This is a genomic window from Cytophagaceae bacterium ABcell3, assembly GCA_030913385.1.
Classification (GTDB): Bacteria; Bacteroidota; Bacteroidia; order Cytophagales; family Cytophagaceae; genus ABcell3.
The window spans coordinates 1-230,686 of record CP133159.1 but is presented as its reverse complement, the minus strand read 5'-3'; the positions used below and the strand labels follow the sequence as shown (position 1 = coordinate 230,686).

The 230,686-nt window shown below is 39.0% G+C and carries 218 protein-coding genes, 1 tRNA gene and 1 pseudogene (1 of these 220 cut by a window edge); 121 read left to right on the top strand and 99 right to left on the bottom strand.

The window, feature by feature from the left end:
* Both RCC89_01100 and RCC89_01095 read left to right on the top strand, forming a co-directional pair.
* Positions 1-1,112, top strand: partial view of a hypothetical protein gene (locus RCC89_01100; protein WMJ71772.1) — the 3' portion only. Its footprint begins 814 nt before the window's first position; only the last 1,112 of its 1,926 coding nucleotides appear in the window; its start codon lies off the left edge, out of view; its stop codon occupies positions 1,110-1,112.
* A gap of 91 nt (positions 1,113-1,203) precedes the next feature.
* The gene (locus RCC89_01095; protein ID WMJ71771.1) at positions 1,204-2,418 is read left to right on the top strand and encodes a DUF5706 domain-containing protein; all 1,215 of its coding nucleotides are present in this window, start codon (positions 1,204-1,206) and stop codon (positions 2,416-2,418) included.
* Between the two features lie 105 nt (positions 2,419-2,523).
* On the opposite strand, the gene RCC89_01090 is transcribed toward RCC89_01095, so the two are convergent.
* The 7 genes and pseudogenes from RCC89_01090 to RCC89_01060 all read right to left on the bottom strand — a co-directional run bounded on the left by RCC89_01090 (position 2,524) and on the right by RCC89_01060 (position 7,282).
* A complete protein-coding gene (locus tag RCC89_01090; GenBank protein ID WMJ71770.1) occupies positions 2,524-3,171 on the bottom strand; it encodes a DUF2652 domain-containing protein in 648 nt (215 codons plus the stop codon).
* Positions 3,172-3,235: 64 nt separating this feature from the next.
* A pseudogene (locus RCC89_01085) lies at positions 3,236-3,849 on the bottom strand (response regulator transcription factor).
* A gap of 492 nt (positions 3,850-4,341) precedes the next feature.
* Positions 4,342-4,947 (bottom strand): energy transducer TonB, encoded by a 606-nt coding sequence (locus tag RCC89_01080; protein WMJ71769.1) that lies wholly within the window; start codon positions 4,945-4,947, stop codon positions 4,342-4,344.
* 186 nt (positions 4,948-5,133) lie between these two features.
* The gene (locus RCC89_01075) at positions 5,134-5,637 is read right to left on the bottom strand and encodes a biopolymer transporter ExbD (GenBank protein WMJ71768.1); all 504 of its coding nucleotides are present in this window, start codon (positions 5,635-5,637) and stop codon (positions 5,134-5,136) included.
* A gap of 37 nt (positions 5,638-5,674) precedes the next feature.
* The gene (locus RCC89_01070) at positions 5,675-6,271 is read right to left on the bottom strand and encodes a biopolymer transporter ExbD (GenBank protein WMJ71767.1); all 597 of its coding nucleotides are present in this window, start codon (positions 6,269-6,271) and stop codon (positions 5,675-5,677) included.
* A 124-nt stretch (positions 6,272-6,395) separates the two neighbouring features.
* Positions 6,396-7,010 (bottom strand): MotA/TolQ/ExbB proton channel family protein, encoded by a 615-nt coding sequence (locus tag RCC89_01065; protein ID WMJ71766.1) that lies wholly within the window; start codon positions 7,008-7,010, stop codon positions 6,396-6,398.
* A 17-nt stretch (positions 7,011-7,027) separates the two neighbouring features.
* A complete protein-coding gene (locus tag RCC89_01060; GenBank protein ID WMJ71765.1) occupies positions 7,028-7,282 on the bottom strand; it encodes a carboxypeptidase-like regulatory domain-containing protein in 255 nt (84 codons plus the stop codon).
* 407 nt (positions 7,283-7,689) lie between these two features.
* Here RCC89_01060 and RCC89_01055 point away from each other — a divergent pair, with 407 nt between their 5' ends.
* Positions 7,690-8,508: a zinc-dependent peptidase gene (locus RCC89_01055; protein WMJ71764.1), complete on the top strand. Its 819-nt coding sequence runs from the start codon at positions 7,690-7,692 to the stop codon at positions 8,506-8,508.
* On the opposite strand, the gene RCC89_01050 is transcribed toward RCC89_01055, so the two are convergent.
* Both RCC89_01050 and dxs read right to left on the bottom strand, forming a co-directional pair.
* Positions 8,505-9,284 (bottom strand): alpha/beta hydrolase, encoded by a 780-nt coding sequence (locus RCC89_01050; GenBank protein ID WMJ71763.1) that lies wholly within the window; start codon positions 9,282-9,284, stop codon positions 8,505-8,507. The two genes, RCC89_01055 and RCC89_01050, sit on opposite strands and share 4 nt — an antisense overlap.
* Positions 9,285-9,287: 3 nt before the next feature.
* Complete coding sequence (gene dxs, locus RCC89_01045) at positions 9,288-11,210, bottom strand: 1-deoxy-D-xylulose-5-phosphate synthase (GenBank protein ID WMJ71762.1); 1,923 nt, start codon at positions 11,208-11,210, stop codon at positions 9,288-9,290.
* A 185-nt stretch (positions 11,211-11,395) separates the two neighbouring features.
* Here dxs and RCC89_01040 point away from each other — a divergent pair, with 185 nt between their 5' ends.
* Positions 11,396-12,148: a segregation/condensation protein A gene (locus tag RCC89_01040; protein ID WMJ71761.1), complete on the top strand. Its 753-nt coding sequence runs from the start codon at positions 11,396-11,398 to the stop codon at positions 12,146-12,148.
* A gap of 16 nt (positions 12,149-12,164) precedes the next feature.
* Here RCC89_01040 and RCC89_01035 read toward each other — a convergent pair whose 3' ends face one another.
* Entirely contained in the window at positions 12,165-12,818 is a 654-nt protein-coding gene (locus RCC89_01035; GenBank protein ID WMJ71760.1) for a type 1 glutamine amidotransferase, read from the bottom strand.
* Between the two features lie 122 nt (positions 12,819-12,940).
* Positions 12,941-13,411, bottom strand: coding sequence for an LEA type 2 family protein (locus RCC89_01030; GenBank protein ID WMJ71759.1), 471 nt, complete (start codon positions 13,409-13,411; stop codon positions 12,941-12,943).
* 85 nt (positions 13,412-13,496) lie between these two features.
* On the opposite strand from RCC89_01030, the gene RCC89_01025 reads away from it, so the two are divergent.
* Positions 13,497-13,745 carry a hypothetical protein gene (locus RCC89_01025; protein WMJ71758.1) on the top strand — a complete coding sequence of 83 codons (249 nt, stop codon included), beginning with the start codon at positions 13,497-13,499 and terminating at the stop codon, positions 13,743-13,745.
* A gap of 40 nt (positions 13,746-13,785) precedes the next feature.
* Here the strand turns inward: RCC89_01025 and RCC89_01020 are convergent, their stop codons facing one another.
* Together RCC89_01020 and RCC89_01015 are read right to left on the bottom strand one after the other, a co-directional pair.
* Positions 13,786-16,251, bottom strand: a complete 2,466-nt coding sequence (locus RCC89_01020) for a bifunctional UDP-N-acetylmuramoyl-tripeptide:D-alanyl-D-alanine ligase/alanine racemase (protein ID WMJ71757.1) — start codon at positions 16,249-16,251, stop codon at positions 13,786-13,788.
* 26 nt (positions 16,252-16,277) lie between these two features.
* Positions 16,278-17,597, bottom strand: coding sequence for an MFS transporter (locus tag RCC89_01015; protein ID WMJ71756.1), 1,320 nt, complete (start codon positions 17,595-17,597; stop codon positions 16,278-16,280).
* A 33-nt stretch (positions 17,598-17,630) separates the two neighbouring features.
* Here RCC89_01015 and RCC89_01010 point away from each other — a divergent pair, with 33 nt between their 5' ends.
* The gene (locus tag RCC89_01010; protein WMJ71755.1) at positions 17,631-18,119 is read left to right on the top strand and encodes a regulatory protein RecX; all 489 of its coding nucleotides are present in this window, start codon (positions 17,631-17,633) and stop codon (positions 18,117-18,119) included.
* 17 nt (positions 18,120-18,136) lie between these two features.
* Here RCC89_01010 and RCC89_01005 read toward each other — a convergent pair whose 3' ends face one another.
* The 5 genes from RCC89_01005 to pdhA form a co-directional block, all read right to left on the bottom strand.
* Positions 18,137-18,886, bottom strand: coding sequence for a tetratricopeptide repeat protein (locus tag RCC89_01005; GenBank protein WMJ71754.1), 750 nt, complete (start codon positions 18,884-18,886; stop codon positions 18,137-18,139).
* 245 nt (positions 18,887-19,131) lie between these two features.
* Complete coding sequence (locus RCC89_01000; protein ID WMJ71753.1) at positions 19,132-20,466, bottom strand: aspartate kinase; 1,335 nt, start codon at positions 20,464-20,466, stop codon at positions 19,132-19,134.
* 31 nt (positions 20,467-20,497) lie between these two features.
* Positions 20,498-20,974, bottom strand: a complete 477-nt coding sequence (gene ribH, locus RCC89_00995) for a 6,7-dimethyl-8-ribityllumazine synthase (GenBank protein WMJ71752.1) — start codon at positions 20,972-20,974, stop codon at positions 20,498-20,500.
* A gap of 65 nt (positions 20,975-21,039) precedes the next feature.
* Positions 21,040-21,744, bottom strand: a complete 705-nt coding sequence (locus RCC89_00990; protein WMJ71751.1) for a tetratricopeptide repeat protein — start codon at positions 21,742-21,744, stop codon at positions 21,040-21,042.
* A gap of 22 nt (positions 21,745-21,766) precedes the next feature.
* Positions 21,767-22,798, bottom strand: a complete 1,032-nt coding sequence (gene pdhA / locus RCC89_00985; protein ID WMJ71750.1) for a pyruvate dehydrogenase (acetyl-transferring) E1 component subunit alpha — start codon at positions 22,796-22,798, stop codon at positions 21,767-21,769.
* 76 nt (positions 22,799-22,874) lie between these two features.
* Between pdhA and RCC89_00980 the strand changes: the two genes are divergently transcribed.
* Genes RCC89_00980 through RCC89_00970 form a run of 3 tightly spaced genes read left to right on the top strand, consistent with a single transcriptional unit; the run spans position 22,875 to position 27,515 of the window.
* The gene (locus RCC89_00980; protein WMJ71749.1) at positions 22,875-23,984 is read left to right on the top strand and encodes a DNA replication/repair protein RecF; all 1,110 of its coding nucleotides are present in this window, start codon (positions 22,875-22,877) and stop codon (positions 23,982-23,984) included.
* Complete coding sequence (locus tag RCC89_00975) at positions 23,981-24,292, top strand: DUF721 domain-containing protein (protein ID WMJ71748.1); 312 nt, start codon at positions 23,981-23,983, stop codon at positions 24,290-24,292. Before RCC89_00980 ends, RCC89_00975 begins: the two co-directional genes overlap by 4 nt.
* 10 nt (positions 24,293-24,302) lie before the next feature.
* The gene (locus RCC89_00970) at positions 24,303-27,515 is read left to right on the top strand and encodes a PKD domain-containing protein (GenBank protein ID WMJ71747.1); all 3,213 of its coding nucleotides are present in this window, start codon (positions 24,303-24,305) and stop codon (positions 27,513-27,515) included.
* Positions 27,516-28,229: 714 nt separating this feature from the next.
* Here RCC89_00970 and RCC89_00965 read toward each other — a convergent pair.
* Together RCC89_00965 and gltB are read right to left on the bottom strand one after the other, a co-directional pair.
* A complete protein-coding gene (locus RCC89_00965) occupies positions 28,230-29,708 on the bottom strand; it encodes a glutamate synthase subunit beta (protein WMJ71746.1) in 1,479 nt (492 codons plus the stop codon).
* Positions 29,701-34,254 (bottom strand): glutamate synthase large subunit, encoded by a 4,554-nt coding sequence (gltB, locus tag RCC89_00960; protein ID WMJ71745.1) that lies wholly within the window; start codon positions 34,252-34,254, stop codon positions 29,701-29,703. Before gltB ends, RCC89_00965 begins: the two co-directional genes overlap by 8 nt.
* 912 nt (positions 34,255-35,166) lie before the next feature.
* Here gltB and RCC89_00955 point away from each other — a divergent pair.
* Both RCC89_00955 and RCC89_00950 read left to right on the top strand, forming a co-directional pair.
* Positions 35,167-39,615 carry a glycosyl hydrolase family 8 gene (locus tag RCC89_00955; protein WMJ71744.1) on the top strand — a complete coding sequence of 1,483 codons (4,449 nt, stop codon included), beginning with the start codon at positions 35,167-35,169 and terminating at the stop codon, positions 39,613-39,615.
* A gap of 137 nt (positions 39,616-39,752) precedes the next feature.
* A complete protein-coding gene (locus tag RCC89_00950; protein ID WMJ71743.1) occupies positions 39,753-42,290 on the top strand; it encodes a glycoside hydrolase family 9 protein in 2,538 nt (845 codons plus the stop codon).
* Positions 42,291-42,425: 135 nt separating this feature from the next.
* Here the strand turns inward: RCC89_00950 and RCC89_00945 are convergent, their stop codons facing one another.
* On the bottom strand, positions 42,426-42,977 hold the full coding sequence (locus tag RCC89_00945) for an inorganic diphosphatase (GenBank protein ID WMJ71742.1): 552 nt from the start codon (positions 42,975-42,977) through the stop codon (positions 42,426-42,428).
* Between the two features lie 196 nt (positions 42,978-43,173).
* Between RCC89_00945 and RCC89_00940 the strand changes: the two genes are divergently transcribed.
* The 4 genes from RCC89_00940 (at position 43,174) to RCC89_00925 (ending at position 50,028) form a co-directional block, all read left to right on the top strand.
* Positions 43,174-43,461: a hypothetical protein gene (locus tag RCC89_00940; protein ID WMJ71741.1), complete on the top strand. Its 288-nt coding sequence runs from the start codon at positions 43,174-43,176 to the stop codon at positions 43,459-43,461.
* 133 nt (positions 43,462-43,594) lie between these two features.
* Positions 43,595-46,606, top strand: a complete 3,012-nt coding sequence (gene secDF, locus RCC89_00935; GenBank protein WMJ71740.1) for a protein translocase subunit SecDF — start codon at positions 43,595-43,597, stop codon at positions 46,604-46,606.
* A 340-nt stretch (positions 46,607-46,946) separates the two neighbouring features.
* Complete coding sequence (locus RCC89_00930) at positions 46,947-48,824, top strand: alanine/glycine:cation symporter family protein (protein WMJ71739.1); 1,878 nt, start codon at positions 46,947-46,949, stop codon at positions 48,822-48,824.
* A gap of 295 nt (positions 48,825-49,119) precedes the next feature.
* Positions 49,120-50,028: a pentapeptide repeat-containing protein gene (locus RCC89_00925; GenBank protein ID WMJ71738.1), complete on the top strand. Its 909-nt coding sequence runs from the start codon at positions 49,120-49,122 to the stop codon at positions 50,026-50,028.
* Here RCC89_00925 and aspS read toward each other — a convergent pair.
* Positions 50,025-51,785, bottom strand: a complete 1,761-nt coding sequence (aspS, locus tag RCC89_00920; GenBank protein ID WMJ71737.1) for an aspartate--tRNA ligase — start codon at positions 51,783-51,785, stop codon at positions 50,025-50,027. The genes RCC89_00925 and aspS overlap by 4 nt on opposite strands.
* Positions 51,786-51,920: 135 nt before the next feature.
* On the opposite strand from aspS, the gene RCC89_00915 reads away from it, so the two are divergent.
* The 7 genes from RCC89_00915 (at position 51,921) to RCC89_00885 (ending at position 58,274) form a co-directional block, all read left to right on the top strand.
* Positions 51,921-52,574, top strand: a complete 654-nt coding sequence (locus RCC89_00915; protein ID WMJ71736.1) for a hypothetical protein — start codon at positions 51,921-51,923, stop codon at positions 52,572-52,574.
* Between the two features lie 9 nt (positions 52,575-52,583).
* Entirely contained in the window at positions 52,584-53,033 is a 450-nt protein-coding gene (locus tag RCC89_00910; GenBank protein WMJ71735.1) for a nucleoside deaminase, read from the top strand.
* Positions 53,034-53,087: 54 nt separating this feature from the next.
* On the top strand, positions 53,088-53,696 hold the full coding sequence (locus RCC89_00905; GenBank protein ID WMJ71734.1) for a superoxide dismutase: 609 nt from the start codon (positions 53,088-53,090) through the stop codon (positions 53,694-53,696).
* 940 nt (positions 53,697-54,636) lie between these two features.
* The gene (locus RCC89_00900; GenBank protein ID WMJ71733.1) at positions 54,637-54,918 is read left to right on the top strand and encodes a type II toxin-antitoxin system RelE/ParE family toxin; all 282 of its coding nucleotides are present in this window, start codon (positions 54,637-54,639) and stop codon (positions 54,916-54,918) included.
* Positions 54,919-54,928: 10 nt separating this feature from the next.
* Positions 54,929-55,228 (top strand): HigA family addiction module antitoxin, encoded by a 300-nt coding sequence (locus RCC89_00895; GenBank protein ID WMJ71732.1) that lies wholly within the window; start codon positions 54,929-54,931, stop codon positions 55,226-55,228.
* A gap of 200 nt (positions 55,229-55,428) precedes the next feature.
* The gene (locus RCC89_00890) at positions 55,429-56,904 is read left to right on the top strand and encodes a hypothetical protein (protein WMJ71731.1); all 1,476 of its coding nucleotides are present in this window, start codon (positions 55,429-55,431) and stop codon (positions 56,902-56,904) included.
* A gap of 155 nt (positions 56,905-57,059) precedes the next feature.
* Positions 57,060-58,274, top strand: a complete 1,215-nt coding sequence (locus tag RCC89_00885; protein WMJ75624.1) for an IS4 family transposase — start codon at positions 57,060-57,062, stop codon at positions 58,272-58,274.
* Here RCC89_00885 and RCC89_00880 read toward each other — a convergent pair.
* Together RCC89_00880 and RCC89_00875 are read right to left on the bottom strand one after the other, a co-directional pair.
* Entirely contained in the window at positions 58,258-59,178 is a 921-nt protein-coding gene (locus RCC89_00880) for a transposase (protein ID WMJ71730.1), read from the bottom strand. The genes RCC89_00885 and RCC89_00880 overlap by 17 nt on opposite strands.
* A gap of 31 nt (positions 59,179-59,209) precedes the next feature.
* On the bottom strand, positions 59,210-59,596 hold the full coding sequence (locus tag RCC89_00875) for a hypothetical protein (GenBank protein WMJ71729.1): 387 nt from the start codon (positions 59,594-59,596) through the stop codon (positions 59,210-59,212).
* Between the two features lie 107 nt (positions 59,597-59,703).
* Here RCC89_00875 and RCC89_00870 point away from each other — a divergent pair, with 107 nt between their 5' ends.
* The 7 genes from RCC89_00870 (at position 59,704) to RCC89_00840 (ending at position 62,899) form a co-directional block, all read left to right on the top strand.
* Positions 59,704-59,862 (top strand): hypothetical protein, encoded by a 159-nt coding sequence (locus RCC89_00870; protein ID WMJ71728.1) that lies wholly within the window; start codon positions 59,704-59,706, stop codon positions 59,860-59,862.
* Between the two features lie 23 nt (positions 59,863-59,885).
* The gene (locus RCC89_00865) at positions 59,886-60,362 is read left to right on the top strand and encodes a hypothetical protein (protein ID WMJ71727.1); all 477 of its coding nucleotides are present in this window, start codon (positions 59,886-59,888) and stop codon (positions 60,360-60,362) included.
* 621 nt (positions 60,363-60,983) lie between these two features.
* Complete coding sequence (locus RCC89_00860; protein ID WMJ71726.1) at positions 60,984-61,349, top strand: hypothetical protein; 366 nt, start codon at positions 60,984-60,986, stop codon at positions 61,347-61,349.
* A gap of 64 nt (positions 61,350-61,413) precedes the next feature.
* Positions 61,414-61,617 (top strand): hypothetical protein, encoded by a 204-nt coding sequence (locus tag RCC89_00855; GenBank protein WMJ71725.1) that lies wholly within the window; start codon positions 61,414-61,416, stop codon positions 61,615-61,617.
* Complete coding sequence (locus tag RCC89_00850) at positions 61,618-61,764, top strand: hypothetical protein (protein WMJ71724.1); 147 nt, start codon at positions 61,618-61,620, stop codon at positions 61,762-61,764.
* A 341-nt stretch (positions 61,765-62,105) separates the two neighbouring features.
* Positions 62,106-62,297 (top strand): hypothetical protein, encoded by a 192-nt coding sequence (locus RCC89_00845; GenBank protein ID WMJ71723.1) that lies wholly within the window; start codon positions 62,106-62,108, stop codon positions 62,295-62,297.
* Between the two features lie 293 nt (positions 62,298-62,590).
* The gene (locus RCC89_00840) at positions 62,591-62,899 is read left to right on the top strand and encodes a hypothetical protein (GenBank protein ID WMJ71722.1); all 309 of its coding nucleotides are present in this window, start codon (positions 62,591-62,593) and stop codon (positions 62,897-62,899) included.
* A 2-nt stretch (positions 62,900-62,901) separates the two neighbouring features.
* On the opposite strand, the gene RCC89_00835 is transcribed toward RCC89_00840, so the two are convergent.
* The 3 genes from RCC89_00835 to RCC89_00825 are packed head-to-tail and all read right to left on the bottom strand — an operon-like array spanning position 62,902 to position 65,074.
* A complete protein-coding gene (locus RCC89_00835; protein ID WMJ71721.1) occupies positions 62,902-64,356 on the bottom strand; it encodes an IS66 family transposase in 1,455 nt (484 codons plus the stop codon).
* 56 nt (positions 64,357-64,412) lie between these two features.
* Positions 64,413-64,772 (bottom strand): IS66 family insertion sequence element accessory protein TnpB, encoded by a 360-nt coding sequence (gene tnpB / locus RCC89_00830; protein WMJ71720.1) that lies wholly within the window; start codon positions 64,770-64,772, stop codon positions 64,413-64,415.
* 2 nt (positions 64,773-64,774) lie between these two features.
* The gene (locus RCC89_00825; GenBank protein ID WMJ71719.1) at positions 64,775-65,074 is read right to left on the bottom strand and encodes a hypothetical protein; all 300 of its coding nucleotides are present in this window, start codon (positions 65,072-65,074) and stop codon (positions 64,775-64,777) included.
* Positions 65,075-65,119: 45 nt separating this feature from the next.
* On the opposite strand from RCC89_00825, the gene RCC89_00820 reads away from it, so the two are divergent.
* From RCC89_00820 to RCC89_00775, 10 genes are all read left to right on the top strand, one after another.
* Positions 65,120-65,443 (top strand): hypothetical protein, encoded by a 324-nt coding sequence (locus RCC89_00820; protein ID WMJ71718.1) that lies wholly within the window; start codon positions 65,120-65,122, stop codon positions 65,441-65,443.
* Positions 65,444-66,210: 767 nt separating this feature from the next.
* Positions 66,211-66,741 (top strand): DUF2185 domain-containing protein, encoded by a 531-nt coding sequence (locus RCC89_00815; GenBank protein WMJ71717.1) that lies wholly within the window; start codon positions 66,211-66,213, stop codon positions 66,739-66,741.
* Between the two features lie 1,087 nt (positions 66,742-67,828).
* On the top strand, positions 67,829-68,338 hold the full coding sequence (locus RCC89_00810; protein WMJ71716.1) for a MepB family protein: 510 nt from the start codon (positions 67,829-67,831) through the stop codon (positions 68,336-68,338).
* A gap of 306 nt (positions 68,339-68,644) precedes the next feature.
* Positions 68,645-69,325 carry a hypothetical protein gene (locus tag RCC89_00805; GenBank protein WMJ71715.1) on the top strand — a complete coding sequence of 227 codons (681 nt, stop codon included), beginning with the start codon at positions 68,645-68,647 and terminating at the stop codon, positions 69,323-69,325.
* 31 nt (positions 69,326-69,356) lie between these two features.
* On the top strand, positions 69,357-70,310 hold the full coding sequence (locus RCC89_00800) for a pyridoxal-phosphate dependent enzyme (protein WMJ71714.1): 954 nt from the start codon (positions 69,357-69,359) through the stop codon (positions 70,308-70,310).
* A 116-nt stretch (positions 70,311-70,426) separates the two neighbouring features.
* Positions 70,427-70,882 carry a DUF1569 domain-containing protein gene (locus tag RCC89_00795; protein ID WMJ71713.1) on the top strand — a complete coding sequence of 152 codons (456 nt, stop codon included), beginning with the start codon at positions 70,427-70,429 and terminating at the stop codon, positions 70,880-70,882.
* A gap of 107 nt (positions 70,883-70,989) precedes the next feature.
* On the top strand, positions 70,990-72,615 hold the full coding sequence (locus tag RCC89_00790) for a hypothetical protein (protein WMJ71712.1): 1,626 nt from the start codon (positions 70,990-70,992) through the stop codon (positions 72,613-72,615).
* Positions 72,616-72,661: 46 nt separating this feature from the next.
* A complete protein-coding gene (locus RCC89_00785; GenBank protein WMJ71711.1) occupies positions 72,662-73,327 on the top strand; it encodes a hypothetical protein in 666 nt (221 codons plus the stop codon).
* Positions 73,328-73,359: 32 nt separating this feature from the next.
* Positions 73,360-73,638, top strand: a complete 279-nt coding sequence (locus RCC89_00780; protein ID WMJ71710.1) for a DUF3781 domain-containing protein — start codon at positions 73,360-73,362, stop codon at positions 73,636-73,638.
* 63 nt (positions 73,639-73,701) lie between these two features.
* Entirely contained in the window at positions 73,702-74,577 is an 876-nt protein-coding gene (locus RCC89_00775; GenBank protein ID WMJ71709.1) for a hypothetical protein, read from the top strand.
* Between the two features lie 94 nt (positions 74,578-74,671).
* Here the strand turns inward: RCC89_00775 and pheS are convergent, their stop codons facing one another.
* Together pheS and RCC89_00765 are read right to left on the bottom strand one after the other, a co-directional pair.
* Complete coding sequence (gene pheS / locus RCC89_00770; protein WMJ71708.1) at positions 74,672-75,697, bottom strand: phenylalanine--tRNA ligase subunit alpha; 1,026 nt, start codon at positions 75,695-75,697, stop codon at positions 74,672-74,674.
* 276 nt (positions 75,698-75,973) lie between these two features.
* Positions 75,974-76,654 (bottom strand): DUF3575 domain-containing protein, encoded by a 681-nt coding sequence (locus tag RCC89_00765; protein WMJ71707.1) that lies wholly within the window; start codon positions 76,652-76,654, stop codon positions 75,974-75,976.
* Positions 76,655-76,785: 131 nt separating this feature from the next.
* On the opposite strand from RCC89_00765, the gene RCC89_00760 reads away from it, so the two are divergent.
* From RCC89_00760 to rodA, 15 genes are all read left to right on the top strand, one after another.
* The gene (locus RCC89_00760; GenBank protein ID WMJ71706.1) at positions 76,786-77,451 is read left to right on the top strand and encodes a heme exporter protein CcmB; all 666 of its coding nucleotides are present in this window, start codon (positions 76,786-76,788) and stop codon (positions 77,449-77,451) included.
* Between the two features lie 60 nt (positions 77,452-77,511).
* Positions 77,512-78,177 carry a cytochrome c biogenesis protein CcsA gene (gene ccsA, locus RCC89_00755; protein ID WMJ71705.1) on the top strand — a complete coding sequence of 222 codons (666 nt, stop codon included), beginning with the start codon at positions 77,512-77,514 and terminating at the stop codon, positions 78,175-78,177.
* A gap of 2 nt (positions 78,178-78,179) precedes the next feature.
* Entirely contained in the window at positions 78,180-78,434 is a 255-nt protein-coding gene (locus RCC89_00750) for a CcmD family protein (GenBank protein ID WMJ71704.1), read from the top strand.
* A complete protein-coding gene (locus RCC89_00745; protein ID WMJ71703.1) occupies positions 78,431-78,847 on the top strand; it encodes a cytochrome c maturation protein CcmE in 417 nt (138 codons plus the stop codon). The genes RCC89_00750 and RCC89_00745 overlap by 4 nt, the downstream gene beginning before the upstream one ends.
* A 12-nt stretch (positions 78,848-78,859) precedes the next feature.
* Positions 78,860-81,415 (top strand): cytochrome c biogenesis protein CcsA, encoded by a 2,556-nt coding sequence (ccsA, locus tag RCC89_00740; GenBank protein WMJ71702.1) that lies wholly within the window; start codon positions 78,860-78,862, stop codon positions 81,413-81,415.
* Positions 81,415-82,191 (top strand): DUF2520 domain-containing protein, encoded by a 777-nt coding sequence (locus RCC89_00735; GenBank protein ID WMJ71701.1) that lies wholly within the window; start codon positions 81,415-81,417, stop codon positions 82,189-82,191. Before ccsA (RCC89_00740) ends, RCC89_00735 begins: the two co-directional genes overlap by 1 nt.
* A 33-nt stretch (positions 82,192-82,224) precedes the next feature.
* Positions 82,225-82,725 carry an HAD hydrolase family protein gene (locus RCC89_00730; GenBank protein WMJ71700.1) on the top strand — a complete coding sequence of 167 codons (501 nt, stop codon included), beginning with the start codon at positions 82,225-82,227 and terminating at the stop codon, positions 82,723-82,725.
* A gap of 170 nt (positions 82,726-82,895) precedes the next feature.
* Entirely contained in the window at positions 82,896-83,771 is an 876-nt protein-coding gene (locus RCC89_00725; GenBank protein ID WMJ71699.1) for a geranylgeranylglycerol-phosphate geranylgeranyltransferase, read from the top strand.
* Between the two features lie 22 nt (positions 83,772-83,793).
* Positions 83,794-84,396: a phosphoribosylglycinamide formyltransferase gene (gene purN / locus RCC89_00720; protein ID WMJ71698.1), complete on the top strand. Its 603-nt coding sequence runs from the start codon at positions 83,794-83,796 to the stop codon at positions 84,394-84,396.
* Between the two features lie 5 nt (positions 84,397-84,401).
* Positions 84,402-85,928 carry a bifunctional phosphoribosylaminoimidazolecarboxamide formyltransferase/IMP cyclohydrolase gene (gene purH, locus RCC89_00715; GenBank protein WMJ71697.1) on the top strand — a complete coding sequence of 509 codons (1,527 nt, stop codon included), beginning with the start codon at positions 84,402-84,404 and terminating at the stop codon, positions 85,926-85,928.
* 130 nt (positions 85,929-86,058) lie between these two features.
* Positions 86,059-87,087 (top strand): rod shape-determining protein, encoded by a 1,029-nt coding sequence (locus RCC89_00710; GenBank protein WMJ71696.1) that lies wholly within the window; start codon positions 86,059-86,061, stop codon positions 87,085-87,087.
* 9 nt (positions 87,088-87,096) lie between these two features.
* On the top strand, positions 87,097-87,936 hold the full coding sequence (gene mreC / locus RCC89_00705) for a rod shape-determining protein MreC (protein WMJ71695.1): 840 nt from the start codon (positions 87,097-87,099) through the stop codon (positions 87,934-87,936).
* On the top strand, positions 87,937-88,455 hold the full coding sequence (locus RCC89_00700; protein WMJ71694.1) for a Rod shape-determining protein MreD: 519 nt from the start codon (positions 87,937-87,939) through the stop codon (positions 88,453-88,455). It begins immediately after the preceding gene.
* Positions 88,455-90,287: a penicillin-binding protein 2 gene (mrdA, locus tag RCC89_00695; GenBank protein ID WMJ71693.1), complete on the top strand. Its 1,833-nt coding sequence runs from the start codon at positions 88,455-88,457 to the stop codon at positions 90,285-90,287. The genes RCC89_00700 and mrdA overlap by 1 nt, the downstream gene beginning before the upstream one ends.
* Entirely contained in the window at positions 90,284-91,579 is a 1,296-nt protein-coding gene (gene rodA, locus RCC89_00690) for a rod shape-determining protein RodA (GenBank protein ID WMJ71692.1), read from the top strand. Before mrdA ends, rodA begins: the two co-directional genes overlap by 4 nt.
* On the opposite strand, the gene RCC89_00685 is transcribed toward rodA, so the two are convergent.
* On the bottom strand, positions 91,576-92,688 hold the full coding sequence (locus RCC89_00685; GenBank protein ID WMJ71691.1) for a hypothetical protein: 1,113 nt from the start codon (positions 92,686-92,688) through the stop codon (positions 91,576-91,578). The genes rodA and RCC89_00685 overlap by 4 nt on opposite strands.
* A gap of 156 nt (positions 92,689-92,844) precedes the next feature.
* Here RCC89_00685 and RCC89_00680 point away from each other — a divergent pair, with 156 nt between their 5' ends.
* Complete coding sequence (locus RCC89_00680; GenBank protein WMJ71690.1) at positions 92,845-95,118, top strand: hypothetical protein; 2,274 nt, start codon at positions 92,845-92,847, stop codon at positions 95,116-95,118.
* Positions 95,119-95,122: 4 nt separating this feature from the next.
* Here the strand turns inward: RCC89_00680 and pruA are convergent, their stop codons facing one another.
* The 3 genes from pruA to RCC89_00665 all read right to left on the bottom strand — a co-directional run bounded on the left by pruA (position 95,123) and on the right by RCC89_00665 (position 98,158).
* Positions 95,123-96,745, bottom strand: coding sequence for an L-glutamate gamma-semialdehyde dehydrogenase (pruA, locus tag RCC89_00675; protein WMJ71689.1), 1,623 nt, complete (start codon positions 96,743-96,745; stop codon positions 95,123-95,125).
* A gap of 39 nt (positions 96,746-96,784) precedes the next feature.
* Positions 96,785-97,483 (bottom strand): YjjG family noncanonical pyrimidine nucleotidase, encoded by a 699-nt coding sequence (locus RCC89_00670; protein WMJ71688.1) that lies wholly within the window; start codon positions 97,481-97,483, stop codon positions 96,785-96,787.
* A gap of 276 nt (positions 97,484-97,759) precedes the next feature.
* Positions 97,760-98,158: a metalloregulator ArsR/SmtB family transcription factor gene (locus RCC89_00665; protein ID WMJ75623.1), complete on the bottom strand. Its 399-nt coding sequence runs from the start codon at positions 98,156-98,158 to the stop codon at positions 97,760-97,762.
* A 144-nt stretch (positions 98,159-98,302) separates the two neighbouring features.
* On the opposite strand from RCC89_00665, the gene RCC89_00660 reads away from it, so the two are divergent.
* The gene (locus RCC89_00660) at positions 98,303-98,935 is read left to right on the top strand and encodes a carboxypeptidase-like regulatory domain-containing protein (protein WMJ71687.1); all 633 of its coding nucleotides are present in this window, start codon (positions 98,303-98,305) and stop codon (positions 98,933-98,935) included.
* Between the two features lie 18 nt (positions 98,936-98,953).
* Positions 98,954-99,853 (top strand): mechanosensitive ion channel family protein, encoded by a 900-nt coding sequence (locus tag RCC89_00655; protein WMJ71686.1) that lies wholly within the window; start codon positions 98,954-98,956, stop codon positions 99,851-99,853.
* 34 nt (positions 99,854-99,887) lie between these two features.
* Here RCC89_00655 and RCC89_00650 read toward each other — a convergent pair whose 3' ends face one another.
* The 3 genes from RCC89_00650 to RCC89_00640 form a co-directional block, all read right to left on the bottom strand.
* Positions 99,888-100,466, bottom strand: a complete 579-nt coding sequence (locus tag RCC89_00650; GenBank protein WMJ71685.1) for a HupE/UreJ family protein — start codon at positions 100,464-100,466, stop codon at positions 99,888-99,890.
* 130 nt (positions 100,467-100,596) lie between these two features.
* Positions 100,597-103,209 carry an ATP-dependent chaperone ClpB gene (gene clpB / locus RCC89_00645; GenBank protein WMJ71684.1) on the bottom strand — a complete coding sequence of 871 codons (2,613 nt, stop codon included), beginning with the start codon at positions 103,207-103,209 and terminating at the stop codon, positions 100,597-100,599.
* Between the two features lie 219 nt (positions 103,210-103,428).
* A complete protein-coding gene (locus tag RCC89_00640) occupies positions 103,429-104,199 on the bottom strand; it encodes a porin family protein (GenBank protein WMJ71683.1) in 771 nt (256 codons plus the stop codon).
* A gap of 79 nt (positions 104,200-104,278) precedes the next feature.
* Between RCC89_00640 and RCC89_00635 the strand changes: the two genes are divergently transcribed.
* The 4 genes from RCC89_00635 to RCC89_00620 all read left to right on the top strand — a co-directional run bounded on the left by RCC89_00635 (position 104,279) and on the right by RCC89_00620 (position 106,829).
* On the top strand, positions 104,279-104,707 hold the full coding sequence (locus RCC89_00635) for a thioesterase family protein (protein ID WMJ71682.1): 429 nt from the start codon (positions 104,279-104,281) through the stop codon (positions 104,705-104,707).
* A gap of 50 nt (positions 104,708-104,757) precedes the next feature.
* On the top strand, positions 104,758-105,804 hold the full coding sequence (gene rlmN / locus RCC89_00630) for a 23S rRNA (adenine(2503)-C(2))-methyltransferase RlmN (protein WMJ71681.1): 1,047 nt from the start codon (positions 104,758-104,760) through the stop codon (positions 105,802-105,804).
* 125 nt (positions 105,805-105,929) lie between these two features.
* The gene (locus RCC89_00625) at positions 105,930-106,505 is read left to right on the top strand and encodes a hypothetical protein (protein ID WMJ71680.1); all 576 of its coding nucleotides are present in this window, start codon (positions 105,930-105,932) and stop codon (positions 106,503-106,505) included.
* Between the two features lie 132 nt (positions 106,506-106,637).
* On the top strand, positions 106,638-106,829 hold the full coding sequence (locus RCC89_00620) for a hypothetical protein (protein WMJ71679.1): 192 nt from the start codon (positions 106,638-106,640) through the stop codon (positions 106,827-106,829).
* On the opposite strand, the gene cdaA is transcribed toward RCC89_00620, so the two are convergent.
* Both cdaA and folP read right to left on the bottom strand, forming a co-directional pair.
* On the bottom strand, positions 106,826-107,689 hold the full coding sequence (gene cdaA / locus RCC89_00615) for a diadenylate cyclase CdaA (GenBank protein ID WMJ71678.1): 864 nt from the start codon (positions 107,687-107,689) through the stop codon (positions 106,826-106,828). The genes RCC89_00620 and cdaA overlap by 4 nt on opposite strands.
* The gene (gene folP, locus RCC89_00610; GenBank protein ID WMJ71677.1) at positions 107,686-108,540 is read right to left on the bottom strand and encodes a dihydropteroate synthase; all 855 of its coding nucleotides are present in this window, start codon (positions 108,538-108,540) and stop codon (positions 107,686-107,688) included. The genes cdaA and folP overlap by 4 nt, the downstream gene beginning before the upstream one ends.
* 36 nt (positions 108,541-108,576) lie before the next feature.
* Here folP and RCC89_00605 point away from each other — a divergent pair, with 36 nt between their 5' ends.
* Genes RCC89_00605 through RCC89_00590 form a run of 4 tightly spaced genes read left to right on the top strand, consistent with a single transcriptional unit; the run spans position 108,577 to position 111,811 of the window.
* Positions 108,577-109,119, top strand: a complete 543-nt coding sequence (locus tag RCC89_00605) for a DUF1599 domain-containing protein (protein WMJ71676.1) — start codon at positions 108,577-108,579, stop codon at positions 109,117-109,119.
* A gap of 5 nt (positions 109,120-109,124) precedes the next feature.
* Entirely contained in the window at positions 109,125-110,237 is a 1,113-nt protein-coding gene (locus RCC89_00600) for a DoxX family protein (protein WMJ71675.1), read from the top strand.
* A 3-nt stretch (positions 110,238-110,240) separates the two neighbouring features.
* Positions 110,241-111,293 carry an ABC transporter permease gene (locus tag RCC89_00595; protein ID WMJ71674.1) on the top strand — a complete coding sequence of 351 codons (1,053 nt, stop codon included), beginning with the start codon at positions 110,241-110,243 and terminating at the stop codon, positions 111,291-111,293.
* 11 nt (positions 111,294-111,304) lie between these two features.
* Positions 111,305-111,811 carry a shikimate kinase gene (locus RCC89_00590; GenBank protein WMJ71673.1) on the top strand — a complete coding sequence of 169 codons (507 nt, stop codon included), beginning with the start codon at positions 111,305-111,307 and terminating at the stop codon, positions 111,809-111,811.
* 2 nt (positions 111,812-111,813) lie between these two features.
* Here the strand turns inward: RCC89_00590 and RCC89_00585 are convergent, their stop codons facing one another.
* The 3 genes from RCC89_00585 to RCC89_00575 form a co-directional block, all read right to left on the bottom strand.
* The gene (locus RCC89_00585) at positions 111,814-112,743 is read right to left on the bottom strand and encodes a redoxin domain-containing protein (protein ID WMJ71672.1); all 930 of its coding nucleotides are present in this window, start codon (positions 112,741-112,743) and stop codon (positions 111,814-111,816) included.
* Positions 112,744-112,814: 71 nt separating this feature from the next.
* Positions 112,815-114,365, bottom strand: a complete 1,551-nt coding sequence (locus tag RCC89_00580) for a hypothetical protein (GenBank protein ID WMJ71671.1) — start codon at positions 114,363-114,365, stop codon at positions 112,815-112,817.
* 22 nt (positions 114,366-114,387) lie between these two features.
* Positions 114,388-115,818 carry a hypothetical protein gene (locus tag RCC89_00575; GenBank protein WMJ71670.1) on the bottom strand — a complete coding sequence of 477 codons (1,431 nt, stop codon included), beginning with the start codon at positions 115,816-115,818 and terminating at the stop codon, positions 114,388-114,390.
* Positions 115,819-115,981: 163 nt separating this feature from the next.
* Here RCC89_00575 and proS point away from each other — a divergent pair, with 163 nt between their 5' ends.
* Both proS and floA read left to right on the top strand, forming a co-directional pair.
* Complete coding sequence (gene proS, locus RCC89_00570; protein WMJ71669.1) at positions 115,982-117,454, top strand: proline--tRNA ligase; 1,473 nt, start codon at positions 115,982-115,984, stop codon at positions 117,452-117,454.
* Positions 117,455-117,517: 63 nt separating this feature from the next.
* Positions 117,518-118,504 carry a flotillin-like protein FloA gene (floA, locus tag RCC89_00565; protein WMJ71668.1) on the top strand — a complete coding sequence of 329 codons (987 nt, stop codon included), beginning with the start codon at positions 117,518-117,520 and terminating at the stop codon, positions 118,502-118,504.
* Between the two features lie 113 nt (positions 118,505-118,617).
* Here the strand turns inward: floA and RCC89_00560 are convergent, their stop codons facing one another.
* Entirely contained in the window at positions 118,618-119,100 is a 483-nt protein-coding gene (locus tag RCC89_00560) for a hypothetical protein (GenBank protein ID WMJ71667.1), read from the bottom strand.
* A 136-nt stretch (positions 119,101-119,236) separates the two neighbouring features.
* On the opposite strand from RCC89_00560, the gene panB reads away from it, so the two are divergent.
* The 3 genes from panB to RCC89_00545 are packed head-to-tail and all read left to right on the top strand — an operon-like array spanning position 119,237 to position 121,128.
* Positions 119,237-120,055, top strand: coding sequence for a 3-methyl-2-oxobutanoate hydroxymethyltransferase (gene panB / locus RCC89_00555; protein WMJ71666.1), 819 nt, complete (start codon positions 119,237-119,239; stop codon positions 120,053-120,055).
* Between the two features lie 11 nt (positions 120,056-120,066).
* Positions 120,067-120,753: an RluA family pseudouridine synthase gene (locus RCC89_00550; GenBank protein ID WMJ75622.1), complete on the top strand. Its 687-nt coding sequence runs from the start codon at positions 120,067-120,069 to the stop codon at positions 120,751-120,753.
* A gap of 60 nt (positions 120,754-120,813) precedes the next feature.
* The gene (locus tag RCC89_00545; GenBank protein ID WMJ71665.1) at positions 120,814-121,128 is read left to right on the top strand and encodes a prolipoprotein diacylglyceryl transferase; all 315 of its coding nucleotides are present in this window, start codon (positions 120,814-120,816) and stop codon (positions 121,126-121,128) included.
* Positions 121,129-121,362: 234 nt separating this feature from the next.
* Here the strand turns inward: RCC89_00545 and atpC are convergent, their stop codons facing one another.
* The 3 genes from atpC to RCC89_00530 all read right to left on the bottom strand — a co-directional run bounded on the left by atpC (position 121,363) and on the right by RCC89_00530 (position 124,552).
* Complete coding sequence (gene atpC, locus RCC89_00540) at positions 121,363-121,611, bottom strand: ATP synthase F1 subunit epsilon (protein WMJ71664.1); 249 nt, start codon at positions 121,609-121,611, stop codon at positions 121,363-121,365.
* A gap of 75 nt (positions 121,612-121,686) precedes the next feature.
* Positions 121,687-123,192: a F0F1 ATP synthase subunit beta gene (gene atpD / locus RCC89_00535; GenBank protein ID WMJ71663.1), complete on the bottom strand. Its 1,506-nt coding sequence runs from the start codon at positions 123,190-123,192 to the stop codon at positions 121,687-121,689.
* Between the two features lie 166 nt (positions 123,193-123,358).
* Positions 123,359-124,552 (bottom strand): HAMP domain-containing sensor histidine kinase, encoded by a 1,194-nt coding sequence (locus RCC89_00530; GenBank protein WMJ71662.1) that lies wholly within the window; start codon positions 124,550-124,552, stop codon positions 123,359-123,361.
* A gap of 111 nt (positions 124,553-124,663) precedes the next feature.
* Here RCC89_00530 and hemA point away from each other — a divergent pair, with 111 nt between their 5' ends.
* The 3 genes from hemA (at position 124,664) to RCC89_00515 (ending at position 130,832) form a co-directional block, all read left to right on the top strand.
* Complete coding sequence (hemA, locus tag RCC89_00525; protein WMJ71661.1) at positions 124,664-125,935, top strand: glutamyl-tRNA reductase; 1,272 nt, start codon at positions 124,664-124,666, stop codon at positions 125,933-125,935.
* Positions 125,936-126,178: 243 nt separating this feature from the next.
* Positions 126,179-128,818, top strand: a complete 2,640-nt coding sequence (locus tag RCC89_00520) for a WG repeat-containing protein (protein WMJ71660.1) — start codon at positions 126,179-126,181, stop codon at positions 128,816-128,818.
* A gap of 22 nt (positions 128,819-128,840) precedes the next feature.
* Complete coding sequence (locus RCC89_00515; protein WMJ71659.1) at positions 128,841-130,832, top strand: WG repeat-containing protein; 1,992 nt, start codon at positions 128,841-128,843, stop codon at positions 130,830-130,832.
* Between the two features lie 22 nt (positions 130,833-130,854).
* Here RCC89_00515 and RCC89_00510 read toward each other — a convergent pair whose 3' ends face one another.
* The 5 genes from RCC89_00510 to RCC89_00490 all read right to left on the bottom strand — a co-directional run bounded on the left by RCC89_00510 (position 130,855) and on the right by RCC89_00490 (position 136,544).
* Entirely contained in the window at positions 130,855-132,216 is a 1,362-nt protein-coding gene (locus tag RCC89_00510; protein WMJ71658.1) for an HlyD family efflux transporter periplasmic adaptor subunit, read from the bottom strand.
* A gap of 17 nt (positions 132,217-132,233) precedes the next feature.
* The gene (locus RCC89_00505) at positions 132,234-134,426 is read right to left on the bottom strand and encodes an ATP-binding cassette domain-containing protein (protein ID WMJ71657.1); all 2,193 of its coding nucleotides are present in this window, start codon (positions 134,424-134,426) and stop codon (positions 132,234-132,236) included.
* 75 nt (positions 134,427-134,501) lie between these two features.
* A complete protein-coding gene (gene arsC / locus RCC89_00500; GenBank protein ID WMJ71656.1) occupies positions 134,502-134,843 on the bottom strand; it encodes an arsenate reductase (glutaredoxin) in 342 nt (113 codons plus the stop codon).
* Positions 134,844-134,944: 101 nt separating this feature from the next.
* Complete coding sequence (locus tag RCC89_00495) at positions 134,945-135,352, bottom strand: hypothetical protein (protein WMJ71655.1); 408 nt, start codon at positions 135,350-135,352, stop codon at positions 134,945-134,947.
* Positions 135,353-135,461: 109 nt separating this feature from the next.
* Positions 135,462-136,544, bottom strand: a complete 1,083-nt coding sequence (locus tag RCC89_00490; protein ID WMJ75621.1) for an Ldh family oxidoreductase — start codon at positions 136,542-136,544, stop codon at positions 135,462-135,464.
* Between the two features lie 453 nt (positions 136,545-136,997).
* Between RCC89_00490 and RCC89_00485 the strand changes: the two genes are divergently transcribed.
* From RCC89_00485 to RCC89_00475, 3 genes are all read left to right on the top strand, one after another.
* Positions 136,998-137,924 (top strand): mechanosensitive ion channel family protein, encoded by a 927-nt coding sequence (locus tag RCC89_00485; protein ID WMJ71654.1) that lies wholly within the window; start codon positions 136,998-137,000, stop codon positions 137,922-137,924.
* Positions 137,925-138,005: 81 nt separating this feature from the next.
* The gene (locus RCC89_00480; protein ID WMJ71653.1) at positions 138,006-138,296 is read left to right on the top strand and encodes a LapA family protein; all 291 of its coding nucleotides are present in this window, start codon (positions 138,006-138,008) and stop codon (positions 138,294-138,296) included.
* A 75-nt stretch (positions 138,297-138,371) separates the two neighbouring features.
* Complete coding sequence (locus tag RCC89_00475; GenBank protein WMJ71652.1) at positions 138,372-139,514, top strand: aminotransferase class V-fold PLP-dependent enzyme; 1,143 nt, start codon at positions 138,372-138,374, stop codon at positions 139,512-139,514.
* Positions 139,515-139,652: 138 nt separating this feature from the next.
* Here the strand turns inward: RCC89_00475 and RCC89_00470 are convergent, their stop codons facing one another.
* Together RCC89_00470 and RCC89_00465 are read right to left on the bottom strand one after the other, a co-directional pair.
* Complete coding sequence (locus RCC89_00470) at positions 139,653-140,357, bottom strand: SIMPL domain-containing protein (protein WMJ71651.1); 705 nt, start codon at positions 140,355-140,357, stop codon at positions 139,653-139,655.
* Between the two features lie 171 nt (positions 140,358-140,528).
* Positions 140,529-141,461: a phosphatase gene (locus RCC89_00465; GenBank protein ID WMJ71650.1), complete on the bottom strand. Its 933-nt coding sequence runs from the start codon at positions 141,459-141,461 to the stop codon at positions 140,529-140,531.
* A gap of 181 nt (positions 141,462-141,642) precedes the next feature.
* Here RCC89_00465 and RCC89_00460 point away from each other — a divergent pair, with 181 nt between their 5' ends.
* From RCC89_00460 to RCC89_00445, 4 genes are all read left to right on the top strand, one after another.
* Complete coding sequence (locus RCC89_00460; protein ID WMJ71649.1) at positions 141,643-143,196, top strand: acyl-CoA carboxylase subunit beta; 1,554 nt, start codon at positions 141,643-141,645, stop codon at positions 143,194-143,196.
* 52 nt (positions 143,197-143,248) lie between these two features.
* Complete coding sequence (locus RCC89_00455) at positions 143,249-144,319, top strand: M42 family metallopeptidase (GenBank protein ID WMJ71648.1); 1,071 nt, start codon at positions 143,249-143,251, stop codon at positions 144,317-144,319.
* A gap of 223 nt (positions 144,320-144,542) precedes the next feature.
* On the top strand, positions 144,543-144,986 hold the full coding sequence (locus RCC89_00450) for a hypothetical protein (protein WMJ71647.1): 444 nt from the start codon (positions 144,543-144,545) through the stop codon (positions 144,984-144,986).
* A gap of 581 nt (positions 144,987-145,567) precedes the next feature.
* Positions 145,568-145,861, top strand: coding sequence for a hypothetical protein (locus RCC89_00445; GenBank protein WMJ71646.1), 294 nt, complete (start codon positions 145,568-145,570; stop codon positions 145,859-145,861).
* On the opposite strand, the gene RCC89_00440 is transcribed toward RCC89_00445, so the two are convergent.
* Positions 145,858-147,879, bottom strand: a complete 2,022-nt coding sequence (locus tag RCC89_00440; GenBank protein ID WMJ71645.1) for a hypothetical protein — start codon at positions 147,877-147,879, stop codon at positions 145,858-145,860. The two genes, RCC89_00445 and RCC89_00440, sit on opposite strands and share 4 nt — an antisense overlap.
* Before the next feature lie 491 nt (positions 147,880-148,370).
* Positions 148,371-149,171 carry a hypothetical protein gene (locus tag RCC89_00435; GenBank protein ID WMJ71644.1) on the bottom strand — a complete coding sequence of 267 codons (801 nt, stop codon included), beginning with the start codon at positions 149,169-149,171 and terminating at the stop codon, positions 148,371-148,373.
* A 281-nt stretch (positions 149,172-149,452) separates the two neighbouring features.
* Between RCC89_00435 and RCC89_00430 the strand changes: the two genes are divergently transcribed.
* From RCC89_00430 to RCC89_00405, 6 genes are all read left to right on the top strand, one after another.
* A complete protein-coding gene (locus tag RCC89_00430; protein WMJ71643.1) occupies positions 149,453-150,082 on the top strand; it encodes a hypothetical protein in 630 nt (209 codons plus the stop codon).
* Positions 150,083-150,110: 28 nt separating this feature from the next.
* A complete protein-coding gene (locus tag RCC89_00425; GenBank protein ID WMJ71642.1) occupies positions 150,111-150,695 on the top strand; it encodes a hypothetical protein in 585 nt (194 codons plus the stop codon).
* 366 nt (positions 150,696-151,061) lie between these two features.
* Positions 151,062-151,814, top strand: coding sequence for an HNH endonuclease (locus RCC89_00420; GenBank protein ID WMJ71641.1), 753 nt, complete (start codon positions 151,062-151,064; stop codon positions 151,812-151,814).
* Between the two features lie 215 nt (positions 151,815-152,029).
* The gene (locus RCC89_00415) at positions 152,030-152,428 is read left to right on the top strand and encodes a hypothetical protein (GenBank protein ID WMJ71640.1); all 399 of its coding nucleotides are present in this window, start codon (positions 152,030-152,032) and stop codon (positions 152,426-152,428) included.
* Positions 152,429-153,152: 724 nt separating this feature from the next.
* On the top strand, positions 153,153-154,169 hold the full coding sequence (locus RCC89_00410) for a GNAT family N-acetyltransferase (protein ID WMJ71639.1): 1,017 nt from the start codon (positions 153,153-153,155) through the stop codon (positions 154,167-154,169).
* A 114-nt stretch (positions 154,170-154,283) separates the two neighbouring features.
* Positions 154,284-155,207: an NAD(P)-dependent oxidoreductase gene (locus tag RCC89_00405; protein WMJ71638.1), complete on the top strand. Its 924-nt coding sequence runs from the start codon at positions 154,284-154,286 to the stop codon at positions 155,205-155,207.
* A 47-nt stretch (positions 155,208-155,254) separates the two neighbouring features.
* Here RCC89_00405 and RCC89_00400 read toward each other — a convergent pair whose 3' ends face one another.
* Positions 155,255-155,602 carry a DUF3140 domain-containing protein gene (locus RCC89_00400; GenBank protein ID WMJ71637.1) on the bottom strand — a complete coding sequence of 116 codons (348 nt, stop codon included), beginning with the start codon at positions 155,600-155,602 and terminating at the stop codon, positions 155,255-155,257.
* Positions 155,603-155,815: 213 nt separating this feature from the next.
* Here RCC89_00400 and RCC89_00395 point away from each other — a divergent pair, with 213 nt between their 5' ends.
* On the top strand, positions 155,816-156,295 hold the full coding sequence (locus RCC89_00395; GenBank protein WMJ71636.1) for a hypothetical protein: 480 nt from the start codon (positions 155,816-155,818) through the stop codon (positions 156,293-156,295).
* Positions 156,296-156,529: 234 nt separating this feature from the next.
* Here RCC89_00395 and RCC89_00390 read toward each other — a convergent pair whose 3' ends face one another.
* The 8 genes from RCC89_00390 to RCC89_00355 all read right to left on the bottom strand — a co-directional run bounded on the left by RCC89_00390 (position 156,530) and on the right by RCC89_00355 (position 161,873).
* Complete coding sequence (locus tag RCC89_00390) at positions 156,530-157,600, bottom strand: hypothetical protein (GenBank protein ID WMJ71635.1); 1,071 nt, start codon at positions 157,598-157,600, stop codon at positions 156,530-156,532.
* A 1,027-nt stretch (positions 157,601-158,627) separates the two neighbouring features.
* Positions 158,628-158,822: a hypothetical protein gene (locus tag RCC89_00385; GenBank protein ID WMJ71634.1), complete on the bottom strand. Its 195-nt coding sequence runs from the start codon at positions 158,820-158,822 to the stop codon at positions 158,628-158,630.
* Complete coding sequence (locus RCC89_00380) at positions 158,819-158,998, bottom strand: hypothetical protein (protein ID WMJ71633.1); 180 nt, start codon at positions 158,996-158,998, stop codon at positions 158,819-158,821. The genes RCC89_00385 and RCC89_00380 overlap by 4 nt, the downstream gene beginning before the upstream one ends.
* A gap of 102 nt (positions 158,999-159,100) precedes the next feature.
* Entirely contained in the window at positions 159,101-159,901 is an 801-nt protein-coding gene (locus RCC89_00375) for a DNA-binding protein (GenBank protein ID WMJ71632.1), read from the bottom strand.
* Positions 159,902-160,306: 405 nt separating this feature from the next.
* Positions 160,307-160,801 (bottom strand): hypothetical protein, encoded by a 495-nt coding sequence (locus RCC89_00370; protein ID WMJ71631.1) that lies wholly within the window; start codon positions 160,799-160,801, stop codon positions 160,307-160,309.
* 5 nt (positions 160,802-160,806) lie between these two features.
* Complete coding sequence (locus RCC89_00365; GenBank protein ID WMJ71630.1) at positions 160,807-161,037, bottom strand: hypothetical protein; 231 nt, start codon at positions 161,035-161,037, stop codon at positions 160,807-160,809.
* A gap of 4 nt (positions 161,038-161,041) precedes the next feature.
* Complete coding sequence (locus RCC89_00360) at positions 161,042-161,389, bottom strand: cation-transporting ATPase (GenBank protein ID WMJ71629.1); 348 nt, start codon at positions 161,387-161,389, stop codon at positions 161,042-161,044.
* A gap of 241 nt (positions 161,390-161,630) precedes the next feature.
* Positions 161,631-161,873, bottom strand: a complete 243-nt coding sequence (locus tag RCC89_00355) for a hypothetical protein (GenBank protein ID WMJ71628.1) — start codon at positions 161,871-161,873, stop codon at positions 161,631-161,633.
* A 315-nt stretch (positions 161,874-162,188) separates the two neighbouring features.
* On the opposite strand from RCC89_00355, the gene dcm reads away from it, so the two are divergent.
* On the top strand, positions 162,189-163,427 hold the full coding sequence (gene dcm, locus RCC89_00350) for a DNA (cytosine-5-)-methyltransferase (GenBank protein WMJ71627.1): 1,239 nt from the start codon (positions 162,189-162,191) through the stop codon (positions 163,425-163,427).
* On the opposite strand, the gene RCC89_00345 is transcribed toward dcm, so the two are convergent.
* The 6 genes from RCC89_00345 to RCC89_00320 all read right to left on the bottom strand — a co-directional run bounded on the left by RCC89_00345 (position 163,403) and on the right by RCC89_00320 (position 167,999).
* Entirely contained in the window at positions 163,403-164,164 is a 762-nt protein-coding gene (locus RCC89_00345) for an Eco47II family restriction endonuclease (GenBank protein WMJ71626.1), read from the bottom strand. The genes dcm and RCC89_00345 overlap by 25 nt on opposite strands.
* A gap of 489 nt (positions 164,165-164,653) precedes the next feature.
* The gene (locus tag RCC89_00340) at positions 164,654-165,112 is read right to left on the bottom strand and encodes a PIN domain-containing protein (GenBank protein ID WMJ71625.1); all 459 of its coding nucleotides are present in this window, start codon (positions 165,110-165,112) and stop codon (positions 164,654-164,656) included.
* Entirely contained in the window at positions 165,109-166,050 is a 942-nt protein-coding gene (locus RCC89_00335; protein ID WMJ71624.1) for a hypothetical protein, read from the bottom strand. The genes RCC89_00340 and RCC89_00335 overlap by 4 nt, the downstream gene beginning before the upstream one ends.
* Before the next feature lie 383 nt (positions 166,051-166,433).
* Positions 166,434-166,685 (bottom strand): hypothetical protein, encoded by a 252-nt coding sequence (locus RCC89_00330; protein WMJ71623.1) that lies wholly within the window; start codon positions 166,683-166,685, stop codon positions 166,434-166,436.
* A gap of 69 nt (positions 166,686-166,754) precedes the next feature.
* Entirely contained in the window at positions 166,755-167,474 is a 720-nt protein-coding gene (locus RCC89_00325) for a YebC/PmpR family DNA-binding transcriptional regulator (GenBank protein ID WMJ71622.1), read from the bottom strand.
* Positions 167,475-167,531: 57 nt separating this feature from the next.
* A complete protein-coding gene (locus tag RCC89_00320; protein ID WMJ71621.1) occupies positions 167,532-167,999 on the bottom strand; it encodes a DUF2147 domain-containing protein in 468 nt (155 codons plus the stop codon).
* A 123-nt stretch (positions 168,000-168,122) separates the two neighbouring features.
* Between RCC89_00320 and RCC89_00315 the strand changes: the two genes are divergently transcribed.
* Positions 168,123-168,578, top strand: a complete 456-nt coding sequence (locus RCC89_00315; GenBank protein ID WMJ71620.1) for a hypothetical protein — start codon at positions 168,123-168,125, stop codon at positions 168,576-168,578.
* Positions 168,579-168,719: 141 nt separating this feature from the next.
* On the opposite strand, the gene RCC89_00310 is transcribed toward RCC89_00315, so the two are convergent.
* From RCC89_00310 to RCC89_00270, 9 genes are all read right to left on the bottom strand, one after another.
* Positions 168,720-169,526, bottom strand: coding sequence for a sugar-binding protein (locus RCC89_00310; GenBank protein WMJ71619.1), 807 nt, complete (start codon positions 169,524-169,526; stop codon positions 168,720-168,722).
* A gap of 100 nt (positions 169,527-169,626) precedes the next feature.
* Positions 169,627-170,439, bottom strand: a complete 813-nt coding sequence (locus RCC89_00305) for an SDR family oxidoreductase (protein ID WMJ71618.1) — start codon at positions 170,437-170,439, stop codon at positions 169,627-169,629.
* 224 nt (positions 170,440-170,663) lie between these two features.
* Positions 170,664-172,349 (bottom strand): DNA repair protein RecN, encoded by a 1,686-nt coding sequence (gene recN, locus RCC89_00300; protein ID WMJ71617.1) that lies wholly within the window; start codon positions 172,347-172,349, stop codon positions 170,664-170,666.
* Positions 172,333-172,560 carry a hypothetical protein gene (locus tag RCC89_00295; protein WMJ71616.1) on the bottom strand — a complete coding sequence of 76 codons (228 nt, stop codon included), beginning with the start codon at positions 172,558-172,560 and terminating at the stop codon, positions 172,333-172,335. The genes recN and RCC89_00295 overlap by 17 nt, the downstream gene beginning before the upstream one ends.
* Positions 172,561-172,587: 27 nt before the next feature.
* Positions 172,588-173,493: a DUF4835 family protein gene (locus RCC89_00290; protein WMJ71615.1), complete on the bottom strand. Its 906-nt coding sequence runs from the start codon at positions 173,491-173,493 to the stop codon at positions 172,588-172,590.
* The gene (coaBC, locus tag RCC89_00285) at positions 173,486-174,685 is read right to left on the bottom strand and encodes a bifunctional phosphopantothenoylcysteine decarboxylase/phosphopantothenate--cysteine ligase CoaBC (protein ID WMJ71614.1); all 1,200 of its coding nucleotides are present in this window, start codon (positions 174,683-174,685) and stop codon (positions 173,486-173,488) included. Before coaBC ends, RCC89_00290 begins: the two co-directional genes overlap by 8 nt.
* A gap of 5 nt (positions 174,686-174,690) precedes the next feature.
* Positions 174,691-174,999 carry a DNA-directed RNA polymerase subunit omega gene (locus RCC89_00280; GenBank protein ID WMJ71613.1) on the bottom strand — a complete coding sequence of 103 codons (309 nt, stop codon included), beginning with the start codon at positions 174,997-174,999 and terminating at the stop codon, positions 174,691-174,693.
* Between the two features lie 38 nt (positions 175,000-175,037).
* Positions 175,038-175,850 (bottom strand): outer membrane protein assembly factor BamD, encoded by an 813-nt coding sequence (gene bamD / locus RCC89_00275; protein WMJ71612.1) that lies wholly within the window; start codon positions 175,848-175,850, stop codon positions 175,038-175,040.
* A gap of 40 nt (positions 175,851-175,890) precedes the next feature.
* Positions 175,891-177,513, bottom strand: coding sequence for an OstA-like protein (locus tag RCC89_00270; GenBank protein ID WMJ71611.1), 1,623 nt, complete (start codon positions 177,511-177,513; stop codon positions 175,891-175,893).
* 50 nt (positions 177,514-177,563) lie between these two features.
* Between RCC89_00270 and tilS the strand changes: the two genes are divergently transcribed.
* Positions 177,564-178,883 carry a tRNA lysidine(34) synthetase TilS gene (gene tilS / locus RCC89_00265; GenBank protein WMJ71610.1) on the top strand — a complete coding sequence of 440 codons (1,320 nt, stop codon included), beginning with the start codon at positions 177,564-177,566 and terminating at the stop codon, positions 178,881-178,883.
* A gap of 209 nt (positions 178,884-179,092) precedes the next feature.
* Here the strand turns inward: tilS and RCC89_00260 are convergent, their stop codons facing one another.
* Positions 179,093-179,989 (bottom strand): DUF4846 domain-containing protein, encoded by an 897-nt coding sequence (locus RCC89_00260; GenBank protein WMJ71609.1) that lies wholly within the window; start codon positions 179,987-179,989, stop codon positions 179,093-179,095.
* A gap of 178 nt (positions 179,990-180,167) precedes the next feature.
* On the opposite strand from RCC89_00260, the gene mdh reads away from it, so the two are divergent.
* Positions 180,168-181,106, top strand: coding sequence for a malate dehydrogenase (mdh, locus tag RCC89_00255; GenBank protein ID WMJ71608.1), 939 nt, complete (start codon positions 180,168-180,170; stop codon positions 181,104-181,106).
* A 55-nt stretch (positions 181,107-181,161) separates the two neighbouring features.
* On the opposite strand, the gene RCC89_00250 is transcribed toward mdh, so the two are convergent.
* Entirely contained in the window at positions 181,162-182,364 is a 1,203-nt protein-coding gene (locus RCC89_00250; GenBank protein ID WMJ71607.1) for a hypothetical protein, read from the bottom strand.
* Between the two features lie 301 nt (positions 182,365-182,665).
* On the opposite strand from RCC89_00250, the gene thrA reads away from it, so the two are divergent.
* From thrA to thrC, 3 genes are read left to right on the top strand one after another with little or no spacing between them, the layout of a single operon-like run.
* Entirely contained in the window at positions 182,666-185,125 is a 2,460-nt protein-coding gene (thrA, locus tag RCC89_00245; GenBank protein WMJ71606.1) for a bifunctional aspartate kinase/homoserine dehydrogenase I, read from the top strand.
* Between the two features lie 15 nt (positions 185,126-185,140).
* The gene (locus RCC89_00240; protein ID WMJ71605.1) at positions 185,141-186,121 is read left to right on the top strand and encodes a homoserine kinase; all 981 of its coding nucleotides are present in this window, start codon (positions 185,141-185,143) and stop codon (positions 186,119-186,121) included.
* A gap of 52 nt (positions 186,122-186,173) precedes the next feature.
* The gene (gene thrC / locus RCC89_00235; protein ID WMJ71604.1) at positions 186,174-187,475 is read left to right on the top strand and encodes a threonine synthase; all 1,302 of its coding nucleotides are present in this window, start codon (positions 186,174-186,176) and stop codon (positions 187,473-187,475) included.
* 64 nt (positions 187,476-187,539) lie between these two features.
* On the opposite strand, the gene RCC89_00230 is transcribed toward thrC, so the two are convergent.
* Positions 187,540-188,319 (bottom strand): porin family protein, encoded by a 780-nt coding sequence (locus RCC89_00230; protein ID WMJ71603.1) that lies wholly within the window; start codon positions 188,317-188,319, stop codon positions 187,540-187,542.
* A gap of 143 nt (positions 188,320-188,462) precedes the next feature.
* Here RCC89_00230 and RCC89_00225 point away from each other — a divergent pair, with 143 nt between their 5' ends.
* Positions 188,463-188,654, top strand: coding sequence for a cold shock domain-containing protein (locus RCC89_00225; GenBank protein WMJ71602.1), 192 nt, complete (start codon positions 188,463-188,465; stop codon positions 188,652-188,654).
* 321 nt (positions 188,655-188,975) lie between these two features.
* Here the strand turns inward: RCC89_00225 and RCC89_00220 are convergent, their stop codons facing one another.
* Positions 188,976-189,944, bottom strand: a complete 969-nt coding sequence (locus tag RCC89_00220; GenBank protein ID WMJ71601.1) for a glycosyltransferase family 9 protein — start codon at positions 189,942-189,944, stop codon at positions 188,976-188,978.
* A gap of 10 nt (positions 189,945-189,954) precedes the next feature.
* Entirely contained in the window at positions 189,955-191,658 is a 1,704-nt protein-coding gene (gene polX / locus RCC89_00215; protein WMJ71600.1) for a DNA polymerase/3'-5' exonuclease PolX, read from the bottom strand.
* A 130-nt stretch (positions 191,659-191,788) separates the two neighbouring features.
* On the opposite strand from polX, the gene RCC89_00210 reads away from it, so the two are divergent.
* Positions 191,789-192,196: an EVE domain-containing protein gene (locus RCC89_00210; GenBank protein ID WMJ71599.1), complete on the top strand. Its 408-nt coding sequence runs from the start codon at positions 191,789-191,791 to the stop codon at positions 192,194-192,196.
* A 5-nt stretch (positions 192,197-192,201) separates the two neighbouring features.
* Here RCC89_00210 and ispE read toward each other — a convergent pair whose 3' ends face one another.
* Positions 192,202-193,065 (bottom strand): 4-(cytidine 5'-diphospho)-2-C-methyl-D-erythritol kinase, encoded by an 864-nt coding sequence (ispE, locus tag RCC89_00205; protein WMJ71598.1) that lies wholly within the window; start codon positions 193,063-193,065, stop codon positions 192,202-192,204.
* A gap of 52 nt (positions 193,066-193,117) precedes the next feature.
* On the opposite strand from ispE, the gene RCC89_00200 reads away from it, so the two are divergent.
* The 3 genes from RCC89_00200 to RCC89_00190 all read left to right on the top strand — a co-directional run bounded on the left by RCC89_00200 (position 193,118) and on the right by RCC89_00190 (position 195,868).
* Positions 193,118-193,759 carry a sugar transferase gene (locus RCC89_00200; protein ID WMJ71597.1) on the top strand — a complete coding sequence of 214 codons (642 nt, stop codon included), beginning with the start codon at positions 193,118-193,120 and terminating at the stop codon, positions 193,757-193,759.
* A gap of 122 nt (positions 193,760-193,881) precedes the next feature.
* The gene (locus RCC89_00195; GenBank protein WMJ71596.1) at positions 193,882-195,105 is read left to right on the top strand and encodes a porin; all 1,224 of its coding nucleotides are present in this window, start codon (positions 193,882-193,884) and stop codon (positions 195,103-195,105) included.
* 202 nt (positions 195,106-195,307) lie between these two features.
* The gene (locus RCC89_00190; protein ID WMJ71595.1) at positions 195,308-195,868 is read left to right on the top strand and encodes a DUF2062 domain-containing protein; all 561 of its coding nucleotides are present in this window, start codon (positions 195,308-195,310) and stop codon (positions 195,866-195,868) included.
* Positions 195,869-196,099: 231 nt separating this feature from the next.
* On the opposite strand, the gene glmS is transcribed toward RCC89_00190, so the two are convergent.
* Both glmS and RCC89_00180 read right to left on the bottom strand, forming a co-directional pair.
* Positions 196,100-197,938 (bottom strand): glutamine--fructose-6-phosphate transaminase (isomerizing), encoded by a 1,839-nt coding sequence (gene glmS, locus RCC89_00185; protein WMJ71594.1) that lies wholly within the window; start codon positions 197,936-197,938, stop codon positions 196,100-196,102.
* Positions 197,939-198,093: 155 nt separating this feature from the next.
* Entirely contained in the window at positions 198,094-198,894 is an 801-nt protein-coding gene (locus RCC89_00180; GenBank protein ID WMJ71593.1) for a glycogen/starch synthase, read from the bottom strand.
* Between the two features lie 123 nt (positions 198,895-199,017).
* On the opposite strand from RCC89_00180, the gene panC reads away from it, so the two are divergent.
* The 7 genes from panC (at position 199,018) to RCC89_00145 (ending at position 204,780) form a co-directional block, all read left to right on the top strand.
* On the top strand, positions 199,018-199,863 hold the full coding sequence (gene panC / locus RCC89_00175) for a pantoate--beta-alanine ligase (GenBank protein WMJ71592.1): 846 nt from the start codon (positions 199,018-199,020) through the stop codon (positions 199,861-199,863).
* 35 nt (positions 199,864-199,898) lie between these two features.
* Entirely contained in the window at positions 199,899-200,249 is a 351-nt protein-coding gene (locus tag RCC89_00170) for an aspartate 1-decarboxylase (GenBank protein ID WMJ71591.1), read from the top strand.
* Positions 200,250-200,262: 13 nt separating this feature from the next.
* Positions 200,263-201,276, top strand: a complete 1,014-nt coding sequence (locus RCC89_00165) for a lysylphosphatidylglycerol synthase transmembrane domain-containing protein (GenBank protein WMJ71590.1) — start codon at positions 200,263-200,265, stop codon at positions 201,274-201,276.
* Positions 201,273-201,749 carry a D-glycero-beta-D-manno-heptose 1-phosphate adenylyltransferase gene (rfaE2, locus tag RCC89_00160; GenBank protein ID WMJ71589.1) on the top strand — a complete coding sequence of 159 codons (477 nt, stop codon included), beginning with the start codon at positions 201,273-201,275 and terminating at the stop codon, positions 201,747-201,749. The genes RCC89_00165 and rfaE2 overlap by 4 nt, the downstream gene beginning before the upstream one ends.
* Before the next feature lie 5 nt (positions 201,750-201,754).
* Positions 201,755-202,441, top strand: a complete 687-nt coding sequence (locus RCC89_00155; GenBank protein WMJ71588.1) for a zinc metallopeptidase — start codon at positions 201,755-201,757, stop codon at positions 202,439-202,441.
* Positions 202,442-202,528: 87 nt separating this feature from the next.
* A complete protein-coding gene (locus RCC89_00150; GenBank protein WMJ71587.1) occupies positions 202,529-203,671 on the top strand; it encodes an acyl-CoA dehydrogenase in 1,143 nt (380 codons plus the stop codon).
* 185 nt (positions 203,672-203,856) lie between these two features.
* Positions 203,857-204,780 (top strand): AraC family transcriptional regulator, encoded by a 924-nt coding sequence (locus RCC89_00145; GenBank protein ID WMJ71586.1) that lies wholly within the window; start codon positions 203,857-203,859, stop codon positions 204,778-204,780.
* Here RCC89_00145 and RCC89_00140 read toward each other — a convergent pair.
* The 8 genes from RCC89_00140 to RCC89_00105 all read right to left on the bottom strand — a co-directional run bounded on the left by RCC89_00140 (position 204,763) and on the right by RCC89_00105 (position 210,909).
* Positions 204,763-205,524 (bottom strand): geranylgeranylglyceryl/heptaprenylglyceryl phosphate synthase, encoded by a 762-nt coding sequence (locus RCC89_00140; GenBank protein WMJ71585.1) that lies wholly within the window; start codon positions 205,522-205,524, stop codon positions 204,763-204,765. The two genes, RCC89_00145 and RCC89_00140, sit on opposite strands and share 18 nt — an antisense overlap.
* Complete coding sequence (locus RCC89_00135) at positions 205,508-205,930, bottom strand: hypothetical protein (GenBank protein WMJ71584.1); 423 nt, start codon at positions 205,928-205,930, stop codon at positions 205,508-205,510. The genes RCC89_00140 and RCC89_00135 overlap by 17 nt, the downstream gene beginning before the upstream one ends.
* A 9-nt stretch (positions 205,931-205,939) precedes the next feature.
* Positions 205,940-206,299, bottom strand: coding sequence for a phage holin family protein (locus RCC89_00130; GenBank protein WMJ71583.1), 360 nt, complete (start codon positions 206,297-206,299; stop codon positions 205,940-205,942).
* Between the two features lie 204 nt (positions 206,300-206,503).
* Positions 206,504-207,175 (bottom strand): phosphate signaling complex protein PhoU, encoded by a 672-nt coding sequence (phoU, locus tag RCC89_00125; protein ID WMJ71582.1) that lies wholly within the window; start codon positions 207,173-207,175, stop codon positions 206,504-206,506.
* A gap of 272 nt (positions 207,176-207,447) precedes the next feature.
* Entirely contained in the window at positions 207,448-208,197 is a 750-nt protein-coding gene (pstB, locus tag RCC89_00120) for a phosphate ABC transporter ATP-binding protein PstB (GenBank protein WMJ71581.1), read from the bottom strand.
* Positions 208,198-208,220: 23 nt separating this feature from the next.
* Positions 208,221-209,177 carry a phosphate ABC transporter permease PstA gene (gene pstA / locus RCC89_00115; GenBank protein WMJ71580.1) on the bottom strand — a complete coding sequence of 319 codons (957 nt, stop codon included), beginning with the start codon at positions 209,175-209,177 and terminating at the stop codon, positions 208,221-208,223.
* Entirely contained in the window at positions 209,131-210,006 is an 876-nt protein-coding gene (gene pstC, locus RCC89_00110; protein WMJ71579.1) for a phosphate ABC transporter permease subunit PstC, read from the bottom strand. The genes pstA and pstC overlap by 47 nt, the downstream gene beginning before the upstream one ends.
* The gene (locus RCC89_00105; protein WMJ71578.1) at positions 210,007-210,909 is read right to left on the bottom strand and encodes a PstS family phosphate ABC transporter substrate-binding protein; all 903 of its coding nucleotides are present in this window, start codon (positions 210,907-210,909) and stop codon (positions 210,007-210,009) included.
* A 230-nt stretch (positions 210,910-211,139) separates the two neighbouring features.
* On the opposite strand from RCC89_00105, the gene RCC89_00100 reads away from it, so the two are divergent.
* Positions 211,140-211,979, top strand: a complete 840-nt coding sequence (locus RCC89_00100) for a hypothetical protein (GenBank protein WMJ71577.1) — start codon at positions 211,140-211,142, stop codon at positions 211,977-211,979.
* A 48-nt stretch (positions 211,980-212,027) separates the two neighbouring features.
* On the top strand, positions 212,028-212,348 hold the full coding sequence (locus RCC89_00095; GenBank protein ID WMJ71576.1) for a hypothetical protein: 321 nt from the start codon (positions 212,028-212,030) through the stop codon (positions 212,346-212,348).
* A 62-nt stretch (positions 212,349-212,410) separates the two neighbouring features.
* On the opposite strand, the gene RCC89_00090 is transcribed toward RCC89_00095, so the two are convergent.
* Positions 212,411-212,611, bottom strand: coding sequence for a hypothetical protein (locus RCC89_00090; protein WMJ71575.1), 201 nt, complete (start codon positions 212,609-212,611; stop codon positions 212,411-212,413).
* Between the two features lie 120 nt (positions 212,612-212,731).
* Between RCC89_00090 and ilvA the strand changes: the two genes are divergently transcribed.
* Together ilvA and RCC89_00080 are read left to right on the top strand one after the other, a co-directional pair.
* A complete protein-coding gene (ilvA, locus tag RCC89_00085) occupies positions 212,732-213,982 on the top strand; it encodes a threonine ammonia-lyase IlvA (protein WMJ71574.1) in 1,251 nt (416 codons plus the stop codon).
* A gap of 65 nt (positions 213,983-214,047) precedes the next feature.
* Complete coding sequence (locus RCC89_00080) at positions 214,048-214,770, top strand: DUF547 domain-containing protein (GenBank protein ID WMJ71573.1); 723 nt, start codon at positions 214,048-214,050, stop codon at positions 214,768-214,770.
* A gap of 15 nt (positions 214,771-214,785) precedes the next feature.
* Here RCC89_00080 and RCC89_00075 read toward each other — a convergent pair whose 3' ends face one another.
* Entirely contained in the window at positions 214,786-217,296 is a 2,511-nt protein-coding gene (locus RCC89_00075) for an AsmA-like C-terminal region-containing protein (GenBank protein WMJ71572.1), read from the bottom strand.
* Between the two features lie 213 nt (positions 217,297-217,509).
* Here RCC89_00075 and RCC89_00070 point away from each other — a divergent pair.
* The 5 genes from RCC89_00070 to RCC89_00050 all read left to right on the top strand — a co-directional run bounded on the left by RCC89_00070 (position 217,510) and on the right by RCC89_00050 (position 221,990).
* A tRNA-Val gene (locus RCC89_00070) sits at positions 217,510-217,584 on the top strand.
* 643 nt (positions 217,585-218,227) lie between these two features.
* Positions 218,228-218,809: an outer membrane beta-barrel protein gene (locus RCC89_00065; GenBank protein WMJ71571.1), complete on the top strand. Its 582-nt coding sequence runs from the start codon at positions 218,228-218,230 to the stop codon at positions 218,807-218,809.
* Between the two features lie 134 nt (positions 218,810-218,943).
* Positions 218,944-219,597 (top strand): porin family protein, encoded by a 654-nt coding sequence (locus RCC89_00060; protein ID WMJ71570.1) that lies wholly within the window; start codon positions 218,944-218,946, stop codon positions 219,595-219,597.
* A 269-nt stretch (positions 219,598-219,866) separates the two neighbouring features.
* Positions 219,867-221,027, top strand: coding sequence for a hypothetical protein (locus tag RCC89_00055; GenBank protein WMJ75620.1), 1,161 nt, complete (start codon positions 219,867-219,869; stop codon positions 221,025-221,027).
* A 39-nt stretch (positions 221,028-221,066) separates the two neighbouring features.
* Entirely contained in the window at positions 221,067-221,990 is a 924-nt protein-coding gene (locus RCC89_00050; GenBank protein WMJ71569.1) for a PfkB family carbohydrate kinase, read from the top strand.
* A 91-nt stretch (positions 221,991-222,081) separates the two neighbouring features.
* Here RCC89_00050 and RCC89_00045 read toward each other — a convergent pair whose 3' ends face one another.
* The 3 genes from RCC89_00045 to RCC89_00035 all read right to left on the bottom strand — a co-directional run bounded on the left by RCC89_00045 (position 222,082) and on the right by RCC89_00035 (position 226,166).
* On the bottom strand, positions 222,082-223,524 hold the full coding sequence (locus tag RCC89_00045; protein ID WMJ71568.1) for a hypothetical protein: 1,443 nt from the start codon (positions 223,522-223,524) through the stop codon (positions 222,082-222,084).
* Between the two features lie 22 nt (positions 223,525-223,546).
* Entirely contained in the window at positions 223,547-224,290 is a 744-nt protein-coding gene (locus RCC89_00040) for a glycosyltransferase (GenBank protein WMJ71567.1), read from the bottom strand.
* A 169-nt stretch (positions 224,291-224,459) separates the two neighbouring features.
* On the bottom strand, positions 224,460-226,166 hold the full coding sequence (locus tag RCC89_00035; GenBank protein ID WMJ71566.1) for a M61 family peptidase: 1,707 nt from the start codon (positions 226,164-226,166) through the stop codon (positions 224,460-224,462).
* Positions 226,167-226,273: 107 nt separating this feature from the next.
* Between RCC89_00035 and rpmH the strand changes: the two genes are divergently transcribed.
* Genes rpmH through RCC89_00005 form a run of 6 tightly spaced genes read left to right on the top strand, consistent with a single transcriptional unit; the run spans position 226,274 to position 230,603 of the window.
* The gene (gene rpmH, locus RCC89_00030) at positions 226,274-226,432 is read left to right on the top strand and encodes a 50S ribosomal protein L34 (GenBank protein WMJ71565.1); all 159 of its coding nucleotides are present in this window, start codon (positions 226,274-226,276) and stop codon (positions 226,430-226,432) included.
* A gap of 43 nt (positions 226,433-226,475) precedes the next feature.
* Positions 226,476-226,880 (top strand): ribonuclease P protein component, encoded by a 405-nt coding sequence (rnpA, locus tag RCC89_00025; protein ID WMJ71564.1) that lies wholly within the window; start codon positions 226,476-226,478, stop codon positions 226,878-226,880.
* Between the two features lie 37 nt (positions 226,881-226,917).
* Positions 226,918-228,579, top strand: a complete 1,662-nt coding sequence (locus RCC89_00020) for a S41 family peptidase (GenBank protein WMJ71563.1) — start codon at positions 226,918-226,920, stop codon at positions 228,577-228,579.
* A 9-nt stretch (positions 228,580-228,588) separates the two neighbouring features.
* Entirely contained in the window at positions 228,589-229,407 is an 819-nt protein-coding gene (locus tag RCC89_00015) for a sulfite exporter TauE/SafE family protein (GenBank protein ID WMJ71562.1), read from the top strand.
* Between the two features lie 2 nt (positions 229,408-229,409).
* Entirely contained in the window at positions 229,410-230,093 is a 684-nt protein-coding gene (gene tsaB / locus RCC89_00010) for a tRNA (adenosine(37)-N6)-threonylcarbamoyltransferase complex dimerization subunit type 1 TsaB (GenBank protein WMJ71561.1), read from the top strand.
* Positions 230,094-230,603, top strand: coding sequence for a DUF2480 family protein (locus RCC89_00005; protein WMJ71560.1), 510 nt, complete (start codon positions 230,094-230,096; stop codon positions 230,601-230,603).
* Positions 230,604-230,686 lie beyond the last annotated feature (83 nt).

Genomic DNA, 230,686 nt, shown 5'->3' with positions numbered 1-230,686 from the left:
GGGAAGTTATAGAGTACGATCATGTAAAAGATGTTGGTAAATATATGGCCTCCCATGATGGTAAATATTTTGCTGTTATAGAAAATGGCAGCTCCATTAAATTATGGTCTCAAGAAGCAGGGGGGCTTGGTGAAGCCAAAGAGTTTATAGCATCTGAAATAGTGTCTGAAGAGGCCTTGAAACAGTATAAAAGGGGGGCTTATTACTATTATGACCAAGACTACTCCAAGGCAGTAAGTTACTTGTCTTCTTGTATAGGAAAAACCAAGCGGGCAGACAAGGTTTTTCTGCTTAGAGGGCGCGCCTACCTAAAGATGGGCGATTATAATAAAGCCGTTAATGATTTTTTATTGGATAAAGAGATCAATGACACCAGGGCATCTTATGATTTAGTCAAGGCTTATGGGGTACTGGGCTTTTCGGCTAAAGCATTAGAGCAACTGGAGGCCTTTCAGCAATCTCCTTATAAGAAACTATGGCAGGATATTGAACATGACCCTAAACTGGAAGAGTTGCATAGCTCCCAAGAATGGAAGCTGTACCGTCAGGAGTATGCGGAGTCTGAGGGTGACAAGCTGGCGAAAAAAGCTGAGGGTAAAATGGAAAATGGTGAGCATATGGCTGCCTTGGAATATTTTAATAAAGCGATCAAAGCAGAGCCCAAGAATGCCCTGTGGTACGAAAAAAGGGCCTCACTATATAATCAGCTTCATGAATACGAAAAATCCCGTGCAGACTATTTCAAAATGTTTACTTATAATGAAGATCTTAAATCAGAGTACTATGAGTATACTGCTGCATCTTGGTGTAATGAAGGGGGCTTGGATAGCTGTGCCATGTACTTGATGAGGTGCATTAAAGAAGATGCGTCAAAATATAGCCTTATGGTGGAGCTTGCAGAAATTCGTTTGGCGCAATATCGACGTAAGCAAGCTTTTGACATTATTGATACATACCTTGACATAATACCTGATGACCCTGATGCTTGGTTTGTAAGGGCAAAGATGCATGGAGATAAGGAAAAAATACAAGCAGATGCAGAAAAAGCGGCGGCTATTTATGATGAAAAAGGAAAGCCTGTCCCCAAAGCTGTGCAAGAGCTTCTTGACTGAACTATTTGCTGATAACTGAAAGTGCAAACAGAATGGCTGTTAAATGGTTATTCAAGTGTGCAATGTTAATATAAATTTTTTTGGAGATTAGATGGATAGCAATCCTAGAGGAAGTTTTTTTGAAGAGGTAAATGAATATGTTTTTGAGCTATTTAAAAATCAGCTATCGCCTGAATATGTATACCATAATTACCAACATACCTTTGAGACGGTAGAAGCTTGCAGAAAACTTTCGGAAGGTTATGAACTCTCGGAAGATGAGGAGGAAATATTGTTTCTGGCAGCTTGGTTTCATGATACTGGTTACACGCAAGGGTTCAAAAATCATGAAGACAAAAGCGCTTCTATAGCAGAACACTGGTTGAGGGGGAAAGGCTATCCTGAAGAAAAGATCCGAATGGTGGTTCGCACCATTATGTATACTGCACGCAAAAAGCGACCGCAAGACCTGATCAGCCAAATTTTATTGGATGCAGATTTGATCAATATTGGTCAGAAAAGCTTTTTCACTAAATCGGAACTGTTAAGGGCGGAATGGGAAAAGTTGGATGTGCTGCACTGTAGTGATGTTGAATGGGAACATAACCAACTAGAGTTTTTGCTTTCTGCACATTTTCATACCCAGTATGCCCATGAGCTTTTTGGGAAACAACTCTCTTATAACATACAGGAGCAGCGTCAGAAATTACAAAAGCAAGAAAAAAAGCAGGATAAGGAGCAAGAGGTACGGGAGAAAATTAAAGCCCAGCCAAAGAGGGGGATAGAAACTATGTTTAGGAGCGTCTATCGTAACCACATTAACCTTAGCTCTATTGCTGACAATAAGGCCAATATGATGATCAGTATCAATTCGCTCATCATCTCTATTACCTTAACTATCGTGGGTGCAAAGTTTTCATTTTTTGGTGCCAGCTTTAGTGAAGACCAAAAGGTTATTTTTCCTATCATTAGTCTTTTGTTGACCAGCCTGGCGGCTATTATCTTTGCTATTCTTTCTGCTAAGCCAAAAGTTACCACCAATCTTGAGTCTCTTGATGAGCTGAACAAGGCGCATACCAGTATCCTTTTTTTTGGCAATTTTACTAAAGTTAAGCTTGCTGAGTTTGAAACCGAAATGCTGGACTTGATGAAGAACGAGGACAAGCTTTATGGTAACATGATCAAAGACCTATATTATTTAGGAAAGGTCCTGAAGAAGAAGTATCGGATGTTAGGAGTTTCTTATATGTCTTTTATGGTTGGCCTAATTATTACTGTACTTATCGCAATTTATGTAGTTATAGCTATTCGTCGGGTAGTTTATTAAGAATATGTGGACTGGTTATCAGTGGGGTAGGGTGGGATTTTTAGAATAAACGTGAGTTAAGCGACTGATTTGAAATTAACAGAAAGTTCTATTGCATATTTCAGGTTAATAACAAGTAGTAAATTTTTTGTCGAGGCTTTTTCTCATAGGAGTCAGGGTGCAATACTTGTAGTTGATATAACCTAGGTGGTCATATTTTTTCCTTCCGTTTCTCAGCTCAGAAAATAAAAAGGCATCTTTGAGCTCTTTTTCCTCTTGTGTTTCCAGATACTGTTCAGTCAGTAGGATATATTCTCGGCTTTTAATATTGTTTTTTAAAATACGGTGGGCAAGAACTACATCGCTACCCATGAGTTTGATAATTCCTTTTATACTTGTGGTGATAATTTCTCCGTAATGCACTATAAACTTCAATGTTAAGTTTCTTGCACCAGGAGGGAAGTTGGGGTTTTTTTCTTTTTCCTTTAGGACGTTTATGAAGTCGTAAAAGGTTTTTTGTGCTTGGCAAGTAATGTCTTTGACCGATGGTGCCGGACCAGTGTGGTAAAACAAAACAGCGTCTCCTTCAATGTCCCCGATTTTTAAGTTCAGTGTTACTGAGTCTATGATTACCTCCATCAAATCGTGGATAATCTTTCTGCTTTCGCTGAGGCGAGTGTTGTTCATCAGACCTGTAAAACCGCTAATATCTGGAATAAATATCAGTGCATTCTCTGCTTTGTTTATTTCCTCTACCGAACCCGTGCGCACCATACAAAAATCATTTACTTTTACTTATAAAGATAACATGCGTTGTATGTCAAATGTTAGAAGTGTTTTATTCATTATGTTCAAATTTATAGCCTATTCCTTTCACTGTGTTGATATAAGCACTGCCTAGTTTTTCCCTTATTTTCCTGATATGTACATCAACCGTTCTGGATACAACACATACATCTGTTCCCCAAACCCTTTTTTGGCAAGCGTGATTTTCTCTTTTCCTTTCAGTACAGTGTAGGACTCTCTATCAATGGTAAGGTTGCTGATTTGAATAATATCTTTTTTTGTCGCAGGCCTTTCTCTGCTGAGGAGTGCGGAGATACGACTGGTTAATGCTCTAGGTTTTACAGGTTTAATAATGTAGTCATTGCCACCTGCTTCAAAAGCTGCTATTTCTGAATATTCTTCGCCTCTTGCGGTAAGAAATATAATAAAGACGTTGTTCTGAAACGGTAGTTCCCTTATTTGACGGCAAGCTTCTACCCCGTCCATAATAGGCATCATAATGTCCATTAAGACCAATTGAGGTTGAATCTTTTTGCATATTTCTACAGCTTCTAGTCCGTTAGAAGCTGTAGAAACTTGCAGGTCAAGTTTTTCTAGATTGTATTTTAATAATTCCAGAATATCAGGTTCATCATCTACAATGAGGACCTTAAAATTTTTGTTCATCTTTATATAGTTTAATCCGAAAAAGTGCAAGTGGCCTTATTGTTGTTAGACACAAGAAACCCTTTCACCTGCATTGCTGAATAGGTTCAAGCAAGGTTTAATTAGGGCGCGCTGAAAAACGCCCAAAACATTGATCTGTTGATATTTGTATAAGAATTAGGAGGTATGGGTGCAAGGTTTTTTCGGTTATTTCTTATTTTTCCGTGTACATTAAAGTGAGAAGCTTTTAACCTAATATTTTTTTGGACTAGCCACAAGCGCACAATCTACTTTATAGCCTTACATTCGAAGTATTCCAATACGTCTTCATGTAAGGCCATGCGTATCTTGCACACTTGTGACTTTTTCAGCAGGCCCTAATTAAAACAGCTTGCCTTTTTCCACTCATGATGCCCCTTGGCGCTCAATCGGTTTTAATCTGATGGATATTAAGATCCAACAGAAACTACAAGATGTGAAGACAGTTTATTAGTATTGGGGTGTGTAAATCTTTTAGTTTTGGAACTTAAAAGATATACGCATTTTCTTTTTTAGCATAACCGGCTTTCCATTTTGATAAGCTGGTTTCCAGGCAGGCATCTGCTGAGCCACTCTTAATGCTTCTTCGTCACAGCCATGCCCTAAATTTCTAAGTACTTTAAAGTCAGATAGGCTTCCGTCTTTGTTTACTATAAACTCTATCCAGACGTCACCTTCAACATTGTTTTTTATAGCTACTTTAGGGTATTTAATCCTATCGCCCAAAAAGCGCATTAGGGCTTCATCTCCGCCTTTGAACTCAGGCATTTCAGCTACCCAAGTGTATATTTCTTCAGGCTCTTCTTCTACAATTTCTTCAATGTAATCATCTACAACGATAATCTCGTCCAGTGTAAGCTCTCCTTCTTGAGTTACTGCGCCAGCATTCGACTCAGCCAACTCCTCAACAGTCGGCGGTAAGTCCTCTATCACTTCTTCGTCCGGTTTTACTTCAGGCGGTAGAAACTTTACAGTTGCAAGTTTGGGTACTTCTATTTTAGGTGGCGGTGGTGGAGTAGAGGACTCCACGGGAGGAGGTATGTCTTCTAGTCTTACCTCTACCATATTTACTTTTTCCACTACCTTTGCTTCTGCTGAAACTGGTTCATAATAACCGGAATAGAAACAAGCAGGCCAAATATGTTAAAAGACACTGCCATTGCAGAAAGAATGTAGCGGCTTTTCGCAAGAAATAAGCTCCAAAAAGCTTATTTCTGTGTTCAAATACTATTTCATCGAACGCATTATTTACAAGCGCACTCATTTTTAAATTTTTTCTAAAAGTTCTAAGTCTACAGGTGTAATATCTGTAATCGCATATCTTTTGATCTCACTGATATGCATCTCATCAAGTATATCCACCATATTTTTATATCTCGACTTCTCCATTGCCTTGATGACAACTACCATGTCAGGTACTTCGCTTTTCTTGGTTTGAAGAAGTTTTCTTATCCCTTTGCTGGAATAATCACTGACTTCTACCTTAGGGTCTTGAAGTCCCACATACCAATAGAGTTTGTTGTCTTCACCGAGTATTATGGTCAGAGCTTTCGACTCTTTTAAGTCCATAGTTTTATTGTCTTCGGTTTTGTCTGGCATGTTAACCTCCATCGTTTGAGGCTTGTTAAATGTAGTCGTTAACATAAAAAAAGTAATCAGGAGAAAGGCCAGGTCAACCATTGGAGTCATGTCCACCTTGGTTGACATCTTTTTGGTTTTTGATTTGTTCCTTTTTTTCCCTCCCCCTTCACCGGTGTTTACTTCAGCCATATTTTTTTAAGGTTTAAGTATTGTCAAAGTTTTAAAACTATTCAGGTTTTGCCTCCATGGTAGTGATCAGGTTGAACTTATTGATGTTCTGTTCCTGTAGTGTGGCAATTACCCTTGCTACCATGTCATAGTCAGAGTCTTTGTCACCTTTGATGGCAATTTTTATTTTAGGGTTTACGAGTCGTGCATGGTATACCCAGTCTTTGAGTTCGTTGACCATAGAGTCTACCGGTATGCCTTCTTGCAACTTGTCCCTTGCGTCTCCTCTTTCATGAAGTACTTGTTTTAATGACGAAACCGGTGTCCCGAAGGAAGGCATCAATGCAAACTCCCTAATTTCGTCTTCCGAAAATTGGATGTTATACTTTTTAGCCATTTTTTCCAACATTTCAGCCCTTGGCTTTTGGCCATCTATCCCAAAGTAAACACCGCCATCTTTGTCCACGGCAATGGTCATAATGTCAGTGTCAGGTAGTTTGATCTCTGAAACGGACGATGGAATGTCAACAGCTACAGCTTCTTGTGGCTTAAATTTGGTAGTTAGCATAAAAAAGGTAAGTAGAAGGAAAGCTACGTCGCACATAGCTGTCATGTCCATTGATATGCTTTTCCTTGGGACTTTTACTTTTGGCATTTTAACTAGTTTTAAAGTATTGATTGACCAACTTTTTCTTTTATGTCAGAATCTTCAGGTGCGTTTGCCTGGAAATTCTGTACAATGCTGAAGCCTATTTCGTCAATGCTATAGGTCAGCGTGTCTATTTTACTCGTAAATAGTTGTAAGATATAATAGCAAATGCTGAGCCAGAGATACCTAACGCTGTATTGATAAGCGCCTCGGATATACCGTTTGCAAGCGCTACAGCATCTGGAGATCCCGCTGTGGCAAGTGCCGCAAATGCTTTGATCATACCGACAACTGTTCCAAGTAGACCAACTAATGTTGCAATGGAAGCTAAAGTAGCAATTACTGTTAGGTTTTTTTCTAGCATAGGAAGCTCTAACGCTATTGCTTCTTCCATTTCTTTCTGAATTGCTAACACTTTTTGGTCCTTATTTAGTTTTTTATCGTTCAAAAGTATCTGATATTTATTCAAAACTGAATAAACAACATTACCAACAGATCCTTTTTGAGCCAGACATCTGTCTATGGCAGAAGGAATATTGTTTAAAGATAACCTTGTTTTTATATCTCTCAAAAAATTATCTAGGCTTCCTTTACCGAATGCCTTTCCTATGCTTAAATACCTTTCTAAAGAAAAGGTTAAAACCATAACAAAAAAGGACATCAATATAGGAACGATCAGACCTCCTTTATATATTATACCTAGCCAGTTTCCTTCTACTGGATGGTTGTCTGGGTTGCCGTCCACAAAATTTGAAGAATGGCCTAAAACCAGAAAGTAAAAGGTGTATGTTTTCCGGCGGGAATCCCTTGTAGAATGTAATCTCCACCAAGCTCTGTTAGTGTTCCTTTATTTAATTTGGGTATAGAGACATTGACATCGATTAAAGGCTCTCCGGTTTCTTTATCTGTTACGATTCCTTTAAGCATGCCTGTTTGAGCATAAGATAAGTGGGTTCCCATCAAGAAAGCTAAAAGTATTCCTGCTCGTTTAAGGAATACAGTGTAATGATTTTTCACAGAAATATTAATTTAGTTAATCCTGTGGCAAAGCTATTTCGCTTATATTAACGGGTGATTATTCCAATGTTAATTGATTGTTAAATAACTGGTTCTTTAAGTATGGTCATATTATTTAGCGGTTCAGTATAAAGCAGTTTTTTTAAAAGAGTGGTTACCAAAGAGGGAGAAAAGGAATATAATAATAACTTAGCACCTACGGTTGCAATAGTTTAGTCTTTTGTCATAGCTCACTTAGAATGAATATGTAATACTCAACCTGGGCTTATGTGGATGCGTACATGTTAAGATGGTTTGTATAAACTATACTGTCTTAAACCAGTTCTAAATAAAAGAGGCATTTTCAATTGAATCTGATAGGTTTTAGGTTGTTGGGAATGTAAAAGGACACTCAGATATGTAAAAGAATGGAGATTTTTGCCGTTGTACTTATTGCTTTTTTGTTTGGGATATGTAGTTCGCTGTATTGGGGAACTTCCTCTTCTGCAGCAATACTGAGACGTGTTGATGCCACCTTGAGGATGATGAAGCCTTTAAAGCCCGCCTATAGAAACTTGCTTAATAGGTATTTCCCATATTATGCAAAACTTGAACCTGCTAAAAAAAGGGAATTTGAGAAAAGGCTTAAATATTTTTTATTAAAAAAAGAATTTATTCCCAGAAACATGAAGCTGGTTACAGGAGAGATGAAACTTCTTATTGGTGCTTGTGCTGTACAGTTGACTTTTGGGTTTAAGCCACTCAAATTGGCACACTTCAATAAAATTGTTTTGTATCCGAGGGAATATTATAGGCAAAAGTCAAGACGTAGGTACAAGTTTAAGGGCGAGGTTAGCACCGAAGGGACTATAGTTTTGTCATGGGAAGATTTTCTGAAAGGTTATAGCATTTCTGATGATGGGTTTAACCTAGGGTTACATGAAATGGCTCATGCTTTAAGGTTGGAAGATGCTATTATGAACGATGAATATGCTTTCTTAGAGGTGAAAGACTTGCATCATTGGAACAGGGTTGCTTCTAAAGAGTTTTACCGGGTTAAAAACGGAGAATCTTCTTTCTTAAGAGCCTATGCCGGTACCAATATGGAAGAGTTTTTTGCGGTTTGTGTAGAACAGTTTTTTGAGCAGCCTTGTGATTTTAGAAGTACTCTGCCGGTTTTATACAAAGCCACCGTAAGGTTGCTGAGACAGGATCCTTGCGAAGGTAAATATTCGCCAGCGGTTTAAAAGTTGTATATGTAGTGGAGAAAAGCTTGCAGGCAGCCTACCGTTTCCTGCTCTTTTTCAAACATGCCCATATGGCCGGTGTCAGAAAGTACGTGCAAAAAGGACTCTTTGGGCAATGTGCATTGTTGCAATATTTTCTCAAGTGGAGCCGCATTGTCTTCTTTGCCAGCTATAAACAAAACCGGTGCATCTATGGCTTTAAGGACATGTGTTCGGTCTGGGCGGTCGCGCATGGCGGCAGCGGCAGCCATTATGCTTTGTGGTGCAGTATTTTTGACCATCTTGTTGACCTCTGTCACATAAGGCTCTTTGCGATTGTCGAGCGAAAAAAGTGGGGCTACAAAAGAGTCCGCAAAAGCGTTTACCCCATGTTTCTTTATAAATGATATAGTTTTGTTCCTAGCCTCTTTTTTCTCGTTCGTATCTGCAAAGGCGGAGGAGTGAAATAAACAAATCCCTTTAAGTGTCTCTGGGTATTTTTCTGCAAAAGCAAGAGCTACATAGCCTCCCATTGAATGTCCGGCCATTACGCACTGTCCGATATCCAGATAGTCTAAAAGCTGTTTTATTTCTATGGCCATAGATTCCATAGAAATGCTTTGTTCGGGAAGTGGTGAATTGCCATGGCCAGATAAGTCTGGGGCTATGACCCTAAATTCATTTGATAGTTTTTCTATAAACTTATTCCACAGTGTTTTGTCTTCACAAAAACCGTGGAGCAGCACGATTACAGCTCCAGAGCCTTTGTCGACATAAGAAAAAGTAGTATTGGACATAGTTTAAGAAACGATGGCGCCAGCTTTATGGACCATTAGCTTTTTAACGGCACTTGCAATACCCTCAGGATGATAACCGCACTCTTTGTGCAATTCTTTTTGCTCGCCGTGTTCAATATATTGGTCTGGAATGCCTAGCCTCACCACTTTAGCAGAATAACCATTGTCTGCCATAAATTCTAGTATGGCACTTCCAAAACCACCTGGTAGGCACCCATCTTCTACGGTAATAATTTTACTAAATCGGTTAAAAATATTGTGCAGCAGTCTCTCATCTAAAGGTTTTGCAAAACGCATATCATAGTGTGCTGGATTGAGGCCTGTCATACTTAGAAGCTTAATTGCCTCAACGGCATAGTTGCCTACATGTCCAATGGTTAATATTGCCACCTCTTCGCCTTGTTTGATAAGTCGTCCTTTTCCCGGTTCTATTTTTTTGAAAGGCGTTTTCCATTCAGGCATAACACCTTGGCCTCTAGGATATCTTATACAATACGGCCCACTGTTTTCAAGTTGGGCGGAGAACATCATGCTTCTTAGTTCAGACTCGTTCATAGGTGCGGCCACAACTAAATTAGGAATGCACCGCATATAAGCTAAGTCATAAGCACCGTGATGGGTAGGGCCATCGGCACCGGCAAGTCCTGCACGGTCAAGGCAGAAAACAACCTGTAGGTTTTGTAAGCAAACATCATGAATGACCTGGTCATAGGCCCTTTGCATAAATGTTGAATAAATATTGCAGAAAGGTACCAAGCCTTTGGTTGCTAAGCCAGCAGAAAAAGTTACGGCATGTTGCTCTGCAATGCCAACATCAAAAGCCCGATCTGGCATCTCTTTCATCATGAGGTTCAGAGAACAGCCAGAAGGCATTGCAGGGGTTACCCCCATTATTTTTTCATTCTTTTCGGCCAGCTCGATGATAGTTTTGCCAAATACATCCTGATATTTTGGTGGCTGGGGTTTGTCATACACTTTAGTCCAGATCTCACCGGTTACTTTGTCAAACTTTCCGGGTGCATGCCAGCGTGTTTGATCTTTTTCTGCTAAAGAAAACCCTTTTCCTTTCTTGGTTATACAATGAAGGATTTTTGGGCCTGGTATGTTTTTCAGGTCTTTCAATACACTAACAAGGTGGCTGATGTCATGGCCATCCACTGGTCCAAAATATCTCAGGTTCAGAGATTCAAATAAGTTGCTGTGCTTTAAAAGGCTGGCTTTTACAGCATTTTCTATTTTAGAAGCGATGACCTGCGCATTAGGACCGAATTTGCTAATTTTTCCTAATACATTCCATACTTCATCGCGCATCTTATTATACGTATGAGAAGTGGTAATGTCTGTAAGGTATTGCTTTAGCGCTCCTACATTAGGATCAATGGCCATGCAATTATCATTGAGAATGATAAGTAGATTGGAATTTGAAACCCCGGCATGGTTCATGGCTTCAAATGCCATTCCAGCAGTTAAAGCACCATCGCCTATCACTGCTATATGTTGTTTGTCTTTTTCGTTTTTGTACTCTGAAGCTACAGCCATTCCCAAAGCGGCAGAAATAGAGGTGGAAGAGTGCCCAACGCCAAAAGCATCGTAAATGCTTTCAGACCTTTTGGGAAACCCAGAGAGGCCGTTGTACAACCTGTTGGTATGGAACTGTTTTTGCCTTCCTGTCAATATTTTATGGCCATACGCTTGGTGTCCCACGTCCCAAACCAGCATATCTTCAGGCGTGTTGAAGACATAATGCAAGGCAACGGTTAGTTCTACTACGCCAAGACTTGCCGAAAAATGCCCTCCATAGACAGAAACATTGTCTATAATAAATTGTCTTAACTCGGTGCAAAGCTGGAAAAGCCTTGACTCATCTAAGTTTCGAAGATCCACAGGTGTGTCGATCGTAGCAAGTAGTTTTCCGGGTGTAATCAAGGCTTGTAACTTATAATGAAAAAACTGTTAACGTTCAGACTAATCCAATAACAAATATAAATAATTATTTGTTTTTTCCATACCCTCGCCAGTTTACCTCTTGGCTTTTTAACTTCTTAGGTTTTCTTGATAAAATGTGGAAAATAGTGATTGTAAGCACGAATTTTTAGTTGTATATTTACTTTGTGAGCTTTGAAATTCAACTACCATTATTTAAGGGTCCTTTTGATTTATTGCTTTTCTTTATTGAAAGGGACGAGCTAGATATTCATGATATTCCTATATATCAGATAACTAATGATTTTCTGGATTATTTGAATAAGCTGGAACAGATGAATATAGAAGTGGCCAGTGAGTTTATTCTGGTTGCTGCCACACTTATGCGTATTAAGGCGAAAATGTTGCTGCCTCGCCCAGAGCTTGATGAAGCCGGAAACGAGATTGACCCAAGAGAAGAGCTAGTTGCGCACTTGCTTGAATATAAAAAATACAAATCGGTTATTCAGGAACTTTCTGCTCTAGAACTAGACCGTCTGCAAAAAGAAAAGCGGGGCAATGTTAACAGGGAGCTTAAGAATTTGGCTGCATTTTCTAATGTGGAAGCTGAACTTCAAGATTTAGACCTCTATAAACTGTTAAAAGTGTATGAAAAGGTTATTAACCGGTTTGAACAGGAACAAAATAAGCCTACGCACTTTGTCGAACAGTACCCTTATACGATAGAAAGTCAAAAGGAAATGCTGATGGATAAACTTAAAGATGCTTCTCGTTTATCTTTCAGTGAAATTATATGTATCAAAAAAGAAAGAATGGCGGTCATTTATAACTTTCTCGCAATTTTGGAGCTTCTTCAATACCAAAAAATTATGATCCATTTGGGAGAAGGGTTTAATAATTTTTGGATTGAAAAACTGGAGGAGTCAGAAGTGACTGTTTGACCTCCCCAGAAATAGGTTAATATCCGTTTGAAACCCTGTTGTACAGAAGCTGCATTAATGTATTGTTTCTTCCCAGATTTTGCTCAATACCTTCTTTGATTTGTTCACTGCTTTGTATAAAAGAATCTTTTTCCGTAAGCTCTTCATGGCAATGTTCGATCAATTTTTCTATACTCTTTTCTGTAGACTCTAAGTGAAACTGTAAAGCCAATACTTGATTTTTGTACACAAAACCTTGGTGTTGGCATACCTCACTGCTGGCAATGTTTGTTGCACCTGTAGGGATATCAAAGGTGTCGCCATGCCATTGAAAAACTTTTTCATCTTTATTAAATCCTTGAAAGAGGGGAGAGGCTAGTGCTTTTTCGGTCAGTGTTATGTTGTGCCAGCCTATTTCTTTATGTGCGTTTTTATATACTTTGGCGCCTAAGACATCCGCTATTAACTGGGCGCCAAGGCAGATGCCTATCACTTTTTTCCCTTTGGCAATTGCTTTCTCAATGAACTGCTTTTCTTGGACCAGCCAAGGGTACTTCTTGTCGTCACATACGCCCATGGGGCCTCCCATGATAATCAACATTTCACAGATATCAATAAATGGAAGCCTGTGGTCTTCATAAAATTTGGTGGCCGTAACTTTGTTCTCCGGCGATTTAACCCAACTCTTCATGCAACCTAAGCCCTCGAAGGGTACATGTTTGAAGTAATGTATGTTCATCGTATTAAAAAAAATCGCTGCAAATTAACATAAAATTACCATTGCACACCATGCACTTTCTAGAATGACAGTGATTATTGCAGGAAATTTAATGATTCTGCATTTATTTTTTCTGTGGTCTCAACCGGAATGGTTTTGCTGAATATCATGCTCTTTACTTTTATGTCGCCTTTAAGGGTCAAGTCGGCTTCACCCTTGGCAAATATGCCAATGAGCATAGGAAGGTTTTTGGTAATGTTTCCTAAATCCGCTTCGGCATGAAGAATATATGTCGTGTCTGACTTGGCAGGAATTACTACCTTCCCTTCGTTTAATATGTTGCCAATCGGCTTATTGTTTAACAAGACATCGAGGTGATGGTCTGTTACTGTGAATTTACGCTTATTTGGATTGTGCAGCTTTATAGCGACTTCTACATTAGCTTTTCCACGGCTTAGTTTTTCTAATTGTACGTATTCAACCTCTCTAAACTCTACCGGTTTTAGTGGTTGACATGCGAATAAAAATGGAATAAGGGCGAAGAGTATTACAACAATTTTTTTCATTTTTTATCTTGTTCTTTGTTTGAACCTAAAAAAAACCTTTTGGGTTCATAATCTTTCTTTGCAAAGTATTCACTTTTTGTAAGGAATGCTTTATATTTGGCATCAAATTTACCACATAAATATCAATCCAATGGTCGTATTAGGTGTTATATTAACTGTTGTCGGTTTTATTGCAGGTGTTGGCGGAGGTCTTGTATTGTCAGATGCTTCAGCTATGATCAAAGAAGATGGTCAGGTTGATAAAGAAAAAGAAACAAAAATTGCCGTCTTCATTTCTATATGTGCGATAATGATTATTGTCGGCACGCTTATGTTTGTTAGAAATTATGTATAGCAATAATTAGGGGGTATAGGTATTTATTTATACCCCTATTTTATTCTGTATAATAAACTCTTTTTACCCTTTCTCCTACACCAGTGAGAACCTCATAAGGTATTGTGCCAGCTTGTTTTGCTAGGTCTATAATACTTGGGTTTTCTCCAAAGATGATGACTTCATCTCCTTCGTTGGCTTCCGTGGCAGATATGTCTACCATGGTCATGTCCATGCACACATTGCCTATTACCGGACAAAGTTTGCCCTTGATATTTACTCTTCCTATTCCATTGCTAAAACGCCTGTCAAAGCCGTCTGCGTAACCTATTGCTATTGTTCCTATACGAAGGTCTTTCTCCGCTTTTCCCTTTCGCCCATATCCTATGGTATCGCCTTTAGAGATATGTTTGACTTGAGAAATAATGGTTTTTAGGGTCGCTACAGTTTTTAATTTTTCTTGTTCTTTACCGCTTGACTCTATGCCATACAGCCCAATGCCTAAACGTACCATGTCAAACTGCCCTTCAGGGTACCTTAGCGCTCCTGCTGAATTGCAAATATGCTTCAGGAAAGGGTAGCCCAAGCCTTCTTCTAAAGAGGTCGTTATCTTATTAAAAGCATCTATCTGCTCATAGGTAAACTCCTTAAAGCTGATATCGTCGGCTGCTGCCAAATGTGAAAATATGCTGGCTACTTGCACATAGTCCTTCGCATTGCGCAAGATATTCAGTAACTGGATGTGTTCATGATCTTCAAAGCCAAGCCTTCGCATTCCCGTGTCTATTTTTATATGAATAGCGGAACGGAGGTTGTTGCTTTTTAAGAAATTCAGGAATTCATTTAAAATATAAAAATTATAAAGTTCAGGCTCCAGTTTATATTGAATAAGTGTATGAAAAGTTTCGGGAGCGGGGTTCATGACCATAATGGGTGTATGAATCCCGTTGTTTCTTAGCTCTGCTCCTTCATCTGCGTAAGCTACAGCGAGATAGTCTACGTTGTGAAATTGAAGCATATTGGCCGTTTCGAAACTTCCACTTCCATAAGCAAAAGCTTTTACCATGGCCATCACTTTGGTTCCGGGTTTCAACCTGGTCCTGTAGAAGTTGAGGTTATGGGCCAGTGCATCTAAGTTTATTTCCAGTACTGTCCCATGGGTTTTTCGCTGTAGCAGTTGGATGATGTTTTCAAACTTAAACTTTCGAGCACCTTTTACCAATATGGCTTCATCGGAGAAGTCTTTGGGCTGTATTTTGTTTAAAAAATCCTCAGTGGTGCTGAAGGTGCTTATATTTGAAAAATAGTGTGCATGCTTAGAGATTTCCGCGCCTATGCCTATTATTCTTTTTAGCCCTTTGTTATATAAAACCGAAGCAACTTCTTTATAAAGCTCTTTTTTGTTTATTCCTGACTCTGGAATGTCCGAAAGAATTAATGTTTTCTTACTTTTCTGTTTTTGGTTGATCAGAAAATCTACTGCCATAGATAGGCCTGCTAAATCATTATTGTAAGTGTCGTCTATGATATAGCAGTTGTTGATGCCTTGTTTTAGCTCAAGGCGCATGGGTATTTTTAGCAAGCTCTTTAGCCTATCCTTATAAGACTCCTGGTTCACTTTTAAATACACCATCAATGTGAGGCAGTGTAGGACATTTTCTATAGAGGCATCGTCGGTAAAAGGTATAGTGAGCGGGTATGACTTGCCTTTATAGGAGTATACAAGGTTTGTCTCTGTTGTGCTTTTGCGGATATTTTCAATAAATACGTCTGCATCCTGGCTTTTCAATGACCATGTAAACTTCTTGGTAGATATGCAGCAATTCTTTATCTCTTGGTCTATAATTGCGTGGTCTAAACAGTAGATTATTGTTTGAGCAGCATGAAAGAGCTTTAGCTTTTCAATTACCTTTTCCTGCTGCGATGAGAAACCTTCGTCGTGTGCGGAACCGATGTTGGTGAAAATGCCAATGGTAGGTTGTATAACAGGTTGCAGCTTTTCCATTTCTCCCTTTTTTGAGATCCCTGCTTCAAATATGGCCAAAGTGTGTTGGGCATTGATTTGCCAAACAGATAAGGGTACGCCTATTTGGGAATTATAACTTCTAGGGCTTTTTAACAAGTTAAAGTCAGGCGATAAAAGTTGCGAGGCCCATTCTTTAATTATGGTTTTGGCATTGCTGCCTGTTATGCCTACGACGGGAAGGTTAAATTGACGCCTATGCCATGCTGCAATTTTTTGTAATGCTTCTACCGTATGTGCTACTTCTATAAAAGAAGCCTCTGGAAAAGAGTTGATGTTTTTAGAATGACCTTTTTGTACAATGAACAGTCTTATACCTTTCTTATAAATTTCTTCAATGTATTTATGTCCATTGTTGCGTTCGCCAGGAATAGCAAAAAAAAGTGCATTTTCTGATATAATCAGTCTTCTACTATCAAACAATAAATGTTTTACAGCCTTGTCTTCTCCTAGCTGCGCAATCGATCCATTGACTATGTTAGGTAATTGACTGAATAATAGCATTGATTTTTTACAATGTGAAAAAATACTTAATGAACAGGCTCTTCAGCTGTTTCAGGCTCTTGACTAGATTTTGCTTGGGTCAGCCCCTCTACTTTTTTATAAATGGCTAGCAATATAATAGTTGATATTAACGCATATACGCCAAGCGTGAAGTAGGCCCAAGTAACATTTGATCCATTGGTGAAGAAAGGAAGGGCAAATGCAGCGATAAATACTGTTCTGATAATGGTAGTATAAACATTGAACATGCTGTGCACTCTCCCATTAATTTCATTAGGGACTAATGTAAAGATATAAGAAACTCTGAAAATTCTTGACCCAGAGTTGGCGAACCCAAACACAATAGAATAGATGTAGAAAACCCAAACATCTTTGGTAAAAGAAATAACAAAAAGGAATATGGTGGTCAATGCCGTGAGTATAATAATAGACTTTGGTATGGAAGATTTCTGTAAGAGCTTACCGATGATAAAACCAGAAATTAGGGATCCACAGCCAAACATAAATTTAGATGCCCCCAAAACATCTCCTTCCATGCTTAGGTGGTTTTTAACATATAAAGGGATGAGTGAAAACATCTCTATGAGGCCTACAATAAAAATGGTATAGGAGCAAACACCAAACAGTGTCACAATTGGGTTTTTCTTTAAGTAATTGTACCCTGTCCGCAGTCTTTCCAACAGAGGCCCTTCGTCATAATCTACTACAGTCTTTATAGGTACATATTTTATGAAAATGATCAAAATAAAGGAAAGCATGTAGGTAAAGCCATCCATCAAGAATATTTCGTGTATTTCCCATCTGTCTATATTAATGGGTATATGGACGGCTGTATTGAAAAGCTCAAAATTGATTTCCGTATGAAGCCCTTTTAAAAGGATAGCCCCAAGTGCGGAAGCCGCAATCGTTGATGTTTGACCGACAATTTCAATATAAGAAGTTACCTTTGTGTAATCTTTGGGTTCGGTAATTTCTTGGGCAAAAGCGTATAGGTTTGGGTAATGTATATAATACCCAAAGAAAGTGCTGGTAAATACCATCATTATGAGGGCAGAGGGGAGTACCCCTTCTTTAAAGCCTAAAGAGGCAATAGAAATGATAATAAGGCCAGAAATGAAGTTGGTGCCAAGGAATACATCTTTTCTGTTGAAACCATCTACTATGGTACCTGCATATAGGCCCCAAAATAAAGACGCGAGTGTGATAATGGCATAGTAGATGCTAAAGGTTCCTCCCATATGATGATCGGCAAAGTACCATGGTATAGCGAGCATGGTAATCCCCTGCGCAAACCCTGAAACGCCGTCAGCAAGAAAGAGGAGGAAAAAAGCTTTTTTATTTTTCAACTATATATAACTTGTCTTTGTAAAATTAACAAAATGACTTTCCATAAAAAACAAAAAGTTCTCAGTAAGAACGATGTTTTACAGAAAATATTAAAGTATTGTACCTGGCGCGAACGCTCTATGCACGAAGTGCATACAAAGTTAAAGCAGTATGCGTTGAAAGCCAATGATATTGAGGAAATTATATCATTTATTTCTGATGAAGGCTTTGTCAACGATGAACGCTTCTCTAAAATATACGCTGGTAGTAAGTTCAGGTTGAGCAAATGGGGCAAAAATAAAATCAAGGCTGGTTTGTTTGCTAAGGGTGTGTCCGGTACTTTGGCAGAAAATGCTATAAATGAAGAGATTGAAAAGGAGGAATACTATCTCTGTTTGAAAGAACTTTACCAGAAAAAGCAAGCTGAAGTTGCTTTGAAAGAAGGCCTTTCTGCTATAGATATAAAAAACCGGGTTTTTAGGTATTTACTGGGAAAAGGCTATGAAATGGAACTGATATATGAAGTAGAAAAGGAATTGTAAGTTGACGTTTTTACGTTTTACTCATTGCAATATTCCTCAAGACCTGGCATATCTGTGTTTGTGCCAAGCTCTTTTGCCCGCTTGATATCTTCACAGGCTCCTAAGGTATCGGTGTTGGCTATATACGTTTTGCTTAAACCTCTCATATAATAAGCGTCTCCATTTTCTGGCATAAGCTCTAGAATATGGTCATAGTCTTCGATGGCTTTTTCATACTTTTTCAAAAGGTACCAAATGTCGGCTCTTTTGGCCCTGGCGTCTTCGTCGTTCGGGTTTATGTTCAATGCTTTTGAATAAGACTCAGCTGCCATTTCGTAGTCTTTCATTTCATAATATAGGTCAGCCATATATATCCATGCGTAAAAGTTTTCTGGCTCAGCTTCCGTAGCTTTGTTGAAGTCTGTAAGTGCTTCTTTTTCGCTGTCCATAAGCAAATTGAGCATTCCTCGGAATATGTATGCCTCAGCGTAAAAGGGATTGAGCTTCAAACAAGTGTTAATGTCATTATACGAACCGTAATAGTCACCTGTACGGCTTTTTGAAACAGCTCTGTACAGATAAAGTTTATACATCTCCTGATCTTTCTTTTTTGTACTGTTAATGGCTTTGTCAAAAGCGGGCACTGCTTTTTCATAGTCCTCACTTTTATAAAGCTCCATTGCTTTTTGGGTGTAGGTTCCCTTCTTTTTTTTCTGAGCCACGCAAATGTGACAGGAGACTATCAGTAAAAAGGCTAAAAATATTTTTAAATATGGAATGATTCGCATAGTCTATTAACGAAAAGAGAACTGAAAATTACTTTTCTAAAACTCAGAATATAAAATAGAGTTTGCCATAAGTTGTAAAAGTTCAGCCTGGAATACTTCATGACGAAATCTATCGCATATTTCAGGTAGAAGAAATCATGCTTTCACAATTTTAGTAGCAAATACCGGGCTGGATTAATATAGCAATAAAAAAAACAGGATTCCAGTTTTCTGAAACCCTGTTTTAAATAGTTTAAAGGATTCTATTAAGAATTAACGCCTTCTTCCTGAAAAAATAGTCCTTCATTTAGAAGGTTTAAGGCTTCATTTTTCTGCTCTGTTTTAACCAGAATAGAAATATTGTTTTTGCTACCGCCATATGATATCATCCTTACCGGAACATCTTCCAGGGAGTCAAATATCTTTCTGACAATACCTTTTTTCTCAGCAAGGAAATCACCGACAATACAAATAATAGATTGTTCGGTTTCTACTTCTACCCAGCAAAACTCTTGCAGCTCATTTTTTATTTGCTCCAGGTGTTTGTCGTTGTCTATTGTCAATGATACAGCTACCTCAGAAGTAGTAATCATGTCAATAGGAGTCTTATACTTTTCAAATATTTCAAATACCTTTTTAAGAAAACCATACGCAAGGAGCATTCTTGCTGACTTGATCTTAATAGCTATGATATTGTCTTTTGCAGCAATGGCTTTTACTTCCTTAGGCGCACTTTGGTTAGCTATGACTGTACCTTTGGCTTCAGGCTCCATGGTGTTTAACAATCTTACCGGTATGTTGTATTTCTTTGCAGGTAAAATAGTTGAAGGGTGAAGAATTTTAGCTCCGAAATAAGCTAGTTCTGCCGCCTCGTCAAAAGTTAGCTCAGAAATAGGGAATGTCCTTTTGACAATGCGTGGGTCATTGTTATGCATTCCACTGATGTCTGTCCAAATTTGAACTTCTTCCGCTCTAATAGCTGCTCCGGCCAAAGATGCCGTATAGTCGCTTCCGCCTCTTTTCAGGTTGTCTATTTCTCCTTTATCATTTTTGCATATATACCCTTGGGTAACAAATATTAGGTTGTCAGGGTATTTGTCAATCAAACGTTGAAGGTTCTCTTCTATGTATGGAAGAACAGGTTCAGAGTTTTCGTCTGTTTTCATAAACTCAAGGGCAGGCAAAAGCACAGACTTTTTACCCTGTTCTTGGAGATATTCATGAAAGAGCTTTGTGGAGATCAGTTCACCCTGTGCCAATACTTGCCTTTCTTCTTTTTCAGTAAATTTTTTTTCTAAAAGGCTTTTGATGAAGCTGTGGTGTTCTTCAATTATTTCTTTCCCTTTATTCAATGCCTCTTCGGTAGAATAAAGGTTTTTTAAGAACTCCTGATAGGGGCCGAAAAGATTCTCAATAGCTTCAGCGGCGGCAGGTTTGTCTTTTTTCAAAAGTTTGTCAGAGATATCAACCAGTTTGTTGGTTGTGCCTGATACCGCTGATAAAACCACTAGTTTCCTTTCTGAATCAGATATAAGGCGGGCAACAGATTGCATTCTTTCAGGTTTCCCTACAGATGTTCCGCCAAACTTTAGAACTTTCATTACTGATATGATGATTTAACTGTTATTGTTATTAAAAACCGAGCATTTTTATTGCCGTTATGGCCGCTTCGTCACCTTTGTTGCCATGTTTTCCTCCGGCCCTGTCTATAGCCTGTTGTTGGTTGTCGGGAGTAAGTACACCAAAAATGACCGGCTTGTTGAATTTGAGACTCACATCTGTAAGCCCTTTGGCTACGGCATGGCAAATGTAATCATTATGTTTGGTTTCTCCTCGTATTACACAGCCAATACAAATTACTGCGTCCACATCGTCTCTTTGCGCTACCCATTGGGCACCCATAGTAAGTTCAAAGCTGCCAGGTACAATTTTGCTAATGATGTTTTCTTCTTTAGCGCCATGTTTGAGCAAGGTGTCCTTGGCGCCAGCATATAAAGCTTCCGTAATTTCGGAGTTCCACTCTGCTACAACTATAGCAAAGTTTTTTTCTGAAATATTGGTAAGGCCTTTGTTAGAGTAGGTGCTGAGGTTTTTGAGGGAAGTGGCCATGTGTTTATACTAAAAAAAGGGATAAGGTTTTGAAGCCTTATCCCCTATATTAAAAGGATTCGTTTTTATTGATTGCTGGCAAGTGTTTCTGCTCTTGCTTTTAGTTTTTTAGCATCATTAAACTCTTGAGACCTAGGGTATTTGCTGATTATTCTATCATACATCCCTACTGCTGAACTAAAATCGTTTTTCAGTTCAAAGGCCAAGGCCGCTTTCATGATATAGTTTGGAGTAAACTGCTCATTTGGTTTATAGTCAGCCGCTTTTTTGTAATAACTTACAGCCTGCTCAAAGTTTTCTTGTTCCATGTAGGCATCTCCAATAAGTGAGTATGCTCTTGCCTGAAGCAAAAGGTCTTCAGAGCTGAACTGCTTAAGGTGCTTAATTGCATCGTCAAACTGGTTTTGCCTCATGAAGATGACTCCTGCATAAAAGTTTGCTAAGTTCCCAGCCTTAGTATTGCTATAATCGGTGGCAATATTTAATAACCCAGGGCTTCTTTCATTTCCATGGAGTGCTCTTTCTAGTGAGTCCGCTTCAAAATAAAAAACCGCAGGGAACATGGCTTGTTGCGCTTCTGCATTTTGCTGTTCGTTGTTGTGGTTATAAAATATCACACCAGCTACAGCCAACACAACAAGGCCAATAGCGCCTAGTATAAGGTTTCTGTATTTTGAAAGAAACTCTTCAGATTGCGAGAACGTGTCCTGTAGAGTCTCAGTGTTCTGAACTTTCTCAGATGTTTTTACTTTTTGCGGGTTGTTTGTCATTACTATAAATTATAAACAAAGTTTATTCTATGATAAAAGGATAATCTTCCTGTACATAGATGTCTTTGTAAGATTCACTAGCATCAGGGAATGATGACTTTTCAGCAAATTTTACAGATTCATCTACTGTTTTCTTTATACCTTTATCTATTCCTTTTAGTTCCTCTTCCGTTGCATATTTTTTAGAAAGAATAGTTGCTTTAACCTGCTCTATCGGATCCCTTCTTTTGTATTCTGCCAGTTCTTCTTTGGTTCTGTACTTAGCAGGGTCAGACATAGAGTGACCTTTGTACCTGTAAGTTCTGAACTCTAATAACGTAGGGCCATCGCCTTTTCTTGCTCTTTCTGCTGCTTGTTCTATCGCAATATGAACATTTTCTACACTCATTGCATCTACTGGCTCAGAAGGCATGTCATATGCACTTCCTAATTTGTATAGATCCGTCACGTTTGACGTTCTCTGTACCGAAGTACCCATTGCATAGCCGTTGTTTTCAATAATGAAAATCACCGGAAGCTTCCAAGTCATAGCCATGTTCAGGGTTTCGTGAAATGCCCCTTGACGAACAGCGCCATCTCCCATAAAGCAAAGACTAATATTTCCAGTCTTTTTATATTTTTCGGCAAATGCTAACCCTGCACCTAGAGGAACTTGCCCCCCAACGATACCATGCCCTCCTACAAAACCTTTTTCCTTGTCAAAGATGTGCATTGATCCGCCCTTACCTTTGGAAGAACCAGTTTCTTTTCCGAATAGTTCCGCCATGATTGCATTTGGGTCAGAACCTAGAGCAAGTGGCAATCCATGGTCTCTATATGCCGTTATCCATTTGTCTCCTTCGCGAGTTGCAGAAACTGCTCCTAACGCACAAGCTTCTTGTCCTATATATAAATGGCAAAAGCCTTTAATTTTTTGCTGGCCATAAAGCTGTCCTGCTTTTTCCTCAAATTTTCTAAGCAACTGCATCTTTTCATACCAGAACATATAGGTCTCTTTTGAAAATTTCTCTGAGGAGTCTACATTTGTTTTTGTCGTTTCTTTAACACTTGCCATATTATTAAGAGATAAGCTTTCTAATTTTTTTAATATGCGAAATTAAATAAATTCATCAAATATTCAAGAATTATTAATGTACCTTGAAAAATTAAATCTTCTAAATTTTAAGAACTACGATGAAGCCGAACTGGTTTTTTCTCAAGGGATCAATATTTTTACCGGCCCAAATGGCAGTGGTAAAACCAACATTCTTGATGCTATTTACTATCTGGCCATAACCAAAAGTGCTTTTAATGCGCAAGATGCCATGAGCATTAAAGAAGGTGAGAAATTCTTTATGGTCAATGGGGTTTTTAATAAAAATAACACTGCTTATAGGGTTGCTTGTTCTGTAAAACAAGGGCAAAAGAAAGTCGTTCAGGTAGATAAAGTTCCTTATGACAAAATTAGCAGCCATATAGGCAAGTTTCCGGTGGTTATTATTACACCGTATGATACCGATTTGATTAGAGAGGGAAGCGAAGGACGTAGGAAGTTTATTGATAATATGATTTCTCAAACAGATAGTTCTTACCTTTCTGTACTGCTGCAATATAACCATGTCCTAAAGCAGCGTAATTCTCTCCTTAAGCTTTCGGCTAGTAAGTCAGAGGTTCCAGACAGGAATCTGTTTGATATTTATGACCGCCAGTTGCTCGCCTTAGGCCAGGAGGTTTATCAGAAGCGAACAGCTTTTATAGCTGGTTTCGAACCAATTTTTTATGATAAGTACTTAGATATAGCCAATAATAAGGAGGAGGTTTCTTTGACATACAGTAGTCAACGGTCTGACCCTTATTTTGAGAAAAAATTTTATGATTCTTTTCAAAAAGATGTAATCCTGCAAAGAACCCGTATGGGCGTGCACCGCGATGATCTAATATTTTCCGTCAACGAGAAACCTGTAAAAAACTACGGGTCTCAAGGGCAGCAAAAGTCGTATGTTACCGCTTTGAAACTGGCACAATATGAAATGATTAAAAATATTTTGAACATTAAGCCCATATTATTGTTAGATGATATTTTCGATAAACTCGATGAGTTTAGGATATCTAAACTTTTGAAGATGGTTACAGAAGGTCAAGCCGGGCAAATTTTTATTACTGATGCCAGGATAGAGAAAAGCCGTTGGCTTTTTGACAAAATTAACGCTGAAATACGTATCTTTAAAATTAATAATGGAAAGGTTGAAGGCTTAATATGAAAAGAATTATAAATTCAGGCCGCAAGGCAGATACCTCCCCTCTCAAGGAATGCATAGAGGAGTTTCTTAAGAATTCCCCTATTAGCAAAAGGTATCAGGAAACAAGGATCACATCAAATTGGGAAAGAATTGTTGGGAAAACTATTGCTGCAAGAACAAGTGAAATCTTTGTGAAAAACCAGGTACTTTATCTCAAAATTAACTCTGCGCCTCTTAAAAGCGAGTTGTCTATGGCAAAGGCTAAAATGACCCAATTGATTAACAATGAATTGGGTGAAGAGGTCGTTAAAGAGATAGTATTTATTTAACAGGGTTTCTATGCGTAAGGCTTTATTTTTTTTGTTCTGCTTTTTTGTCGGATTCCAGTCAATTGCTTCTCATGAGGGAGGGCCGCAATTCATAGAAAATAAAGGCCAGTGGGACGAAAAAGTGCAATTTCTTACTGATGTTGTAGGAGGCCGTATTTTTTTTCAGAGGAATGAAATTACTTGGCTGTTTTATAATGTGCCAGAACACGTGCATACCGAGCAAAATAAACAGGATCATAAACACGGCAAACCTAATACCACTGAAGGATCAGACAGTGTGCAGGCCCATGCTTATAATGTGGTTTTTCAAGGTGCCAATGAACATCCTGTTGTTCAAGGAGAAGATGGAGGAGGTGGCTTTCCTCGCAACTACTTTCTAGGAAATGATACCTCCCGCTGGGCGTCTAGCGTGCACTCATATAATTCAATCAAATATGAAAATCTGTATGATGGAATTGATATGGTATATAAAGGTCATGCTGATAATTTGAAATATGACTTTGTTGTAGCTCCTGGAGCTGATCCGGCAAATATCAGTATGCTTTATAATGGAGCTGATGAAGTGCTTTTAAATGAAGGTAATCTGCAAGTATTTACTTCCTTAAGAACTGTTACCGAAAAAAAGCCTTATGCTTATCAGCTTATCGATGAAAAAGAGGTTGAGGTTAAATGTGATTTTGTAGTTATAGGCAACACGGTTTCATTTAGTTTTCCAGAAGGGTATGATGATGAATACCCTTTAGTTATAGACCCAGAAGTAGTTTTCTCTACGTATTCGGGCTCTCGTGCCGATAACTGGGGGTTCACAGCTACTTACGATGATGAAGGGCATGCATATTCAGGGGGCATTGTCTTTGGTTTGGGTTTTCCTACTACTCATGGGGCCTATTCTACTACTTTTGGTGGAAATGTAGATATTGCTATCCTTAAATACACTCCGAATGGCAGAAATTTAGTTTACGCTACCTATCTGGGGGGAGGCGATGCTGAAGTGCCGATAAGTATGGTGGTAAACGGCAAGGATGAGTTAGTAGTCATGGGCTTAACTTCCTCTCATAACTACCCTGTTTTGTCCAATGCCTTTCAAGTTGTCTTTGGGGGAGGGAGGCGCTATACTTTCCACTCTTTTTATGACTTTAATCAAGGTACAGATTTAGTTATCAATAAACTTTCAAGTAATGGTACTAGATTGCTAGCATCCACTTATTTGGGTGGTAGCGAAAATGACGGTATACTAAATACTGGAAGTTCTCTTGTACAAAACTATGGCGACCAGTTTAGGGGAGAGGTAATTGTAGACGCTGAGGATAATATATATATCGCCAGCCGTACTAACTCTTCGAACTTTCCTGTTAGTAGTCCTATTCAAGAAAGTCTGAGGGGCAGTGTTGATGCAATAGTTGTAAAATTGAATTCATCACTGACAGATATGTATTGGGGAACCTATTTAGGAGGGTCGGGGGTAGATGCCGCGGTTGGAATTCAGTTAGACTCTGATAACAATATTTTTGTTACCGGAGGAACGGCCAGTTCAAACTTTCCCATTGGCTCCGGTGGCTTTCGTCCGAGGCATGCAGGTTTTGTGGATGGCTTTGTGTTAAAAATCGCCAATGATGGTGGGCGTATTTTAGGAGGAACCTTTTTAGGGACTACTGCTTATGACATGTGTTTTTTTGTTCAGGTGGACGAGGACGATGATGTATATGTTTTAGGACAGTCAAGAGGAGACTATCCAGTGTATAATGCTGAATATTTCAATAGGAACAGCCGTCAGTTTATTCATAAGCTTAATAATAGTTTGCGTGGCCAGGTTTTTTCTACTGTAATAGGCTCTTCACAAAATAAAAATGATTTTTCTCCTACGGCATTTATGGTAAACCAGTGCAAACAAATGTATTTTTCTGGTTGGGGTGGGGGCAGTAATAACTCTCCCAATGCATATTTTAATGGCAATACTAATAACCTTCCCACCACATCAAACGCTTTTCAACGTACTACCAATGGTTCAGATTTTTATATTTCGGTCATAGATGTTGATGCTAGCGGGTTAACTTACGGTACATATGTTGGCGGGAGTGGCCATGACCATGTAGATGGAGGAACTAGTAGGTTTGACAATAATGGAGTTATTTACCAATCTGTGTGTAGCTGTGGAGGTTCAGAGAGCAATTTCCCGACTACGCCTGGTGTATGGTCGCCAAATAATAGAGCTACAGGGGCCAATGCGTGTAACAATGCCCTAATCAAGTTTAATGTGCAAGGTTTAAAAGCCGATTTCGAAGCAGACCCTGAAGAAGGTTGCGCCCCTTTGAGTGTTCGTTTTACCAATCAGTCTGTAGGGGCAACTTATTATTTCTGGAATTCAGGGGATGGGAGAGAACGATCTTCTCAACGACCAGATTTTAATCATACATATCATAACCCTGGTGTCTATGAGGCAACTTTAATTGCATATAACCCTAACTCTTGCGACCAATATGATACGGCCGTTAAGCATATTGAGGTTTTTAAACCTGATATTGACGAGGCAAAAGAGCATCATGTGATATGCTATCCAGATTCTGCCCACCTTAACCAAAACTATAAAGAAGAGTATTCTTATGAGTGGTCTCCTGGTAATACCCTGTCAAACTCCACTGTTCCAGACCCGTTTGCCTTTCCAGATACTGCTACTACTTATACGGTGTTGATTAAAGATGAGAATAATTGTGAAGGCTCTAAAGAAGTCTTTGTTGATGTTGCCAGGATAGACTCTAGCTTTTCTGTTGAGAATATCACGGATTGCAAAGGCCTGCCAAGAGGCGCTTTTCATAATGATAGTTATGGGCCTCTTCGCTTTACCTGGGATCTGGGAGATGGAAGTATAGTTAATGACCAGGAGCTTGAACATACATTTCCAGCTTTTGGAACTTACCATATTCAATTTACCGTAGAAAATGAACTTTGCTCTTGGACCGGTACAGATGAGTTAGACTTGCCAGAGGTTTTGGCTCCTAATCTGATTACACCTAATAACGATGGTAAGAATGACTTTTATGAGATTAAAGGGATGACTGAAAATTGGCGGTTCGATCTTTATAATAGATGGGGGGATCCCGTGTACTCTCATGAAAACTATGATAATACATTTGGTGGGGAAGGTTTAAGTGAAGGTGTATACTATTACCTGATAACTACACCACGAGGTGTTAAGTGTAAAGGGTGGTTGCATTTGATGAGATAATAAAGGAAAGTCATATATGATGAAATGGATAACTGGCCCAATGCCAAGATCAGATATCTACGAGCTATTTCTCTTTTCTTGCTTTACCTTACTTTTTCTTTTCTACCGTTTATGTTGTCGCTTAACCTAACAGCAGTTTATGCAATGACGCCCCTTCAGGGCTGTTTCAGACGCTATTAACCGTTTCTATAATCATATCGCCCCTTCGGGGCTCTAAATTAACCTGCATAGTTCAGTAGTGCCTATTTGTTATCGGCACCCACATGTATTTGAGTATACTCCTTTTTTGGAAAAATCAGAAAGGTAGAAGATTGTGGAGAAAGAGAAATAGGTAGCACAGGTCTATCTGAAATAATTCGTCAGCATCCAAAGACCTGACGGCTTTATAAAAGACCAACTGCACTTTATTGAATATAACGCCCCTTCAGGGCTGTTTTAGATGCTATTAATTGTTTCTATAATCATGTCGCCCCTTCGGGGCTCTAAAAAAGCCTGCATAGTTCAGTAGTGCCTATTTGTTATCGGCACCCACTGTATATGAAAGCCTTTTATTTGAACAAGCAAGAAAAGTAAGAAAGTGTGGCGGTAACATTGCGGGAAACACCCGTCAGTGTCCAAAGGGCTGACGACGTATCAGACTTTAAACCACCATTCATAAAAAAAGCCCCTCTTTGCTATCAAAGGAGGCTTTTTTTATTTATAACTACAGTGTTTTTAAGCTACTGAAGTAGTATTTAGCATTGACTCGTCACGTGCTTCAAGTTTTGATTCGCCCATGAGGAACTCATCCACATTTCTGGCAGCTTCTCTACCTTCAGCCATAGCCCATACAACTAACGACTGGCCTCTTCTCATATCACCAGCAGAGAAAATTTTCTTTTTGCTTGATTGATATGAGTCGTCACACTTCACGTTTCCTCTTTCATCATACTCAAGCTCTAGTTCGTTAAGCATGCCTTCGTGCTGAGGGTGAAGGAAACCAACTGCTAAAAGCGCTAGTTCGCAAGGAATTATTTTTTCAGTACCTTCAATTTCTACGTACTTAGGCATCTTTCCTGGCTCAGGCTTGTTCCATCCCATTTCGGCTACTTTTAGACCTGTTAAGTTGCCATTTTCATCACCCACAAACTCTTTGGTGAAGATAGACCATTTACGCTCACATCCTTCTTCATGGGAAGTAGATGTTCTGAGGATCATTGGCCATTGTGGCCAAGGAGTAGTGTCAGGTCTATCTACCGGAGGTTTAGGTAGAAGCTCTACTTGGGTAATGGATTTGGCACCATGTCTGTTAGAAGTTCCTACACAGTCAGCACCTGTGTCACCACCACCTATAACAATGACATTTTTATCAGTGGCCAATATATCTTCTGTGGTAACTTCCTTATTGCTAACGCGTCTGTTTTGTTGCGTTAGGAAGTCCATAGCAAAATGAACACCTTTTAGGTTTCTTCCAGGAATAGGAAGGTCTCTAGGCACCGTTGAGCCACCGCAAAGAACTATAGCATCAAAGTCGTTTAGAAGTTGCTTTACTTTCACATTCTTACCAACATTAGCGTTGGTTTTGAATACTACGCCTTCTTCTTCCATTAGTTTTACACGACGCTCAATGACCCATTTCTCAAGCTTGAAATCTGGGATACCATATCTTAAAAGGCCACCTATTTCATCTGCTCTTTCAAATACAGTCACCCAATGTCCAGCTTTGTTCAATTGGGCAGCGGCAGCCAAACCAGAAGGGCCAGAGCCTACAACCGCAACTTTTTTACCAGTACGTACAGAAGGTACTACAGGCTTAATTAATCCTTTTTTAAAGGCAGTCTCAACTATGTTCTTTTCAATTTCCTCAATTGTAACAGGAGGCTTGTTGATACCAAGAACACATGCTGCTTCACAAGGGGCAGGGCATATCCTACCGGTAAACTCAGGAAAGTTATTGGTAGATAGAAGTACTTGAATAGCCTCTTCCCAATTTCCTTCGTATACAGCGTCATTAAATTCAGGTATATTATTACCTAGTGGGCATCCGTTGTGGCAAAAAGGTACACCACAGTCCATGCATCTGCTTGCCTGCTTTTGTACGTTTTCTTCACCGAACTCTATATAGAGCTCTTTATAATCTTTTACCCTTTCTTTGGGATCCCTTTTTTGAGGGAGGTCCCTGTCAAATTCTAGAAATCCGGTTGGTTTACCCATGAATTAATACCTCCTTATTATCAGTTGACTCCTTTTGTTGTTGCTTTCTTTTTAACAATACGTTTTTGTAATCCGTTGGCATTACTTTGATGAAGTGCTTCACTTCTTCATCCCAGTTTTTAAGAATGCCTTCAGCTACGTCACTTCCAGTGTACTTGAAGTGGTTTTTGATAAGGTCTTTCAATAGTTCCAGATCTTCATTTTCCATTGGGTCAAATCCGATCATTTCCATATTGCAGCGCTCCTTAAACTTCTTGGCCTTATCGTAAATAAATGCCATACCTCCACTCATACCAGCGGCAAAGTTACGACCGGTTTCGCCAAGTATAACGGCGATACCACCTGTCATATATTCACAACCGTGATCTCCAACACCTTCTACCACTGCTTTTGCGCCAGAGTTTCTTACACAGAACCTCTCGCCAGCTTGTCCTCTGATGTATGCATCTCCAGAAGTAGCTCCGTAGAAGCAAACATTACCAACAATAATGTTATCCGAAGGGTTAAACTTGGACTCTTTTGGTGGGTACAGGATTAATGTAGAGCCTGACAAACCTTTACCAAAATAATCGTTTGCCTCACCTTCTAGTTCCATTTTGATACCAGGTGCAGTGAATGCGCCAAAGCTTTGTCCGGCAGAACCTTTAAACTTAAGGTGTATGGTGCCAGCAGGTAGGCCTTGTCCTTTATATTTTTTAGACACTTCGTTGGATAACATAGTTCCAGCGGAGCGGTCTATATTCGTTATTTTAAACTCTTTGGAAACCGGTTTCTGGTTCTCAAGTGCAGGTTTAGCAGCCTCTATTAGCGCATTGTCAAGAACTAGTTCTAGACCATGGTCTTGCTCTTCTTGCTTATAGATACCAACTTCAGGGTCTGCTTCTGCTTTGTAAAGGATACCAGAAAGATCCAGAGACTTATACTTCCAGTGGTTGATGTCATCTCTAATTGCCAGTTTATCAACTTGGCCTATCATTTCATCAACAGTTCTGAAGCCTAGCTCTGCCATTATTTCTCTAAGCTCAGTAGCTAAGAAAGTAAACAGGTTCACTACATGCTCAGGTTTTCCAGAGAATAAAGCCCTAAGTTCTTTGTTTTGAGTTGCTACACCTACCGGGCAAGTATTTAAGTGACACTTACGCATCATAATACATCCGGCGGTTACAAGGGCAGCCGTTGCTACACCCCACTCTTCAGCACCTAGAAGCGCAGCGATGGCAAGGTCGCGACCGGTTTTCATCTGACCGTCTGCCTGAACTGTAATTCTGCTTCTTAGTTTATTTTTTACCAATGTTTGGTGCGTCTCAGCCAAACCAAGCTCCCAAGGAAGACCTGCGTGACGGATAGAACTAATTGGAGAGGCTCCTGTTCCACCATCATGTCCAGAAATAAGTACTACATCGGCATGCGCTTTAGTAACACCAGCCGCAATGGTACCTACACCGGCCTCAGAAACTAGTTTTACATTTATTCTCGCCTCACGGTTTGAATTCTTAAGGTCGAAAATCAACTGTGCTAAGTCTTCAATAGAATAAATATCGTGGTGTGGAGGAGGAGAAATAAGTCCTACACCCGGGGTAGAGTGTCTTACCCTTCCTATCCAATCATCTACTTTATGTCCAGGAAGCTGACCACCTTCACCAGGCTTAGCACCTTGGGCCATTTTGATCTGAATTTCATCAGCATTGGCCAAATAGTAACTTGTTACACCAAAACGGCCTGAAGCTACCTGCTTAATGGCAGATCTTTCCCAATCGCCGTTTGGCTTTCTCTCAAATCTTATTTCGTCTTCTCCACCTTCTCCAGAGTTACTTTTACCACCAATTCTGTTCATGGCAATGGCCAAGGTAGTATGTGCTTCGTGAGATATTGAGCCAAAAGACATTGCACCTGTGGCAAATCTCTTGAATATATTCTCAATAGGCTCCACTTCTTCTAGTGGGATTGGTTCGTCCGCAGGCTTAAATTTGAGGAGACCTCTAAGTGTAGCAGCTTTGACACTTTGGTCGTTAACTAGCTTTGCGTATTTTTTATATACAGAATAGTCATTAGTCTTGGTAGACTGCTGTAATAGATGTATAGTTTGAGGGTTGAATAAGTGATACTCACCTCTTCTCTTCCACTGGTAAACCCCACCAACTTCCAATCTTGAATTTTGTATAGGTTTGGCTGGGAATGCCAACTTATGCTTGGTCAGTGCCTCTTTTGCAATTCCATCAAGGTTTAAACCTCCAATTCTTGATACTGTATTAGTAAAGTATTTGTCAATAACATCTTTGCTGATACCAAGCGCTTCGAAAATTTGTGCTCCCTGATAAGACTGTAGGGTAGAAATACCCATTTTAGAGAACACTTTAAGCAAGCCATTATTTACAGCTTTGATGTAATTGGCAAACAGTTTGTCTTCTGCAAGCTCAGAATCAATAAAGCCTTTGTTCTTAAGGTCTACAATTGATTCAAAAGTTAAATAAGGATTTACGGCAGAGGCGCCAAAGCTTATTAGCGTTGCAAAGTGGTGTACTTCCCATACATCGCCAGCTTCTACTACTATGCCTACTTTTCCTCTGTAACCTTTCTTGATTAGGTGATGGTGTACAGCAGAAGTGGCTAATAAAGAAGGCACAGGCGCATGGCTACTGTCTACATTTCTGTCAGAAAGCAGGATAATAGAATAACCATCCTCTACTGCGTCTGAAGCATAGTTACAGATTCTTGTAAGTGCTTTTTCAAGAGAGCCTAGCTGCCCGTCTGCTTTAAAGGTTATGTTGATCGTCTTAGTTTGGAAGTAAGACTGGTCTAGATAGCGTAGTTTTTCAAGATCTTTGTTAGTAAGCACAGGCTGCTTTAGCTCAACGATCTTGCAGTGCATAGGCGACTCTTCAAGAAGGTTAAGCGATCCGCCCACATAAGAAATAAGGGACATAACCATACGCTCCCTGATTGGGTCAATCGGAGGGTTGGTTACCTGGGCAAACAACTGCTTGAAATAGTTAGCTAAATGTTGACTTTGATCTGAAAGAATGGCCAGTGGAGTGTCTATACCCATAGAACCAATAGGTTCTTTGCCTGTTTCGGCCATTTCAGAAACAACAACTTTTAGGTCTTCTGTAGAATAACCAAAAGTTTGCTGTCTTTTAAGTAAGGTTTTTTCATCAGGCTGTTGGAAAGAACTTATAGCTTCTGGCAGCTCGTCCAGCTTAATTTTGTTCTTTAGCCAGTCTTTATATGGTTGCTTAGAGCAGATATCAGCTTTTAACTCTTCGTCGCTGATAATTCTACCTTGCTCAAGGTCTGCTACAAACATTCTTCCTGGTTGCAGCCTTCCTTTGGTAACTACTTTAGATTGGTCTACCTCAATAACTCCGGCCTCAGAGGCCATAATCACAGTATCGTCTTCTGTAACTACATATCTTGAAGGACGAAGTCCGTTTCTGTCAAGGGTAGCGCCTACTACTTTACCGTCAGTAAATGAAATAGAAGCAGGACCGTCCCATGGTTCCATAAGCGCAGCATGATATTCGTAGAATGCCCTTTTGGTGTCATTCATGTCATCATTACCGTCCCATGCTTCAGGCACCAGCATCATCATTACATGTGGTAGAGATCTTCCACTTAAAGTAAGAAGTTCTATAGCATTATCTAAGTTGGCGGAGTCAGACTGCGATGAGTCACAGATCGGACTTACCATGTCAAGCTCTTCTCTTGTAAAGTGCTTAGATTCGAAAGCAGCTTCTTGCGCTTTCATCCAGTTTACATTTCCCTTAACAGTGTTGATTTCACCATTGTGTGCTATATAACGGAAAGGCTGTGCCAGTTTCCAAGAAGGGAACGTATTAGTGGAAAACCTTGAGTGGACAACTGCTAGCGCAGAAACAACTTCGTCATGATGAAGGTCCAGGAAGTAAGGCCTTACCTGGTTTGTTGTAAGCTGTCCTTTATAAGTAATAGTCTTATAAGAAAGAGAAACAAAGTGGAATAGGTCTTTGATTGTCTTAGACTGTACAGACTCTCTAACAAGTCTGGTAACATAGTTTCTAAGAACGAATAATTTCCTTTCGAAATCTTCAGGGTCATTAATGTTGTCAGGCTTTTTAATAAAAACCTGTTCCATCTGCGGCTCAACTGCCAAGGCACTTGGCCCAATGCCTTCAGTGCAAACTGGGAGTTTTCTGTAGCCAAGAAGTTGCATGCCGAGCTTTTCAATATTTCTGTTTAGAATAGCCCTACAGTCTTCACGCTCTTTCTCGTCTTTAGGAAAGAAAACCATTCCGACGCCATAATCTCCAAATGCCGGAAGCTTAATTCCTGATTTTACACATTCATCAACAAAAAACTCATGTGGCACTTGTATAAGTATACCTGCACCGTCTCCAGTGTTTGGTTCACAGCCACAGGCTCCTCTATGCTCCATTCTGGCGAGCATATGAAGCGCATCTTCTATAATTTTGTGTGATTTTCTTCCTTTCAGGTTAGCTACAAAGCCGATACCGCATGAGTCGTGCTCAAAGCTGGCATTGTACAATCCGGTATTATTTTGTTTCGTCATCAGGAATATTAATAAAGTTGTAGTTTTTTACCAGAATCCTTTTAGTTGTATCCGAACATGCTTATTGAGAAATAAGTTTCATGCTTGTTTTAGCATGCTGGACTTGTCAATATTGATAAGAATAGCCCTTTTCAGAAAAGGGTGTTTTACAAAAATACTTAAAGTTGAGTATAAATTGTAAGAATAAACCTATCTTTTTATTACATCTGCGTTAATTTTCTTCCTAAAATGCAAGAATAAATTAAATAGGTTATATTTTAACTTCTTTTACAAGGCTATTATTTTAAAAGTTGTAGTATTTTGTTTGAAAATTGTGGCTTTTTTTAATTTTTTGTGTCCTTTTTTTTAATCATTTCGGTAAGCTGGCTCCTTTATTATTAAAATAATCCATTATGATTTTAAGTAAGGCCTGCTGAATAATCAACATATAGTAAGGTCCGCAAACCCTTATATATATAATGTAATGGTGTGTGTGCTTCGAATGTGAGAACAAAAAGTATGTTGCTAGCCTAAAAGTGAATGTTAGATCAAACTTTCTTAATTTGCTTAGCACCGGAAATTATAAAATAGAATGATAGCGCCTGCGCCTATTATTTTTTTGGGTGGTTCTTCTTCATTAAAGATTGCCTGCATATAGATTTGGAAATCAAACCTTTTATTTTCAGGTCATCTGTAGCGTTCATTAAAAGTCATTCGAATCTATAAAAAGTACATAAAAATATTAGTATTTTATTGTTTTTTGCGCTATTTTAATAAAACATTTCAATGAGTATCCTTGTTTAAAAGCTGCTTTTAGGAAAATTATAATGTAATTTTTCTAATAATAAAGTTTGTTTTTCAGGGTTACCTTTGGTTTGTCTTAATGTATTTATGGGGCATTTAATTAATAGTGTTAATATATAATCATAAAATATGAGGCGAATATTTACTGGATGCTTTATGGCTTTGTTCATCGTGGTTAGTGCCGCAGTGAACTTAAAAGCTCAGACCGCAGAACATCCTTTTGCGCAAAACAGGACATTTTCACATGGTTTTATGCCTACCACCATTAGTGAAAGCCATGCCCAAACAGGCTATGAAGAATTTATGGATAGGTACTATCGGGAATGTTCAGGAGATAATTCAGCCAGGATCATAGAGCCGTCAAGGAATGACCGTACTGTTTCTGAGGGTATGGGTTATGGTATGCTATTGGCCGCCTACTATGGAGACAAAGAGAAGTTTGACAAGCTGTGGCGGTTTTACAGGAACAGGAGGAATGACAATGGCGTTATGCACTGGGAATATACTAACTGCACCAATTTGGTAGGCCGTAATGGCGCTACAGATGGAGACTTGGATGCTGCCATGGCTTTGGTTATAGCTACCTGCCAGTGGCCTAACAGCTCTCAGCCTTTCGATTACGAGCAAGATGCTACAAACCTTATAGCTGCTATTAGGCAACATGAGTTTACTACATGTAATGGCTTAATTGTTCAAAAACCTGGGGATGCTTTTGGAGGGTGTACATGTACCAACCCTTCGTATTTTTCTCCTGGATATTACCGTGCATTTGCTCAGTTTTCACCTAATGACGCAGATTTCTGGACCAAAGCAGCAGATGATTCTTATGTAACCCTTTTAGCCAATGCTAATTCAAATACAGGTTTAGTTTCTGCCTGGACTAACGCTACAGGTGGTGCGCCATCAGATTGTGGTGTAGCCGAAGGTGGTGGTGGCGATGCTGATACTTATCAATATGATGCCGCCAGGACCCCTTGGAGAATCGCAGTTGACTATCTTTGGTGGGGAACGCCTGAGGCTGGTGAGTGGCTACAAAAACTTACTTCTTGGGTTAATGCACCTGCGAGTGACCAAGGAGGATGGACTGGTGGAGGAGGTATAGCCAATATTACCAGTGGTTACCATAGAGACGGAAGACCGCTGAATACTTGGCGGAACTCGGCTTTCACAGGAGCCTTTGCATTGGCTGCCATGGCTACTAGCCAGGAAGATGCTGACAGTTTTCACGACTGGTGGATGCGTAACTCGGTTACTAGTGGTACCCCAGGGCCTGGTCAATTAGATGATGTGCCTTACTATCAGCATTCCCTTAAAGTATTATATATGTTCCTTTCTACAGGAAACTTCTGGTTCCCATGCTCTGAAGGACCTACATGTCAAGTGCCTGATCTTGGCGAAGATGTTTCCTTGTGCGGTACTTCTTCTGTTACTCTGCGCTCAGGTGTAGAAACTGGGGGTGACGTAAGGTTTACCTGGAGAAGAGGTAACACTGTACTGGTTCAGAGCTCTGCTACTGAAAACACTTTTTCCGCTAGCGAGCCAGGTACTTATTCTGTAACTGTGGAAGATGGTAATTGCAGTGAAACAGATGAAATTGAAGTTGCTTCAGAGTTAATTGCTCCTTCTTTTGGAGGAGAAAAGGAGCTTTGTGATCCAGCAGTTATCGATTTGACACCTCAAAATCTATCTACTTTTCCTGAAGGTACGACTTGGGAATGGCAAAAAGACGGCAGTGTTATAGCTGGCGAAACTGCATCTGTGCTCGAAAATGTGCGTAGAGCTGGCACGTATACATTGACTGCCAGTGTTGCAGGTTGTCCTTCTACCAGTGGTAGTGTGGAAGTTGTTTCAAATTTACCAACGCCTGTAGATGGTTGTCGTAGCACTCCTGGAGCGGTACAATTGAGCGTAGAGGGAGGAAATGGTCCTTTCTCATGGTATGCTAATAGTAGTGGTGGCGAAGCGCTGGGTACTGGCGAGACCTTTACTACACCTTCTATAAGTAGTAATACCACATATTATGTAGGACAAGGCGGTGTTTCTGTGACGGGATCAGTAGGGCCGGAATCACGATCATCTAGTGGTTGGAATGGAGCGATAAGTGATTATGATAGCTATAGGATTGTTTTTAATGCGGAAACTGCCTTTACTCTACACTCTGTGGTGGCTTACCCAATGAGCAATCAAGATATTACTGTCAGGGTTTTGGATAGCAATGGAGATATTATTGCTTCAAAAACCTTGGAGAATGTTTCTGGTGGTGACGCGCAAACGCTCGATCTTGAGTTTTCTATCCCTGAAGGCGATGGATATACGTTAGACGCTTATGGTACTACTGGGCAGCTGTGGATGGACGGCGATGGTGCAGGGCGTTCTTATCCTTATACCTTAGATGGTGTAGTTTCTATCGTAGGTACACAGCCTGGTTTTGCAGCAGGCAATGGTTGGTGGCTATATTTCTTTGATTGGACTGTAAGTACTGGCACCGGCTGTGCCAGGGTTCCTGTTGAGGCTAGGGTTGATCAAGATTGTGAAGATGCATGTGAAGAACCTGGGGATGCAGGAGATATTGAAGGGGAAAGGGAAGTGTGCAGCTCCGAAAGCAATGTTTCTTTTTCTGTGCCTGAAGTTTCTGGCGCGACTGAATATATTTGGACAGTGCCTAATGGTGCAACTATCGTAGAAGGTGAAAATACCCGCTCTATAGTTGTGGATTTTGGTACGAACGGTGGAACTATCTCTGTGGTTCCTACCAATGAGTGTGGTGAGGGGGCTATGGCTTCTATAACTGTGGATGTGAATACTGCCCCTGCTCGTCCTGGAACAATTACCGGAAGCAGTGAAGTATGTGAAGGTGAAACTGAAGTAAGGTATAGTGTAGCTAGCGTTTCTGGTGCTGATTCTTATGAGTGGGAGTTGCCTGCTGACGCATCTTTCTCATCAGGTCAGAACAGCAGAGAAATTTATGTCAACTTTGGAAATACAGGCGGCCAACTTTTTGTAAAAGCCGTTAACGAGTGTGGCGAGAGTAGGACAAGAAGTATAACTGTTAATACAGTAGACGGTCCTGCTACCCCAGATGCCGGAAGTGAGCAGTTTGTTGCGTCAGAAAGCGCTACTTTGGCTGCAACTTCGGATTATTCGGGGGTTTGGTCGAACGTTTCTGGAAGTGGGAATATCAGTAACCCAAATAGTTCGACTACAACTGTTTCAGGTTTAAGCGAGGGCGCAAATGTCTTTAGATTTACTGTGTCTACAACCTGTGGCGAAGCTTATGACGAGGTGGTGATCAATGTAGGGTCAGCGCCTGAGGTAGGTTCTATTGATGGGCCTGATGCTGTAGAGGCTGGGGTAAGCTATACATATAGTGTGGCCAATGTAAGCGGAGCTTCTTATGAATGGAGTGTTCCTTCTGGTGCTATTATAGAAAGTGGTCAGGGAACCAATACCATTAATGTGAGATTTAGTGATGGAACAAGTGGATCTGTAAGGGTAGAAGCCTCTAATGAGTTTGGCACTACTACCGAAACACTGCCAGTGAGCGTTGGCGGTGCACCTGCTATTGGTTCAGAGGTTGAAGGTCAAAACTATGTAATAGTAGGGGAAACTTATGAGTTCTCTGTACCTGATGTTGAAGGTACTGATTACGACTGGTCGCTACCGCCAGGTGCAACGCTTGTGGGTGGCCAAGGAACCAGTAGCATTTCTGTTGTTTTTGACGAGGGTGTTTCTGGCGAAGTTTCTGTTGTGGCGAGCAATGCCAATGGAAGCTCTACCGCTACTACTACTGTTACTTCAGGTTACTCGCCTACAGACGCTGATATTGATGGTGAATCTGATGTTGAGGCAAATAATACTTACACTTATACAGTGCCTCAGCAAGAAGGTGTAGATTATAACTGGTCTGTACCTGCGGGCGTAGACATTGTAAGTGGCCAAGGAACAAACAGCTTGACTGTGCAGGTTGGTGATAACGTTTCTGGTGATATAGCAGTGGATATGTCTAATAATTTTGGAAACACACATGCTAGTTTACATGTAAACACTTCTGAGCCTGAACCGGAAGAGCCGTCTGAAATTGAGGGTGTCGATGAACTGGAGGTTGGTGAGGAGTATACGTTTTCTGTTCCATATAATGAAGGCTCAGACTATGAGTGGACAGTACCAGAAGGTATAGAAATAGTGAGTGGGCAAGGCACTAATGAGATAACTGTAGTAGTTAGGGGTGAAGTTGATGGTGAAATTACAGTACGGGAGACTAGAGGTACGCAAAGCAGTACGGTGTCTATCAGTATAACAGCTATCAATACTACGAGTGTATCGGAAGCTACAGGAAGAGACAATATCAATATTTATCCTAATCCATATACTGAAACTGCTATATTGAGAATTAATACCGATACACAGGATCAGGTAAACGTACTGATTACAGACGCTAAAGGTACGGTGGTTGCCAGGGTAGAAGGGCAGTTTACTAATGAAGATATCATTGTAGGTAATGGACTTGCTTCTGGAATGTACTTTGTACAGGTTTCCTATGCTGGTAATGTTCAGGTGGTTAAGATGATTAAGTTCTAAATGATATAAAAATTTATTTAATGCCGGGAGAGCTTGCCTTTTCCGGCATTTTTTTTGCTAGTACTATTGTTATTCGTTTTCTTAGTGTTAAATTTACAATTTCAAGGGTAGTGTTTTAAATCTAGTAAAAAGTTTATATGAAGAAGTTTTACATTATTCCTGTGTTGGTGCTAATGTGTTTTGCAAATAAGACAAAGGCGCAAACAGGACATCAAGACAATTTCGAACAAGGGCTTTCTCAAGGATGGAATGGAGGCTCTCATTACCAGCTTTCTGTAGAAGATAACCAGCTAAAAGTAGTCGGGCAAGGAGCCGGGCCTGGTTATGAAAGCTTTTATTTGGATTTTCCAGAGTCTCTAGATTTATCTGAAAACCCGTATGTTCAGTTTAAAATTAAAAGTAATAGTGCTTTTATTTTGAGGGTTGATTTGCGTGATGATGTGGGTAATACTCAAGTGACTAATAGGTGGCCTATCAAACGTGTGGTTCGGGAAACGGAGGAGTTTACAGAGTATTTTTATGACTTCTCAGGAAAGTTTCGCCAATCTTACCCAAATCATAGTGATGTAAGCGCAGATAGAATTTCTCGTGTCGAGTTTCTTGTCAACCCTAACAGGGAAGCGTTTGAAGATACTTTTTATATAGATGATTTGAGAGTAGGTTCAGAGCATGATACTACATTGGCCAAGAAAAGGATCCGGTTAAATCAAATTGGTTTCTATCCTGAACAGGCAAAGAGAGCGGTAGTGGTGTCTCCTGAAGAGCATGCCGAGTTTAAAGTAATCAATGTAGAGGATGGGGAAGAAGTGTACAGTGGTAACTTGGAAGAGTCAAGGGTTTGGAATCCTTCGCAGGAGCTAGTCGGTCAGGCTGATTTTTCAGCTTTAGAGACACCTGGGAGGTATAAGTTATATGTGGAAGGTATAGGCAATTCCTATGAATTCTCTATAAAAGAGCAAGTGCACCATGGAGTCCTTAGAGCGGCTTTAAGGTCTTATTATCTGCAAAGGGCTTCTATTCCTATTGAAGAAGCTTATGCCGGCATTTATGCACGTCCGGCGGGTCACCCTGACCTTGAGGTAAAGATACATTCTTCAGCAGCAGACGCCAGTAGACCTGCAGAGTATGAAGTTTCTTCACCTGGTGGTTGGTATGATGCAGGTGATTATGGTAAGTATGTGGTCAATTCTGGCATTTCTACTTATTCTTTACTTTCAGCTTACGAAAATTATCCAGACTATTTTGATACGCTAGACCTAGGAATTCCTAAAATGCAAGGTGTTCCCGACCTTCTTAATGAAGCGCTCTACAATATTCGCTGGATGTTGACTATGCAGGATCCTAATGATGGTGGGGTATACCATAAGTTAACAAGCGAACGACATGATGGACACTTTATGCCTCACGAGGCAACCTTTCGCGCGGGAGCCCCTCAAAGGTATATGTTTAGAAAAAGTACGGCAGCTACCTTAAACTTTTCAGCAATTATGGCACAATCATATAGGATCTTTAACCTATATGAAGATGTATTGCCTGGTTTGGCTGATTCATGTATCAATGCATCTTTAAAAGCTTATCATTGGGCTGTAGAGAATCCTGAAGAGTATTTTAAAAACCCATCAGATCATGTTACGACAGGACAATATGCTGATGAAAACGTAGAAGACGAGTTTTCTTGGGCTAGTGCTGAATTGCTGGTAAGTACCCGCGATGAGCAGTTTGCCGAAAGGATTGTTTTTAGGAACATAAGGGTGCCGAGTTGGCAGAACACTGGTGCTTTAGCAATAACTACTTTAAATAAGTACATTGACCAAATGTCAGGTTTGGGGATTAGTAGTTCAGATGTTCGCAGCAGCCTGGTTAATGCAACAATGGCTTATGAAGGTGCGGTGACGAGAAACTTGTCAGCTTATCGTGTAGCTATGGGTGCTCGACATGGTGATTTTGTCTGGGGAAGTAATGCGTATGCTGGTAATCAAGGGCTGATTTTGCTAGAAACTTATCATAACTTAAATAACCAGAACTATTTTAATGCGGCATTGGCCAACCTTGACTATTTGCTTGGTCGTAATGGTGTAGGATATAGTTTTGTTACAAACTATGGTAGTATGACTCCTGCCAATCCGCATCATAGGATCTCAGCAAATGATGGAATAGCCCTCCCTGTGCCTGGATTGGTCGTTGGAGGGCCTCAGGTAGAAGACCATGAAGGTGATGGCCGTTGCCCTAAGTATCCATCAGATTATCCGGGGGCGGCTTATCATGATCTGTATTGTAGTTTTTCTACCAATGAAAATGCCATCAACTATAACTCAGCTTTTGTTGCACTTTGTGCTGGAATAGAAGCCATAGAAGCAGGTGCTCAAATCAATAGGTTGCCGCTCCCTGAGCCTAGAAAAGTCGTACTTGACACTGATAAGCCTTATGTAAAGCAGACGGTGAAAGTATACCCTAACCCGGTTGATGAGAATTTAAGTATTTCATTTTATTCAGAAGATCAGGTTTCCAGGGTTCAGGTGCTCGATGCAACAGGCAAAGTTCATTTGGAGGAAAATATCTCTGGCAGCGGAAATGTTCAATCTTCGTTAAATGTGTCCAGGCTTAATCCTGGAGTGTATATCATAAACCTTAGCAACGGAAGCGGTATTCAACATACCAAGTTCGTGAAGCAATAATAGTTAAGCCTGAAATTGCAATAGAAGTTTCTATTAAGTAGCAAAATCTATCGCATAACCCAGGTTAAAAAGCTATAACAAAAAAGGCTGTCCCTGTTAAGAGACAGCCTTTTTTAATGATTAAATTGGGTTTGCTTATTTTTCTGCCTTTTCTGCATATTCAGGGAATGTAACGGTATAAAGGTCTATCGCTTCCTGAATGATTTTATAAGCTTCTTCTCTATGAAGGAAGGTTTGTACCACTACCTGCTTTTGTTCTAGCTTTTTGTAGTCTTCAAAAAATCTTTTCATTTCAATGAGGGTATGAGGTGGAAGCTCTTCTATATCATTGATATGGTTTACAGACATATCATTTTTAGCTACAGCGATAATTTTATCATCTTTCTCGTTATCGTCTATCATTTGCATTACCCCTATAACTTTTGCTTCTATAAGGCACATTGGCACAACATCTATAGAGCAAATAACCAGTATATCTAAAGGATCCTGATCGTCACAATAGGTTTTTGGAATAAATCCATAGTTTGCAGGATAGTGTACTGCAGAGAATAAAACCCTGTCTAATTTAATTAATCCACTGTCTTTTTCCAGTTCATACTTCGCTTTCGATCCTTTAGGTATTTCTATTATACTTTGAACTGTACGTGGAGCGTCTTCCCCAAAAGGAACATTATGCCATGGATTCATACTATCACATTTATTTATTTAAAAAATTTTTGCCAAATATATAGGAAATTACTAAGATCTGCCTGAAGTCTGAGAAATAAAACTTCTACATTATGAAATTTTTTTATAAATATCTATGTTTGTACTTCAGATGCTCACTATGCGACTTCTATATATTACACGAATTTTAAGTATTTGTTTAATACTTTTCTCCCTAATGACATTCTCATTAGAGAAGGGACAGGTATTTTCAGGTATTTCGCATGTTGAGTCAGTCGTTTCAGATGAAGATACAGATTCCGGTCAACAGGAAAAAATTACCGAAGCTTCTATCGAAGCGGTAATACCATTTGTTTACGTTGATTTGGACAAATTGTTTTTCCATCTCATAGTCAAACCTTCTGAGCGCTTATCGGCGCATACTTTATATGAAGCTTGCCCTCAAATAACCGGCAAGTTCTTTAAAGTCCTCTTTAATTATATAATATCCCCTAATGCGCCCTGACGCAATACTTGCAGCTTTTTTACAGTAAAATAGCCTGTGTGAACTCTTTATTCGAGATTTAACTTAAGAATAAGTTGTCTCTTTACAAAATAGTATTTTTACAAAACAAGTATATTTATAATAATTAAGAATTATGCGAAATAAAGGTGCCATAATCGTTTTAACGGCCATAGTTTCCATACTATGTATTTACTTTTTGTCATTCTCGCTGGTCTCTAACAAGATTCAGAAGGATGCTGTCCGCTTTGCTACTACAGCAGACGGCGTGGTTGACTTCGCTAAGAAGCAAGAGTATTTGGACTCAATTTATAACGAGGTGGTTTTCTTGGGTTATACTTATCAAGAAATCAAGAAACACCAGCTTAAGCTTGGCCTTGACCTTCAGGGCGGTATGCACGTAACACTTGAAGTTTCTCCGGCTGACATCATCACTGCTTTGTCTGGAGATAGCAAAGATGCGGACTTCCGTGAGGCAATGAAGCGTACAAAGGAGCAAAAGCGTAACAGCCAAGAGAGCTTTAGTGCTTTGTTTCATAGAAATTTTAAAGAAGTTGCCCCAGAAAGAAATTTGGCTGAAATTTTTGCCAACCTTTCTACTAAAGGAAGAATTGAAAGAACGTCTTCTGATAGCGAGGTGCTGAGATATATCGATAGAGAAATTGATGATGCTATCGATCGTACCTTCCAGATTTTGAGGGCTAGGGTAGACCGCTTTGGTGTTGCTAACCCTAACATTCAAAGGGTTCAAGGTACTGGACGTTTGCAAGTAGAACTGCCTGGTGCTGACAATCCAGAGCGTGTGAGAAACTTGTTGTCTGGTGTTGCAAAACTTGAGTTTATGGAAGTTGTGCACCCTCAGGAGCTTCAGAATACTATTATCGCTATCAATGACTATTTGGTAGGGGTTGAAAAAGCTGAGAAAAAGTCTTCTGACAACAAAGAGGAAGACAAGGCTGCCGATGAGCTTTTAGGCGACGGCGCTGATGAACTTCTTGGTGATGACGAAGAGACTTTGGCTGGCGAGGGCGATACCCTTCAAGCTTCTGCTGAGGAAGACGGTGATGGGATTGAAGCTGATACTACAGAAGAGATGCAAACTTCTTCATTTGTATCAATGGCTAAGTCTATTTACCCTTTAATTTTCGCTCAGAAAGATACTGCAAAAGTTAACAGGATATTGGAAGACCCTAAAGTTAGGGCATTAATTCCTGGAAATGTCGCTTTCCTTTGGGAGAAGAATGCAGACGATGAGGGCAACATTGAACTAGTTCCTGTTAAGAAAGCACGTACTGGTCAAAATGCTCTTACTGGTGAGGTTATTACCGATGCTCGTTCTGATGTGTCAGAAAAAAGAGGCGAAGGTTTTGTGGTAACTATGTATATGAATGCAGAAGGTGCCAGAAAGTGGAGAAAGATGACTGCTGATGCCGCTAGTGAACTTCCTGCGGTACAAAGAAGAATTGCTATTGTATTAGACGGTGTGGTATTCTCTGCGCCTACCGTACAAAGTGAGATTGGTAACGGTATTTCTCAAATTACCGGTAACTTCTCTCAGGATGAGTCTAGAGACCTTGCTAATGTATTGAAAGCTGGTAAGCTCCCTGCCCCTGCTCGTATTGTAGAGGAAGGTATTATTGGGCCAACGTTAGGTCAAGAAGCAATTAGCCAAGGGTTGATATCTTCTGTGGCGGGTATGGTGCTTGTAGTGGTGTTTATGTTCATGTATTATGGCAAGGGTGGAGCAGTTGCTAACCTAGCGCTTGTCTTTAACATCTTCTTTATACTGGGGCTTTTGGCTCAGCTATCAGCAGCGCTTACATTGCCAGGTATTGCAGGTATCGTACTTACAATGGGTATGGCGGTCGATGCCAACGTACTTATATTTGAACGTATTAGAGAAGAGCTCAGGTCTGGCAAAAAGATCACGCAAGCCATTGCTGAAGGTTATAGAAAAGCATTTAGCTCTATATTTGACGCAAACTTGACCACTGCCTTGATTGGTATTATCCTATTCTGGTTAGGTTCAGGACCGGTTCAAGGCTTTGCTACTACATTGGTTATAGGTATATTCTGTTCATTCTTTACAGCAGTGTTTGTTACAAGGGTTATTCTTGTATGGCTTGACAAGAAAGGTAAACTTTCTGAGTCTTCATTCGATACTTCGATTTCGAGAGGTTTGTTTAAGACTCCAAACTTCAACTTTATTGGAGGTAGAAAGAAGGCCTACTTGTTCTCTTCAGCAGTTATCACGGTAGGTGTTGTGGCTATTTTGGTCAAAGGCCTTACTCTTGGTGTTGACTTCAAAGGTGGTCGCTCATACATTGTATCTTTTGATAGCCCGGTAGTAGCCTCTGAAATCAAGTCGCATTTAATGGGTAGCTTTGACAACAAAGGTACAGAGGTTAAATCTTTTGGAGATAACTCTACTGTTAAGATCACAACTAGTTATTTGATAGATGAAGAATCAACCGATGCAGATGCTAAAGTGCTTAGTGCATTAAACGCTGGACTTACCGAGTTTGGGGGAGAGAATCCTCAGGTACTAGGTTCGTCTAAGGTTGGAGCTACCATCGCTGACGACATTAAGAGAAGCTCTGCCATATCTATTGTACTGTCTTTGATAGCCATATTTATTTATGTATTTATCAGATTTAAGAAGTGGCAGTTCTCTTTGGGTGGTTTGGTAGCTTTGGCACACGATGTGTTAATTGTTATCGCTATCTTTGGTATTGTTGAGCTGTTAGGTTTCTCTTTTGAGATCGACCAGATATTTATCGCAGCACTACTGACCATTATTGGTTACTCTATTAACGATACAGTGGTTGTGTTTGACAGGGTTAGGGAAAACCTACACTTGAACCCTAAAGGTGAAATGGGTGCTGTTATGAACAAAGCACTAAATGACACCTTGAGCAGGACTGTTATTACTGCGGTAACTGTATTGTTTGTGGCTGTTGTGTTGTTTGTCTTTGGTGGTGAAGTGTTGAGAGGTTTCTCTTTGGTGCTTATTATCGGTACGATTTTTGGTACTTATTCATCTCTTTTCATTGCAACTCCATTGGTCTTAGACCTTGACAATAAAACCGATGTTCGGGACTCGCTAGCTAAAAAAGAAGCAGTGCCAACCGAAACTGCTAAAGCATAATAATTTAAAAGGCTACTCATTTTGGGTAGCCTTTTTTTCTGATATTGGGTATTTTCTAATAAGCAGAAATGCGTAGCTTTACACAGGTTACAATCCTTGATTTTTGCACTATTTTTTATTTTTCTTATAAATCCATTAATTTAGCTTTAGTTAAACATGAGACATTCGTAAGACTTCTGTTGTGTGACCATGCATCTTAAGTCAGCCTTTTTGCTTGTAATGTGCATGTTGACCATCACATTGCTGGTCAATTTCCTGACCTTTCTGTTATGGCCGATCTGTCTGAAGTCTATTTTGTTTTATATGCTCGTGTGCTTGCAATGTTGTGAATTTAGCTTCTATGAAAATAACGTTAAGGACTTTATTTGTTTTTGTTATCTTTAGTGTCTCCACAATTTTCCTGCTTAAGGCAGAAGAAAATCAAGAGAACTTACTTTTTGTAAATGAAGCCAACTATAAGGTCAGTATATTTCTTGGCTTGGAAGGGGAAGGGCAGTATCCTGATACATTATTGCCGGAGCATAGACCTGCTTTTTACCATTTGCAAGGTGGCGAGTCTTTAAATATTTCCAGTGGTGATGGTTGGCAGAATGTACTTTCCGAACTGCCTCACAATACCCTCAGTATATATGTGCTAAGCACGGATACCCTTGTAAACTACTCTTGGGACGATATACGAGAAGGCTATAATATATTGAAAAGGATAGATGTTGGGCTTGATGAACTTGAAGCTACCGGCTATACGGTTTATTTTCCCGAAGAGCTTACCTTAGACGAGCGTATCAACCGTGCGCTGGGCCCAGTAACAGCTTTGGTGTCTACTATAGTATTTTTCCCTGCTAGTCCTGATAACCATAAAGCACCTTTTGTTCTGTTTTGGCTGGTTGGTGCGGCGATATTTTTTACCATTTTCATGAAATTTATCAATATACGTTCTTTTGGCCATGCAATAGCCATTGTCAGGGGGGTGTATGATAATCCAAATGATGAAGGGGAGGTTAACCATTTCCAAGCCTTGGCTACGGCATTGTCCGGTACGGTAGGTTTAGGAAATATAGCAGGTGTTGCCGTTGCTATTAGTCTCGGAGGCCCTGGGGCAACTCTTTGGATGGTGTTGGCTGGTTTTCTGGGTATGACATCGAAGTTCTTGGAATGTACGCTTGGGGTTAAATACCGTATAGAAAATCCTGACGGCTCAGTTTCAGGTGGCCCCATGTATTACTTACGGAAAGGACTTGCCAAGCGCGGATGGGTAGTAACAGGTAGGGTATTGGCAGCATTTTTTGCCATTATGTGTGTAGGAGGCTCTTTGGGTGGGGGGAATATGTTCCAAGGCAACCAAGCTGCGCGACAAGTAATCAATATTACCGGTGGCGAGAACAGTATATTTGCAGGTTCTGCATGGATTATTGGTATAATCATGGCCATATTAGTAGCTCTGGTAATCATAGGAGGAATCAAGTCTATTGCCCGTGTTACGGAGAAAATTGTACCTTTCATGTGTGGTATCTATGTGCTGGGGGCTTTGGCAGTATTGGTTGTGAATTTTAATATCTTGCCAGAGACCGTTATGACCATATTAAGAGGGGCCTTTCAGCCAGATGCAGCTTATGGTGGTGTGGTTGGCGTACTTATTATGGGCTTTAAGAGGGCTGCTTTCTCCAATGAAGCCGGTATAGGCTCTGCATCTATTGCCCACTCTGCTGTTAAAACCAACGAGCCAGTAAGCGAGGGTATAGTAGCATTACTTGAACCTTTCATTGATACCGTAGTAATATGCTCTATTTCGGCCTTGGCTATCGTTAGTACGGGGCAATATTTGGATGTGGCAGGCTCTGATACTACGGTGGGTATATCTTTGACTTCTGCGGCTTTCGAAACAGTTATCTGGTGGTTCCCATTTGTTCTGTCTATTGCTGTTATTTTATTTGCTTTCTCTACCATGTTATCTTGGTCATATTATGGCCTTAAAAGCTGGACTTATTTGTTTGGGCCATCCAAAGCATCCGACTATAGCTATAAGTTTATATTCTGCTTATTTATCGTAATAGGTTCTTCTATGAGTCTTGGCAATGTAATCGAGTTTTCAGATGCCATGATCTTTGCTATGTCTTTCCCTAATATTTTGGGCATGTATATTTTGGCTCCTGAAGTAAAGAGGGATTTACAATATTATTTTCACCGTATTAAGACAGGGGAAATTAAGAGGTATAAATAAGAAAAACGGTTTCATTCATGTTAAGGCTGGAAGTGGATGTTTAGGTTAAGCCAATGGGTAAGATCGTGATGTCCGAGATGATACTAGACTGACAACAGTGTTTCTCGTTTCCTCCTTATTTCCATACATGGCTTGGCGATGATAAATTCGCATTGCTTTTTTGTAGAAGTGAAGGGCACATGTTGCCCTCGGGCAGGTCTCTCTCCTGTATTTTTAGTTGAATATTAATGTCATAAACACAACCTTGGTAAGTGTTTTTCCGAATACTTCATTTTCTTTGGATTTGTGCTATGCTATGAAAAATGGAAATGGAGTAAATAAGGCTGTGAAGGTAAGACAGATCTTTGCCAAAAGACCTAAGAAATTCTATGAGGTTCAGTCCAATACGGCTTCTAGGATTCTTGCGGATCCTATTCTTACCACTTCACTTATTTTTATAGCCCTTTCCGTACTCGTTTTTTTGCTGACCTTTCCTTATTTTCAAGATGACCCTGTAGAGTATTTTAAGAGTATACTTATTGAAGCGCACGGGATGCTTTTTGACGTGGGAGTAATAGGGATATTGCTGTATTGGTTGAATAAAAAGGGGGAGAAGAAGATAAGGGTACAACATTACCAAGATGAAATTGACGATATACGGCTTTGGAAGTCAGAGGAGGCTGGTTTTAAAATATTGGGAAACATCAAAAGGCTTCTTCGGGAAAACGTTCGAAAATTGGATTTGCACCAGTGCTATCTGAGAAATGTGAAATTAAGTTTTGCGGACCTTCATGAATCAAACTTTAACAATGCCGACCTGGCCAATTCTGTGCTGAACGAAACAATATTTTCTGGTTCGAGAATGAACTATATTAATCTAGAGGGCTCTTCTTTAAATAAGTCAAATCTTGAATCATGTTATTTGAATGCGGCTAATTTATCTTCTGTACGCGGCATTAAAACAATCTTTAAAAATAGCCTGCTGATCAAAGCCAATTTTGACAGTGCTTTTTTTGTAGAAGCAGACTTCAGTGGCTGTGACATGTCTGGGGCGAACTTTGACAATGTAAGCTTTTATAGAACGGACTTTACTAATGCCAGTGGGCTAACTGCAGATCAGTTCAAAAAAGTTAAGCACCTGAACAAGCCGATAATGGATAAAGGCTTATATGCTCAGGTACTTGAAAAGTTTCCGCATTTGTTGACTAAAGCGTATAAAGCTTAACCTTTGCTAGGGTTTTTAATGTCAATACTCAGCTCTTTTAACTGGGTTGCGTCTATTGGCGCCGGAGAGTCGATCATTACGTCTCTTCCTGAATTGTTTTTAGGAAAAGCTATATAGTCCCTTATGGTGTCAGAACCTCCAAAAAGTGCACATAACCTATCAAAGCCAAGCGCAATTCCACCGTGTGGCGGTGCACCGTATTCAAATGCTTCTAACAAGAAACCGAACTGTGCCTGTGCCTCTTCTTTGGTAAAGCCAAGCCTGTCGAACATCATTTCCTGAATTTTCTTATCGTGGATCCTGATGGAACCGCCGCCTATTTCAACACCGTTGATTACTAAGTCATATGCATTGGCTCTTACTTGACCTGCTGCATGCTCCAAGTGTTCTATATCTTCTGCTTTAGGTGAAGTGAAAGGGTGGTGCATTGCATACCACCTGTTGGTGTCCTCGTCCCATTCGAGAAGCGGGAAATCAGTTACCCACAGAATGCTATACTTGTCTTTGTCCCTCAAGCCAAGCCTTGTGCCCATTTCCAGGCGCAGTTCATTAAGGGCTGCCCTTGTTTTGTTTGCCTCTCCGGCAAGGATGAGCAGCATATCCCCTTTTTCTGCCCCAAATTGCTCGCCCCATTTTTGGAGGTCTTCTGGGCTAAAGAATTTGTCAACCGAAGACTTTATCGTCCCGTCTTCATTGAACTTGACATATACAAGCCCTTGTGCACCAACTTGAGGGCGTTTTACAAAGTTTGTCAGTTCGTCTACCTGTTTACGGGTATAGCTTGCACAACCTTTGGCACAAATGCCCACTACTAGTTCGGCATTGTCAAAAACACCAAACCCTTTTCCTTGCGCTACATCGTTCAGTTCAGAGAAGCGCATTTCAAAGCGGGTGTCAGGCTTGTCACTACCATAGTATTTCATGGCATCGGCATAGGGCATTCTTGGGATCTCGCCTATGTCCATGCCTTTTACATTTTTAAAGAGCCTTCTTATTAAGCCTTCAAAAATTTCTGTTATGTCTTCTTGGTCAACAAAGGCAAGTTCGCAGTCTATTTGGGTGAACTCTGGTTGACGGTCTGCCCGGAGGTCTTCGTCACGGAAACATTTCACAATTTGATAGTAGCGGTCAAAGCCAGAAACCATCAACAACTGCTTGAATGTTTGAGGTGATTGAGGCAGTGCATAAAATTCTCCTGGGTTAAGTCTTGAAGGAACCACAAAGTCACGTGCCCCTTCTGGTGTAGATTTGATCAAAACAGGAGTTTCTACTTCCATGAAATCTTGTTCGTCCAAGTACCTTCTGGTTTCTTTTGCCAACTGGTGCCTTAGTTCCAAGTTTTTCCTTACTACACTTCTCCTTAAGTCCAGATAGCGGTACTTCATGCGCAGTTCATCGCCACCGTCTGTTTCGTCTTCAATAATAAATGGAGGTATTTTGGCAGCATTGAGGATTTCTATATCTTCTGCCAGCACCTCTATGTCTCCTGTAGGTATTTTAGGGTTTTTAGAAACCCTTTCTATAATTTTGCCTGAAGCTTTTATCACAAACTCCCTGTTCAACGACCTGGCAGCCTCTATTACCTTGGGGGCTGATTTTTTTTCTTCAATGAGCAATTGTGTAATGCCATAGCGGTCTCTGAGGTCAATCCAGATCATGCCGCCTTTGTCTCTGATTCTTTGTACCCATCCACAGAGTACAGTTTCTTTATTTACATCGGCTATTCTTAATTCGCCGCAGGTATGGGTTCTGAGCATATTTTGATTAATTTTAAAAAAAATTGAAAGAGGCAAATTTAAACAAATGTTTTGGCGTTATAAAGGATAAAAAAAGTTCCTTTATTATTTTTTCTTTTCTTAAAGAAGTTTCTAATTGCTATAAAATCTCCTATAATGAAGAAGATTATATCTTTTTGCTTTCTATTTATCATTGTCATATCCTCTGTTTCGGCGCAACAGTTGGGCAAAAGAAAGGTGGCCGACGGCGTAAAGGTTGCCCTGCCTAAAGACTTTACCAAGATGACAGACGATGATATAGTAGTAAGATATTATACACATAAGAAACCATTGGCTCTGTATACTTCAGAAGACAGGAATATTGGTTTTGGTTTTAACATAGCCTCTGTAAGCTGGCAATTTACCGATTTGGAGCTTCTGAGGAAATTTTATAAAGCCACTGTGTTGAGCATGTTCAATAAGGTAGACTTGATCAATGAAGGTGTCAAAACTGTTAATGGGCAGGAATATGCATTTTTGGAGTTTACATCGAATGTGGACAGGATCAAAAACTATTTTTATGTTCAGTATATTATCGTGCATGACAGGATCTTTGTTTTTCATATGATGTGTCCGGTGCAGGGCAAACAGAAATGGGCGCCTGTGGCACATGAAGTAATGGAGTCCATTAAGGTTAACCCTAATAAGCTTAGAAAGCTTGAGGTGCCTAAGCAGGTAGAGCCAGAGCCACGTCCTGTACCTACAGAGCCAAAAACACCGACCAAGCCTAAGGATCCGGCACAACAAGAAGATGTACCAACATTCAGATAAAAACATTTCATGAGCTTATCTGTTTATAGTGACGGGCATTTTATGAAGGAGGCATATAAAGAGGCCTTACATGCCTATGACAACAACGAGGTTCCTGTAGGGGCGGTAGTGGTTTGCAAGAACCGTATCATTGCACGTGCTTCTAACCAAACGGAGGTATTGAAAGACTGCACCGCCCACGCAGAAATGCTGGCACTGACCTCGGCTTTTAATTTTATGGGTAGCAAATACCTTCCCGACTGTGACTTGTATGTTACGCTCGAACCTTGTGTTATGTGTGCCGGTGCATTGCACTGGTCGCAGATAAAAAGGGTTATTTATGGGGCATCTGATAAAAAGAAAGGTTTTAGCTTAATAAATAACAACCTGCTGCACCCTAAGACTAAGGTAGTTTCGGGCGTAATGGAAAAAGAAAGTGAACAGTTGTTGCAGAATTTTTTCAATAAACTAAGAAATTGATAACTTTGGGTTATATTTTAATAATGTTTAACATTTAAAATTTTTTTCTAGACTATGGCTTTTGAACTACAACCTTTGCCTTATGCTCCTGATGCCCTGGAGCCACATATTGATAAAGCTACTATGGAAATCCACCATGGTAAACACCACAATGCTTACGTTACTAAACTTAACGACGCTATTGCTGGATCTGAACTAGAAGGTAAATCTATTGACGAAATCATGAAGCAGGTAAGCAAAGCCTCTCCTGCAGTTAGAAATAATGGTGGTGGACATTACAACCACTCACTTTTCTGGTCTATCCTTTCTCCTAACGGTGGAGGAAAGCCTTCTGGAAAATTGGCCGAAGCCATTGACAAAAAATTTGGCTCTTTTGATAAGTTCAAAGAAGAGTTTAACAACGCAGCCGCTACCAGATTTGGTTCTGGTTGGGCATGGTTGGTTGTACAAGGCAACAAAGAACTTTGCGTTTGCTCTACTCCTAATCAGGACAACCCTGTTATGGACAATGCTGAATGCCCTGGTACGCCAATATTAGGACTAGACGTATGGGAACATGCTTACTACCTAAAATATCAAAACAAAAGACCTGACTACATCAGTGCATTCTGGAATGTAGTCAACTGGGACGAGGTTTCTAAAAGATACGAAGCCGCCCTGTAAGACTTTTTTAATTAATAGTTACTTGCTTCCAAAACAGACAAACCCGGTGAGAGCCGGGTTTTCTGTTTTTATAAAGGTGGTATTCTTTAATACGCTGACAGGTATTTCTAGATGGGTCTGTGTTATCTATTTCTCATTCTCTAATTTTTAGACTTTCTTCTTCGTCGAAACAAAAGGCTTTATAAATCGGTGGGTGCCGATAACAAATCGGCACTACTGGATCTGTGCTTATAACTTATGGAGGCGTATATACTCAAAGCCCCGAAAGGGTGATATGATTATAGAACAATTAATCGCATTTTAAAATAGCCCTGAAGGGGCGTTATATGACATGAAGTGTAGTTTAGCTAGGAGGGAAAGAAAAAAGCCCTCATAAGGGCGATATACCGGTAGGGAAATCTACACGAAATTAAACAGCCCCACCCGGGGCGAGACTTCTTTTCGTGTAGCCTGTACACACTTCGTAACATCACCCCGTCACGTCTTTGGGGGAAAGGTAACAACGAAGCAATTTCATGGCTAGGCTTAGTGTTTAAGCCCAACCAGTCAACCAACAGAGCTTACCGCCACCAGATTGCCGTGGCATTTTTTCATATGAAACTAAACCTTTGAATTTTCCACCAAGAGCTTTTTTCACCGCTACCTTCTGCCTCGCAATGACGGTTAGGTTCTGTATTTATGCAAGTTAAGTCGCCTTTAGTCGCAGCATTTCAGCTATTGCGCAGATTCCAGATAGCGTCTCGCTGTAGAGGTTGATAAACCAATTTTGTTAATAACCGGTCATCCCGAGGGGCGAGGAGTCTGTCAAATTGAAAAAAAAGGCTATTAAAGACAGAGGCCGGTGTTTAACACCTGGTTAGTTTACGTAAAAAAAGCCATCATTCCCACTTTCTTAAATAAAACCTTTTACTTATCTTTAACGTTACTAACGTAAGGCGTAATGATTGTAGGTTTCGGATCTAAGGAAACTGAAAAAGTCTGGAATGGTGAACGTGTGCCAAAGTGGCCTTTAGAAATTCAAGAAGTCGGTAGAAGAAAGCTGAGAATGCTTAATAACTATCAAAACATTGCTGACCTAAGAATACCACCATCAAATAGACTTGAAAAGTTATCTGGTGATTTAAAAGGGGTTTATAGCATTCGGATTAATGATCAATGGAGAATTGTCTTCAAATGGTCTGATGGGAATGCTTCTGAAGTAAAGATTATGGATTATCATTAATTAACGACTTATGAAAAAATTAAGCAATATACATCCTGGAGAGGTTTTGAATGAAGAGTTTTTAAAACCATTAAAAATTTCAGCATATAGACTATCAAAAGATATAAATATTCCTCAAACAAGAATTAGCGAGATTGTAAAAGGTAGGAGAAGAATTACAGCTGATACTGCCCTAAGGTTAAGCAAATACTTTGGAACAACTCCTAAATTTTGGCTAGGCTTACAGGATGATTTTGATATTGAAGAAGAACAAAATCAAATAATTGAAGAACTGAATAATATTGAAAAAATAAAAACAAACGTGGGCTAACAATTAAGCCCTGCTGAATAGTTGCTTTGTTTTCTTTTACAAATTACTCGCCCTTTTGCCAGTTCAACCGGCAAAAAAACTTACTAATAAAGATGCTGGCTACAAGGGAGAACGTGCGGGAATTTAAGATCAAGTAAAATAATTCGCAGCTATAATTTTTTTTCTTACTATATTGCAATATCATCTATATTTATATTTTAATGAAAAAATTGGTTTTCCCAATCATTCTCCTACTAACTCTTACAGGAACATCTTATTCTCAAATAGAAAGAAAAGCCTTGATTCCGAAAGGCTACGCAGATAATAAAGAGGTTACACAACCAGGGGGGTTAAAAACAACAATCAAAGGTTCTGTAGGTTACTTACAATATGATTACCTGCCCATAAACAATGGAGGCTTTATGAGGCGAAACGGTTTAACCTTTCAATATTTTGACAGCAACCTCGAAAAGAAATGGGAAAAGACGCTAAAGCAAAATTATGGTTTGAAACATTTTCCTTCAGAATATACCACTTCTAATTCAGACAATATCTTTTTTTTTGAATTAGGACGTAAGACAAATAAAGAAAAAGAAATTACCTTAACAAAAATCAGCATTAAAGATGGCAGTACAGAGGTAGCAAATGCTTCTTTAGAAAGTAGTGGAGTTGTAATACTAGGCACTTTTGGCAGCTCTAAAGGTTTTCATTATGTCTATTGCGATGTTGATTCTAAAAAAAATGAGATTACATATTACTTAGGAAGTTTTTCAGGATCAGACTTAAAGCACACTGTAAAACAAATTTACCTCCCTAAAGATAAGGCTGAAAAACCAGTTGCATTTCAAGTAGGCGCTTACGAAACGATTTCTGGCTTATGGAGAGCAAACGATCCTTTTGCGTCTCTTGAGAATGGAATTCGTTTAATTAGATCATATGCAGGAAATATGAAAACAGGCAGTTATATTTCCTCCGAAGCATTACTACTAAACTCCGAAGGAAATTTTTCAGAGCATATCAAAACGTCTTTCTCTTTAACTCCTGTAAATTATTTTGAAGTTCAATGTTTATATAATGAGCAAAAGAATGAATTCTTCACTGTAGCTCTTACAAAGAATAGCTCTCTGGAGTTTATCATTACAGATAAAACCGGGAATGAAATAACTTCAAAAACTCACACACTTTCTGAAATAGGTTCTTTGATACCTTTTGAAACTAAATATCCCAACAACTATAAATCTGGCCCTAGAAAGGTTTGTGAAAACATATTTTATGATGGTAGAAACAACAGCTATTTACTAACTAATGTTTTATTAAAACCTAAACGTGCATATATTACACATATTAACAATGAATTAAATGTTGCGAGAATTGACTTTGCAGATTGGATTAATACTTTAGGAATGTCTTCCTCAATTACTACCGGAGGAAACGTTACACAAAGGTACTTTCAATTAGAAGGGGATTGGTATAACGGCTCTGCAAGCCTTTTAATCCTTAATTTGAAAAATCTTAAAAATGCCTATAAAAGCAAGTCTATTCAATACAGCCATTTACTTTATGATTCCTTAATAGAAAATTCTTTAAATTCAAAATATAAAGATTATTTGAATACAATTATTAACACTTCTCATGGACAGCTTATAATAATAGAAAACGCTAAAGAGCAATCATTAGAAGCAATAGTAGAAAAGTAGCTTATCACTTTTAATCTTGTCCTGATAGGACTGCTTTTTTCCTGTGAAAAGAAAAATGACGAAGTTCCCAAGAATGAAGTATCTAATTCAATGTCGTTTAGTTAAGCTTTTCTTGTTGTATTGGTAAGATATTTTTTTGTAAATTGTGAGGGTATATAGGGACTAATAAAAACTCTGACTATAGAGAAGAACTAACCAAACATATCAGCCATGAGATTAACTGTAAAGAGTTCATTAGCCGTGTTAAAGACGGCTGTGAAAGGGTATTCTCTAGACAAAGAAAGCTGGATATCAGGAAGTTAATTGTTTTTATCATGTCTTTTAAGTCAGCATTGCAACGTGATCTTGACAGATTTTACAAAGCAATGTCCAATAGCGATTTTAATATTCGCGAGGTTACTAAAAGCGCCCTTTCTCAGTCCAGATCCAAGCTAAATCCATGGGCATTTGTTAGGTTGAACGAAATAAGTGTGGATTTTTTCTACAAAAAGGCCTCCTATTACACATGGCATGGCATGCGTACTCTTGCTGTTGATGGCACCCGTCTTCAACTTCCAAATCATCCCACAGTAAAAGAAGAATTTGGGGAATATATGTTTGGGCCTAAAGCAAGCACTCCTCGCTCTATGGCAATGGGTTCTATGCTTTATGATGTACTTAATCACATAACTCTCGATGCAGAAATAGCACCTTATGCTTCAAGCGAAAGAGATTTGCTTGTACAGCACCTTAAAAAAGTTGAAAAGGGCGATTTGCTCCTTCTGGACAGGGGATATCCTTGTTTTTGGTTGTTTTTTCTGCTTAAAGCCAAGGGGGTAGAGTTTTGCATAAGGCTTGAGAATGAATGGTGGAAAGAAGTTGAAAGTCTGATGGCCAGCCCTGAACAGGAACGCATAGTGAAGTTTCGGCTCCCTAAAAAAGACCATGGTAAACTGAGTGAATACCCGGAAATTATCAGTCAAGAAATAGACTGCAGGCTTATAAAAGTAAAGCTTGAAACAGGTGAGACAGAAATACTTTGTACTTCCCTGACAGATTTAAAAAAATACGATATTGAGGAGTTTAAGCGGCTTTATCATTATCGGTGGAATGAGGAAGAGTGCTATAAATTACTGAAAAGTCGTCTTGATCTGGAATCTTTTTCTGGAAAAACGGCAAAGGCTGTACGTCAGGATTTTCATGCCAAAGTTTTCCTTTTAACACTATGTGCAGCATATTGCCATCCTATTGAAGCTAAAGTCCTGGCTGAATATGAGGAGGAGCAAAAGGAACAGGAACAAAAGGAAGAGGAACAGAAAGAAGAGAAAGGAAAAAAGAAGCGAAAATACCGGGTCACCGTATTTTTCTGGGGATTTAAGCAAAAAGCTTAGAGAGCCTGAACAAGAAAAACCTGGTATCTACAACGCCTCTTAAGTTTGCCCTGAAGAGCTTTATTTTTGAATTAAAAGATTCCGCATTTGCATTGGTAGATCTATTGTCAAAGAAGTTTAGAATATTGCTCATATGGTTGCTTACTGTATTTGCTACCGTTAAAAATTCTTTAATTTCCATCTCATGAGTTTTATTGATCCATTCATTAAACTTTTTTTCAGCGGAAATTTTTGTGTTGCTTTCATATATTAGCCTAAACTCAAGAACATGGTCATAAGCTTTTTTGAGGTCTGGATAATTTTCAAAAGCTATGTTGGCTCTCTGCTCTTGGCTTTGAGTCCAATCAGCTTTCTTTTTGGCAAAGACATACCTGCAGCGGGCCAAAAGTTGCTTTGGGGTGTCCCCATTGGGCAATAAGGGTGCTTTATACCTAACGCCATTCTTTTTGGCAGCTTCGATAGCCTTGTTTTCCATATCCAGTTCAACCCATCTTTGATTGACCCTTATATGTTGTAGAGCCTCCAGGGCCAGCCTTACTACATGAAAGCGGTCTGTAACCAAATTTGCCATGGGGAAACATGTTCTTGCGGATGACTCCATGTTTTTTGCCATGTCAAGGGTTACTTCCTTTACTTTATTCCTTTGTTCCAGAGGGATTTTCTCCAGAACTTGTATGATATTTGCCGACAATGTGCCTTTTACAGAAGCTACCAAAGAGCCTCTTTTGCCTCTCCCGTTTTTATTGGTAATAAAAGTGTACAACTCTCCTTTTGACAGTGCAACTTCGTCTATACTGAGATGCTCTCCGATATTGTCCGGAAAGACCAAATAGTCTTCTGCATGCTCTTTTTGTTCCCACTGCTTAAACCCACTGCTTTTCTTCTTATAGTGCCTCCTCAACAAATCCCCTTTGACCTCATAATAGCTGCCAATGTTACCAATGGTATCTTCGCGGGTCTCGACCTGTACCTTTTAAAAAATCTGAAAGCTCTTGAGTGATTTTAGAGCCTTCAGCTACAAATGAATAGTCATTGTAAACTATTTTGTTCTTGCATGTTTTATGCCTCCACCTTCGTCGCTTAAATTCAAGATAAACGGCTTTTCCCCTTATAGGGAAATCTTGCACAATTTTAGGTTCATAAAAACCTTTAGACTCGTACTCTTCAGGATTATGTTTTCCTAATAGCCGGTTCTGCTCAATGAGGTTGATTTTATAAAAGGATCTTTTGCTGTTCAGGTCACATAGCTCTATTACAGCTTCTATTTCAAAAAAATCTAGTATGCCTTCCGGCAAAAAAGGGGCAATAATATTTTCTTTCATCTTGCCTTAAAATTAACAAATCAAACCAAAACTCCCCAACTTTTACGTGTGAGCCAAAATACCGGCAAAAACCTAATAAGACAAATGCTTTAGCAAACTTAATGGACATGCTTATCCCAATTTTCCTTAAAAGAAAATACCGAAAAGCCGTTAAAGCATTTGATGATATTGTCTCCAGAACCAAAGAAGTTGTAAGGCCAGACAGAAAAGTAGATCGACCTAAAAAAATAAAAAAACCACACTCGATGAACTATAAAAAACTGTGACCATTATCACTAACTAAACGACATTGGTATCTAATTTGCCACCATTGTCAGGAGAAAGTGGAACTCCATACTCTGACTGTATAGAAAAATTGAATGATTTAAAAAGTAAAAACGGTAATTCATACATCTATCAAACCACTTTTACTTCATGGTCTGGCTACGGTAGTGTCACTGAGCTTAAAATAAAAGATGGCAAAGTGGTATCTAGGGTTTATCAAGAGTTCATAACAAATGAGTCACATGAACGAGAAATAGTGGATTCATATACTGAAACAAAGAGCAACTTAGGGAGTCGTGAAAAAGGTGCAAAACCATTAACTATTGATGACCTTTACCACTTATGTACAAGTGAATACTTGACAGTTGATGAAGAAGACAACAGCGTAACTTTTGAAACAGAATTAGACGGGTTGATGACACTATGTGGGTTCTCGCCAGTTGGATGCGTGGATGATTGCTTTAGAGGTATAAGAATTAGTGCGTTGAAATGGCTTCATTAAAAAGCGAGACTGCTATTGAATATAAAGTAGTTAAGGGTTCAATAATTTTTTTGTAAGCCATCGGGTTTTATACTTTGTGCTTGTGGATTATCCTGCCAGTAGAAGATAGTGTTTGTTGTGGTATTGGTAGGTACAGCCATAATTGACAGAATAGTGAAGATTATACTTGCCTTACATATATGGTAAGGGGTGAGGAACATGAAGACCATATTAGAAATGGATGCGTAACAGAAATACAGCTGTGATTAGAGGGCTTTGGGAAAGCTTACACAACCCCGATTAACAGTTTTACTTGATACCTAGAAAGTGGATTGAAGCGACTAATTTTATCGTTTTTTTCTAAATCAGGAAGATTCGGGAAACTGCTCATAAAGACATAATTTTTAACTTTATTTCACATTGATGAAAATTTTAATTATAACCATCTTCCTACTATATATTGTAAATTCTTCATTACTTGGACAAGTATCACGAAATGAAGTTGTAAGTCCATCTTGTACTATATTTATTAGTTTTTTTCAAAATGACACTTCTCAATTAATAAAAATAGGCGATTACAAGACAAAGGAAACGTTAGAAACCTTTACTACAGACGAATTGGCATATTTTGAAGATCCTATTATGTTCACATATAAAGGTGAAAAGTTTTTAAGGATTCATGAGATAACTAAAGGGACAGGTTATATTAATGATGATTATATTTTTCATATAGACAGTAGCTGTAAGCTAATACCTGTAGACTTAATTAAGGAATCAAGTGTTGAGTCGAAGCACTTAGCTGATAGTATAAAAATTTTTAAAGGAGAGTATCGGGAATTCTACGATGATAAAATTACTTTTACTTATGGACTGTGGCATAAGGACGACCCTAATTGCTGTCCTTCCTTTGGATATGTTTCTGGCACATATGATTTAATAAAACAGGATGAAAATGGAAAGTATGTTATCAGAACAAAAGAAAAGAAATATGAAAGGGATATTTACTAACAGTTAAGAAAGCCTTTTACAGGCAAGATAGAATGAACTGCCGCCAACAGAGCTGTAAAGCACCATGATAACGTCAGAAACAGTCAGCAGAATTTACGACTATTGCTTGTGCCACATTTTAGCAATTGATTACGCAGTGAATTATGATATGGAAGTAAGACCAAAACTGGCTAAAGATTTATCGGTAAAAGATTTCCGAGACTTTTACTGGTATAAAGAGGAACTTGTTGAATTTTGTAGAAGTGAAAATTTGGATAAAGGGGGGTAAGTGATTAAGCTTGAATTGGCTGAAAGAATAGAAGAATACCTTAAATCAGGATTTAGAATAAAACATAAAAAGCTAACGACTAGAAAGACTTCTAAGTTTGACTGGAATACAGAAAAACTAACTGAAAAAGCCTTAATGACCAGATAATTACAAAAATACTGAAAATGTAAGAGCCTTTTTAAAGGGCGAGTAAAGGTTTAAGTTCAATGTGAGGTTCATGAATTGGATTAAAAGTGCAGAGAGAAACCATTGGGTGACGCAGTTAATAAATGGATAGAAATAACTGTCAACATGGATAAATCGCCAAAAAGAAATTGCTCCCCAGTTTGAATACAATGCTTATATTCGGGACTTTCTGCAAGACAATCCAACAGACTATAGTAACTATTTGACGGTAAGGACAATTGAAAAATAATAAGAAAAAGAAAATCTATCAAGATAAAAAAGGCCGTAATTACATAAAGAGGTCTTATTTTGTCGGTGGGAAAATGAAATTTCATAGAGTTTTTGTAATAGATGGCATTCCGGCTGATGAGTTTTATGAGAAGAATGCTTCTGATATTGATTTCTTTATGAATGAAGATTATGAGTTGATCACTCATGACAAAAAGATCACAAGCCATTCCAACGGCAAGCAAGATATTCAAATACTTGATCCTGAAGATGATCTGCCATTTTAGAAGCAATGCCTGTTAACGCCAAATCTATGGATATAGTGTATGTCTATTAATTTGCGATGTATGACAGGTAATAATAGCCCTGTCAAAGGATTGAGTTTATCAGGTATTTGCAGTAAATTTAAAGAAATGGGGGATAGGTGCAGGTGTCTGTGTTTAATGTCTAGTTGTGTGCTATTTGAAGGAGTATAAATCCGATAAACTCTAAACTACCTTGAAGAAAAAAGTAAATCGCTTTTAAGCCTACCGGAAGGTAGGTGTTTAGCTGTTTATAAATTACTTTATATACTAAACCAATGAGAACAGCAGTCATATCCTTAATTCTACTTTTTGTCTCCAGCCAATTTTCGCTAGGTAAATCTTACAAAGTATTCACTGTCAAAGACTCTGTTGAAATTATTGACTATTACAGTAATGGAAATAAAAAGTTAGTGGGTTGGTATATTTTAAATCCTACAGAAGGTGGTGACACAATATACCTTGCTGTAGGTAAACAAATTAAATATTATAAATCTGGAAAAATACAAGCCTACCAGTATTTTGAGCAAGGGAGTCCTAATGGTGAATTTAAGTCCTATGTAAGCCTTCGGGCAAGTGCATGTTGATTTTATAATTTTACCCACTTCCCGGGTAGCAGTTCTTCCAGCCTGTTTACCGGGTGATTGTCTATTCTTTCCAGAACATCTTTCATCCATTCCAATGGGTTTACACCGTTGATTTTGCAGCTTGCCACAAGCGAGTATATTTGGGCGGCTCTCTGGGCAGCATCATGTGAACCGGCAAACAGATAATTTTTCCTTCCTATGGCTACTGGCCTTATTGAGTTTTCCACCAGATTGTTATCTATCTCCAGCTTGCCATCCTCAAGATATATGGAGAGCCTTTCCCATCTGCTCAAGGAGTATTCGAGCGCCTTTCCAATAGGACTCCTAGGGGCAATATTAGGGTACAGGTTTTTCATCCATTCTTCCAGGTCGTCCAATGTTGTTTTTGCATCAAGCCTTGATTCCTTTCTTTCTTCAAAAGACATCCCGGCCTCCCTTGCTTTACGCTCAATATCATATAACTTCTGAAATTCTTTCAAGGCATGTTCTGCATTTTCTTTGTCATTGTCCAATGCTTTCTCAAACATCCTTCTGGCATGTGCCATACAATGGAACAATGTTATGCCCTTGATGTTGGCAAACATATCATATACGTTATACCCGTCACATTGCAGGTATCCCTGAAAACCCTTCAGTATATCTGATGGCCCTTCGCTCCCGCGCCCGGGACGATAGTCGAACAGCACCTGTTTCCCGACAGGGTCATAATATACCCAGTAATACCCCCGGTGGATTTTACTTTTTTTATCCTTGTCGAGAACTTTTATGGGTGTCTCGTCTGCCATCAGGTAACCGGCTTGCAGTGTCCTCTTTTTATGCAGTTCGTATAAGATTTTAAGCTTGTTTACCCCTTGTTTTACCCAGTCTGACATTGTGGAAGAAGGAAAATTAAGGCCTTCTCTCTTAAATATCTGTATCTGGCGGTATAAAGGAAGGTGGTCAACATACTTGCTGACAACAAGGAAAGCGACAAGGCTTGCTCCGGCTATCCCTTTCTCTATCGCCCTGTATGGCAATTCTCCAATGGCAACACCCTCCCCTTCAGGTTTTGCGTATTTCGGGCGTACAATTTTGCGCACATGAAACTTTCCGGTGGTATATTCAAGAACCTCTGTCACCTCTTCCCCAATTTTTTTCATGCCTGAGGTATCTTCTTCAGGCTCAACAACCTCTTCCACCCTTGGTACATGTGCCGGTATAGGGAGGCGGCCCGGGTGCTTGCGGGCTGTTTCTTTTTTGACACGCTTAAACCTGACGACCTCCTCTTTTTCAGGGGCAGTTGCCTGCTCTTCACCAAGTCCCAGGTTTAACTGTTCCGGTGCGGACGAAGGCACAAAACGCTCGCTTTTGGTGCCATATATGAGGCGCTTCAGCTCTTTGAGCTCAAACTTCAAAAGTGCGATCTCGGACATCGCCTCCTCATATTTTTCTTTATAGTCTATACCTTCGGCAAGCATGTTGCAAAGATAAATAATATACCTATGTAGGTGGTATTAGGAAAAAAAGAATAAGTTTAAAGATTTCCAGGACTTTTATATCTTTTGCGGTGCCTGACCGACTCAAGGGAAATCCCTTGTAAGACCAGTTGCAATACCGAGGCGGATATTTCAGATTTGGTCACATTTTTGCAATGGACAGGTATTTCATAAGTCCCTCTTTCAAGGCGTTTGTGATACATACTGAAACCGTCGCCTTCCCATAAAAGGAGCTTGACATGGTTTCGGTTTCGGTTCAGGAAAATAAAAATGTCCCCGTTCATGGGGTTTTCGTTAAGTTTGCTCCTTACAATACCTGATAGGCTGTCAAACCCTTTCCGCATGTCGGTTTTGCCCGAATAGAGAAAGTACCTGCACTGGTGAGACAATGAAAGCATGGCTAGCTGACTAATTGTTTAACAAATGATGGATCTGCCATGCCGTGGAATATGACCTTGGCACCGGAAGGAAAGACAACTTCCATGTTGCCGGCCGCAGGGTTAATTTCATCAGGGCTGCTTACTTTCAGAGGGACAAATCCGGTACCGGGCTCCTCTGTTCTATATTTGCCGCACCAATAGATGAATTTTTGATAATTGATGTTCTGCCGAAGGCTAAATTCTTTTTTACTGATACCGCTTTGTTGCCAAAGCTGATAAAGCTCACGCATCTGGTCAGATACTTTTGTGTTTGTTGCCATTATTTTGCTGTTATAGTTTGTAATGCAAACTTATGGCGTCATTTTTTGGGAATAAAGATGTACTTGGCCGTAGGTATACAGTCCTATTATAAAAATGGGAATAAAGAAAAAATATTTAGTTACAAGAATGGAAAGCTAAGTGGCCCATATACTTTTTATTATCCAGATGGTGGTATTAAGCGAACCGGATCATTTAAGAATGACAAAGATTCTGGGATTTCTAGAAAGTACTACAAAAATGGAAAGTTAGCCCTTGAAGAGTTTTATAACGAAAGTGGAATTCAAGAAGGTGAAGTAAAATTCTATAACAAAAGAGGAAAGCTAAAGAGAGTAGAAATATTATATAACGGAAAGAGGAAAAAGGACTAGGTACAACAATATAAAAACGAGCATTCGCCTTTCGAGGCTAGATAATAAATATATGGAAACCAAACCTGTAGAGCTAAAGTATTTAAAAAAGTCATTAAAGATTTATAAAGTATATTTGGGCTTTTTTATATTTTCTATACTAATGACTGTTTTTGCAAGGCCATTTTTAAAAAAAATAAACATCCAGATTTATACGATTTGTTAATTGCCTTACCAATGCTTTCGGTATTTATACTGCCCCCAATCGGCCTTTATTATAGTTGGAAAAGTTACACACGGAAAGAAGGTCTTTCAATAACTAGGTTTAAGTATTTTATTGGTCATTTATTTTTTCTGTTTATTGGTGTTGGGGTTTTTAACAGTCATAATTAATGATTTTAAAAAAATACTATGAGTTTTAAGTCAATGTGCAACCTTCCATGGCATACTCTTTGTCACACCTGTGTAGCTGAGTTATAAAACGGCAGTAAGCTGTAATTTAAAGTCATAACCTATAGTTGCTTTCAGATAGCAAAGGAGATGTATAGCAAAGAGAAATCCAAAACCTTCTCTGTTGAAGTGCCTAACATAAAGGATCTTACTGAGGTGCATTAATAGTAAATCAATGGATATAAGGAATATTATTAGTGTTCAATGTAATACTGGTGCCGATAGTCTTGTTGAATCTATCAGATATTTGCAGTAGATTCAAGATAATAAGGAGATAAGGGCAGGTGTATGTGTTTCAGATTTAGTTATGTGCAATGATTTCAACCCACAAACAGGCAATGAAAGCATGGGAATTAGAAGATATTGAATTAACAGCTAAAGAAAATCCTGAGTCATTTTTTATCCCGTCAAAAGAAGAAAGAGTTACTCAAAAAATAGGTGATGAGGTTAGACTTCATTTTATAATTAAAAATCCAGAGGAAAATTATCCAAGTACTGAAAGAATGTGGGTAAGGGTCACGAAAGGGAAGGGATTGTTTTCTGGTTATAAAGGAGTTCTTGTTAACCAGCCGGTTTATATAAATGGTCTAAATGAAGGAGATGAAATACATTTCAAGCCAAAGCACATTGCTCAAACTATAGTAAAAAAAGATAGCCCATGTTGGATAGATTCTGCCGAAAAAAGTGCACTAGTATCTAAAAAGTGTTTTGAATATACCGGATTAGTGCGTTTTTTATATAGAGAAAAAACTGATAGGGATGAAGATAGTGGATGGAGAATGTTTAGCGGATTGGAAGACGATGATTATACTAATAATCCTGAAAATATTAGAATATTAAATATATGCTTGATAAGGATCCTACTTTAATTACTCCATTGAAAGGAGGTGTTGGGGCTGTATTTGAACGAGAAGATAAAGGAAAGCCTTGGAAAAAAGTTGAAGGCTGGAGACCAGAAGACTAAAAATTACATGCACACAACACGAGGCTATAATCTATGGCTGGTTTTTAGGTGACAGAAAACTTTCAGCTATTCACTATCTTTATCTGGGGCGGATAGTGAAGTAGTTTTACAATGACCACAGATCATAGCCTTAGCTGCTCACCGCTATGCGACAATTTGAATCACGGCAATATTTATTAGCATTTAATGAAAATTTTGTTCACGACCTCCATCATTATTATTTCAACTCTCAGTCTTCTTTTGATAGGATATGGTGTTCATTATCAAATTTCATTTGAGAAGTACATGAATGAGCAAAATGAGAATTATTGTGTCTTAAAAATAAAAATAGAATTAGCTACAAACCAGTAGCTTTCTATTTTATAGAAAGTGCGCTTTTTGATAAACACCAGATTGATAGAGCCGTTAATAATAAAATCTATCTTAACTCAAGGGTCAGTAATTCGAAAATAAAAGAAATTAGAAGTCATGGAGCAATGGACTGGTATATGATTCATTGCTATTTTAGTGAATCTGAAAAAGCTACTATGTCGCAAGAATAATGTAGTACTTTGTTGAATTTCCTTTTCTGATCAGCTTGCCAGATCTATAAATTTTGAGATCAGGATACCCGATTATTAAAATCAGAAGTCCTCTAGAACTGATTAATTATAAAGACTAAAACTGGAAAAAGATTTGATTCTGTAAAGATGATGGGGGAGATCAGGGATAAGGTTTTTAAGGATACGGAAAACATGGATTTTAAAGAATTCAAGAAGTATATGGAGTCAAAACTAAAATCACAAGGTTCCAAATCCTCGGAGAAATAATATGTTCAGCCGCCTACACTGCATACTATCGTCCTTCCCCGGTACAGTGGGAGCTGAGCGCTCAGCTCTTTTGCAGCCTTTCACCTCCGACGGATGTTTAAATGCTGTAAAACCTAGGAGCTATGCCATAGTGCTACTCAGCAGTGTAAGTGTCTCTAAATATCTTAACATCTTTTATTACCTATGACATCTGTTAATGCCCTTCAAGACGACCTGCTAACTGCTCGGGAGCTGTTTTATGACAAACTCAACTTGTCATTTGGTAACCTGAAGATCCATTCTGAAAGTACTGAGTATGGGGCTTGTTCTTTTGAACTAAGGGGGCGCAAAGTTGAGCATAGGGTTTCTAAAATTACACCTACAAAAACAGGCCAATTTGTTGCCACTTGGAAACGGAATGAAGATGGCGCAACCGAACCTTTTAGCAGTTTAGATCCTGTTGACTTTATGATAATAACCTCAAAGTCCGAGACAGGCATAGGGCAGTTTATTTTCCCCAAATCTGTTTTGGTTGAGAAAGGCATTATCTCACACCAAAGCAATGCAGGAAAGCGTGGGCTCAGGGTTTATCCACCTTGGGACACTCCTACAAATAAACAAGCAGAAAAAAGCCAAAGTTGGCAGACAAAATATTTTGTTTTGATCAATAAGGAAATTGCTGCTAGACAAGATTTTATAGAAAGTTTGTTTTGATTCGACACCTTGTTTCGATGCAATTATATCACTCGGGCAACTCCAATTCAGTGGCTTACGTTGAAAAGATCTTGCTACGGCTGCACCATGTAAAATTTAATTATTTTCTGATAAATGCCTTCGTAAGGGGAGGTATTCGAAAGCTAATACTGGATCAGTGTTGGTCGTGGCGGTGCAGTATTGAATGCTTCAAAGTGCGTGTGTAATCGTTGATTTTTGCTTTTTATCGTTATCTTTAGGAATGTAAGGCTTCGACTTGGCGTAAAACCATTTATGGGCTTGTTGGTCAATTGTAATTGCGAATTAATGAAAAGAATCTTAGGGGTTTGGCTAATAGCTTTTGGACTTTTTAGCTGTAACGGAGATCTGAAAGAAAGTGTAGAAAGGCAACATTCCGATAATGTTAATGTGGGCAGTAGGAAGGTCGAAGGAGAAGTTGCGGGTTCTAGCTATTTGGAAAGAGCGACAGAATATTTTGTCCTGAACAAAAGTGACACCTCAGATTTCCGACCTGTTTTCAAAGAGTATAAAGAAAATGGACATGTAAGCCTATTCCTGAATATCCCCTATGCTAAATCTAACACCACCCATAGGCAACGGCTCGAAGAGCTAAAACTTATTCTTCCTGTAGCAGCCTCTGACTATAACCTTGACTCTTTGAGTAGTTTTTTGGTCGGGCGTTTAGTTCAAACAGGAGACCTCGCGATCGAAGTGACCAAAGCGTATAAAGAGGAGTTCCCAACGGTAGAAGCTGTTAAAAACTACCAAGAAACGTCAGCGTTCTTGACTCAATCTAAACTTGCCGCCGACATTAATGATTTGCTTGAGCCATATAACTTAAAAGTAGAAAGTGTAGGAATTGAAAAGTTGTTTTTTGCAAGCAAAGAGGAGTTGTTGATGTATAGTGCGATTGAGACAGATACAGCAGATATTCCTGAATGGATATTAGATTGCATAGTAGGCATTAAGATATCGAGGATAAAGTAATTTCTTTGCAAGTGCTTGTTTGAGGTAAAATATGAAAACGACAGACAGGATCTTGTTATCCAGAATAAAATATGCCGTCAGTGAAATCGACAAGGCGTTTTTAAATTCTCCACAGTTTCTTTCTGGGTCACTTTCTGATCTTTTACAGTGTAAAATGTATTTAAAAGACGAGACCCAAAACCCTATTGGTTCTTTCAAAGGCAGGGGAGCAGAGCTGTTGGTTTCAGGTTTGGGCTATAATTCAGAATTGGTTTGCGCAAGTGCCGGTAATTTCGGCCAAGCCCTAGCTTACTCATGCAAAAAAAAGGGCGTTAAGGTAACAGTATTTGCAAGTATAAATGCCAATAGTCTAAAGGTAAAAAAAATGCAATCTTTAGGGGCTAAGGTCATTTTATATGGAAATGATTTTGATGAGGCCAAGTCAGAAGCTAAGGCTTTTGCAGGAAAATATAATATTGGTTTTGTGGAAGATAGCCTTAATATTGAGACTGTAGAAGGCGCTGGGACTATTGGGCTAGAACTGCTGAATCTGCCAAGTAAAATAGAGTACTTGCTGATTGCGCTTGGGAATGGCGCACTAGCAACAGGAATAGCGAAAGTTTTCAAACATTATTCTCCAGAAACAAAAATAATTGTGGTTCAGGCTAGGGGAGCGCCAGCGATGATTGAATCTTGGAAGAAAGGTGAGGTGGTTAACTTGTTAGGTGCAGATACAATTGCAGATGGTATTGCCGTTCGGTTGCCTATTCCTGAAGTTGTTGAGGATATGAGAGGTTTGATTGACGAAGGTATATTGGTTAGCGACGAGAGTATTGTTGAGGGAATTAGGGTATTGAATAGGTATGAAGGATTGAGAGCAGAGCCATCGGCTGCAGTTGGAATAGCTGCCATATTAGAAAACCCTACTTTATTTAGTAAAAAGAATGTTTGCAGTGTGATATGTGGTGGGAATTTAACTGAAGAGCAGGTTCAAAAATGGCTTTGAAGAGGCCGTTGTCTGTTTTAATTTTTTATGAAAAAAAATTGGATGAAATTTTATGTTTGTTCATCTTGGATGTCGGAGATACGGGATTACCTGTGTATTTTTTTTAATAAATTTTTATGATAGATATTCAAAACCGACAGGGACTAGTGCATAAACTGAAGGGGTTAAAGTCAGACAGTGATCCTGTGTGGGGGCGTATGACCGCTCAGCACATGGTAGAGCATCTAGCATTTGCCGTGATGTCTTCTAATGGTGCGCTAGATCAGAAGTTATATTTTCCTAAAGAAAAAGCGGAGCAAATAAAACGTGCTGTAATATACACAGACAATGAGCTTCCTATGGGTTTTAAAGCTCCTATGCTTGGAGATACATTGCCTAAGCTGGTTTGCTCAGATCTTGGTGCCGCTTTAAAAAAGCTATATTTAGCGTTAGATGAATTTGAACTATACTTTTTGAACAATCCAGACGCAAAACCTGTAAACCTAGCAATGGGTGAACTGGACAGAGAGGAGTGGACAAGGTTTCATAACAAACATTTCTCACACCATTTTAAGCAGTTTCGCTTATTATAGCGTATCTTATGTTTTGCAATTTTTATAAAATGATCCAATGCTATAGGGTACTATTTCTTTTAATTTTTAACATATTTTGTTTAGATGCCCAAGAAAACCATCTTAATATGGAAAACCTAGATACGAGAAGCAGAGAGGAGCTGATTGTTATGGCTCAGGATATTTTAGAAGAAAAGTATCCGGAAATAGCTATAGATTATAGTGATTTTTATATCAGCGTTTGGAAAGACACTTATGGAGTTACCAAAGGTTTTTTCCGAAGGGGTGTGCGCTATATATCTAACCCTATAAAAAGCACCACATATGATATCACCGTAAACTTACATACCAAGGAAATAAACCCTTTAGATGATTCAGAAACAGGGCTATGGCTGGCATCTACGGAGGAAGAAGAAGTTATTGCTGAATTAAAGGAAAAGAACTTTTTGCCTGAAGAGATACAGGCAGATATAGAGTATAGTATTGCGGAGAATGAGGAGTACTATTTGATTTCTTGTTTTAACGATGTTCCACATATTGATAAAGGCTTTCTCAATAACGAAGAGGAAAAGCCCTATTTGGAAAAAACATTAATTAGTAAAAAAAGCGGAAAAACCTTAAGGTTTAAAGGAACAAACCCTTTTTATTATCTTACCCAGCGCACATTTAAACATTATTACAATAAAGACCTATACATTATTCTAAATGAGGAAGGTGAGATGTCGGGCCATGTTGGGGAATTAGTGAAAATCGCCTCATCTATCTTAGCTGTTAAACAGCCACACTTGAAAATAGACCCGAAAGACTTTGACATTGTAATCTTGGGTAATTATAAAGATATCATTGTAAAATATAGGCGCAATGTTAGGTTCAAAAACAGGAATGAAAAAAGGGTTTATGATCTTGCTGTCAATATTATCACTAAAGAAATATTTCCTTTTGACTCATCTGATGTAGCTTTTTACACGCCGACCAAAGCGGATTTTGATCTTATACATTCAGTACAAGATATTATACCTCTTCCTTTGGGACCCAAAATGGAACACACCGTTTCAGAAAATGATGATTATTTCTTTATCGTCAGTATTTCAGAAGAATCGGTCAAAAGATATTTTATTGACAAAAAGACTCATGAAGTCATTTTTGATTATGAGTCTTACAATTTACCCGTCAATAATCGTGAGGATATTTCCTTAAAGGAGCAGTATGCAAGAATGAATGGCTTTTTCCCTATTAAACCTGAATACAGCAAGCCTTTAACAGATATGGCTTTGGGTATCTTGAAGGAGGTTATTTCCGGAATTAACGTAGACGACTATATCATAAAATCAGAATCCAGCAAAGACGAGGTAAAAGTCAAATTTAAAAGGTTGGTTAAATTCGTCCCATTAAGGCATAGTGAAAAGGATGGTTATCAATATGATTTTGTGGTGAATTTGGTTACCCAGACGATAGGGCAAAACTTATCTAAGCTTTATTTTCCTACAAAAGAAGACGCCGAGACCATAAAGTTTCTAAAAGCCAAACTTTTAGAATATATAAAAGACCCTGAAGAAATAGCTTATCCTATAGAAATAGTTGAAAAGACCGAATGTTTTATTATTACCACTTCGGATGCACATAATATTAAAGAGGGAACCATAAGTCATTACCGTTTGGATAAAAAGTCAGCAACAATGGAAACAGTTACCTCCCCTTCCGACTTTTTCCCAACACCGGCACCTTATCCTGGTACTTTTATTGAGGTTAAATGATCAATGGCTAAGCACATTGAGGCGATTTTTTTAAATGTAATTTGCTATGATAAATTTTTTTAAGAAACTGTTTAGTAAAAGCCAGAAGCAAGCCCCACAAGACTTTACTGAGGAAGAGTATGAACAAGGTTATGACCTAAAATCAAAAGGACTTGAAAATGTACTTGGGCGCATGCACAATTTAGTTGGGCATGCACTAATTCCGTTTTCAGTTGGTGGTGCAGTTGATATGTATTATTTCCTAAACCATATAAAAGGGACTGGTTTTGCAACTATGGAGCTTTTAGAGCCGGATGGAACAGGCCCTCTTCCAAATCGACTGGGCACTTATGAGCTTGTTGCATTTACCAAACACGAATACGATAATAACGAAGATTCTAAAGGAGCATTTAATATTATTGAAAGAAAAATATGTGGTTTATTTACTGCCATTGGGTTTTATTCCAGGGAGGCAGTATTAAACCCGTATGACACATGTGAGTTGCCAAACGGAGACGGGAAAGAGAACACTTGTTTGTTGTTTGACTTGTATGAACCCGGCAGTAAGAAATTTAAAGTTGGTGATAGACAGCATCATTTACTGTTGTGCTTACAGATTTTTAAAAGTGAAATGGACTTTGCAAGGGGAAACGGTAGTGAACAACTAATCGATCTCCTAAAGCAGGCTGGACACTACCCATACAGTGACCTAGAAAGGCAGCCTGTGGTATAAATATTTCACTAATAGTTCCCTGTAGGGCTAAAATGAAAAATTATAAAAAAGAGGTTTTGATCAATATTTGCTACACTAAACTTGTGTACGGAAGGATCAGTAAAAAATTGAGTACCAGTTTGTCAAAAGACGAGATTGAAAAGATGATACTCGACGTGCTTGGTGCAACAGATGAGTCGCAGTTTCAGAAAAGAGGGAAAAACATTTATATCACCAACTACGAAAGAAGTTTGAGAATTACGGTTAACTCATTTACTTATAGAATTATTACGGTGGATGCGTTAAACAAAAGAGCACGATTGCCTACCTAAAGAAGGTGTGAATTAAATTTTTACCTTATATTGCCATGTAATGACTTACTAACCAGCATTGAGATGAAATATAAAGTTCTGCAATTAATCTTCTTGTCCTTTTTGTCCGTTCAAATGGCTCAAGCTCAGGAGTGGGAGTGTGATTTATTGAATAAAGGGGTTGACTTTGTTCAGCATGAGAAGTTTGATAGTGCATTGTATGTATGGAAGAAAGTTGTTCGGGAATACCCTGATACTTCTAATTGTTATGGAAGAAGCTTTAACAATATTCCAGTAGTTTACGCTCAGATTGGTAATATTGAAAAAGCCAAAGCGTGGTACCGAAAAATCTTGGACTCCGAATTGAATGATTTGGATGAAGGAAACAGTATAATGGCTCCTTATGCCAACTACAAACACAATGCTTGCTTAAGAATGTCGCAGTTGCTTAAAGAGGAAGGTGAACTCGAAGAAAGTTTTGAATATATTGAACTAGCAGAGCACGAGTTTCCCTATCAAACCTTTAGCGCTACATCTTTTGAGAAAAGGGCTGTTCTGATCACTTATTACAAAGCAGAGTTATGGAAGCTAAAGGGGGATGAAAAAGAAGCGCTCTTTACAATGTTGGAAAAAATCTTAGACAATGATGTTTTCTTCAGAAAGCCAGATGCTGCAAGCTTTACTAATGTTGATTTTTATGCAGGACTTATTGAAGACATTATTCCCATGATCGAGGAGCATTATGGTTTTGCGGCGTTTGAAGACAAACTGAAAGATGCCATTCGCCAAGTGAAGGTGAAAAGAACCAAAGTTGGTGATGACAACTCTAAAGCTAAACTCGCAACTTTTATTTTTGAAGGGAGGAGCTTTAATATTGGGTCATCCAATAAGAAATTTAACAAAAAGAAGTTTAAGCAGAAGTTGCTGAACAACCGTTTGTTTGAGGAAATAAAAATGTAAAGTACTTGAAAAGAGTATGAGTCCTATCTGAACCTGTGCCCTATAGTATCAAATTGCTATAGGGCACAAGTTTATTAGACAACACAGTCAGGCCTTATAAATGCGTAAACTGCCTCAAGAACCTTACGTCATTCTCTGTAAATAGCCTTAAGTCCTTTATTTGGTATTTTAGCATGGTAATCCTTTCTATGCCCATACCGAAAGCAAAGCCACTGTATTTTTCAGGGTCTATACCGCAGTTTTGCAACACATTAGGGTCTACCATACCTGCACCTCCTATTTCCACCCATCCAGACTGCTTGCATATGTTGCACCCTTTGCCTTTGCAAATCAGGCAAGTAATGTCCATTTCAGCGCTCGGTTCCGTGAAAGGGAAGAAAGAAGGCCTGAACCTGACTTTAATATCCTTTCCGAACATTTCTTTTACAAAGTAATAAAGTGTTTGCTTAAGGTCAGCAAAGCTCACTTTTTCATCAATATATAAACCTTCTATTTGATGGAACACACAATGGGCACGGGCAGAAATAGCTTCGTTTCTAAATACCCTGCCCGGGGACAATGTCCTGATAGGAGGTTTTTGGTTTTCCATTACCCTAACCTGAACAGAAGACGTATGTGTCCTTAAAGTAATATCTGGTTTTCTTTCTATAAAGAAGGTGTCCTGCATTTCTCTGGCAGGATGGTTTTCAGGAAAGTTAAGGGCTGTAAAGTTGTGCCAGTCATCTTCGATCTCGGGCCCTTCAGAAAGGTTGAATCCCATGCGCGCAAATATTTCGACAATTCTTTCCTTCACAATGGTGAGCGGGTGGCGTGACCCTAAGGCATGTGGAATGGAAGGCAAGGTGAGGTCTTGGTCACTTTTTTCGCCTTTATCCCCTTGCTTTGACTGGACCTCTTGGGTGGCAGTGTCAAACTTCTCTTTAGCATAAACTTTAAGCTTGTTTAAGCTCATGCCAACTTCCTTTTTTTGCTCGCGGGGAACGCTCTTTAATTCATCAAACAAAGAAGTTAGTTTACCCTTTTTACTAATAAAGGCCAAACGGAACGCTTCGAGTGATTTTTCATCTTTAATATCAAAAGCTTCAGCCTCTTTTTGCAACTGAGAAATTTTATCAAGCATAACTTTTCATGAATTAGCCCGACAAATTTACAGGATTATTTTCAGAAACAGGCTTAAAAGTACTGGAAATTGCAAAATTAGGCCACTGCGCTAAATGCATGATTTGCTTTGTTTGATGAAATTTTCTAAGCAGCATTAATATTGCAAGGAGGCAGGTGAGGTTCAATTCTGTAATAAGCAATAGGGCTTGTCGTGCAATAGCAGTTCCTATTGCATAGCTGTGTGAACAAACCCTATTGCGTTTTTTATTCAAGAAAAGCCCTAAACTCAGTTTTTCTAAAATGAGTATCCTACTGATAGGCCAACCCTTAAGTTAAAGCCGGAGAAAGGCCCTCCATCAAACTCCACGTTTTCCATGCCTTCTTCATACCTGAAAGTTCCAATATCGATTGCCGGCCCTAAGAAAGCATCCAAAGCGAACCTGTCAGCAATTTTAAACTGGTATCCGCCAACTACACCACCGCCAAAGGTGTTCATCAAAGAGCTGATGTTCGCTTCCTGTATGTGGCGTGTTACTTCAAGTTGCTGATATCTGAAGAAAGGTGCTACGTAAAGTCCTTCATTATATGTTTCTTCGCTTGTTAAATAGTACCTGAATTCTGGCGTTATACCATATCCTCTCCAGCTAGAGCCGGTGAGTGAGTAGCCTGTATAAAATAGGCCAATCTGGGCACTCATATTTGTAGTAATCCCTCTTTCATAAAACCCGGATATTGAACTTACAAATGGACTTAATGTATTGAATTTGACAGTGTTTCGTCTTTCTGGTATTTCCAGCGCTTGCCTTTCCTCTTCGTCTAGCTCTTCGATTTCTTCATCTTCAAGCTCTTCAACGTCTTCTTCTTCCAGCGCTTCTATTTCCTCGTCGTTATCTTGAAACAGTTCATTGTCTTCTTGGGCAAATCCCTTGTTAATTAAGCATACTACCAACCCTGCTACCAACAAATATCTTCTCATAATTCATTTCCTCTTTTAGCCTTCCTATTAAATATTACCCTTGGTATGTAGAAAAGTTTACATTTGTCAGGTTTAAAAATGACATTTTGCATAGGTTGTTCAGTAAAAATATCTGAAATTTGTTTTTGATTATGGTCAGAGAAATTTCAGCTCAGATAAAAAAAGAGATAATGCTCGAATGGAGACAGCGTTACGCTCTAAACGGAATGCTGCTTTTTGCAGGCAGTACGGTCTTTATATGCTATTTGAGCATTGGGGTTCGGGCCGGTGATTTGTCTATTTTTACCTGGAATGCACTTCTTTGGATCATAATGCTTTTTACAGCGGTAAATGCCATTACGAAAAGCTTTATGCAAGAGCGACAAGCGAGAAATTTATATTATTATAATTTGACGAGCCCAAGGGTAATCATTCTATCTAAGATAATATATAATGTCTTGTTGATGATTATACTAGCTTTTACAGCTTACTTGTTTTACTCTTTGGTATTGGGCAATCCGGTAGAAGACTTGGGCATGTTTTTGCTTGTCCTTTTATTAGGGGCGATGTCTTTTTCTGGTACATTGACATTAATTTCAGGAATAGCATCTAAATCTGGGAACGGAAGCATGTTAATGGCTGTTCTTAGTTTTCCAGTGATAATACCCGTTTTGGTCTTATTGATAAGGTGCTCGCGCAACTCTATAGATGGCCTTGAAAGAAGTCTTATATATAATGACCTGATGATATTGGTAGCGATAAATGCAATGGTAGTGGCTGTCTCGTATTTGTTGTTCCCGTTTATCTGGAAAAGTTGATGAAAGGTTTTTGTTAAAAATACGCTGTTTAACTCTAAGGAATTTTCTTAATCTTAGAACATGAAAAAGAATTGGTGGAAAATATTGACTGTACTGCTCTTAATTTATGTAATTATAGCAGGTTTACTTTTTGAGGTACCGAGGATGGATATCCTTAATGAAACCATTAGGAATCTATATTTTCATGTTCCTATGTGGTTTGGGATGGTTATCTTACTCTTTGTTTCTGTCATTTACTCCATAAAATACTTGTTAGGGTTCCGTTCAGAACTTGATGTAAAGGCCGTAGAGTTTGCTAATACAGGGGTTTTATTTGGGATTTTGGGCATAGTCACCGGCATGATTTGGGCGCGCTATACCTGGGGCGATTATTGGAGCCGAGACCCCAAACAGGATTCTGCCGCCATCGGTTTGTTGATATACTTTGCATATTTTGTTCTTAGAGGCGCATTTAGCGATGACCAGCAGCGTGCGCGTATAAGTGCCGTTTATAATATATTTGCTTTTCCTACCTTGATCGCACTGATTTTTGTGCTGCCAAGGCTTCAAGACTCTCTGCATCCTGGCAATGGAGGTAACCCTGGTTTTAACGCTTATGATCTGGACAGTAGAATGAGAGCGATATTTTACCCTGCAGTGATAGGTTTTACCCTTTTAGGAGTATGGGTCTCTACATTAAGAATACGTTTAAAAAATATTGAATATAAACTACGCGGTATAGAATAATCATGAAAAAGTTATTGTACATAATAATGATGTTTATGCTCAGCTTTACGGCATTTGGGCAGCATCCTGGGGCAGGCGCTCCTGGTCAATCGTCTTCACATGTAGAAATGGCTGACACTTTTAGAGAAGATGGTAAGATATTTGTAGTAGTTGCTGTAATGCTGTTGATCTTTCTAGGAATAGCGCTTTATCTGTTCATTCTGGACAGAAGGATCAGCAAGGTTGAAAAGAACGTCGATAACCCCGAATACGTATGAAAAAGTCTCATATTCTTGCCGTTGTAATTATTGGTATAGCTATTTCTATAATAGTTTCTACCTCTGGAAACACTAGCCAATATGTAGATTTCGGCGAAGCTTTTGCTTTGGCTGAAAGTGGCAGTAGTGCCAAGGTGCACGTGGTTGGGCAGCTTAAGAAAGATAGTGAAGGCAACATTCAAGGCATGAAATATAGGCCTGAAATGGATCCGAACTTCTTTGAGTTTGTACTTGTAGACAATAAGAATAGGGAAACTATTGTGCAATATGGCCAACCTAAACCTCAAGATATAGAAAGGTCTGAACAGGTTGTAATTGTAGGTAGTGCAAGAGGCGATATATTTGTGGCGGATAAGATTCTTCTAAAGTGTCCGTCTAAATATGAAGAAAATGAAGTAAAAGCCGGATATTAAATAACTTAGTAAATGTTTAGATCTATTATTGGGGACGTTGGGCACTTTCTTGTCCTTACTGCGTTCCTCTCCGCCGTAATTGCAACTATTGCATTTTTCCGTTCTACTGTTCTGGAAAAATCAGCATCGTTGGATAATGAAGATAAATTAAAAAGCTGGCGATCATTTGCCAGAGTCTTTTTTTACATCCATGCCGTTGCTGTTATGGGGGTGGTGACATCACTGTATGTGATTATCAGCAACCATTATTACGAATACCATTACGCTTGGAGTCACTCTTCCCAAACACTTCCTTTTTACTACATGATTTCTGCCTTCTGGGAAGGGCAAGAGGGTAGCTTCTTGCTGTGGATGTTTTGGCATGTTTTGTTAGGGGTAGTACTTATTAAAGTCAATAAAACATGGGAAACGCCAGTAATGACCATATTCTGTGCTGTGCAGGCATTTCTGGCCTCTATGGTTATTGGTGCGGTTATTCCTTTGATAGATCTTAAAATAGGTAGTTCGCCTTTTGTCTTGTTACGAGAGCAGATGGCAGACTTGCCGGTCTTTGTCAGTAACCCTGATTTTATTCCAGAAGATGGAAGCGGGCTGAATCCGTTGCTTCAAAATATATGGATGGTTATTCACCCTCCGGTGCTTTTCCTTGGTTTTGCCGCTACTTTAGTCCCTTTTGCTTATTGTATGGCAGGACTGTGGCAAAAAAGATATAAAGAATGGATTAGGCCGGCATTGCCATGGGCGTTGTTTGCAGCTATTACTTTAGGTGCTGGTATTTTAATGGGTGGCTACTGGGCTTATGAAACACTTAACTTTGGTGGCTATTGGAACTGGGATCCGGTAGAAAATGCTGTTTACGTGCCTTGGTTGATTTTGATTGGTAGTATTCATGGAATGATTAGTTTCAAAAACAGTGGTAGCGCTTTAAAACTGTCTGTCATTCTTGTTTGTACTACTTTTATACTCATTTTATACTCTACGTTTCTGACACGTAGCGGTATATTAGGCGATGCCTCCGTACACTCTTTTACTGACCTAGGACTTAGCGGACAGTTGCTCATATACCTGTTGTTCTTTGTCTTTATATCTATCTTTATGATCGCATGGAGATGGAAAGCGCTTCCGGTTACTGAGAAAGAAACAACGGTATATTCTCGTGAATTCTGGGTCTTTGCAGGTATTTCAGTGCTTTGCCTTGCTGCATTCCAGGTTATTTACACAACTTCTATTCCTGTATTCAATGCCATCATAAAAGCTTTTGGCGGTGAGTCTAACATAGCTCCGCCAGCAGATCAGGAAATCTACTATAGCAATTGGCAGATATGGTTTGCCATTGGTATTGCCATTCTTTCTGGTATTGGACAGTTTTTCTGGTGGAAAAAAATGAACCCAGCAAAACTATGGGATGCTATTGCCATTCCTTTGATTTTGACATTGGTAGTTTCTAGTGCTATTATCTTTTTTGCAGAGCTTTCTCAGCTTTCCTACATCTTATTGACTACCGCAGCAGTCTTTTCTGTTTTGTGCAATGGCTCTATTTTATATAATGTCTTCCGAAACAACTACAAACTGGCTGGCGGTGCTTTTGCCCACATTGGTGTAGGCCTAATGCTGATAGGGATCTTGTTTTCATCAGGATACTCTAAGGTTATTTCTCTAAATAACTCAGGTATGCTTTATTCCAAAGAGTTTTCTGATCAGATGAATCAGGAAAACGTCCTTTTGTGGAGAAATGAAGCGATGCGCATGGACGACTATGAGCTTATTTACAAAGGCCCGAGGCTTGAGGTTAGAGGGATGTCTGGTTTCTTCCCTAAAAATGCCTTTGTTGAAACGATGGATGCGGATATAGTTTTGGCCAAAAAAGATATTTATAATAAGGACAAGAAGCTTTTCAGCAAAGGGGATACCGTTAACATTTATGGCGAAAACATCTATTTTGAAGTAGAGTACCGTAAAGACAATGGGCAGGTATTTACACTTTTCCCAAGAGCTCAGATAAACCCTCAGATGGGGCTTTTGGCTTCGCCTGATATTAAAAGGTATTTTGGAAAAGACCTGTATACCCACGTGTCTTCTATTCCGGTAGCAGATGATGATAAAAAGTGGAGCGAAGATCAGGACTATCACCTGCAGGTAGGCGATACTGTTGTGTGGAATGACTATATCACTGTCTTTAAAGGTGTGGATTTAGAGAAAGACCTTCCTGGACTTACGTTCAATGAAAAGGAGTTTGCCGTTAAGTCTAAACTTGCCATCTTAAAAACTGACGAGGACATTGTTGCAGAGCCTATGTTTGTTGTTAAGGATGAAATGATTGGGCAGATACCTGAAGTTTTTGAAGACCTTGGTTTAAAAATTACTCTTGTGAATGTAAATACCGAGACGGGAGAGTTCCACTTTAAGGTAAATACTACGCAAAAGGATTATATCATCTTAAAAGCCATTGAAAAACCACTTATCAATGTGCTATGGATTGGAACTCTAGTACTTATGTTGGGTATAGGTATGGCTGTTTATAGAAGGTATACTGAGTTCGCTAAAATGAGAGACAAAGGCTTGGAGTAATGCCCGCCTCATATAAAATATCTTTTGTCGGTGCCGGAAACGTAGCATGGAATCTGGCACCGGCTTTTGAAAATGCTGGTATTAAAGTAGAAGAAATATACAGCAGAAATAAAGACCATGCCCAAAACTTAACGCATAGGCTTTATGATGCCATTGCACTAGACTGTCCAGATTTTTCTTCCAGTAAATCAGATGTTATTGTTATTGCCGTACCCGACGATTACATTTCGGAAGTAGTAGCGCAATTACAAGTTCCTGACCATTCTATAGTTGTGCACACTTCAGGTACCGCTCCCCTTGAGGTACTTGATGGTATTAAGCAATTTGGTGTTATGTATCCATTGCAGACTTTTTCTAAGTCTAAGGCTGTTCAGTTGGATAATGTACCCTTTTTTTTAGAAGGGTCTGATGAGCAGGTATATGAATTAATTGAAATATTGGTAAGTGCTGTCAGTAAGCATATTTATAGAGCATCATCTGCTGACCGCCTTTCTCTGCATGTGGCAGCAGTTTTTGCCTGCAATTTTACCAATCATTTATATGGCATTTCTGATAATATACTCAAACAGGCAAACCTGCCATTTGATGTGTTGAAGCCTTTGATTGCAGAAACAATGGAAAAGGCTTTTCTTTTATCTCCTGCCGAAGCGCAAACAGGGCCAGCCGTTCGCAAAGATGTGAAAACGTTGGAGAAGCACCTTTCTTATTTATCAGGCCAGCCGGCGTTGAAAGACCTTTATAAAATTTTGACCAAACGATTATTGAGAAAGGAGTAATTTTCTCCTACATTTACTGTAAATCCTATTATTATGGCTGATTTCAGTAAAATCTCTACCTTTATTCTTGATGTTGACGGTGTGTTAACAGACGGCAGCGTTGTGTCTTATGCTAATGGCGAGCATGCACGTAGGTTCTATATTAAGGATGGCTATGCTTTAGAAAAAGCTGTCCAGAACGGATATAACATTATTATTATTACTGGTGGTTTTGAAGAAGGGGTCAAAAACAGGTTAACGTTTCTCGGCATTAGGGATATTTTCATGGGTGTAAAGGATAAGATTAAGGTCTTTAATGAATATATTAAAGGTAAGAAAATAGATAATGAGTCCATCCTCTATATGGGCGATGATATTCCTGACTATAAAATGTTGAAACTGGCAGGGCTGCCAACTTGCCCTAATGATGCAGCAGAAGACATTAAACCTATTTGTTCCTACATCAGCCCAAAAGATGGCGGTAGAGGAGCTGTGCGCGATGTAATAGAAAAAGTCATGAAAGCGCAAGGTAAATGGACACCTGAAAACTGGTAGTTGCTGGACAAAGCTCTGTTGCGCCATATGGAAAATAGTTGACCTATACATATATATATGATTTTTGGGGAAAGCTTATCTAAAATTTTCAGGTTTCTTTTACTAGATTGTTTTATGTTGTAATTTAAGATCGAAAATCATTTCCTTAAAAATAGGGCTGCAAGAGACTCATGAAAAATAACTTACTTAAACATCTAAGATATGTACTTAGAGTTATTTATCGTCTCGTGCGTTTGCAGAACCTTGTTATTATAGCCCTTAGTCAGTATTTTGTTGCCCTTTTTATAGTAGGAAAATACCTTCCGCACTTAGAAACGTTGTTTTCTTTTGATTTATTCATTTTGGTATGTTCTACGGTATCAATAGCTGCGGGAGGGTATATTATCAATGATTATTATGATGTAAAAATAGACATCATAAACAAGCCTCAGAAAGTTGTAGTTGGCAGGTACCTAAATCGCCGAATAGCCATGGTGGCCCACTTGGGGTTTACTGTAGCAGGGGTGCTTTTGGGGGCAGCTTTAAATTGGAGAATCATGCTTATTAATATAGCTTGCGGGGGTGCTCTATGGTTATACTCCAATGAGCTGAAGCGTCAGCCGTTTAGCGGCAATTTTGTGGTAGCTTTATTGACAGGGGTAGCCGTCGTTTTGCCATCGTACTATTTTCAGGCTGGGCTGGCGCATGCACTGGTTTATGGAGGTTTTGCATTTTTTATATCTTTGATACGTGAAATTGTTAAAGATATGGAAGATGCAAGGGGAGATGCCTCTTTTGGCTGCAAAACACTTCCTGTTTTGTGGGGGATAAGGCGTACCAGAAATTTCATTTTCATAATTTCCGGAATTTTTCTTTCCTTTATACTTTATGCTTCGTTTTTTATCAGCAGTCAACTATTTGTAGCGCTGATTGTTTTGGTAATTTTTCCTGTAAGCTACCTGCTGTATCAGTTGTCAAATGCTGATACTATCAAAGAATTTCATAAAGTTAGCGTCTTGTGTAAGATTATTATGCTTTCAGGACTTGCGGGCATGATATTTATATAAATAGAATAATTATATTTGTCTTTTGAATATTTTCGTGAAAGACTCTCAGATAAACATCGCTGTATTTTGTTCCGGCTCAGGAAGCAATGCTCAAAAAATTTTTGAATATTTCCGTGACAGGAAAGATGTGAACATAGTAGCTACTATGTGTAATAAAAAGGATGCATATGCTTTAGAACGTGCAAAAAAGTTTAATATCCCGACACGGGTTTTTAACAAAGAAGAATTTGCTCATAGTGACGTAATTGTCAATGAGCTCAAAGCATTAAAAACCGATTGGGTAATTCTTGCCGGTTTTTTGTGGCTAATACCTGATAGGCTTTTAGAGGCTTTTCCTGGTAAAATCATCAATATCCATCCTGCACTTTTGCCTGCTTATGGTGGCAAAGGTATGTATGGAATGTATGTACACCAGGCTGTGCTGGATGCTAAAGAAAAGCAAACTGGTATAACCGTACATTACATAAATGAAAATTACGACGAGGGGGAAATTATTTTTCAGGCGGCTTGCGACATAGGAGACTGTTATTCTCCAGAAATGGTCGCCAAAAAAGTACAGTCCCTTGAGCATCAACACTACCCAAGAATCATTGACGAATTAATAACCCAAAGTATAAAAGGATAAGAGTAATGGAATCCAAAAAAATCAAATCTGCATTAATTTCTGTATTCTACAAAGATGGCCTGGAATCACTGGTACGTTTGTTGAATGAAAATGGCGTCAAAATATACTCTACAGGAGGTACCCAAAAGTTTATTGAAGAGCTGGGCGTGGAAGTAACAGCGGTTGAAGACTTGACTAGTTACCCTTCAATTTTTGGAGGCAGGGTCAAAACGCTTCACCCTAAAGTTTTTGGTGGCATCCTGCATAGGAGAGACCTTGAGAACGATAAGAAACAAGCTGCAGAGTTTGATATTCCTGAAATTGACTTGGTTATTGTGGATCTATATCCTTTTGAGGAAACAGTGGCTTCTGGAGCATCAGATGATCAAATCATCGAAAAAATAGATATTGGAGGTATTTCGCTAATCCGGGCAGCGGCCAAGAACTATAAGGATGTGGTAATATTATCTTCAAGAAACCACTACTCGGTGTTGGAAGATGTTTTGCGCGAAAAAAATGGTGCTACAGACCTATCTGACAGGAAAATGTTCGCTGCACTTGCATTTGACACTTCTTCTCATTATGACTCTGCTATTTATCAATATTTTACCAAAGATATAGACCTGCCATCTTTCAAAAGCAGTATTCAAACTACCGGCATGCTTAGGTATGGCGAAAATCCGCATCAAAATGGGTATTACTATGGTAACCTAAGTGAAATGTTTGAGAAACTCAACGGTAAGGAATTGTCGTATAACAATCTAGTTGATATGGATGCAGCAGTTGCCTTAATAGATGAGTTTGAGGAAACGGCTTTTGCTATTCTTAAACATACCAATGCATGTGGAGTGGCATTGGGCAGTACAGTGAAAGAAGCTTATTTAAAGGCATTGGCCGCTGATCCTATCTCTGCTTTTGGAGGTGTCCTTGTGACAAATGGGCCAGTGGATATGGCTGCTGCCGAAGAGTTGAACAAACTTTTCTGCGAAGTTTTAATAGCCCCATCTTTCGCTGATGATGCTTTGGAGCTTCTGAAGTCTAAGAAAAACAGAATCATATTAAAAAGAAAAGACGTACAGCTTCCAAAGGTGCAGTTCAAGAGCTTGTTGAACGGTGTTATTCAGCAGGACAAAGACTTGAAGACAGAGAAGGTTTCTGACCTTAGGACGGTAACCATTGCTTCTCCTTCAGATGCAGAGAAAAAGGCTTTGATATTTGCTGCTAAGATTTGTAAACACACGAAGTCCAATGCCATTGTTCTTGCTACCGAAGATCAGTTAATTTCCAGTGGTGTGGGTCAAACCTCCAGGGTAGATGCTTTGAAACAAGCCATTGAAAAGGCAGAAGGATTTGGCTTTAAGTTAGACAGCAAAGTAGTTATGGCTTCTGATGCATTTTTCCCATTTCCTGACTGTGTAGAAATTGCCTTCAATTCAGGCATTAAAGCAGTAATTCAACCTGGGGGATCAGTAAAAGATCAAGAATCTATAGATTTTTGTAACCTTAGAGGCATGGCAATGGTATTTACAGGTCTGAGACATTTTAAACATTAATACAGATTGAATATATTTGATCTTTGGGCGTTTTATAAAAAACAGTTTGTAAATATGCTGTTTTTGAAACTAATTTTTGATTTTTATCATTTGACAGAGGTATAACCTTATCCTTAAAGTAGAATAAAACATGGGTTTATTTGATTTTTTTACCAGTGACATAGCCATAGATCTAGGTACAGCCAATACCTTAATTATCCATAAAGATAAGATCGTAGTTGATGAGCCGTCTATAATTGCTCTGGATAAAGTTTCGGGCAAAGTGCTGGCCATAGGGCGTGAGGCGATGCAAATGCACGAAAAGACGCATGAGAACATCAAGACCATCCGTCCACTTAAAGATGGAGTGATTGCTGACTTCCATGCTGCCGAGCATATGATCAGGGGCATGATCAAAATGATTGACAGCAATAAAAAGCTTGTTGGCGCTACTTCTCATCGTATGGTCATATGTATCCCTTCGGGTATTACTGAAGTTGAGAAAAGAGCTGTTCGCGACTCTGCTGAGCATGCCGGGGCTAAAGAGGTGTATATGATTCACGAGCCAATTGCTGCGGCCATTGGTTTGGGCATTGACATTGAGCAGCCTATGGGTTCTATGATTGTTGATATTGGAGGGGGTACAACAGAGATTGCGGTTATTGCACTTTCTGGTATTGTGTGTGAACAGTCTATACGTGTGGCAGGTGATGTCTTTAACAAAGATATTCTCGACTATATGAGAAGACAGCACAACCTTCTGATTGGTGAGCGTTCTGCCGAGCGGGTCAAGATCGAAGTGGGATCTGCCCTGACAGAACTTGATACGCCACCTGAGGATTATGAAATTCGTGGCCGTGACTTGATGACAGGAATTCCTAAGGTAATCAAAGTTAGCTATTCTGAGATCGCTTTTGCTTTAGATAAATCCATCTCTAAGATAGAGGAGGCTGTTTTGAAGGCGTTGGAGATTTCACCGCCAGAATTGTCTGCAGATATTTATGACAATGGAATACATCTTACCGGTGGAGGTGCGTTATTAAGAGGGCTGGATAAGCGCCTTGCACTGAAAACTAAGCTCCCAATACATGTGGCCGAAGATCCACTGAGAGCTGTCGTGCGCGGTACGGGGATAGCTATTAAAGATATTAATAGCTATAAAGCAGTATTGATGTCATAAAATCTCTTAATGCATAGTTTATTTCAATTCTTTTATCGGCACAGGTCTTTTCTGTTTTTCCTTGCATTGGAAACGTTTTGCCTGTGGCTGATAGTGAAGCATAATGGTTATCAAGGAGCTTCGTTCTTTAATACATCTAATTATTATGCCGGTCAGGTGCTTTCTGCCAGAAATAACGTGGCCGGCTATTTTAAGCTTACGGATGTAAATAGAAACATGGCTTACGAAAATGCACAATTGAGAGAACTATTGATTCGCTATCAGCAATCCGAACAGAACACTTCTTTAGATACCGTTGATTTTTTGCGAGAAAATCAATTTAGTTTTATCCCTGCCAAGGTAATCAACAATTCTGTGGCCAGGGCCAATAACTTTATTACCTTGAATAAAGGTGCTAAAGATGGCATTAAGCCTGATATGGGTGTGATAGCTGCCGGTGGTGTAGTGGGAAGGGTAAAAGCTGTTTCTAATAACTTCTCTACTGTAGTCTCTCTCCTGAACTCAGGCATGAAAGTGGCCTCTAAGATCAAAGGTAAAAATATTGATTGTACTGTTGAGTGGGATGGCGCTGACCCTGCCGTTGCCAATCTTTTGTATGTTGTGAGGCACCATAAAATCTCTGTCGGAGATACTATCGTGACTTCCGAATATAATGCCATATACCCCGCTGGTGTCATGATAGGTACTATAGAGGACTTCAAGTTAGATCAAGGCAGGAGCGATTATGATATCCGGGTCAGGCTCTCTGTAGATTTTACTAAACTATCTTATGTTTATGCTATTGATAATTCCCTAAGACAGGAAAGGGATTCTCTGGAATTGATATCAAGGCCAAAAGAAGGCAAATAAATGAAATCTCAAAATACGCTTAAGTACTTTTTATATTTTCTCCTGTTTGCAGGTTTACAGGTTGTACTTTTTCTCAATGTTTCCTTGTTCAATGTGGCATTCTGCTTTGTCTATATAGGTTTTATACTGCTGTTGCCTATAGAAACTTCAAAGGTGGTGCAGATGCTCTCTGCCTTTGCCATTGGTCTGGTCGTTGATATTTTTTATGACACTTTGGGAATTCATGCTGCTGCTTCTGTGTTAATAGCCTATATCAGGGCGCATGTCATAAATTTGCTTACGCCAAGAGGTGGATATGATACAGGAATAGAAATTTCTGTGCAATCTCTCGGCTTTCAGTGGTTTATTACCTATGCGGGTATATTGGTTTTTACCCATCATTTTGCCCTGTTTTTCCTTGAAGTACTTAGCATTTCCAATTTTGGAAGAATATTATTAAAAACTTTTGCCAGTAGTATCTTTACAGTATTTGTAATTACGTTATTACAGTACTTGTTCAAAAGTCCGAAACGAATCTGATGTTTGAAAACCGGAAAATAGTTGTACAGGGAATATTTGTTCTGGTAGGTCTAGTCTATATCATCAAACTTTTGTCATTGCAGATGTTTGACGATAACTATAAGATGAAAGCCCAGAAAAATATTAAACGCCGTATCGTAGAGTACCCTTACAGGGGACTTATTTATGATCGAAACGGTAAAGAGCTTGTATATAACAATCCGGTGTTTGACCTGATGGTCGTTCCTAGAGAGGTGAAAGACCTTGACACCACAGCTTTTTGCAGGTTATTCAAGTTGACCAAAGAAGAGTTTGAAGTGAAGATGAAAGATGCTGTGACTCCTCCTAAAGGATCTTGGTCTAAGCCTTGGCCGTTTATCAAACAGCTTTCAATCAAAGATTTTGCAAAAGTTCAAGACTATCTTGTAGACTTTAAAGGTTTTTATACCCAGGCCAGGACTGTTAGGTCTTATCCTCACCAAAGCTTAGCAAATGCCTTAGGGTATATCCGTGAAATTGACAAAGCACAACTTGATAGGCAGGAAGACAATTACTATTCAAGCGGTGACTATATCGGTAAGAGCGGATTGGAGTTGCATTATGAAAAACATTTGAGAGGTAGAAGAGGGGTGCGACATGTAATGGTAAATGTAAAAGGTGTAGAAAAAGGACCTTTTAAGGGCGGAATGTATGATACTTTGTCTGTACCAGGCGAAAACCTCACCGCTTCTATAGATTTGGAACTTCAGAAATACGGTGAGAAGTTGATGAGGAATAAAAGAGGTAGTGTTGTGGCTATCGAACCTTCTACGGGCGAAATCCTTTCTTTTGTTTCTGCGCCATCTTATGATCCTAACGCCTTGACAGGCCGTAATTTTGGAGAAAACTATTTGAGGCTTGAAAGGGATACTTTGAAGCCTTTGTTTAACAGGCCTCTTATGGCCATGTATCCTCCGGGCTCTATTTTCAAGATCCCTCAGGCCCTTATTGCCATGCAAATGGGCGTGCTTAATGAAAATACCAAATATCCTTGTAATAAAGCACTGGTGAAATGTCACCCTCATGACTCTCCGGTCGACGTAATGGGATCAATACAGCACTCATGTAACCCATATTATTACCTAGTGTTTAAAAATATTCTTAATCAGGATCTTGACCCTAATAAGTATAAAGATACGGAAATCGGCTTTGACAAATGGCGTGAACATATTACCCGTTTTGGCTTTGGAAACCGCTTAGGCATTGATATTCCTAGTGAGAAACCAGGAAATATTCCTAGCAATAGTTATTATGACCGTATTTATGGTGATCTACGTTGGAAGTTTACCACTATCTATTCTCTTGGTATTGGTCAGGGTGAAATCGGAGCAGTGCCGCTGCAAATGGCTAACCTTGCTGCTATTATTGCCAATAAGGGACACTATTACACTCCGCACTTTATAAAAGCAATCGGGGAGGAAGGAAAGCCATTGGCGGAATATCGCAAGAAGCATGATACAGGAGTAGACCCGAAGCATTTTGATGTGGTAATTGACGGAATGGAAAAAGTGGTCACTTCAGGAACAGCGATGCGTTCTCGAATTAAAGGGATCCCTATGTGCGGGAAAACCGGTACAGCCCAAAACCCGCATGGCGAAGACCACTCTGTATTTATTGCATTTGCGCCAAAAGATGACCCTAAAATAGCCATTGCGGTTTTTGTTGAAAACGCAGGTTTTGGAGGTACATGGGCGGCACCAATTGCCTCTTTAATGATAGAGAAATATATTTCAGATACTATTACCAGGCCACATTTGGAGAAATATATCCTGGATAAGAAATTCTACGAAGATCAAATATTAGATATAAATTGAGAGATAATCTTTCTAAAAATATTGATTGGCTGACGATTGCACTTTATGCCACTTTTGTAACATTTGGCTGGTTCAACATATTTGCTGCCGTTTATGATCATGATGCACAAATGAGCATTTTTGATTTTTCTATTAATTCCGGAAAGCAGCTCATGTGGATCGGGATTGCTACACTGCTGATCTTTGCAATCTTTATTATTGACTATAAGTTTTATAGCTCATTTGCCTTTTTTATATACGGGGCGGTTATAGTGGTACTTGTCCTCACCTGTTTGTTTGCACCGGACATCAAGGGGTCTAGGTCGTGGCTTGTATTAGGGCCAATAAGGCTCCAGCCTGCCGAATTTGCAAAACTAGGGACTGCATTGGCCATATCCAGCTATCTGGGACAAGTCAATATGAAGCTTTCTAAGTTTAAAACACAGCGGATGGTTGCTTTCTTAATTTTGCTGCCATCTATACTTATCTTACTTCAGAATGAAACAGGAACTGTGCTGGTATTTTCAGCTTTTGTGCTGGTGTTGTATAGAGAGGGGTTGTCGCCGGTTCTATTAGTTGCCGGTATTGGCTGTGTTGTGTTGTTTGTTGTGGCCCTTGTGGTCGAAGAAAACCTTTATATTGTTTTCGCTCTGTTGGCTATGACATCCATTTTTATTATAAGCCAGTTGTATAAACTAAGAAAACGTACTTTAAAACGGCTTGTGATCAATAGGATTTTGATTGCTGCTGGCTTGGCGGTTGTTTCTATAGGGGTGGTTTATGGAACAGACTTTTTTGTCAATGATGTTTTGCAGCCTCACCAGCAGGCCCGGATTAAGGCATTGCTGGACCCTGAGTCAGACCCTCAGGGTTTTGGATGGAATGTCATTCAATCTAAAACAGCTATTGGTTCCGGTGGATTTGCAGGAAAAGGTTTTTTGCAGGGCACACAAACCAAATTTGATTTTGTGCCTGAGCAAAGTACAGACTTTATTTTTTGCACTATAGGCGAGGAACATGGCTGGATCGGAAGCAGTCTCCTCATTGCTTTATATGTAGTGTTCTTGTGCCGTTTGGTTTTTCTTGCAGAACGGCAAAAGGATAAGTTTTCCAGGATATTTGGATATTCCGTAGCATCTATTATCTTTTTCCATTTTATGGTAAACATAGGTATGACCATAGGTGTATTCCCTATTATAGGTATTCCTTTGCCTTTCTTTAGTTACGGGGGATCTTCACTGCTTTCTTTTACCATGCTCTTGTTTATCTTCTTGAAGCTGGATTCACATAGGAAACAAGTGTTGAGCCATTAAACCTCAAAGCGTAACTGGATCAGCTTCAGGAATTCCTGAAGTTCTTCGGGCTCTTCTTTCCAATTGTACTTTTCAGCAAAGGTGCCATAAAGCATATCTTTTGCATCAGCATAAGAGTCGGCGGCCTCTATGATGTCTATGGACTTGTTGAATGCGTCTTGATCATTACCGAAAAGGCTTCCTGCGAACAGGAAACGCTGGTTTAAAGTGATGTAGCTCCTAAACTGGCGTAGCTTGTTTTTTCTAAAAGTTTCCGCCAGGGAGTTTTCTTCCCTTTTTTTAAACAGGTCGTTTAATGTAGCCGGCTCTTCTGTGGCTTTTTGCTCTGGTTCTGTTTGCTTGGCAACTGTTTCCTCTGCCGGCTTTTCAGAAGTATCTGTTTGTTTAGGTGTAGGGGCTTCTTGTGGCACTTCTGTTGTTGGTTGTGGAGGCGTTTCTTCGACAGACTTTTCTGGTAACTTCATGCTGATTACCGGACTGCTGCTCTCCACTTTTGGCTTTATAGCCACATCTTCAATCTCTATTTTTAAAAGTTTTGAAAAGCCGTTCAACGTTTTTTCAGCGTCCTGGGCACTGACAGTTCCTGAAGCCTCTTTGATTATTTGCGCCGTCTCCTTACCTGAAAGGTCGTTTTTGCCTGACTGCTCAACTCTTGTCAAAATATCATGAAAAAAGTCGGTATTGATCTTAAAGTATTTTGCTTCTTTTCGGATGTCGTTTGGTGAAACAGTTTTTCTTGAGGAAAAGTACTCCTGCAAGTACTCTGAAGGCTCTAGCGCATAAAACAATGTATCATAGATAGCTTTGCTGAGCAATGGTCTGAAAAATTCACGCTTAATGCTGATGTTATTGCTCAATTGTATGAGCAGGTTGGCCAAGGCTTCTTTAACAGCTTTGTCCTCATAGTTGAAGTAAGGGCTGCGCAATTTATCTTCTTCATCTTTCCAGCGCCCAAAAAGCGTTTTTAGGATAAAAAAATTGAGCTGCTCTATTGCGGTAAGTGAAATGATTTCCTTACCAGTAATCTCACTTTTTTTGGAAAAATATTCCGTAGTAATCTTCTCTGCTAATGCCAAGCTGTAGGAATGTAGCTGCTCCTTATTGATCATAATTTGTCCTTATCCTCTTTTTTTGAAAATTTACAGTTAAATTAGTAAAAAGTTATATAATCGCCTTCAAATAAAGGTGTTTTTTAAGTTAAGTATACCTTTTTCCATAATATTTAAGTTGGTTTTTAGTTATAGGGAACGAGGTAGAATGTAATTATGAAAAAAATATTTATTATACTGCTGGCCCTGATAAATTGTTCATTCGGTTACGGACAGGGTTCAGGGGGTGGTGTAGGTACTTGGCGCTACCATTTGCCTTCTTCTTCCGTTACCACCTTGGCATTGGTAAATGGTTATATATATGCTGCATCGCCTTTTTCGTCTGGCTTTTTAGATACTGAAGACTTTTCTTATAGTAGTTTTAACAAAGTTGATGGGTTAAGTGATATTGGTATAAACCAACTAAAATTTTCTCCAAAAACACGCCAGCTGATTATTGCTTATGAAAATGGTAACCTCGACTTGTATAAGGATGGAGAATTGGTCAATGTCAACGACATTTTGAGGTCTTCTGCCATATCAGGCTCAAAAAAGATTAACCATATAGCTTTAGATGGTAACCAAGCATTACTTTCTGCCGACTTTGGGCTGGCATTTATTAACCTTGAGCGCTTTGAGGTTCGGCGCACTGTTCTTAACCTTACTCCCGATGGTACTGTAAACCCTATTTACGCTTCTACGCTCAATAGCTACAAAGACAGTATCTTTATTGCTACCGAAGATGGGCTTTTTAGTGCACCTTATAACGCTTCTGTTAATTTACTTGATTATAATAATTGGCATAAATATTCAGAAGATGAGGGGATGCCATTACAGGAGGTGCGGGGTGTTATTAACTTTAATGATACCATTTATGCTTCGGTAAATAAAGATGGAGTTTATAAGCTTCATGGTGAAACTTGGGAAAGAACAGAACTGATAGGAGAAGGGGAGGAGATTAGGAGCTTATATGTAAATAATGAGACCCTTTTGATTTGTGCTGCTAACTACATATTGAAACTGGCTAAAGATGGCAGTAGTGAAAAGGTAAAGCATAAAAATATCGTAGAGCCTACGGCTGCTATTTTTGATGGTAGTGGCGCCTTGTGGGTTGGGGATAAGTCTTCAGGACTTTTAAGGGTGAAAGGCGGATCTGTAGATTTCTATAATCCTAATGGCCCAGTAACGGCTGATTGTTTTAATATATACTCTTACAATGGTAAGGTTTTGACCTTAACAGGTGGATATACTAGGTCATATGTGCCTTTTTATAGGACTACTGGCATGTTTGAGTTAAAGAACAATAGGTGGTCGATCATTAACTCTGGCTGGGTACCAGGTTTTCCTTATGCCGTAGATTTTGTAGATGCAGTTTATAATCCCTCTGATCGGAATCTTTATATTGCAACATATATTACGGGACTTATTACGGCCAAACACGATGGAGGGTTTAAGATTACCGGCAGTGAGGTTTTTGAACCTGTGAGTTCTAGCGACCAGGTAAGAGTCTCTTGTGTGGCTTACGATAGCAGAGGAAAGCTTTGGGTAGGAAACCATTCAGTACCAAGTGGAAAGCCTTCACTACTCAGTAAAGACCTTCAGGGTGAGTGGCAGAAGTATACTTTCCCCGAAAATGACGCCCGCTCTCCCGTACAAATTGTCATAGACGACATGGACAATAAATGGATCAGGTTGGGGAACGCAGGAAATGTACGAGGTATAATGGTGTTCAATGAAGACGGTAATCAACGTCGCTTCTTTAACGCTTCGCAGGGCGGGCTTCCTAACAGGAACGTAAACTGTTTAGCAAAGGCAAAAACAGGAGAGATTTGGGCGGGTACTAATGAAGGAATTGCTGTTTTTCAGAACCCAGCACGTGCTTTTGATCGAAGTTTTGAATTTCATTTGCCTATCTACGAAGGGTTCCCGCTGCTAAACACACAGGTTATAAATGATATTGCAGTTGACGGAGGCAATAGAAAATGGGTAGCAACCAACAATGGAGTTTGGCTGTTGAACCCTTCCGGTACTGAAACTATTCACCGTTTTAATGCTTCAAATAGCCCTTTGCTTTCGGATTTGGTAAGTACTATTGGCATAAATGGCGAAACAGGAGAAGTCTTTTTTGGTACAGACAAAGGGGTGTGCTCCTTTAGGGGGAGTGCCACCGAAGCGCAAAGGCAGCATTCTGATGTGATTGTTTTCCCAAACCCTGTGGAAAACGGCTTTTCTGGTGAAGTAGGTATCAAGGGGCTTGTAAGAGATGCTTATGTGAAAATTACGGATATATATGGGCAGCTCATATATGAAACAAGGGCAAATGGAGGCATGGCCGTATGGAACGTCAGAAACTATGACGGCCAACGGGCCAAGCCTGGTGTATATTTGATCTTCTCCTCGGATGCCCAAGGAGAAGAAACTTTGGTGTCAAAAATGGCGGTACTCCACTAACCTATTATGGCTCTTGCATAAATGGGTAAGGGAAGTCTCTCGGCGGAACGAAGTTTTCTTTAATATTTCGAGGAGACATCCAACGGATCATATTAAAGATAGAACCGGCCTTGTCATTGGTACCAGACGCCCTGGCGCCACCAAATGGCTGTTGTCCCACCACTGCACCTGTCGGTTTATCGTTTAAGTAAAAGTTTCCGGCTGCATTTCTCAGTTTCTGAGATACTTGTTCTAGCAAATACCTGTCTTTAGAGAATACTGCGCCTGTAAGCCCATAAGGAGATGTTTTGTCAATTGTTTCTACTATATTGTCAAACTCTGCTGGGTCATAAATGTAAAGCGTAACTACAGGGCCAAAGATTTCCTCGCACATGGTTTTATAGAAAGGATCTCTGGTCAGGATAACAGTTGGGTTTACGAAGTACCCTACAGATTTATCATAAGTTCCGCCGTAAATAATTTCCGCATCAGGAGATTCTCTAGCCTCTTCTATATAGCTGGTAATTTTGTTAAAGGATTTTTCATCTATGACTGCATTAACAAAATTTGTAAAGTCTTCGGGCGGACCAACTTTTACTTCGTCTAATTTTTTGAACATGAAATCCTTTAATGGCTCCCACATCGACGATGGAATATATACCCTTGAAGCAGCAGAGCATTTTTGCCCTTGGAATTCAAAAGCGCCTCTTATTATAGCTGTGCCAACTTCCTCTACATGGGCAGACTCATGGGCAAGGATAAAGTCTTTTCCTCCTGTTTCCCCTACGATTCTTGGATAAGTTCTATACTTATGAATGTTTTCCCCGATTTGCTTCCAGATATTTTTAAACACTTCCGTACTTCCTGTAAAGTGAATCCCAGCAAAATCTTTATGGTTAAAAACTACCTCTCCTGTTTCAGGGCCTTCTGTAAATACTAGGTTTATTACCCCAGGTGGTAACCCTGCCTCAAGAAGAATTTCCATAATCAGATTTGCTGCATACACTTGGGTAAAGGCAGGTTTCCATACCACAGTATTGCCCATTAAGGCAGGGGCTGCTGGCAAGTTTCCTGCAATGGCCGTAAAATTGAAAGGAGTCAACGCAAACACGAAACCTTCCAGTGGCCTATAATCCAGCCTGTTCCAAGTGTTTTCATCTGAGTCAGGTTGTATGGATGTCAACTGGTCTGCATAATAAGCGTTGAACTTAAAGAAGTCTATTAATTCGCATGCAGAGTCAATTTCAGCTTGAAAAATGTTTTTCGACTGCCCCAGCATCGTTGCCGCATTTATTTTTGCGCGGTAGGGGCCTGCTATCATGTCCGCAGCCTTGAGAAATATGGATGCGCGAGCCTCCTGTGGCAATGCAGCCCATTGGGCTTTGGCTTTCAATGCCTCATTGATAGCCTGCTCTACATGCTGCTTGTCACCTTTGTGAAAATAGCCCAACTTGTGTTGGTGGTCATGTGGAGGGCTTACAGGCTCTTTGTTCCCGGTGAAAACTTTTTCACTGCCTATATACATAGGTATTTCTATTACTTCGGACCTTGCTTTTTCCAAAGCTTCTTTTATCGCCTTTTTCTCTGGCGATCCAGGAGTGTACGGTAGTACCGGCTCATTGATAGGTAAAGGATATTTATAACTCATGATCTTCAGGGTTAAAAATTTGAAAAAAAATTTAACTGTTTATAAAATTGCTTTTAGCTCACTTAGGCAGTTTATTTCAAAAGTGGTTTTCTCCGTGTGCTGCTTTTTTTCTGGATTGTAGTACACTGTGTTCATTCCTGCGTTTCTTGCCCCTATCACATCGGCGTCTAGGTCGTCACCTACCATGGTGCATCTGGAGCAATCTGTTACTTTGGCCTGCTCGAGTGCATACAAAAACATCCTCTTGTCAGGTTTGAAATATCCACAGGAATCGGAGTGAAATACACCTTTGAAATACTTTCCTATTCCTGTATTCGTGATTTTTAATGTTTGAGTTTCAAAGAACCCGTTGGTTAGTATATATAGGTTGTACCTTTTTTGCAGATAACTTAACGTTTCATGGACATACGGCATGAGGTTGCTCTTTTCTGGACATAACCTCATGAAGTCCTCATTGATTGATTTTGGAATGTTGGCTCCGGAAATGCCCAACCTTTTAAAGGTCAAAGGGAACCTTTGGCTTCTTATGTCCTGTATTGTTGCTTTACCGGTATTTATTAGCCGCCACATTTCCTTGTTTATCTCTTTATATGTTGCTATAAAATTGCTCAGTTTTATTTCTCCATATTGAGGAAGGTTATAATGGTGAAAAAGTTCTTCTAAGGTTTCAGAACAGTTCCTGTCAAAGTCCCAAAGGGTATGATCCAGGTCAAAAAATATGTCTGATTGTTTGCTCATTTACCTTACCTCCAAAAAGGAAAAAACACGCCTTCAATTTATAATGAATTTGCTAGTTTTTCTAACGGGGAAGGGCCACTTAATGTTTACGTAAATGCGGATAGATCTTTATAAGGTTTATTGTCCGTAAAATAGCCATAGGCTTTCCCTAAAGCGGAAATACTTAAACCTCTTTCTAGTACGTAGAGAAATTAAGCTAAGTCAGCTATCTTACTGATGTTTGCGTCTAATGTTGATGTTTGGGAGCTTGTTCAAAAACAAGGTTTAGGTTTATTTTTATAAAGCAGGGAGTTTATAAATTTTTAGCATGTTGTGCTTTTTCCTTATTGCTAGTTCGTTGTTCGAATACAGGGTTCTATACTCTTCGAGGTCTTTTAATAAAATGGGGTCTTTCTCGAGAAAAGCAAAAATTTGGGTTATGATGTCAAGGTAAGCCTCGTTGATGCGGTAGTATACCCACTGGTCTGATTTTTGGGGCTTTAACAATCTCGAATTTTTTAAATAAATGAGGTGCCTTGATGTTTTAGTTTGTGTAAAGTCAAGAATCAACTCTAGATCGGAAATGCACATTTCTTCGTTCCTAAAAATGAGGTGCATTATCCTTATTCTAGACTCATCGCTGAATGCTTTAAATATTTCTGCGCCGGTTTTTAATTCGAAGTTTTTGACCCTTATCATATAGCAAATTTGTCTAAGCAAATATATGCAACAAATATGAATGGCGGTTCCTGTTTTGTTATTTTTTTGATATATTTGGCTTACGTAAAGCCAACTTTTGCAGGTAGCTGTCGTTGTAGTTAAAAGAAAATATAAAAATCCTTGAAAAAGTTTCTCCTAACCAGTTTTTTGTTTTTATTTTCACTGTCATTGTACAGCCAGGACGATGAATCGCTTGTTCAGGTGTCTGGTATAGTGGTAGGAGGGGATAGTCTTTATGGTCTTCCGGGTGCATATGTGGTGGTCCCCCAAACTGGTAGAGGAACTACAACTAACCACGTAGGCTATTTTTCTTTGCCGGCCGTTGCGGGCGACAGCATAGTGGTGCGTTCTATAGGGTTTCAGGAAAATTTTTTCCTTGTTCCAGACGATGGCCGTACAAGTATATCCGTAGTGGTAGAGCTTGTTGCTGACACTGCCATGTTGCCAGAAGTTGAGGTTTTCCCATTTCCAACAGAGCAGTTGTTTAGACAGGCTTTTCTTGCCTTGGAGCTTCCCGAAGAGGAGCTTGACAATATGCAACGTAACTTAAACGATCAAGTAATGCGTAGAATGTTGGCAAACACTCCTGCTGGATCGGGTATGAACCATCGGTATTTCTTGCAGCAGCAAGTTGTAAAGACCGAAACTAGGTTCTTCAGTCCTACGTTCAGTTTCCTTAACCCTTTTGCATGGCGTCAGTTTATTAATGACGTCAGGCGTGGTGGCCTCCAAAGCCCTGATTTAGATGACTAACACTTTCCTTCAATAAGTATGTCAGATATATATAATAGTGATGACGTCACCGGGTATTTTCTTAGGGTCATCTTTATTTTTTCTATATTAATTGCTACTTACCTATGTGCGGCAGTTGTTAGAAAAATTCTCACCCGTTTTTTTGACAACAACTCGCTACTGTTAAAAGCAGACCCTACGCAATATAAGTTTCTTAAGCATCTTATTAGTGCCCTTATTTACTTGATCGGTGTGGGGGTGGCCATCTACTCCATACCAGCGCTCAGAAGTTTGTCCCTTTCTTTGTTTACTGGTGCTGGTATCTTTGCTGCTATCATAGGCTTTGCTTCGCAACAGGCTTTTTCTAATATCGTCAGCGGGATATTTATTGTTATTTTTAAACCATTTCGGGTAGATGACCGCTTGGAAATTCGGGGAAACATTACTGGTGTTGTAGAAGATATTACCTTAAGACATACCGTACTAAGGAACTTTGAGAACCGTCGTGTAATTATCCCTAACTCAGTCATTGGGCAGGAAGTTATTTATAATGCCAATATTACCGATGAACGTACTTGCCGGCTTATGGATTTCATGGTCGGAGGTGAGTCTAATATTGACCATGCCATTCAGGTGATTCAGGAGGAAGCGCTGGCACACCCTGAACTGATTGATATGAGAAAAGACGAAGAGAAAGAGTTAGGTGCGCCTATAGTGGCTGTGCGGGTCATGGGTTTTGGCGAGGCATCTATCCACCTTAGGGCATTTGTTTGGGCAAAAAATCCTCCATCAGCTTTTATTCTTTCTGCTGATTTAAATAAGGCTATCAAACAAAGGTTTGATAGAGAAGGCATCAGATTCCCTGCTTATAACCAGACTAATGTTCGGATTCTTGAAAAGCAAGAAACTCCTTTGGCGCAGTCAGGTTCTGTAGATTAAATAAAACCTCCTTATAGAATGTTGTTTACGCTGTTTACAGTAAACTGAGCAATATATAAATAGCAATGCCTGCACAACCTCCAGAAATGATCAGGTTCCACTCTCTTAAATGGAAACGGAGGAAATAGGTTATTATGAAAACAGCTACTAGAAGGAAAAATACGATCAACCCTAAGGTAATTACAATGCCTAAAACAAAAGAGAAAATATGGTTTTGTAATTGGCTTTGGTTCACAAAATTAAGTGCATTTTGAAATGCAAAACCGTGTACCAATCCGGACAAAAATGATAAGTAGTACCTGTAGTTTTGGGTTGGGTATCTGTTGGTAAAGGCTTGCTTTTTTCTATTAAAGTTACTTATGGCAGTAAAGAGTATAGTAAATGGTACTAAGTAGGTAAAAATGTTTTCGGGGAACTCTAATAGGTTATAGGCAGATATGATAAAAGTAATTATAAAAGCTGCTACAAAATACAGCATGAGAGAAGTAACCTTTTTCCAGGTTGTGAGGGTATATATACCACACATCGCAATTATGAATAGCAGATGTCCATAGCCATTCAGGTGAACGATGCTTTGCATTCCGAGCGTAAAATAGTCAAGCCAGCTTTGCATGGTACAATTTTATATTAAATTATTATAAAACTACAAATTTTATTTTGAAAATAGAAAATTATAAGGGTAAAATACAAAAGAGGCCCTAAAATGAAGGCCTCTTTTGTATTTTATTAGTAAAGGGATAAGGTTATATGCTTACTTCTTCCAAATTTAGGAATTTTATTTCCTTGTTCTCGCCCAGTGTTATTCCTATCACCCCATCTTTTTTGACTTTTCCGGCAAGGATTTCTTTAGAAAGTTCATTTAACAACATTCTTTGCATAACCCGTTTCAACGGCCTCGCTCCAAATTGTGGGTCATAACCCATTTCTCCTAACAGGTCAAGCACATCGTCTGAAGCTTCCAGTTTTATACCACTTTCTTCCAAGCGTTTCTGTATAATCCTGAACTGGATGTCCACAATTTTTCTTATTTCTCTTCTGGACAATGGTTTGAACATTATCAGTTCGTCTACCCTGTTCAGGAACTCAGGCCTCACAGTTTTCTTTAATAAGTCAAACACTTGTTCTTTTGTACTGTCTACCACTTGTTCTTCATTTTCTTCTTTAATTCCTTCAAAATTCTCACGGATCAAGTGTGCTCCAATATTGGAGGTCATAATAATGATCGTGTTTTTGAAGTTGGCTATCCTACCTTTGTTATCTGTAAGCCTTCCGTCGTCAAGCACCTGAAGCAATATGTTGAATACATCAGGGTGTGCTTTTTCTATTTCGTCGAGTAGGATCACAGAATAAGGTTTTCTACGTACCGCTTCTGTTAACTGTCCACCTTCGTCATATCCAACATATCCTGGAGGCGCGCCAATGAGCCTGCTAACAGCATGCCTTTCCTGGTACTCAGACATGTCTATGCGGACCATTGAGTTTTCGTCGTTGAACAAGAAGTCGGCCAAAGCTTTTGCTAGCTCTGTTTTACCTACACCGGTAGTGCCGAGAAAGATAAAAGAACCAATCGGCCTTTTGGGATCTTGTAGACCGGCCCGGCTTCGTCTTACGGCATCAGCAATAGCTGAAATAGCTTCTTCTTGGCCTGCTACTTTTTTGCTCAGCTCTTTTTCTAAGTTCAAAAGTTTCTCTCTGTCACTTTGTAGCATCTTAGAAACAGGTATACCAGTCCATTTGGCCACAACTTCAGCAATATCTTCAGAAGTCACTTCTTCTTTTAGCATTGAACCGCTTGTTTGCATATCAGCAAGCTGCTGTTTTAACTGCTCCAGTTTGCTTTCGCTATCTTTTATCTTTCCATACCTAAGCTCTGCGACCCTTCCATAGTCACCGGCCCTTTCTGCTTGTTCAGCTTCAATTCTGAACTTCTCAATATTTTCTTTTTCCCTCTGAATGCCCTCGATGACATTTTTTTCTTCTTGCCATTTCGCTTTCAAGCTATCTTTTTTCTCACTTAGGTCAGCTATATCTTTTGATAGCTGTAGTTCTTTGTCATGGTCATTTTCTCTTCTGATAGCCTCTCGTTCAATTTCCAGCTGCATGATCCTTCTTTGAACTTCATCCAGCTCTTCTGGCAGAGAGTCTATTTCGAGCCTAAGTTTTGAGGCTGCTTCGTCCATAAGGTCTATCGCCTTGTCTGGTAAATAACGGTCGGAAATATACCTGTGCGATAGCTCTACGGAAGCAATAATCGCATCATCCTTTATCCTGACCCCGTGGTGTACTTCATACTTATCTTTAATGCCCCTTAGGATAGAAATAGCATCAGAGGTGTCAGGTTCTTCTACTATTACAGACTGGAACCGCCTTTCTAGCGCTTTGTCTTTTTCTATATATTTTTGATATTCCTTTAGGGTAGTAGCGCCTATTGCATGAAGTTCGCCTCTGGCCAGTGCAGGTTTTAATAAATTTGCAGCATCCATTGCACCTTCTCCGCCGCCACCAGCGCCAATTAAGGTGTGTATCTCATCAATGAACAATATAATTTCCCCGTCAGAGTCGGTAACCTCTTTAATAACAGATTTCAATCGCTCCTCAAATTCCCCTTTGTATTTTGCTCCTGCTACCAATAGCCCCATGTCCAGGGAAACAATGGTTTTAGTTTTCAGGTTTTCAGGCACATCCCCCTGTACGATTCTTTGGGCCAAACCTTCTACTATGGCTGTTTTTCCTACGCCAGGTTCACCCAATAGAATCGGGTTATTTTTGGTTCTCCTGGACAAGATTTGTAAAACCCTTCTGATTTCCTCGTCTCTTCCTATTACAGGGTCGATCTTGCCCGCTCTTGCTAATGCATTTAAGTTTTTGGAATAACGTTCTAAAGACCTGTATTTAGCTTCTGCATTTTGGTCTGTAACTTTGCTTCCTCCACGTAGCTCGTTAACAGCCGCTTTTAGTTCTTTTTTGGTAACACCGGCATCTTTCAATAGTGTTGCCACTTTGTCTGTTCCCGCCAATATACCTAAAAGGATATGCTCTACAGCAACATATTCATCGCCAAAGTCCTTTAGGTAATTTGTTGCTTGCTGTAAGGCTTTGTGGGCCTCGTTGGATAAATAAGGGTTGCCGCCGCTTACCTTTGGGTAAGATTTGATAACCTCTTCCAGCTTTGACTCAAGAGGTTCTTTGTTGATGTTAAGTTTTTTGAATATAAAACCCGCAATATTTTCATCGGTTTGTAAAATAGCTTTTAGCAAATGCCCTGTTTCAATCGCTTGCTGTTGGTAGCCCCCAGCTACTTCAGCAGCTTTTTGGATTACCTCCTGCGCTTTTATCGTATAGTTGTTGAAATTCATAATTCTTAAAAGTTTAATGTTTTCTTTTAAGTCTTTGCAAAACCAAGTCCAATTGCATAAATCGGACTTTTTGTCCTACTTTGCTCGTTTTAAGATGTTTTTCAGGACAAATTGTCTTGTTTTAAGCGGGAAATAGTAAAAATTGTTTGAAAAATAACTTAAAAAAATATTAGCAGAGAAAAAGGTTGCAGTCTGGAATATCTTTAAGAACTATAAATATTACCATCTTAGAGAAGGGCATGTCAAGCATTCTGGGTTAAACCTATAGGCCACACCGAACTGTATACCAATAGCCAAATTATGCGTAGAGCCTCTGTCTGGATCTCCAAAGTAGTAAAACAGGTCATTTTCTCTATATGGCATGTCCTTGTTTTCTATGTCTGTTAGACTAAACTCTGCCCTAATGCTGGTATGAAGGGTTATGAATCTTGATACCCTATATTCAAATCCAAAGCCTGCGACTCCGTCAAGCACGAAACGGTTGTAGTAATCGCTGTTAGACTCCGGGAGGTCGTAAAAATCGTGGTTGTCAAAGTGACGCCATACGACTACGGCTCCGTCCCCTTTCAGCAAATAACCTATTTGAGGCCCAAAATAGACTGTAGTGCTGATCCTTCTTTTATATGCAAATGGAAAGTTTAGCTTTACGAGTAGGGGTAGGTTTAAATAGTCTAGCCTTTTTTTTCCTGTAGATTCAAAAGTTCCTCCATCACCTTCCCTGATCTCAGATCTGAATTTTTGATTGTGTGAGCTGTAAAGCAGTCCAGTTTGAAGTCCAAAGTTTTTATTAAAGTTGTAACTAAAAGTTAAACCTCCGGCTCCTGCAAACGTTAACCTGTTTTGGTATATAGGGTGGCTATGGGAAGGTGTAAGAATAGAGGTTACTTGTGGGGTATATACAGCCCCAATCTCCATATATTTGTCGTACTGGGCGTATAAGCCAATACTTGATAATATTGAGAAAGCTATAAATAATAGAAGTTTTTTCATAAACTTTAGTTCAGAGTCAATAATGGGCTATGTCAAAAATATTAAAAAATATCTAATTTTAATATAAATTATAATAATAATGGGACGTATTAAAATAGATTTTCCCGAATCCGTGTTATTTTCCACAGATATTGCTGTCCGCATTACTGATATAAACTATGGCCGGCATGTTGGCAATGATGCCTACCTTTCTATTATTCATGAAGCTAGAATGCGCTTTTTGCAAAGTTATAACTTGGGAGAGCTTGATTTTGTTGGTACGGCCTTAATTATGAGCGATAGCGCTGTGGTATATAAAAGTGAAGCTTATTACGGCATGACTTTGCAGGTGGAAATTACACCGGCAGATTTCACTAAGTACGGCTTTGATCTTTATTATAGGATTGTCGACAAAGCTACGGGACAAGAAATTTTATTAGCTAAAACCGGTATGGTCTGCTTTGATTATAATACCAGAAAAGTTACTGCACTTCCCGCAAATATTCCAGAAATGTGGAATTTATCATGATTACGTCTGTTTTATATCAAGTGTAGATTTTATTGTGTAAATTTGGGAATATGGAGCCGGGTATAATCAAACAAGATATAAGGCAGTTGACGCTTGATCAACTAAAGGACTTCTTTATTCAAAATGGAGATAAAGCTTTTCGTGCCAAACAAGTGTACGATTGGTTATGGAAAAAATCCTCTATCGACTTTGAAGATATGACGAATCTTTCTGTTCAAACCAGAGAGATGCTAAAGGAGTGTTTTGTAATTAACAATGTTATAGTAGATACTAAGCAGGTAAGTAAAGATGGCACCATTAAAACGGCTTTTCGCTTACACGACGGGCATATAATAGAAGGTGTGCTTATTCCGGCAGATGGACGAATGACTGCATGTGTTTCTTCTCAGGTGGGATGTTCGCTGTCTTGCAAGTTTTGTGCTACAGGGTACATGGACCGCAAAAGGAATGTAGACCCTGCTGAAATCTATGACCAGGTGGTACTTATTAATGAGCAGGCGGAAAGCCATTATAATCAACCGTTGACAAATATAGTATTTATGGGTATGGGCGAGCCACTACTTAATTATACTAATTTGTTAAAAGGTATAGAGAAAATAACCTCAGAGACAGGCCTTAATATGGCCTCAAAAAGAATAACGGTTTCTACTGCGGGCATTGCCAAAATGATCAGAAAACTAGGAGACGATCATGTCAAGTTTAATCTAGCGCTTTCTCTGCATGCGGCAAATGATGAAAAGAGAAACCAGATTATGCCCATTAATGAGACCAATAACCTTGATGTGTTGCGTGATGCCCTGCAACATTTTTACAGCAAGACCAAAGGAAAAATCACTTTTGAGTATATTGTTTTCCATAACTTCAATGACAATATTGAAGATGCTAAAGAACTGTATGCTTTTACAAAACATGTTCCATGTAAAGTTAATATCATAGAGTATAACCCTATTGCGGAAGCTACTTTTGTAAATACTAAAGTAGACAAGCTCGATATTTTTAAGAATTATCTGGAGCGTAGAGGAGTGGTAGTAAATGTGAGAAGGAGCAGGGGGAAAGATATTGATGCGGCTTGTGGGCAGCTCGCCAACAAGACTTAATATTAGGTGTAGTTATTTTATTGTTTTGTCTTTTGACTTATTTTTTTTAACAATTTTTACAGTTTCGGATAAACAATTTTGTTAAATTTCGAATTGTTAAACTAATTGTTAAATTTTTTAAAACTATGAAAAGAACCCTTACTTCTACTTTTGGAATACTGACTTTGATTTTTGTAATTGTTTTTGCATCATCTTGTAAGCGTCAGACAATGCTTGCTAACAAAGCTTTACAGGAAAAAACCAACAATTCGATGAGCAAAGCGTCGGCAGCTGCGCCTAGCAAAGAAAGTGATATCAACTTGAGCCAAGTTGAAGAAGTAGAATTTGACAATGCTCATATTGAATATGAAGAGCCTACCTTTGAGGAAAAGTATGTAGAAAAGGAGGTTGCTGAGGCTCCACAAATCACAAAGTCTGATGTGAAAAAAATAGCCAAAGAAAACAATCTTAATTTTGCAGAAAGATTGGCATTAAAGCATGCTGTTAAAAAGATCAATAAAATTCAAAGTGCGGAGGCGACTGGCAAGTCTAATATTGTAATTAATGAACTGATGAGAGTTGGTTTAATCCTCTTAGCTGTTGGTTTGCTTATCATGTTAATATTAGGAATGCTTGGTAGTGGTTTTTGGATGATTGGTAATTTGGTTGCCGTTATAGGATTAATTATTGCACTGGTTGGATTATTACAGCAGTTGTTGTAAACCATTATAAGTACAATTGTTTAAATGATATTTATAGTCCGGTATATCGCCGGACTTTTTTATTTTGCTACCTAAATAGAAAAAATTATTGCATATTTCTGGTTTAGGTAATAAAGAGCCTGTAATACAACTATGGAGTTTAAGGAATACCTGTTAAAAAAGAAAATTGACCCTGAGCGGTTTAATGGCGCAGAACCTCAGCGCTACAAAGAATGGCAGGCGCTGTTTGCAGAGGTGCACCCAGAGAGCTTTACGGCACAAAAAAAGTTTTTAATTAATGAATTACGGAGAAAGTATATGTTAACAACAGACGAAAAAGGTTAGTTTTTTTCTGCACTACTTTCATCTTTCTCCTTTTCCCCTTTTTCTTCCTGGGCGATCTTCTCTTCTTCTTCGTATAGGTAGAAGTTTAACTTTTGCTTAAGTTCTGCCTTGGATAGGTTGGTGATAATTTTCCCATTGACCGCAAGGGAAATTTGACCAGTCTCTTCAGAAACAATCAGTACTACTGAGTCTGTAACTTCAGTCATACCTATAGCAGAACGGTGCCTTAGTCCAAAATGTGCTGGAAGATCGTCAGCTTCTGATAATGGAAGGATACATCTGGCAGCTTTTATTTTTCCATTGGCCACAATTACCGCCCCATCGTGCAGTGGACTGTATTTTTGAAATATGGCAATTAACAACCTTTTTGAAATTTCGGCATCTAAAATATCGCCAGATTCAGCATAAAACTTAAGTTCAGAACTCTTGGAAAATACGATTAAGGCTCCTGTGTTGGTTCCCCCAAGTACTTTTGCTGCTTCGATGATCGGGTTTAGGTTGAGTTTTTCTTGTTTTACTTTCTTTTTCCAAGGCCAGTTCCTAAAGAATCGTTCGTTGTTTATGGCCGTAGTTTTTCCTATCAATAATAGAAACTTTCGGATTTCTTGCTGAAAGAGAATTAGTGCCGCTATAACGCCCACATTGATAAACTGCCCGAGAATGGTGCTCAGCAGTTCCATTTTTACTGCGTTAACAATTAGGTATACCAGATAGATAGACAATACACCTAAGAATATTTTAACCGCGATACTTCCCTGTAGCAGCTGATATAGCTGGTACAAGAGATAGCTGACCAGCAAAATATCTAGTATGTCTATCCAGGTGACATCAATAAACCCTACTTTAAATAAAAAACTCAATGAAAAACAGCTTTAAATAGTTTTACGGCCTCTACAGCCTCTTTTACATCATGAACCCTTAAAATATGCGCACCGTTCATTAGTGCGATAGTATTTAATACAGTTGTGCCGTTAAGGCTTTGTTCTGGCAAAATGTCTAATTTTTTCCATATAAGGGACTTTCTGGAGATACCTGCCAGTAATGGCATTTCCAGAACTTTAAAATAATTCAATTTTTGTAAAATCTCATAATTTTGTTGCACTCCTTTAGCAAAACCTATTCCAGGGTCTAATATAATATCTTTTACACCTTCCTGTTTCAACAATTTTGACTTATCTCTAAAATAACATGTCAGCTCATGTATGAGGTCTTCATAATTGTTTAATGCAGTCATGGTTTGCGGGGTACCCCTCATGTGCATTAATATATATGGAATGCCTAATTTTCCTACTGTTGAAAACATTTTTTCGTCCAATGTACCGCCAGATATATCGTTTATGATAGATGCGCCATGTTCCATTGCCTCACGCGCAATATTGGCCCTGAAGGTGTCAACTGAAATTATCGCATGGGGATACTCCTCCGAGATGGCTTTTATGGCTGGAATGATACGTTTCCTTTCTTCTTCTTCATGTATATCTGGTGCGCCTGGCCTTGAAGAATAACCTCCACAGTCGATGATGGCGGCTCCTTGTTCCAGCATTTCGCCTGCTTTTGCTACTACTGAAGAAATATTGCTCTGGCGGCTTTTTTTATAAAAAGAGTCTGGGGTTGCATTTATAATGCCCATTACAACAGGAGACGAAAGGTCTAGCGGACGCCCAGCGCAGTTTAATGTTTTTTTTAGTGAAAAAAATGTATCTTTCGGCACAGAAAATAGATTTTTAAAGCAATTTCAGGAATTAAATTGGCAAATAAAACAGTTACCGAATATAAGGAAGTAATCAAGGAATGTAAAGACATTTTTGTTAACAAAACACTTGATTACGGAACAGCTTGGAGGATACTTAGGTTACCTTCTATAACGGACCAAATATTTATCAAAGCCAAAAGGATTCGCTCTATTCAGGAGAAAGGAAGCCAACAGGTTGAAGATGATATTGCCACTGAGTTCAGAGGGATAATTAACTATTGTATTATAGCGTTAATACAGTTGAACATGAAGGAAAGTGACCCTACTGAGCTCTCGGCCGAAGAGGTTGAAAAGCTGTACGATCAGTATGTGGGGGAAACCCGTGAACTTCTGATGAAGAAGAACCACGACTATGGCGAAGCATGGAGGGATATGAGGGTTAGCTCTATTACGGATATTATTTTGATGAAACTTTTGCGTGTCAGACAGATTGAAGATAATGAAGGGGAAACCAGAATATCAGAAGGCGTGGCTGCCAATTACCAAGACATGATAAATTATGCAGTCTTTTGCCTTATAAAACTAACGTTAAACTGAAATAAATGCGGCTTATACTTCAAGGAATACGGATTTTAACAGGAATAATTTTCATATTTTCAGGACTGGTAAAACTGAACGATCCTTGGGGTACGGCATATAAGCTAGAAGAATATTTCGAGGTTTTTGCGCAGGATTTTACGCCTTTTTTCTATAACCTTATTCCTTATGCACTTGCTTTTGCATTTTTTGTCATTGTACTGGAAGTGGTATTGGGGTTTGCTGCGCTTATAGGTTACCGATTGAAGTGGACACTGGGTGCGCTTTTGGGGCTTGTAGTATTTTTTACTTTTTTGACATTCTATTCAGCCTATTTTAATAAAGTAACTGATTGTGGGTGTTTTGGTGATTTCTTGAAGATATCTCCTTGGCAGTCTTTTGGGAAAGATGTTTTCTTGCTGGCAATGATCCTTTTGCTGGTTTTTAACATAAACAAAATCAAACCGTTGCTTGCTGGAAAGGCGGGCGACTTGAGTATAGTAGGAGCATTGTTGCTTACTGTTTATATTGGCTACTATAGTTTGGCCAACTTGCCTTTCTTTGATTTTCGTCCATATAGCGTCGGTAGCAATATAGCTGACAATATGAAGGCCCAAGAAGCTCCTAAAGGCGTATATATCATGTCAAAAGGTGGGAAAGAGTACCAGTTTGACTATTATCCCAGCGATGACAGCTATGAGTTTGTAAACTATGTAATAAAAAATAAAGATAAAAGCACACCTAAAATTACTGATTATCGTATATGGAATGATGAAGGAGATTTTACGGAAACATCTTTTCAAGGGGTTAAGCTTTTGCTGATTGTAAAAGAAGCTAACCAAATGCAAGACAAAGCACGGGTTGTTTCAGCCCTGGAGCAGATAGCTGCATTGTCCAAAGAACTGGAGGGCGCAGGTGTTGGCACTTGGCTCGTAACTTCTTCTGTTGAAGAAGAGATAGAGGCCTTGCGACATTTTGCTCAACTTTCTATGCCTGTATTCTATGCTGATGGAACAGTATTGAAAACAATGGTAAGAAGTGACCCTGGGCTTATTTTGCTGAAAGATGGTACCGTAAAAGGCAAGTGGCACTTTAATAATGTGCCCGATACTTCAGAAATACATAAACTGTTGGATTGATATATGGTAAAATTTATTACCAAAAGACTTATTTACGGTTTTCTAGTATTGCTTGGGGCAGTTATTGCTGTGTTTTTTCTTTTCAATGTATTGCCTGGTGACCCTGTTAACTTGATGGTTGGGAGCAGGTCTGATGTAAGTACGAGGGAAAACATTACCAAAGAGCTTGGGCTTGATAAGCCTCTGTATGTTCAGTTGGGCTATTATATGAATGATTTATCCCCAATCTCTATTCACGAAGACAATCCCAAAAATGCCAGTAAGTACGAGTACAATCCTATTTTTTCTGTAGGTGACCATGTAGTGGTTTTTAAGGCCCCTTATTTACGACGCTCTTTTCAAAACAATAAAAAAGTCAGTGAGATTATTTGGGAGAATTTGGAAGGGACTTTTTGGCTAGCTTTTGCCGCCATGACTTTTGCTACTTTTTTTGGGATTCTGTTTGGGCTTTTGGCATCACTTAAGCAGAACAGCCTGCTGGACCACTCTATGATTACTATTTCTACTATTGGTGTGTCTGCGCCCTCTTTTGTTATTGCTGCTATGGTATCTATGATTTTTGGGTATTACTTAGGCGACTATACTGGTTTGAATATATCTGGTCAATTGTGGGACTATGATTTGTATGGGAGAAAACTTGTGTTGAAAAATCTTATACTGCCTGCGTTTGCCCTTGGCTTGAGACCATTGTCTATTATTGTACAATTGACCAGAAGTTCTATGCTGGAGGTATTGTCTCAAGACTATATCCGGACTGCGCGGGCTAAAGGTTTGGGTAAGTTTAAAATCATCGTTAAACATGCACTCAAAAACGCATTGAACCCTGTTATTACAGCGGTTTCAGGTTGGTTGGCTTCCTTAATGGCTGGCGCTTTTTTTATTGAGGTTATTTTTGATTGGAAAGGTTTAGGACTGGTTACTATACAAGCGGTAGAAACCTTGGACTTTCCTGTGGTTATGGGCACTACTTTATTTATAGCTGTTGTTTTCATTTTTGTTAATATATTTGTAGATATTCTTTATGCGGCCATAGATCCTCGCGTGAGGCTTGAGTAAATTTTTATCTTATGCTAATTTTCCTTATCGGACTGCCTGGTTCGGGTAAAACCACTCTTGGAAAAATAATTGCCAATAAACTCAATTATGTTTTTCTTGATACAGATGATCTTATCTGTCAACAGGAAAATAGGTCTATTGATGAAATTTTTGACCAAAAGGGGGAGGGGTATTTTCGCAGCCAGGAAACTGCTGTTTTAAATAAAGTTGTTTCTGAAAACGAACATGCTGTTGTTTCTACAGGAGGAGGTTTGCCTTGCTTTAATAATAACATGGAAGTGATCAACAGCGCAGGAAAAAGCATCTTTCTGGATGTCTCTGCAGAAGAGATCACCCGTAGGCTCTTAGCTCATAATTCACAAAACAGGCCAATGACCAGAGGGAAAAGCCCTGAGGAAGTTTTGCAGTTTATTCAACATAAACTAAAAGAGCGCAGGAGGTTTTATGCCAAAGCATCCTTTATCGTTTCTTCTGACAATATTCAGGTTGAAGAAATTATTAATAGGCTATCAGTTTAAACTTACTTTTTGAAAAACTTGTGGACTTCGCCTTCAATGTTTAAATAATAAGCACCCTGAGGAAGTTCTTGTAGGTTTATTGCTTCGCTAACACCCTGATTGATCAACTTCCCACGTAGACTATAAATTTCATAGGTGGCATTTCGGGAAAAACTGATACTATCCGTTACACTAGTTGGGTAAAAGCTTGCAGTAGGTTCTTGTAAAGTTTGCTTTTTAAAAGAAGCCTCCTTTTTTCGGTCATAAACAATGGTGTATTCTCCATCGGGCAACTCCGTAATGTCTACCTCTTCATCCTTTCCTTTTAGGAGTAAATTGCCATCTTGGTCCATTATTTTAAACTTTGCCTGGTCTGTAAAGAACAGTTTGGAAGAGGCTGTATGTGGGTAAAAGTTTACCTGTTTGTTAAATAGCTGGTTTAGTTGTTTGGCCAATTGTCTTTCATCAAGGTTTTTGCCTATAATGATGCCATTTTCGTCAATTAAGAACATGCTAGGGATGGCCTCCACACCATAGAGCTCACAGGCTTGGCTTCCCCAGCCTGACAGTTCACTGCCATGGTTTGGCCAGCTTAGACCATCATTTTTAATGGCTTTTTCCCAAGCTTCTTTTTGGGCATCGAGAGAGACGCTGAAAATATCAAAACCTAAACTTTTGTAGGATTCATATAGCTCGACCACTTCAGGATTTGCCATTCTGCACGGCATGCACCAAGAGGCCCAAAAGTCCAACAGTACTACTTTACCCCTTAATTGCGAAAGAGAAATTTCATTTCCTTTGGGGTCTTTAAGAGTAAAGTCAGGGGCTGGATCACCTACTTTTATTTCAGGGTTGTCAGTAATGTTGTTTTCTGAGGCCGACGTGCTTGAGATGCCTGCAAAAACAAAAAGGAAGGTGATAAGTATGTATCTTCTTAATGGTAGCAATTCCATGACTCTTTTATTGCAATATACAAAAGTTGCTACAAGAAAGCCATGAAATTGCTATTAAATCATTGAATAATTCAAAAGAATGTACCAACCGATACAATGAAATTAGTATTCAATCTCCTGATATTGGCTATAGGGTGATCGCCTCTTATCGTATTTAGAGGGTCGTAGCTGTGACGTCTTGGTTGTATCTCGTCTGTTAAAGTATAAGGAGCATAGCTAAACCTCGTACGACTATGTACCAAAGCGGCATCTATATAAAAGTCTGGAAGTCTTACGCCGCCTCCTACTGTAAAGTTAAAAACATTTCTATTGATATCATCTGGTCTTTCAAGGGGATCGCCAAGTAAGGCAAAGCCGCTTCTGAGCCTGTACATATCAAATCTATATTCTGCTCCTACATTTACATTGACTGTGCCTCTATAGAGGTTTTGTATAGCTGCATTGTCACCCCTTAACTCTCTTGGACTATCTGGGTTTCTTACTGCGGCTGTTGAATAGTCAACATATTCGACATCGGCACTTATAAAACCATTTTTTCCTGAGAATAAAGCCATACCTGCCGATACTCTCATAGGGGTAGTTAAGTGAAACCTGTAGGTATTGAATGTTGTTTCCAGCTCTTGCTCGTAGTTATCCCAGAATCTTTCATGAAGTACATGAAAGTACTCTTCATTCATTGTGTACCAAGTTGGTGACTTGAAATTAAGGCCAAACCTTATCCAATCCGTTGGGACTACTATAGCGCCTAGGTTTAGGTTAATACCCGTTCCCCTGATTTCATTATAGTCGTAAATTTCAAAGTCCCTAATGTCATCCTCATAAGTCTCTAAGCCTGTATAATCGGGTTGTTCATAGTAAGTTCTTTCGGTGGTTTGTCTTATTCTTGCTATACCAATTGATCCACCTAAATAAACTACATCTCCAAAGTTTCCTCCATAACCGATATCCCATTGAAACTGCCCACCTCTTTGCCTTACTGTTTCTTCTTGATAAGAAGGAACTCCTTCGTTAATTGGAAAGTGGAACCTTCCAGTTTCGTCAGAATCAAACATAGCTGAAGACAGTGCCAAGTCTATCATATCTATAGGTGGGTGATTTCTGTCGTCGTTCCAATGAAAGCCTTGGGAGATATCAGCCAAATGATATGTCATGGAGTTGTCATGATTCATCCCCCCAATGGTATACTGGTTGTTAAAGTTGTTTGTTCTGGTAAAAGAGACACCAAAAGCACCACCACGCCATACATTATCACCGTAATCTGGAGCCGGATCGGCAAATACAGCACCAAAATTATTGATGTTTAATCTGGAGTGCCTGTCTTGGGTTGACTGTCCAAGAAAATGTCCATTGCTATTTCCGAAATTCAAAGCAGGTGTTCCGCTTACTTCAGATCTTCTGTAGAAACCTAAACCTGCTGGGTTGTTGTGGACAGTTCCTATGTCTCCTCCAAGTGCGGTAGCGGCGCCGCCAATTCCCATATATCGTGCCGATCCGCCAAAGGTTGTTCTGGAAAACTGAAGTGCTTCTTGATGGTAACCGTAGCCTGGAATCGCCTGTCCTTTACTTTCTGTGAAAGACAGGCAAGAGCAGGCTATGGTTAAACCTATAAAAAATTTTTTCATTTAAAGTTTATCGTTAGTTAAATTATCTTCTTCTTCCTGGAGAGGCTCCGCCACCTCTCGAAGGTGAAGAGAAGCCTCCACCACCTCTTGAAGGAGATGAGTAGCTGCCGCCACTTCTAGATGGCGAAGAGAAACCACCACCGCTTCTAGATGGTGACGAAAATCCACCCCCTCTGTTAGATGGGGCACTTTGCCTACTAGGGGCTTGGTGAAACCCACCGCCACCTCTGTTGGCCGGTGCACTTTGTCTCCTAGGGGCTTGATTAAATCCGCCACCCCTGTTTGGTGCGCTCTGCTGTCTAGGTGCTTGCCTAACATTTCCACCGCCTCTATTTGATGGAGCGTTTGGCCTTGGCCTAACGTTACCACTGTTGTTTGGTCTTTGTTGTCTTACACCTGGTCTGTTGCCAGGAGCGGATTCCCTTCCATTTCTGCCTGGAGCAGGTCTCGAATATTCAGGGTTTCGGCTGTTTCTGCCTGGCCGTGCTGATGGTGACCCTCCGCGACTTCCTCTATCATATCTTCCTGATGGGTTTCTCTCATCTCTTCTGCTTCTGACATTGCGGTCGTTTCTGCCATCTCTACTATTTCTACCATCTCTATAGTTCCTTCCGTCTCTAGTGTTTCTACCATCTCTAGTATTTCTACCGTCTCTATAAGAGCCTCGTGATCCTCTGGCATTTTCTCCCCCTCTTGAATCACCTCTATAAACTGAAGATCTCCTATTACTTCTAGGTATGCCTGAGGTTCCTCTTTGGGAGACAACGCCACCGCCGTACATGCCCATGCCGTACATACCGCCCATTCCATACATGCCCATACCGCCCATTCCGTACATACCACCCATTCCGTACATGCCCATGCCATACATACCGCCCATGCCCCACATGCCCATACCAGGGTGCATCATACCACCCATACCCCAAGGGCTATGAAAACCTCCTATCCACGGGTTGAAAGGCATACCGCCCCAGCCTCCGCCAAAGCCCCAGCCACCGCCGTAGCCAAAACCTATGCCTACTCTAAAGCCAGGCATAACAGGCCTATACCACCACGGGTTCATAAATGGGTCATGCCATGGGGTTGCCCAAATTAGGGGGCTGGCCATAAATACTGTTGTATGCCCAAGAAAGGGACTTGCATGACGTCCAAAAGCTGGGTCGTAGCCGTGAAAGTTGCCGCCGCCTCCGCGAAAGCCATCCGACTGATAAGAATATTCTTCAGAGCCTTCATAATCTCCTTCGTAATAATCTTGGTCGTCATAGTATTCATCGTCATAGTGCTGCTTCTGATTAGAAGGTTGCTGCTGTCTCATGTTCTCTTGCTGACGGTCTTTGCGTGTATAGTACATGTCATCATACTCATAAACGGTAGTAGTATGATATGAACGAAAGCACGACGTTAAAAAAAGAGATATTAGCAAAAACAGTTTTATCCTAAAGAATATCTTCATAGTTGTTTTCCCTTTCCGGCCTACCTAATAGAACGTGGTTTTTACGGTCTGATTATTCAAATGGCCTTTAAAATTTAAAGAATTAAAACCTATCTTTGTCTCAAAGATTGTTTTTACAATTGTAATATACAAAATACATACCAAAAATCAATAACGTTGTAAAATGAGTAAAGGTTTGCCCAAAAGAAGTGAAGATTATTCCCAATGGTACAATGAGCTTGTAAAAAAAGCTGATCTCGCAGAAAACTCTGCGGTTAGAGGCTGTATGGTGATAAAACCTTATGGTTATTCGATATGGGAAAAGATGCAATCTGTTCTGGATAAGATGTTTAAGGAGACTGGTCATACCAATGCTTACTTTCCTCTTTTTATCCCAAAATCTTACTTGAGCAGAGAGGCAAGCCATGTAGAAGGCTTCGCTAAAGAGTGTGCAGTAGTAACACATTATAGATTAAAAAATTCTGAAGATAATAAAAGTGTTATTGTAGATCCAGAGGCAAAATTAGAAGAAGAGTTAATTGTTAGGCCTACTTCTGAGACCGTAATATGGAGTACGTATAAAAACTGGGTGCAGTCGTACCGAGACCTTCCTTTGCTGGTGAACCAATGGGCAAATGTCGTTAGATGGGAGATGAGAACAAGGATTTTCCTGCGGACGGCTGAGTTTTTATGGCAAGAAGGGCATACCGCACATGCCACAAAAGATGAAGCTGTTGAAGAAACCCTGAAAATGTTACATATATATGGAGATTTTGCTGAACAGTATTTGGCGGTTCCCGTTATCAGGGGACGCAAGACCGAAAGTGAAAAGTTTGCCGGTGCTGTAGACACTTATTGTATAGAGGCGTTGATGCAAGATGGGAAGGCCTTGCAAGCGGGCACTACTCACTACCTAGGACAAAATTTTGCCAAAGCTTTTGATGTTAAATTCACAGGTAAGGATGGAAAGCTTGACTATGTATGGGGTACCTCTTGGGGTGTAAGTACACGTTTAATGGGTGCTTTGATTATGGCCCACTCTGATGATGAAGGCCTAGTGCTTCCACCTTTGCTTGCACCGATCCAGGTGGTTATTGTACCTATTATTAAAAACAAGGAGCAACTAACCCTTATAGCTGAGAAAGCGGACAAGATTATTAAAAACCTAAGGAGTAAAGGCATAACGGTAAAATTTGATGACCGCGATACCCATAGTCCTGGGTTTAAATTTGCAGAGTACGAAATGAAAGGGGTGCCGGTGCGCTTAGCTATAGGCCCACGGGACTTAAATAACAATACAGTCGAGGTCGCCAGGAGAGACACGAAAGAGAAAACCTCGGTGAGTATGGATGGAGTTGAAGCCTTTATTGAGCAATTGCTTGACGAAATTCAAGATAATTTATTTAAGAAAGCTGCTGGATTTAAAGAGCAAAATACAGTTTCTGTTGATACTTGGGAGGAATTCGTTAAAGCCTTGGATAAAGGTGGTTTCGTAATGGCACACTGGGACGGTTCTGCTGAAACTGAAGAAAAAATTAAAGAGCAGACCAAAGCTACCATAAGATGTATCCCTATGGATGCGCCAGCGGAAGAAGGAAAATGTATCCTTACAGGAAATCCTTCAGATAAACGGGTTGTTTTTGCCAGAGCATATTAATTGTTACAATACTTACACTATATTTGTAATACATTGACATTGTTTTTTTAAACCCCTTATAAAATGCAACAGATACTCATTATTGCCGTGGCTATAATTGTAGGTATTTTTATATTCCTATATTTTGTGCCACTTAACCTCTGGATTACTGCACTTTTTTCTGGTGTCCGGGTTGGGATCCTTCAACTTATATTCATGCGCATCCGGAAGGTGCCACCGAGCCTTATTGTACAGTCTTTAATTACTTCTACGAAGGCTGGACTGAACCTAACGACCAATGATTTGGAGACGCACTATTTGGCAGGGGGTAACGTGCCCCAAGTGATCAAGGCATTAATATCGGCAGATAAGGCGAACATACCTTTGACCTTTAAGCAGGCTGCTGCTATTGACCTTGCTGGTAGGGATGTCTTTGAAGCGGTTCAAATCTCCGTTAATCCACAGGTGATTAATACACCTAATGTAGCCGCTGTTGCTAATGACGGTATACAACTTATTGCCAAAGCCAGAGTGACAGTGAGGGCAAATATCGCTCAACTTGTCGGTGGTGCCGGCGAAGAGACTATTCTTGCGAGAGTAGGTGAGGGTATTGTAACTTCTATAGGTTCTGCGTCTAACCATAAAGAGGTACTTGAAAACCCTGATAGGATCTCTAAACTTGTTCTTCAAAAAGGACTTGATGCCGGTACGGCTTTTGAAATACTTTCTATTGATATTGCCGATATAGATGTGGGAGAAAATATTGGTGCTAAACTTCAGATAGACCAAGCAAACGCAGACCTAAAAGTGGCAGAAGCAAAAGCTGAAGAGAGAAGGGCTATGGCGGTAGCAGTGGAACAAGAGATGAAGGCGAAAGCCCAAGAAGCGAAAGCGAAAGTTATTGAAGAGGAAGCTGGTATTCCTAAAGCAATGGCTGAAGCTTTCAGAAGCGGCAATTTGGGTATTATGGATTACCACAAAATGAGAAATGTTCAAGCTGACACAGAAATGCGTGAAACTATAGCAGGAGGAGGTAAGGAGCAGAAACGGTCTGAAAAGAAAAACGATTAACAGCTTATTGAGGTGTGGCAAAAACTGATTTTTCGGTCTGCCATTCATAATTTAAGATTGCTTTTCGTATACAATAAAAAAGGAGGATTTATGTCCTCCTTTTTTATTGCCTTTTACACTAGCTCCGTTATATACCACCTGTCTTCGATTTCTATCAACTTGATATTGACTGTCAGCTTATGGCCTCTGTGGTCTTCCAGTTCTAAACGGATCAGGCTTATTTCATTTCCGTCTTCTATTTGTTGATCTACAAGTTCTACCAAGGACCAATTAATATTTTTGTCAATGCCGGACTCAATGATATGGTGAAAACTTTTTTGTAGCTCTGCTTTAATTGACTCGTTGTTTTTATGCTGATAAGAGACTTTTTTGTTTATAAGCTCAACTTCATCCGTTCCAGGTATAAAAGCCTGCATTAAATTAAAGTCATGCCTTTTCAGTGCATTGTAAACCACGCCCGATAGTTCCTTTTTGTTTTTGGCCCCTTTCAAACCTTCAGATATTGTGCTTTTATCTTTTGATTTAAAAGCTGTTAAACAGGTAAGTGTAATAATAGTCAGTATAAGTACCGTCTTTGTTGCTCCCCTTCTTTCCATCCTCTTCAAATATTCAAATGTACCAACCTAAAAGGTTAACCTGCATTTTTTGAAATAGTTTTTGGCAAAAACTTATTTTCCTGAATTTCATAATCATTTTTACTAGTTTTGCATTACTAATCAAAAAAGAGGACTGATGTCTGTACACAACCCTGATATAAGAAAAGTAACTACGCACCAGCTTCAGGAAATGAAGAACAGGAAAGAAAAAATTTCAATGCTTACAGCGTATGACTTTTCCATGGCTGGCATTTTAGATATGGCAGGTGTAGATGTGCTTTTGGTAGGAGACTCTGCTTCTAATGTTGTGGCAGGGCATGAGACAACATTGCCTATTACATTGGATCAGATGATTTACCACGCATCATCGGTGATCAGAGGGGTTAGAAGGGCTCTAGTAGTCGTAGACCTTCCTTTTGGCTCATATCAGGGCAATTCTTCCGAAGCATTGAGGTCTGCGATACGGATCATGAAGGAATCGGGTGCACATGCTATAAAGCTGGAAGGCGGTGTTGAAATCAAGGAGTCTATCATTAGGATACTTAGTGCTGGTGTGCCAGTGATGGGGCATTTAGGGTTAACGCCTCAGTCCATTTATAAATTTGGTACGTATACTGTTCGGGCAAAAGAAAATGCAGAAGCGGACAAGTTGCTTCATGATGCCTTGCTGTTGCAGGAACTTGGCTGTTTTGCTTTGGTACTTGAAAAGATTCCTGCAGATTTGGCAAAGAAAGTGGCCAATGAACTGCAAATACCTGTTATAGGCATTGGAGCCGGCCCCCACGTAGACGGTCAGGTGTTGGTTTCGCATGATATGCTGGGTATAACTAAAGAATTTCACCCCCGATTCTTGAGAAGGTACGCAGACCTGAACTCTATAATTAATGGTGCGGTGGAAGATTATATAAAGGATGTTAAATCAGGCTCTTTTCCTAGCGAGGAAGAGTCGTATTAATTGTGCTTGGTTTGGTGTCTGTATTTAAAGTTGTTTATGAAGACAACCATTTACTGCTGGTTAACAAAAGCAGTGGTGTGCTAGTGCAGGGGGATAAAACAGGTGATAAACCTTTAGCAGATTACATAAAAGATTATATTAAGGAAAAATATCAGAAGCCAGGGAATGTTTTTACTGGTGTAGTACACCGTTTGGATAGGCCTGTTACAGGTTTGGTTTTATTGGCCAAAACATCTAAAGCTTTGGGGCGGATGAATGCTCAATTTAGGAATAGGGAAATTGAGAAAACATATTTCGCTATTGTAAAAAAACAGCCTAAACCAGAAGGGACTTTGCTTCATTGGCTGGTAAAAGACAAAAACAAGAATATTTCCAAGGCGTATAAGAAAGAAGTGCCGGGAAGCTTGCGTTCTATATTAGACTATAAGCTTTTGGCTGAGGCCGGTGGCTATTTTCTGTTAGAAGTTAAACCACACACTGGGCGGCCGCATCAAATTAGGATACAGTTGGCAAGCATGGGCTGTCCTATAGTGGGCGATGTAAAATATGGGTTTCCAGAGCCTCTTGCCGATGGTAGTATTTGCCTCCATGCACGGAAGCTGGAGTTTGTTCATCCTGTCAAAAAGGAACCAATGGCTGTAGAAGCTTGTTTACCGGATAAGTTTTATTGGCAGCTTTTTGAAAAGACGATAAAATAAATTAAATTTCTATATTATATAGGTTGTATATCTCTTCAAACAATATTTCTTCTTTCCTTTATGAAATTTCTCGAAAAAGTTAAAAATCGTTGGGGCATTACCAGTAACTGGCAAGTATTTGTAATATTCTTTGTCTTTGGTGTTACGGGATCTTTGTCTTTGAAAGTAGGTAAGCCTATTTTGGATTTTATGCACATAACCGACGATATGAACGCTTGGTTGTATTGGCCTTTAAGGCTGTTGATCGTGTTTCCTATTTATCAGGTATTGTTGCTGGCTATTGGTGGTGTTTGTGGACAGTTTACTTTTTTCTGGAACATAATTAAAAAGACTTTCGGTAGGATGATCCCAAAAGCCAACAAGAAAGCAGTTTAATTTATGTGGGGTTAGGTTACTCTGCTTGAAAAATAAGTCAGCCGTGTAGATAACATGTTTTTTTGGCATGTAATGGGTTAGTATGTGGAATATGATTTGTAGGTGCGTACTGCCGTTTTTGTGAAATTTTAATGGAGTGATAGCTATTCAATATAAATAAAAAAGGTCTGTAAATCAGACCTTTTTTATTTAATATTTTTTAACGAATAAGGGTAAAGAAAGCCCCTGTACGTTTTATGCTGCTACAGATTCTGCCAGAACAATAATGTTATTGTTTAACACTTCAATGATTCCACCGTCAACAGTAAAAGATTTTGCAGGTAAATCTTTCTCCTGAATAACAATATCGCCCTTGTTAAGTGTACTTATAAGAGGTGCGTGGTTTGTTTTTACTTCAAAAGCTCCTTTGCTGCCTGGAAAGTTGGCAGAAATAACCTCGCCGCTAAAAACTTTATTGTCCGGAGTTATTATTTCTAAATGCATGATCTTAATTTTAAGGGCTTTGACCTGTATAATATAAATTAAGTCCGTAAATATTTATTTACGGACTTATTAAGTTTATTTGGATTCAGCTACAAGTTTTTCTCCTTTAGCTATAGCCTGCTCTATACCACCTACCAGGTTAAAAGCTGCTTCAGGAAGATGGTCAAGTTCGCCATCCATAATCATGTTAAATCCTTTAATTGTTTCTTTGATATCAACCAATTCACCTTTAAGACCAGTAAACTGCTCTGCTACGTGGAAAGGTTGAGAAAGGAACCTTTGTACCCTTCTGGCCCTGTGAACTACCAACTTGTCTTCGTCAGAAAGTTCATCCATACCAAGAATAGCAATAATATCTTGAAGTTCTTTATACCTCTGCAAAAGTTCTTTCACTCTTTGTGCAGTGTCATAATGCTCGTCGCCTAAGACTTCTCTGTTGAGGATTCTAGACGTAGAGTCAAGAGGGTCCACAGCAGGATAGATACCAAGCTCAGAAATTTTTCTTGAAAGTACTGTAGTAGCATCCAAGTGAGCAAAGGTTGTTGCCGGCGCTGGGTCAGTCAAGTCATCCGCAGGTACATAAACGGCCTGAACGGAGGTAATAGAACCTCTTTTTGTAGAGGCAATACGCTCCTGCATAGCACCCATTTCAGTAGCAAGTGTAGGTTGGTAACCCACCGCAGATGGCATACGTCCAAGAAGTGCAGAAACCTCAGAACCTGCCTGTGTAAAGCGGAAAATGTTATCGATAAAGAAAAGGATGTCCCTTCCTTGTCCTGAACCATCTCCGTCACGGAAATATTCCGCAATAGTAAGACCAGACAATGCCACTCTGGCACGTGCTCCAGGAGGCTCGTTCATCTGTCCGAATATAAATGTAGCCTGAGACTGTTCTAAGGCTTTAGGGTCAACTTTTGACAAATCCCATTCGCCTTTTTCCATAGACTCAAGGAACTCGTCGCCATATTTTACAATACCAGATTCGATCATTTCTCGAAGAAGGTCATTTCCTTCACGAGTACGCTCGCCCACACCGGCAAATACAGATAAACCTTCGTATGCTTTTGCGATATTGTTGATAAGTTCCTGGATCAATACAGTTTTACCTACACCTGCACCACCGAACAAACCAATTTTACCACCTTTTACATAAGGCTCAAGAAGGTCAATAACTTTAATACCTGTATACAATACTTCACTTGAAGTAGCTAGGTCTTCAAATTTAGGAGCAGACCTGTGAATAGGTAGACCTTTGTCTCCTTTAGGCTTAGGAATACCGTCAATTGCTTCACCTACTACATTGAATAGACGCCCTTTAATGTCCTCGCCAATTGGCATCTGAATGGATGTGCCAAGGTCGATTACTTCCATCCCTCTAGTAAGACCATCGGTGCTGTCCATTGCTATGGTTCTTACCCTGTCTTCGCCAAGATGCTGTTGTACTTCAAGAACGATTTTCTGACCGTTGGGCCTGACTACATCCAGCGCATCCAGAATTCGGGGCAATCTGGCGCCTTCCCCCTCAAAACTAACGTCCACTACCGGGCCGATTACCTGAGTTATTTTGCCTTTATTTGCCATCTGTGTGTTTATCTGATAATTTTTAAATAAAATGCATTTTTTGAGAATGCAAAAGTAATTTTTTATTCGCTCATTCCAAAAAAAGCCCTATTTTATTTTGTGGTTTAATTTACATTCATAGACCTGTTTAAACAACCGGTTGAAATGCCACTTTTAATTTAGGTATTTAGTTGTTCAGAATAATCCTGAAGGTTGTTCCTTTGTCAACCTCTGAGTTGAGTACAAATATCTTTCCCTTGTGATAGTTTTCTACAATACGCTTTACCAAGGTCAGGCCAAGCCCCCACCCACGTTTTTTTGTTGTATAACCCGGCATAAATACCTTCCCGACACTTGATTTAGGAATTCCTTTTCCTGTGTCACTGATATCTATCATTATTTTATTGTCTGCCCTCGATAGGTTTATGGTAATTAAGCCTTTCCCTTTGATGGCATCAACTGCATTCTTACATATGTTCTCTATTACCCATTCGAACAGTGGTTTGTTAAGTTTTGCGGTAGTATTTTTACTTAATGATGCAGATAATTTAAATTCTACACTTCTTGATACTCTGTGGCTTAAGTAGTTAATTGATTTTTCTACCGTATAATATATAGGTTCGTCCTGTAGGGCCGGCGCAGAGCCAATATTTGAAAATCTGGCAGTTATCCGTTCTAGCCTTTCTACATCTTTTTCTAGCTCGGAAATAGCTTCGTCATCTTTATATTTAGGGTTTGCTTTGAAAAGCTCGATCCAGGCCATTAATGAGGACAACGGTGTGCCAAGTTGGTGGGCTGTCTCTTTCGCCAATCCTACCCAAACCCGGTTTTGCTCTGCATTTCTGGAGTAGCTGAAGGCCAAATAGGCAATAAAAGAGAAGATAAAGATGACTGAAAGCTGGATGTACGGATAGTATTGTAATTGGGACAGTAAATAAGAGTTCTGATAGAATATATAGTTCTTTTGTCCCGGAGCAAACTCTACCACTATAGGTGTGTTCACCTCTTTCATTTGCTTAACCTTGGTTTGAAGAAAAGCGTCTTTTTCCTCTTTGCTTAGGTTGTCGGAAATTTTAATGTTTTTTTCACTGATCGGGTTTTCATTTTCATCCGTTAGTATAACAGGAATTGAGTTGTTGGCTTCAATAATTTCCTGGAACAAAAAACTAAGGTTTTCGCTAATGTCCGGGTCTGCAGCATATATTAACCCCCTAGCATAAAGGTCTATTAGCTTTTGCTCTCTTTCTGCAAGTGACTTAACCAACTGGTTAGTATAGTAAATAGAAGCCCCGCTAATAAAAAATGCAACAATCAGGATAATTAATTTGAACCTAGATTTGTTGTTATAAATATCAAATGTACTAAGATTATTGAGTTCCATAGAACAAAAATGGAAAATCTGGTGTATTTAGTTTCATAATATATGTAAATTTATTACATAAAGGTTTCAAATTTGCGTTAATTACGTTAATTTGCATTCCGATAATAAGCTATGTGGAATAATTTTAAAGCGCTTACTATTTCTTATAAGCATGCCCCCCTAGAAATCAGGGAGGCAATGTCGCTTGATGAAGGGGGATGCAAAAAACTCATGCTCAGTTTGAGGGAGTACTGTGACTCCACAGATATGCTGATTATGTCTACCTGCAACAGGACAGAAATCTACTATACGTCTGCCAATGATTATAGCAGCCATATTATAAAGATACTGTGCCTGCAAAAGGGTATTTCTGACTTTGAGGCTTACTTGCCCCACTTTAAGGTAATCTCTGACCATAAAGAAGCTGTACTGCATTTGTTTAACGTTTCTATTGGACTGGAGTCTCAGGTGGTGGGAGATATGCAAATTACCAATCAGGCAAAGAATGCTTATCAGTGGTCTGCTGATATTGATATGGCCGGTCCTTTCTTGCACAGGCTCATGCATACCATTTTCTTTACCAATAAAAAGGTTGTACAGGAAACGTCCTTCCGCGATGGAGCGGCTTCTGTTTCTTATGCAACAGCAGAACTGGCCGAAGAGCTATGTTCCCAATTGGTAAATCCAAAAGTCCTTGTTGTGGGACTTGGTGAAATGGGTGCCGATGTGTGCCGTAATTTGCAGGATTCTGACGCCATGGTTTCTATTACCAACCGTACTTTGTCCAAAGCGGAAGAGCTTGCCAAAGAATGCTTCAATGCTAAAGTGGTGCCTTTCGAAAATATGTGGGACGCTGTAAAAGAAGCTGATGTTATCATTTCTTCGGTTTCACGCGACGAACCGCTTATTACAAAGGATAAAGTAGCTGAGGTATCTGAGTTTTCATTTAAGTATTTTATTGATATTGCAGTGCCAAGAAGCGTTGCCCCTGAGGTAGAAGAGATTCCTTGTGTGGTTGTTTATCATATAGATAATATTCAAAACAGGGCTTCTGAGGCGCTACAGAAAAGACTGGATTCTATTCCTAGGGTTCAGGAAATCATTGGCGAGGCTATAGTAGAGTTTAATGAGTGGTCTAAAGACATGGAAGTGTCACCTACCATTAACAAGCTTAAAAAAGCACTCGAGCAGATTCGGCAAGAAGAAATGGCGCGTTATATGCGTCAACTTAACGATACGGAATGCAAAAAGGTAGACCTTATTACGAAGAACATAATGCAGAAAATCATTAAGCTGCCTGTGCTTCAATTAAAGGCGGCTTGTAGAAGGGGAGAGGCTGAGACGCTTATAGATGTTCTTAATGATTTATTTAACCTTGATCAGCAGGAGGAAGAGGCTAAATAGTTTCTTTTGACTTTGAAACATTATACAGCACTGGTTTTTACTGGTGCTTTTTTTTTCTATTGGGAATTTTTCGGAGTTTTATACCCGAAATATGCAATAGCTCCTTTTTGTTCTTTTGCTACTCATGACAGACCCTATTGCATACTTTAAAATTGAAACATTTTTTTAAAAGACTTCTTTTTGTTAATGTTTTTAGTTGCATATAGTTCGTTACTTTTAAACAATCTTTTATAGTTAAGTTTAATGACACGTTTTTTTAGAATCGCTTGCTTTATTTTGGCAGGGCTGTCTTCGGGATTTGCTCAAGACCTTCATCCTGCTTATAATGAAAATGGCTATTATGGATATAAGAATAAAGACGGTGAGTTTTATGTGAAGCCTTTGTTCTTGAGTGCTTCTCCTTTTAGCGAGGGGTTGGCTAAGGTAAGGGTAAAGGCAGGAAGCAAAGGCGGGGACTATGTTGCTTACTTGGCTTCGACTGGGAAATATGCTTTCCCGGAAAGGTTTTCTGAAGGACGAGATTTTAGTGCGGGGTTTGCTGCTGTAAAATTGGATACTGGGTGGTTTTTTATCAATCAAGATGGGAAAAAGGTCAGTAATCTGGTCTACGAAGAGGCTTTGTCTTTTTCTTCGGATCGTGCTATAGTAAAATATGAAGGCAAATGGGGGGTAATAGATACAAAGTTCAGGTTTGTGATCCCTCCTGTATATAACCGCCTTGGATGGCCCGATACGGAACACTTGCCGGTTGAAAAACAACCTTTCTTTATAGATGGCCTCTTGGCTTATAAAGCTGGGGATTTGTGGGGCCTGTTGAACAGCAAAGGAAAAGTACTCAGCAAGCCTGTTTTTGATTATATCGGTGCACCGTCAGAAAAGTTGATGAAAGTGCAATCGGGTGAGCAGTGGAACTTTGTAAATGCAAAAGGAAAACTTATTTCAAAAACTGGTTTTTCTGAGGTTTATGACTTTTCTCAAGGATTGGCTGCGGTACGCTTTATGGAGTCTGGTAAAATTGGATTTGTTAACCATAAGGGGAAAAAAGTAATTGAAGATAAATATGACCAGCTGTTTTGGACTTTTAAGGATGGGTTGGCTATTGTAGGCAAGAAGTCTGAAAGGAAACTGTTTTGTGGGGTAATTGACAAAAAGGGCAGGGTAGTGGTTCCTTTTGAGTACCCAGAAGCTGGAGAAATCATGTACGGTCTTATTCCTGTTAAAAATAAGCTGGGGCAATGGATGTTTTATAGTGCTGATGGGAAAAAAGTTCAAGACGAGGGTTTCGATCAATATAGGTTTTTTGAAAATAGCACTTATGTGGCCGTTTTGCATAAAGGGAAATGGGGCATAATGGGGCTATCTGGCAAGATGGATGCACCTCATAAGTATAGCCATATTCTAGAAGAAGGAGATGAAATTGTTCTTGTTAATTACAATAAGTGGAAAGTTTCAGCCGGAAAAAATGACTCCATTATATATCATGCAGACAGCTTGGTAATTGCTGGAAACATTTACATTATGTACCTAAAGAACCAGGTAAATATTGGTGATAGGTCTAAGCAGGTAGAAATTAAAGCACTGCCTGATTTGTCGGCCAATGTACATCCTAACTTTTTGTTAGTCCAATCGGGGAAAAAGTATGGGGTTTTGACCAGTAAAGGTAGTTTCTTGCTCCCTTTGTCTTATCAATCTATTCAATATGATACGACGGGATATTTTTTGGCTTTTTCCTCTGGAACAGGTGTTGCTGATTATATGATATGTGTGGACACTGCCGGTAAAAAGGTGTTTGAAGGCAATTATGTAAAGGCTGGCAATTGGTCTGGGAAACATATAAATATTAAGCATAAAGACGGGCTATGGGGCTTTGCGGGTGTAGCTGATTCCCTTTATATTGAACCTCAGTTTAGAACGGCCTCCTCTTTCCGAAATGGGTATGCAATGGTAAGTAGAGAGGTGGAAGATTCAGTGAAATATGGCTTTATCAATCATAGTAATCAATGGAAAGGTTTGGAAGCTATGGGCAAATTTTTGTCCATTGGTGAGAGTTGCTATGAACACCCAGGTTTTCGTGAAGTGTTAAAGTTGAACGAGCATCTTTTAAGTTTGCGAACCGATGATGGGTTTCAACTTGCAGATACTAGTTTTAATTTGCTCCAACCTGTCCATTTTTCCAATCTATCTTTAAATGATGATGGTCAAGTGGTGGGTGTTTATAAAGAGGAAGCTGTAGTTTTTTCTGCTATGGGAGTTAGGCGTTATTCATTCCAACATGGTGGTGATGAAATGTTTGCTTTTTCTGAAGGTTTTGCCCGTATAAAAAAGGGAAGGCATTTTGGCTATGTGGATATGAAAGGTAGACTTAGGGTTTCTCCACAGTACGACTCTGCACAGGATTTTTCTGAAGGTCTGGCTGCGGTAATGTTGAATGGCAAATGGGGGTTTATTGATCAGGACGAGAAGTTTGTTATCCAACCTCGTTATTCTTATGCTACCTCATTCTCAGAAGGGGTCGCAAAGGTGGAGGAAGGGAAAAAGTGGAATTTTATTGATTTGCAAGGGAAACTTCAAAACTCGACTTTTTACCATGAAGTGATGGCTACTGCTACAGGTACTTGGGTGCTGCGCCTTAATGACAAGTTTGGCCTGGCTGATTCTTTGGGTAGGGAAGTGATTAACTGCCGTTATGATCGTGTTGAGGATACAGGACATGGGGTAATCGTAAGCAAAGATGGAAAAGTTGGGGTCTTGGACTATGAGCAAAACTTTGTTTTTGACCTTAAGTACGACAATATTTACTTCAATGAGCTGTCAGGTGAATTTTTATTAATGAAAAAAGGTTTTAAAGAGAAGTTTGTTCTTGAACAAGGAGTCGAAAAATAATATCCTTTCAATGGTATCACCTGTGAAATTCTTTTTTGTTGCCTTTCTAGCTGTAGTTATAAACTTTCAGGAGCTTTCTGCCCAAGAGGTTTACAGCGAAGGTCTTGCCCCTAAGGAGGCTGACGACCTATGGGGTTTTGTGAACAAAAAAGGGGTTTTTGTCATTCAGCCTTCCTATGATAGTATATATCAAGGTTTCCGCCATGGTATGGCCGTTGTTGGAAATGGTAACATGAGGGGTGTCGTAGATAAAAAAGGGCGCTTAATTGTCCCTATTGCTTTTACTGACATCAATGATATTCAAAAAAGTGTTATTCCTGTCTGTAATTCAAAAGGGTTGTGGGGTTTTTATGATAAAGATGGAAATAAGATTATAGATAATGAATATGATAACTTTCGATTCGAAGAAAAAGGTAAAATTCTGGTACAGAAAAATGGCCGGTGGGGCATTATAGATTTCAAGGGGAAACAGTTGAAAGACTTCGAGTTCAAATGGCTTAAAAGCAAAGGTGGAGGTAAATATACAGGAAAGTCTTTTGATATTTGGTCTTTAAGAAACCCTCAAAACAAAGAGAAGTTTCAATTGAAGGTAGATAGTTTGCTTCCTGCGGGCCCTGGCCTTTTTGTCTATTCTATGGTTGGTTATTCAGGCCTAGTAGATAGCAAAGGAAATTTTCTGACGCACTATGAGTATGACAAAATCGAAGCAGCGGAATATGGGTTATTAAAAGTTACTAAAAATGGTTTGGCTGGTGTGGTGGACCTAACTGGAAATGTAGTTGTCCCTGCTGATTTTAAGGATATTATTATAGACAGCCTGGTCTTGAGGGTTAAATCTGCTGATGAAGATGGAAAGTGGGGACTTTATAGCCACCAAGGGGATTTAATGGCGCCACATTATTTCCATGAAATTCGCAATGTCAGTGAGGGAAAGTTTGCTGCCACCCTTGAAGGAAAGTATTGGGGTTTTATAGATGCATCGGGAAAAAAGTTGATAGATTTTCGGTATATGGATGCCGAGGACTTCAAAGACGGTAAAGCAAAGGTTCGCATTTTTTATTCAGCTCTTAATAAACCTTTAGACGCAATTATTGACGGGGATGATAACTATATCATCAAGCCTGTTGAATTTGAAGATTTTTCTAGTGGCATGCTGCGAATAGGGGCAGGGGGAAAAAAGTCTTATGTTTTTTCTAAAGGGGAATACAAGCATGTGGAAAAGTTGAACGAGGAGTTCCTGTTAGTAAGATCTTCAGATGGGGTGGGGGTGTATGATCCTGTTGCAAAGAGGGAGCTTATTGCCTCTGTTTATGATAACGTGACTGGTCCTTGGGAAGACGGAAGCTTTATAGTAACGAAAGGAAAGAAGACCGGGATTGTAAATAAATATGGGCGGTTTACATGGGAACTAAGTGAGAAATATGAAAGAATATATGGTTTTAATAATGGGTATTCCCGGATGATATGGAATGGGAAGCATGGGTTTATCGATAATCGGGGCAACATCTGGATCGCTCCCCAATATGCAGATGCCATGGACTTCTCCGAAGGTTATGCGGCTGTTAAAATTAACGGAAAATGGGGATTTGTAGATAAGGAGGAACGGTTTGTAGTACAGCCTTTTTACTCTTCTGTGTATCCTTATAAGAATGGTGCAGCTTTAGTTGAGTATAATGGTAATTGGAATTTGGTTGGTAAAAACGGAAAGGAACTGCATAGGCAGCACTTTGATAAAATTACCTCTACTGTTACTGGAAGGTATTTGCTAGAGAGTAGCGGGAAATTTGGCATGGCAGGCTTAGATGGGGCGGAAATACTTGCTCCTAAATATGATTATATAGAAGATATTGGAGGTGGGTTTGTGATGGTAGAAAGAGATGGCAATTGGGGTATTCTGGACTATAATGAAAACTTTGTTATTCCTATAGAATATGACTTTATCGTTTATGATAAATTCAATAATTCATTTATTTGTATGAAGAGTGGAGAAGTAGAAGATTTTTCCTTACGGTAAAATAAGTTTCTACTTCTCCATTTTATCTCCTGATTTGTCCCTCCCCAACATTTACATAACTTTCTTCTGGTATCACTGGAGGGAAACCATTTATCTGACGCCATATTTCGTACCATATAGGAACATTTTCCAAAAGAACCCAACCATAAACTCCCGATCCCACTTTCAATGGTGGCCAAGGCCTGTCATCAGGGTCAGGGGTTACTAGTATTCTGAACATACCCCCTCTTTCCGGCGATTCTACCCTGTCTATTACTTGTACTATTCCGCCAAAAGTACCAATTGCTAAATTGGGTCTTCCTGTAAACTGTAAAGCAGGCCATCCTTCAAATTCCAGTCTTGCATGTCTTCCGGTGTCTATCAAAGGAATATCCATTGGTCTTATAAATAACTGTACCGCTAGCGAAGGGTTTTCGGGCATAATGGTCATGAGAGGCTCGCCTTCGGCAACTGTTTCTCCAACGCCTGCCCGTTGTGCTTGTACGATAAAGCCATTTTGAGGTGCTCTTAAGTACAACTGGTCTCTCCGTATAATCATATTGGTATAGCGGGTTTCTAGCTGGGCAAGCTCTTCTCTGGCTGTGGCAAGATCTGTCCTTGCCTGACCTAGTCCAGCTAAAGCGTTATTTATCCTGCTATTAAAATCAGCCACAAGCGTGCTTAACTGAAGCTTGGCGTTGGTAAGTTCATTTTTTGAAGACTCTAGCCGGGCTTCTAATTCTGCCACCCTTGCTTGCCGTTCCTCAAAAACCAGCCTGGCTTCTTCCACGTCCCGTTCTGCCGCTAGGCCTTCTCTTCGCAGCTCAAGTTGTCTGTTTAACCTGGTCTCGGCTATTTCCAATTGAGCCCTTTCTGCTGCTAATTCCGCACTGTCGCTAATTACCGTTAGCCGATTTTGCTCTATCGTATTTTGCTGTTGACTTTTCCTTAGTTGTAGTTCTTGCCTTAAAGCTTCAGCCTGTGCTTCTGTAGCCTCAATACGCTCCGTTCTTGCTTGTATACCTTCTTTTAGTGCCTCAAGTTGGTTTTCGAGTCTTTCAATGAGTCGCGGGTCGAAAAAATCCTGACTTACTTCTGAAAAGCGTACAAGGGTATCTCCTTTGTTGACAAAATCGCCCTCATTGAAATACCACTCTTCAATCCTGCCTGCTACGGCTGTTTCTACCGTTTGTGGCCTGTCGCTCGGCGAGAAAGCAGTTACTTGGCCTGTTCCTCTAATGTTTTGCTGCCAAGGAAGGAATAAGATCAATATAATTAATACCAGCAGTATAAGTAACCATTTGCCAAAAGCCTTTACGGATTTGGGAGTCTTCAGGACTTCCAGTGCTGAAAGGTGTTGATTCTTAAAAAAGACCTTTACCCGTCTCGGTGATATGTTAAGCATAACTGTCCCTCCTTTTTCTATTGGTCTTTATTGTTACTTTTCCTTCTACTGCCTGTTCTTTTGCCAGTACTTGTTTTTTTTCTGGTTTTCTTTACTTCTTTTTCAATTTTTCCGTTTTCAATCACTATTGTCTTGTCGCAAGCAGATTGCACCAGAGGGTCGTTGGTAACGGCAACTAAAGTCCAGTTGGTAGATTTGATGATCAAGTCCAGAAGCGCTTTTTTTTCTTCTTCTTCAAAATCTCTAAAGAAGTTGTTTAAGAGCAAGAGCTTTGGTTTTTTGACTATACATCTTGCTAATATTATTTTGTTGTTTACACTTTCTGGAAAATTTCTTCCTCCACTGAGCATATTGGCGTGGAACCCTTCTGGTAATGATTGTATAAAGTCCAATAAACGTACTTTTTCTGCTGCTTCCAGAGCATCAGGATATCCTGCGTCAGGTAACCCTAAAGTGATATTTTCTAAAATTGTGCCGTCAAAGATATCTTCTAATGAAATGTTTCTACCAACAGCACTGCGGAGGTTCATCAGGTCTATATCCCTTATGGGAATATTATTATAGGCTACAATACCATCAAAATCTGTGTAAACACCAGCCAGTATATTTATGAGTGTTGATTTCCCTGATCCGTTAACACCTGTCAAAGCAATTTTTTCACTTGCCTGAATGTCCAGGTTTAATCCATTTAATGTGTACTGCTTGTTTTCTGGATACTTATATTTGAGGTCTCTTATTTTTATGTGCATGCCCTGGGCTATCACCTCTTTGATTTGTATACCGCCACTTTTTTCAAGAGGCAGGTCTGTTACGTTGCCGACTTTTTCTGCCGCTGTTAAGGTATCATAGACTATGTCAACATACATGATTATCTTTTCTACCGAGCTTACAATGATGACCACTATCAGTTCAGAAGCGACAAATTGCCCTAATGTGATTTGACGATCAATTACCAGCAAACTTCCTATGATAAGTAGACCTCCTATGACAATGGTCTTAAATAATATTATATGAATGTATTGTGTAATTAATACCTTGAAGTGCTTTTCTCTATAATCTAAATAGTTGTTTACATTCTGGTCTGTACGCCTGATTGGCAATGGTGAGTTTCCGGCCAGCTTAAAGGAGTCTAAGGCCCTGGCGAGCTCTTCTAGCCAATAAACCACTTTATACTTATGCTTTGATTCTTGTAGTGAGGTTTTTAATCCTTTGGGGCCGCTCACATAAAAAATGAGCAAGAGAACTATTATTAATATGATGCCGAATACAATGAATGCAAAGTGATAGAAAAATAGCAGTATAAGACCAAATACTATTTGCAACGCTGCGGCCGAAATATCCAGTAATATTTTTGGCAGTCCTTTTTGTATGGTGAGGATGTCAAAAAAACGGTTTATGAGTTCTGGTGCATAGTGTTTTTGTATAGACTCTAGCTTTAAACGTGGTATTCTAAAGGCAAATTCATATGCAGCCTTGGTAAAAACCCGTCTTTGTAGCATTTCCACAATAAACAATTGCATCACCTGTAATCCCCCGCTGAACAAAACCGCCACAATAACAATCCCGATGACAATCCAAATGGTATTGATTTGAACCCCTCCGGCTATTTGACTGATGATTGCCTGTACGCCCAAGGGAGGCACCAATGCAATGAGTCCTATAAAGACTGCATACAAATAAATATAGGTTATATCACGCCTTTCGGCAGATAGTATTTTAAAAAACCTTTGTACCGGCGTGAGTGGTTTGCCTGTATCTACTTCCTCCTCTTCCATGCTTACCAGACTATTAAATTGAAAAGTGGCAAGCATGATTATCTTGCCTTTATAGTCTTGAAGTAAGCTTGAAGTAGCAGGTATTTGTTTTAGCTCTTCCCTTGACCCGCCGTAGTATTTAGTGATTTTACAATTTCGGCGCGTATAGCAATAAATACTCACCGGAACCCAATGGCCATTTTCTTTTAAAAAAATTAATATCGGGAAGCCTAAGTCAATTAAATAATCTTCAAACTCTGCCGGATCAATGTCATTTTGTAAAAAGACAAGCTTGTGTTTGTTGCCTGCCTCGGTTAAGTCTTGTATAAAAGCAGATATTTCCTCCGGTGCATACTCTTTTTGGTCCCATTCAAATGAGTCTGGACTGATGCTTGCTTTATGGTGGAATATCCGCTGATATTCGATTATTATTTGAATTATTTGTTGGTTGTTCATAGTCTTTCAGCATTATAATAACCTGAAAGACTATGTAATGTTAAGCAGGAAGGGAAGAACCAAAAGGCTCGTGCTTTATTTGATTTGCTCCAACGCTTCTTGTGATCTGGCTATATAAGCTTTGTCTCCTTTTATCACAATAGGCCTTTCTATCAGAACCGGGTTTTGTGCCATGGCCTCTATCCATTCCTCATCAGAGAGGCTTTGACCTTTGAAGTTTTCTTTGTATACGGCTTCTTTCTTCCTGATAAGGTCTTCTGCTTTAATTCCTAACTTGTTGATGACCTCAGAAAGCTCCTCTTTGGTAGGAGGTGTTTTAAGGTACTCCACAATTTCAGGTTCAATGTTCTGTTCTTTAAGAAATGCCAATGCTTCACGGCTTTTTCTACATCTTGGATTATGGTATATTTTGGCCATTGCAATTATTGGTTTTGGTAATAGTTGATGTAAAGTTAAATTAAAAGCCGTGAATTATGAAGCCTCAGAGACTTGCATTTACCATGAAATTACAGCAAGCTTTAGTTTGAGGTAATTGCTAGATCCTCGTGAAACCTGATAATGACACTGTCTTTCATATAAATGGTTTCGTCTGTGAAAAAGCGAAAGTAAAGCATGCCAGGGTCGTCTTTTTGAAATGTTTCTACAATAGAATCTTTTGACAAGTTGTTTCCGCAGGGTGGGTCTGGATTTTGAAGAAGGATTCTATACTCAATAGTATCACCTGTTTGCGTCATAACAGGGTCGATTACGTTAGCACATGATTCCGGTTTTTGAAAGTATATTACAAAATTTGTCTTGACACCAGGCTGTGCAGAATCTGGCAACGTGGTGGAAGTTATCTCTGCTGTTAATGGGAGAGATACATCCTTATAGCAGGAGGTGCATAATATAATAAGGAATAACCATAAGTAATTTACCGGTTTCATACTATCGTACAACTTATAAAGTACACTAAAGTTTTCTGCTGTTTCCTCTAGTGTATTAAGAGTGGCCCGCTGTTCTTTTTGTATAGTGTTTCTGTAAAAGAAAGTATGCTTAGCTAGGCTCTGCTTCCAAATCTTGTACTGAAAATTTTTGGCCGAGGCTTGCCAGGTCTTTTACAACAGGCTCTAAAAGAGGGATGCCATTATTTAAACGTTCAGCAGATATTTCTCTTTCAGGGTCTCCCGGAATTAGAACCTTTTCGCCCTCTACTGCCGCAGAATTTCTGAACCTGTTTATCCAATGATCCATATGCTTGTGGAAGTCTTCTGCCGGCCTGAAAGCGTCTACACGCATTGCTCCAAAAAAGTGTCCAACGCCTTCACCTACAGGATCTTCTTGTACAGGCAAAAAGCTTACGAACGGAGGCACCCATGGGCCATAATTGGCTCCTGAAAGCACAGCCGAGAGAATATCCACTACCGATCCGAGGCAATAACCCTTATGGCTTCCATGCTCCCTGTCTCCTCCAAGCGGGAGTAGTGCACCACCGTTTTTGAGTTCATGAGGGTTGAGAGATGTTTGACCGCCTTTGTCTTGTATCCATCCGGTGGGCGCTTCTAAGTTTTTCCTTTGCAAGATCTCCAACTTTCCGTTCGGTGCTGTTGTAGTCGCCATATCAACTACCAAGGGAGGTTGTTGTCCTGCCGGAATGGAAATAGCAATAGGGTTGGTGCCTAATAACCTTTCTAATGAATAAGTTGGCGCGACTAAAGGGCTTGCGTTAGTCATGGCCATGCCTATCATATCCTTTTCTAGGCCTAGCATAGCATGGTATCCGGCAATGCCAAAATGGTTAGAGTTTTTTACAGACACCCATCCTGTACCGCATTTTTCAGCTTTTCCCATGGCTATAGCCATGGCCTTAGGGCCTGCTACTAATCCAAGTGCCGCATCGGCATCTACTACTGCTGTAGAAGGGGTTTCATGTACTATTCGGATATTTGGTTTTGTGTTGATGCGACCGGCCTCCCATAGCCTGACATACCCGCTAAGCCTAGCCACACCATGAGAGTCTACCCCTCTTAAATCTGCAGAAAGCAATACTTCTGAGGCCAGATTCGCATCTTCAGGGCTACAGCCTATCTTGATAAAAATGTCTTTTGTGAAATTAAGAAGTTTCCGGTATGAATACATAAAGCCCTTTTTCCCTAGTACAATCTTTAATTTAACAAATTTATTAAATTTCTGGGAATTTATATCTTTTCCACTTGTTGAGCCACTGCATATTTTTCCAGCAGAGGTGCTGCCCCGTAACATTTTTTTCTGTCTTATCGTTCCTTTATAAGGCTTCAAATGCCGGTTTGGCCTTTATTTAGGTTGACCTAACCTGTTTTTGTGAAAAAATGTGGTTTGCTTAACGGGTTGTAACTTATTAATCACTAATTTCTAATGTTGTTTTTATTAATTTTCGGCCGGTTTTTCTTTTGAAAGTCCCTTATGGCCTACTTTGTATAATAGGGGTTATATTGTACCTTTGATTTTAGTGTTTATGGGTAAAAATGCCCCCAAGCCTGAAACCTCATAAAACTTTCTTAGTGTTTAATTTGTCTATAAGACAATATTTAGAGTCTTAAAATTTTAAAATTAATGTTTACAAATGATTTTTGGCAGGGGCTTTCTGACGGTCTCCACCAATGGCTTATCGCTGAACTTCCAGGTCTGCTTATTTTATTGGTTACTATCTTTGTCTTGCTTCGTGCTATTAGCTTCTCCGTTGGAAAGTTGAAGAGGACGCTTGTGAAACGCGCTGATAAAAACGAAAATGTTGATACAGTAGAAGCCGAGAAAAGAATTGAAACATTATTGGGGATAGTTGAGGGTGCTATCAAGATCTTTTTACTTACCATTACTTTCATTATCATATTAGGTAAATTTGGCATTGATATAGGCCCTATTTTGGCTAGTGCAGGTATTATTGGTTTGGCTGTAGGCTTTGGTGCTCAGGAGTTGGTACGTGATTTTATAAGTGGGTTCTTCATTTTATTAGAGAACCAAATACGAAAAGGTGATGTGGCCATTATTAACGGTACAGGTGGCCTGGTGGAAAAGATAGAACTTCGTACTGTTACTTTGCGTGATTTTGCAGGTGTTGTACATGTTTTTCAGAATGGTAAGATCAATACCTTATCCAATATGACAAAGGAATGGTCGGCTGCCGTACTTGATATTGGTGTCGCTTACAAAGAAGATGTTCAGGTTGTGATTGATATAATGAAGGCTGTGGGCTTGAAACTTCAAAACGACGTGGAGTTTGGCGAAAAAATTATTGAGCCTATAGAAGTAGTAGGGCTTGACCAGTTTGCAGATAGTGCTGTGGTAATTAGGGCGCGTATTAAAACGAAACCTATTATGCAATGGGCTGTGGGAAGGGAATACCGTAAAAGGCTTAAATATGCTTTTGATGAACGAAATATTGAAATTCCGTTCCCTCATACCACTGTTTACTGGGGCGATAAGATCAATCCTCTCAAGCTTGATGTGGATGAAAAGATGTTGGCAGGAGCCTCTAAATAAACCTCTTTTCTGTTTTTAAAAAAAATAACGATCTTTTTCAGTAAAGGATCGTTATTTTATTATATAAATAGCTGGAAATACATGAAACAATCTGTTTGGCTTTTACTTACAGTTTCGTTAATGCTTGTAGTGGTGGTATTTACCCTTCAGAACTCTGAAGTGGCCACTATTAAGGTATTTGTATGGGAAACACGAGCTTCGCTTTCTTTGATATTGATTTCTACTTTTTCTCTCGGGATTTTGGCCACAGGCGCTTATTTTATGCCATCTCTTATTAACCTCAGGGTTTCGCTTAATAAAGCAAAGAAGAAAATTGCTAAATTGGAAGCTGATAAAGGAAACTCTGAGCTTGATTCAAAACAGCCAAATTAACTTTCCCTTATCTGGTTTAGGGGTTAGGTAAACTTTTTGATTTTTCTAAGGTAGTTAATAGACAAGTTTTTGTGTATGGATCACCAGCAATTAAGTTTTGTACGGACACAGCTTCCGTCTGTAATTGATTATGCCTTTTTTAATACGGGAACCGCCGGTCCTGTGCCTATTCCTGTGGCAGAACGCATGAAAGGTGTTTTGGAACGACAGTTGTTGAGAGGGCGAATTACGCTTGACTACTATCAGGAAACAGACCGTTGGAAAAAAGAGATAAGAGCAAGCCTTGCCTCAATGATCAAGTGCTCAGAAGATGAAATAGCACTTACCTCTAGCACAACGGAGGGCATAAACCTTGTAATTAACGGAATGGACTGGAAAAGCGGTGATGAAATTATTACCTCTAATGTAGAGCATCCGGCAGGGTACACACCTTTGTTCCAGGCTCGTAACCGTTATGGCATCCATATTAAATACCTTGACTTGTTAGGTTCTAAAGAAAATTGGCTCGAAGAGTTAGAGGGCTTAATTAGTACCAATACGAAGCTCATATCTTTGTCACATGTCTCTTATTGCACCGGACATATTACTCCTCTCAAAGAAATGTGTGAAATAGCCCACAAACATAACATACCTGTTCTTGTAGACGGTGCTCAGTCTTTTATGTCTATTCCTGTTGACATGAAGGAATTAGGATGTGATTTTTATGCTGCCCCAGGACAGAAGTGGCTTTGTGGACCCGAAGAAACGGGTTTTTTATACGTTGCAAAAAAACATATAGATAGCCTCCATGCTGTCTATACCGGATATGGCTCTTTTAAGGAGTTAGATATGTATGGTATGGACCTCCATGAAAATGCCCAACGCTTTGAGTATGGCACCGTGCAACCCATAAATATTGCTGGCATGCTTGAAGCGTGTAAATGGCTGGAAAAGATAGGGGTTGATGATGTTTTGGAACGGATACAGGTCTTGAATAGAGAAGCCTGGGAAATGTTGGCTGATACAAAAGGCGTGAACTTGGTTACTCGAGAACCTGGGTCTGGTCTTATTGCATTTCATTTTAAGGACAAAGCTCCTGGCGATGTAACAGAAGCGTTACTACATAAAGGTGTACTTGTGCGACCAGTGCCCATTACCGATGCGGTAAGGATTTCTACAGGTTTCTACAACAACAGTGACGACTTGTTCAAATTGACAGAAGCTTTGGTTGAAATATAGGGTGTTGTCCAACCATCTGCTGCAACGAATCTAATATGCACCGTTGGCGGGTTATATATCGACGCGTTCCGGCATTGAGGTATTTAGGGCCTGCAGAAAAAGTCACAAGTGTGTGTAGCCACAAGACAAGCCTTGTGGCTATTGTTCTAGATTCCATTTTATCCATACCGTATCTGTGAACTCTGCTTCTCTGATATCAAACCCCTGTGGTTGCCTGTTTCTCCCATCTTGTGTTTCCATCATGGCAGCTCTTTCAAATCTAATTGGGGCTTGCTCTGGTTCCCCATACTTTATTTCCGAAATCTCCCCAAGTGAAACCGCTGACTCTTCTGCTATTAATTCTGCTTTCTGACGGGCATCACGGATAGCGTCTTTAATGAGCATTTCCCTTACTTCTTTCATCTTGGCGTCAGACATATTGAATGAAAACCTGAGCTGAGCTTCTGCCGCTTGATCTGCAAAAGCTGAAAGTATTTTGGCTGTAGTTTCTTTTTTATAAGGAAACTCTAGGTTCAATTGCTGTCTGCCAACATAGCCACTGTCTCGGGGCTGTCCATTGCGGTATATCGTGTGCTTGTTGACATTGTAGCCGATTGTTTTAATATCTTCTCTTTTAAAACCTGCTTTTTCAAGAAGCTTAAATATTTCCACAGTTTTCTTGTCAAGTTCAGAAATGGCTTTGTTCATTTCCATTTGGTGGGTAGATACGTTGATAAACAAACTGCCTTGGTCTGGCATCATTTTTACCGTACCAGTGCCTTTTAGTTCAAGACTACGACTGTTTTGTTGAGCAATAACCCCAAAAGATAAGAGCAGGAAAGAAAAAAGTGTTATGGCTTTCATTGAATTGTTTTTCTTTAAATAACGTAGAAATGTATAAAAAATAGATGAAAGTTAAGATGTTGTGTGATTTTTTTTAAAAGTGTTTGCCTGTCTTGTAATAATAGGATTTATAGCTGAGGTAGGTTTTATAACTTTAAATATCAGATTTTAAAGAAAAAGCATTAGTGAAAACTACAAAACCCCTGCAAGCACCCTATCCAGAACGCCCTCTTTCAAGGAATAGGTGGAAACCCTGATTTTTGTTAGTGACAATCTTTTGAGAAGGTAGTTTATGAGGCAACATGCTACTACAATCATGTCTACACGCATAGGGATCATACCTTCAATTTGCATTCTTTCTTTTCTATTGGCTCTTACGATTTCCTGATGCAGCTTGTGGTAGGTAGCAAGGTCCATGGAATATTCTTTTTCCTGGTCTGGAAGGAATATGCGCCCATGTTGCTGATTGTCTATTTCGGAGAGGGTGTCAAAAGTGCCAGATGAACCAACGAGTGTTTCTGGCTTGTATTTGTTAGTGGCTTCTATTAACGGCTGAATTTGGCTTTCAACAAACTCTTCCAATAACTTTGTATTCTTGAGCGGCATAGGGTCTTCGGTATGGAATTTATCTACCAAGCGCTGGGCTCCGATTTCAAAGCTCCCTTTCCAAAGGATTTTTTTGTGATTGCAGATAATGAATTCTACACTTCCTCCCCCAATATCTACCACAAGAGATGTTTCTTCGCCCATATCTACGGCCGACCGTACCCCATAATAAATATATTCTGCTTCTTTCTCTCCTGATATTACTTTTACCTCGATACCTGTTTCTTTATAAATATCGTCTACAAGTAACTGGCCGTTGGCAGCGCTTCTGATGGCACTGGTTGCAGTAGCATAAATTTCGGTAATGTTATAAAGTTCAATGGTGCTTTTGAAAGATTTTAGCGTGTTGATCGCTCTTTCGCAAGCCAATGGGTTAATTATACCTTGAGATATACCTCCTTGGCCAATTTTTACAGAAACTTTTTCCTTAAGAATGACATTTCCCTGCTCATCGCCAATAAGCAAGTGAAAGGTATTTGTACCCATGTCAATTACCGCTATTTTACGACCAGGTTTCATGAACATTTTTCTAGGAATTTAGATTTTTAAAATAATGTCCTTCTTGTAGGTACTACAAACATAATCCAATTAGTCAGGGAAATGTTATATTCCTTAAAGACAATCCTTTTTTAAGATAGTCATTTTAATGGATTTTATCATAAACCTTTTATATTTGATTTAAAATAATGTTGATTTTTTTATGGGAGAATCATCCGGTAAACACGAATTTCTAGATAAGAAAAATAAAGATGCAGTACTTGGAGGTGGGCAAAAAAGGATTGATGCACAGCATAAGCGCGGAAAACTTACTGCTAGAGAACGAATAGCCCTGCTGTTGGACGAAGGTTCTTTTGAAGAAATAGGAAAGTTTGTAGAGCATAGGTGCCATGATTTTGGACTTGAAAAGGAAAAATATCTGGGTGATGGTGTGGTTACAGGCTTTGGCCAGGTAAATGGACGCCTTGTGTATGTTTACTCCCAAGACTTTACTGTTTTTGGAGGATCGCTGTCAGAAGCCCATGCCGAGAAGATTTGCAAGCTTATGGATATGGCCATGAAAAATGGCGCACCGCTTATCGGATTAAATGATTCTGGTGGGGCCAGAATTCAAGAAGGGGTAGTTTCTTTGGGAGGCTATGCTGATATTTTTTACCGTAATACCTTGGCTTCTGGGGTTGTGCCTCAAATTTCTGCTATTATGGGGCCATGTGCCGGTGGTGCGGTGTACTCTCCTGCTTTGACAGACTTTATTCTGATGGTGGAAAACACTTCATATATGTTTGTGACGGGGCCTAATGTGGTAAAAGCTGTAACCCATGAATGTGTTTCGTCCGAAGAGTTGGGCGGAGCGTCAGCCCATAGCACCAAAAGCGGCGTAACACATTTTAGCTGTACCAATGAGGTAGAGTGTATACAGTATATAAAAAAGCTGTTATCTTATATTCCGCAAAACTGTGAAGAGGATGCGCCTGTACTTCCTTATGAAGCCCAAGCGTCTGAAATGGTACCTGCTTTGAATGAAATTGTGCCGGAGAACCCTAACCAACCATACGACATGCGGGAGGTTATTGACCTGGTGGTGGACGAAGGATCTTTCTTTGAAGTCCATAAAGACTATGCTGAAAACATTGTCACTGGCTTTGCCTACTTAGGGGGCAGGAGTATTGGCATCGTTGGCAACCAACCTTCTGTACTTGCAGGCGTATTGGACATTAACTCTAGCAACAAAGGTGCTCGTTTTGTGCGTTTCTGCGATTCCTTTAATATACCTCTGCTTGTTTTGGTAGATGTACCAGGCTTCCTGCCGGGTACGCACCAGGAGTGGAACGGAATTATTACAAGTGGTGCAAAACTTTTGTATGCTTTTTCAGAAGCAACAGTTCCCCGCATAACGGTTATTACCAGAAAAGCTTATGGAGGCGCTTATGATGTTATGAACTCCAAGCATATTGGGGCGGATCTCAATTTTGCCTGGCCGGCAGCCGAAATAGCAGTTATGGGTGCCAAGGGAGCTGCTGAAATTATTTTTAGAAAAGATATTTCAGAAGCTGAAAACCCTGAAGATAAGCTGCAAGAAAAAATACAAGAGTACACCGACAAATTTGCCAACCCTTACCTGGCAGCAGCTCGTGGGTATATAGATGAAGTTATCAAGCCTGAAGAAACACGTAAAAAGCTGCTTTCTGGGTTTAAAATGTTAGAAAATAAGGTGGATCAACTCCCTAAGAAAAAACATGGGAACATTCCTTTGTAATTATATGTGTAAATACCAGTTTTACTGGAGTTTTTTTAATTAATAGAGAGATATGAGCGAGCAAAGTCAGAAATTTTTAATTGATTACCTTAACAATGCTTCCCCTACTGGTTTTGAGTCAGGAGGGCAGCAAAAATGGCTAGAATACATAAAGCCTTTTGTAGATGAGTATATTACCGACACGTATGGTACGGTAGTAGGGGTGATTAACCCTAAAGCAGAATATAAAGTGGTCATAGAAGCACATGCCGACGAGATCTCATGGTTTGTAAATTATATTACCAAAGACGGTTACATTTACCTGCGAAAAAACGGAGGTTCTGACCATTCTATAGCTCCTTCTAAAAGGGTGAATATCCATACCTCAAAGGGAATTGTAAAAGGAATATTCGGATGGCCTGCCATTCATGTGCGGGACAATGAGAACGACAAGCCACCTTCCATGAAAAACCTATTTCTTGATTTAGGCTGTAGCTCTAAGCAAGAAGTGGAAGATTTGGGTGTGCACGTAGGTTGCGTAGCTACTTTCGATGATGAGTTTATGGTGCTGAACGATAAGTTCTATACCGGACGTGCGCTGGATAACCGTATTGGTGGATATATGATTGCCGAGGTTGCGCGCATGATTAAAGAAAATAACCAACAGTTGCCGTTTGGGTTGTATATAGTCAATGCCGTTCAGGAAGAAATTGGACTGAAAGGTGCTGAAATGATTGCACACCGGATTAAACCAGATGTAGCTATAGTCACTGATGTGTGCCATGATACGCAGTCGCCTGCCTATAACAAAGTTTCTCATGGCGACCTTTCTTGTGGAAAAGGGCCTGTCTTGACATATGGACCGGCGGTGCAGAATAACCTGCTGAACATGGTTATAGACGTTGCTGAGAAGAAAAGCATACCATTCCAAAGGGCTTCTGCCTCGCGAGCTACAGGAACTGATACAGATGCATTTGCCTATTCAAATGCAGGTGTAGCCTCGGCTTTGATATCGCTTCCATTGAAGTATATGCATACTACGGTAGAAACAGCGTCTAAAGAAGATGTGGAAAATGTAATCAAGTTGATGTATGAGTTTTTGGTTCAACTTGAATCCGGACATGATTTTCGGTATATAAAATAAAGCAAATAGAATAACGTATGAAAAACCGCTGTACATTGAGATTTCTCATGCAGCGGTTTTTTTGTTAAGATAAACATGAGGATTGAGCATTTAGCTATTTCGCCCCTTTCGGGGCTTGGGGGTAGTTTGTTATTTGCTGCAATGGGCTATTGCCTATTGTTATTTATTTCGCACCGTTGGTGCTATATTAGGTGAGTGTTTTTTACCTGTTACATAAAGGCAAATGAGAAGTTTTATACTGATTATATCGCTGTTATGGTTCAGCTGTAGTAGCTCTTCGGTAAAAGAGCAGGATGATATTGAACATAAAAGCCATCAAGATTTTATTAATGTTGAAGGTAATACTGATCCATGTCCTCCGGAATGGGTAGCGACAGGAAAAACTCTAGAGCAAAAATTCAATGACTCTACAGAACAATTATTTTTAGATGGAACCTTATGGTTCGAAATTATTAGTCCAACTGAAAATGATGGAGTTTCTTTTGCTTATATAAAAGAGTACAGAACTAATAAAATGTTACAGGCGGAAGGAATTGCAGTCTATCATGAACATCCTATTGTTGACTATGTAAGACATGATGAATGGATTATATATGATTGCTTCGGTGAAATAGAAGGGATTGTGACTTATAATAACGGTGTAGAAATAAGCAAAACAGCCGAGTAGTTTGTTTTGAAGGTGAATATTTAAAAATATCCATAGAGGTTTTATAATAGCGTAACATCGAAGTTTGTTTGTTGCTGCTGATTGATAGTAAGTTTACGGCTTAAATGAGCTATTTCGCCCCCAGGGCTTGGGAGCAGTTTGTTGTTTGCTGCAATGGGCTATTGCCCATTGTTATTTATTTCGCACCGTTGGTGCTATATTAGTTTAGTACTTTTGCCTGTTACAATAAGGAGCAAAAGATGGTTTGCCAATAGTTTAGTAAGTTATTGAAACCAATAAACCCCAACGGAGCGATATAAAATAGCTCAGGGGTGTGGCCCTGAGAAATGGATTAGCTAATTGAACCAAGCCCCGAAGTGGCGAAAATAGCGGCTATATATCATTAGTGCTAATTCTGAAATATCCGCGAAATGGAATAATAAATCAAAGTCTTAGGCTTTATGATCATCAATGCTTTTTTTAATAGAATGAATAGTAATATGCTCTGCTTTGTTGTCGGAAGGTGGATATTGGGGTTTTCGTTTATTTTTCTTTTTCAAAGTTTGATTGGGGCAAATCCTGGCCAAGTAAAACTATATACTATGAACAAAACAGCATCCTGCTTTTCTGAAGCAAATTTTGAAATGGTCTATTTGTACCTAGAAGAACAAAAAATGATAGGCCATGAAAATGGCTATACGTTTGGAGGATATACGCTATGTCTTTCAGAGGAACAGGGGCAAATTTTTATAAAAAAAGATGCTTACTCTTTGGTCGTCATAAGTAAAGAAGGGGGCGTTGCTCCCTTAGCAAAACGAATGACTGACAATAAGCGTTTAGAGGCGAAAGCCAATGAGATATTTTGCCAGCTACTTTCCCTTGCGCAGCAATCTTAGAAAATTTTAATCTCCCAGTCGTCGATATACAGGCTATTTTGGTTTGGGTTGTATAGATAAACCGAAAGCTCATGGTTATCCAAGTTTTCTATTTCTGGCGATCTTGCTAAAAACTTCCCTTTTTCCCATTGGCCACTTTGCTTGACCATTTCATCTATCCTTTTTCTTACACTAAAAATTGATTGCCCATTATGGTCAACAGAAACAATGAGTTCAGCATCGACTATATTTTCCAAAAAGAAGTAGGATGAAAAATGTAGATATCTCTGGCTGCTCATGATTTCTTCTAAATCTGATGTCTTAAAAGTTACCCCATAAAGATCAGATGGGTTCAAAATGCCGGCTTTTGTGCCAGAGAACACTTTTTTGTCAGTCGTATTAATGTTTCGCCAATAACTTTCTTTAGTTGTACTGTCAAAGGTCATTTTAGCATGGACGACTGGAGAGGTATTGTTGAGGTTAAAGAAGTCAAACAAGGTTTGCTTTTGCTCAGAACTTGTTAGCGAGCAAACAGAAATATAGCCATTGTCTCCTTTTTTAGCCAAACGGGAAAGGATTTCTGGGTAAACAGGATATACATCGTTAAGGAAAAATTTATTTTGAAGTACTATATAATCAAAGTCCCATTTTAGGGCTTGTTCAATCGTGTGAGGGCGGGTGTTTAGGACTGAGAACCCTTTTCGTTTCATCAGTATAAACGGGGTATTAGGTGTGTCGGAATCTAGTATTAGAATCTTTTTGTCAGTTTCAATATTTAGTGAGTCCAGAAGCTTATCAGCATTGGTAAAATTTTTAATGGTTGTTAACGTTCTGGATCCCTCTGCCCTTCTTTTCTTTTGGCTTTGCGAGGCGTTTACTATTAAAGGTAAACTGATAAAAATAATTATGCTAGTTGCCAATACCTTAGCATACCTTTTTTCAGGCTTAGGCAGCATGGCAAGTAGTATGGTTATGAAAAGCAATATTGGTAGAAAAAATGTATCTAGAAAGTAGTAGTCGTGAGCAGGAAACTGCCGTAGCATTGCGCCTGCAAAAAGTATACAGCCTAGAAACATGAGGGCGTTTAGCAGTAAAAGCCACGATAAACCCCTAAAGCTTATTTTTTTCTTTAGGAAAAAGATTAAAATCCCAATAGTTATTAAGCCTACCGTGAGGTAGTGATAAACAGAAAAATATTCCGTTCCCCAGTTCTGAAAAGTTGTTCCGAGTAACTCTTTAGCATGATTAAAGTCTCTAGGGGGGAGCAGATAGTTTAGAAATGCCGAACCGTAGGTTTCTCTGAGATATTTATTGTAAAAAAAGTATGTTATAATTGAAGCAAAGGATAAGGTGACAGGAACAACCTTCGGCAGAACTTGATTTTCTTTTTTCAAAAATCTTAGAAACTCAACTCCAAGAATAGCAATAATAGGAATAATAAAGGTAGTCCGGCTTAAAGCAGGCAGTGTCAGAAATAAGATTCCAAACCCGAAGTAACTTTCTTTTTTGTGTATCAGGTATTTGGTATAGAGATAAAGTCCTATGATAGCATTTGCTAGAGAAGGTACAGAAGGCAAAAAGCTGCTTTGGTAATAAACAAAAACAGGAGAGGTGGCTGCAAAAATCAGAATAAACAAAGACTTTAAATGGTCTTTGGTGATAAGATAAGAAAGCTTGAAAAGAAAAAACAAACCTAGAAAGCTGTATAGAAGGACATAGCTCCTAAAAAATAGCGGAGAGTCATTGCCCGTAGTTTTCATTAAAACAGCAGAAAGATAATCATGTATAGGAAAATCAACAGCGGTAATACTTTCTGTGTAAGCTACCTCCCAATCATGTGGAAATTGGTGGTTCATAATGAACATTTCAGGTTTAAAGAAATTAAACCCATTGTTCAAAAAGCCTAGCGCCAAGGCATATCTATCTGCCTGAGCCCATGCATGGATGTGTGCCGGAAATTCATCAATGTAGTTTAGGTGAAAAACCAGGCCTAACACTACTATTAAAATAGTGACTGAATACTTTTGAACTAAAGGCATTTTATTGGTTCAGTGTCCATGGGCTAATATAGGGCGCGCTGAAAAACGCCCAAAATATTGATCTGTTTATATTTATATAAAGATTAAAAGGTATAGGTGCAAGGGCTTTTCGGTTATTTCTTTTTTTTCCGTGCATAGTAAATTGAGAATCTTTTAATCTAATACTTTTTTTGGGCTAGCCACAAGCACACAATCTATTTTATGGCCTTACATTCGAAGTATTCCAATACGTCTTCATATAAGGCCATGCGTAGCTTGCACACTTGTGACTTTTTCAGCAGGCCCTAATATAGTAAATTTATTTTCGGTGCGGTCCGAATTTTTAGCTGCTAATCAAAACTTACCACTTGTTTGAATATGGTTTTCATTTTTGGAATTTCAAACAGTACATTAGTAGTATGTTTCAGGATCCATGACGTTTGCAAGTCTATCAGCACCTCTTCGCTTTCTATAAGGTTTAGCTGGTCTTCAGTTATATGCTCTAAGCTTTCCTATTTTCCCTTTATTTGTTCAAGAAAAAAAGCTTTGTCATAGTTAAGCTGGGTTTTGATAAGAAGGGGCCTTTCTTCATCAACTAATTCAGCGGCTATCATCATAATTGCTGGAAAATCAGAGCCTGTAAAACCACCAAGTGCGTTAACATCATAAACTTCCGTTTCAATAAAAATGGAATCGTTGATAGGAAAACTATAAGAATAAGCTTGCAAGATGCTATTTACTTCATTTATGGTGGTTTCCAAAAGCCCTTGCTTTACCTTTGTAAGGTAAGAGACAACCTTATACTCAAGGCTATCTGCTTTAGCTTTAGGTATTTTCATCTTGAACGCATAGTCTTGGAGGAAATTGTTACTAGCAGACTTTATATGGGCTATCAGGTCACCCTCATTGTCAATGCCAAATGCTAGCCCCGTTTCTTTGTTAATGTTCACAATGTAGCTCATGTCCTTTATTTGATTTTCAATATTGTGAACAAGTTCAATGATCATGTTTGGCATTTCTTCTATTTCAGAAATTTCAGAGGAGAAATCCAACTCAGTTTCGCCTGCATTGAAGTTGTATAAAAGCTTATAGTGGCCAGACGTGTCTATGACCTCTATAATATACTTTTGTTTTGATCGGGTATTGGAAATGACAGAGTCATTAACTATGACTTGGTTGTTGGCTTCTATTGTTACATTTTTCTTGTCCCCTAGTTTCCAAATGGGTGGTATGTTATATAGTTCTTCTTCTTGCGCGCTTACTTTGTGTGTAAAAGATAGTAGAAGCAGCAATGCCGCAATGACTGGTTTCATTTGATTTAATTTTAAGCTGGTTTACTTTCCTTACAATAGAAGTTTAAGGGAAAGTCAAATTATATAAAATCCTTGGCTCTTCAAGAAAAACGTGGGCGTAAAACTCAGGAAAATTCATCAAGGCTTTCTGTTGCCTTTCAAGATATTGGTCTTCATAATTAAAGGTTCGGTAGTTTTTTTTGTTTGCTTAAAACGCCTTTCTATCGATAAAAAGTTGCTTCTTTTTTGGTGTTTTTGGATGAAAAAGTGTTATGTTTGCCCTATAAAATTTGTCTCTTTTTATGAAAAATGTTTTTTATGTAGGAGTTGTAGTCCTCTTTCTCCTATCTGGTCTTAATACAGGATTTGCACAAGAAGAACCCTTCAGAAAACATGAGATCGGGCTTGATGTCTCTGGACTTTTTGGTGCAGGAACCGGTAAATTATTTTATAGGAACCACACTGAGAACAATGCGTTTCGGGTTTCATTGTCCCTGGGTGGTCGATTTATGACCAATACTGACGAAGGACTTTCTGGCAATGCTTCGCAAAGTTTTAGTTCCAGCCTTGCTTTAGGCTATCAATGGAACAGGCCATTTGATAAGTGGGCCTTTTACTATGGTTCCGATGCGGTGTTAGGGTATCAGTCAAATAGTTATGTGACACCTTCTGAAAGTCGAGAAGTAAATTATAGAGGCTATGGGTTATCTGGTGGACTGCAGCCGTTTGTAGGTTTGAGCTATAGTTTTTCTGAAGCTGTAAGTTTGTCGGTAGAAACTGCACTTAACATAAGCTGGATTTATAATGAAAGCAAAACAAGGGTGCATGAGTTTTCATCTGGTATCAATCGTCCTTTGCCAACTTTTACTGAACGAGGTTTAAGCTTCTTTTATAGACCCGTAAGTCTGTTGATGATCAGCTATCACTTTTAATTAACTACTACTATTTAACTTACTAGGTATGAAAATATCGTTTTTGGCTGTGTTTATTTTCGCATTGAGTTTAAACATTGCTTCTGCACAGGATTTTTCTGAAGGAAAACATGAAATAGGTTTTAATTTTTCTGGATTCTTTGGACAACAGGCTGGTGGCATGTATAGACTTCATCAGGAAAAAGGCGCCTTTAGGGCATCACTAAATTTTCAAGGGGAGTTGCTTAATCGGGAGTCGCACGCAAAGAGTCGTACTAGAGAATTTAATGTAAAGACAAGCTTAGGTTACCAGCGCTTTATTTCTGAAAATAGGTGGAGGTTTTACTACGGAGCAGATATAGTATTAGATACTAGACGCTTCTTTCAGGGATCTGAAAGCTCTTCATGGGTTGGTTGGACTTTAACTGCTGGCATTAAGCCAATAGTTGGTTTAACTTACCACCTTCACCCTAAGGTCAGTATTTCTTTTGAAACTGCTTTATATGCGGCATATCAATATGGAGAAAGCTATAGTGATAGTGAACGGAATGGTCGTGATTATTACTCAGTGCCTAAAATCCTACAGTTTAATATAGTCCCATTAAACAATTTGTTGTTGAGTTATCACTTTTAAAGTTAAACCGGTATTCCTAGTTTGTTCAAGATGCAATGCCTCCAGTTCTCGTTTACCTGTTATTAGCTTCACAACTGAACCTTCGGTACAACGTAGGTTTAGTGGAAAGTAAAGATAAACAGGTGTTTGTTTGTGTTGTCCTTTGAAAAAAATGAGAAAGTCAATGGGTTTTTCCGGTTTTCTAAATCTCACGACCAGTATTGTCAAATCATCTAAAATACTTGTATAATGGTCTTTTTTAGATTTTCGTTAGTATAATATGCGGTTGAAACTAGTTTTTAAGTAGATAAGCGGAGGGTATTTGTCTATTTTTATATGACACGCTGCAAGTAGGATATACGCAAAACATACAGCAGGGTAAATTTAATGAGAGAACACTATCATATCGGAACAACTTTATCTACTGAGCAATGGGTTGATGTACTTCTTGATAAAGAAGTTTCTAACGATACTAATATTGCAATTTTGCAGACGATGTATTCTTTTGAAGGATATAAGATCCCTGCAAGTCAAATTGGGTTAATTTTGGGAAATAAGGGAAAAAATACTTCAAGTGCATTAAATTTAGAAATCGGTAGATGGGGTAAAAGGTTAGCGAAAAAATTTCCTGTAAGATTCAGTGTTCGAGAAGATGGTTCAGAAAGAAAGTGGGATATTTTCTTTGATGGGTGGAATGAGGGAAATTTATTTGTTTGGAAGATTAAGGATGAATTAGTTCAGGCACTAAAGATAACTAAACTTACAGGTGAAGAACAATTGCCAGAAGAAATTTCAAGTAATGGAGATTCTGTTCTTACAGAAGGAGCAAAAAGATCTATAACTGTTAATGCCTATGAACGGAATAGTAAGGCTCGTTTAATGTGCATTAGACATTTTGGTTCAACATGTCAAGTATGTGATTTCAATTTTGAGTCCGTTTACGGACAAATAGGAAAGGATTATATTCATGTTCATCATTTGGTAAAAGTTGCGGATATCGGAGAGGAATACGAAGTTAATCCAATAACAGATTTAAGACCTGTTTGTCCCAACTGCCATGCAATGTTGCATAAAAAAGAACCACCATATTCAATTGACGAATTAAAAGATATAATCTCGAATAACTTTGATCACCAGTAGCCAACACTGTATAAAGAATAGCAGCGGGGTTAGTAGTATCGGAAAGTTAATTCGTGGTATAGTTGCTGTTTTAAGAGGCAGTTTCCTTGCTATTTTAAATTGAGGGCAATAATGAAAAACAGCTATATAATATTTCTAATTTTATTTATTTCTTGTGAGAGTTTCCAGAAACTGGAGGAGTAAACACAAAAGTTGATTTTTTGCCACATTTCAAGATGGGTAACATTCAGGAGCCCGGAGTTGCTGAATATGAAGTTAATGATAAAGCATACGAAGGGCTATGTGATTGTGATCTGGAAAATGGAGTGCTATCTATTTCTATAAATTATGATGGTGTATTTGTTAATGAATCTATTAATATAAGCGTTGGAGACTCAAATTTTTATGCAATTTACAACCACGCCGGGGACATTGAACCGGAAAGGTTTACCGCATATCCTATTAAGCAAGAATTAAAACTAAACCTGTCTGATTTTTCTGTCGGTGACACAATTGTCGGAGAACTGGTTTTTAAAGGAATAAGTATAGTTGAATATTTAAAAGATATTAAAAAACTTAACCTACCAATTCGAGGTAATTTTTCGTGTATAATTGGAAAAAAAGAAAAGAGATAACAATTTTGTTTCCAAGAATTTGTGTCTTGGTATGCGAAAGTTAAGAACTTATCAAAAGCAAGAAGTAATATAAAAACCTCTTAGTTCGTCAATTTTTATCACCCTATATGATCCTTATCACCTCTATATGCTTACTGTAGCTTCCAGCTATAGCAACTTATTATTAAATTAAACTGCAGTGTTAAAAGTATCCTGTCGCTACCAAAACCTACTACCGTTTCTCCAAAACCTCACTACCACGAATATCTAATTACCCAAAAATACTTGGAGAGTCCCTTTTTTAAACTTTCTTTAGTATAATTGTGTGGTTGAAACTGTGTTTTGTGTAGATAAAAGGAGTCCGTCTGGCAATGTTTATTTACCCTCTCTGTATAATTGAAATGTAGATATACGTAGTAGCCCAGATGAAGAAACTCCGATGTCAGAACATTATTCGGATTTTGAATATTTCTCAATATGAAGGGAATATGGCCATTGTGTTTCAGTTTAATAAAAACGTCCCTGTAATTGAATTGAAAAGGTGCATTAAAGCATCATTAGTATACTACAAAGTAAAACACCTGATAACTTTGGGTATATGAAAATGCCTATGGCTACAACGGGTTTTGCTTCACGCAAGTTACGGGTAAACTTGGGTTTTTTGTTACATAACCCGCCCAAACGCAAAGTCCTAAACCATTCCGTGGATTAGAAGAAAAGTACAAACAGCAGATAAAGAAACGATATGATTGATTTCAAAAATATTGATTATCTGAAATCAGGAAATAAACGCCAGAGGGACGCATATTTTGTATTGCAAGAACTTGGGGTGTTTGATTGCTTGAAAAAGTACAGCCCGATTTTGACTGGAACAATACCGCTTGGGATTGGCTTACCTGATAGTGACTTAGACATAAGTTGTGAGTGCAAAGACCATATTGCCTTTACTAAGGATTTGGCTGAGGCATTTGATCAATATCCTGATTTTAAGATATGGACAAATACCCATTATGGGATAAAGTCCACCATTGCCAGTTTTTCTTATGAAGGTCAAGCGATAGAAATATTTGGGCAAAATGTTCCGACTGATAAACAAAATTCTTTTCGACATATGTTAATTGAAAGGCGGATTTTGCAGGAAAAAGGGACGGAGTTTAAAAATCAGATTGTAGAATTGAAGAAACAAGGAGTTAAGACAGAACCTGCTTTTGCTCAATTGCTTGGTTTGGAAGGTGACCCGTATTTAGAACTGTTAAAGTACGATACTGGTGATCTATTGGTAAGACGGGCGAATGCCTCCGATGTCGGAGGAATAACGCAATTGTTTTATGATACGATTCAAAATATTAACATAAGAGATTATTCCCAAGAAGAGGTGGACGATTGGTCATCATGGAAAGCTGACACCGATAAGTGGTTGGAAAAAATGCAAGAACAGTATTTTGTGGTCGCAGAGATCAAAAACCATATGGTGGGCTTTAGTTCACTGGCAAAAGATGGATACCTGGATTTTATGTTTGTTGACAAGGACACCCAAGGACAAGGCGTAGCAAGTGCCCTATTGGCAGAAATTGAGAAAAAAGCCATTGAACAAAACAATGACTTAATTTATTCAGATGTAAGCATAACAGCAAAGGGTTTTTTTGAAAAAAAAGGATTTGTAGTTGAAAGGCAGCAGTTAAAGAAGTCCAAAAAGAAGGCGCTGCTTAATTTTAGAATGATAAAAAAAGGAATTACCCAGGTCAGCACCCCTAAAACTTAGGGCGGATAGTGGGCTAAGAACGCCTACAAATACTGGTTTTTCAAGAGGAGAAAGGGCCATACACCTAACTAGGTTCCCCAAAAACAGTGCTGTACCGGGAGGGAGACATGGGCAATGACAAAAGAAAGAAGAAAGTTTAAGCAGATCGTATGTTTAGACAATACCAAACTTGAGGACTGGGCGCTCAATGCTCTAAAAGAAATTTCTATAACGGAACCTAGAGTGTACCAGGGCTATCCCGATGCTAATGATGAAAATGAGATACGCAATAGGATTGAAAATGCAGATTGTGTTTTGGTAAGTTTAAACACGCCCATGTCCGCCAATGTCTTATCGCAATGCCAAAACTTGGAGTATATAGGTTTATGCTGTAGTTTGCTGGATAGGTCTTCTTGCAATGTAGATGTTGAGGAGGCCGCGCGAAGGGGTATAGAAGTTCGTGGCGTGAAAGACTATGCAGACGAAGGGGTTGTGGAGTTTTTGTTTGGCCAGCTGATCTCTTTGGCCAAGGGCCTGCACGGGATACAGTGGAAGGATAGGCCAACGGAGCTACATGGTAAAAGTTTGGGCGTGATCGGGCTGGGCACTTTAGGAAAAATGGTTGCTAAAACCGCTCTTGCTTTTGGTATGAAGGTTTACTATTACAGTAGAACCAGGAAGAAAGGATTGGAGTCTGAAAATTTGGTTTACTTGCCCTTAAATGACTTGCTTCCCACAGTAGATGTTGTGAGCACCCACCTTCCACGAAACAATAGGCTATTGGGAAAACAAGCATTTTCCCTAATGAAGGAAAACTCGGTTCTAGTAAATACCTCCTTGGGCCCAACCTATGAAATTGATGCCTTTGAAGCTTGGATCGGTCGGGGCATCAGTTATGCCATTGTGGATTCAGATGGAGCTAGGGGGCATGAGGCCTTGCTCCGAAAGTACAAGAATGTCATCTATTCTGATAAGTCTGCCGGAGGCACAGATATGGCTTACAAAAGGTTGTCCCAAAAAGTGCTACAAAATGCATATGATTATTTAGGGAAGCCCTGAGCCACTTGCGCTTCCGGCTCGAAAAGTGCCGGACTTCCCCAAACGTGTTAAGGGCAACCTTCTGTTTTGCAGGGATCATGCCCCCAGTTCATCAAGCTGTAGCGCCAAGAGGAGTTTTTTACCTCCGAACTTGGTCTTTGGGCGGTATGCCTTGCCACATAACCGTTCACCTTTTTCAAGTGCGCATAATCTTCTTCCGAGAGTTCTTCTTTTTTGTGGCGACGAATCTCAACAATACGCTTTCCTGATTTGTGGCCGATAGATTCTCCGTCTCCGCTGTTCCATCCCACTTGTTTGGATTCCTCTGTTTTCAACCAGTTTTCTATTTCTGAAGGAGACATGTTTACCTTCTTGTAGAAATCCATTCTTATGGCTTTTTTTTCCTGTGCATCCATGGTCTGCTTGGTTTTTAGTTTGTATTCAAAACAATGCTTTCCCTAAAGGAGTTTAACCGGTTCAGTAGGTAGGCTAGGGGTGGAGGCTTCTACCTTTAAGCAACTGCTGTAATTCATATTGTCAGGCCTTTATATGAGGTATATTTTAAATTCTATAAGCTTTTTTTAAAATTAGTGTCAATAATACTATTTGTCTGGTTAAATTTTAACGAAATGAAACAGTACTATTTTAGTTTATGCGCCTTTTTGGTTTTTCTTGCTTCCTGCTCCAGCGAGGGGGGAGAAGGCAATTCGGCTACCAATGAGCCCCGTGAAGAGATCATTGACATCGAGTGGAAGGGAGAAGCCTTGGATTTTACCCGTTTGAGGAACGGAAAGATACCGGGAGGGGAAGTAACCCAGATGTGGGCTGAATCGGATGATTATGAATCAAACTTGAGTATCAGATGGGGGCAGACCCAAGACCGCTCCGGTTACCAGTTTGATGAACCTCCGAGCGTCATGTTAAGGATCCACCATAAAGGGGAACAGCTAAATTACCGACCTGTGGAACCCAAAGTTTTGGACCTTCAGCAGGAGGATGACAGAGTATATAGGGTGGAAGGGAGCCTTGAGATGGAGCCGGCTAACAGTGCAGCTAGGTCGTATGAGGACGGTTCAGGAGGGCTTCTGAGGTTTGTGTTGCAAAAGTAATAGATTGGATATACGGCAGCCTCAATAGGGCTGCTTTTTTCTCTTCTGTAGCAAAGGGGGCTTTGCTGTTTGCAAGGTGGATATTTCGGAGATCATTGTGCCACCTATTTCGGAGATCATTGTGCCAGTTTATATCTAGCCCTCGCTGGCTTCATTTTGGACTTCATTGAAGTGGGCAATAATATGGCTTGTTTTTTCTTCCTTCAAATTCATTTAAACCGGAGGCAAAACATCCTATAGCTTTACAGATTTATGTTCTGCAATAAGCTTGTTAAAATATCTCTGAAGCTGCATGAGTTCAACAACGTTCAGATCATCGAAAGTAAATTTAGGCACCTCCTGCGTGTCATTCAAGGCGAGATACAGTACCCTTCGGGTATGCCTTGAACTCATAGGAAAACGGAAAGCTTCCACTTTATCCATTGCAAAGGAGCTGCTCACAGATTTCTGCTGCTTTGTGTTAGTCTCCTCAAAGACAATATTTTCAGGATTTATGCATAACCTGTAAAGGTAATCTCTTTTTCTGCGCCTTCTGTCCCGTAGTTGTATTGTCCCTCCTGCAACAACCGCAGCAACGAATAAGTAAACCATCAAAAGGATTGGAGAGAAATCATTCACAACCATCCAAACAGTACCGCATAGTATAAGCACTAGCAGTATCCTTGCACCATTAAACATCGGCAGATTATATAATGAAGCTTTGTTTTGCCACTTAATACTGAAGGCCCCATCTGTTTTTTCAGCCTCTATGCCATCCGGCAAAACATTGTTTCCATTCTTAAAAGGGTGAACCTTGACTGTTTCCATCCATGACTTAAACCTTTCAAGCTGCTGGACAGCATATTTTTCATGCTCCGTATACACTATTTCCCAGTTTGATCCATCCATCATCTTTAAAATGACGTAATAGGCATACACATCGCCAAATTTTGTTTTTCTGTCAAGGCGCGTTTCCATCACCACATCTGCCACTTCCTGTAATGGAACCTTGATTTCAGGATCTGTTTCTTTGCGTCCTTGCCTGATTTTAATAAAGCCACTTTTTTTGTTGAGAAAAATCTGAAAGGGATGTTTATCTTTCCGTAAATAATAAATAGCTAAACCCGACACTGCCAGGCCTAAGGCAATAAGAAGCCCAGCAATAACTGCTAATATAAGCTCAAAACTTTCATAAGCTTCCTGAGCAAAAATAAGCCCGACTCCAATAAATAGTATAGCAATAAACGCATAAAATAATTTGTAAATCCTAAAAGACTTCTGGATTAGTATTAAATCAGGAGAAAAAGAAACTATTAGATACTGCATGGAATTTCAGAAAGATAACTAAGTTTTAGTCGTAACTAGCTAGACAAAAAGCCCTCAAAGTAGAACTATCTATGAAAACTTCCAAACGGGATATAAATGTTTGTGGAGAGAACCAGCCTTTCAAAAATTTCACTATCCACAGATTCAGTAAATTTAGGACATTTCGTGAAGAAAATGTCCGGTGGAGATTGTTAGCGATGGGTCAGAAGGGTAGGACGAAACGCCATAACCGGAAGGTTTTTTGGGGAGCTTTCGGTTTTTTTGTCTGAATCAGAATTTTCAGAATTTGAGAATTAACAGGATTTTTCAGCAGGATAAGCACTCGGATCTCCATTAGCCTTATACGCCCACTGTAGCTTGCAGCTACAGCATCCTACTATTAGTTAATTCATTAAAAGTCTCATCGTCCATATCATTCCAACTTCCTGCAAAAGTTAAAAGCTTACCTTTGTTGTTTCCTATTTCCAGTGATTCCAGAAATTGTGAAACATCGTTAAGTTTATCTTCAGAAAGGTTATCAATCCTTTTTATTAATCTTTCTTTCTTTAATGCTTATCATAATAACCTCCTTTTTCTTATTATACCCTAATATAACGTTCAAGGTTCATTTTTCCAATGCTTCATGTGCCACATAACGTTTTTATATCCAAAGATTTCAGGATATACCTATTTTAATAAAGGTTGGTGATTGTCAATGATAAAACTATTTGGCAGAGCCGTCTACTGGATTGTGAGAGTGCTTTTTTAAATTTGGCTCATCCTTGTTATGGCATAGTTAGCTATTATTTGAAAGCTTTGCTTGGATAATTTTTAGTTTTAGGGTCTCTGAATAATCGTCTTCATATAGAAGGGATTCTATAATGTCAAATAGTAAATCTCTATCAATTCGGTTATCTGCTACATCTACCACAATATTTTCCATTTCAATAATGAATTTATCAATCAAAACGTCTAAGCCATTAATAGATAGGAAATAAACTGATAAGGCAAGTGATGCTCTTTTATTCCCATCATTAAAGCAATGGTTTTAATTGATAGAATAAAGTAAATGAGTGAGTTTATGTTCGATTTCTGGATAATAGAAATCATTTTGTAGATGGTCAAGTGTGCTTTCTATGAGTCCTTTATCTCTGATGCCCAAAAATCCACCCGACTCTTTGATGATGTTATCATGAACCTCAATAGCACATTCAACCGAAAAATATTGAAACTCTGTACTCATCTATCTTTTAGCCTTTTAAAAACATCTAGGAGTTCAGGGTTTTCAACTACTCGCTCAATAAGTGATTTGCTTTTCTCTCCTAAATATCGATTACAGTCATCCTTACTTAATGCACCAATATAGTTTTGCAGTCGCTGATGGATAATGTTTCTCAAGCCATAATCACGGGTAGCCATTTTGGCTCGTGCATCTTCGATTTGAGGTATCCATTGTCTTTTATTGGCAAATCGGTCAATAAGTAAATTAAGTTCAATTGGTGTTAGTTTTCTTCTTAATTCTTATGACTTTTCTTGCATTTCATCCGCAATACCAATTTCAAAAGAGGCAATGAGTTTAAGCACTTCTGCGTACATTGTATCACGTAGATTGTCTTTAGCTTCTAGTTTTAATATTGCTTTGTATTCTTTAGCATTTTCTTTAAAAATAGCATTATATATAGCATCTGTGTAGATACTATATTTTATAGGCCCCATTTCTAAATACTCGTTCAAGGCATTTGTAAATTCTTTTCTGTATATAGGTTCGCGGGTGATAGCAACTAAAAAATCTTCATCTCTTTGATTAATGTATTTTGTAGAACCTCCTATTTTTTTATTTATGGTGTCAATTACAATATCGAGCATCAAACTTCTTACTTGCTTAGCCTGCTCACTTTCGGTAAGAAGCATTCCAAGGTTCAATACTGCTCTAAAGTTAAATAGTGCTAATGCTTTAACTCTATTAATTGACTGTTTATTAGGTTTTTGTCCTGACAGAGTGTCATTAGTGATACTCTGTGTTTCATCATCATCTGTAGGAGCGATTAGATGTGAGAATAATTCTTTAAACTCTTTTAATTTTTGCCCTTTTAAAACTTGATAGCCATTATGCTGTAATTCATCTTGATGATTGGCAATGTATCTACTAACAGTTACTCTACTTATACCATAAAAGTCCATAACCATCTTAGTAGTAAACTTGTACTCACCATTAAATAGCAAGCCTGTTATGCCTAATTTGGACTGAATTAATTCAATTGCTCGGGTGTTATTGAGAATATTTTGTCTGTCAATTGCTGACTGTGTTAAATCTTTCATCATAATTCAATCCATATTTTCCCAATTTAGTTTTATTTTCTTTTTAATTGTAAAAAATAATTCTGCTAATGTTCTGCCCACTTTTTGTAGGTTGTATTATTTGTTGCGGCTGTTTTGTAGGTATCGCAGAACGATATATATCTAGAGAATCAAGGATACACCTGTTTTATAATTTTTGTCAAAAAATATATCATTGATTATTAGTGATATATCCATTGTTAAACATTTAATACCAGATATTTAAATAAAAAAAAATCCTTGCTTTCAAAGAGTTTGTTTCATTATCAAGAATCTGGTCATGTGTGGCAAAGCTCATCAAGCCTATTTGCTGATCTAAAGTTACTATATAACGTTAAGGAACTATATACCTGCGTCATACAACCAAGTTAACCAGTAATTAAAACAAGGCTAAGCTTCTTTTTTAATTTTCTGTATTTTTCCCCATGGTTTGTAGATTGAAATTGTAATAACACCAACCAACGTCAATATGGCTCCCCCAGCTTCTGCAATAATTGTAAGTAGTTCATTTGTATAATCTGAGTTAGCGAATGAGGCTTCACTTGCCACATTCGCTAACTCACTTATGGGTTGCAAGTGAGTTAATAATAAAAATGTCATACCTACTGTCAGTAATAATTTTACTGTTATCCAATAGTGTCTAAACAGTCCCCATTTAGTACCCAATGCCAGAACAAGTCCTGTTATTAAGGATAAAAAACAAAGTGGGACGATTACAAACCAGACATTGATATTCATAGCAACAATGGCTGAACGAGATAATTGGTTGTCAAGTGTTGTTAGGCCTGTAACCGCTAGAACTAAAAAGGTTATAACCGAGCCAAGCCAACCAACGGAAAAAGTAATGTGACTAACTAATATTGGCTTCTTTATTTTTATTTTCATTGTTCTCATATTCTTAGTTTAGCTTCTTTATAAGCAAGCTCTAAATCCATTTTACAAACTGGACAAGTACCTTTTTCAGCATACATTTTGTCGCCTTCGCATTTCATCGGACATTCATATGATGCTGGTTCAACCTGTTCGGCAGCATTTGAATTTGACTCTTCGTTACTATTGTTTCCGCACGAGGCAATAAGTATTGAAACCAAAAGAGCTGTTGCAGAGATTAGTATTCTCATTTCTTTATTTTTTTTGTCTTTCATATTTACAACACTTATATAGGTCGTTGTAAGCCTCATCAGGTGCGGTAAAGACATCATTGTCATAGCCTGCATTGGCTATACGTTGTAAAACTTCATTTAAAGTCGTTTGAGAAGAATCGTAGGTTATAGATGCCACTTTGGTCTCTTTGTCCCAATTTACTTTAGCAATACCATTCAAATTGCCTGCTTTATTGATTGTTCTTTTACACATTAGGCAGTTACCATAAATTTTTTGGGTTTCTGTTTTTGTATTGTTAATCTTTTCCTCACAACTTGTAAATACAATCGATGTAACAAAAAGCATTATTATTACTTTATTAGGTATCATGGTTTTATTGTTAGTTAGTAATTCAATTTTCAGTCCAGCCTCCTGAACTTTCACAATCACTTATTCACACATCCCCCTCAGTTGATGTTGGTTTTGAATTTGAGCGTTTTATGCGTTTTATTCATTAATTTATGTTGTTAGTGTAACATTGATGATGCAAAATTCGCAATACCCTTGCTCTTGACTGTTACATTATTTTCTTATTGATTTATAAGATTTACAGGATATCACTTTTTATATTTCAAACTATTACCATTGCAGCACCTGCGAACAATGGGTAGAGCAAAAAGCCAATAATCGGATATAAGATATCTTTCGCAATTGGAGTCTTTTCCAGGTGATAAACGCCTAGAAAAGGCTCTGTTTTATGATGCTTTCCTAGTTCAACTTCTCCTAGAGTTAAACTTGTTGGCTTGGAAGGCTTGCAGGGAGAATAATGGGTGGGGTAGGCAGTAGCCCAAAGACCAATTCTTAGAATTGCCATCACCTTGTCCAGACTCAGGAAAAGAGGTTACAAATCAATGTTGGATTATTACTTGAAATACCGCTCTCAAATTCAATGACCTAGGGCATTTCGTGGAGAAAAAACCTCCGGTAGATATTTTTAGCGATGGAGTCGGCTTGTGGGGGGAGGACGAGGCGCTCTTATATCATCTGAGGCCCACGCTGCCAGTTCTCTAGCTGGCAAAGCTGTCTATTCGATTATGGCAATCGTTCTTTTTTTCTTCAATGAGTTATTTTCTTTCAAAAATGTCCGCTATATTTGTAACCATTGTGCAAGGTTTAACAACTTGGTTATATGAGTGATTATTATTCATTGTCAGAAACAGCTGAACTCGTAGGTAAAAGTAAAGAAACTCTTAGAAGATGGGATAGAGAAGGTATCTTAAGTGCAGTCCGAGAGCCTGTTTCAAACTACAGAGTTTATCGAAAACAAGACGTTCAGACACTTCTAGGTTCTTTATTTGACGAGAATTTTGATGATGAGATTTCCAACTATGTTGAGCCACACTATGAATATAGGGTATTAGAATTATTTGCAGGGGCAGGGGGGCTTGCCGTTGGTTTAGAAAAATCAGGTTTAAAGTGTGTTGCTCTTAATGAAATTGACAAATGGGCTTGTCAAACGCTACGCAATAACCGACCAAATTGGAAGGTCTTAGAAGGTGATATTAAAGATTACTCATTTACTGAGTTCGAAGGCCAAGTCGATGTGGTGACTGGTGGTTTTCCTTGTCAAGCATTTAGTTATGCTGGAAAGAAACTAGGTCTAAATGATGCAAGAGGTACTTTGTTTTATGAGTTTGCCCGTGTTGTGCAAGAAGTGAAACCCGTTATTTGTATTGGCGAAAATGTCAGAGGACTTTTAAGCCACGATAAGGGGAAAACACTAGCTGGGATGATTTCTATTTTAGATGAAATAGGGTATCGAGTTGTCCCTGTTGAAGTGTTAAAAGCTATCAACTTTAGAGTTCCACAAAAGCGTGAGCGGCTGATTGTGGTTGGAATTAGAAAGGATGTTGATATCGAATATAATTATCCAAAACCGCACAAGAAGATTTACAACCTAAAGGATGCTTTGAAAAAAGGTGAGCTTTTCGATTGCGATGTTCCCAAGTCTAAAGGGGCGACTTATCCTGAATACAAGAAGAGAGTTTTAGACATGGTGCCACCTAAAGGTTATTGGAGAGATTTACCAATTGACGTTCAGAAAGAGTACATGGGTGGTAGCTTTTATCTTGGTGGAGGAAAAACAGGGATGGCTAGAAGAATTGGATGGGATGAACCTTCATTAACTCTTACTTGCAGTCCTGCACAAAAGCAAACAGAAAGATGTCATCCTGACGAGACAAGACCTTTTACAGTTAGAGAGTACGCACGTATACAAACCTTTCCTGATGAATGGGTTTTTGCTGGTTCTATTGCTCAACAGTACAAGCAAATTGGAAACGCAGTACCTGTCAACCTTGGACAAGAATTAGGCTTTTCCGTAATTAAATTCCTAAATGAATATTACAGTTTGTCAAAGCCTAAGTAGTAGCTATAGTTTTCAAATGTTATCTCATTAAAAATTGATCGTCCACTTGCTTCTGTTTGTGATTCAATGTCTGAAAGAGCTGAATTCTCAGTTGCTTCTACTTCTTCTTGCTCGCCAAGAAAGTCTTTGAGGGCCTTTGGCAAAGCCTGATATAGGTCAAAAAAAGCGGTTTCTTGTCCCGTCAATAAAAAGTAGAATTGGTCTCCTGAAATCTTATAGACACGACTGTGGCTATACTCTTTGCCATTAATTATTGCTTCCCACTTTTCTTTAAAACTTTTTTTGGCAAGAATCTGAACTAAATAGCATTTGGCACTTCTATTATCATCTGCAAATCTGGCTAATCGTTGAAATGCCGCTTCAGCAGCAGAGCTGCTCATGGTGTTATGCTTGTTCTTTACTTCAGCAAACAATGTATTATCATTGGCTTTTACATCATAGCCTGTTAGCACTCCTGTTTCGTAGCCATCAATACCACCAAGAACCTGTTCGTGGAAAGTCCCTATTGAATTATTAATTGATTTGTCAATCTGTCTTATCATTTCTGATTTGATGATGGCCTTTTCATCTAAATCATTGAACTTCGAATCAAAAGTGAGCTTAAAAGTGTCAATCTTGTTTTTATAGAACTTCTTTTTTGTGACATCTGATTTAGCCTTTACGTAAGATTCATATAGGTTCTTTATACAACCCAACAAATGTTCATCTGAAATGAAATCAACGTATTTGTTTGCCATAAGCTTCTAAATAGGTCGTAAAGTTAGTCTTTCCTTTTCGGGTTTTTATGTTTACTGGTTGGTTTTGTCGTACATTGCCCAACCTTAATATATACCTTCGGACGTGGCTTTGATAGCAGTTCAGTACTTATCTGCCACCAAACAGACCCTCCGATGATCGAAGATACCATATTATTCCAGAGGGTGCAATGCCTGTTCCGAATTCTTTCGGGACCTCCGCTAGCGGGCGGACACTATTCTTAAACTACTATTACCTTGTCGCTAATCAGGAAAAGAGGTTACAAATCAATGCTGGACTACTACCTTAAAAACCGCCGTCAGATCCAGTGAACTGGGGCATTGCGTTAAGAAAATCTTCGGTGGATATTTTTAGCGATGGGTCGGCTTGTAGGGGAGGTACGAGATGTTCTTATGTCACCTGAGACGCACGCTGCCGGTTCTCTAGCTGGCAGAGCCGTCTACTCGATTATGCCTTCGCTCTTCCTACATTTAATTAATTTTCTTTACGTCTATTAAGGTCTTGTTTAAGTGGTCAAAATCTCCATCTGTGGTCAATAGTGGAATGTCAAGTGAATATGCCGTTGCAGCAATCCACAAGTCATTTTTGCCCATTTTTCTTGCTGAACCTTTTAATGAGTTTCCACTTTTATCTTTGGTTTTTCGCTTTGAAAATGCGTCTATTTCAGTATATGAGTCAATCAATAGCTGGTCGGCATTATAAATGTCGATATAGGTAATTTCTTCGAGTATATTATTTAGCCGTTCTATTTTAGGCTTACCCCAATTGTTTTGTGCAATAAAAGATTCCAATTCTGCTTTTGTTACAACTGAAACAATAATATTCGCTGCTTCATCATATTTTTCAAGCTCTTCAATACATTTTTTACCCGTAATAGTATCTCTTACAATGTGAATAAATGCACAGGTGTCAATAACAATATTTTTCATCTGTGTATGTCTTTAAGCATTTCTTGAAACTGTTCTTCACTAATTTCATCTTTTAATAAGCCTGAAATACTTTTTAAGGCAGAAAGTGAGCTTGATTTTTTTGTTTGTTTAGCCTGAAATAGCAATTGTTGATGGGCAGTCATTGCAGATGGCTTTTTTGAGAAAAATCTATCTCTTGGGCCTGGCTCTCCATACTCTTGAATTTCCACAAAGCTTAGTTGTCCATTTGGTTTGTAGTGTGCTATTCCTGAAATGGTAACTTCCTTCCCCATAAAACTAACAATGCTTTCTATTATAGTTTTATCATTGGCAAACACATTAACTAAACCTTGTTCTGTCTGTAAGCCAAGTTTGCCTTTGGAAACTTTCATTTCATCTAATTGGCCATTTACAATTACCTTTTTTGGTTCAGGTATACTATCTTCTAATAGACCGATTTTTTGAAAGTCATCTTTTGTCAATCTTACTTCTGCAATAGTTCCCCGATTTGCTATATAGAATATTTCATTATCACTGATGAAATTTTTCTTGAAATTCATCAAGGATTTTAGTAGAGGTTTGTCTAGATCCGCATCTTCACTTTCACCATTCAAAGCTGTTTGAAAAGAATGAATCACCAATGCCATTGGGGTTAATTGCAAGACTTCTTCTCTTGGTTTGAACATTTCTAATTGAAGCCCTTTAATGGTTTCCGAAAAATGGGTACAGTCAATCGTAAGTGAAGTGCCGTCTTGCCCACTTCCCGAAATGCTTTGCAACCGCATAGCCAAAGCTTTTTTAAGGTTTTTATCAGGATTTATATCGCTAAATCCCCTTAATTTAAACATCAATGCTTTCGTGGCAATGTCTTTTGTAGACTTTGTCAATAGGTTTAATCGGTCAAACTCCAATAAACCATTGTCTTCGTCTTCGCCTAATATCTTTATATCATAATTCATTGTAATTTCCTGTTTTAATAGAAAAGCTTCCTTCGCAAAGTTATAAATTCTGTCTAATTATTGTCTATCGTGTCGTTTTTTAGGATGAGGCATAACGATTGTATATCCCGAGAATTCAGGATATACAATCGTTATAATTTTTTACCAATCTAATAGTCAGGATATTGGCTATCGGTGACCATTTTTTAAAAATTTATTAAACGTTCCCAAATGTTACCAGATATTTAAAGTATCTAAAAAATCCTTAGTTTCAAAGATTTTATTTCAATTATCCTTTACTGTAGCTTTCAGCTACAAATCAATAAACCTATCCCACCTAAGAAAAAAAGCCACTGAGACATTTTAAAATCTCAGTGGCTTTATATTTAGATTTACCTTCTTACTTATTTATAAGAAGGTTTATTTAAATCTGGTTTGTCATGGCCCCTGTTAGGGTTATTGACCTTTACATTGTTGCCAATTTCGTCGGGGCCTTCATTGGTAAACTCCTCACTTGCGTCGAAGTGTTCGTCTAAGTGCTCAAGATCGTTCACTTCGCGGTCGCCCCCGGCTTTGTTTTTTTCTGAATGTAAAGGGCTGCCTTTTTTAGGCGCTTTTTCTTTTTTAGTCGGTGCAATTTTAGCGTTTCTTCCCATAATTAAACCTCCTTTATTAATTAACACAAGGTTTTTTCATATAGTTGCAATGGGAAGTTCCTGCAAACGCTAAATGTCCAATGGCTGCATATTGGTATATACTGCCTGAACGTCGTCGTCTTCTTCAAACTTGTCAATGAGGTTGTTGATCTCCTCTGCTTGCGCCTCTGATACCTCTACGAGTGTATTGGGTATACGCTGCAATTCTGAGCTGATCACGTCTAGCTTTTTGTCTTCTAAAGCCTTTTGCATGGTTCCGAAATCAGTAAACGAGGTTTCAATATAAATAATGTCACCATCCTGGTTGATTTCTTCTGCGCCAAAGTCTATAAGTTCCAGCTCCAGGTCTTCTAGGTTTAGGTTTCCTGCATTAAGCCTGAAGATGCCTTTTCTTTCAAACAGAAACTCCAAAGAGCCTGTTTTACCCAGACTTCCTCCAGCTTTATCAAAATACAGCCGGATGCTAGCTACTGTCCTGGTAGGGTTGTCCGTTGCGGTTTCTATAACAAAGGCTATACCATGGGGGCCATATCCTTCATAGACCACCTCTTCATAATCTTTCTCGTCTTTAGAAGATGCCCTTTTAATAGCGGCTTCAATTTTATCCTTGGGCATATTCTCAGACTTGGCATTCTGGATTACAACCCTGAGTCGCGGATTGGTTTCAACTTCTGGTCCGCCCTGTTTTACGGCCAGTGCAATTTCTTTTCCGTACTTGGAAAAGGTTTTTGCCATTTTGTCCCATCTTTTTTCTTTACGGGCTCTGCGGAATTCAAATGCTCTTCCCATTATTTTTATTTAAGAAATAGAAGTCTCAAATATACAGCAATTTTTCAAATGCCTTGCCTATGGGAGCTGTGTTTGTTTTTTCCAAACTTCCGTACGGCCAATCCAGGTAAAGCCCATATAACCTCTAACTTCGAGCGTTTCCTCGTCAGAGAGCTTCATTTCGCAACTGTACTCTTTGCCGTTGGACGGGTCGTAAATTTTTCCATCTTCCCATTTCCCATTACTGTTGAACTTGAAATCCTTGAGGTTTACCAGGCCTACAATAGGTTCTTTTTGAAGTTTTTGATTAGGGTTTTTCAGGTCAGTTTTAGGGTTGCCGTTTTTATCTTTAGGTTCTTTAATCCAGACAATTTTACCAAAGAACTTGTCATTTTCTTTATAGGTTTCCACTATGCCGTCGCCAGAGGAGGTTTTCCACAGACCTATGACGTCTTCGGGAGATTTGGCGGTAGGCGCGGCTGATACTTCTAAGCTTATGAGTAGTATGGCGGCAAACGCTAATATTGGTTTTATGAAATTTTTCATTATTTCTGAATGTTTTGAATTACATGTTACAACGCCTATTTAGATGCTGCAGGTTCCTCCCCGAACGTATCTTTTATACATAATGTTGATTTTTAAGGGATGGTAGAACTAAATATTACAATTATGGCATCTAAACAATCACCGGAGGGGAAGTCTACTATTAAGGATATCATGGAGAAGGTTTCTGAGACTACTTCACAGATGACCGCAAAGGCCAGTGGGATGGCTGAGCGGGTTAAAGAAAAGGTAAATGGTACTAAACCGAATGAACAGCGTGATATTTCGGGTAGGGAAAAACCGGCTAATAAAGCCGCCTCTAGTCCAGAAGTTAGTGCACAAGTAAAATCTGGTTCAGAAGGTAAAATTCCAGTGGAACGCGCAGAAGTTTCTTCTTTGTCTGACAAGGTAGTCACTACTAAAATAGGCGAGCCAGAATCAGAAGGCGGTAGTCGTGACAATTCTGCAAGGCCGCAACGGGAGCCTATAAAAGGGGGGAGGCATAGCGAGTCAAAGGCCCAGGTACAAAAAGAACCTTTAAAGAAATCCCACAACCCAAAGCCTTCTGGAGGGAAATCTTAATGGGAGAAGTCAATCAGGCTGGAAGTTTGCAGTAAGAAAAAGACCAGGAGGCTATTAGAGTTAATAACAGCTAGTTTGTAGGCATAAAAAAAGGCTTTACCAGATTTAAGGTAAAGCCTTTTGCTATAGAGGTAAATATTTTTATTGTTCAAGCAGCCTCAGCGTACCAAAAACACCTGCATCTATCCAACCTTTATTACGTTCTTCACCCTCACCTTCTATGTACACTGAACCTAAGAAGTTCTCACGTTCAAAGTTTCCATCATTGTCATTGTATGATACAGCATAGCCCATTTTTTTGCCGGCATGCAGTTTAACAGGCGTATTATCGCCATCGTCTTCAAAAGTATCATCAAACACTTTCATGCCTACCTCCCAAGTATACACATTGCCATCTTTGGTTCTTTTTACTTCAAGATGGTCATTGTAAAGGTGTGGTTTTTCGTCAGGGCCTAAATCTACTACGTCATAATCTAGGGTAATATGATAAGCAAAAGCACTGTGGTTAAACTGATGGTTTCCGCCAGAGTGGTCTTCGTCGATAAACAATTCTAAGCAATCATCTTCCCACCAGTCGTCAAATGGGTCCTCTCTTTGGTTTGATAAGCTATCGTCGGTAATTTCTACCAAGAAGTACAGCCTTGAATCTGTCCAGAGCATTTTATATCGGCCGCTTAGGTCTTCGGGTGAAGGTTCTTCGCCGAGCCATACGTGGTCCATAGTTTTCCAAGGCACAAGGTCCCAATCCTCTTCATTGCCATAGCCGTCAATTACTGGATCTTTGCTGGCCCTTAATGCTGCATAGTCGCCATTTTCATAATAAGCAGCGGGAATTGTATTCTTTTCTGCGTCTTCTGTTGAGCTTTCGTTGTTGCTGGTGGTTTCTTCAGATGGGCTGCCACAACCAAAAGCAAGCAGCATAGCCAAGGGTAATAGTTTCTTTATCATCTTACTAATTTAAATAAAAAAAACGAAGCTGTCAAAAATGCGACAACCTCGTTCGGTAAACTGTTAACGTAATATTTTGTTTAAAAGGTTTTTTGAAAAACTATTTTTCTAACCTTTCAATAAGTGCTTCTGTAATACCTGTGCAAGAGAAGCCTCCATCGTGGAAGAGGTTTTGCATGGTAACTTTTCTAGTCAAGTCAGAGAACATAGAAATGACATAATCTGCACACTCCTGTGCGCTTGCATTTCCAAGTGGAGACATCATTTCTGCATAATCAATAAATGTATTGAATCCGCTGATACCCTTACCGGCAGTGGTTACGGTAGGAGATTGGGAAATGGTGTTTACCCTTACTTTTTTGCTTTTTCCTAATTTGTATCCATAGCTTCTGGCAATAGATTCCAATACAGCTTTTGCTTGCGCCATGTCCGAATAGTCAGGGAAAGAGCGCTGCGCTGCTATATAGCTTAATGCCACTACTGACGCATATTCATTTAGAGCATCCTTTTTTTCTGCTACTTGTAGTACTTTATGAAAAGAAAGGCCTGAAATATCTAATGTTTTTAAAAACCATTCGTAGTTCAGGTCGCCGTATTCTTTGCCCTTTCTTACGTTGGGGCTCATGCCTATAGAATGCAATACAAAATCAATTTTGCCACCTAAAGCCTCCATTGATTTGTCGTAAAGGTTTTCAAGGTCTTCTATAGAAGTTGCATCGGCAGGAATAACAGTAGCGTTGCACTGTTCAGCCAGTTTGTTGATTTCACCCATTCTCATGGCAATTGGGGCATTGGTAAGTGTAAACTCTGCACCTTCTTCTTTTGCTCTGAGCGCAACCTTCCAAGCAATGGAGTTTTCATCTAGTGCTCCGAAAATGATTCCTTTTTTTCCTTTTAAAAGATTATAAGCCATTTCTCTCAACATTTATCTTCCGGTAAGGCCCGGAAACACTGAAAAAGTATATTTGATATGACAAATGTACTACAAAAAGAATTATAAAGTATAATGTGTTATCCACAAATAGCTTTGTACTTGCTAATTTTTCTGTCGAACAAGCCCAAGATTGCCAGTAGCGCTTGCCAAAAAGTTGTGATCAGAAACCCATATAGCCTCGCAATAAGTCTACAGCTAACTTATCAGGTGGTAAAATCTAACAGTTCCCTGGCGTTTTTGACAGCAGTCTCTGAAGGGTTGTCACCGCCAATCATTCGTGCTATTTCGTGTTCCCTGTCTTTGTCTTTCAGCTCCTTAATGTTGCTGAAGGTCTTGTCTGATGTATTGTCCTTATAAACAAAATAGTGTTTTTGCCCCATGGCAGCAATTTGCGGAAGGTGAGAAATAGCAATTACCTGGTGTCCTTTTGCCATTTGGTTCATGATCTTCCCAACTTTAATGGCTACTTCGCCAGAGATACCTGTGTCAATTTCATCAAAAATAATGGTAGGCAATGCTGTTTTTCCGGCAAGTATATACTTCAAGCATAGCATAAGTCTCGAAAATTCCCCACCTGATGCTGCATTTTTGAGGTCTTGGGCTTTGATTCCTTTGTTAGCGCTGAACAAAAATTTTATTTGGTCTGCACCTGTTGGCCCTGGCTCGTCCAGCGGAATATTGTCTATTTGAATGGTAGCGTCTTTGATACCGACTTCTGCCAATAATTCTTTAAGCTCTTTGCAGAGTGGCTGAACAACCTTATTACGACTTTGTGTAAGCGCAGTGGCTTGCTTTTTCAGGTCTTTATGATCTGTGGCGAGTTCTTTTTTCAACTGTTCCACTTCTTCGCTATAACCGGAGCTTTCTTCCAGTTTTTGCGCCAACTGTTGCTCAATCTCCAGAAGTTCTGCCACTGTGCGTACGGCATGTTTTTTCTGTAGGGTAAAGATCTTGTTCAGACGTTCTCTTACAATTTCTGTCCTTTCGGCACCTGTTTCTACCTTTTCTTCGAGGCCGGAAATTTCTTCTGAAATATCTTTCAGTTCATGCCAGCACCCTTCTATTCTTTTTTGCAGCTCTTCATACGCAGGCGAGAACGAGGCCAGCGATTCCAAGTTTTTCATCCCCACGCCTAGGTTGGGGACTATGGCTGTTTCACTGTCTTCAAGTAGGTATTTGGTTTCTTGGAGACGCGTTTTTATTTCTTCCGCGTTTTCTAATAGCTGCAGTTCCTCTTCCAGCTTTTCCTGCTCTCCGTCTACCAGCGTGGCTTCTGAAAGCTCGTTGTAAAGAAACGTGTTAAACTCTTGCTCCCGAATATTTTCTCTGAGCAGTGTTTCAAGCTTTTGTAGCCGGTCTTTTTTTGCTGACCATTTTTTATAGCTTGAAGTGTAAGATTTTAGCATGTCCTGGTTGCCGGCGCATGTGTCTAGGATGTTTAGCTGAAAGCTGCTGCTGCCGAGCAAGAGGGTTTCATGCTGCGAGTGTATATCGATAAGCTTGCCTCCTAGTTTTTTGAGAATGTCTAGGGTGACCGGCGTATCATTTACAAAAGCCCTGGATTTGTTGCTTGGGCTGATTTCTCTTCTGATAATGCACTGCGGATCATAGTCAAGGTCTTCTTCTTCAAAAAATGCCTGTAAGTGATATTCAGAAATGTCAAAAACTGCTTCTATTACACATTTTTCTTTTTCATTGAGCAGGCATTTGGTGTCGGCACGGTTTCCTGTAAGTAATCCAATGGCTCCGAGCATGATAGATTTACCAGCTCCCGTTTCACCAGTTATTATATTAAGCCCTCTTGAAGGATTGATTTCAAGGTGGTTAATTAAAGTATAGTTTTTGATCTGCAGGTTTTTTAACATAGCGATTTTACCAAGCGGATTCATTGTCCAGAATTATTTCTTCAATATGTTCCAGCTTAATCTCTGATTGTTTCTGAAACATGTTTTTAAAATACAGAACATGGCTATTAAGATCAGTGATTATGCCATGGAATGTTCTGTTTCCATAGCATACAATATCACATTCTTTGTTTATTACTTCACTGCTTTTCTGAACCAGTTCAGAAGCCTTGATTCTGGTGAGTCTTTTGCCCATTGCCAAATTTAAGAAATTTACTGAAAATTAATTGCGGAGAATCCGGTCATATTTTTCAGCGTTCAATGGGTCAAGCTGTTTAAAGATAGGAACTATTTTATTTTTCTCTTCCTGTGGGGCTTCAGAGAACATTTGAATCAGTTCACTGTTTTTGGCCAGGAAAAAGTTTTTCATTAGTAGCGTGTTAGGTTTGTTTTTATTAACCTGTATAATTTCTTCGAATGCTTCCATAATGATTTTTCTCCCTTCTTCCACATCTTTATAGAATGTGTCCAGCCCTTTGCGGTGGTACACGTACATGGCTTCTCTGAAAGGGATCATTACTTGGCTATTGATATTTTCTTCCAGCCAGAACCTACCATTTTGTTCACCTTGCCCCCATCCAGAAGCACTGGACGATTGGGCAGCGCCTGCGATGTTTCTGGCAGTTTCAAAATACTTGGTGCCGCCTAGCTCTGAAAAGCTGTCATAGTCCATGCCGAGTATGATAAAAGCATAAAAACCCATAATACTGGACAGGTTGTCCATAAATGAGTTTTCGTTAAAGTTAAATGGCTGGCCTTGTTGGTACTGAAAAGAAACCCCTTGGTCAAGGAAGTTAAACATCACCGTTTCGTAAGAGCTGTTGTAAACCGGCCTTGAAAACTGCACCTGTAGGTTCGCTTTTTTTATATCTAGCTTACTGGCGTTACCAGTGCCCTCCATAATAGTGATCATAAAGTTGGCCTTGATACGCTCTTCTGTGTTAAACTCGTCGTCAGTCCACTGCCTTCCCATAAAGTCGGAGAGTGAACGCTTCAAGTCTTCGACAATAGATTTGTCAGAGAGTTCGAGTTTTTCAGCATTTATCTCAATCTGACTTTCGAACTCTTGGGCTTTTGTAGTAAAGCCCAGGACAATAAAAGTAATTAATATTGGTAGTATCCTAGACATGGATTTTTTTGATCACTAACTCTTTAATATCTTTAGCCACCTCTTCCTTACTTTTTAACTCAAAGGACGTAAAATTATTGTCTTTTTCCAGTATGGAAATTTTGTTTGTTTCATGCCCAAAGCCGGCGCCTTCATCTTTAAGGGAGTTGAGAATGATCATGTCGAGGTTTTTGTTTTTAAGCTTCTTCAGGGCATTCTCTTTTTCGTTATTTGTTTCCAGTGCAAATCCTGCCAAAAACTGTCCTAGTCGTTTCTTTTTGCCTGCCTCTGCTGCAATATCTGGGTTTTTTTTGAGGTGTAAGGCAAAGGTGTCTTCGTTCTTCTTAATTTTAGTGTCCGAAGGGGCGGCAGGTGTATAGTCGGCAACGGCGGCAGCAAAAATTAAAATATCTTGCTTTTCGAAAATGTCCATAACCGCTTTGTGCATCTCTACTGCTGTGGTTACGTCAACGGTTTTTATGTTAGAAGTGTCTGGCTTTTCTTGTATTGGCCCACATACCACTGTTACCTCTGCGCCTTCTGCTGCAAAAGATTTTGCCAGGGCATAGCCCATTTTCCCTGAGGAGTGATTGGTGATATAACGCACAGGGTCTAAGGGTTCTCTAGTAGGGCCAGCGGTGATTAGCACCTTTTTGTTTTTCAGCCTTCCACTAGAAAAGAAACGATGTATTTGCGATAATATATTTTCTGGCTCTGCCATTCGGCCAGTTCCGTAAAGGCCACTGGCCAGCTCGCCCGACTCTGCCTCTATCAGATGGTTTCCAAAGCCTTTTAGTTTGCTTATTGCACTGACAACAGCGGGGTGTTGGTGCATGTCTAGGTCCATGGCAGGGGCAAAAAATACTGGACACCTTGCAGAAAGATAAACGGCCGTTAGGAAGTTGTCGCATAGGCCATTGGCCATTTTTCCTAAGGTGTTGGCACTTGCCGGGGCTATAATAAAAGCGTCAGCCCAAAGGCCTAAGTCTACATGGTTGTTCCAAACGCCAGATGACCCGTTTTCAAAGTCCGTATAAACTTGGTGCTTTGATAAAGTTGATAAAGTAAGCGGGGTAATAAATGAAGAAGCAGAAGCGGTCATGACAACCCTTACTTCTGCTCCTTCTTTTATAAATAATCTGATCAGGTGTGCGGATTTGTATGCCGCTATGCTTCCGCACACGCCAATGAGTATTTTTTTGCCAGTAAGCATATTACCTACTCTTGTTCTTCATCCGGTTTTCTGAACATTACTTTGCCTTCTGCAAACTCTTCAAGCGCAACGGTCGTTGGCTTAGGCATTCTTTCATAAAACTTTGAAATTTCTATTTGCTCTTTGTTCTCGAACACTTCCTCTAGGTTGTCAACAGTAGAAGCAAAGTCAGCAAGTTTGTTGCTTAGTTCTTCTTTCATTTTTGTTGAAACCTGTCTTGCCCTCTTAGAAATGATAGCCAAAGACTCATATACATTTCCTGTCGGTTCAGAAAGTTTATCAATATCTCTTGTGATTATTGATGATACAGCCATAGTTTATGTAGGTTTTATATTTAAAACAGTATTAATTCTTATAAGTTATCTTTTTCCAGTCTGCTTATGCAGCTTTCATAAATAGTTTCTGCCGCCTTTCTGTATTTGCTTTCTGGATACTTGTCTATAAAGTCCTGATAGTACTCAATAGCACTGTGGTACCTTTCCTTTTGCTTATTTACTACACTTGATTTGGCAAGGTTGTATTGGGCGTCAATTTTCAGATAGGTGATTTCTTCACTAAACTCTGAATCAGGGTACGACTCCAAAAAAGAGTCGAAAGATACAATGGCGGATTTATAGTTGATGTTATTATAGCCGCCAAGGTTATAAAATATTTTTGCATTTTCATAAGCCTTATGCTCTAGTTTTGCATTTAGGGCATCGGCCATTGAATTTATTTCTTCCATGTGTTCGCTATCAGGGTGCCTGTTAGCAAAGGTTTGGATGGCTTTTAGGGCAGAAGTAGAGTTTGTTTGATCCAGGTTATAGTCTGGAGAATCATTGAAAAGCGATTTTGCATATAAAAACCGAACTTCTTCTATGTGCTCGCTTCTCGGATAAGTGTCTATAAAATCTTTTAGATAATAGGCACTCATAATGTACTGCTTCTGGTTAAAGTGGCATTTTGCCTGATAAAGCAGGGCTGTTTCAGACTCAGAACGACCTTTTAACAATGGTACTAAGTCTTCGAACAGAAGACTAGCTTTATGATATTCTGCCTTATCATAATAAGCATACGCTGCATCTAGTTTCTCATCCAGATTATCACTTCTTTGTATTTTGTCAAACTGGCTACAAGACATGAGCAGGACAGTGAACAGAGTAAATAGTGATATGTTAAAACGCATTTTGTGCATAGCTTGCAAATATATAAAATTTATTTCTTTTTTATTCAAGTACCTCTATAGCTTTTACCTGATCTATACCCCCTGCATCCTTGTCTGAAACAGGACTTGGGGCCGGTACAAATACTACCTGGTTTTGCTGTATTCGTACGCCTACCACTTCTTCTCTGCTTGGCCGCTCTTCTTTTCTCCACTTAAAACCTTTGAGCCTTGTCTCTGGTTCCTTAATCTCGTGTGGAGGTATAAAAGAGGCATTAGGGTTGGCAAGGAACGAAATCGTATGTAGTTTATTATCTGAATTGAACATGATTCGCATATCGCTACAAAGGGATTTGTTCATGCCTGTGGTTTTATTCTTTTCTTCTTCTATTGCATAGTATATGCTTTCTGCATTTCCGTTTACCAGCACTTTGTTCACCTTTTTGTCAACAAAAAAAGCGGTCATGTTTCGCCCTTTTATCTGGTTAAAGTTCTCTATCGTGTCTTGAGAAACAATAAAAGAGTTATTGTTGACATACATTTTGTCTGGGTTATTGTTTACCATTAGCAAACGAATAGAGTCGCCCGAAATCTGGTTTTTCTCACTCCAGAGTACTGGGTCATTATAGAAGTAAATGATAGAGTCGGCAAAATCGTACACTAAAGAATCAGCTTTGGTCTGTAAGTCCGATCTCCAAATTTTTGACTTCGGGTACGCAATTAGCTTTTTATCGGGGTTGTCTTTTTTGTCGATGGAAATCAACGTGTCGGCAGTTAGGAACAAAGTGTCTTTTTCTGAATACTGCTTGAGCAATACATTGCCGTATACTTTAGCCAAACCCTGTTTGCCCCAGTGTCGGGCATGGTCAGATTCGATGATAATACTGTCATTAGGAGATTGCAGCTTTACATTACCATTGATAATGGTGACGTCTGCTTTTTCATCATGGTGGATTTTATCTCCTAAAATGGTATATTCTTCAGTTTTTACCTCTGCTTGTTTGGCAAAGTCATATTCGGCCGTAATCGTGTTGTATGTCCCTTCGTGTGCGAAAATAGTCCCATCGTCTGAGGTTATGGTTGACGGCCCAAAGAAGGTCGCAATTTTTGTTGCAGTGCTATAGTGCAGGGTGTCTGATTCCAGGACGAAATTTTCTTCAGGGTTGTTTACCACTACATCGTCCCTAAAGCGGAACAGCTTTGTATTGGTATTGTAATGGCCTTTTTTACTTTTTAATGTTGTTGGTCCATCCACAATATGCCCGCCTTCCATATAGTAGGCGATTTTGGTGTTCAGGTCATAGTCAAGCTTGTCTGTAGTCAAAGTCATTTGGGGGTCGCGCAGGGTAACATTGTCCCGCACACGGGCTTTCCTGGTATTTCCGTCATAGAAAAGCTTGTCGCCTGTTAACTGGACAGTGTCTCTTTGGTTGATACGCACATTTCCAAATGCGTCAATGGAGTTTCTTTTTGTGTATTGATAGGCAGAGTCACAGTACATAAGTACGTCGTCTTGCTTGAAAATGACATTGCCGCGGAGCTTCCTCACGGGCAGTCCATCTATCTCAATACCTTCAAGCTCTTCGGCCTGGATAAGCTCGATTTTGTCCCCTTTTTGAGCGTACACATCCTGTAGCAGAAAAAAGGTTGCTGAAAAGCAAAAAAGAATTTTAAAGTATAATTTCATCAAATTACAATCTTTGTATGCAAACTTAGTCAAAAAACCTATCTTTCGGCATGTTAGACTGTTTTCTTCGCTATATAACACAAAAAGATCTAATAAGATTGCATCAATCTGTAATTGTTGCAGTAAGTGGTGGCATTGACTCAGTAGTCCTTGTCGATTTATTGTATAACGCAGGGTTTAAAGTTGCTATTGCCCATTGTAATTTTCAATTGAGAGGTGCTGAATCTGAGGAGGATGAACTGTTTGTGAGGGGTTTGGCAGAACGGCTGGGGGTGCCTTTTTTCTTGAAAACTTTTGATACCCAAAAAATTGCGTCGCAGGAAAAAATTTCTATTCAAATGGCTGCGAGAGATATCAGGTACCAGTGGTTTGAAGAACTAAGAATGGCTGAAGGGTATGACTATGTGGCTGTGGCGCACCATAAATCGGATACCGTAGAGACTGTGCTTTTGAACTTGGCTAGAGGGACAGGAATCGCTGGTTTGCATGGCATAGCCCCAAAGGTTAAAAATATAATCCGTCCGTTGCTTTTTGCTGGAAGAACGGATATAGAAAAGTACGCTGCTCAGAAAACGCTGGATTGGAGAGAAGATAGCTCCAACAAATCTACAAAGTACGCAAGGAACTTAGTGAGGCACAAAATGATACCTTTGTTTAAGCATTTAAATCCTCAGTTTGAAGACGCTATGCAGCAAACTGTTGAAAAGGTGTCTGCAATAGAGCGTATTTATAAAGCAAAAGTTGACGAACTGGTTCGTAAAGCAGTCCGAACGGAAGGAGAAATGCTTTATGTTGATATGAGTGTCCTTTCGAAGGAAACGGAAGGGGCTACTTTGTTGGCAAGTATCTTAGAGCCTTACAACTTTTCGTATACAGATGCCAAAAATATATTTTTAGTTTATAAGGAAAGTGGAAAGGTGTTTCTTTCGGATTCTCATAAGCTTGTGACCAGTAGGGGAGGGTTGCAGATCGCTCCATTGGCAGCCAAGCAAACTTCTGAGGTCACAGTTCATGCCCCTGGAAATGATGTTGAAATGGAGGGGAAGGTTTTTCAAACAGCAATATTAGATCATTGGAAAATTGAGCCAGACCCTGAAGTATGTCTGGCAGATTATGATAAGCTTTCTTTTCCTTTACATATTCGCCATTGGAAAGAAGGGGACAAGTTTAAACCATTGGGCATGAATGGGTTTAAAAAGTTAAGTGATTTTCTCATAGACCGAAAGCTTTCTTTGCTGGACAAGGAGAAAGTGCTGGTGCTTACTTCTGGAGAAAACATAGTTTGGGTAGTAGGCATGAGAATGGATGACCGTTTTAAGATAACAGGAAATACTAAAAAGGTAGTAAGAATAAAGGTGGCAAGTTTGTAATGCCTTAGATAAAGTCAAGTATCTAAGAGCACCTTCTCAAGCGTGGAACACTTAATTAGATAACCCATTTAAGTCTCTATTAAATATGAAGCTTTTTTACTTATATGCGGCCCTACCGGCGAGGCAAAAAGTAACTAAACGAGCCTATGTGAGCTAATAAAATATAAGATACCTAAATGGGTAACCTATAATAACCTTCACCTTATTTCTTATTCTTTAGGAAACCGTTTCAAGTCCGTTTTTTTAAATGTCCATTCTGGGGTGGTCAACTCTTCGCCGAAATCCACGGCATACCAAGGTGAGCGTTCCGGTGAAGATGGATTATGCAAAATTTGAATGTCTTGCGCTGGCATATAGCTTTGTGCCAATAAGAAAATTTTCTCCCCACTTTCCGTGTTAATGGCAGTATCCATAACGATAACAGCATGGCCTGGACTTCCTCCTTGGATGAAGACATCGCCCATTTGGATATCTTTTATTGATACAGGTCTCAGTTCTTTTGATAAAGAAAGCGTGCCGGCATACATAAAAACAAACTCCAGGTAGCTTGGGTAGTAATTTTCGGAAGGGATAGTCTTAGGTTCCCACCAGGTTTTGTTTCCATTTACCATTACCCTTTCACCTTTTCGCCATCTGTTATACTCAACTTTAAAGCCATTGGTTAGATTAAAATGAATATCCTCGTACCTCGCATTTTCAAAAAGGTAATCTGCCCTTAGCCTAATGATTGCATCTGCACATTGCTGGAGATCTTTATTGCCTATATCTAAGTCAAGTACAGAATCATACACCCCGGGAGTCTGCTTCTCTTTTCCATTGAAATATAATACAGGGCTTCCGTATGGTTTTAAAGGAAGCTGTCTCAAAAAAGCAGCAAAGCTGCCTGCTTCGGCAGAAGTCCTTTGCCATGGATGGTTGAGCTTATATCTTTTGTCAATGGTTATGCCCGAGGTATCAGTCGTGAAGTCGGTTTTGCTTTTTTCTTTCAAAGAGGTATTGGTAGCTGCTTTGGCTCTTTGGGTATAATTGTCCGGGTTTGATGAACAACAAACAAATAATGCTAATGTGAACAGGGAGGTTAACCTGTGTTTAATGCTGAATTTCATAGTTGTATTTACTGATAGTAAAAATACCTGTGTCTGGTTTTCTGGCCGGCTCAGGTTGACAGGATTCAATTATTTATTTAAAAAATTTTATTGTTAGCATCAAAATAATAAATTTGTGTGAATTCAAAATAAATATTTTTTAATAAGATAATTTAACTCACCTAAAATTCCGATAAATATGAAAGTAACAGTTGTTGGAGCAGGTAATGTTGGTGCAACCTGTGCAGATGTTCTTGCCTACAGAGAAATAGTTAACGAAGTTGTACTTCTTGATATCAAAGAAGGCGTAGCAGAAGGAAAAGCCCTTGATATGTGGCAAAAAGCTCCTGTTAACCAGTACGACACCCGTACAATAGGGGTTACAAATGACTACTCTAAAACTGCAGATTCTGATGTTGTGGTAATTACTTCTGGTCTTCCTAGAAAGCCTGGTATGACCCGTGATGACTTGATCAGTACCAATGCCGGTATTGTGAAGTCGGTTACGGAAAACATCATGAAATATTCTCCTAACTGCATTATTGTAGTGGTGTCTAACCCACTTGACGTAATGACATACTGTGCCCACCTTGCTAGCAAAATGCCTAGAGAAAAGGTGATTGGTATGGCAGGTATCCTTGATACTGCTCGTTACAGAGCGTTTCTTGCTAGCGAAATTGACTGTTCTCCAAAAGAAATTCAAGGTATGCTATTAGGTGGCCATGGTGATACAATGGTTCCACTTCCTAGATACACAACTGTAGGCGGTATTCCTGTAACTGAACTTGTTGCTAAAGATAAACTTGACGCTATCATTGATAGGACTAAAAATGGTGGTGGGGAATTGGTTAAACTAATGGGTACTTCTGCTTGGTATGCTCCTGGTTCTGCAGCAGCTCAAATGGTAGAAGCTATCGTTAAAGACCAAAGAAGAATTTTACCTTGCTGCATCAAGTTAGAAGGTGAGTATGGTATCAGCGACTGTTACCTTGGAGTACCTGTGGTACTTGGTAAAAACGGCGTTGAAAAAGTAATAGAGCTTCAGCTTAACGATGAAGAAATGGAGCTTCTTCAGGTTTCTAAGAAACATGTTAAAGAAGTAATGAGTGTGCTTGACAATATGCCTGCCAAAGCCTAATTTTTTTAACTGTTAAAGAAGAAGAAGAAAAGGAACGTGTAATGCGTTCCTTTTTTTATTTATTTGCCAACTGCACCCCTTCTTGCCCATTGATGTCTTCTTTTGAGAACCTTATATAGGCCTTTTGTTTATTTTTTTGGTTGTCTGTATAAAGCTCAATCTCCCATAGATAATCTTCCGCTACATCTACCGGACTTTCACATACGACTGTATAAGTGGCAGATTCTCCCGGGCCTAGTTTTTTAAAGTCATTATCCTCCACCCGATAAATGTCATACGATGGGCCAATTTCATTTAAAACATTTCCAATATTGTCCCTGACCACATTTTCTCTGTAATATTTGTCTTTCTCGCCGTAGCAAAACTTCTGGTCTTGTGATGTATTGGTCGCCTTGAAAGTTAGTACCAGGTATTCAGAGTTAGATTTTTCTTGTACTGGTCGTCCCAAATGCCAATTCATCCGCATCAGGTTAATGGTTCTTAACTCTATTTTCTCTGGTGTGAACTCCAAATGCCCAAATTTTCTGGATTTACCTAGCTCAACGGTGTTTTCCTTTATGTTTCTTATGTTTGTAATCCTTTTTAATGCTTCTTTATCAGCGTCCAAGGTTTTGATCTGGTTATAATTGTCCAGTGCCCTTGAAAAGTCTAAGCGTTTTTCATGGTCAGCGGCAGCTTTTTTAAGCTCTTTCACTTGCTGCTTTATTTTTTCAAGTTTATAGGGGCGCCCTAAGTTTAAGTAGAGTCTATATTTATTATTTTCTTTGATAACCGTAAACTCCTTTTCCTCAATTTCAGACTCTACAGCATTGTCATGAAGCAATTCATTAAACTTCTTGGTTGCGTGCTCTATTTTCCCGTCTTCTTCATCGGGAGACAGGGCGGTAACCATGGCATGACTAAGTATATTGCTTAGAATTTCTTCAGCATTAGGACGCGTTAGCCTTACCCTGACTTGGGTAGTGTCGCCGCTTGTTTTACTGTCAATAATTTCATACTTAAAGCTGGAGGCGTTTTTTTGGAGAATTTTTTTGTTTAGCATATTCTCCTTTCTGAGCTTGCTGGTAAAAACTTCCTCTGCTTCATAAAACTGGTCTTCTGAACTCAACAGCTTATAAGCCTCTTCTCCATTATCGTCCAGGAAAGTATATTCTAGATATTTTTCGACTATAGTCTCAGGCTTCTGTGCGCAACCTGTTAAAAATATAAATGCCAATAATAATGCACAATTCCAGCATAATGTAGCCTTCTCCCTCATAATCAACCCTTCTTTTCCTCTTCACATTCAACCCTCTTGTTTAAATAACAGTACTTTAGAAGTGAATGTTGAGAAAAAGGGAGAACTTTTTTGGTGTATTAAAAGGTAAGCTTGTGGTGCTGGAAACCTGATTTTTCGGTATCGGAGGAGTGGCGATAGTAGATTTTATCACAGTTTTCCTAATTTTTTGATGATGGTACGGCATAATAATGTAATTTTGCAGTCGAATTATACCTTGTAAAAAGTATGATAATTACCAAAATATTATCAACTTTAAAGTTTAAATGAGAATTCACGTATTATGAAGGTTCTAAAGTTTGGCGGTACTTCAGTCGGATCACCAGAAAACATACGACAGGTTGTAGAGATACTGAAGGGTTATAATAAGTCTAAAACTGAAATAGCAGTTGTCTTTTCTGCTATGTCAGGTATTACAAACCAACTTGTAGAATTAAGTCAGAAAGCTTCTGAAAGTAATGAAAGCTACCTGCAGATTCTGAAGGAGGTAGAAAATAAGCACTTAGCTGTAGTAAAAGAACTTATTGATGTAAAGAACCAGAGCCATGTAGTAGCTCATATTAAAATGATCATCAATGAGTTGGAAGATCTTCTTCATGGGGTTTTCCTTTTAAAGGAACGTTCTCCAAGGACATTAGATCTCGCGCTCAGTTTTGGGGAAAGACTTTCTGCTTATATTATTTCTGAGTTTGTTAACCAAAGTGGTATTCCTTGTGAATATGTAGATGCAAGGGAGCTTATAAAAACAGACCATACTTTTGGCGGTGCTAAAATTGACTTTTCTGTTACCGATAAAAACATCAAGGCCTATTTTAGCAATAAGTCGAAGGTGCAGATCATAACCGGTTTTATCAGTTCTACCGAAAAGAACGAAACTACTACTTTAGGACGTGGAGGTTCGGATTATACAGCTTCGGTCATAGGAGCAGCACTAGGCGCAGAAGAGATTGAAATCTGGACTGATGTAGACGGTGTCATGACTGCCGATCCGAGAACGGTCAAGCGGGCATTTTCCCTGCCGGCCATTTCTTATGTAGAAGCTATGGAAATGTCGCATTTCGGGGCTAAAGTGATATACCCTCCGACATTGCAACCTGCTTTTAACAAAAGAATACCTATTCGTATAAGGAATACCTTTAACCCAGAATTTCCTGGCACAAAGATCAGTGAAAAAACTGATTCCTCTAACTATATTATCAAAGGTATATCTTCTATAGACAATATTTCTTTGGTTACCCTGCAAGGTAGCGGCATGGTAGGTGTACCTGGCATTTCTGCCCGTATTTTTGGGGCTTTGGCTGCAAAAGAAGTTAACGTAATTATGATTACTCAAGCTTCTTCTGAATATTCCATCTGCCTGGCAGTAGATCCTGCTGATGCTGAAAAAGCTAAAGATGCGCTTGAAGAAGAATTTGCCTATGCTATTTCTATCAGCAAAATTGACCGTGTGAAAGTGGAGAATGGCTTGTCAATTTTGGCCATTATAGGGGAGAATATGAGGAATACGCCTGGTATTTCCGGCAAGCTTTTTACAGCACTTGGGAAAAACGGGATCAATGTAGCGGCTATCGCTCAAGGATCTTCGGAGTTTAACCTATCTGTGGTAATTAATAAAGTAGACCTTTCGAAGGCGCTTAACTCACTACATGAAGCTTTCTTCTTGTCTGACATTAAGTCCCTTAACTTATATGTGGCAGGGGTAGGGCTTATTGGGGGGACACTCCTAAACCAGATCCAAAAGCAAGCGCAGGAGTTGGTAGAACAGAAGTCTCTCAATATCAATATTGTTGCTGTTTCGAACAGTAGAAAAATGCTTTTCAATGATGCGGGCATTGACCTTCAGAATTGGAATGACCAGCTTGAGAAAGATGGTGTGAAAGCAGATATGGCATCTTTTGTGAAACAAATGCAAGAGCTTAATCTGCCTAACAGTGTATTTGTAGACTGTACGTCGAGCGGTGAAGTGGTAAAGCATTACTATAGTGTGCTTTCTACGAGTATTTCTGTGGTTACGCCTAACAAACTTGGTAACTCTGGCCTGTATAGCGATTATGCAAAATTGCAGAATGCTGAAAAAAGGCATGGCGTTAAGTTCTTATACGAAACCAATGTAGGGGCGGGTCTTCCAGTAATCAATACGCTTAGAGACCTTAAGTTCAGTGGTGATACAATTGTCAGAATTGAAGGTATACTTTCTGGTACCTTATCATATATTTTCAACACTTTTAAAGGTGACGTGCAGTTTAGCGATGTGGTTCGCCAAGCAAAAGAGAAAGGGTTTACAGAACCTGACCCTCGCGATGACTTAAATGGTATGGATGTGGCCAGAAAGATCTTGATTTTATCAAGAGAGGCTGGTTATCCGCTAGAGTTTGAAGATGTAGAGGTTGAAAATATTTTGCCAGAATCGTGCAGAAATGCAGAGACTGTTGATGCCTTTTTAGATGAACTTGAAAAGAACAACAAAGTATTTTCAGACAAGCGTGATCAGGCAGAAAAAGAAGGCAAAGTTCTAAGGTTTATAGCTAAACTTGAGAACGGAAAAGCCACTGTAGCACTGGAAAGTGTTGATAGCAGTCATCCATTCTATTCGTTGTCTGGTAGTGATAATATGATATCTTTCACCACGGAGAGATATATGGAACGTCCTTTGGTGATCAAAGGCCCAGGAGCTGGTGCAGAAGTTACTGCAGCAGGTGTTTTTGCTGAGATCATCAGTATCAGTAATTATTTAAAAGGTTAATTGAACCGATAGGGAATGAATAATAATACTCCGGCACCTGCTACCGGAAGTAAGGTGAAAATGAAAGAAAGTATTAGGGTATTTGCATCTGCCACTGTTGCAAATGTAGTTTGTGGTTTTGATGTGTTAGGATTTGCTGTAGACAATCCTGGTGATGAGGTTGTGTTGAGGAAAAGCGACAAACCGGGCCTGGTAATTACTAAAGTTACCGGCGATGAGGGGAGGCTTCCTACAGAACCCGAGAGAAACACCGTTGGGGTTTCTATTAGTAATTTTCTTAGGCACATCGGTGAGGACAATCTGGGCATTGAGATTGAACTGCATAAAAAAATGCCTTTAGGAAGCGGCTTAGGCTCTAGTGCGGCAAGTTCTGTAGCAGGCGTTTTTGCTGTCAATCAACTGCTAGGGAATCCTTTTAAGCAAGAAGATTTGCTGCCTTTTGCAATGGAGGGCGAGCGTATAGCATGTGGATCTGCCCATGCCGATAATGTAGCGCCAGCTTTGTTTGGAGGCTTTGTTTTGGTTAGAAGCTATGACCCACTTGACGTGGTTCGTATTCCTGTTCCAGAAAATCTTTTTTGCACAATTATACACCCACAAATAGAAGTTCAGACCAAAGATGCTCGTTCTATTCTACGCAAACAAATCCCGATGAAAGACGCAGTAGTCCAATGGGGAAATGTTGCAGGGTTAATTTCTGGACTTTTCATGTCTGACTATGACCTTATAGGACGTTCTATGCAGGATGTGATTGTTGAACCAGTAAGGTCTATTTTAATTCCAGGCTATCATGAGGTTAAAGAAAGTGCCTTGCAGGCTGGAGCATTAGGCTGTGGAATCTCTGGCTCAGGACCATCTCTGTTTGCGCTTAGCAAGGATGAAGATACTGCTAAATCAGTAGGGGAGGAAATGTCTAGGGCCTTTCAGCGGATGCAGATTGGTAGCGAAGTTTATGTGTCCAGGATCAATAACGAAGGGCCTTTGATCATAGAGTAGTTCTGATTTATTACGATTTTGTTTTAACTATAATATAAAGTTCTCCTAAACCATGAGGTTATATAGCACCAGGCATCAAGCCCCGGAGGTTGATTTCAAAGAGGCGGTTTTTAAAGGATTGCCATCTGACAACGGGTTGTTCATGCCTCATTCTATTCCGTCTTTGCCGGAATCATTCTTTAACAATATTGACCAACTTTCTTTTCAGGAGATTGCTTTACAAGTAAGCAGTAAACTGATCGGAGACGAAATTCCGGAAGATCGTTTGAAAGATATTATTTACGATATGCTCTCTTTTGATGCCCCTGTCGTAAATATACATGACAATATGCATGTGCTGGAGCTGTTTCACGGTCCTTCTTTTGCTTTCAAGGATTTTGGAGCGAGGTTTATGGCAAGGGTCATGGCTTTCTTTTTGGAGCAGGAGCAAAAGGAAATAAATATTCTGGTAGCTACCTCAGGAGATACAGGAAGTGCTGTCGCTCAAGGCTTCTTGGGAATGCCTGGTATTAAAGTTACTATTTTATATCCAAGTGGAAAAGTAAGCGAGATTCAGGAAAAACAGTTGACCACCTTAGGGCAAAATGTTACAGCTCTTGAAGTGCAAGGTACTTTTGATGACTGCCAACGCTTGGTTAAAGAAGCTTTCCTTGATGAGCAGCTTAATAAAGACTTCAACCTAAGCTCAGCCAACTCTATCAATATCAGTAGACTTGTACCACAGTCTTTTTATTATTTTTATGCTTATGCTCAATTAAAGAAGCAAGGCAAACCTTTGGTTTTCTCTGTACCTAGCGGAAACTTTGGAAACTTATGTGGAGGGCTTATAGCAAAAAGAATGGGACTTCCTGTTCACAGGTTTATAGCCTCTACCAATGTGAATGACATAGTCCCTAAATATCTTTTTGATGGAAACTTTAGCCCAAGGGAATCTATCATGACCATTTCAAATGCCATGGATGTGGGTAACCCTAGCAACTTCTTTAGGTTGACTGATCTTTATGGCAACGATATAGAGAAAATCAGGTCTGAAATAACTGGTAAGTCCTATACCGATGAGCAGACTCGGAATATCATGACACAGGTGTATGAAAAGCATGGATATGTATTGGATCCGCATGGTGCTGTAGGGTATTTGGGACTTAGAGATTACTTGAAAGAGTCTGGTGATGATGCTAATGGCGTTTTTCTTGCTACAGCCCACCCAGCGAAGTTTTTAGATATAGTAGAAGGTACTATTAACAAGAAAGTAGAGATTCCTGAAAGTTTACAAAAAGCCGTAAAACAGGAAAAGAAAAGTATTCCGCTCAAGCCAACTTTTGAGGGACTTAAAAACTACTTATACAGTAAATAAAAAAAAGAGAAGCAAAGCTTCTCTTTTTTTTATGATATTTATAGGGGCCTTAAAATACAATAGCCTAGGACCCTTCCGGTGCAACATCATTTTCGTCTATTTTCTCCTTTATCCATCCCATTTTTCCTAAAGGATACATATAGCCAAAACTAATGGTAATGGCACGGTTGCTAATTCCTCTGTAACCTTTAGGCGCTTCTCCTATGTCGAACATATCTGAAAAGCTGTGGGTGTACCTGACTTCAGTAAATATATCTCCTTTTCCTAAGGGTTTCATAAAGCCGCCACCTATTACAAATCCAGCGTCAAACCTTCTTAACCCATCATAGTCTAGGCTTGCCTGTTGCCAGCCTTCAATGTCTCCTGTTTCATAGTTTGTTAATGCTGTCCTGGTGTTTCCGGAAAACCTATATCCAACATAGGGGCCTAGGTTGAAAAATGCCCCTAGCTTCTCTTCGCCTGTTATAAACTTGATTAGAAAAGGCATTTGTAAGTGGTTTGTTCTGAACATCATTCCTTCGTCGTATAGACGGCTATCTTCAAAGCCTAAATCATCATCATGTAGCGTGGTTACAACGCCTCCGCCTAGCCTTAAGAAGTTTATCTCTGTTTGCACTGCCAACCAGTATTTTAACTCGTAGCTTGCATGCGCTCCAAAGGATGGGCCTAAAATATTCTGGTTGTTCACCCTAGTCCTAAAATTATTGTCTGACACCCATGTTTCGTAGCCATTTTGCCAGGCAATATTTAATCCAGCCCTTGCTCCTATAGTCAGATAATCTTGAGCCATACAGTGAATGGAAGTGCATAACATGGCAAACAAGATGCATATAGATTTATTCATTGATTGTTTTGAGGTTTCAAAATATTGAAATGTAACTGGTACTATATACGATTTTGGTGAAAATAGTTTAATAAAATTTTTAATGTGGTTTATTGGTTAGGCTACAGTATTATTTCGTAGGTTAGGTAATAATTATTAATACGATGAATACAGGTACTATTAAATTCTTTGATGAAACTAAAGGGTTTGGTTTTATTAGAGAGGATCACACTAATCAAGAAATATTTATCCATGCAACGGGATTAAAAGAGAAAGTTGCCCAAAATGATAAAGTTTCTTTTGAAATAGTGGAAGGAAAAAAAAGGCAAAATGCTGTAAATGTGCAGAAGGTCTAGCTTTAGTGCGTGGTAACAAACGCCCTAAAAGTTGATTTGCTAATATTTAAAAACTTTATGACCTATAGACGAAAAGGGTTATTTCGATGCTGCATAGTTGCGTAGCCACAAGGCATGCTTTGTAGCTACGAATGCATTGCGATTTTTAACCTGATATAAACAATAGAAAGTTCTGAAGCATATTTCAGGGTTAATATGAGAAAAAAATGAAATATATAGAATTATTTTATTGCTCCCAGCGTTATAATAATGATTGTCGGGAACAATCATAGTTAAGGTTATTAATATCAGAGCGCCCGGGGAAACTCGGGCTTCTGTTTTTTAGTGGATTTCAAATGCAGGTTTTAAGTCCCTCATGCATTTGAAGTGTTTTTTTGGACAGCGACTGTACCCAATTTTTGAACATGGCCGACAAGAAAGATCATTGTTTTCTATAATATGAAATTTTGTTAAATAAGGATACATACCCAATGATGGTGTCGTATTTCCCCATATGCTATAAATCTCTTTTTTAAATGCAGCCGCTATATGCATAAGCCCTGTGTCATGAGAAAAAACCAGTGAAGCTTGTTTTACCAGAGACGCAGATTGGTTTAGATTATACTTGCCACAGGCGTTGTAAATTATGTTGCTTTTGTTGGTTTTAAAGTGTTTTTCTATTTTATCCCCTACTGCCTTATCTTCTTTTCCTCCAAGAAGTACCAATGGTTTATTAATTTTTTCGCAAAACTCTATAATTTTCTCCTCCGGTAACCTTTTGGTATAATGCTGTGCGCCTATGGCAAAAGCAACAAATCCGTTTTGGTGACTCTCAGGTAGTGACTCTTTTTTAACTTCATCTGCCGAAGGAATAAAATAGTCCAAGCCCAGATAGTCATTGTAAACATTCAAGGGTTCTACGGTTTCCATATACCTGTCTACAATGTGTAGATCAGGCATTTTGTTGATCTTGAAATTAACATAGAGCCACTTTTGTATGTTTAGTTTATTAAAACTAAAGGCTTTGGTTCTTAATTTAAGTTTTATTTGGGCCGTTCTTAAGTTATTGTGAAGATCTATAACATAGTCATATTCCTCTTTTTTTAATGCTTCAATCAGGTTTCCCATGTTATTGTCCAAATAATGGACTTTGTGCAGGTAGGGATTGTGTTCTATTATTGAACGAAAGCTTTTTTGGGTACAATAGTGTAGTTCTATATCGCCAATCTGCTTTCGTAGATTTCTGATAACGGGGGTGGTAAGTACTATATCTCCAATGGATGAAAACCTTATGATTAAAATTTTGGGCATTTTTACTTTGTTATACTCCTACAGCTTTTTTGCGTTGGGCAAAGAATTTTTCTATTTCGCTCAGGGAAAGTGCATTGAAAGTCATTTCTTTGGTGAGTCCAGCTTTTCTTCCCATATATACACCGTATTTCATATCGTGATACCCTTCTGTTTTATGGGCATCTGGATTGATGCTGATCATCACATTTTTACTAATGGCATACCTGATCCATCTCCAATCCATGTCTAACCGCCTAGGGTTGGCGTTAATTTCTATGACCACATTATTTGCGGCACAGGCATCAATTACTTTTTTATGATCTATAGGGTACCCTTCTCTTCTAAGCAATAACCTGCCAGTTGCATGACCTAGGATGGTTGTATAAGGATTTTCAATGGCAGTAATCAGCCTCTGTGTCGCTTTTTCTTCTGTCATCTTAAGGTTTGCATGAACCGAAGCAACAATGAAATCAAATGAAGCCAACACCGAATCTTCATAATCGAGTGCACCATCGTTCAAAATATCAGACTCTATGCCTTTAAAGATCTTAAATGGAGTTAATTTCTTGTTCAGCTCATCAATCTCCGCATGTTGCTTTAAAATATCCTCTTCTGTTAACCCTCCTGCATAATAAGCAGTTTTTGAATGGTCTGATATCCCTAAATACTCAAATCCAAGATTTTTGCAGTAAGCGGCCATCTCTTCCAATGAATGAACTCCGTCGCTGTATGTGGTATGGTTGTGAAGTATGCCTTTGAGGTCTTCATAAGTTACCAAGCAAGGGGCTTTTCCTTCTTTGCATAAAGAAATTTCATCAAAACCTTCACGGTATTCTGGGTCAATGTTGGGAAGTTCTAAATGTGCCAGCAGATCACTTTCCGTTTTGAACTTATGCTCATTGACTATACTTATGAAGTTCTTCCCAGGGCTTACTTCCTGAATTAGGTGTTCTTTACTGGCCGAATGTATATACAACCTTCCTCCAAACTCAGCAGGGGGGTACATTTTAACTTCAATATTAAGTCCTGACTCATGTTTTCCTCTCCAGGCAAACGGGGCTGATGCGGCTACATCTTTTTTGATGCCTTCTAGGGAGTCAAGAAAGGAGTGCATGGCTTGAAATTCGGTACAGGCTACCAGTATTTGCAAATTATGGACAATTTCCATTTTACGCCGTATATCGCCAGCCAGGCAAGCATTCTCTGCGTATGGAGATTCTTTAATAAGCTTTTCTAGTGAGTAGGCTAGCTCTTCTACCTCTGCATAGAGAAACTTATCTTTTTGCTGCTCAAGAAACGCGAGTCCTTGCTTGATGGTGTCTTGGGTCTTTGCCCCAAAACCTTTAAGCTTTGCCACTTGGCTTTCCTCGCATGCCTTCCGGAGCTCTTCTGTATTGGTAATGTTAAGCTCTTGCCATAAAACCCGAATTTTTTTAGGGCCTAGACCTTTTAGGTTCATAATATCGAGGAGGCCTTTAGGGGTTTCTTCCAAAAGCGTTGACAACTCTGGGAAACTACCGGTCTCTGATATGGCTTTAATCTTTGCAGCCATATTTTTACCTATGCCTTCTGTAGCGGCAATTTCTTCCTCTGACAGCAGGCTGAGGCTATTGTTGGCTTTTTCCAGTTTAAAAACTAGGCTTTGGTACTGCCTTATTTTAAACGGGTTTTCATTGTGCAGCTCCATGATAGAAGCCGCTAGCTTTATTACTTTTATTATATCTTTGTTGTCCAATGCAGAAAAGTTTTATTACTGTAAAATTAACAATTTATATATTCTCCAATAGTATGAACAAGTATTAGATGTAAATAATCATACTTGTTTTAAAAAAATAAGTCTTTAATTTAGCTAAAAATTGCAGTATATGAATTATTGGTTGGTAAAGTCAGAGCCTTTTAAGTATCCTTTTAGCCAGTTGCTGGAAGATAAAGTGACTTATTGGGATGGAGTGAGGAACTATCAGGCCCGTAATAACTTAAAGGCTATGAAAGAAGGAGATTTAGTGCTTTTCTATCATAGCAATGTTGGGAAAGAGGTAGTGGGTGTTGCCAAAGTTGTTAAAGAACACTACCAAGATCCGACTACGGAAGACCCAAAATGGGTGGTTGTGGATGTTGCGCCTGTGCAGGAGTTGAAAAAGCCCGTTACTTTGGAAAGGATCAAGCAGGATGATAGACTTAGTGATATTGCCCTTATCCGGCAATCCCGTCTTTCTGTTATGCCTCTGAAAAAAGAAGAATTTGATATCATACTCTCTATCTCGGAAGAGTAGTTCTTTTAACTTAGTTGCATGATTTCTGAATAATAATTGTCAGGGAATTGTGGGACGTTCTGAGGTTTCTCATTGTAAATGGCGTAAAATGTAGATCCGCTCCCGCTCATTGATGCATAAATGGGGTTTGTCTCAATGAGTGTATCTTTCAGTTGTGCCAACCGAGGGTTTGATGATAAAACTGATTGTTCAAAATCGTTTACGATTTCAATCCAGTTAGGAGTAGGGGCAAGTAGTTGTTCCAGCTTTATTTTGGGTGGTGCTGGCTTTACGGCCGCATAGGCCTGGGCTGTGGATATATGTACGTCTGGGTATACGAGAAGCAGGAATTTTCCATGGAGAGAAAAAGTAGTCGGGGCGAAAGCAGTTCCTTTTCCCGTTGCCAACACTGGTTTGTTGCGAATAAAAAAAGGACAGTCGCTGCCTAGCTTTCCTGCAAACTCCTCCATCTTAGCAGTTGTGAGGTTCAGGTCGAAAATGTCATTTAGCAGTTTAATGGTAAAGGCAGCGTCGGATGACCCTCCGCCTAACCCTGCACCCATAGGTATAACTTTGTGAAGGTGAATATGGACAGGTGGTAAACTGTACGCTTCGTTTAGTAGCTGATAAGCTTTAACACATAAGTTCTGCGTCTCAGGGCCTTCTACAGGGATGCCTGATGTGGAAAATTTGAAAGTTGGTGCCAGCAAAATTTCCAGTGTATCGTGCAAAGGGATGGGGTAAAAACATGTCTCCAAATTGTGAAAACCGTCAGGTCTCTTTTCGGTTACAAAAAGTCCAACATTAATTTTTGCATTGGGAAATGTGATCATCGGAAAAATTACGTTATTATAAGTTGTAAATTTATCTGAAAAATACCTAAAAGTCATTAATGTAAATCATCATTTGTGTTTACATTATTTAATTAGTGCTTAAACTTCAATGTATATCAGTTACATAAAGCCGTTATTTGATTTTTGTTCTGCTATTTTGCTGCTGGTTTTGCTGGCTCCAATATTGGCGGGAATAGCTTTATGTCTTTATTTTACCAACAATAGGCGGGTTTTCTTTATTCAAGAGCGGCCTGGGTATAAAGGGAAAATCTTTAAGTTGATAAAGTTTTGTACCATGAAGGATGGTGCAGACGAACTTTCTGGAGATGTTCAAAGGATTACCTATGTGGGGAAATTTCTTCGGAAATACTCTTTGGATGAGCTGCCTCAGCTAATAAATATTGTTAAGGGTGAGTTAAGTTTGATTGGCCCTCGTCCATTGTTAAAAGAATATCTCCTTCTTTATAATGCTTGGCAAATGCGTAGACACGATGTCAAACCCGGTATCACAGGTTTGGCACAGGTGTCCGGGAGGAACAGTATTTCTTGGGAAGAAAAGTTTAAATTTGACAATGAGTATGTGGATAGGGTGTCTTTTTTTCTTGATCTAAAAATTATTGTTTATACTGTAAAACAGATATTTAAGCCAGAAGGTATCAATGCCGGAGAAGCATATACAATGGAAAAATTTCAGGGCAATAAGGTTAAGCATTCTGTTGCTTCGCATAAAAATGAGTGTGTTGATATATAAGTTGCCAAAGCCTGCCTTTTGCGTCAGCCTATTTTTATACTTAACAATTTCTTAACATTGGTGTAATGTTGGGATAATATTGGTGTCCTTACTTTGCCATCGGAAAAATAAAACAGTTTCTGATGGAATTATTGAAAGGACTTAGGGTTTCTTTGTTTTTACTTTTTGTAGTTTTTGCCGCCAGCGCAAATGTAGTAGAGGACGATAGTTCCTCTACTAAGGCCACAGCCCCAGTAAAAAAATGGTATGAATCATTAAATATCCGAGGATATGCACAGTTGAGGTATAATGGGCTGATCCAAACAAACCCTGATCTTGAGTGTGCGCAATGCGACCGGTCTTGGGGCGGTGATCCTGAGTTTTTCTTTAGACGGATTCGTTTGGTTTTTTATGGTAATGTCCATGAGCGAGTATATGTTTATATCCAGCCTGACTTTGCCAGTTCTCCTGCCTCTGGTCGACTTCACTTTGCTCAAATCCGTGATGCCTATTTTGATCTCAGTTTAGATAAAAAGAAAGAGTTTCGCTTTAGGGTAGGGCAGAGTAAGGTTCCTTTCGGTTTTGAAAACCTTCAGTCTAGCCAAAACAGGATACCGCTTGATAGACACGATGGTATTAACAGTGCTGTAGCCAATGAACGTGATATGGGTGTGTTTTTTTACTATGCGCCTCAGCATATCAGAAAGCGTTTGTCATGGCTTGTGAGCTCTGGCCTTAAAGGAAGTGGCGACTATGGGGTGCTAGGGCTTGGTGTTTACAATGGTCAATTGGCCAATAGTCCTGAACTAAACAGAAATAAGCATGTTGTAGGACGTATTTCTTATCCTTTTCTTCTTCCAGGGGGGCAAATTATAGAGCCGGGTATACAGGCATATAGAGGTTTTTATGTACTTCCGTCTAGATCAGAAATTACACAAGAAAACAGCCCTTCTGAATTCCTAGATCAGCGTGCTGCAGCAAGTTTTATTGTATATCCACAACCGTTAGGTATTCAAGCAGAATATAATATAGGAACAGGGCCACGCTTTAATCCCGAGACAATGTCTATAGAACAAGGCCGGCTGCATGGTGGCTATGTGCAGGTTTCTTATTTTATCAGATCGGGTGGGTCTTTATTTATACCTTTTGCTAGGTGGCATTATTTTGATGGCGGTAAAAAGCACGAGCTTGACGCCAGAAGCTATGTTGTCAATGAACAGGAAATTGGCTTTGAATGGCAGCCAAACCCATTTGTCGAACTAGTGGCTATGTATACTTTTTCAGACCGTACTTTTGAGGATGCCCTACGGCCAATCAACAGGCAAGCGGGCAGTCTTTTAAGACTTCAGCTTCAAGTAAACTTTTAATTATTTTCATATTCAAAAATAATTTATATATTTGGTAGCATTTTTCCGTTAATAATATAAAGATATAAGTTTGGACGGCCTTACGGAAGTGCAGTGTCTACAACACCAGCTGGCACTTTTTTCTTATAACGTTGGTTAGGATTTTAAGATATGGTGAAGCGCATGCTTTAATTTCCTGAAAACTTATAATCATTTTAACATTTTGAGTAGTTATATTATTAGTAATAACAATCTGAAAGACGGAACAGAGAAAATGCGTAACGGTCAAATGGGTGAAAAGTCCTGGCTAAAGAATTTGAGCTTCAGGGCTTTCAGGGATAATATTAAAGACTATTTCCAGAAAATAAGGAATAGCGAGGTGTCAAATCATGATTTGGCTTTTGGTTTTGGCTTGGGAAGTTTTATAGCCATACTTCCTACCCCTGGTTTTGGGATCTTCATTGCTATTTCCCTTGCCTATATATTTAGGAGAATCAATAAACCATCTATTTTATTTTCTTTTGCGGTGTGGAATCCACTGTTGTTGTCGCCTATTCACTTTTTTAGTTATAAACTAGGCACACTCATTCATCCTGACCTAGCACACCATGAAGGAGCTTCTTTATTGCAAAAGGTTTCGGTGTTTGCTCAAGAGTATTTGTTTGGAAACTTTATTCTTGCTATTACCTTAGCGGTTATTAGTTATTTTGTGATTTATAAAGTGGTAGATGTTTTAAAGAAAAAGGATGTTCTTTTGAGCAAGCCTATTCAAGAAGGGGTGTAAACATTTTCACACTATTAGTATAAGCTGATCCTGCCTATAAAGCAGGATTTTTTATTTTTGCCTGATATGTTTTCAGTATTTAATGCTCTCTTCTTATACAGTTATTGCGGCTTTTACAATTGTTGTACCACTTATTCACTTATGGTTGTGGTGCAAAAGGGTTATAACAGAAAAAGGGCTGTCCGTTTATAAAAATGGACTGCCCCTTTTACTTTATAGACTTAAAGCAAACTACTCTACCGTTACCGACTTTGCCAAGTTTCTAGGTTGGTCCACATTGCAGCCTCTCATAACAGCAACATGGTAAGACAGTAGTTGGAGCGGAATGACAGAAAGCAACGGCATGAAAATTTCATTGGTTGTCGGCACCTCTATAGTAAACTCAGCCATCTCCGGGATTAGTTTGTCGCCTTCTGTTACAATGGCAATGACCCTACCTTTTCTGGCTTTTACCTCTTGTATATTTGATACAATTTTTTCGTAAGAGTTGTCTTTGGTGGCTATTACAAGCACTGGCATTTCAGCATCTATAAGTGCTATGGGGCCATGTTTCATTTCTGCGGCAGGGTACCCCTCTGCATGAATATATGAAATTTCTTTTAGCTTTAAAGCGCCCTCTAAAGCTACAGGAAAGTTGTAGCCACGACCTAGGTAAAGGAAGTTTTTAGCATCTTTAAAAATATCAGAAATATACTTGATCTGTTCGTTTGCCTCTAAGGCTTTTTCTATTTTGGAAGGTATTTTTTCTAGCTCAACCAGTAGCTCTCTATACCTGTTTTCTGAAAGCACGCCTTTCTTGTATCCGGTTATAATGGCCATCATGGAAAGTACGGTCACCTGAGCGGTAAAAGCTTTGGTACTGGCTACGCCAATCTCCGGTCCAGCGTGCAGGTATGCTCCTTCGTGTGTAAGCCTGGCTATAGAAGAACCCACCACATTACAAACACCTAAGATCAAAGCGCCCTTTGACTTGGCAAGCTCTATGGCTGCAAGGGTGTCGGCAGTTTCGCCTGATTGGCTGATGGCAATAACAACATCGCCTTCCTTGATTACGGGGTTTCTGTACCTGAACTCTGATGCATACTCAACCTCCACCGGTATCCTGGCAAGGTCTTCAAAAAGGTATTCTGCTACGAGCCCTGCGTGCCATGATGTTCCGCAAGCGACGATAATAATTCTGTCTGAATTGACTAGCTTGTTTACATGCTGCCTTAGTCCACCTAATGTCAGAGAAAGTTCATCGGAATTGATGCGCCCACGCATGCAATCTTGTATGGAACTAGGCTGCTCCATGATCTCTTTAAGCATAAAGTGTTCATAGCCGCTTTTTTCTATGGAGTCAAGCTCCATATCTAGCTTTTGGATGTATGGAGTCTTAGGAGTGTCCTCCAAGTTTTTGATTGAAAGCTCTCCATTTTTTATGACAGCTACTTCAAGGTCGTTCATGTAAACAACCTTGTCTGTATATTCAATAATAGGGGTTGCATCTGAGGCCAGGAAAAACTCACCTTGGTCTCCAACGCCAATTACTAGTGGACTGCCTTTTTTGGCGGCAATTATCTGTCCAGGGCATTCTTTAGAAAGAATCACTATGGCATATGCCCCCACTATTTTTGATAAAGCTATTCTTACAGCCTCCTCTAAAGTACAATCGTTATTGTCCTGGATGTCCTCTATAAAGTGGATCATAACTTCAGAGTCTGTATCGCTCAGAAATTTGTGACCTCTTTTTATAAGGTCCATCTTCAAAGAGCCATAGTTCTCAATGATACCGTTATGAACAATAGCCAATCCTTTATTAGCTGAAAAATGTGGGTGGGCATTTATATCGTTAGGTTCTCCATGAGTTGCCCAACGGGTATGCCCCATGCCTATGGTCGAGTGAAGGTCTTTTCCTGCAATTTCCTCTTCTAAATCTTTAACCCTTCCCTTTTTTTTATATACTTTAAGATCATCGTTAAGTAGAGCTATGCCCGCACTGTCATACCCTCTGTATTCAAGTCTTTTCAGTCCTTTAAGTACAATAGGCGCTGCTTCTTTCTCTCCAATATATGCTACAATTCCACACATAGTTGTTTTATGTTTAGTCAGTTACCATACGCTTCAAAAGTTGAAAGTAGTAATAATACTTTAATTGAAGGCTTATTAATAAACGAAATATAAGGGATTTTGGATAAAGAAGGGGAATAAAAAAATAAAAAGGGGGATAAAATCCCCCTTTTTATTTAATCGAAAAGTTCGTTGTAGACTTCGTAGTAGCCTTCTGCATTGTCCTTATCGACGCAGCAGATTTTCTTGTCGGTATTTTCGAAAAACTTGGTTAGGTTTTCACTGTAGCTGTCTTCAGATCTAATAACTGCGTCAGCATACTCAACGCCAATTTTCACAAATCCTTCAAAATCGGCACTTTCAAGGTGAGAGAGCATAGAATCTTCTATGTCCATCATTTTGATTTTTTCAAAAATGTCGTTGGAAAACTTGTGGTTAAATGCTGTATTGAAAACAGAGTAAACAGATTTGGCATTCTTGAATACTGGATCGTTTTTATATCTAGTCTTTAAATATAAAGGTATTAAGCTGGTCATCCAGTCGTTACAGTGAACAATATCAGGTGCCCATCCTAATTTTTTTACCGTTTCTAATACACCCTTGCAGAAAAATATGGCTCTCTCGTCATTGTCAGGGTAGAACTTGTTGTCTTTGTCAACAAAAACATGTTTTCTCTGAAAGTAGTCTTCATTGTCAATGAAGTAAACCTGTAGTTTTGCATTAGGTATGGATGCAACTTTAATGATAAGCGGTTTTTCTTCTTCTCCGACAGTAATGTTAATTCCTGACAGTCTTACAACTTCATGTAACCTGTTTTTTCTTTCATTGATCAAACCGAACCTCGGGACAAGGATACGGATTTCCATACCTTTTTCCTGCATTGCCTGAGGAAGTTTGCCAACCAGACTTGCTACAGATGAGGTTTTTAGGAATGGATAGATTTCGCTTGCTACATAAAGAATTCGTAATTTTGACATATATGCGGAGGTTTGATAATCCTTACAAATTTTTAAGGTTATGCAAAAATATAAAAAAAAATCTCATTTTTCAAGGTTTTTATGTTTTTATAAACTTAATTAGCCCTTTAAAAACCTTTCTTTATGTTAATATTCCGGGAGATGAAGGGGCTGAGGGAGTATGTTGCCGGTCAAAAGAAAAAGTCCGCAACGATTGGTTTTGTGCCTACTATGGGGGCGCTCCACCAAGGTCATGAATCTCTTTTTTTACATTCTCTTAACGAAAACGCTGTTACCATAGGTAGTATTTTTGTTAACCCTGCTCAATTTAATAATAAAGAAGACCTCTTGAAGTACCCACGCACTGAAGAGGAAGACTTGGAGATGCTTCGTACTATAGGTTGCCATGCTGTTTTTCTACCTTCTGTTGAGGAAATTTATCCTGTAAAGCCTTTAATGACTTTTAACTTCGGTTATTTGGATAAAATCATGGAAGGAAAGTTTCGGGATGGACATTTTAGTGGTGTAGCGCTTGTGGTTAGCAAGCTGTTTAATATTTGCCAACCTGATAAAGCTTATTTTGGACAAAAAGATTTGCAACAGGTTACCATTATCAGGCAACTTATCAACGAACTCGCCTTTCCTATTGAACTTGTGGTGTGTCCTGTAGCCAGGGAAGAGGATGGACTGGCTATGTCCTCCAGAAATCGGAGGTTGAGCCAGAAGGGCCGGTCTCAAGCACCTTTTATTTATGAGACGCTGTGTCTGGCAGAAAAATTGCTGAAAGAAACGGAGGTGGATAGCGTTTGCAATACTGTTCGGAACTTGTTTGATCAAAAACCTGAGTTTACACTTGAGTATTTTGAAATAGCAGATGCGGAAACTCTTCGGCCGGTAAAGTGTGTTAAAGAACATAATCGAATAGCGTTATGTGTTGCTGCATGGCTCGACGGTATTAGACTTATAGATAATGTTATCATTATTTCTTAATTTTGTAATTCAAAAAACCTCTTTGTAAGCAATTCATGCAAATTCAGGTACTTAAATCCAAAATCCACAGAGTAAAAGTAACTCAGGCAGAACTTCATTATGTAGGTAGTATCACTATCGACGAGGATCTGATGGACGCCGCTGGTATTATTGAAAATGAAAAAGTTCAGATTGTCAATATCAACAATGGCGAACGGTTTGAAACTTATGTAATTACAGGGCCTCGAAGTTCTGGGGTAGTTTGTCTAAACGGCCCAGCTGCCAGAAAGGTGCAGGTGGGGGATATCGTTATCGTTATTTCTTATGCATTGATGAATATTGATGATGCCAAGAAATGGAAGCCTTATCTGTTATTTCCCGATCAGAACAATAAGCTCACACATTAGAAGTTTGTAAGTCATGGCTTCTAGTGTAAATAATATTATAAAATATAGCCTGTCTTTTGTACTGGCTATAGGTATTTTTTGGTATGTGCTCGGGCAGGTAGACATCAGCAGTATGATGGGGAAAATCTTGGCTGCTGATTTCAAGTGGGTGGCATTGGCTTTGTGTGCTTCATTGCTGAGTCACGTCAGCAGGGCATACAGGTGGCGGTTGCTGCTTGAACCGATTAATTATAAACCTTCTACGGGCAACACCTTTCTCGCTGTTATGACGGGTTATTTTGCGAATCTTGTGCTGCCTAGGATGGGTGAGGTCTCAAGGTGCGTGGTGCTTACCAAAACCGATAAAATACCTTTCAATGCATCTTTTGGCACCGTGGTCGCCGAGCGTGCTTTTGATTTGCTGTGCTTGATTGTTTTGCTGAGCCTTGCTTTTTTGATGGAGATCGATAAGTTTGGGGCGTTTTTTGTGGAACATGTGGCGCCTGGCGAATCGGCTTACTATATCCTTTCTGGCCTTGCGCTTTTTGGCTTGATTGCACTCATAATTATTTATAACCTGCGTACCGTTCTTTTAAAGAATCCTTACTTAAACAAGCTTTTTGTTTTTCTGAAAGGTGTATGGGAAGGCGTAGTGAGCATCTCCAAAATTAAAAAGAGAGGTGGTTTTATCCTTCATACAGTTATCATTTGGACACTTTATTATCTTATGTCGTATTTGGTTTTTTTCTCAATGGAAGAAACTGCACACCTTGGAATAGTGGCTGGAATGATGATACTGGTAATAGGGGGGATTGGCATGTCAGCTCCTGTTCAAGGAGGCATAGGTGTTTTTCATGAAATGGTCAGTGCCGCGTTACTGCTTTTTTATGGAATTGCCAAGGAAGATGGCCTTGCTTACGCTTTTGTCGTCCACACTTCTCAGTTGTTATTGATTCTTATAGTAGGTGGAATCTGTTTTGTCATTACACTTTTTAAAGGCCGGAAAAATAATAAACCTAACATTACCGCTAAAACCGTTGTAGCTTGAAGACCGCCGATAAAATTAAGACCATTGAAACTATTCAACCCTTTCTTGATGTATGGAGAAAGGAGGGTAAAATAGTTTTTACCAATGGTTGCTTTGATATCCTTCACCTTGGTCATGTTGATTATCTGGAAAAGACAAGAAATCTTGGGCATAAGCTAATTCTTGGCTTAAACACCGACCGTTCAATCAGTACTGTCAAGGGGCCTCAGCGTCCTGTACAAGATGAAGTTTGTCGTGCCAGAGTGATGGCGTCTTTGGCGTGTGTAGATGCCGTTATTTTATTTGGTGAAGAAACGCCCTATAACCTTATCAAAGCCATTAAGCCTGACATTTTAGCAAAAGGTGATGATTATACCATAGATAAAATAATTGGCAGGGAAATTGTTGTAGAAAATGGTGGAGAGGTGCTCACTGTCCCTCTCATAAATGGATATTCAACAACCAACATTATTAACAAAATTAAAAAGTTCTAAAAACGATGTTAGGTTATTATGTAATTGCTGGTGTATTCATGATCGTCAGTTTGGCGGTTAGTGGAATACTAAAAAGAAAGTTTGCTAAATACAGCCAGACTTCATTGAGGTCTAATTTAAGCGGTAAAGAGATTGCTGAACAGATGCTTCACGACAATGGCATTTTTGACGTTCAGGTATTGTCCGTAGAAGGAAAGCTGACAGACCATTATAATCCTACGGATAAAACAGTCAACTTGAGCCAAGAAGTGTATTATGGAAGGAATGCTGCTGCGGCGGCTGTTGCGGCACACGAATGCGGCCACGCCATCCAACACGCTAGGGCTTATGCGTTTTTAAAATTCCGTTCGGCCATTGTGCCTGTAGTGAGCGTGGCATCGCGCTATATGCAATGGGTTATCTTAGGTGGTATATTGTTGCTTTACAATACAGGAAATCCAACAGTGCTTGCCGCAGGGGTGGTGTTATTTGGAATCACTACATTATTTAGTTTTATCACACTGCCTGTAGAGTTTGATGCTAGCAAAAGAGCTTTGGCATGGATTCACAATAGAGGGGTGGTGACCAGTCAGGAGCATGAAATGTCAAAAGATGCGCTAAGATGGGCAGCTATGACTTATGTAGTGGCGGCTTTAGGTTCTTTGGCTACATTGTTATACTACGTGTCACTTCTTCTTGGTAGAAGAGATTAAGGTTTTTTTCCAACATTAAGGGTTCCCTTGTGTTTAGCTTTAATAGCGAGAAACACCTTATGGGGAATCCTTTTTTTTTGATAGCTTATGGATTTTCAATTTACAGAAGAACAATTAGCTGTACAAGCTGCAGCCCGGGACTTTGCTCGTACAGAGCTTTTGCCTGGTGTAATAGAGCGGGATGAACTACAGCAGTTTCCTACAGAGCAAATTAAAAAGCTTGGGCAGTTAGGTTTTTTAGGAATGATGGTGAGCCCGGAGTACGGGGGCGGTGGAATGGACACGGTGTCCTATGTGTTGGCCATGGAAGAAATTTCTAAAATCGATGCTTCTGTTTCTGTGTGCATGTCCGTAAATAATTCTTTAGTATGTTGGGGTATCGAAAAATATGGTACCGAAGAGCAAAAGAAAAAGTATCTTCCCCGTTTAGCCAGTGGAGAAATTTTGGGCGCTTTTTGTTTATCCGAACCCGAAGCTGGATCTGATGCTACATCGCAAAAAACTACTGCTGAAGATAAAGGTGACCACTACTTGTTGAATGGCACCAAAAATTGGATTACCAATGGCAACTCTGCTTCTGTGTATTTGGTAGTGGCACAAACATATCCTGAAAAGAAGCATAAAGGTATTAATGTATTAATAGTTGAAAAAGGGATGGAGGGGTTTGAAGTTGGCAAAAAGGAGAGTAAGCTTGGGATAAGGGCTTCTGACACACATTCACTTATGTTTAACAATGTGAAAGTGCCAAAAGAGAATAGAATAGGAGAAGATGGGTCGGGTTTTTATTTTGCCATGTCTACCCTTAATGGAGGCCGTATCGGGATTGCCTCGCAAGCGCTAGGTATTGCTTCGGGCGCTTATGAGCTTTCTTTGGAGTACGCAAAAGAGCGGAAGGCCTTTGGCCAAGAGATTATTAATCACCAAGCCATACAATTTAAATTGGCAGATATGGCTACAAATATAGACGCAGCCAGACTTCTTTGTCTGAAATCTGCTGTGTTAAAGGACAACAATGAGGATTACTCAAAAGCATCGGCCATGGCCAAAGTATTTGCTTCTAAAGTAGCGATGGATGTAACGGTAGAAGCAGTACAAATTCATGGTGGATATGGTTATGTAAAGGAATATCATGTCGAAAGACTGATGCGTGACGCTAAGATTACGCAGATATATGAAGGGACATCTGAGATACAAAAAATTGTAATTTCCCGGGAATTATTTAAAAATTAATATTTGTTCTTTAGTGGACAATGTGGAGGTTATTAATTTAATATAATTGATTTGTTAAAAATTTATGTTTTAATTGATTTATTAGTTTGTTTGTATTAGATTTGTACAAATCATGATTAAGTTCAATTTTTAAATATTGTTATATTTTTTTTCTTATTTGTTGAATCAACTGGCAAGATTTTACTATGGAAGAGTACAACAAAATTATCGAATCACTAGGAGTAAGGTTTATTAAGGCCAAGAATATAAATATTCTTCAGCCGGTAACAGTAGAAAATTTCTACGATGTAGGTAACACCATTATGTTGCTCCATAAAGGTGATTTAGCTCATGGGGAAGATAAGCAAAGAGTAGCAGAAGGGGATATATTATTTATTCCTGGTGGAAAAATGACTGCTGTTACTTATGGTAAAATCAATCCTGCCAGATTGACAAATGAGGAGATGCTTAATCATAGAGACAAATATTTTGTTTCTAACAATGAACCCGAATGTATAGGTGTAGGAGAAAATGCTTTTTCCTATATTACATTTGAAGCGAAAGTTTTTGACTCTGTAAACTTCTTTGCTTCTCTTGACATTCCTCCATTTGTGATTCCTGGTCGCAGCGTACTCTCCGAGGCCATTATTGATATTGTAAAAGAAGACCTTTGCGACATGCCTGGAAAAGAGCGTTTGATCAAGCTTTATACGGAGCAAATTGTTATAGAGGTCATTCGTTATATTCTGGAAAATCGTCTTTTTGTTGAGCAATTAGCCACGAATAGTACTTATTTTAAAGACCCTCGTCTGATTGATATATTTGCCTTTATTAAAGAAAATTTGGGTGGCGACCTCTCAAACAAAGTGTTAGCAGGCGTAGCTAATGTTTCAGAAGATTATGTAGGGCAGTACTTTAAAATGCTTACCGGCATTAACCCGCAAGACTATATCGAGTATCAGCGAATGGAAATGGCCGTTAACTTGTTGAGAACTTCTAAGAAAAGCATTAGGGAGATAGGTCGTGATGTCGGCTATAAAGATACAGCTTACTTTTGCCGTAGGTTTAAAATGATGTTTGGAATACCTGCTGGTAAAATGAGAAGAAGAGAATCATTGATGAATATCTGATGGTAAGTTCTGGAACTTTACAGTTTCAGACACCTCGTTTAGAAAATCAGGATTACTTTCAATTGCATTTCCAACAACTATTATGTCCGCACCTGCTTTTAATGCAGCTGCGGCTTTTTCTTTTGTATCGATGCCGCCCCCCACAATGATCGGTGTATTGACTGTTTTTCGTGTCATCGCAATCATTTCTGGAGATATAGGCTCCTTTGCCCCACTTCCTCCATCCAGATACGTGAGTCTCATCCCAAGCATTTCTCCTGCTAATGCGGTACATGATGCTACAGAGGGCTTGTCATGAGGAATAGGGGTGGTATTGCTTATGTAGCTTACGGTAGTAGGTTTTCCGCAGTCAACAAGCATATAGCCGGTCGGCACTACTTCTATGCCACTTTCTTTAAGAAGTGGGGCGGCTATCACATGTTGGCCGATAAGGAATTCGGGGTTTCGTCCTGATATGAGCGATAATAGAAGTATGGCGTCGGCATTTTCGTCTATTTGTAAATTACTGCCAGGAAAGATAACCACTGGTATGTCAGAGTGGTCTTTTACTACTTTGATAATGTCATTAAAGTTCTTTCGGGTGATAAGGCTCCCGCCAATGAAAAAGTAATCGATAACAGCTTCTTGACTTTTGTTGACCAATTTAATGCATTCAGAAGTTGTCAACTTGTCAGGGTCTAAAAGTACAGCAAATGATTTTTTGTTAAGTACTTTACTGTTAACAATCTTATTGTAGATTTTCATCTTTGGGGTTCTTGGTTGTATTGGCAATATACTTTAATTCTGCATCACGTATATATGCTGCAATTTTTTCTTTAATGATTCCTATCAAAAATAAAGCTATATGCTCTTTGATCATGGATAAAATCGGGGACTCCTGCTTAGGTTGATGCACAACCATTTGTGTTTCTGGGTCAGGATAAAAAACTTTTTTCTTTATTTGCCCAGGCTTTTCTTTCTTGCGTGAAAGTTTTCTGAAAATTAATAGACCTGCAAGGGCTATGCCGCCTAATAACAACGCTTTAGTCCCTTTCCTCTTTATGTCTTCTTTAAGCTCTCCCAAATCATCTTTAAGGGCAATTTCATAAAGTTTAGTCTGTCTGTCCAGGTACTTTTTTTGCTCTTCTAGTTCAAGTGTATTGTCTTGCATCTTTATACCTTATTTTTTGGGATTAAAAATTGCTGCTACAGCTTGGTGAATTTTTTTGTTAAGAAATCCGCTTTTTATATTGATGGCCAGTGCAATAGATGCTACTAGATAGATAGCTCCTACAATGAGGTGTCCCAAGAACATGCTGTTTAAAACCTCATTTAAAAACCCTCCTAGTGCTATACTAAGAAAAATAATAGTCATGAAAAATGCAAAAAACAGCAAGGCGGCAATGGCAATAATGGTAATTATGTGCGCCGTTTTTTCCTGTATCTCAAGCTTTATTAACTGGATTCTTGCATCTATATACCCTTTTAGGTTTTCAAATAGGCTTTCTACTCCAAACATTTTAAAAAAGCGGTTCTCCATTGTATGAACTATTTCTAAAAAATTTCAGGTCTTACTGTTTATTATCTAACCTGTTTTAAATAAGATATGTTAAAAGATTATCAGTTTAAAAATATAAAATATTTTATTGATTAGGATTGTATTGGTCAATAATATATTCTCTATGGCTAGCAATTGTATTATTACTAAGCTTATCGCCTTGTAAAAGATAGGCTAAAATAATAGCTAAAGGTTTTTTCTTTGGTGTTTTAGCACTTTTGCTTTTACATAAAAAATTATTTCTTCACTTATATTGGCGGCACAGTCGCCTACTCTTTCTATTTTTCTTACTATCGACAGTAGGTATAGCGCTTCTAAAATCTTACTCTTATCTTTTTCATGTTGCAAATATTCTGCTATGGAACCATTGGCTGCCATATTGACTTTGTCAATTGTCTCGTCTTTAACAAAAATGCTCTTGGCAAGCCTGGTGTTGTCGGTTTCGAAAGATTCATGCAAAATACTGAGCATTTCTAAACCCGTTTTGCTTATTTTCTCAAGCTGAAGGTGGTTTTGAAGTTGTTTGTCAAAAGGATTTTCAGATAAAAGTACGTAATGGGCAATGGCTTTGGCATTATCTCCTATGCGTTCAATGTCAGAAACCATTTTAAGAGATGCCATGACAAAACGGAGGTCTATGGCTACAGGACTAAAAAGGGCAAGGATGTGTTCTCCTTTGCTGTCTATCTTTAGCTCGCTCTCGTTAACTTTTTTTTCACTGACGAGGACCTCTTTAGCCAAATCTTTATCAAATGTGCTAAGAGCGACAATAGCTTTTTCAAATTGCCCTTTTACCAGGGCAATCATATCTAAAAGCTCTGTTTTAAGCTCTCCTATTTCTGTTTCTAGTAGGTTCATATTGTAGATGGCCTAATAAGCAGGTTTTCGGCTTTTTCGTTTTTTAAAAAATGTTGTAGTAGTTAAAACTTACGCTTTCAAAGTTCATTTACCATTAGCGACGAACTTTGTTCTTGGTTTGTCTATTCTTCGTATGTTAAGCTAATGGCTGCACTACGACTTTCAAAATAATTTACTCGATTTCTCTCAAAAAATTGTTATACCGGTAAAATGCTTGCTGAGTTTTTAGGGTAGACGATTTGTATTAAAAAAATAAGATTAAAAAAACGGGTTTACTCAAACCTGCCCGTAATATAGTTTTGTGTTTTTATCTTTTTAGGATTTGTAAATATACTTCTTGTGTCGTCATACTCGACCAGCTCTCCCATATGAAAGAATGCCGTTTTGTCACTAGTTCGAGAGGCTTGCTGCATGTTATGGGTTACAATAATAATAGTATAGGCTCTTTTTAAATTATAAATAAGCTCTTCTATTTTTGTAGAAGAGATAGGGTCAAGCGAGGAAGCGGGCTCGTCCATTAATAAAATGGAAGGCTCAACCGCCAAAGCACGTGCTATGCATAAGCGTTGTTGTTGCCCGCCAGATAGAGTAAATGCTGATTTTTTTAACTTGTCTTTTACCTCATCCCACAATGCCGCTTGACGGAGGCTTTTCTCCACGCTTTCTTCTAAATGTCTCTTGTTTGATACTCCTTTGACCTTGAGACCATAAGCTACATTTTCAAAAACGGACTTTGGAAAAGGGTTTGGTTTTTGAAAAACCATTCCAACTGATTTTCTTAACTCACTGACATTGATTTTCTCAGAATATATATTTACACCATCTATAAGTATTTCTCCTGTTATGCGCACATCGTCGATCAGGTCATTCATTCGGTTGAACAGTCGCAAAAAAGTAGACTTGCCACATCCTGAAGGACCGATTAGAGCTGTTACGGTTTGCTTTTTTATTTTCATGTTTATTCCTTTCAGCACGTGTTCCGAACCGTAATAAACATGTACATCTTTTGTCTCTATTTTCATAATCGCACTTTTAATAGGCGAATTTACTGCCACTTGGACTTTTTCTGCCATCTATACCTCAAATATACTGCTAGCCCATTCATAACAAAGGTAATAAACAGTAGAACGATAATGGCAGCTGCGGCATTTTCTGTAAATTCCTGCTGTGGCCTATTGATCCAGTTATAGATTTGGATAGGTAGCACAGTAAATGAGTCCATGACACCTTCAGGGGCAATGGGCACATACAAGAGTGCACCTATAACCAGCAGTGGTGCGGTTTCTCCTATAGCCCTTGATATAGCAAGAATCACACCGGTAATTATCCCCGACATAGATGCAGGTAGTACTTGGTGCCAGATGGTCTGCCACTTTGAGGCACCGAGTGCATAGGAGCCTTCTCGAAGGGACTGGGGAACGGACTTTATGGCCTCTCTAGTCGATACTATAATGATAGGTAAAATAAGGAGTGCTAGTGTCAATGCGCCTGTTAAAATACTGCCTCCTAACATGAATGTCCTTGCAAAAATTTCTAGCCCTAATAGGCCGTAAATTATAGATGGAATACCAGCCAAATTGGCAATATTTACTTCAAGAAGGTTTGACAACCTGTTTTTCTTATTGTACTCTTCCAGGTAAATTCCAGCTCCTACACCTATGGGGAAAGCAATAGCAGCCGTAAGTAGCATAATCCAAACCGTTCCGATCCAAGCAGTATAAATTCCAGCTCTTTCAGCTTTTCTCGACGGAGGGTTGGAGAAAAAGTCCCAATCTAACCTTCCAATACCTCTGGAAATTACGTCATAAAGCAGTAGACCCAAGAACAACACACCTACTAACGCACATAGAATAGCCAGATTCTTAAAAAAAATGTTTTGAAACTCAAAGTAATGGCTTCCTTTGAATTGTTTTAAACGCTTTTTAAGTTTCTTTCTATTTCTCTTGTTAGGCCTATTAGTGATAGGCTTGATGGAATCTTCTTTTGAGCCAGAAACTAACATTATTTAAAATAAATGTAAGAATAAACAAGGTTATGCCCACTGCAAAAATAGTTCTATATTCAAGTGAGTCATGGGGGATATCGCCTTGACTCACTTGTACTATATAGGTCGTTGCTGTTTCTATCGGAACGAATGGGTTTAGTGTAAACCTAGGTTGCTGCCCAGCTGCAATAGCCACAATCATGGTTTCGCCTATGGCCCTGGAAACAGCGAGTATGACAGAAACAGCAATGCCTGAAAATGCCGATGGAACAACTACTTTCCATGCAGTCTGAAATCTAGTGGAACCGAGGGCGAAAGCTCCCTCCCTTAAAGGTTTTGGTACCGCATATAAAGCATCTTCACTTAAGGAAGACACTAGCGGAAGAATCATTATTCCCATAACAATTCCTGGAGACAGGGCGTTAAATCCAGCTAATCCGGGTATGAGGTTTTGAAGTGCTGGGGTAAGAAAAACCAGAGCAAAATAACCATACACTACGGTAGGGATGGCTGCAAGAATTTCCAATATGGGCTTGACGATGCCACGTGTTTTGGGGTGGGCATACTCGCTCAGGTATACAGCTATGCATAATCCCATTGGAACTGCAACCAGTATGGCGATTGTCGTGGTAAGAAAAGTGCCTGCAAGAAGAGGTAGTATCCCAAAATGTTTTTCCGCAAATAGTGGTGTCCACTGGGTGCTGGTGAAAAACTCTATTATAGATACTTCAATGAAGAATTTGAAAGTTTCAACAACAAGCACTCCTACTATGCCTATAGTGGTAAGGATAGTGAGTAATGCACAGCAGAACAGGAGGTTTTCTATAATCTTCTCTTTCAAATTCATTTATTCTTCCTGTATTAGTTCTTCGATTTTAACGCCAACAGTAGAACGGGAGCTTAAAAATACCGAACCAGAAATCCGGTCTTCTACCCTTTTTATTAGCAGCTCATAGGTTTCTGGTGTCAGCGGTACATATCCTGATTCTTTAACTAGTTTTGGAGCGTTTTTTAGATAAAATATTAAAAAGTTTAATACTTCCGGCCTTTCGAGCGATGATTGATTAACATAAAGTAATAACGGTCTTGATAATGGTTGGTAAATACCTGAACTTATTGACTCTTGTGTAGGTATTATAGGCCCCTTATGGTGGCCATTATCTATAGGCACTAATTTAAGCTTGTCTTGATTAGCTTCATAATAATCCAGGCCAAAATATCCTAACGCTAATACATCTGAAGATATTCCTTGTACAAGCACATTGTCATCTTCACTCGCTGTATAGTCACCACGTGATGATTTAGCCGTACCTACAATGGCTTCTGTAAAATAGTCGAACGTGCCAGATTGGGTTCCGGCCCCAAATAGGTGAATTTCTTTATTAGGCCACTCAGGTCTAATTTGGTTCCATTTCTTTACTTTGCTCTGCGCTTCAGGTTGCCATATTTTCTTTAGCTCTTCTACAGTAAGGTAGTCAACCCAGGTGTTTTGAGGGTGAACCACAATGGCCAGTCCATCAAACGCAATAGGAAGCTCCAAATAATCTATACCTGCTTTTTTAGTTTCTTCATCTTCTATAGCTTTAATAGGCCTAGAAGCATTGGTAATATCGATTTCGTTTCGAATAAATTTTTTGAATCCTCCTCCGGTACCAGAAACTCCTATGGTTACGTTGGCGCCACTGTTGTTCCACATAAAATCTTCTGCCACTGCCTCTGTAATGGGATATACCGTACTAGAGCCGTCCACCTTTATTTTAGGCTTTTGGCTGCAAGACAGCAGGGGGAACAAAAATATATACAGCAGCAGGCAACGCATTAAAATAAAGTCTTATATCTTTTGGTAAAAATAGGTAATTTAATGTTACGGAATTGTTAAATATTGGCCTTAAGTTGGTTTTATTCGAACATGTTAAACATCATTTTAAGGAATATTCTCAAACAATAGTTCCGTGTGCTTTTTTAATATAATTTTAGATTATGAATCTTCAAAATAAGACGGTAAGTATATTAGGCTGTGGATGGTTAGGACTTCCACTAGCTAAATTTCTGATTGAACATAAAAATGATGTTAAAGGTAGTTCTACTTCTCCCGATAAGTTAAGTCTATTGGAAAGTAATGGGATAAAGCCTTACCTGATCCGCCTTGACCCTGAACCAAAATGTGAAAAAGAAGAATTGGAGGATTTTCTCTCCTCAGAAATTCTAATTATAAACATTCCTCCTGGAACAAGGAAAAACCCTGGAAGCGACTATCATGTCAGGCAAATGCAGGGTTTGGCGCCTTTCCTAAAGGATAGCCCGCTCCGTAAGGTGGTGTATATTAGCTCTACGTCGGTTTATCCAGATTTAGATAAAATTGTTCAAGAGGGTGATTTGGCAGATAAGAATCAGGCAGGGAACAAAGTGCTGTTTGATGCAGAGCAAATTATTTTGTCTATCTCTCAAGAAGCCGTCGTCCTAAGGTGTGGTGGGCTTACGGGATATGACCGCATTTTGGTAAATTATTTTGCGGGAAAGACCAACCTATCGGGAGGAAATAACCCAGTAAACCTAATCCATCGCGATGATTTGGTTCGTATTGTTTCTGAAGTTTGCGCCAAACATGGCCTCAATAAAGTATATAATGTTTGTGCGCCAGGACATCCGCTGAGGAAGATTTACTATCCGCATATTGCCAAAAAGTTGGGGATGCAGGAACCTCAGTATAAAGAAGAAGATGCATCAGGTTATAAACTTATAGAGGGAAGTTTGCTGCAAAAAGAACTTGATTATAAGTTTCTTTACCCCGACCCTATGACTTTTGATTTCCAGCCCTAGAATAACTTTTTCTTTTGTTATTTGTTAAAATGATAGGAGGGAAAAGTTATGAGAAAAGAAACAAATATGCCCCACTCAAGAACGCCTATGTCTTTGAAAATAGATGCCCTTACAAAAAAAGGCTACGACAAGGAGTTCCATATTACTGAGGAAGGGCTAGTATGTTATGAGACCGGAGATACCTTTTCTCCAGAGGATGTCAATATCATTGAAAAATTAAGGTTTGAAGGTATTTCAGACCCAGATGATATGGCTATTGTCTATATTATAGAGACAAAAAATGGGCTAAAGGGTACTGTTGTTGACGCTTTTGGCCTTTATTCTGATGATAAATTGATCTCCTTTATGGGAAAAGCAGGCGGTCTGTAAGTTAACTAGGTCTTGTAATATAGTTTATTCCCGGTAAACATGGTAACATGTGCCGGGTTTTTTTAATGGTGATGGTCGTCTGGTTTGACATACTTCTTTACAATAGTGCCAAAAATGAAGACAAAGATCCAGGTAGGGTAAACAGCCCAAAAATTATCTACATGCTTGTTTATCAAAGATAAAATAAATTGTGCGGCTATGCTGAAAATGATCCCCAGCATGGCGAGGGTTTGGAAAAGGTTAAGGCTTTGTATAAACTTCATACGTAAAATTACTATTAGTTTTTGAAAATTGATAAAATCTTCAACTTTAAGTTTTATTCTTATTTGGCAGAAACAACGTAAAAATTTAATTTTACATTCAATCCTTTCTAAAATTGTCAGATGTCGGAATTAATTTCTGTTGAAGAAATAGTAAAAGCCAGTAAAAGGCTAAATGGTATAGTAACACATACCCCTTTAATCAAAAATCATAATTTATCCACTAAATATGGTTGTGAGCTCCATTTGAAACGAGAAGATCTGCAAGTGGTCAGGTCTTATAAGATCAGAGGTGCTTATAACCTTATGTGCAGCTATCCTCAAAATGAGCTGAAGAAAGGGGTAGTGTGTGCAAGTGCCGGAAACCATGCGCAAGGGGTAGCTTACTCATGTAAGCTCATGAAGGTACCAGGGAAAATATTTATGCCTAATACCACTCCTAAGCAAAAGGTAAAGCAGGTCAAAATGTTTGGAAGTGATTTTGTAGAGGTTGTGCTTACCGGCGACACCTTTGACGATGCCTATGAAGAAGCCATCAAATATTCTGACCAAAACAAGAAACTCTTTATACATCCGTTTGATGATAAGAAGGTCATTGAAGGGCAGGGAACGGTTGCTGTAGAAACACTGGACGACCTTTCTGAGGAAATTGACTATTTAGTAATTCCTATTGGTGGTGGTGGACTTGCGGCAGGAATTTCTTCTTATTTTAAAAAGATTAGTCCTAAAACAAAAATTATTGGGATGGAGCCTGCTGGGGCACCTGCCATGTACGAGTCTATTAAGCAGGGAAAAGTAGTTACTCTTGATAAAATAGACAAGTTTATTGATGGCGCTGCTGTTAAAACAGTGGGGGAGCTAAATTTTAAAATTTGTTCCAAAACCCTGGATGAAGTTGTTTTAGTGCCTGAAGGAAAAGTTTGCTCTACCATTATCAAGCTTTACAACGAAGAGGCTATCGTGGCTGAGCCCGCTGGTGCACTGTCTATTGCCGGCCTTGATTTTATAGCAGATCGGCTCAAAGGTAAAAATGTGGTCTGTGTGGTCAGTGGCAGTAATAATGATTTGGGCAGAATGAATGAGATTCGGGAACGCTCACTTATTTATGAAGGCCTTAAGCATTACTTTATTGTTAGCTTCCCTCAACGGGCTGGTGCCTTGCGGGAGTTTCTCGATGAAGTTTTGGGGCCAAATGACGATATTACCCGTTTTGAATATACTAAGAAAAACATTAAAGAAGCAGGACCCGCATTGGTAGGTATAGAGCTGAAATACAGAGAGGATTATAATTTGTTGATGGAGCGGATGAACAAGAAGAAGATAGATTATATAGAAATCAATAAAGATCCGAACCTGTTCGGTTATTTCTTATAAATTAAGGCCAGGAGTGTTTCCTGGCCGTTTGATGTGGCGTGTTGTCGTAACCTGTTGTTAAAACTATGGAGAAGTTTCAAATTGGTGTGCTAGTTTTCTTTCTTTGGATTGTGAGTGTTGTTCCGGCAGATGCTCAAAAATTTCAAAGAAAGTTCTTTAGAAAATCTAATAAGTTTTTTAAAGAATATGTTTCTGAAGGAAAAGTAGACTATGCCAGAGTCAAGAAAAAGCCTCATAAGCTAGATGACCTTCTTCAATTGATAGAAAAAGCAAACCTTTCTCGCTCTCCTGAACCTGTGCTTAAGGCTTTTTATTTAAATGCCCACAATGTATTGGTCATATCGGGTGTGGTGAAAAACTACCCTGTTAGCTCTCCCTATGATATTGAAGGTTTTTTTACTAACAAAGATTTTAAAGTTTCAGGGCAAACGCTTTCATTACAAGAGCTTAAGCATGATATAATTTTGAGCAAGTTTTCGGATAAAAAGCTTTATTTTGGTTTGTCAACAGGAACCTCTGGGTTTTTTCCAGCCCCCGAAGAAGCCTTTTTCCCAAAAACACTCGATAAGCAGTTAAAGCAGTGCTTGAGAAATGCGGTCAACGATGAAAAGTTTGTTAGGGTAAAGAAGAATTCTGGAACTGTCTTGTTAAGTGAATCTTTGATGATGTGGAAACAAGCGGTAGACAAGAAAGATATCATTAAGTTTATTAACGAACATCGGAATGAGGAAATACCGGATAGCTATAAGATTGTCTGGTATCCGGCCAGTCATATTTTAAACAAATGATGACTGGCTAAATGCCTAATCTTCATCAAAGTCAAAGTACTCCTCAGTGTCTAATTCATGGTACCTGGTTTCGGAATCTTTGCGTCCTTTGATGATATCTTTGATCTCCTGGCCTTGACCTTTAATATCTTCTCCTATTTTTTTGACGGCTCTTTTTGAGTCATATCCTACTTTATAGTTATCACTATTTCCTTTTATAGTAAGGAATAATACAGCCCCTCTTCTGCCATCATCTTCTATAGCTCCAAATGCTTCGTCTTTATCTTTGTGGTTTTTCTTAATTGCTTTCAAAGGCACCCCCAATCTGTAGTCCATATCTGTATTGAATGAATGGCTGCCTGAGACACTTATGTCTGCTATATTAGACTTGATCATCATTTCTGGAATGTAAATAACCTCATTTACTATATGTATTTTATTTCTCATTTCAGAAAAGTTGATGTTGGCAAGGCTTTTTTCGTCAATGAACTTAGAAAGTTGCTGCATAGGTTCAAATGCTATTAAGTGGCCATTTTTTATAGTCACATCTAAATCTGAGGCAATGGTAGGTAAATGAATGTCCAAATGCTGGTTCATTTTAAACGAAATGAGCCCTTGGCAAAAGATTTGGCCTTTTAAATGCTTATGGGTGATGAACTGTTGGTCAAAATTTCCAAAGATGTAAAATAGGCTGTCAGAGTGGATGTCCTTAGCTATAGCGTCTATAGTGACATTTATATTATCTAAGTTGCTAAGGTTAAAATCAGAGTTGAATGATAAATTTCCGCCAGCAATATCTAATGATGCTCGGTTTACTTTGACGAATGGGGTATTGGTCTTTATAGTGGTCTTGATGTTTTTAGCAGAAAATTTCTTAAAGTTCAATTTCCTGATGTCGCAGTTCAGCTTAAAGTCGTAATGGTCAAAAAGTGTATTTTGATAGGTGGTTTTTGATACGCTTTGCTTATTATTGCTGTCTGAATAATCCAGTAGCTCTTCTAGATCAACGTGGTTAGATTTTAAATCAGCTTCTATAAATAACTTCTCTCTTTGGAAAACGAGTCTAGGTATAATATTCCTGAATGAACCTTTGAGATCAAAGTGGCTTTTGCCCAAATAGCCGGTAAATTCATTGATTGCCAAATCGCTTCTGTTAAAAAGGAAGTTTCCGTTCAGCTTCTTGAACTCATAGGGGTAATCTACATGCTTAAACCTTACTTTCCTTAAAATGATGTCACCAGAGGTATTTATGCGTTTGCTCCCAGCGTGAGTTTTAAAGTCAGCCAAACGGCCGTTGAAGTGAATATTCATTTCTACTTCCCCTTCTGCGGAGTTTATTTCTTCAATTGGGTAAATAGCCAAAAGGAAACCTAAGTTGATAGCACCAGATAATTCCATATCTAACGTTGGTTCCTGGAAATTGGCAACGACTATCCTGCCTTTGATGGTTTTTCCGTCATATATTCCTTTAAGCTCATCTAAGGCAAGTAAGGTGGACGTCTCATTACGGAACTTGCCATTGGTGAAGCTGCCTTTTAAAGTTGCGCCAGTTACAGGGCTGTTTAGGTTAGGGTGTTCTAATGATGTGTCGGAAAACCCAAAGCTAAGCTCTACTAGAGGGTTTTTAGTGGCAGATACTACTCCTGCAACTTTTCCTTTAAAATAAACATCTCCTTTCGCCCTAAATTTCCCCAAGTCTTTTTTGAATCGAGGGGGCAATAGAGAAAGCAATGACTCAACCCTTCCTTCTTCGCCTTCTATATTGATGTTGACCTCCGAAGTGTTTCCTGTTTTCACATCTCCTGAAATGGAAAAAAGGAAACTATTGAGTTTTATCGCAGATTGGCTGATGTTTAGGTATTCCTGACTTTCGTCATAGGCTAGCCTGCAAGTAATGTCCAATGATTTGTCTTTTACATAATCGTGGTTAGATATGCTCACATAATTGACATGGGAGTGCCCCGAAATTTTTATGTCCCAAATTTCATTGACATAGGATAGGGTGGCTTGATTGTTTTTACAAAATATGTCGTAGCGTTGCTCTGATACTTCGTTTGAGTATTTCAGGTTTACTTTTTCCAGAGAAATCAGGTTGATATTAAAGTCGGCGCCGGTGTCGTCTGAAGGCTCGTCAGGAAACTTAATAATGGAAAAATTATTAGAGCCGTCTGAAAGAAACTTAATATCTATACTTCCATTTTCTAAAAAAATCCGGGAAATGCTTATGTTGCCCTTGGTTATTAAAGTCCATAGGTCTATAGCCAAATAAGCAGACTCTAGGTCAGCTAATAAAGCATCGCTTCCTTTTATGGATTCGTAAATACGAACTTTTTCTAGTTTGACAGATGCATTGGGAAAGGTTGAGAAAAGTTCTGTGTCTATATTGTCACTAACTTCAACTTTGGTTATCAGGTATTTATTCAGTTCATTGATAGTTAACTTAATTATTCTATCCTGATTTATAAAAATAATGCTAAACAAGATAGTAAAGACTATCGCAATTGAGAAAAACAGGTAGAGCAGTATTTTGGCTATTCTTTTGAACATTCTTTGGATAACATTCCCTATTCAAAGTTAACGGGAAATTATGTTTTTAGTCTTTAATAGCGGTATAAAATTTATTTATGAAAATATTTTTGCAGAAAGCTTGTATATTAAAAAACATTGCCTACCTTTGCACACGTAATCGGAACAATAACCGAAAACAAAAATAAAAAAAGAAGTTTTCAGAAGGGAAATTCTTAAATAAAAACAAAAAACGGGATGTTAGCTCAGCTGGTTCAGAGCACCTGCCTTACAAGCAGGGGGTCACTGGTTCGAATCCAGTACGTCCCACAAGAAAAAGCTACTCTTTAAGGGTAGCTTTTTTTATTAAAGGACAATTATAACATTGCTCCATCTTCTTCGCAATACTCCAGTTTTTTAAACCTTCTCTACACTCGCTAGAGCTTGAATGCTACTTCGCTAACATTCAAAGCTTGCCCCACAAAAATAAACTACCTATCGGGAATTAACACAACAAGCTAGGCTTAGCTTATAGTAATTAAGAATATGTCTATAATAAGTGGGTTTTAGTTGTTAAATTGAGGTGGTTTATTTTTATTTACAATAAAAAAATCTTACTGGCTATTAAACTGTTACTTTTATGAAGCATTGTTTTGCAATTTTTATCATGTCCATTCTGGTCTACTCGAGTTTCGGACAAACGGTTTCATCTTCATGCACAGCAGGAGAGTCAAGATCCTTGTCTAAAATTGATTTTTTATTTTAGTTACCTTTTTGTCCAGTAATTGTATTTTGATTATCGGTTGACGTATGTGACAATCTTACTTGGGAAATAAGGAGTTTTAATGCACAACCGGTAGTAATTTCTTCATATGTAAATGGACAGGGTATACCTGTCCATTTTTTTTGCCTTATTGGCATAGAGAAAAGATTATTTTTCTTATCTTTATTTGAGAATTTATTGGATGAAAATATGAAAAGGAAATTGTCTATTGTATTTTTCTTAGCTGGGCTACTAATGTTTGCTCAAGCTTCTTATGCTCAGGTTGGACAGGTGGGGTTTGGGGCTTCGGCCGGTGTCAATCTTCCTGTAGGCACCTTGGGCGACCGGTATAATGCCTCTTTTGGTGTACAAGGGTCTTTTAGATATCAGGCCATGGAAGAGGTTGTTATTGGGTTAAATGCTGGCTATAACCGTTTTAGCATAGGTAGTGCTTTTTCTAGGGGGAGTCAAGACTTTATACCTGTAACGGGATTTTTTGAGTATTATTTATCTGACGAAAGTATACGTCCCTACATTGGTCTTGATGCAGGCGTGTATATATATAGAGGCTCCCAATGGGTTTCAGGCATAAATCAACTTACTGTACAAACAGAGGCTAAGTTTGGAGCGGCTCCTGTTTTTGGATTATTGTTTGAAACTGCTGAAAGGTTCTATGTTAATGGTAGTGTAAGGTACAACTATGTCATGAACACACTGGAAGGCAGTAATGTTAGCCGGCCTTATTCTTGGTTTGGGCTTAATGTTGGGATTGTGTATATGCTAAGTAATTAGAAAAATTATAAATAGATATACTGTTAAAGGTTGTAGTGTAACTACAACCTTTTTTTATGCTTTATAATGGGAATAACATAACCAAACCATTAGCTACGGGTTGTTCTTTGAAAGGTAACTTTCTAATGACGCTGATGAGGAATAGTATAATTTTTACTCTACTGATAATGTTTATAAGCGCTCAGGTCGATGGGCAGGTTTCCCTAGGCATTCGTGGCGGTTTAAACTTATCTGACTATGAAGCAGGTTCTCGACCTGAAGGGTTAAGAATGCCGCTTCTGCCGAGTCCTGCTATTGGTGGGTTTTTAAACTTTCGGACAGGTAAGCATTTTTCTATTCAGACAGAAGTAAACTTTTCTCCACTTGGCAGACAATTTAGATCCATTGAAGGGGATATGCGGGAGGTAACTAGGATTCAATATCTTAATAGCAATCTTTTGGCAAACTTTTCCGTTGGATCCAAATCCTTAAGATTTTATGGAGAGGTGGGGCCTTATGCAGGTTATGCTTTATGGGGGCGTACATCGTGGGACTACCGAAATGTGGAGCCTTTGGATGACGGTACCCGAAACATAGACTTTGAGGACGACAATCTTGAGAGGTACGATTTTGGTTTATTGGTAGGAATGGGAATAAAGTTAATGGTCGGCCCAGGTTATACTTTTTTAGATGGACGTATAGGGCATGGTTTTGCAGATTTGAGAAGGAGGGAGGTAGAAGGGACGCGGCCTTGGTACAACCGATTTCTGAATTTCTCTACTGGCTATGTTTGGCCCATTGGAAATTGATCCTGAATTATACGATAGATTTCGTCATGAGAAGCAAAGTGGCAATATATCAGCATTTTGGGGTCGCAAAGTATAGAAGCGCTATTGTAAAGATACAAATGCGTTCGAAGCGACTGATCTGAAGTTGTTTGCTGCCTAATAAAAAGTGCTACTGGATGTTTCAGGTTGAAACCTTCCTGTATGGATAATTGCATTTATTGAGGATAATGTGCCAGGTGTTACACTTTTTTGTTCAAAACCTTTAATTTTAGGGTTTGCTTAAAATGAGTATGAATATAATAGAAGTTACTACACCTGAGCTTGCTAAAGAATTTTTGCTTTTTCCTGTAAGGTTATACAAAAATGAAAAGCCATGGATTAGGCCTTTAGATAAAGATATTGAAGGGGTCTTTGATCCTAAAACCAACAAATATTTTCGGCATGGAGAAGCTACCCGGTGGATTTTGACCGATGACAAAGGAACCACTATAGGGCGTGTAGCGGCTTTTATTAATCGAAAAACCATGAAAACTACCGAGTATGTTACCGGAGGAATGGGTTTTTTCGAATGTATTGATGATCAAAAAGCTGCTTTCAAATTATTTGATACTTGTAAACATTGGCTTGAGGAAAGAGGCATGGAAGCCATGGATGGGCCAATAAACTTTGGAGAACGGCATAATTGGTGGGGGCTTCTTGTAGATGGTTTTACGGAACCTAACTATATGATGCCTTATCACTTCCCATATTATAAAAAACTTTTTGAAGCATACGGTTTTAAGGTATATTACGAACAGTATACCTTCCATAGAAAGGTAGAAGACCCATTACCGCCTGTTTACCAAGAAAAGGCTGATAGAATTGGTGCCGACCCAAAATATACTTTTGAACATATTAAGAAAAGTAAGATTGATAAGTATACCGAAGACTTTAGGTACATATACAATAAGGCCTGGGTTAAACATGAAGGTGTCAGGGAAATGTCCAAAGCGCAGGCTAAAGCTAATATTGGCCAACTTAAACCTGTTTTGGATGAGGAGTTGATTTGGTTTGCATACTACGATGACGAACCTATAGGCTTTTTTATTATGATACCGGAATTAAACCAAATTTTCAAACACCTTAATGGTAAACTTGATTTAATTGGAAAGCTTAAGTTTTTGTACTACAAACTTACTGGTAAGTGCAAAAAGATGTTTGGCGTAGTGTTTGGGATAATCCCTGAATTTCAAGGTAGAGGGGTGGAAGGTGCTATTGTAATGGCTGCTGCAAAAAAGATTCAGCCTTCTGGAAGGTACACAGACTTTGAAATGAACTGGATTGGTAGCTTTAATCCGAAAATGATTAAAATATCAGAATCTGTTGGGGCGAAAGTTAAAAAAACGCATATAACTTATAGATATTTGTTTGACCAGTCGAAACCTTTCTATCCTGCTAAAATGATAGATTGATTTTAAAATTTTTGTTACACCTTTAATCAAATTTTTAATATGAGCTTGTTAGTTGTTGGATCAGTTGCTTTTGATGCTATAGAAACGCCATTTGGTAAAACCGATAAAATAGTCGGTGGCGCTGCCACTTACATAGGGCTGTCTGCTTCGTATTTTTCAAATAATATTAATTTAGTCTCTGTTGTAGGGGAAGATTTTCCTAAAGAAGATGTAAAGCTGTTGGAGGCAAAAGGTATTGATACCGCTGGGCTTCAAATAAAAGAAGGAGAAAAGACTTTCTTTTGGTCTGGAAGGTATCATAATGATATGAATTCCCGCGATACACTTGTAACAGAATTAAATGTTTTGGGGGAATTTGACCCTGTTGTTCCAGATGCTTATCAGAAGTGTGATTACTTAATGCTGGGCAACCTTGCTCCAAAAGTGCAGAGCCTTGTTATTAACCGGTTAAAAAAACGTCCTAAGCTCATAGTTATGGACACCATGAACTTTTGGATGGATGTGGCCATGGATGATTTGAAAGAAACGATCTCTATGGTTGATGTGCTGTCGATAAATGATGAAGAAGCAAGGCAGCTATCCGGTGAGTATTCCTTGGTAAAAGCAGCGAAAAAGATCCTTTGCATGGGACCAAAAATATTGATGATCAAAAAAGGAGAGCACGGTGCATTGTTGTTCAATGAGAACCATGTATTTTTTGCGCCTGCGCTTCCTTTGGAAGATGTTTTTGACCCCACAGGTGCGGGAGATACTTTTGCTGGCGGTTTCATTGGCTATTTGGCAGGAAGTGGGGATATTTCTTTTGAAAATATGAAAAGAGCTGTTATTTATGGCTCTGCTATGGCTTCTTTCTGTGTTGAAAAGTTCGGAACAGAAAGATTGGCCAACCTAACCCAAAAAGAGCTGGAAGGACGAATCAAAGATTTCGTAGAGTTGGTTCAGTTTGAAATGGTTCTTAGTTAATGTTTAAAAGCCTTTTGCTGATACTTGTAGTCAGCAAAGGCTTTTATTTGCTTGCAATTAAGTATTTTATAAAGTTATACCTTAAATGTGCTTAGGTAAATATCCATCCTTTGCTAAGGAAAATATTAAACATGAATGTAATCCATACAATATTAATTGCTACTATTGTTGCGCCCATCAGTAATCTACCTTTAGATTTTAGCTTATGAAGAAATAATGTATAGGTAATTGATACAAATAACATTAGAAGTCCTAAATCTGAAAAGCTTATTTTTGATGAATAATTATTTGTTAGTTTAATAACGACTGCCATTATAAAAGCACCTATTAGGAATTTAAAGCTAAGAGTGTTTTGTTTGTTTGTTATCCAGGTAAAAAGAATAACAAGAAAAAATGGTGTGCACAATAGATATCTAAAGAGGCCGTGCAAGTTTCCTCCTGAAAATAGGGCAATGTACAATGTCGTACCAAGTTGATACATTATTGCAAGAATTAGTAAATAATTTTTTATATCTTTTGTATTCTTTTCTTTGCTAAATGTCAAAATAGCATCCTGGGGAGCCTTCTTGATATTTCTTAGTAGCGTATATATTCCCCAAGGAATAAATAAACATAGAGTTGCTAGGTTAAGCCCATATCCCTCGCTCGACCAATCAGAAAGCCCTTTCGGAACTTGTAAATGATGTCCCCAGTATTTTTGCACCGCAGCAAAGTTTGTTATTGAAGGGCTTCCATAGTGCATTTGAAGTAATCCAACTAGTATAGTTCCGATAACAAGTGGTAAGATTTTTAAAACACTTTCCTTTGCTACATGTGCTATATTTCTATGTTTTAAAAAATAGAAAACCTCTGTAGATAAAATTGCCAAAGCAACAATGGTTATTGCTGGTCGCGTTGTGGCTAATAGAAGTGATCCTAAAAAGTAAATAGGGTAGTTTTTTCTTATTATACCATAGAAACATACCGCTGAAGTGATCATGAAAACCCCTTCAGTATATGGCATAAAGTAAACCACTGCTACAGGCATAGTCAAACCTGAAATGAATAAAGGAAGCCTATGCGGTATTTTTGGGGGAATAAAAGTGGAAAAAAGAATTGAATACCCAATGAGGTAAAATATATAATTTAAAATTATAATCCCTACAGGGGGAAGTTGTGAAAATTTCCATATAAGTGGGAATAATGGGAAAAATGCTAAAATATATTCATCAGGTGTATTTGTTATGTGTTGATACACCTTGTTTTTTATTCTGTAGTAGTGCCAGGCATCCCAGCCTAACAGTTTTTCATTAGTGATAGATTCGTATGGTCTATCTACTTTTTTTATTTCACCATCTATGTTAATGTATTGGAGGGTTATAAGCCCAAGAGTATTTGAATAAATTGCTGGTTTCTGTAAAAGATAAAATGTGCCAAATAAGAATACTGGGAGGAGCAACCCAATAATGAACAATTTAAAACTTTTATTAGCATAACCTCTCTGCTTTACAGGGGGTATTATAGGTTGGTTTGATTTTTTTAAATTGGATATCATTGTTGTTAAATCAACAGTTTTTTTATTTACTTTTCTGATAATAATGAAAATGCAGCTTTAATAGTGACAATGGGGTTCTCAGGAAATCTATCAATTTCACTTTAGAACCCTCTATCCCATTCCATTCATTTAGCGGAAACTCTACTATCGTCTTATTATTTAAGGTAAAATCTTTTAGCAATAGTATTCTTTTTAGGATTTCAACATCAAAAAACCATTTTGTGACAAAAGGTTCAGCAAAAACCTTCTCTGCTATTTTACTTTCAAGTATTTTTGCCCCACACTGGGTGTCATATACAGGAAGCCCAAGCGAAGTACTGGCCAGGGTTGCAAATACCCGTCCTAAATAGTGCCTGAGCAAACTGCGCTCTATTTTAACACCTAATCTTTGGTGCCTGCACCCAAGTAAGAACAGGCATTCTTTGTTTGTTTTGAGATACTGCCACATCCTTTTTAGCTCAGAAAGCGGGGTGGCAAGGTCTGCATCAAAATAGCCAATAAAGTCGAAATGATTCGTATAAACAAGGGAAGCCGACCTGATCACTTCTGCTTTGCCTTTATTTTCTTTTGCTTGGAAATAACATATTTTGCCAGGAAACCTGTTGCTCAGCTCAGATAATATTGATCCCGTATTGTCAGTGCTGCCATCGTTGGCAAAAATGAGGGTAATATCTGCATTTTCCAGTGCAAATGCTTCAAAAGCTTTTATGTCAAGTCTTTTACCTTCATTATAACAAGGGATTATAATTCCGACTGTAGGCTCCATGAACAAGTGTGAATTCAGATCTTATTAAATAAGCATTGGCTTACTTTTGTAAAGATAAGTTAAATCTTGGATTTGCCATTGACTTCTCTTGTGGGTTTCATTGGCTCAGCTATTCTTATGATCCCAGCAGGTATGAGTAATGCTAGGCCTTACCTGCAAAACCTGTTATTTAATGGTTCCCTAACCATGCAATAAGGTTCTTTTGTTTCTCGCCAACTGGGTTTTTAGCAAAACTAATATGGTAATAGGAGAAATAAGATTTACCCTCCACCTTTAACTCTGCTTGCATTAACTTATTGTCTCTGAAGTAATGAAAGGTGTTGGAGTTGTTGTTAAGTAGCTTGTCTGTATTTTTATTTATCTTTCTCCCATTAACAGCTATGATTTCATCGCCTTTTTTGAAAATCTCTGCTGAGGGTGCCTTTTGGTCTACCAGGTCTACTATGGTTTTTTCCATTCCTTCATTTAGCTTAATGCCGTAAAAACTTTCAGATTTCTTTTCTGAATGAATTTGAATGAATGCTAGCCCCATATAATCAAGCAATTGTTTTAATTCTTCGGAAAAGTCAGTAACCCCATTGATATACAGGTTGAAGTAATCATCAAGAGGTATGCCTGATACATTTTCTGCTATAGATTTATAATCTGCATCTGAATACCCTGTGCCATTTTGGCCATACTGTTCCCATAAAACACGCATTACATCATCTAAAGATTTAGAGTTTGTACTTTCCTTCCTGATCTTAAGGTCCAATAGCATTGCCATAAGCGCCCCTTTTTCATATATCGATACCTTCTTGTCAGGTATACCTGGGGCATATCCATCTACCCATAAGTCTAGGGATGATTGAGAAAGGCTTGATGCTGCATTTTTATATAAATAGGTATGCCTTTTTAAGAGTTTGTTTATTTCATTCAGATATTGATTGATAGAAAATACACCGGACCTTTTTAAGAAAAGGTCTCCATAATATGTAGTTACCCCCTCAGCTACATATCCGGTGGTAAAATAATTTTCTTTCGTAAAGTCATAAGGAGTCAATTCTTTTGGACGGATTTTACAGACATTCCATGAGTGGAACAGCTCATGTGAGCTTATTCCTAAAAAATTTTCGTAAAAACTACCTTCTTTAAAATCCTCGTCAGGCCCTAATGTAATAACGGTAGAATTTCGATGCTCTACACCGTGGTAATGCCTGTAGGGTAGGATAATAAATAAAAAGTGATAGTTATTTTCCGGAAAGGAGCCTAGCGTATCAACTTGAACCTTGGTAAACTTGGTAAAATCTTCAATAATTGAAGGCCAGTCTGGAGAGCACTCCCCATAGAGCCATAGGTGATATGCAGTGTCTTGGTAAGAGTAGGATTTATGTTGAAGTTTTTCTGCTGCCATCAGAGGAGCATCTACAAGATGGTAATAATTTTCAGCATGGATGCTTCTGTTTTTAAACGGTATTCCACAAGCTACCTGATAGGAATCTGGAATGTTTAATATAACAGTACATGGCTGATCTACAAAAGCTTGGTCATAAAGTAAGCAATTGATGAAGTTTAGATAAATCAATGTTTCGTCTACCCAAGAGCTTCCGGCATCCATCTGGTTTGCATAATATGCATACTTTACTTTTACTTCATTGCTAGCGTCGGCTGTTTTTACTTTCCATTGATTGGTCGCTGTTTTTTCTACATGCAAGTGTTTTCCTTGATCGTCGGTTGCAGATACAGGATATATATTTTTGGCAAAGTTGGCTTTTTCGTATCTACCAGGGCGCCAGGTTGGCAGGTTAAGAATTATTTCAGGTTGTGATGTTGAAATGGTAAGTTCTATATTAATAATGCTTCTCTTTCTTTCGGAAAATTCAATTACATATTTCATTGACAAGAATCTTTTGTATCTTTGTGTTCTTTGAGGAATTAAGTTAAAAAAAAATTGTTTGAAAAGTAAATTAATTTTACCTTTGCAGCCCTAAATAAATATCACTAATGAAAAGAACATTCCAGCCATCACTCAGAAAGAGAAGAAACAAGCACGGTTTCAGAGAAAGAATGTCTACGCCTAATGGAAGAAGAGTACTGGCCGCAAGAAGAGCCAGAGGAAGAAAGAAATTAACAGTTTCTGACGAAAAGAGACACAAAGGCTGATATTTTTTGATGCTGACAAGCTGTCTTTTATAAAATTATTTCTATGACAGTAGCGGAACAGCATGAAGATCGTATTCGTTTTACTTTGCCTAAAAATGAAAGGCTTAGTAGTAAGAAAATAATAGAAGAGCTTTTTAAAAAAGGCTCTTCTTGTTTTTTATATCCCTTCAAAATAGTATATTTGGATAAAGAGGACGTGTCTGAGAAACAACCGTTTCCGCAGGTCTTGTTTACTATTTCCCGTAAAAATTTCCGTAAAGCTACCGATCGTAACAAGATTCGTCGGAAGGTTAAAGAGGCATACAGATTAAATAAGCCTTTTATTTTTGGAAAAGATAAAAATAAAGTCCCTGACTATCTTGCTATTATATATGTAGCAAAAGAGGTTTTGCCGTTTAAGGAAGTAGAAAGAAAACTAATTTTAATTTTACAGCGTTTAAAAAATTAAAATTGCCAAAATCCAATTGCCAAAATTCTTTTTTCACATGAGAAGATACAGGAAACCAACTTTAGCAGGGATTGTAATCCTTTCTGTTTTTAGCTTTTTTGCATTTAACAGCCCATCAGACAGGTATTTTGAAATTGCAAAGAACCTTGACATTTTCGCTACCCTATATAAAGAAGTTAACACTTATTACGTAGACGAAGTTAACCCAAACATGTTGATCAAAAAGGGTATAGACGCTATGTTAGAGTCTTTAGACCCTTATACCAACTACATACCTGAAGATGAAGTCGAGGACTTTCGTACCATGACTACAGGCCAGTATGGAGGTATAGGCGCCGTAATCGGTAAGAGGGATGAAAAGCCTTTGATCTTGATGCCATATGAAGGATTCCCTGCCCATAAAGCAGGGCTTAAAGTGGGTGATGAATTGATCGAAGTGGACGGTGTCAATGTGAAAGATAAGTCTACCTCTGAAATCAGTAAACTTTTGAAAGGACAATCTAACACCAAAGTGAAAGTGGTGGTAAACAGGTTTGGAGAAGAAGCCCCTATTGAAATGTCCATTACACGTGAAAAAGTTAAGATTGATGCTGTTCCATATTATGGACTTGTTGATGAACATGTAGGCTATATACAATTGAGCGACTTTACTAGCGGTGCTTCAAAAGATATTAAAAAGGCTGTTGGGCAGCTTAAGGAAGAAGGTGCCACAAGCATTATTCTTGACGTGAGGGACAATCCAGGAGGCCTTTTGAGTGAAGCGGTAAATATTTCTAATATTTTTATTCCTAAAGATTCTGAAGTTGTTAGAACTAAAGGTAAAAATGCAAAATGGAATAAAGTATACAGTGCTTTGAGCCATCCTGTAGATACCGATATTCCAGTGGTCGTGTTAACAAGTGGTAGAAGTGCATCAGCTTCTGAAATTGTAGCAGGCGTTATTCAAGATTATGATAGGGGTATCCTGGTCGGACAACGTACCTTTGGTAAGGGACTTGTGCAAGCAACTAGACCTCTTACTTACAATTCACAGTTAAAAGTGACCACTGCAAAATATTATACCCCTAGTGGAAGATGTATTCAAGCAATAGATTATAGTAACCGTAAAGATGATGGGTCTGTAGGTAAAATTCCAGATTCTTTGAGGGTTGCATTTAAAACTAAGGGCGGACGTAAAGTTTTTGATGGAGGTGGTGTTACGCCAGATATTGAAGTGGATAAAAAGCCTTTAGGGCCGATAACTGCCAGCTTGATCAGCAAGGGTCTGCTTTTCGACTATGCAACTGTTTATGCAGCGAAAAACAAAGAAATTAAGCCTGCTAAAGAGTTTCAATTGAGCGATAAAGAGTATAAAGAGTTTATTGAATGGCTTGAAAAAACAGATAAGGATTATGACTATACTACCAAAGTAGAAAATACTTTGTCTGAACTTATTAATACTGCTAAGAAAGAACAGTATTACGATGCTATAAAAGATCAAATATACTCTCTAAGAGATCAGGTTACGCACAACAAGGATAATGACTTGAAAAACTTCCAAGATGAAATCAAAGAGCATCTTGAGCAAGAGATTGTTTCTAGGTACTACCTGCAAAAAGGTGTTATAGAAGCATCTTTTGATAGTGATGAGGAAATTCTTGCAGCAATAAAAATTTTAAAAGATTCATCTGAGTATAACAAACTTTTGAAAGGGGAGTAATATGAAAGTATGCTTTCATTTTTCTACCTTTTCATTGCCGGCCTGCTAGGAGGCTTTATAGCTGGTCTAGTTGGAATAGGTGGTGGTGTAATTTATATTTTTATTATCCCCTTTGCATTAAGGTATATTGGGGTTCCTCTTGAAGAGATGCCCCAATATACCATTGCAAACTCTGTTTTTGCTATTTTTTTTGCTTCTGCATCAGCAAACTATGTTCTTATAAGACTAAAAAATTTTTATCAAAGAGAAGTTTTCATCATTGGCCTCTTGGGGGTTATTAGTTCTGCCTTTACGGTAGAGTTTGTTGTTAATACCCCTTTTTATTCATTAAAAGTATTTAATGGGATTATAATTTTCTTGTTGGCGTATATGTTGTATACTACGCTAGTGGGCGCAAAAAAGGTCTATATTACACCATTGCGCTCAATAAACAAATGGAAGCTCGGTGCGGTAGGGCTTGTTGGGGGCGGTATTGCCGCTTTGTCCGGACTGGGTGGTGGTGTGGTCATTATTCCTGCATTGAACTCCTTGCTTAAAGTAGACGTGAAGAAAGCAAGCGCTATTTCTTCCGGTGCTATAATGATTACTGCGTTTACTATAACCCTCATTAATCTTTTATCTACTCCGGTTCATGATTTTCACTATTTTAATCTGGGATATATTATTTTTCCAGTTGGGTTGAGTATTACGCTTGGCGTGATTATTGCAGCTCCTTTTGGTGTAAGTGTGTCTAGAAAGGTATCTTCGGCAAAAATAAGTTATATATATTCCTTATTTTTGGTAATTGTTATTCTTAAGAAAATTGTAGAACTTTATTTCCTTAGCTGATAATGGCATTGATTTTATCATTGGAGACTTCTGTAAAAGTGTGCTCTGTATCTATTTATAGCGATAATGAGTTATTAGGGGTTTCTGAAGTTTTTATAGAAAAGTCGCACTCAAGAGTGATTACTCTCCTTGTTCAGGACTTATTAAAGGGTGTAAATATAACACTTAATGAAATTGATGCTGTATCTGTTTCTCATGGGCCGGGATCTTATACAGGTCTTAGAATTGGTGTTTCTACCGCAAAGGGTTTATGTTATGCGCTGGACAAACCATTAATATCAGTTAATACCTTGCAGGGAATGGCCGCCTCAGTAGCGGATAGCTTGTATGAAGATATACTCATTTGCCCCATGCTAGATGCTCGAAGGATGGAGGTATATTGTGCAGTGTATGACGGCAGGTTAAAGGAAATCCAAAAGACATCAGCAGTTGTTGTTGATGAAACTTCATTTAGGAGTTTGCTGGAAAATAATAAAGTCCTTTTTTGCGGCAATGGTGCCGGTAAGTGCAAGAAGCTTTTAGGACACGCTCCCAACGCCTATTTCTTGGATAATGTGTATCCTTCAGCAAAATATACAGGACGGCTTGCTAATGTAAAGTATATGAAAGGGGAATTTGAGGATTTAGCTTATTTTGAACCTTATTATCTTAAAGAGTTTTTTTTGACTGGGAAAAAATCAAATTAAATGGAAGGAATAGTTAACCGTGTTGAACAAAGTGGAATTATAACACTTGATCTTGGCGAATTTTATCATCCTGGGGAAAGGGTTGTATATGATATTAAGGATAATTTGTTTCAGGAGTTAATTCTCCGTGAGAAGGATTTTCGACAGTTTATTAAAACCAATGACTGGGAGGTTTATAAAGGAAAAAATGTTGCCATTATTTGCAGTGTCGACGCCATAGTGCCGGCTTGGGCCTATATGTTATTGGCTTCAAAGCTCAATCAATTCGCTCATAAAGTAGTTTTCGGGGGGCTTGATCATTTGGAACAAGCTTTGTTTCATGAACAGCTTTTGAAAATTAATACTAATGAGTTTGTAGATAAGCGTGTAGTGGTGAAAGGTTGTGGTGATTTGCCTGTTCCGGTGTTTGCTTATGTGGAAGTCACTAATTTATTAACCCCTGTGGTCAAAAGTCTTATGTTTGGTGAGCCATGCAGTACTGTTCCTGTTTATAAAAAGCCTAAAAACTGATCGGTTTATTTGTATAGTTTTCCTACATGTTATTAAACATGTAATTGAATGTGTGTCTGTTAACATGTAATTTATTTCAAGTG

Coding starts and splice junctions, on each gene's coding strand:
- RCC89_01095 (WMJ71771.1), top strand. CDS start 1,204: ATGGATAGCAATCCTAGAGGAAGTTTTTTTGAAGAGGTAAATGAATAT.
- RCC89_01090 (WMJ71770.1), bottom strand. CDS start 3,171: ATGGTGCGCACGGGTTCGGTAGAGGAAATAAACAAAGCAGAGAATGCA.
- RCC89_01075 (WMJ71768.1), bottom strand. CDS start 5,637: ATGGCTGAAGTAAACACCGGTGAAGGGGGAGGGAAAAAAAGGAACAAA.
- RCC89_01070 (WMJ71767.1), bottom strand. CDS start 6,271: ATGCCAAAAGTAAAAGTCCCAAGGAAAAGCATATCAATGGACATGACA.
- RCC89_01055 (WMJ71764.1), top strand. CDS start 7,690: ATGGAGATTTTTGCCGTTGTACTTATTGCTTTTTTGTTTGGGATATGT.
- RCC89_01050 (WMJ71763.1), bottom strand. CDS start 9,284: ATGTCCAATACTACTTTTTCTTATGTCGACAAAGGCTCTGGAGCTGTA.
- RCC89_01035 (WMJ71760.1), bottom strand. CDS start 12,818: ATGAAGAGTTGGGTTAAATCGCCGGAGAACAAAGTTACGGCCACCAAA.
- RCC89_01030 (WMJ71759.1), bottom strand. CDS start 13,411: ATGAAAAAAATTGTTGTAATACTCTTCGCCCTTATTCCATTTTTATTC.
- RCC89_01025 (WMJ71758.1), top strand. CDS start 13,497: ATGCTTTATATTTGGCATCAAATTTACCACATAAATATCAATCCAATG.
- RCC89_01020 (WMJ71757.1), bottom strand. CDS start 16,251: ATGCTATTATTCAGTCAATTACCTAACATAGTCAATGGATCGATTGCG.
- RCC89_01010 (WMJ71755.1), top strand. CDS start 17,631: ATGACTTTCCATAAAAAACAAAAAGTTCTCAGTAAGAACGATGTTTTA.
- RCC89_01005 (WMJ71754.1), bottom strand. CDS start 18,886: ATGCGAATCATTCCATATTTAAAAATATTTTTAGCCTTTTTACTGATA.
- RCC89_01000 (WMJ71753.1), bottom strand. CDS start 20,466: ATGAAAGTTCTAAAGTTTGGCGGAACATCTGTAGGGAAACCTGAAAGA.
- ribH (WMJ71752.1), bottom strand. CDS start 20,974: ATGGCCACTTCCCTCAAAAACCTCAGCACCTACTCTAACAAAGGCCTT.
- RCC89_00990 (WMJ71751.1), bottom strand. CDS start 21,744: ATGACAAACAACCCGCAAAAAGTAAAAACATCTGAGAAAGTTCAGAAC.
- pdhA (WMJ71750.1), bottom strand. CDS start 22,798: ATGGCAAGTGTTAAAGAAACGACAAAAACAAATGTAGACTCCTCAGAG.
- RCC89_00980 (WMJ71749.1), top strand. CDS start 22,875: ATGTACCTTGAAAAATTAAATCTTCTAAATTTTAAGAACTACGATGAA.
- RCC89_00975 (WMJ71748.1), top strand. CDS start 23,981: ATGAAAAGAATTATAAATTCAGGCCGCAAGGCAGATACCTCCCCTCTC.
- RCC89_00970 (WMJ71747.1), top strand. CDS start 24,303: ATGCGTAAGGCTTTATTTTTTTTGTTCTGCTTTTTTGTCGGATTCCAG.
- RCC89_00965 (WMJ71746.1), bottom strand. CDS start 29,708: ATGGGTAAACCAACCGGATTTCTAGAATTTGACAGGGACCTCCCTCAA.
- gltB (WMJ71745.1), bottom strand. CDS start 34,254: ATGACGAAACAAAATAATACCGGATTGTACAATGCCAGCTTTGAGCAC.
- RCC89_00955 (WMJ71744.1), top strand. CDS start 35,167: ATGAGGCGAATATTTACTGGATGCTTTATGGCTTTGTTCATCGTGGTT.
- RCC89_00950 (WMJ71743.1), top strand. CDS start 39,753: ATGAAGAAGTTTTACATTATTCCTGTGTTGGTGCTAATGTGTTTTGCA.
- RCC89_00945 (WMJ71742.1), bottom strand. CDS start 42,977: ATGAATCCATGGCATAATGTTCCTTTTGGGGAAGACGCTCCACGTACA.
- RCC89_00940 (WMJ71741.1), top strand. CDS start 43,174: ATGACATTCTCATTAGAGAAGGGACAGGTATTTTCAGGTATTTCGCAT.
- secDF (WMJ71740.1), top strand. CDS start 43,595: ATGCGAAATAAAGGTGCCATAATCGTTTTAACGGCCATAGTTTCCATA.
- RCC89_00930 (WMJ71739.1), top strand. CDS start 46,947: ATGAAAATAACGTTAAGGACTTTATTTGTTTTTGTTATCTTTAGTGTC.
- RCC89_00925 (WMJ71738.1), top strand. CDS start 49,120: ATGAAAAATGGAAATGGAGTAAATAAGGCTGTGAAGGTAAGACAGATC.
- aspS (WMJ71737.1), bottom strand. CDS start 51,785: ATGCTCAGAACCCATACCTGCGGCGAATTAAGAATAGCCGATGTAAAT.
- RCC89_00915 (WMJ71736.1), top strand. CDS start 51,921: ATGAAGAAGATTATATCTTTTTGCTTTCTATTTATCATTGTCATATCC.
- RCC89_00910 (WMJ71735.1), top strand. CDS start 52,584: ATGAGCTTATCTGTTTATAGTGACGGGCATTTTATGAAGGAGGCATAT.
- RCC89_00905 (WMJ71734.1), top strand. CDS start 53,088: ATGGCTTTTGAACTACAACCTTTGCCTTATGCTCCTGATGCCCTGGAG.
- RCC89_00900 (WMJ71733.1), top strand. CDS start 54,637: ATGATTGTAGGTTTCGGATCTAAGGAAACTGAAAAAGTCTGGAATGGT.
- RCC89_00895 (WMJ71732.1), top strand. CDS start 54,929: ATGAAAAAATTAAGCAATATACATCCTGGAGAGGTTTTGAATGAAGAG.
- RCC89_00890 (WMJ71731.1), top strand. CDS start 55,429: ATGAAAAAATTGGTTTTCCCAATCATTCTCCTACTAACTCTTACAGGA.
- RCC89_00875 (WMJ71729.1), bottom strand. CDS start 59,596: ATGAAAGAAAATATTATTGCCCCTTTTTTGCCGGAAGGCATACTAGAT.
- RCC89_00870 (WMJ71728.1), top strand. CDS start 59,704: ATGCTTATCCCAATTTTCCTTAAAAGAAAATACCGAAAAGCCGTTAAA.
- RCC89_00860 (WMJ71726.1), top strand. CDS start 60,984: ATGTTCACATATAAAGGTGAAAAGTTTTTAAGGATTCATGAGATAACT.
- RCC89_00855 (WMJ71725.1), top strand. CDS start 61,414: ATGATAACGTCAGAAACAGTCAGCAGAATTTACGACTATTGCTTGTGC.
- RCC89_00845 (WMJ71723.1), top strand. CDS start 62,106: ATGAAATTTCATAGAGTTTTTGTAATAGATGGCATTCCGGCTGATGAG.
- RCC89_00840 (WMJ71722.1), top strand. CDS start 62,591: ATGAGAACAGCAGTCATATCCTTAATTCTACTTTTTGTCTCCAGCCAA.
- RCC89_00835 (WMJ71721.1), bottom strand. CDS start 64,356: ATGCTTGCCGAAGGTATAGACTATAAAGAAAAATATGAGGAGGCGATG.
- tnpB (WMJ71720.1), bottom strand. CDS start 64,772: ATGCTTTCATTGTCTCACCAGTGCAGGTACTTTCTCTATTCGGGCAAA.
- RCC89_00825 (WMJ71719.1), bottom strand. CDS start 65,074: ATGGCAACAAACACAAAAGTATCTGACCAGATGCGTGAGCTTTATCAG.
- RCC89_00815 (WMJ71717.1), top strand. CDS start 66,211: ATGAAAGCATGGGAATTAGAAGATATTGAATTAACAGCTAAAGAAAAT.
- RCC89_00810 (WMJ71716.1), top strand. CDS start 67,829: ATGACATCTGTTAATGCCCTTCAAGACGACCTGCTAACTGCTCGGGAG.
- RCC89_00805 (WMJ71715.1), top strand. CDS start 68,645: ATGAAAAGAATCTTAGGGGTTTGGCTAATAGCTTTTGGACTTTTTAGC.
- RCC89_00800 (WMJ71714.1), top strand. CDS start 69,357: ATGAAAACGACAGACAGGATCTTGTTATCCAGAATAAAATATGCCGTC.
- RCC89_00795 (WMJ71713.1), top strand. CDS start 70,427: ATGATAGATATTCAAAACCGACAGGGACTAGTGCATAAACTGAAGGGG.
- RCC89_00790 (WMJ71712.1), top strand. CDS start 70,990: ATGGAAAACCTAGATACGAGAAGCAGAGAGGAGCTGATTGTTATGGCT.
- RCC89_00785 (WMJ71711.1), top strand. CDS start 72,662: ATGATAAATTTTTTTAAGAAACTGTTTAGTAAAAGCCAGAAGCAAGCC.
- RCC89_00780 (WMJ71710.1), top strand. CDS start 73,360: ATGAAAAATTATAAAAAAGAGGTTTTGATCAATATTTGCTACACTAAA.
- RCC89_00775 (WMJ71709.1), top strand. CDS start 73,702: ATGAAATATAAAGTTCTGCAATTAATCTTCTTGTCCTTTTTGTCCGTT.
- pheS (WMJ71708.1), bottom strand. CDS start 75,697: ATGCTTGATAAAATTTCTCAGTTGCAAAAAGAGGCTGAAGCTTTTGAT.
- RCC89_00765 (WMJ71707.1), bottom strand. CDS start 76,654: ATGAGAAGATATTTGTTGGTAGCAGGGTTGGTAGTATGCTTAATTAAC.
- RCC89_00760 (WMJ71706.1), top strand. CDS start 76,786: ATGGTCAGAGAAATTTCAGCTCAGATAAAAAAAGAGATAATGCTCGAA.
- ccsA (WMJ71705.1), top strand. CDS start 77,512: ATGAAAAAGAATTGGTGGAAAATATTGACTGTACTGCTCTTAATTTAT.
- RCC89_00750 (WMJ71704.1), top strand. CDS start 78,180: ATGAAAAAGTTATTGTACATAATAATGATGTTTATGCTCAGCTTTACG.
- RCC89_00745 (WMJ71703.1), top strand. CDS start 78,431: ATGAAAAAGTCTCATATTCTTGCCGTTGTAATTATTGGTATAGCTATT.
- ccsA (WMJ71702.1), top strand. CDS start 78,860: ATGTTTAGATCTATTATTGGGGACGTTGGGCACTTTCTTGTCCTTACT.
- RCC89_00735 (WMJ71701.1), top strand. CDS start 81,415: ATGCCCGCCTCATATAAAATATCTTTTGTCGGTGCCGGAAACGTAGCA.
- RCC89_00730 (WMJ71700.1), top strand. CDS start 82,225: ATGGCTGATTTCAGTAAAATCTCTACCTTTATTCTTGATGTTGACGGT.
- RCC89_00725 (WMJ71699.1), top strand. CDS start 82,896: ATGAAAAATAACTTACTTAAACATCTAAGATATGTACTTAGAGTTATT.
- purH (WMJ71697.1), top strand. CDS start 84,402: ATGGAATCCAAAAAAATCAAATCTGCATTAATTTCTGTATTCTACAAA.
- RCC89_00710 (WMJ71696.1), top strand. CDS start 86,059: ATGGGTTTATTTGATTTTTTTACCAGTGACATAGCCATAGATCTAGGT.
- mreC (WMJ71695.1), top strand. CDS start 87,097: ATGCATAGTTTATTTCAATTCTTTTATCGGCACAGGTCTTTTCTGTTT.
- RCC89_00700 (WMJ71694.1), top strand. CDS start 87,937: ATGAAATCTCAAAATACGCTTAAGTACTTTTTATATTTTCTCCTGTTT.
- mrdA (WMJ71693.1), top strand. CDS start 88,455: ATGTTTGAAAACCGGAAAATAGTTGTACAGGGAATATTTGTTCTGGTA.
- RCC89_00685 (WMJ71691.1), bottom strand. CDS start 92,688: ATGATCAATAAGGAGCAGCTACATTCCTACAGCTTGGCATTAGCAGAG.
- RCC89_00680 (WMJ71690.1), top strand. CDS start 92,845: ATGAAAAAAATATTTATTATACTGCTGGCCCTGATAAATTGTTCATTC.
- pruA (WMJ71689.1), bottom strand. CDS start 96,745: ATGAGTTATAAATATCCTTTACCTATCAATGAGCCGGTACTACCGTAC.
- RCC89_00670 (WMJ71688.1), bottom strand. CDS start 97,483: ATGAGCAAACAATCAGACATATTTTTTGACCTGGATCATACCCTTTGG.
- RCC89_00655 (WMJ71686.1), top strand. CDS start 98,954: ATGTCAGATATATATAATAGTGATGACGTCACCGGGTATTTTCTTAGG.
- RCC89_00650 (WMJ71685.1), bottom strand. CDS start 100,466: ATGCAAAGCTGGCTTGACTATTTTACGCTCGGAATGCAAAGCATCGTT.
- clpB (WMJ71684.1), bottom strand. CDS start 103,209: ATGAATTTCAACAACTATACGATAAAAGCGCAGGAGGTAATCCAAAAA.
- RCC89_00640 (WMJ71683.1), bottom strand. CDS start 104,199: ATGAAAAAACTTCTATTATTTATAGCTTTCTCAATATTATCAAGTATT.
- RCC89_00635 (WMJ71682.1), top strand. CDS start 104,279: ATGGGACGTATTAAAATAGATTTTCCCGAATCCGTGTTATTTTCCACA.
- rlmN (WMJ71681.1), top strand. CDS start 104,758: ATGGAGCCGGGTATAATCAAACAAGATATAAGGCAGTTGACGCTTGAT.
- RCC89_00625 (WMJ71680.1), top strand. CDS start 105,930: ATGAAAAGAACCCTTACTTCTACTTTTGGAATACTGACTTTGATTTTT.
- RCC89_00620 (WMJ71679.1), top strand. CDS start 106,638: ATGGAGTTTAAGGAATACCTGTTAAAAAAGAAAATTGACCCTGAGCGG.
- RCC89_00600 (WMJ71675.1), top strand. CDS start 109,125: ATGCGGCTTATACTTCAAGGAATACGGATTTTAACAGGAATAATTTTC.
- RCC89_00595 (WMJ71674.1), top strand. CDS start 110,241: ATGGTAAAATTTATTACCAAAAGACTTATTTACGGTTTTCTAGTATTG.
- RCC89_00590 (WMJ71673.1), top strand. CDS start 111,305: ATGCTAATTTTCCTTATCGGACTGCCTGGTTCGGGTAAAACCACTCTT.
- RCC89_00585 (WMJ71672.1), bottom strand. CDS start 112,743: ATGGAATTGCTACCATTAAGAAGATACATACTTATCACCTTCCTTTTT.
- RCC89_00580 (WMJ71671.1), bottom strand. CDS start 114,365: ATGAAAAAATTTTTTATAGGTTTAACCATAGCCTGCTCTTGCCTGTCT.
- RCC89_00575 (WMJ71670.1), bottom strand. CDS start 115,818: ATGAAGATATTCTTTAGGATAAAACTGTTTTTGCTAATATCTCTTTTT.
- proS (WMJ71669.1), top strand. CDS start 115,982: ATGAGTAAAGGTTTGCCCAAAAGAAGTGAAGATTATTCCCAATGGTAC.
- floA (WMJ71668.1), top strand. CDS start 117,518: ATGCAACAGATACTCATTATTGCCGTGGCTATAATTGTAGGTATTTTT.
- RCC89_00560 (WMJ71667.1), bottom strand. CDS start 119,100: ATGGAAAGAAGGGGAGCAACAAAGACGGTACTTATACTGACTATTATT.
- panB (WMJ71666.1), top strand. CDS start 119,237: ATGTCTGTACACAACCCTGATATAAGAAAAGTAACTACGCACCAGCTT.
- RCC89_00545 (WMJ71665.1), top strand. CDS start 120,814: ATGAAATTTCTCGAAAAAGTTAAAAATCGTTGGGGCATTACCAGTAAC.
- atpC (WMJ71664.1), bottom strand. CDS start 121,611: ATGCATTTAGAAATAATAACTCCGGACAATAAAGTTTTTAGCGGCGAG.
- atpD (WMJ71663.1), bottom strand. CDS start 123,192: ATGGCAAATAAAGGCAAAATAACTCAGGTAATCGGCCCGGTAGTGGAC.
- RCC89_00530 (WMJ71662.1), bottom strand. CDS start 124,552: ATGGAACTCAATAATCTTAGTACATTTGATATTTATAACAACAAATCT.
- hemA (WMJ71661.1), top strand. CDS start 124,664: ATGTGGAATAATTTTAAAGCGCTTACTATTTCTTATAAGCATGCCCCC.
- RCC89_00520 (WMJ71660.1), top strand. CDS start 126,179: ATGACACGTTTTTTTAGAATCGCTTGCTTTATTTTGGCAGGGCTGTCT.
- RCC89_00510 (WMJ71658.1), bottom strand. CDS start 132,216: ATGCTTAACATATCACCGAGACGGGTAAAGGTCTTTTTTAAGAATCAA.
- RCC89_00505 (WMJ71657.1), bottom strand. CDS start 134,426: ATGAACAACCAACAAATAATTCAAATAATAATCGAATATCAGCGGATA.
- arsC (WMJ71656.1), bottom strand. CDS start 134,843: ATGGCCAAAATATACCATAATCCAAGATGTAGAAAAAGCCGTGAAGCA.
- RCC89_00495 (WMJ71655.1), bottom strand. CDS start 135,352: ATGAAACCGGTAAATTACTTATGGTTATTCCTTATTATATTATGCACC.
- RCC89_00490 (WMJ75621.1), bottom strand. CDS start 136,544: ATGTATTCATACCGGAAACTTCTTAATTTCACAAAAGACATTTTTATC.
- RCC89_00485 (WMJ71654.1), top strand. CDS start 136,998: ATGTTTACAAATGATTTTTGGCAGGGGCTTTCTGACGGTCTCCACCAA.
- RCC89_00480 (WMJ71653.1), top strand. CDS start 138,006: ATGAAACAATCTGTTTGGCTTTTACTTACAGTTTCGTTAATGCTTGTA.
- RCC89_00475 (WMJ71652.1), top strand. CDS start 138,372: ATGGATCACCAGCAATTAAGTTTTGTACGGACACAGCTTCCGTCTGTA.
- RCC89_00470 (WMJ71651.1), bottom strand. CDS start 140,357: ATGAAAGCCATAACACTTTTTTCTTTCCTGCTCTTATCTTTTGGGGTT.
- RCC89_00465 (WMJ71650.1), bottom strand. CDS start 141,461: ATGAAACCTGGTCGTAAAATAGCGGTAATTGACATGGGTACAAATACC.
- RCC89_00460 (WMJ71649.1), top strand. CDS start 141,643: ATGGGAGAATCATCCGGTAAACACGAATTTCTAGATAAGAAAAATAAA.
- RCC89_00455 (WMJ71648.1), top strand. CDS start 143,249: ATGAGCGAGCAAAGTCAGAAATTTTTAATTGATTACCTTAACAATGCT.
- RCC89_00450 (WMJ71647.1), top strand. CDS start 144,543: ATGAGAAGTTTTATACTGATTATATCGCTGTTATGGTTCAGCTGTAGT.
- RCC89_00445 (WMJ71646.1), top strand. CDS start 145,568: ATGAACAAAACAGCATCCTGCTTTTCTGAAGCAAATTTTGAAATGGTC.
- RCC89_00440 (WMJ71645.1), bottom strand. CDS start 147,879: ATGCCTTTAGTTCAAAAGTATTCAGTCACTATTTTAATAGTAGTGTTA.
- RCC89_00435 (WMJ71644.1), bottom strand. CDS start 149,171: ATGAAACCAGTCATTGCGGCATTGCTGCTTCTACTATCTTTTACACAC.
- RCC89_00430 (WMJ71643.1), top strand. CDS start 149,453: ATGAAAAATGTTTTTTATGTAGGAGTTGTAGTCCTCTTTCTCCTATCT.
- RCC89_00425 (WMJ71642.1), top strand. CDS start 150,111: ATGAAAATATCGTTTTTGGCTGTGTTTATTTTCGCATTGAGTTTAAAC.
- RCC89_00420 (WMJ71641.1), top strand. CDS start 151,062: ATGAGAGAACACTATCATATCGGAACAACTTTATCTACTGAGCAATGG.
- RCC89_00415 (WMJ71640.1), top strand. CDS start 152,030: ATGGGTAACATTCAGGAGCCCGGAGTTGCTGAATATGAAGTTAATGAT.
- RCC89_00410 (WMJ71639.1), top strand. CDS start 153,153: ATGATTGATTTCAAAAATATTGATTATCTGAAATCAGGAAATAAACGC.
- RCC89_00405 (WMJ71638.1), top strand. CDS start 154,284: ATGACAAAAGAAAGAAGAAAGTTTAAGCAGATCGTATGTTTAGACAAT.
- RCC89_00400 (WMJ71637.1), bottom strand. CDS start 155,602: ATGGATGCACAGGAAAAAAAAGCCATAAGAATGGATTTCTACAAGAAG.
- RCC89_00395 (WMJ71636.1), top strand. CDS start 155,816: ATGAAACAGTACTATTTTAGTTTATGCGCCTTTTTGGTTTTTCTTGCT.
- RCC89_00390 (WMJ71635.1), bottom strand. CDS start 157,600: ATGCAGTATCTAATAGTTTCTTTTTCTCCTGATTTAATACTAATCCAG.
- RCC89_00385 (WMJ71634.1), bottom strand. CDS start 158,822: ATGAGTACAGAGTTTCAATATTTTTCGGTTGAATGTGCTATTGAGGTT.
- RCC89_00380 (WMJ71633.1), bottom strand. CDS start 158,998: ATGGCTACCCGTGATTATGGCTTGAGAAACATTATCCATCAGCGACTG.
- RCC89_00375 (WMJ71632.1), bottom strand. CDS start 159,901: ATGATGAAAGATTTAACACAGTCAGCAATTGACAGACAAAATATTCTC.
- RCC89_00370 (WMJ71631.1), bottom strand. CDS start 160,801: ATGAAAATAAAAATAAAGAAGCCAATATTAGTTAGTCACATTACTTTT.
- RCC89_00365 (WMJ71630.1), bottom strand. CDS start 161,037: ATGAGAATACTAATCTCTGCAACAGCTCTTTTGGTTTCAATACTTATT.
- RCC89_00360 (WMJ71629.1), bottom strand. CDS start 161,389: ATGATACCTAATAAAGTAATAATAATGCTTTTTGTTACATCGATTGTA.
- RCC89_00355 (WMJ71628.1), bottom strand. CDS start 161,873: ATGGCAATTCTAAGAATTGGTCTTTGGGCTACTGCCTACCCCACCCAT.
- dcm (WMJ71627.1), top strand. CDS start 162,189: ATGAGTGATTATTATTCATTGTCAGAAACAGCTGAACTCGTAGGTAAA.
- RCC89_00345 (WMJ71626.1), bottom strand. CDS start 164,164: ATGGCAAACAAATACGTTGATTTCATTTCAGATGAACATTTGTTGGGT.
- RCC89_00340 (WMJ71625.1), bottom strand. CDS start 165,112: ATGAAAAATATTGTTATTGACACCTGTGCATTTATTCACATTGTAAGA.
- RCC89_00335 (WMJ71624.1), bottom strand. CDS start 166,050: ATGAATTATGATATAAAGATATTAGGCGAAGACGAAGACAATGGTTTA.
- RCC89_00330 (WMJ71623.1), bottom strand. CDS start 166,685: ATGGGAAGAAACGCTAAAATTGCACCGACTAAAAAAGAAAAAGCGCCT.
- RCC89_00325 (WMJ71622.1), bottom strand. CDS start 167,474: ATGGGAAGAGCATTTGAATTCCGCAGAGCCCGTAAAGAAAAAAGATGG.
- RCC89_00320 (WMJ71621.1), bottom strand. CDS start 167,999: ATGAAAAATTTCATAAAACCAATATTAGCGTTTGCCGCCATACTACTC.
- RCC89_00315 (WMJ71620.1), top strand. CDS start 168,123: ATGGCATCTAAACAATCACCGGAGGGGAAGTCTACTATTAAGGATATC.
- RCC89_00310 (WMJ71619.1), bottom strand. CDS start 169,526: ATGATAAAGAAACTATTACCCTTGGCTATGCTGCTTGCTTTTGGTTGT.
- RCC89_00305 (WMJ71618.1), bottom strand. CDS start 170,439: ATGGCTTATAATCTTTTAAAAGGAAAAAAAGGAATCATTTTCGGAGCA.
- recN (WMJ71617.1), bottom strand. CDS start 172,349: ATGAATCCGCTTGGTAAAATCGCTATGTTAAAAAACCTGCAGATCAAA.
- RCC89_00295 (WMJ71616.1), bottom strand. CDS start 172,560: ATGGGCAAAAGACTCACCAGAATCAAGGCTTCTGAACTGGTTCAGAAA.
- RCC89_00290 (WMJ71615.1), bottom strand. CDS start 173,493: ATGTCTAGGATACTACCAATATTAATTACTTTTATTGTCCTGGGCTTT.
- coaBC (WMJ71614.1), bottom strand. CDS start 174,685: ATGCTTACTGGCAAAAAAATACTCATTGGCGTGTGCGGAAGCATAGCG.
- RCC89_00280 (WMJ71613.1), bottom strand. CDS start 174,999: ATGGCTGTATCATCAATAATCACAAGAGATATTGATAAACTTTCTGAA.
- bamD (WMJ71612.1), bottom strand. CDS start 175,850: ATGCGTTTTAACATATCACTATTTACTCTGTTCACTGTCCTGCTCATG.
- RCC89_00270 (WMJ71611.1), bottom strand. CDS start 177,513: ATGAAATTATACTTTAAAATTCTTTTTTGCTTTTCAGCAACCTTTTTT.
- tilS (WMJ71610.1), top strand. CDS start 177,564: ATGTTAGACTGTTTTCTTCGCTATATAACACAAAAAGATCTAATAAGA.
- RCC89_00260 (WMJ71609.1), bottom strand. CDS start 179,989: ATGAAATTCAGCATTAAACACAGGTTAACCTCCCTGTTCACATTAGCA.
- mdh (WMJ71608.1), top strand. CDS start 180,168: ATGAAAGTAACAGTTGTTGGAGCAGGTAATGTTGGTGCAACCTGTGCA.
- RCC89_00250 (WMJ71607.1), bottom strand. CDS start 182,364: ATGAGGGAGAAGGCTACATTATGCTGGAATTGTGCATTATTATTGGCA.
- thrA (WMJ71606.1), top strand. CDS start 182,666: ATGAAGGTTCTAAAGTTTGGCGGTACTTCAGTCGGATCACCAGAAAAC.
- RCC89_00240 (WMJ71605.1), top strand. CDS start 185,141: ATGAATAATAATACTCCGGCACCTGCTACCGGAAGTAAGGTGAAAATG.
- thrC (WMJ71604.1), top strand. CDS start 186,174: ATGAGGTTATATAGCACCAGGCATCAAGCCCCGGAGGTTGATTTCAAA.
- RCC89_00230 (WMJ71603.1), bottom strand. CDS start 188,319: ATGAATAAATCTATATGCATCTTGTTTGCCATGTTATGCACTTCCATT.
- RCC89_00225 (WMJ71602.1), top strand. CDS start 188,463: ATGAATACAGGTACTATTAAATTCTTTGATGAAACTAAAGGGTTTGGT.
- RCC89_00220 (WMJ71601.1), bottom strand. CDS start 189,944: ATGCCCAAAATTTTAATCATAAGGTTTTCATCCATTGGAGATATAGTA.
- RCC89_00210 (WMJ71599.1), top strand. CDS start 191,789: ATGAATTATTGGTTGGTAAAGTCAGAGCCTTTTAAGTATCCTTTTAGC.
- ispE (WMJ71598.1), bottom strand. CDS start 193,065: ATGACTTTTAGGTATTTTTCAGATAAATTTACAACTTATAATAACGTA.
- RCC89_00200 (WMJ71597.1), top strand. CDS start 193,118: ATGTATATCAGTTACATAAAGCCGTTATTTGATTTTTGTTCTGCTATT.
- RCC89_00195 (WMJ71596.1), top strand. CDS start 193,882: ATGGAATTATTGAAAGGACTTAGGGTTTCTTTGTTTTTACTTTTTGTA.
- glmS (WMJ71594.1), bottom strand. CDS start 197,938: ATGTGTGGAATTGTAGCATATATTGGAGAGAAAGAAGCAGCGCCTATT.
- RCC89_00180 (WMJ71593.1), bottom strand. CDS start 198,894: ATGTCAAAATTACGAATTCTTTATGTAGCAAGCGAAATCTATCCATTC.
- panC (WMJ71592.1), top strand. CDS start 199,018: ATGTTAATATTCCGGGAGATGAAGGGGCTGAGGGAGTATGTTGCCGGT.
- RCC89_00170 (WMJ71591.1), top strand. CDS start 199,899: ATGCAAATTCAGGTACTTAAATCCAAAATCCACAGAGTAAAAGTAACT.
- RCC89_00165 (WMJ71590.1), top strand. CDS start 200,263: ATGGCTTCTAGTGTAAATAATATTATAAAATATAGCCTGTCTTTTGTA.
- RCC89_00155 (WMJ71588.1), top strand. CDS start 201,755: ATGTTAGGTTATTATGTAATTGCTGGTGTATTCATGATCGTCAGTTTG.
- RCC89_00150 (WMJ71587.1), top strand. CDS start 202,529: ATGGATTTTCAATTTACAGAAGAACAATTAGCTGTACAAGCTGCAGCC.
- RCC89_00145 (WMJ71586.1), top strand. CDS start 203,857: ATGGAAGAGTACAACAAAATTATCGAATCACTAGGAGTAAGGTTTATT.
- RCC89_00140 (WMJ71585.1), bottom strand. CDS start 205,524: ATGAAAATCTACAATAAGATTGTTAACAGTAAAGTACTTAACAAAAAA.
- RCC89_00135 (WMJ71584.1), bottom strand. CDS start 205,930: ATGCAAGACAATACACTTGAACTAGAAGAGCAAAAAAAGTACCTGGAC.
- RCC89_00130 (WMJ71583.1), bottom strand. CDS start 206,299: ATGGAGAACCGCTTTTTTAAAATGTTTGGAGTAGAAAGCCTATTTGAA.
- phoU (WMJ71582.1), bottom strand. CDS start 207,175: ATGAACCTACTAGAAACAGAAATAGGAGAGCTTAAAACAGAGCTTTTA.
- pstB (WMJ71581.1), bottom strand. CDS start 208,197: ATGAAAATAGAGACAAAAGATGTACATGTTTATTACGGTTCGGAACAC.
- pstA (WMJ71580.1), bottom strand. CDS start 209,177: ATGTTAGTTTCTGGCTCAAAAGAAGATTCCATCAAGCCTATCACTAAT.
- pstC (WMJ71579.1), bottom strand. CDS start 210,006: ATGAATTTGAAAGAGAAGATTATAGAAAACCTCCTGTTCTGCTGTGCA.
- RCC89_00100 (WMJ71577.1), top strand. CDS start 211,140: ATGAATCTTCAAAATAAGACGGTAAGTATATTAGGCTGTGGATGGTTA.
- RCC89_00095 (WMJ71576.1), top strand. CDS start 212,028: ATGAGAAAAGAAACAAATATGCCCCACTCAAGAACGCCTATGTCTTTG.
- RCC89_00090 (WMJ71575.1), bottom strand. CDS start 212,611: ATGAAGTTTATACAAAGCCTTAACCTTTTCCAAACCCTCGCCATGCTG.
- ilvA (WMJ71574.1), top strand. CDS start 212,732: ATGTCGGAATTAATTTCTGTTGAAGAAATAGTAAAAGCCAGTAAAAGG.
- RCC89_00080 (WMJ71573.1), top strand. CDS start 214,048: ATGGAGAAGTTTCAAATTGGTGTGCTAGTTTTCTTTCTTTGGATTGTG.
- RCC89_00075 (WMJ71572.1), bottom strand. CDS start 217,296: ATGTTCAAAAGAATAGCCAAAATACTGCTCTACCTGTTTTTCTCAATT.
- RCC89_00065 (WMJ71571.1), top strand. CDS start 218,228: ATGAAAAGGAAATTGTCTATTGTATTTTTCTTAGCTGGGCTACTAATG.
- RCC89_00060 (WMJ71570.1), top strand. CDS start 218,944: ATGAGGAATAGTATAATTTTTACTCTACTGATAATGTTTATAAGCGCT.
- RCC89_00055 (WMJ75620.1), top strand. CDS start 219,867: ATGAATATAATAGAAGTTACTACACCTGAGCTTGCTAAAGAATTTTTG.
- RCC89_00050 (WMJ71569.1), top strand. CDS start 221,067: ATGAGCTTGTTAGTTGTTGGATCAGTTGCTTTTGATGCTATAGAAACG.
- RCC89_00045 (WMJ71568.1), bottom strand. CDS start 223,524: ATGATATCCAATTTAAAAAAATCAAACCAACCTATAATACCCCCTGTA.
- RCC89_00040 (WMJ71567.1), bottom strand. CDS start 224,290: ATGGAGCCTACAGTCGGAATTATAATCCCTTGTTATAATGAAGGTAAA.
- RCC89_00035 (WMJ71566.1), bottom strand. CDS start 226,166: ATGAAATATGTAATTGAATTTTCCGAAAGAAAGAGAAGCATTATTAAT.
- rpmH (WMJ71565.1), top strand. CDS start 226,274: ATGAAAAGAACATTCCAGCCATCACTCAGAAAGAGAAGAAACAAGCAC.
- rnpA (WMJ71564.1), top strand. CDS start 226,476: ATGACAGTAGCGGAACAGCATGAAGATCGTATTCGTTTTACTTTGCCT.
- RCC89_00020 (WMJ71563.1), top strand. CDS start 226,918: ATGAGAAGATACAGGAAACCAACTTTAGCAGGGATTGTAATCCTTTCT.
- RCC89_00015 (WMJ71562.1), top strand. CDS start 228,589: ATGCTTTCATTTTTCTACCTTTTCATTGCCGGCCTGCTAGGAGGCTTT.
- tsaB (WMJ71561.1), top strand. CDS start 229,410: ATGGCATTGATTTTATCATTGGAGACTTCTGTAAAAGTGTGCTCTGTA.
- RCC89_00005 (WMJ71560.1), top strand. CDS start 230,094: ATGGAAGGAATAGTTAACCGTGTTGAACAAAGTGGAATTATAACACTT.